We start from the raw sequence: 221,654 nt of genomic DNA, 5'->3' as shown, positions 1-221,654 counted from the left end.
CGGCCGTTGCCGGGTACGCCGCGTTCGCACGCCGGACGGGTGTCGCCCACGTCTCGCGGCTGGGCACCCGGCCGGTCGACCGTGCGCTGCCGGAGGATGTGGAGGTCGCCGGCGACGCGACGATCGGCCGGAGGGTTGCCTACAACCTGACCGTCGGCGGGTACACGACCCCGTTCTACGACTGGGCGCGATGGGAACACGAAATCGATCTCCTCGCGGCGAGCGGGGTGACCGCGGCGCACCTCACGCTCGGCCAGGAATTGGTCTACCTCAACACGTTCCGGCGGTGCGGCTACGAGGAGCAGGAGCTCCTGCGGTGGCTGGGGCCACCGTCACACCAGCCGTGGCTCTGGCTGAACAACATCCAGAACTTCGGCCAGGGCACCAGCAGGACTCTCGTCGACGACCGGGCGGCCTTGGCCCGCAAGGTGATCGAGCGGATGCGGGAACTCGGCATCGCCGCGATCCTGCCGGGGTTCAGCGGTACGGTTCCGCCCGGTTTCAGCGAGCACCGCGCCGACGCCCGCACCGTCCCGCAAGGCCGCTGGTTCAAGGACGTCGTCGGCCCGATCCGGCCCGACTGGCTCGACTCGACCACCGACGCCTATGCCGCGGTGGCGGAGATGTTCTACGCCGAGCAGCGGGCCGCGTTCGGCACGACGGGAATGTGGGCGGTGGACCTGATCCACGAGGGCGGCCACACCGGAGGCGCTGATCTCGGCTCGGCGGCCCGCGGCGTCCAGAAGGCGATGGCGGCCGCCGACCCCGACGCCATCTGGGTCATGCAGGCATGGGCCGGGAACCCTCGTCGTGAACTGCTCGAAGCCATCGACACCGATTGCGTCGTCGTCATCGACCTCACCGGTGAGGACCACGCTGAGGACGGGTTCGGCGGGGCCGAGTGGGTGCTGGGCATCCTGCCCAATTACGGCGGCCGGACGGCCCTTTACGGCGATCTCGCGGATGTGGCCGCCCTCCCGCGCCGGTGGCGTGGCGACGCCCGGCTGCCCGGGCTCGCGGGGCTCGGCGACATGGCCGAGGGCGTCGGGAACAACCCCGTCCTGTGGGACCTTTTCCACGACCTCACTTGGGCGGACGGCCCCCTCGACCTCGGCCAGTGGGTGCGAGACTGGACGGCCTCGCGATACGGCGCGGCCGACTTACAAGCGGACGAGGCGTGGCGGATCCTCCTGCGCACCGCCTACGGGCCGTGGCGGCATGGAGAGCGGGGTGGTCTGCCCGCCGAGACCGCGCAGGCCTTGGCCGGAATGCCGGTCGACGCCGCGGATGTGCGTGGCGTGCCCGAGTTCGCGGCGATGCTCGACCAGGTGGAGGACGCCATGTCCGAAGCCTCTTCGCCCTACGCCAGCACCGATTCGGTGATCGCGGCGGTGCCGAGTCTGGACGCGAACCAGGCCAGCTTGGTGGGCCCGCGAGCCGTCGCGTACCCGGAGGGTGCCCTGATCCCGGCGCTGCGGGCGTTGCTCGATGCCGCCGGGCGGCTGGACTCGCCGGGGATGTCCTACGACCTCGTCGATCTCGCCCGCCAGGTCGCGGACGACGTGGCGCGGACCGCCGTGCACAAGGTCGCGGCCGCCGCGCGAGCGCGTGATCTCGGGGCTTACGACGCCGCCGCCCAGCGGTTGCTCGACCTGATCGACGCGCAGGACGCCGTGCTCGGCACGAACGAGCATTTCCTGCTGGGCAAATGGGTCGCCGACGCGCGTGCGTGGGGGACGGGGGAGGACGAACGGGCCTATCTCGCCACGGAGGCCAAACGGATCCTGACCTCGTGGGGCTATGCGGACTCGACCGTGCTGGCCGAATACGCGACCCGTTCGTGGGCCGGTCTCGTGGGCGACTACTACCGCTCCCGATGGGCGCTCTGGCTGAGTGAAGTCCGCGCGACCCTCACCGGCGGGCCGACCCGGCCGATCGACTGGTACGCCGAGGCCGACCGCTGGAACGGGGCGGACACCACCTACCCCGACCGCCCGAACGGCGACCCCCGAACAGCCGCGGCCGCGGTCCTCGACCTCGCCGTCCGGATCGTCCAGGACTCGTGAAGGTGGTTCGCCGGGTCTTCACCCCCGGATGTGGGCTTGCCAGAACGAGGTGAGCGCGCGTGCGGCGCCGGCGGGGTCCTGGGTCATCCACCAGTGCCCAGCGCCTTCGAGGACGGCGACTTCGGCGCCGGCGCGGGCTGCCGATCGGCGGCGCATTTCGACCGAGCCGACGAAGTGGTCTTCGGTGCCGAGGACGGCCAGACCGGGTCGTGCCGCCGCGGCGGCGAGGTCGCGTCCCAGTTCGGCCATCACCGGTTGGGCCGCCGAGCGGTAGAAGGCGAGGATCGCCCGGCCCATCTCGGGGCCCTGGGCATCGGCCAGCTGCTCGGCGATGGCCCTGTCGATACCCCTGGTGACCATGCGCTCGGTGCGGTCCTCACGCGTGCCGCCCATCAGGTCGGCGACCGATTTCTCGCCGGCCCCGGGCGTCTGCCACCCCCGGGCGAGGTCGTGCCAGGTGTAGTCCGGGTCGAACACGCCCAGTGAGTCACTGACCCAGCTCGCCAGCAGGTCGGGCCGTGTCATCGCGACGGCGACGACGGTGCTCCCGCCGACGTCGTGCCCGACCAGGTCGACGGGCTCACCCAGCGCCTCGAGTTCGGCGACGAGCCAGTCGCGGTAGTCGTGGACGGTGCAGCCGAAGCCGTCGGGGATCGGTGAACCGAACCCGGGAGGGGACAGGCGCACGACATCGTCCCGGCCCAATTCGGCGCACAACAGGTCCCAGATCGCGGCTGCCTCGGGGTTGCCGTTGACGAACACGGCGGTCATCTCGTCTCCTGCCTCAGATGTGGATGCGACCCCTTCCAGCCTAGTTACTTGTTATCCAACACGCAAGTTTGTGCGAAGCGATATGCTCCCGGTATGGCATCGGACCAGGAGGTTCTCGCGTCCGGCCCCACCCGGCGCACGCAGGAAGAACGGCGTACCGCGACGAGAACCGCGTTGCTCGCCGCGGCCGCCGATGTCGTGGTCGAGGCTGGGGTACGAGCGGTGACACTGGCCCGGGTCGGCGAGCGGGCCGGTTACAGCCGGGGGATCGTGACCCACCACTTCGGGTCCAAGCAGGCTCTGCTCGAGGCCCTGGCCCGGTCGAGCCAGGCCGGTTTCGTGCCCGGTGTGGCCGGCCGCCCGCCGGGGCTGGACCGTCTGCTCCTGCTGGTCGAGGGCTACCTCCGGGAACTCGGCAAGCCCGGCGTCGCGGCCAGGGCGTTCCTGCTGCTGTGGGCCGACGCGGTGACGGCGACCGACCTGGCGGGCAGTTTCCGGGAGCGCGACGAGGGGTTCCGGGCGGAGCTGCGCGCCGATGTGGCCGCCGGCATCGCCGACGGCACCATCCGCGGGGACGCCGATCCGCGCGAGGTGGCGGTGGCGATCCTGGGGCAGCTGAGGGGAATCGGCCTGCAGCGCCTGCTGGAGCCGGACGTCGCCGACATCGTCCGGCTCGCGCGATCCGTGGCGCAGCAGTGGCGGTGCGCATTGGCGGCGCAGCCGGAGAACCCTGGGCCGGTTACGGGACGACCACCCGAACACCGGGCAGGGTGATGCGCACGTCGATCTCGGGGGCGAGGCGCGCGACGGCGTCGGCGTAGTGGCGCGGGTCCTGGTCGCCCCTGGTGATCATCTGGTCGCCGAGCCGGCCGCTGTGGAACGCGTAGTGGTGGGGGACGGCGAGCGCCGGCCGGAGCACGGCGGTCAATTCCGCGGCCTGCTCGGCGTCCATCACGACCTGGGCCAGGTTCGCCGGCCGGATGCAGAGGCCGTTGACGGGCAGGATCGTCAGATCGATCGACCCGAACCGCTCGGGAATCTGGTCGAGTTCGGGCACACGCAGCGAGTCGCCGCCGAAGAACACGGTGCGGCCGCCCGCCTGGATCACGAAGGTCACCTCGTGCACGCCGTGCTTGCCGGGGGTCGCGGTGACCGTGAGGTCGCCGACGCTGGTGGACTCCCACGCCTCGATGGTGTGCAGGTTGTGGAAACCCTTGTCCTTGGCGATGGTGGTGACGGTGCCCGGCCCGATGATGGGGGTGTCCGGGTTGAGACCGCCGGCGACCAGGGCGTCGAGATCGCAGTGGTCGTAGTGCTCGTGGGTGATCACGACGGCGTCGAGGTGGCCGAGCCCGGACACGGTGGCCGCGAGCTGCTCGCCCTGGTAGTAGTTGGCGTTCTGGGTGAACCACGGGTCGGTGAGGATCCGCAGGTCACCGATTTCGATCAGCTGACACGCGTGCGCGATCCGGGTGGCCGCGAGAGTGGTGCTCATTTCAGGTTCTTCCTTCCGGGAGTGATCAGTTGGTGCCGAGGTCGAGGAGGGCGCCCAGGAGTTCCTCGGGCGCCTCGACCTGCGGCAGGTGGCCGGCGCGGGGCAGCAGCGTGAACGCCGACATCGGGATCGCCGCCGCGTAGGCCTTGCCGTACTCGGGGCTCACAATGCCGTCGCTCTCGCCCCAGACGACGTGGACGGGCAGGTGGCCGATGGCGCCGAGCCGGCCCAGCAGGCTGGGGTCGGACATGGTCGGGCCGGCGTACGAGACCAGCGCCTGGATGTCCGGGCTCGGTCCGGTCCCGCCGGCCGTAGGAGGCTCGGGGGCCTTGCGCGGGTCGTGGAAGGACAGCTTCTGCAGGTCGGCGGGCGCGAGACCGGCGACGCTGGTCATGGGGTGCCCTTCCACCTCGATCCCGATCCCGTCGATGATCACGACGCCGCTGACCCGCGGGCTGCCCAGCAGCGCGATCTCGGCGGCCAGCCAGCCGCCGAACGAGTTGCCGATCACGGTGACGTCGCTGAGCCCGAGTTCGTCGAGCAAGCCGACATAGGCCGCGGCGAGATCGCGGGCGGAGTCGACGCCCGGCACCCGCGGGGTGCCGGCGAAGCCGGGGTGGGTCGGGGCCAGCACGCGAGCGTGTGTGCGCTGCGCGAGCAGTTCGGCGAAACCGGTCATCGTCGCCGGACCACCGCCGCCGTGCAGGAGGAGATAGGGCTGGGTGTGGTCGCGGTCCTCGACGGTGACCGTGCCATTGGCGAGTGGTGCGTTGACGACGCGGGTGGGCCGGAGGCTTCCGGCCGGGACGGTTGTGCTCATGGGGCGACTCCTTGTGCGGTGTGCGAGACTTGCTCGTATAAGTAACCTTATATAAACAAGCTTAGTTTGCCAAGTGTGAGGAGAGTCGCTGATGGTCGGATATCCTGCGTCGGTGTCGCCGTCGCTTCAGGAGGTCGGGCTCGCTGTGAAGCGGCTGCAGTGGCGGCACCACCGTGAGGCCAACCGCCGGCTGTCCGCGCAGGCCGGGCTTTCCCTGGTGCAGTGGGATGTACTGCGGCACCTGCACGAGCAGCCGGACGCCACGCTGCACACGTTGGCGGAACTGACGTTCCAGACCGATCAGTCCATGGGAACCCTGGCCAAGCGGATGATCGACCGGGGGTTGCTGCGCAGGGGCGATGGCCCCGGCCGGGCGACCCGGCACGCGCTGACCGACGAGGGTGAGCGGGCCTATCAGGCCGGATCGAACATCGTCGAGACCGTCATGGCCGAAACGCTCGGCACGCTGACCGAGGCCGAGCGGGCTGTGCTGCACGAACTCCTGGTCAGGGCCGCGTCCGGTGATCGAGGCCATCGAGCAGAAGGTCGACCATCCGCCGGCTGAACGTCATATCTTCGCCGGGGCCCGGGACGCAGAGGTGAGCCACGGCGCGGAGCAGGTCGTCGGCCGAGACGTCCGGGCGGATCTCGCCGGATTCCTTCGCGGTGTCCAGGAGTCCGGCGAGTGCCGGTTCCAGTCGCTGGAGCAGTCGGGTGCCCAAGCCCTCGAAGGTGGGGTCGCCCGAGTGGAGTGCCGCCGCCAGGCCGCGTTTGGTGGCGACGAACTCCGTGTACCGGTGTACCCATTTCGTCATCGCCAGTAGCGGGGGATGGGCCTCTGCGAGGACCGGCGCGGCCGCGATGCACTCGGTGACCTCGTGACTCAGCACCGCCAGCACGAGGTCCGAGCGCTTGGGAAAGTGGCGATACAGGGTCGCGACGCCCACTCCCGCTTCGTCGGCGATCACTTTGACGTGTGCGTCGACGCCGTCGCGGGCGAACACGGTCCGAGCGGCGGTCAGTAACGCGTCGATGTTGCGCTGGGCGTCGGCGCGTGGCGATCGGGCACTCATCAGGCTCGCTCCGAGTTGCTAGGTGGAATCAGGTTCCGTATAGTAAGTGGAATAGGACTCCACTTACTATAGTCAGAGGAAGACCTCCACTCCATGAACAAGTTCATCGATCTCGCGGCGCGCATCCCGGTCAGCCCGGAGACGCCGGCAGTCACGTACAACCCCGTAACGCTGCAGGATGCCGACCGCCCGCTGCCACTCGAGCTGCGCCTGACTCTCCCGGCCGGCGATGGGCGTGTGCCCGTCATCCTGCTCTCACACGGTGGGGGCGAGTCGCGGTACCTGGCCTCGAAGGACGGCTACAGCCCGCTCGCCGACTTCTACGCATCGCACGGGTTCGCGGTCATCCAGCCCACTCACCTGAGCTCGAAGATCGGCGGACTCGGCCTGGATTCCTCGGCGCCGGGGCACTCGATGTTCTGGCGCTCGCGCATCGACGACATGCGGCTCGTCCTCGATCGCCTGGGGGACATCGAAAAGCAGGCTCGCGTCGCCGGCCGGCTCGACGGCGACCGCATCGCGATCATGGGGCATTCCGCCGGGGCGCAGACGGCCGGCCTGCTGATGGGCGCCAGCCTGCCCGGCGAGCCGAGCCTGCTCGACCCGCGGATCAAGGCCGGTGTGCTGCTGGCACCCGTCGGCAACGGCGCCGGGCTGCTGCCCGCCGTGCTGGCGCGCTATCCCGAACTCGACCTCGATTTCTCGTCGCTCACAACGAGGACTCTGGTGGTCTGTGGAGACGAAGACAGCAGCCCGTACCTGACGTCCCGCGGGCCGGCCTGGCACGCCGATCCGTACACGAGCGGAGCTGGCGCCGACGCGCTCCTGACTCTCCTCGGCGGCAAGCATTTTCTCGGCGGGATCATGGGTTACGACCTCAAGGAGACCGACGACGAAGACCCGGAGCGACTCGCGATCACCCAGCGGATGACGTGGGCGTATCTGTCCTCCGCACTGGGCTGCGACGACAAGGCCTGGCCCGCCGCCAATGCCGCGCTGTCCGAGCACTGCGCGGCATTGGCGACGGTCACCCACAAATAGCCGTCAGGCGGTGCGGCCGCGCACCCCGGCCGCGAGCCGTGCGGTGAGCCGCTCGAGTGCGGTCGTGCCCTCGTCGAGGAGCTTTTCGACCAGGGCCGACCCGACGATCACGCCGTCGGCGAACCCGGCCACCTCGGCGGCTTGGCCGGCGTCCGCGACCCCCATGCCGGCGCAGACCGGCAGTTCGGTGACCGTGCGGAGCCGGCGCACCAGGACAGCGGCGGCCTCGTCCACCGATTCACGTGTCCCGGTCACACCCATCAGCGCGGAGGCGTACACGAACCCGGTGCCGGCTGCGGCGGTTTCCGCCAGCGACGCGTCTGTACTGCTAGGCGCGACCACGAACACGGTGGCCAGTTCGTGCTCGGTGGCGTGCCGCCGCCACGACGCGGACTCGGCCACCGGCAGATCCGGGAGCACACAGCCAGCGCCGCCGGCGGCGGCAAGTTCGCGCGCGAACCGCTCGATGCCGTAGCGGGCCACCGGATTCCAGTACGACATCACCAGTACCGGCTTGCCGGTGGCGGCGTGGACCTCCCGCACGGTGCGCAGGACGTCCGCGATCCGGACCCCGCCGCGCAACGCGATGTCGTCGGCCGTCTGGATGACGGGGCCGTCCAGCACCGGATCGCTGTGCGGCAGGCCGACCTCGACGATGTCCGCGCCCGCGTCGAGAGTCGTCCGGAGCGCGGCGATTCCGTCGTCGACAGTGGGGAATCCGGCCGGCAGGTACGCGATAAGCGCGGCCCGGCCGGCCCGCTTCGCACTGGCGAGCGTGTCGGTGAGCAATCGCAGCTGTCCGCTCATCGCGCGCCCTCCAGTCCGAAGTGGACGGCCGCGGTGTCCAGGTCCTTGTCACCGCGCCCGGAGAGGTTCACCAGGATGACGGCGTCCGGGCCCAGTTCGGCGCCGACCTCGAGGGCACCGGCCAGTGCATGCGCGCTCTCGATCGCCGGGACGATGCCTTCGGTCGAAGCGAGCAGCCGGAACGCGTGCATCGCCTCGTCGTCGGTCACCGGGCGGTATTCGGCGCGGCCGGATTCGTGCAGGTGCGCGTGTTCCGGCCCGACGCCGGGGTAGTCGAGCCCGGCCGAGATCGACCAGGCTTCGCTGATCTGGCCTTCGTCGTCCTGCAGGACGTAGGAGCGGGAGCCGTGCAGGACACCGGGTTCGCCCGCGACCAGCGACGCCGCGTGCTGTCCGCTGCGCACGCCGTGCCCGGCGGCTTCGCAGCCGATCAGGCGCACGCCGGGATCGTCGAGGAACGCGTGGAACAGGCCGATCGCATTGGATCCGCCGCCGACGCAGGCGATCGCCGCGTCGGGCAGCCGGCCGGTCCGCGCCAGGAGCTGCCGGCGGGCTTCGACGCCGATGACGCGCTGGAAGTCGCGGATCATGGCAGGAAAGGGGTGCGGCCCGGCGACTGTGCCGAACAGGTAATGCGTGTCCTCGACGTGCGCGACCCAGTCGCGGAACGTCTCGTTGATGGCGTCCTTGAGGGTGCGGGACCCGGAGGTCACCGGGACGACCTCGGCGCCCAGCAGCCGCATCCGCGCCACATTGACGGCCTGGCGACCGATGTCCGTCTGTCCCATGTAGACGGTGCAGGCGAGGCCGGTGAGCGCGCACGCGGTGGCGGTCGCGACGCCGTGTGAGCCCGCCCCGGTTTCGGCGATGACACGGGTCTTGCCCATGCGCTCGGCCAATAGCGCCTGGCCGAGCGCGTTGTTCACCTTGTGCGAGCCGGTGTGGTTCAGGTCTTCGCGCTTGAGGAAGACCCGCGCGCCCCCGGCGTGCGCGGCGAAGCGCGGCACCTCGGTGAGCGCGCTCGGCCGCCCGACGTAGTGGGCGAGCAGGTCCTCGAGCCGGGCGATGAAAGCGGGATCGGCCTTCGCCCGTTCGTACTCGGCGGCGACCTGGTCGATGGCGGCGACGAGCGCCTGCGGGACGAACTGACCGCCGAAGGCACCGAAGTACCCGTCGCCGTCTGGCAAAGTTCCCGGCGCGGCCGGGAAGAAAAAGTCGTGCTTCATGGCAGATGTGCTCCTGACCCGGGACGTCCCGGGTGGTTCGTGGCTGGTCGGGGGAATCACCGGAGCGCACGAACACGCGGGGTCACCGGGGAAGGTTCTCCCTCAGCGATCCCACGCGACGCGCGGCGCACGGTGCCATCGCATCCCGTCGACCTGGCCCGCCTCGGAGCCGATCGCGTACCGCACCCGGCGTCCGCGCACGCGCCGGGCGGGCGCCTGGCAGCCACGCGGCCGGCGGCCACGGGCGAAGCGGACGATGAGGGGCACGGTCGCAGCTTAACCGAAGACGCGATCAGTGAACGCCGGCGGCGTCCGGCCTCTCGTCGACGGCACGCCGGGTGAGCGTGGTCCGGCGGAACCGTCCCGGCGGCACGCCGTACTCGCGACGGAAGGCGGCCGAGAAGGCGAACTCGGTCGAATAGCCGACCTTGGGGGCGATCGTGGCCAGCGAGGCGTCGGTTTCCCGGAGCAGCCGGGCGGCGCGGCTGAGCCGCCAGCCGGTCAGGTAGCTCATCGGAGGCCGGCCGACCAAGGTCGTGAAGAGCCGGGAGAAAGCCGTGCGGGGCATCCCCGCGACCTCACTCAGCCGGCTCACCGTCCACTGCCGCTGTGGGTTCTCGTGGATCTCGCGCAGGGCGGAAGCGATGCCCGGGTGGGCGACCTCCGGCCACCCGGACGTGTCGTCCTGCTCGTGCCACAGGCGCAGTACCTGAACGAGGATCAGATCCAGCAGCGCCCGCAGTGTCGCGCCGGAGCCCGGCTGGGTCATCGAGACATCCGCGGCGAGCAAATCGACGAGCGACCGCATCGCCGGGTGGCGGTCGTAGTCCGGCGACACCGCGATGAGATCGGGCAGCGCGCGGAGGTACTGGGGTGTGCGGCCGTGTTCGAGCCGGTAGTTGCCGCACAGGAATTCGAACGACGCGGGCCCCGGACCCGGCGGGCGCGGGCCCATCTCCACGGGCGGCAGGTCCCGCAGCGTGCAGGGCTCCTGGCTCAGACCATGCTCGGCGCCGGACGAGGTGAGCACGATGTCGCCCGGGTGCAGGGGCGTCGGCTCGTCTTGCCCGATCAGCCAGCTGGTGCCGCGCATCATGATGTGGAACCCGCTGCCGTCGAACGCGGGGAACCGCACACCGCCCGGCTCGGTCTGCCTGATCAGCCGGGCATTGGCTTCGCCGACCCGCACGGTGCGGATCACCTCGCTGATCAGGTCCATACCGACGATGGTAGCGGCGCACCGGTGCGCACAGCCGCGTATGAACCGGTGCCGTGCGCGCATGGCACGGCGCTGGTGACCGGTGCTTGAATCGACGAGGTGATCGAATACGCGAGCGCGGAGACCACTGCGGTCCTGCGCACACACGCCGGGAAAGTGGAACAGAACGAGCGGCCGGCCGGCGAGGCCCTGGACGCGTTGCGCAAGGACGGCGTCTTCGCATTGCGGACACCGCGGGAGTACGGCGGGGCCTGGGCGGACGCGGAAACCATCGCGCGAGAGCTGACCGGTCTGGGCCGCGCGTGCCCGTCCACCGCCTGGATTGCCGGGACATGCGTCACGTCGAAGAACCTCGCCGCTGGCTCCTTCGCCGGCGCCGGGACGCCCGAATCGCCGGAGTTCTTCGCCGACCCGGACGCGCTCTTCTGCGGTTCGGGGGTGCCCGGTGCCCGTGGTGAGTGGGTGCCGGAAGGGGTGCGCGTCAACGGCCGCTGGCCCAACGTTTCGGGCTGTGAGGACGCGACCTGGGCCGGGCTCGCGGTGATGGTGGACGGTGCGTTCTCCTTCGCGCTGGTGCCGACGGCCGATCTCGTCGTCGAGCGGACCTGGTCCATGGCGGGCATGCGCGGCACCGGTAGCCACACGTTGGTCGCCGCCGACGTGCTGGTGCCGGCCGAGCGGATCGCGGCCGGGACGCCCTTCACCCCGAACGACATGATGCTGTTCGCGATGACGGTGCTGGGCCCGGTGGTGGGCGCCGCGCAGGGCGCACTCGACGCCGTGAACGCGATGTTCGCCTCGGACCGCAAGCCGTTCATGACCGAGTACACGAGCATGGGGGAGTCTCCCGGGGCCCGGCAGTGGCTGGCGGAGGCCACGTATCTGGTGAACCGCGCCGAAAACACGATGCTCACGGTCGCCCGCGAGGCGAACTCGGCCGCACTGTCCCCTGTGGACGTTCCCCGGCTGCGCGCGGCGCTCGCGGACGCCGGCCAGGACTGCCGGACCGCCGTCGAGCGGATGCTCGATCTGCACGGTGCTAGCGGTTTCAATACGTCCAATGTGCTTCAGCGGTTCTGGCGCGACGTCGCCGTCGGCAGCCGGCATCCGCACCTCAACCCGTACCTCGCCGTGGAGAATCTCGGTACGGCGCTGGCCGGTCAGTGACCGACGACGGAACCCAGCCAGGTGCGGAAGGCGATCACCGCTGTCGACTGTGGACGGTCCGCCCGCCACACGAAGTAATAGGTAAACCGCCCGCGATCGAGGCTGAAGTCGAATGGAGCGACGAGGGAACCGTCGGCCAGCTCCTTCTCGATGAGGGCCTTCTGGGCCATGGCGACGCCGTGTCCTTCGATCGCGGCCTGGTACGCCAGCAATGAGGTCTCGTACTTCATGCCGGTATAGGCGTTGCTGGTGCCCAATCCCGCAGCTTTGAGCCACAGTGCCCAGTCGTCGAGCCGTGCCAGCGAGTGCAGCAGCGTGGCTTCGCCGATCCGGGCCGGCTCGGTGAGCGTGGCCCGGAGCCGGGGAGCGACCACGGGCACCAGCTCATTGGGGACGAGTTGCTGGCTGGACAGCTGTGGCCAGTCGCCGTCACCGAGCTGGATGCCGGCGTCGATGTCTTCCCGGTCGAGATCGATGGGCGCCGGCGAGGTGGTCAGCCGGACGTCGATATCGGGGCGGGCACGGTGAAAACTCGCGAACCGGGGGATCAGCCAGCGCACCGCGAAGGTGGCGGGGGACCGGATCTTGAGCGTCGTACCGGGGACCCCGGCACGAACCGCTTCGGTGGCCTTCTCCAGGCTGGTGAACAGGGGCGTGATGTCGGCCAGATACCGCGAGCCCGCCGCGGTCAGCTCCAAGCCACCGTGCACCCGGTTGAACAGGGGCACACCCAGATAGTGCTCGAGAGCACGCACCTGGCGGCTGACCGCGGCGGGCGTCACCGAGAGTTCCGCCGCCGCCTTCGAGATGCTCAGCAGCCGCCCGGTCGTCGCGAACACCCTCGTGGGGTTCAGCGGCGGCAGCGGATCGCGGCGGGCTGTCACGGTCATCAGGGTAATACGGGCGATTCACTGGGCCGGGTGGTCGCGGTGCTCCGGACTCGCTCCGACCGGATTCCCCAGAACAGGGTGACGGCCAGGCACGGGATCAGGGAGGCGATCGAGTAACCGACCCCCGCCAGCTGGTTCCCGGTCAGCGAAACCAGCGACAGGCTGATCAACGGCAAGAAGCCGCCGAAGAGGATGTTCCCGAGCTGCTGGGCGAAACCGAACCCGGTCGTGCGGCTCTGGGGCGGGAACTGCTCGGTGATGAACGCCGGGAGCGGGGCCATCACCATGGCGGTCAGGATCGCCAGCACCGCGATGACCGCCGTGACCGCCGTCCACGACGAGGAGTGGGCAGCCGCGCGGATGGCGGCGAAAGCGGGGTAAGCGGCGAGCATCCACAGCACGATCCCGATCAGCATCACCCGGGAGCGGCCGATGCGGTCGGACAGGGCTCCGAAGAGCGGGTAGCACGGCGCCGCGATGAGGATGGCGATCGCGAGGGTCAGGTTGGTGTGGGTTTCGTCGACCTTGAGCACCGTCTGCAGGAAGTAGAGCATGTAGATGACCGAGGTGTAGAGCGTCACCGAGGTGCCGCCCTGCGCGCCGAACGTGGTCAGCAGGATGGCTTTCCACGACTTCCAGGTGCGCACCGTGTCCAGCAGTGGCGACTTCGACAGCTGCCCGGACTGCCGCAGTTCGGTGAAAACCGGGGTTTCGTGCATCCGCAGCCGGACCAGGGTCGCGACCAGCACGATCGGCGCGGACAGCAGGAACGGGATCCGCCAGCCCCAGCTGGCGAAGGCCGCTGCGTCGAGGCTGACTTTGAGCAGGGAAACGAGGACCAGCGCGATGAGCAGGCCGACAGTCGCGGTGCTCTGCAGCACGCTGGTGTAGCGGCCGCGCCGTCCGTCCGGCGCGTGCTCGGTTACGTAGACGACCGCGGAGCCGTACTCCCCGCCGAGCCCGACGCCCTGAACGATGCGCAGGAACAGCAGCGCGGCCGGAGCGAAGATCCCGGCTGTCGCATAGGTGGGCAGGCAGCCGATGGCGACGGTCGCGACCCCCATCACCCCGAGGGTCACCACGAAGGTCCGCTTCCGCCCGATGCGGTCGGCCATCGGGCTGAAGATCACCGTGCCCAGCGGGCGGGCCAGATAGGACACGCCGAAGGTGGCGGCGGCGAGCAGCGTCGCGACGACCGCGTCACTGTCCGGCAGGAACAGCTTGGTGAGCGTGCCGGTGAGGGCGACGTAGACGAAGAAGTCGTAGTACTCGAGCATCGTGCCGATACTCGACGCGCCCACGATTCTCAGCATTCGGTTGGTCATCACATCTCCTCATCGAGACGGCTAACGGTTCTCCAGGAACTGCTTGACGGTGGTGCGGTGCTCGTCGCCGGACAGGAGGATCGCCTGCATCGCGGCCGCCAGTTCCAGCGCGGCGGGCAGGGTGGCCTCCGCCGACTCCCGGACCAGCCGCTTGGCCATGCGCAGCGCGCGAGGCGGCTGCGCGGCGATCGTGCGCGCCAGCTCCGCGGCTTCGCGGTCCAGCTGGTCGTCGTCCACGACACGCGAAACGATGCGCAGCTCACTCGCGGTCTCGGCCGAGATGAACTCGCTGGTCAGGCTGAGTTCCATGGCCTTGGCGACGCCGACGATCCTGGTGAGGAACCACGCGCCGCCGATCCCGGACACGAGGCCGAGCCGCAGGAAACTCTCGGCGAACCGGGCGGATCGTGCCGCGACGCGCACGTCGCACATCAGGGCGAGGTCGAACCCGGCGCCGACGGCCGCGCCGTTGAGCGCGGCGACCGACGGGACTTCGAGGTCCCGCATCGCGCGGGTGATCCGGTGCAGGCCGAGACGCAGCCGGTCTTGGATGTCGGTGGTCGTCCCGGCCATCAGATCGGCGCCTCTGGCCATGTCCTTGACATTGCCGCCGGTGCAGAAATGCCGTCCCGAGGAACGCAGCAGCACGCAGTGCGCGTCCGGCCTGTTCTTGGCGTCCTCGAGCGCCCCGGCGAGCGCGTCGGTCATCGCGAGATCGAGGGCGTTCCCGGTGTCCGGGGCGTTGAGGGTGATCGTGAGCACCCCCTCCGCGAGACCGCTCGTCACGAGTGGGTTTTCGTCGTTCATGGTCTGTCCCTTCATTTCTCAGCTCGCGGCGGTGTCGGGCCGCCGGTGGCCGCCGCCGATCACGCCGTGGTCGAGCAGGCGCGCCACCTCGGCTTCGGACAGCCCGTACTCGGCGAGGACGGCTGCCGAGTGCTCCCCCGGGAGTGGCGCGGGCCGGTCCGGCTCCGCGCCGGGCTGGGACGGGCCGAGCACGAAACCCGGCATCCGCACCGTTCCCGCGGTCGTTTCGACGCCGCTCGCGCGGTATTCCTCGGATTCGACGACGTCCCGGTACCCGGCGACCGGCGCGCACAGAATGTCCCTGGCGGCCAGGATTTCCAGCCACGCTTTCGTCGTGCGCCGGGCGAACAGGCGGCTCAATTCCTCCCGTAGTGCCGGCCGGTTGGTGACGCGATCGCCATTGGTGGCGAACCGGGGATCCGCCGGCAGGTCCGGGGCGTCGAGAGCCTCGCACAGCGCGGGCCACCGCTTGGGGTCGTACGCGGCCACCATGATCCAGCCGTCGGCCGTGCGCAGCGCCTCGTTCGGCGCGGCATAGGGCGCGGCGCTGCCCAGCCGCTTCGGTTCGGTCGCGGAGGTGAGGAACGAAGCGAAACTGACCTGCTGCAACATGATCGTCGCGTTGTACAGGCTGACGTCGAGGTGCTGGCCGGGTTTCCCGTCCCGGACCTCACGAAGGGCCGCGAGGACCGCGACGGACGCGAGGTAGCCGGTCACCATGTCGGCCACCGGGATCTGCACCTTCGCCGGCCCGGAATCCGGGTGCCCCAGCGTGCTCATCAGCCCCGTCACGGCCTGCATCACCCCGTCGACGCCAGGTCGGTCGCGGGCCGGGCTTTCCTGGCCGAACGCGGAGATCGAGCAGTAGACGAGCGCTGGGTTGCCGGCGGTGAGCGAGGCGTGGTCGAGTCCGAGTGAGCGCATGACACCCGGCCGGAAACTCTCGACCAGGACGTCGGCCTGCGAAACCATTCGTCGCACGGCCTGTTGTCCCGCCGGGGTTTTCAGGTCGATGGCGAGGCTTCGCTTGTTCCGGTTGACGCTCAGGGAAATCACGCTCTGGTCCCCGAGCCACGGCGGTCCCACCTTGCGCCCGATCTCGCCGGCGAGTGGCTCGATCTTCACCACGTCCGCGCCGAGATCCGCCAGCGTCATCGTGCAGACGGGCCCGGCCACGACGTGCGTGAAGTCGAGCACACGAATCCCGCGCAGGCTTTCTCGGAACATTTCGCCACATTTCTTCGTCGGCCGAATCGGTGCGATCAGATTAAGGACGTGTTTCCGGCGAGGGCAATCAACACTTTTTGCGGTCACCTTTGACTAATTGTTCAAGGGTCGCGGGCGAGACCGTCGACACAGTGTCGATTTTTGTAGACGGGGTGTAGAGTCATGGCCATGACGAACCGAACGTTTCTGATCACCGGTGTCAGCGGTGGCCTCGGCCGCGCCTTCGCGCAGGGCGCGCTGGAAGCCGGTCACACCGTCATCGGCACCGTGCGCAAGACCGAAGACCTGGCGAAGTTCGAGGCGCTCGCGCCCGGCCGCGCCCACGCCCGGCAGCTGGACGTGACCGACGACGACGCGGTCTTCGCCGTGATCGGCGAGGCCGAACGCACCGTCGGCCCGATCGACGTGCTGATCGCGAACGCCGGCTACGGGCACGAGGGCGTGTTCGAGGAGTCCCCGATGGCCGAACTGCGCGCGCAGTTCGACGCCAACGTGTTCGGGGTGGCGGCCACCGTGCACGCGGTCCTGCCGGGGATGCGCGAGCGCCGCTCCGGGCACATCTTCGCCGTCAGCTCGATGGGTGGGCTGATGACCATCCCCGGGATGGCGTACTACTGCAGCAGCAAGTACGCGGTGGAGGGCATGCTCGAGAGCCTGTCCAAGGAGGTCGCGGGCTTCGGGGTGCGGGTGACCATCATCGAGCCCGGTTCGTTCCGGACGAACTGGGCGGGCGGCTCGATGGTCCGCAGCGAGCGGTCGATCGCGGACTACGACGAGCTGTTCGAGCCGATCCGCGCGGCCCGGAAGGCAGCCAGTGGCAACCAATTGGGCAATCCTGCCAAGGCCGCCGAGGCCGTGCTCAAGGTGGTCGAGTCGGAGAAGCCGCCGGTGCACCTCGTGCTCGGTACGGACGCATTGAGGCTCGTCGGGAACGGCCGGGCCGCGGTGACCGCGGACATCGAGGCGTGGGATGAGCTGTCCCGGTCCACGGACTTCCCGGACGGTCACCAGATCGCGGCGAACTGACCACGATGGCTGATCCGGTCAGGGCGGGCCGCCGGCGCTCCACCGCACCGTCCAAAGGAGACCTGCGCGAACTCAGGATTCTCGAAGTCCTCGGGGAGCTCTTGGCCGTCAAGAGTTTCGACGCGCTCACGACCAACGACATCGCCGAACGCGCCGGGCTCTCCCGTGCTTCGATGTACTTCTATTTCAGTTCCAAGCAGGAGGCACTTGTCGCCCTCTTCGCCAGGACGATCGAAGCGCTTCGCGAGAAATCTCGTGCGGCGGCCGACGATCCCGCGGCGCCGCGGGACGCGATCGCGACGGCCATGGCGCGCACCCGCGATCGCTGGCGTGAGCACGGGTTGATCATGCGCGTCACGATCGACCAGTCCTCGACCATCCCCGAGGTGGGGGCGTTGTGGACGGAGACGGCGGAGATCTTCATCGACGCCATCGCGGCGATCCTGGTGCGCGCCGGTGTGCCGGCCCACGACGGGCCCGACGGTGCGGCGGCCATCGCGCGCGCGTTGTGCTGGATGATCGAGCGGACGTTCTACCACGCGTCAGCGGTTTCCCCCGAGGCGCTCGATCAGGCGTGCGAAACCTGCCGCGTGGTGTGGCTCCTGGCCGCGGGGATCGAGCCCTGACCTCAGGAGAGGTCCTTGCCGAGGCACAGGATCTCGGGCAGCGCTTTGTGGAGGCCGAACTTCGGGATCTCGGCGTAGTGCGATGACGTGTAGAGCGCGATCGCCGCGGGCTGCTTGATGCCGGTCTCCAGCACCGCGCGCTTGCGCCCGGCCAGCGCCGCCGTCCGCTCCAGTTCGCGGAGGATCATCCGCGCGTACCCGCGGCCGCGCGCCAGTTCGGTGACATACATTCCTCCGGGTTCATCGGGGTGGCGTCTTCGACCGCGTAGAGGTCGACGTAAACCTGCTGCACATCGGCGATGAGCTTGGTGGCGTCCGGGTGCCCGTAGGGCACCGGGACGATCCTCAAGTCGTGACTGTGGCGCGGTTCCATCACTCCGGCAACTTCCTCGGCTGTATGTAACGATCACTCTACAGACTTCGGCCGTCGCCGGCTTGGCCCAGCGCGTGGCGCAGGCTCACCGGCCTGGCCGGCGGGAGCGGTTCGCCGGGCATTTCGGGCTCGGCGCGGAAGCTTTCCAGCAGGTAGGCGACCAGCCGGCGGGAGAGGTCGCGGGCTTGCGCCGGCGGTGCGTTCCGGAGGCCGCTGTTGGCGAAGAGGATCATGACGAGGTCACTGGGCGCGAAGTCCGGCCGCAATTGGCCGGCTTGCTGGGCACGGCGGACGAGCTTGGCGAAAGCGGTTTCGGCGTCGTCGCGTCGCCGCCGGTAGCCGGCCTCGACGCCGAACGACGCGAGAAAGGCTTCCGTGAAGCCGCGATCCTCGAGTTGCTCGGCGCAGGTGAACTCGATCAGGCGGCGGAATCCGTGCCACGGGTCCGGGTCGGCGACGGCCTCCCGGAACAGGGCTTCGCAGTGCGCGATCTGTTCGGCGAACACCTCGTTCACCAGGGCATCGCGGGTCGGGAAGCGCCGGAACAGGGTCGCCACACCGACCCCGGCGTGCCGGGCGATCGTGCTCATGGGGACATCGACGCCGCGGGCGCGATAGAGCTCACGGGCCGCCTCGATGATCCGGGCCCGGTTGCGTGCGGCGTCGGCGCGCAAGCCCGGCTCGCCGGCCGTGCGCGGGTGCGTCGATTCGGTCATTTCCCCAGTGAATCGCAAGTGGAAACGGATTTCCAGTTGGGTGGCCGAGTGATTCACTTCCGCTGCCGTTGATCTCACTTGGGCGGAAACGGATGACCTTTTCCACTTCGGCCGTTACCGTCGATGACGACGACGATTACCGACGAAGGAATCCCACTGTGACCGAAATTCAGGCCGGCATTCCGCTACCCATGCGCCGGGTCGGGTTCGACCCGGCGCCGGAGTTGCTCGCCCTGCGAGAGCACGACCGTATCGCGCGGATTCCGGCGCCGGGCGGGAATCCGGCGTGGCTGGTGACCCGGTACGAGGACGTCAAAGCCGTCCTGGCCGATTCGACCCGGTTCAGCAATGCCGCCGCCCTGCCCGGACTCGACGAGGCAGGTGCGGAACAGAAACAGGCCGTCGCCGGCAATCTGCTGCTCACCGATCCGCCGGATCACCACCGCCTGCGCCGGATGCTCAGCGGTCAGTTCACCATCCGGCGGATCCGGGAACTCGCCCCGCGCGTCGAGCGGATCGTCGAGGACCATCTCGATGCGATGGAACGGACCGGGCCGCCGTCGGATCTCGTCGCCGACTTCGCTCTTCCCGTGCCCTCGCTGGTGATCTGCGAACTCCTGGGCGTTCCGTGGGACGAGCGCGGCGAGTTCCAGGACCGCAGTGCCCGGCAGATGGACATGTCGCGACCCGAACAGGAACGGGCCGCCCTCCTCTACGAGCTGCACCAATACCTGACCGGACTCGTGGTCCGGGCCCGGACCAGTCCTGGCGACGACCTGCTCGGGATGCTCGTGCGCGAACACGGTGACGAGCTGACCGTCGCCGAGCTGGCCGGGATCGCGCTGCTGCTCCTCGTCGCCGGGCACGAGACCACCGCCAACATGATCGCGCTGGGCACCTTCGCGCTGCTACGCCATCCCGACCAGCTCGCGGTGGTCCGCGACGACCCCGCCGCGACGGAGCCGGCGGTCGAGGAACTCATGCGCTGGCTGTCGATCGTGCACACCGGTATCCAGCGCACCGCCACGACGGAGGTGGACCTCGCCGGGGTCACCATCCACGCTGGCGACGCCGTGCTCCTCGCTTTTCCCAGCGCCAACCGGGATCCGGAGTTCGTCGCGGATCCCGCCAGGCTCGACATCGGGCGCGGCGAGATCGGTCACCTCGGCTTCGGCCACGGGGTGCACCACTGTCTGGGCGCGCCGCTGGCCCGGCTGGAAATGCGTGTCGCCTTCCCCGCTCTGCTCCGGCGGTTTCCGTCGCTTTCGCTCGCCGTAAGGGACGAGGAGGTCCCGTTCCGCGTTTTCAATTCCGTCTACGGCGTCGCTGCGCTCCCCGTCACCTGGTAGCCCGGGTGCATTTCCGTGAAGGAGGTCGTTCGATGAAGATTCTGATGTTCGGTCGCGGCACGATCACGACACTCTATGGCTGGGCGCTCGCGGAGGCCGGGAACCAAGTGGATTTCTATGTCCGGCCCGGACGAGCTGCCGAGTATGGGTCCGAAGTGGACTTGGAGATCCGGGACGGGCGGACCGGTCGTGGCGTGCCCGTCCGGAAAAGCTGGCCGATCACCATGCGGGAAGAACTGGACGCCGGGCACGACTACGACCTGATCATCCTCAGCGTCAACCACTACCAATTGGAGGACGCCGTCGCGTTCCTGAGCACCCGCGTCGGCGACGCTTCCGTGCTCGTCTTCAACAACGTGTGGGCCGACCCCGCCGACGCGGTCGCAGCGCTGCCCAGTGCGCAGGTCATCTGGGGATTCCCGGGCGGGGGCGGAGGATTCACCGGGTCCACGCTTCGAGGTGGCGTCGTCAAGAACGTCTTTCTCGGATTCTACGGCGATTCGAATCGCGGCGAGCGATACCAGGCGGTTCGCGGTCTCTTCCGGGATGCCGGGTTCTCGGTGTCGGAAAGCAAGGATTTCCGCAGTTGGCTCTGGTTCCATTTCATCCTGGACGCCGGGCTCCTGACGCAAGCACTGGCTGTGGGCGGGCAGCCCGAACTCTTCGCGTCGCGAGCCGCGGTGAAGGACGCTGTTCTGCTCATGCGGGAAATGATCCCGCTGCTGAAGGCCAAGGGTGGAAAACCGGGACTGGGCGCCGCTGTCATCTCCCGCGTTCCGGCGGGGCTGCTGGCTTTCGTCCTGCAGAAGTTCCTCAGCGCGGACAACATGTACAGCTTCATCATGGAGGAGGTGGAACGCACGGGTCACATGACTCGTGCATCGGCGGGTCGCTACGCCAGGGACGTGCTCGCCGAAGCCCGAAGGCTGAGCGTCCCACTTCCCCGCCTCACGGCATTGGAGCCGGTGTTCGGGCAAGCCGATCCCGCGGGCCCTATCTCGTGAGCGGCTCCACTCCGAGGAGGGCCGCGGTCTTGGTATAGACCACGCGGGCGAGACTGTCGTTCAGGGCCAGGCGCGACGGGGTGTCCGGCTGGGACCGGCTGAAGAAGCCGCCGCTGGGGAGCGGGGCAGGCGAAGCGGTGGCGAGCAGGACGGGGGTTCGCACCCCTTCGTCCGGGGTGATGGTGAACGGGCGGAACAGGGGTGCGGTCAGCCGCATCAGGCCCCCCGCGTTGCTGTTGAACGCGGTGCCCTTGACCATGCCGGGATTGGCGTTGTAGACGCTCATACCGTCGGGCAGCCGGTGGGCGAGTTCTCGCGTGGCCAGGAGGCTGACGAGTTTGCTCGTCGAGTAGGCCTTGATCTGGTGGTAGAAACCGTCGCGCCACGATGTTCCCGCGACATCCGGGTCGGCGGTGTCGAGCTTGCCGCGCCTTTCCACGAACGACGACATGGTGATGATCCGGGCCTGGGGTGTGAGCGCTCCGGCGGCCAGGAGGCCGTGAGTGAGCAGGAACGGGGCGTGGTGATTGAGGGCGTAGGTGCGTTCCACGCCGTCGGTCGTTTGCTCGTAACGGGGGAAGGCCGCGCCCGCGTTGTTGATGAGGACGTCCACCAGGTGGTTGTCCGCGGCTAGTTCCGCGGCCAATGCCCGTACTTGTGACCACTGCTCCAGGTCGGCGGTGTACGTCCGCGGCGCAGCCGCCAGGCCGCGCAAGCTATCCGCGGCGGCCCGGGTGCGCGTCTCGTCACGGCCGACGAGGACGACGTTCAGACCGGCCTTGATCAGGTGGCGTGCCATCACCAGACCCAGACCGGACGCTCCGCCCGTGATGACCGCGGTCCTGCCGCTCACGACCGGTCCATCGCTTCGCGGAGAAGTGTGCGTAACCGCAGCCTGCTCTCGTGGTCGAGGCGGGCGAAGGGTGAGTGCTCGGTGGTGTGCTCGATGACGCGATCGCGCAGCGCGCATCCCTCAGGGGTGAGCTGGATGACCTTCGCGCGCCGGTCGACGGGATGGGGCACACGGCGAACCAGGCCGCGCTTCTCCAGCCGGTCGATCATCGACGTGGCGGTCGAGGCATCGCACTGCAGGAGTTCGGCCAGCCGGCCCGCGGTCATCTCCCGGCCGCGACTGAGCCGCCACAACGCGTCGGTCTGGGTGTCGGTCAGCCCCGCTTCGCGGGCCAGGTCCTTTAGCTCGGCATGCACCTGGGTGCGCAGCGCGAACAGGTAGTCGTGCAGCTCTTCGGTCAGTTGCCGGTCATCCACGAGCACCACAGTACATGGATAATCCAATAATTGGAAAATCCATGTAGTCCCCTATCGTGCCTTGCGGAACGCCTCCCGCAGCTCGCCGACGAGCACGTCGGGTTGTTCCCAGCCGGCGAAGTGCCCGCCGTACTCCATTTCGTTCCAGCCGGCGAGGTTGGTGTAGCGGCGTTCCGCCCAGCGCCGGACGACCGGCAACGGTTCCGCCGGGAACAGCGTGCAGAACGTCGGCACTGTCACCGGCTGCGCGTTCTGTGCCTCGGCGCCGCGCGGTATCCACCGGATGTGCTCCCAGTACCAGCGAGCGCTGGACGCGCCGGTACCGGTGAACCAGTACAACGCGATGTTGTCCAGCTGCTGCGCCAAGCTGACGCCACCACCTGCCTCGGGCCTGGAATCCGACCAGGCGGCCAGCCCCTCGCCCAGCCACGCGGCGAGTCCGGCGGGGGAGTCCAGCAGGGAGTAGCCCAGCGTCTGCGGCAGAAAACCCTGGACCAATGCGTGCGTGGGCCCGGTCATCAGGAACCTGTCGCGCTTGGCGACCAGGGCCTGCTCGGCCTCGTCGGCCGTCGCCGGGTCTTCGGGCAAGGGCCCGGCCAGCGGCATGGTCAGATGCAGGGCGGCGACCCGCTCCGGAGCGAGCCGAGCCAGTTCGGTGCTGACGAAGGCGCCCAGGTCGCCGCCGTGCACGCCGAACCGCTCGTACCCGAGCCGGCTCATCAGGTTCGCCCAGGCGCGCGCTGTGCGGCCCGCGTGCCAGCCGGTTTCCCGGGGCCGCTCGCTGAAACCGAACCCCGGCAGCGCCGGAATGACCACGTCGAAAGCGTCTTCGGCGGACCCGCCGTGCGCGACCGGGTCGGTCAATGGCGCGATGAGGTTCTCGAACTCCAGCACCGAGCCCGGCCAACCGTGGGTCATCACCAGCGGAAGAGCACCGGGCTCCGGCGAACGCACATGCCAGAACGCGATGTTCAGGCCGTCCAGATCGGTGCGGTAATGCGGTATCGCATTCCACCGCTGCTCGACCTGCCGCCAGTCGTGCCGCCGCCAGGCGTCCAGCAGGCCGCCCAGGCGTTCGACGCCGATGCCTTGCGTGCCATCGGGAACCGTCTCCGCTTCCGGCAGGCGGACCCGGTCGAGACGCTCCCGGAGGTCCTCCAATTGACGTTCGGGGACGTTCACCGGAAACGGTTCGATGTCACTCGTGATCATGGGGCCAGATTAAGGCGCCGGTCCGCCTATAGCGATCGACACAGACAAACACTGCACTCACGGGCACTCGTCACGACTCGATGATCGCCACCAGAGCCGCGGTGAACGGCGCTGGGTCGAGATCGCCGCGCACGGCGAGTTGCTGACTATAACCTTCGCAGACGGCCACGAATGCCTCGGCGATTCGTCCCGCTTCCGCCGGTTTGTGATCGGGCAGGAGTGCGGCGACCGCGTTGCGCAGGTCGTCGAGTTGCTGACGCAGGAGGGCGGCGAGCGGAGGGGAGACGGCGGCCTCGGCATAGATCTGCGCGACCAGCCGGGCGTGGTCCTCCTCGCGCGCCATGGTGCGGATGTGCTGGAGGAAGTCGTGCACGGACGCCGCCGTCAGCTCGGCGGGCAGCGCCTGGCTTCCCTGCTCACAAATGGCGGCGACGATCTGGTCCTTGCCCTTGAAGTACCGGTAGATCGCGCCGGTGGAAAGGCCTGAGGCTTCGACGAGATCGGACATCGACGTCCGCGCGAAACCGTGAGTGGCGAAGCGGGCGCGAGCCGCGTCGATGATCTGTTGGCGGCGCGCGTCGAGGTGGGCCTGGGTGACTCTCGGCATAAAGAACGACCATTCGTTTTTTGTGGTAGCGTCGCAACCATACCCCACAGCTCGTACCTCTAGGAGAATCTCGTGCGCTACCAGACCTTCGGACGACAGAGCGGATTGCGCGTGTCGGAGTACGTGCTGGGCACGTCCAACTTCGGATCGGCGCCGGCCGCCACGGGCCTGGAGGGCGCCAAGGCGATCTTCGAGGCGTTCGTCGCGGCCGGTGGCACCACGTTCGATGTCTCGAACATCTATCAGAACGGCGAGGCCGAGACCGTGCTGGGCGAGCTCCTCGGCCGCGAGCGCGACGAGTTCGTGGTGATCACCAAGTACACCGGGAGCAGGCAGGCCCAGATCCCGCCGGGGACCACCGGCAACAGCCGCAAGACCATGATCCGTTCGCTGGAGGAGAGCTTGCGGCGCTTGAAGACCGACTACGTGGACGTCTTCATGCCGCACTTTCCCGACGGCGTCACCCCGATCTCGGAGATCTTGGCCGGCTTCGAGGACCTGATCCGATCGGGCAAGATCCGTTACGGCGGACTGTCGAACTTCCCGGCCTGGCGGACCGCGGGCGCCGCTGTCAGGTCGGAGTTGAGCGGGCGCGCGTCGCTGGTCGGCATTCAGACCGAGTACAGCCTGGCCGAACGCTCGGCAGACCGGGAACTCGTCCCGATGGCCGAGGCCCACGGGCTGGGCGTTGTCTTGTATTCCCCGCTGGCAGGTGGTCTGCTCACCGGGAAGTACCGCAGTGGCGGGCAGGGGCGGCTCAGTGCCCAGGCCGCGGCGACGGGCACCCCCGGTGAGGGCACCGAGCAACGCACCGCTGCGCTCGACGCTGTCCTCGCCGTCGCCGAAAAGGCCGGCACAGGGCCGATCCAGGTCGCGCTGGCCTGGCTGCGTCATCGCGCCGCACAGGTCCAGACCTCGTTGATCCCCATTGTGGGACCCCGCACCCCGGCCCATTTGACGGGTTACCTCGACGCCCTGGAGGTCGAGCTCGATCCGGCGCATTACCAGCTCCTGGACGAGGTCAGCGCGATCCGGATGGGCGCGCCGCACGAGGACGTGGCGGGCGCATGGACGTACGGCGTCGACGGCGACCGCAGCCTCCTCGACGTCCCGCTGGTGCCGGCGCAATGACCCCGGCCCGCGTCGTCGCGATCAACCTCGAATGCACCGACCCTATTACCCTGGCCCGTTTCTGGGCCGGCCTGCTCGACGGCGAGACCGTGGTCGAGACACCGGGCTTCTGCGCGGTCAAGGCCGGCTCGATCCACCTCGGTGCGGTCCGGGTCGACGAGTACCGGCCACCGACGTGGCCATCGAACGAGCGCTCACAACAGGTTCACCTCGACCTCGCGGTCGAAGACCTTGACGCCACCGAGCGCGAAGCGATCCGGCTCGGCGCCACCAAGGAAACGCACCAGCCCGACTCGGCACGGTTTCGCGTGCTTCGTGACCCGGCCGGCCACCCGTTCTGCTTGCGGGCCTGACTACCACGGGCTGATGCACACGGCGTGCACCGCCGTATGGAGCGCCTGGCGGTGCAGGGCGTCCAGCTTGTCCAGGAGCACAGCCGATCCGGTGGCGAGGGCGAGGTGGATGGTGCACGAGACCGGTTCGCCGCGTACGTCCACTGTGGACTTGAGTTCCTGGAGCAGGGCCGTGGTCAACTGGTCGAGCCGGGTGCGGATCTGTCCGAGGTCCGGGCGCGTGGTGGGCGCTTCGTCCGGGTGAGCCGTCCAGCGGGCGAACAATCCCCGCTGTACCACCTTGCTCGCGGTGATCTGGTCCCGGAAGAACGCCGCCGCCGCGTCCGGGTCCAGCCCGAGCGCGGTGGCCTGGGTCCGCACCTGGTCGAGCACCTGTTGCTCGCGGGCGGGGTCGTCGATGGGCGAGTCGGTGCCGAACTTGGACGCGGCCACGTCGTCACTCACCCGAAGACGCTCGATGACGAGGTCGGTCAGCGCGCCGAGGCTGCCGATGGACTTGCTCGTGGCGACCGTGGCGTTCTCCGCCTTCGCGGGGGCACCCGCGGCCATGGCCTGGGGAACGCCCAGCGACATCGTGGCGGCCACGGTCAAGGCGGAGACGACGATGCCGCCGGCGATCTTGCTGCTCTTACTCAATTGCTTGCCTCGCTTTTCGATCGTGCTCACATGGTCGGGTGCAGGCCGCCATCGAGGGGGACCTGGATGCCGGTCAGGTACGAGGCCCGGGAGGACGCGAGAAACGCGATGACCTCGGCGGCTTCCTCGCCCCGGCCGGGGCGCCCGAGCGGGCCGCTGAACCGCTCCCGGAGATCGGCGCGCAGGGCTTCGAGCGTGATGCCCCTGCGGTCGGCCATTTCCTGCATCGCGACCGCGCTGGAATCGGTCTCGACGAAGCCCGGCATGACTGCCACGACGCGCACTCCCGACGGTGCGACCGCGTTCGCCAAACCCTTGCTGTAGACGTTGAGCGCGGCTTTCGCGGCGGCATAGGGAAGGCCGGTGTGCTGGGGGTACCGCGCCGCGCCGGAGGAAACGTGGATCACGGTGCCGTGCCCCTGTGTCACCATCGACGGGACCACGAGCCGGTCGAGCCGGACGGCGGCCATCAGGTTCAGGTCGAGGTTGGCCTCCCACAGCGCGTCGTCGGCGGCCAGTGGTCCTTCGGCCACGCTGATGTTGCTGCCCGCGTTGTTCACGAGCACATCGATGCCGCCGAGGAAGCTCAGCGCCTGCTCGGCCGCGTCGGAGGCGCCATCAGGTGCGGACACGTCCGCGACGATCAGGTGAACGCCGTCGGGTACGGCGGCGGCGTGCCGCGCGACCGCCGCCACGCGTGCCCCGCCGGCGAGTAGCCGGTGCACGGTCGCCGCCCCGATGCCGCGAGTGCCGCCCGTGACGAGCGCCCGGATATCGGTGAAATCAGTGGAGATCATCTTCGTCGCACCCCCAGTACGGATAGAACGTTCGGTCTAGAGGGTAGCAGAATCCGCGCAGCTTGCCACAAGTGTCGTCTCCGCCGGCGATTCCTTTTGACGACAGTCGACTGTGTTCCACGCGGGCCGCCGGAAGACTGGCCATCAGCGGCAACAGTCGAGGGAGGGCAACGCATGAGTGCGGACATGGTGGTCATCGGCGCCGGCGTGATCGGGTCGTCGATCGCGCTGGAACTCGCGCGGGCGGGGCACCGGGTGATCGTGCTCGAGCGGGCGCCGGGTGCCGGGCAGGGGTCGACGTCCGCTTCCAGTGCGATCGTCCGGTTCAACTTCTCGACCATCGCCGGGGTCGCGACCGCGTGGGAAGCGCACTTCGGCTGGCTCGACTGGGCCGGCCACCTCGGGCACGACGTCGGCGACCTCGCTTCGTTCCGGCAGAGTGGTCTGGTCCTGTTGGACGTTGATGTGGCTCCGCGCACGTCCTCGCTCCCGTTGTTCGACAAGATCGGCGTTCCTTACGAGGAATGGGACAGTGCGACGTTGGCGGAGCGAGTCCCGGGAATCGACGCCGGCCGCTACTGGCCACCGAAGCGGCTTGACGACGAGGAATTCTGGCAGGACGCGAAGGATTCGCTCGGCGCCGTGTACACCCCGGATGCGGGCTATGTCTCGGACCCGGGCCTCGCTGCCGTCAACCTGGCGGCCGCGGCGGCCGCGCACGGGGCGGAGTTCCGGTTCCGCAGCACCGTGACGGCGGTGGAAAAGGCCGGTGGGCGCGTCACGGCGGTGCGGTTGTCGGACGGCACCCGGATCCCGTGTGCCGTGGTCGTGAACGCGGCGGGCCCGTGGTCGGGCGCGCTGAACCGGCTGGCGGGGGTGGGTTCCGATTTCACCGTCGGGGTGCGCCCGATGCGGCAGGAGGTCGCGCACGTCCCGGTCCCGGCGGGGTACCACGGGCCGGCCGTGGCGGACATGGATCTCGGCACCTACTTCCGCGGTGAGGTCGGCGGGGACCTGCTCGTCGGCGGCACGGAACCGGAATGCGATCTGCTGCAGTGGACCGACGATCCCGACACCGTCGACGTCCACCCGACGGCGGCGGTGTTCGAGGCCCAGGTGACGCGGGCCGCGCGGCGGTTGCCGGATCTCGCGGTGCCGAACCGGGCGCGCGGCGTGGTCGGTGTCTACGACGTCGCCGACGACTGGACCCCGATCTACGACCGCACGGACCTCGGCGGCTTCTACGTCGCGATCGGCACGAGCGGTAACCAGTTCAAGAACGCGCCCGTCGTCGGGCAGTTGATGGCGGAGCTCATCGACCGGGTGGAGAACGGCGCAGACCACGACGCGTCCCCCGTGCGCTTCCGGGCACCGCGCACCGGACTGGAGATCGACCTCGGCGCGTTCTCCCGCCGGCGCAGCCGGAACTCCGCGAACTCCGGCACGGTGATGGGCTGATCCGCGAGTTCAGACGAGGCGCTGCATCCGGGCGACCTTGATCCCCAGGTGCAGCGCCAGGCGTTGTTCGCCGTCCGCGAGGTCGACGCCGGTGACCTGTTCGATCCGCCGCAGCCGTGGGTAGATGCTCGCCCGGTGCACGGAAAGCGCGTCCGCGACGGTCCGGACGTCGCCGGCGCGGTCGAGGAACAGTTCCGCCGTGGCGAACAGCGACGGGTCGGTTTCCAGCAGCCGGCTCACCATCGAGTCGAGCTGGCCCGGGAGCCGGTCGGGCGGGAGGCCGGCGAGCAGCCCGTAGACCCCGAGCTTCGCGAACTCCGCCACCGGCCGGAACAACGGCACGGCGTTCGCGACCCGCGCCGCCTGCAGCGCACCCCGGTAGGAGAACACCACATCCGCGAGTGTGGGGCTGGCCTGTCCCACGCCCACCACGACGTCGTGGCTCTTGCCGGTCTTGCCGAGCAGCCGCGACGCCGTGCCGTGCAGCATCCTCGGCAGGTCCGGGCAGTGGCGCAGGGCCGGTTCGGTGGTGACGAGCACCCCGTGGGCAGGGCGCACCATGCGGAGACATTCCCGGGCGGGCAACGAATGCGCGGCCCGGTCCAACGACGCCGAGAGCGCCAGCCGATCGTCCTCGTCGAGCTCCGGGCCGTCCGCGACCACCGCGAGGCACACGACATTCCCGCGAGCGGCGAACAGCCCGTGCTCGGCGAGCCGGGCCGCGGCGGAGATCCGCGTACCGGCCTCGTCGGAAATGAGGTCGCGCAACAGCTCACCACTGCGCGCGTGCTCCAGCTCCGACGAAATCCGTTCCCGGAACAGGATTTCGCCGGCCTGATCGGCGAACGCCGAGGCGACGGCCAGGTCGGCGTCGTCGATGGCGGAGTCACGCTCGATGAGCCACAGACAGCCGAAGTGCATTCCCTGACAGCGCACCGGAATCGCGACCCGCGGGTCGGCGCGCAGTACCGGGTTGGCGGGCAGCCGCACCGGTTGGGCGGCCTTCGACAGCTCGAAGCCGCGGAGCCAGGTGAGGCAGTCCGGCGGGACGTCCCGGGTGAGGACGACGGTCTTGCGCAACTCGTCGACGTCACCGCTCTGCGAGCTGTAGGTGAGCAGCCGGAAGGCGGCGTCGTCGATGGCGACGGGCCGCCGCAGCCGTTGGGCGAGTGCGTCGACGAGGTGCTGCAGTTCGTTGGTCATGGTCCCGCGCCCCTGGTCAAGGCGCCTCTGGTGAGGCGGGAGACCTAATATGCTACATCGTAGTGTGATAGCGGCAAAGGGTTCGCCGAGGTCAGCGGCGGGCGGCGAGGGCGGCGGTCTGCTGAGCGGCCAATGCGGCGAGGTAGTACCACGCCATGATCGCGCGCAGCAGTTCGTCGACATCCGAGGTGCGGTACCCGAGAGTGAGGGCGTCGAGCCGCTGGGTGCCGGGCGTCACCGCGGCGAGGTCGGCGCCCAGCGCGGACGCGAAGCCGACCTCCAGGTCCAGCACCTCGGGCACCGGTGGCGCGGAAAGGTGCGACGCCGCGGCGGTCGCCTCGGCCACGACGTCCTCGATCGCGGCGCACGCGGTCGCGGGCTGCAGCGAATCCGTCGCGGACCAGCCGATGGCCGTCTTCGTTTCGACCGTCCGCACACCGGGAAAGGCTTCCCTGGCCACGGCGCAGATCTGGTCGTCACCGGTCAGGACGCCGACGGGGACCGCCCGGTCGGCGGCGTACAGCGCGTTGACCTCGGCCTCGGACATCGGCTTCCCGTTGATCCGGAGCTGCGTGAAATTGGCCGAGAACGTGTGGGAGAGCACGCCCGGGGCGCCGGCCGCGGCGTGATACCCGAGGAAGATCGCGACGGCGGCGTCCCGGCTGAGGCCCTGGGCCATGCAGGCGGGGCGAGGTCCACCGGTGACGATCCGCGCGCGTGGGTCGAGTTCGGCCACCAGGAGGTTGTCCATCGTGCCGTGGCTGTCGCTCACAACGACCTCCGTCGCACCCCCCGCGAAAGCGCCGCGGATGGCCGCGTTCGCCTCGGCGGTCATCAGGGATTGGGCCCGGGGGTAGCCGGAGCCGCCGCGGAGGATCTGGTCGAAAGTGGCGATGCCCGCGACCCCTTCGAGATCGACGGAAATGTAGACCTGCAAGGAAAAAGTCACCTCCCGGCCGGCGGGAACCGGCCGAATGTCGTCACCCGGGCCTTTCCGGTGAACGTAGCCACGGGCCGCGCGCCGCGCGCCTGACAGCTGTCGTGTTGGACAGGCCGTCCTCTTGACAGCTGTCAGAGGTGTGACGGCCGGAGGTGACCGATGCTTCTCGGTCATGGCGGCGGAGTTGGCCGGAAAACACGCTACGCTGTAGCAATTTCCTTCCATCACCGTGCGTCACCACCGATAGGAGCAATCGTGAGTGCAGCGCAGCCCGCGACTCCGCGCCGCCGTGGACCGGCCCGCGGCTTCACCCGAGACGAGGTGGTCCGCGCCGCCCTGGACGAACTTCGGCAGAACGGCATCAACGCGGTGTCCTTCCGCAGTGTGTCACGCCGGCTGGGCGTCAACCCGATGGCGCTCTACACCTACGTCGCCGACAAGGAGGAGTTGCTCGCGGCCATGTACGACCACGTCTTCCGCGCGATCGGCGACGTGATCCCGGACGAGGCCGGCGACCCGAAACGGGTCCTCGTCGACTTCTTTACTGCCGGCTACCGGCTGATGGTCGAGTACGTGGACCTGTCCCGGCTCGTTCGGCCCTCGGCGGTCGGTTTGGACCTCGACCTCGTCGAGCGGGTCTACCGCCTGCTCGCCGATCTCGGGGTGGCCGAAGCGCGGATCGCGGACGTCCACCTGGCTCTGCTCGAACTGACCATCGGCAGCGCCGTCGCCGCGGACGCGCGCGTCCCGCCGGCCGGGCAGCTCCCGGACGACCCGGCGCATCCGCTGCTGTCGGCCGTGTTGCGCCGGGCCGGTGAGCTGAACGCGGAGGACCACTTCGTGCGCACGTTCGGACTGCTCCTGGACGCACTCGTGAATGGAGAGGGCAATGGCTGAGTACGGCAGATTCCCGTTCGGACTGTCGCAAGAGGACGAAGCGCGGGCCGCCCGGCTGCATCGTGACTCGATCATCGTCGACATGGTCTACCAGGGACCGTGTTCCCCGGACGTGTGGACCGAGCAGTTGCGTGCCGAACTCCCGGATTCGGCGGATTACGGTGCGGCGGCGACGTTCTTGATGGAGAAGGCGGTCCGCGGCGAGTTCGACGAGTACCGCACCCTGTTCGACGCCTCGGGCGCGACGACCATGCTCACGGGGGGCGTGCTCGAGACCGCGCAGGGTCTCCTCGACACCGCGGTCGAAACGGCGCGGATGATCAACGCGTTCGACTGGCTGCGCCCGGCCCGGCGTGCCGACGACATCCGCGCGGCTCACGCCGAGGGCACGCACGCGCTGGTCGGCCAGTGTCAGCTGAACATGCTGCGGCCCAGTGATCTCGACCTGCTCGACGCGGCCGCGGAGCTGGGCGTGGCGCACACCGTCGACTGCGCCTACAACACCGCGACCTTCATCGGCGCCGGGTGCACCGAAAAGAACGACCCGGGACTGAGCGCCTTCGGGAACACCTTCGTGGACCGGTGCAACCGGATCGGCGTCATCGTCGACACCGCGCACTCGGGTCCTAACACGACGATCGACGCCTGCGCCCGGTCGGCGGCACCGGTCGTGGCGACCCACACCTCGGCCGCGGCGCTGTACAAATGCGACCGGGCGAAGAGCGACGAGGAGTTGCAGGCGATCGCGGCCACCGGCGGGGTGATCGGGGTGGTCACCGTCCCGTTCTTCCTCGCCGACATCGCGACCGGTCCGGCGCCGACGATCGAGCTGACCCTCGACCACATCGACTACCTGGTGCGGCTCGTCGGGATCGAGCACGTCGGCATCGGCACCGACTGGCCGCTCGCGCTGCCGGCCGACGTGCTGGAGCGGACCCTGCTGCCGATGGCGATGTCCACCATGGGGTTCCGGCCGGAGCACCAGCTCGACGTTTCGTCCACATTGGACGGTTTCCGCGACTATCGCGATCTGGTCAACATCACCCGTGGGCTGGTCGCCCGCGGCTACACCGACCAGCAGGTCGAAATGATCCTCGGCGGCAACTTCCTGCGCGTTTTCGAGCAGGTTGTCGGCTGAACGACACGAAGGAGCCAGCAATGATCACCGCGCAAGAGTTGCAGGACCGGCTCGACCGGCTCGCGAAGGACCACAACGTCACCGGCGCCGCGGCCGCGGTGGCGGTCGGCGACGAGGTCGTGACCGCCCACACGGGCTGTGCCAACACCACGACCGCGATGCCCGTCCGCCACGACACCCTGTTCGCCGCGGGATCGGTGACGAAGGTCTTCACCGTTTCCCTGGTGATGTCGCTCGTCGACGACGGGCTCGTCGAACTGGACACGCCCGTGCAGCGGTACCTGCCGGAGTTCCGGCTGGCCGACGAAGAAACCTCGGCGCAGGTCACGGTGCGGATGTTGCTCAACCACACCGCGGGCATCCCCGGGCACTGCATGTTCAACCTGCCGCGGAGCCCGGAAGTCCTGGCGCGGCACCTCGAACTGATGCGGGACCTGCCGTTCGCCTCGCCGCCGGGCCGGTTCTGGTCCTATTCCAACGGTGGGATGGCCGTCGCCGGCCGGATCGCCGAAGCGGTCACCGGCCGGACGTGGGACGAGGCGCTCGCCGAACGGATCCTGCGCCCCCTCGGCGGAGGGGCCACCACCTACGGCGAGGAGATGGTCCTCGGCTCGACCGCCGTGGGGCATCTCGTGGACCCGTCCGGCGCGGTCACCCGCGTGCCCCGCCTGCTCCTCGACTCCGGCAACGGCCCGGCCGGCGCCACCCTCTTCTGCGATATCGACACGATGATCGCGTTCGGGCAGATGCACCTGCGCGAGGGCCGTGCCGCGGACGGGAAGCCGGTGCTCAGCCCGGAGTCGGCGGCGCTCATGCAGGCTCCGTCGCTCGCACCGCACTGGGGCCTGAGCTTCGACAACTGGGGTCTCGGCTGGTACATCCGTGGGACCGGAGCCGGGCGCACGCTGGGCCACACCGGTGCCAACGCCGGGGCGCACTCGATCCTGACGATCGCCCCGGAGCATGGTTGCGCGATCGCCGTGCTCACCAACAGCAACACCGGCGCGATGCTGAACCCCCTCCTGACCGAGGAGCTGTTCCAAGAGCTGTACGGCATCTCGGCGGCGCCCAGGCCGGAAGAGCCCGGCGAACCGCTGACCGTCGACCTCGACCGCTACACCGGCACCTACGAGGCGGAGGGCGGCTCGGTGACCGTCACGGTGCGGGACGAGCGGCTGAACGTCGAGCAGTACATGGACGAAAACCTGACCGAACACCTGGACCTGATGATGCCAGGCCTGCTGCCGCTGCCGCCGATGACGCTGGCGCCGGTCGCTTCCGACGGCCGGTTTCTCAGCGACGCCGGGATGCCCGTCAGCTTCGTCGACGATGCTTCCTACGTCTACGTCGGCCGGATCTTCCGGCGCGTCTCCGCGGCGGTGTGATGCGCACTCTCGACGAGCACGGCGTCGACGTCCGGTTCGACGAAGGCGTCACCACGGCCGACAGCTGCCGCCTGTCGGTGAACATGTTCCGGCCGTCCGGGAGCGAACCGGCCGCCACGGTGATCGTGTGGACGCCGCTGGGCAACGGGCGCGCCACCGCATTGGGTCCTTCGCCCGTTCCGTCGCTGGGCTCGCCGCGACACTGCCGTCGCCTCGCCGCCGCGGCGGGGGTAACTGTGGTGTCGGTGGACGTTCGCGGCCGCGGCGACTCGGACGGGGAGTTCGTGCCGTTCGTCCACGAGCGGGCCGACGCCGCCGCGGTTGTGGCGGCGCTCGCCGGGCATTCGTGGTGTGCCGGTCCGATCGTGGTGATGGGACAGGGCTACGGCGCCGCCTGTGCGCTCGCCGCGGCCCGCGACGCGACCGGGCTCGTGGCGGGGGCGTTCCTGATCAGCCCGCCCGGCGAGCCCGGGGACGTGTTCCCGGGACGCGACGGCGCGCGCCGCGCGGACCTGTTGGTGTGGCGCCACCTCATGGCCGGTCGGCACCCGCTGCCGACCCGTTTCGCGGACTGGGCCGAGCTGCTGCGTGGGCCGTGGAAGGAGCAGGAACACGGCCTCGGGCACGACGATCTCGGGTGGGCCGGGTTCGACGCCGCCGGGCTTGTGGGCACCGGCCCGCTGCTGGTACCGGTCACGATCCTGACCGGCTGGTGGGACCCGGCGTGCCGCCCCTCGTGGGAGCTGGCCCGCGCCTGCCCGGACGCCGAGCTGGTGGTCGGTCCGTGGACGGCCTACGCGGCACGGCACCCGGCGCAGCACGTCGGCGGCGTCGACTGGGGCCCTCGCAGTGTCCTCGACCCGCTCGAACTGCAGGTCGGCCTGCTCGACCGGGTGGGCGGATCCGCCCGGCACAACCAGGTTTTCATCACCGGGGACAACGCCTGGCACGAGCTGCCGCGCACTCCGCAGACCGTGGATTGGGTGCTGCGTCCCTCGGCGTCTCGGGACGCGCGGACGGTCGCGGGCGGCGGATATCTCGGCGACACCGCGGATACCGGCGTCGCGGAGTTCACCAGCGACTTGACCGACCCGGTGCCCGCCCAGCCGGGGATTGGGCCGGCCGTCAATGCCGATGCCCCCGCTCAGCTCGATCTCGTGTTCCTCGACGGCCGGTCCGATTTGGTGGTCTATACCTCTGCGCCGCTCGCCGAGTCGCGGCTGGTTGTGGGGGAGCTGACGCTGGAACTGGACGCGGAGAGCGACTCGCCCGCCGAGGCGTTGTGGGTGGCCTCGGTCGAAGACGTGCCCCCGGGTGGGGCGTCGAGCCTGCACCTGACGCTCGGAGTGGCCGCCGTCTCGCCCGGCGAGCGGACGGCCGTGCTCAGGCTCGGGCCGATCGGGCACCGTTTCCTGCCCGGGCACCAGGTGCGGCTGCGGCTCGCCGCCACGTGCGCGCCGCTGTTCCGCCCGGTCGACCAAGCTCCCGCGCGGGAGCAGCGCCGCGTCCACCACGCGGGCACCGTACTGCGGATACCGGAGGTCGTGTGATGAGCCCTGCCCGCCGGATCCTCTGGGCGAAGCGGATCCCCACCGGCGACGGTGATCTGGTCGCCGACGTCGTCTTCCCATCAGGGCGCGACGAGACGACCGGGCCGCTGCCCACCCTGGTCGTGCGCACACCGTACGGCCGCCAGAACTACTTGAACGACATCTGGCTGCGCCTGGTCGATCGCGGGTACGTGCTGGTCACCTGCGACGTGCGCGGTCGCGGTGACTCGGACGGCCGGTTCGCGCCATGGCAGCGGGACACCGGCGACGCCGTCGCGGTCATCGACTGGGCCGCGGCACAACCGTGGTCGGACGGACAGGTCGGCACGATCGGCGGCAGCTACGACGGTCTGACCCAGTGGTGGGCCGTCGCGGGCCGGCCGGCGCCGTTGCGGTGCATCGTGCCGATGGCCGTCGGGGTGCGCGGCCGGCCGGGTGGGCGGCCGTTCATGGACACCGGGATTCCCTGGCAGTACTGGATGTGGTGGTTCGCGTTCACCGCCGGGCGCACCCTGCAGGACGTCAGCGCGACGGCGTGGGGACGCCACTGGGCACACCGCCCGCTGCGCACCTTCCACGAAGCGGTCGGCTTTCCCAGCGCCGCCTGGCCCGACTACGTCGAGGGCCGCATCGACTGCCTCGGCGCGGGCTGGGCGCTCAGCGACGAGGAGCTCGCCGCCATCGACGTGCCGGCGCTGGTCACCGTCGGCTGGTGGGACGACCTGACCACGCTGGAGACCTGGCAGGTCCTGCAGGCCGGTCCGCACGCGGCGAACAAGCATCTGCTCGTCGGCTCGTGGGATCACGCCGGCAACATGGTGCCCCGCGTCCGGCTCGGCGGCGAGGACGTGTCCGCGGGAACCCTCGACCCGCTGGGGGTAGTCGGCGACTTCCTGGACCGCCATCTGAAGGGCGACACGACATCTCCCGAACTGCCGCGCGCACGGGTGTGGCACAGCGGCACGAACCACTGGGAGGATCTGGCCGCCTATCCCGTCAATGCCGGTGAACAGGTCCTGCACCTGACGCTGGACGAGTCCGGAACCGGTGCCCTGCGAACGGAAGCACCGGATAAGTCCACTGTGGACGAATGGCGGCACGACGCGGCCGATCCCGTCGCGACCTTGACCCCGCTCGACAACTTCGCCTTCAGTGACCCGCCGCACGACCAGCGCTACCTGGAGGCCCGGCCCGACGTCCGCACCTACACGTCCGCGCCACTGACGGAACCGGTGACGGTCAGCGGACGCGTGCGGTTCGACCTGTCGGTGTCGGCCGACGCGACCGACGCCGACGTGTTCGCCTGGGTCACCGACGTCCACCCCGACGGCCGCTCCATGGTCCCCGCCGGGATCGAGCTCGAAGGGCGGCGGCTCAGTGTCCGCAATGGACCGGCGCCCGAGCCGCTGACCGGCGGGGAAATCGTGCGCGTCGGCGTCGACGCGCAATGGCTGCACCACACTTTCGCGGCGGGGCACCGCATCCGCGTGCTCGTCAGTTCGGCGTTCACGCCGATCTGCGCACCGGCCACCGGCAGTGGCGAGCACTGGGCCGACCAGGAATACGGCCGCCCGTTCGCCATGCGGGTCCACCACGGACCCGGGTACCCGAACACCGTGCGCCTTCCGCGCCCGTGATTTCTCTGGGCTGTCCCGTCCGGCGCAGCCCGCCCTCTCCAGTCCGGAGGCACTCAATGTCGGCTCCAGTGGATATCGAAAAAACCAGCACTCGTCGCGTCGCGTCGACCGTCGTGCTGTGCCTGCTCGCCCTCACTTACTCGACTCTCGAAGGCATGGTGGCGCCCGCGCTGCCGATCCTGCAGCAGGCCGTCGGCGCGTCCCCGGCCGCCATCGCGTGGGTGTTCACCGGGCTGCTGCTGTCCGGCACCGTCGCCGCACCGCTGGTCGGCCGCCTCGCCGACGTGTACGGGCCGAAGCGGGTGCTGCTCGTGGTGGTGACCCTCGTCGCCCTCGGCACCTTGCTCGCCGGTCTGGCGAGTTCGATGGTGATCCTCGCGTTGGGCCAGGCGCTGCAAGGATTCGGGCTGGGCTTCGTGCCCCTGTCGATAGCGATCCTGAGCGGTCTGCGGCGCGGTTCGTCCGGCAAGGGCGGCGTCGGGCTGATCATCGGGATGTCCGGGGCCGGTACCGTCGCCGGCGGGCTGCTCGCCGGTCCGCTGCTCACTGTGCTCTCCTACCGGTTCATCTACTGGATCCCACTCGGGGTGCTGGTGCTCGCCGGGGTCCTGGTGATCTCGGTGCTGCCGGCCACCGCGGCGAGCACCCAGCGGCGGATCGACTGGGTGGGCGCAGTCCTGCTGTCCACAGGCCTGGTCGCACTGCTGCTGGGCATCACATTCGTCCCCACCGACGGCTGGAGTTCGGCACTGGTGCTGGCGCTCCTCGCCGGTGCGGTCGTACTGCTGTCGGGCTTCTTCGTCCTGGAGCGGCGGATCGCGCAGCCGCTGGTCGACCTGCGGGTCGGCGGCCGCTCGATGGTCATCACCTACATCATCGGGTTCGCGACGGGCTGGGCGGGCGCGGCGACATTCGTCCTGCTGCCCTTGATCGTCGCCGCGCCCGCGACGTCCGGGTACGGCCTGGGCCAGAGCCCGTTGACCACCGGCACCTTGCTGACCGTGTTCGGGCTCCTGGGCGCGGCCTCCGCACCGCTCGCCGCGCCACTGGAGAAGCTGCTCGGCGCGCGGCTGCTGCTGGTGCTGTCGTGCCTCCCGCTCGTCGCGGCACCGCTCGTCCTCCTCATTGGACACCCGGGCTTCCCCCAGTTGGTGATCGCCGCGGGGCTGATCGGCCTCGGGATCGGGCTCGGGTTCTCCCAGGCGATGAACGTCGTGGTGAGCGCCGTGCCGGTGGAGCGCATCGGCAGCGCGAGCAGCACGGTCTATGTGGTGCGGGGCGTCGGCAGCACGCTGGGCGCGCAGGTGACCGGCAGCCTGCTCACACTCGCGATCCTGCCCGCACTCGGGGTTCCGGCGTGGAGCGGTTTCGTCATCGCCCTGACCGTCGCGACCGGGGTCGCGGTCGTGGCGACTCTCAGCGCGGGAGCCCTGCCGCGGGTGAAGGCGAGCCTGCCGTTGCCGAACCCGGCGGCACTGGCCGAACAATGAGCCCTTCGTTCGAGGAGTCGAGATTGACCAAGCTTTCCGCGCCCCGGCAGGTGGTGGTCGTCGGAGCCGGCGTCGTCGGGCTCTCGTGCGCGTGGTTCCTGCAGGAGCACGGCGCCGACGTGACCGTGCTCGACCGCTCGGGCGTCGGCGCGGGCGCATCGTGGGGCAACGCCGGCTACATCACGCCGGCGATGTCGGCGCCCCTGCCGGAACCCGCGCTGCTGCGCGAAGGTGTCCGCAGCCTGCTGACCCCGGGGTCGCCGGTCACCGTCAGCGGCCGGGTTTCTGCGGCGACGCTGGCGTTTCTGGCCGGCTTTACCCGGAACTCGACCGGATCGCGCTGGCGGCGGGGGATGGCCGCGCTGGCGCCGCTGGGCCTGGCGAGCATCCCGGCGTTCGACGAGCTGGTCAGCGGCGGTGTCGCGGCGGAAGTCCACAAAGGAACATTCCGGATCGGGTTCGCCGCCGGTGAGGACCCGGCCGGTCTCGAACACGAGCTGACCACCGCCCGCGCGGCGGGGCAGCCCGTGCGGTACCGGTACACCACCGGGCACGAGCCGCCGTTTTCCAGCCGTATCAAGCAGATCCTGCATCTGGAAGGCCAGCGGTTCGTCGCACCGGGACAGTTGCTCGACGCGCTCGCCGAGTCCGTGACCAAGCGGGGCGGCGAGATCGTCGAGGGCGCGCAGGTGCGTTCGGTCGGGTTCGGTCCCGGTGGCTTGCAGGCCGACACCTGGACCGGCTCGCCGTACCGCGCCGATGCCGTCGTGCTGGCGACCGGCGCGTGGCTGCCGGAACTGGCCCGCCGGCTCGGTGTGCGGGTCCCGGTCCAGGCCGGGCGCGGCTACTCGTGCAGCGTCCCACTCGCCGAACCGATCAACGCGCCCGTTTACCTTCCCGGCGCCCGGGTTGCCCTGACGCCGTACGGGAATCGCGCTCGTGTCGCGGGGACGATGGAGATCGCCGACCGGGACGCGCCGTTCGACCGCGGCCGCCTCGATACTGTTCTGCGCTCCATCCACCCGCTCATCGACGGCGCCGATTGGGCCGATGTGCGGGACCCGTGGGTTGGTGCCCGGCCGCTGACCCCGGACGGCCTGCCCCTGATCGGCGCGACGAAGGTCGAAGGCGTCCACGTCGCGGGCGGGCACGGCATGTGGGGAGTGACCTTCGGCGCGGTCACCGGCAAACTCCTGGCCCGGCAAATCATGAGCGGGGTCGCGGTGCCGGAACTCGCTCCCTTCGACCCGCTGCGCACCGGCTGACGGCCGCGACGAAGGTGGTATCGACGAGTCCTGGTTGTCCCGCCGCGCGAGGATCATGCTGGGCGTGTGGAACGAAACGACCTTGCCGACTTCCTCCGGCGCCGGCGTGCGCGGCTCCAGCCCGCGGACGTCGGTGTTCCGGTCGGGGGACGGCGTAGGACGCCGGGGCTTCGGCGTTTCGAGGTCTCCCAGCTCGCGGGCATGTCACCGGACTACTACGCCAGGCTCGAGCAGGGACGCGGCCCGCGGCCGTCGGTCACGATGCTCACCGCGCTGGCCCGTGCGCTGCGGCTGACGATCGACGAACGCGACCATCTCTTCCGCCTCGCCGGTCATCACGCGCCGCCTCGCGTCGGTGGTGACGAGCACGTCAGCCGTGGTCTCCTCCGGCTGCTGGGCGGGCTGCCGGGGCTGCCCGCCCTGATCGCCTCCGACCTGAACATCGTGCTCGCCCAGAACCCGATGGCGGATGCGCTGCTGGGGGAGCAGACCCAGTTCCGCGGCCTCGCCCGCAGCTGCACCTACCGATGGTTCACCGGCTCGGAGCTGCGCGCGCGTTATCGCGCCGAGGATCACGAGCACGAAAGCCGTGCGCAGGTGGACGATCTGCGGGCGGCCCTCGCGGCCCGTCCGGCTGATCCCGTGGCGGGCAAGCTCGTCGGGGCGTTGCGCGCGCGGAGCGCGGAGTTCGCCGAGCTCTGGGCCCAGCACGACGTCGCGGTCCGTCGCAGCGACCGCAAGCGCATCCTGCATCCGGCGGTCGGGCTCATCGAGCTGGACTTCGACGTCCTGGCGACGGCCCGGGCCGACCAGCGCCTGATCGTGTACTCACCCGCGCCGGGCAGCGTCGCGGTCTCGCAGCTGGAGCTGCTGGCCGTGCTCGGCGAGGAACGTTTCCCCCCGGCTGGGACCGGCCCGCGCGGCGAAGCGCGGACGGATCGACCCCTCCCGAATTAGCCAGGCACCTTCGGCGCCGACGACCCCGTGCGGGCCGCCGGGCGCTCCGTCCTGCCCTGGCCCCGTCCCGCACGACCGAAGGGAAGACCATGTCCCCCCACCGAACCACCGGGCTGCGGCGGCGAGCCGCCACGCTCGGCCTCGCCGCTTTGCTCGCCGTGGCCCCAGCGGCCCCGGAGGCCTTCGCGGCCCCGGCCCGGCCCGGCCACGCTGCCAGCACCCGCCTGGGCGATGTGCGCGTCCTCGTCCATTTCGACCGGGCGGCCGGCCAGGTCGCCGAGAGTATGGCCCTGGAGCCCGGCGGCGGCGTGGTCATCGGCATGATCCCCGCCCGCCAGGTGGTGCGGGTCCTGCCGGACGGGGCTGTCCAGGTACTCGCCACCATGCCGCTACCGCCAGGCGGCGGTGGCACCACCCCGGCCGTCGGGATGCCCGTGGTCACCGGCGTCGCCCGGACGGACAGCGGCGCCGTTTACTTTCTCTACTCCTCCGGGCAGGGCGGGCTGACCGGGATCTGGCAGCTTCGCCCCTCCGGTCAGCCCCGGCTCGTGGTGCCGCTGCCTGCCGACGCCTTCCCGAACGCACTGGTCATCGACGGTGAGCGGGACCGCTTCATGGTCACCGACTCCACCGGCGGGCGCATCTGGCAGGCCCCGCTGCGCGGCGGCGAGGCCGCGGTGTGGTCGGCGGACCCGGCCCTGGCGCCCAGTGGCTTCTTCGGCGCCAACGGCATGAAAATCCACGACGGTGCGGTGTGGGCGAGCAACTCCGACCACGGCACCATCGTCCGCATCCCGATGACCGGGGACGGCGGCTCCGGCCGCGCCGAGGTCCGGGCAACCGGGCTGGAGGGCATCGACGACTTCGACTTCACCGGCCGGGACACCGAGATCCTCGCCGCGATCAACCAGGCCAGCAAGCTCGTGCGGGTGGCCCCGGACGGCACCCACGAGACCCTGCTGGACGCCGAGGACGGCCTGCAGGGGACCACGGGCGTCGCCGTTCGAGGGGATCGGGTCTATGTGACCAACGGCGCCAACCTGGCCGGGAACGACCCGACCCTGATGCTCGCGAAAATCCGGAGGCGCTGACCAACGCCGAAGAGGTGTGCGCCGCCGCGGAATGCGGTGGCGCACACCTCTGGGGGTACTAGCGGCCGGCGGCCGCGTCCTCGATGACAGAGGCGACCTTGTCGGCGTGCGAGATGTAGACGACGTGGCTGGATCCGGGGACCTCGGTGATCTTCGAGTGCGCGCGCTGGTACATCCAGCGCTCGAGGTCCGGGCTGGCGACCATGTCGGCTCCGGGGACGATGCCGTAGCTCGGCTTGGTCTTCCAGGCAGGCGTCGTCACCGTGTCCCCGAGAATGCTCTCGGAGATTTCGACCTGCGATTGGGCCATGAAATCGGCCTGCCGCGCGGGGAGGTCGGCCGCGAAATCGGCGTGGAACTTCTCCGGATTGAGCATGAGATACCCGTCACCGGCAGGCTGGATGTCATTGGTGGGGGTGGGGATCTTCTGGAGAAGTTCGCCGAGGGGCTCGCCGGCGTCGGGTGCGAGCGCCGCGACGTAGACCAGAGACTGCACCTTGGGGTCGTTGCCGGCCTGGGTGATGACCGCACCGCCGTAGCTGTGGCCGACGAGCACGGTGGGGCCGTCCTGCTGGGCGATGACGCGCCGCGTTGCCGCGACGTCGTCGGCCAGGCTGGTCTCGGGTTCCTGGACGACGCTGACGTGGTAGCCCTTCGCGGTCAGGCGGTCGAAAACGCCCTGCCAGCCGGAGCCATCGGCGAACGCGCCGTGCACCAGGACGACGTTGTGGACCTTGGGCGTCTTGTTGTCGACCTGAACGGGCGCCGCGGTGTCGTCGGCCTTGGTCGCGGCATTTACCGGTGTCGCCAGAACAGCGGTCGTCACGATTCCGGCCAGCCCGAGGGTGACCGCGGGGATGATCTTTTTCATTTTCTGGATTTCTTTCTACTCATTGAGTAGTGCTGGGAGTTACGGGGGACCAGTCTTCGTGTCGCCTCCGTGAGAACCATCGTGGTTGGCGTCCGCCGGTCCAGCCAACGGAAGATGCAGAATGTGCAACCAACGAAGAATGGCCATCGTCATGGCCTTCGGCGGAATATTCGCGCCCCTCGCGTGATCGCCGTACCAACGCCGGAGAGGTGTGCTGCGGCAGCACACCTCTCCGAGTTGGCGAACTGCGGTTTTCTAGCGGCCGGTGGCTGCGTCCTCGATGACCGAGGCGACCTTGTCCGGGTGCGAGACGTAGACCATGTGGCTGGCCCCGGGGATCTCGGTGACCTTCAGGTTCGCCCGCGCGTACATCCAGCGCTCGAGGGCCGTGCCTGCGATCAGGTCCTTGCCGGCGACGATGCCGTAGCTCGGCTTGGTCTTCCAGGCGGCCGTCGTCACCGGCGTCGCGAAAGCCTGTGCGTTGACCAGAACCTGTGATGCGCCCATGAAATCGGCCTCCCGCGCGGGGAGGTCGGCCGCGAAATCGGCGTGGAACTTCTGCGGGTCGATCATGAGCCACCCGTCAGCGGTGGGTTTGATGTCATGAGTGGGCGACGGGATATGCTCGAAGAGATTGTTCACGCTCTCGCCGACGTCGGGAACCGCCGCCGCGACATAGACCAGAGCCTTCACCTTGGGGTCGTCGCCGGCCTGGGTGATAACCTCGCCGCCGTAGCTGTGGGCGACGAGCACGACGGGCCCGTCCTGCTGGTCGATGATGCGACGTGTTGCCGCGATATCGTCTGCCAGGCTGGTTTCGGGTTCCTGGACGACGCTGACGTGGTAGCCCTTCGCGGTCAGGCGGTCGAAAACGCCCCGCCAGCCCGAGCCGTCGGCGAGCGCGCCGTGCACCAGAACAATATTGTGGACCTCGGGAATCTTGTTGTCGGCCTGGGCCGCCGACGTATTACCGTCCGCTTTTGTTTCGGCATTGACCGGCGACGAAAGAACAGCCGTCGCTACGATTCCGGCCAGCCCCAGGGTAACTGCTGGAATGATTTTCTTCATTATCCGGATGTCTTTCTATTGATGATTCAGTTCGGTAGGCGCAGCGCCTCCGCGGGAATCATCGTGCCCAGTCGCGGCGATCCTCGCCATCGAAGGTGCAGAATCTGCAACTAACGGAGAATGGCCTTGATCACGGCCGATAATGGGAATATCTCGGGTCGTCACTCGACGTGCTGGGTGTCGAGCGCGTCCTGGACTGTCACGTCGAGCGAGTCGAGCCGTACCGAGGAGCTCGGTCCGAGCACGGCGGCGAGGCGGGGGGCGAGTTCGGCGCAGGCGGCGAGCAGTGGCGGCGCGAGGCGGTGCAAAACAGGCTCGGGAAGCCGAGCGGCAGGGCCCGCGACGGTGACCGATGCCAGGGCGTGGCCGGAATCGGGGTCGAGCAGCGGTGCCGCGATGCCGTTGAGCGCCGGGTGGTTGGCGGACTGCGAAATGGCGTAGCGCCGGCGGCGGATCTCGACGAGCTGCTCGGGTAGATCGGTGCGCACCGTGGGGCTCACCTGTGCGAGGAGGACGTCGTCGACCTGCTGGGCGGGGAGGAACGCGAGGATGGCCGTGCCCGCGCACCCCGAAGTCAGCGGCGAGCGCTCGCCGAGGTGCGCGATCGGGCGGACGCCAATGCCAGGCGGCTCGGCGCTGAACACGATGACCCGGTGGGCTCCGCTGCGCAGATGCAGGCTCGCGATCTCGCTCGTGTCGGAGGCGAGCCGGATGAGCACCGGGCGCGCCCGGTGCAGGATCGCCGGCCGCAGCCCCACGAGCGAGCCCAGGGCGACCGCGCGACCGCCCATCCGGTAGCCACGGCGCCCGATGTGGTCGACGTAACCGTGTTCCTGGAGGTCCCGCAGCATGCGGTAGGCCTTGGTCCGGGGCAGGCCCGCGCGCTCGGCGATCGTGTTCAGGGCGGCCGGCTGCTGCAGCCCGGCGAGCGTCTCGAGGATCCAGAGCGCGCGGATGTGCCCGTCCTCGCTCATGACCAGGCCCTTCTCTGTTAGTTGCACATGCTGCATCTTGTGCCGTCGAGAGTAGCGGTTACCGGCGAAATCGGGCAGTAAAGTGAGGTAGAACGTTCGGTCTTGACTCTGGTCGGCCGAGGCCTCATGCTGGATCACGAGGGGTCTGGTTGTGAGTGGACCGCTGTCCCTCGGGTTCGCCGCGCCCCAGAGCGGTCATCTTCCCCGATAGAACGTTCTGTTTTGACAAATTTCAGCCGCCTGGGAATGCTCGGCTGAGATAGAACGTTCGGTCTCAGTGACGCGCACCAGCCCTACTGACTTCGAAAGGATCATCGTGACCACCGTTGACTCACCCGCCGCCGGAGGGATCGCCTCGGCGCTGCGCCGGCTGTATTTCGTGCGGTTCGGGTTCGCCATCGTCTGGGCGGCCTTGCTGTTTACGACCAAGGCGGACCTCGGCCCGCTCGGGATCACCTTGGTGATCATCTATCCGCTGTTCGATGTGGCGGCGGCCATTGTGGACTCCCGGTCGTCTCGTGCGACAGGGTCGGCTCGGGGTCTGTATGTGAACATCGGAATCAGCCTGCTGGCCGCGATCGGCCTGGCGATCACCAGCGCTTCCGGTGTGCCGGGTGTGCTGCGCGTGTGGGGTGCCTGGGCGATCGTCGCCGGGCTGGTGCAGCTGATCGTCGCGATCGGCCGCCGCAAGATGGGTGGCCAGTGGCCGATGATCCTCAGCGGCGGCCTCTCGGTGCTGGTCGGTGGGTCGTTCATCGCCGGTGCCTCCGCGGCGAACCCGACGCTGACCAATGTGGCCGGCTACGCCGTCCTCGGTGGCATCTTCTTCCTCGTTTCCGCAATCCGCCTCGGCCGTGCCGCGAAGGGAAACTGACCATGGACACCACGACTTACGACGTCATCGTCATCGGCGCCGGCCCGGTGGGGGAGAACCTCGCCGACCGGGTCATCCAGGGCGGGCTCACCGCCGCCATTGTGGAGCGGGAACTGGTCGGGGGCGAGTGCTCCTACTGGGCGTGCATGCCGACCAAGGCGTTGCTGCGCAGCGGCGCGGCGCTCCGCGCGGCCCGGCAGGTGCCGGGCGCACGCGAAGCGGTGACCGGCGAGCTGGATGTGGCGGCCGTGCTTCGCCGTCGCGATTCCTTTGCCTCGAACTGGCAGGACGACGGGCAGGTGTCCTGGCTCGAATCGGTGGGTATTCCGCTGTACCGCGGCCAGGGCCGGATCAGCTCCGCCCGGGTCGTCGAGGTGACCGGCACGGACGGCACCACCACGACCCTGACCGCACGGCACGCGGTGGTCGTCGCGACCGGTAGTGGCGCGCTGGTGCCGGACATCGAGGGCCTGCGCGCGGCCGCGCCGTGGACCAGCCGGGAAACGGTTTCGGCGAAGGAGATTCCCGGCCGCCTCGCCATCATCGGCGGTGGCGTGGTCGCCTCGGAAATGGCGACCGCGTTCAGCGAACTGGGGTCGTCGGTGACCATGCTCGCCCGCGACGGCGTGCTGCACCTCGCGGAGCCGTTCGTCGGTGAGCGAGTCACGGAGTCGTTGCAGGACAAGGGTGTTTCGGTGCGCATCGGCGCCGAGGCCGGATCCGTCAAGCGCAACGACGACGGCACCGTGTCCATCACGCTCACCACCGGCGAGCAGATCGAGGCCGACGAACTGCTGGTCGCGATCGGTCGCACGCCGAACACCCAGGACATCGGCCTGGACAACATCGGTCTCAAGCCGGGTGCCTGGCTCAAGGTCGACGACACCATGCGGATCGTCGGCGAGGACGGTGCGCTGTTCGATGACGGGTGGCTGTACGCCGCCGGGGATGTGAACCGCCGGGTGCTGCTGACCCACCAGGGCAAGTACCAGGCTCGCGCCGCCGGCGATGTGATCGTGGCGCGCGCCAAGGGCGAAACCGTCGAGGACGGCCCGTGGGGCCGGCACGCGGCGACCGCCGACGAGCGCGCGGTGCCTCAGGTGATCTTCACCGAGCCGGAGGTCTCGTCCGTCGGCCTGACCGCCGCCAATGCCGAGGCCGCCGGGCTCCGGATCCGCGTCATCGACTACGACCTGGCCGCGACCGCGGGTTCCAGCCTGCAGGCCGAGGGCTACCAGGGCCACGCCCGGATGATCGTCGACGAGGACCGGAAGGTGATCGTCGGCTTCACCCTCGTCGGCCCGGACGTCGCGGAACTGGTGCACGCGGCGACGATCGCGATCGTCGGGGAGGTGCCGCTGGACCGGCTCTGGCACGCGGTCCCGGCGTTCCCGACCGTCAGTGAGGTTTGGCTGCGGCTGCTCGAAGCCTACGGCCGCTGATTCGTCAAGCTGGTGTCTCGTTCCCGCGTGAACGAGACACCAGCACTTGCTCCTTTCCCTTCTCCCGAAAGGGTTTATCTGTCATGCGTATTCGCTTCCCCCGCCTCGTCGTCGCCGGCGTCACCGCGCTCCTGCTGCTCGGCGGCACCGTCTCGGCCACGGCATCGACCAGCAGCCACCCGGCCCCCGCCCCGAAGCCGACCATCGTGCTCGTGCACGGAGCATGGGCCGACTCGTCGAGCTGGGCCCCCGTCATCGACCGGCTGCGCCACGACGGTTACCCCGTGCGCGCCATCGCCGATCCGTTGCAGGGCCTGACCAGTGACACCGCCTACGTCACCAGCTATCTGTCCACTATCGACGGTCCCAAGGTGCTCGTCGGGCATTCGTACGGCGGCGCCGTCATCACCAACGCCGCCACCTCGGTCCCCGATGTGAAGTCGCTGGTCTACATCGCCGGGTTCATCCCGGCCAAGGGCGAGACCATCGGTGAGCTCGCCGCGAAGTCGACGCCGCCGCTGCCGCTGATCACCACCCCGGTCCCCGGTGGCGCGGAGGTCATCATCGACCCGGCGCAGTTCCGCCAGGCTTTCGCCGGTGACCTCGACCCGACCACCGCGGCCGACCTCGCCATCACCCAGCGGCCCGCCAACACCAACGCCGTCACCGACGTCAGCGCCACCGAGGGCTTCCGCACCATCCCCTCGTGGGACCTGATCACCCGCCAGGACCACGCCATCAACCCCGACCTGCAGCGCTTCATGGCCGCACGGGCGAACGCCCACACGACCGAGGTGGACGCGTCCCACGCGGTCATGCTGAGCCGCCCCGACGCCGTCACCAAGATCATCGAGCAAGCCGCCCGGTGACGCGATGACTGTCGAAGACACCACAATCACCAGCGCCAGCGCCACGCCGATGACTCACAAGCAGATCCTGCAGGCCCTGTCCGGTCTGTACATCGGCATCTTCGTGGCAATCCTGTCCTCGACAGTCGTGACGAACGCACTGCCGACGATCGTGGCGGACCTGCACGCCGGCCAGAGCGTCTACACGTGGGTGATCACGTCGACGCTGCTCGCCACGACGGTGTCCAGCCCGGTCTGGGGCAAGCTGGCCGACCTGGTCAGCAAGAAGCTGCTCATCCAGATCGCTTTGATCATCTTCACCGGAGGATCGGTGCTGTCCGGCCTTTCCTCCGGTGCGGGTCTGCTCATCGCGGCGCGGGTGGTCCAGGGGATCGGCGCGGGCGGTCTGCTCGCGCTGATCCAGGTGATCATCGCGACGATGATCCCGCCGCGGGAGCTGGGTCGTTACTCCGGCTACTTCGGCGCGGTGTTCGCGGTCGGGACGAGCGCCGGGCCGCTGGTCGGCGGGCTCATCGTCGACACCGATTGGCTGGGCTGGCGCTGGTGCTTCTTCGTCGGCGTACCGTTCGCGGTCGCCGCGCTGATCGTGCTGCAGAAAACGCTGAACCTGCCGGTCGCCAAGGGTTCCGTGCGGATCGACTGGGCCGGGGCCGGGCTGCTGACGGCCGCCGCGTCGCTCCTGCTGATCTGGGTCTCGCTCGCCGGCGACGCCTATCCCTGGCTCTCCTGGCAGACCGCGGCCCTGCTCGGCGGCACGCTGGTGCTCGCACTGGCGTTCATCGGCGTGGAACGGCGGGCCAAGGCCCCGGTGCTGCCACTGTGGTTGTTCCGGACCCGCACCGTGGTGCTGGCGATCACGGCGGGCCTGGCCATCGGCGTCGCACTGTATGCCGCGACGACCTATCTGAGCCAGTATTTCCAGCTGGCCGAAGGCAAGACGCCGACACTGGCCGGGATTCTCGGCCTGCCGCTGATCCTCAGCCTCGCTCTCGCGTCCGCCATCGCCGGGCGGATCATCACCGCCACCGGCCGGTGGAAGCCGCTGCTGGTCTCCGGCACCGTGCTGATCACCGCCGGGCTCGCACTGCTCGGTTTCACCCAGCGCGACACACCGTACTGGCAGCTCGCGCTCGCGATGGCGCTGCTCGGTCTGGGGCTCGGCGTCACCCTGCAGAACCTGGTGCTCGCCGTCCAGAACCAGGTGAGCCCGCGTGAGCTCGGCGCGGCCAGCGCCTCGGTGTCGTTCTTCCGCACCCTCGGCGGCACGATCGGTGTCTCGGCCCTCGGCGCGGTCCTGGCCGGCCGGGTCGGTCACCTCATCACCGACGGATTGACGATGCTGGGCATCCCGGTCGCCGGCGGCGGGTCGTCGCTGTCCCGGCCGGCTGACCTGCCCGCGCCGGTCCGGGCCGTGGTCGAGGACGCGTACGGGCAGGCGATCGGCGGCATCTTCCAGTACGCGGTGCCGCTGGCACTGGTCGCACTGGTGTGTGTGCTGTTCATCCGGGAAGTGCCGCTGCGCACCTCCAACGCCGTGGCAGCCGCCGGTCCCGTGGACGGGTCGCGATGACGCTCGCCGAGGAGACAATCGCTGACCTGGAAAGGGAATTCGCCGTCTTCGTCCGCCAGGACCGCGCCGCATTGGGACAGCTCGGCCGGGAGGTGCACCCGGACCTTCCGGCCGGCGCGTACCGCCTGCTGGTGCACCTGGCCGACCGCGGTCCGCGCCGGCCGACCGAGCTGGCCTGTCATGTCGGGGTGACCGCGCCGACCGTCTCACGGCGGCTGCGGCACCTGGAAGAACTGGGGCTCGTCGAACACCTCGAGGCCGAGGACGACGGCCGGGCGTACCTGGTGGCCTTGACCGACAAGGGTCGACTCCGGGTCGACGAAATCCAGGACGTCCGTGGCCGGCGGCTGGGCGAGCTCCTCGAGTCGTGGCCGGCTCACGACGTCCGCACCCTTGCCGAACTGCTGGCGAGGTTCAACGGCGGCGCCGCCAGACCTTCCCACCGGTGCCGCAGAGCTGAATAGGGATCATGAACACACATCAATTGCCGGATCTCGACTCGCGCCGGCAGGAAATCCCGCTGCCGTTCTGGTCGCGGAAGCACCTGCGCGGCGACGAGTTCCAGCGAAACACGCGACAGTGGGCGCACCGCTTCGGGTTGATCCGGGACCAGGGCACGCTCGAGAAGTTCGACGCACTCGGCTACGGCCGGCTGATGTCCTACGCGTCACCGGACGCGCAAACCGATGACCTGCAGCTGCTGGTCGACTGGAACACCCTTTTCTTCGTCTTCGACGATATCCAGGACGACGCGCTGCTGGCCGGCAAGCATGCCGAGTACGAATGGCTTCGGCAGCAGGTTCGTGAGGTGGTCGACCAACGTGAGCGCCGGCCGCACCGGCATCCGGTTCTCGCGGCGGTCTCGGATCTTTGCTCGCGTACCTTTCCCGGTCGTGGCGAGGAATGGGCGAAACGCTTCGCGCTCAATCTCGAAATCTGGCTCACCGGACACGCGAGGGAAAACGCTTTCCGGCTGGCCGCCGTGGCACCCGCGCCGGCCGAGTACGTCCGGCTCCGCCGGGACGCCTCGACAGTGCTGCCCAACTGCGACCTGATCGAGCTGACGGAAGGCGTCGAAATTCCCGACGCGCTCTATTTCCGGAGTGCTTACCAGGAAATCGTGGCCACGACCGCGGACATCATGTGCTGGACCAATGATGTCCACTCGCTTTCGGCCGAACTGGCGGCGGGTGATCCGATCAACCTCGCCGTCGTCCTCGCGGAGGAGCAGAGGCTGGAATTGGCGGATTCGGTGCGAAAAGTCGCCGAGATGATATCGGAACGGGTCGCCGAACGTGCCGCCGCGGAACGCCGTCTCGACGCCGACATGGCGAAGCTTGATCTGCCGGACGGTGTTAAGCGGGGCGTTCGCCGGTGCGTCAGGAACCAAGGGTCCTGGGCCGTGGGCATGGAGTTGTGGGACCGGACGGACACGATCAGGCACGTCGAGCCGAAATACGCCGACGACCACGGTCGCCCGGGATATGCCGAAAAATTGATCTGAATTGGGGGTTGGACATGGTTTCTCCTGAACTACCGGTGCTGGAGCCGGCGGTCGCGCCGGGAAAAGTCATCGGTCTGGGACATCTGCCGCGATTGATCCGTGATCCGTTCGGCTTCTTCGCCTCGCTCGCGGAAGTGGGCGAGGTCGTGAAACTCCTGATCGGCCCGAAGCCGATCTATTTCGTCACCTCGCCCGAACTGGTGCGTTCCGTGCTGGGCACCGGCGGCGAGGTGTTCCACCGCGGTCGCATCTTCGACAAGGCGTCCAAGATCTTCGGCAACGGTGTCATCGTGGCTGAGGGGGAAGGTCACCGCCGGCAACGTCGCCTGCTTCAGCCCGCCTTCGGCCGGCAACGCATCGCGTCCTACGTGCCCGCGATGCGCGCCGCGGTCGAGCGTGGCTCCGCACAGTGGCGGCACGGTGCGATGCTCGACATCCCCCGCGTGACCCACGAGATGGCCGTGGACTCGCTCGTCCACTCGCTGTTCAAAGCGGACCTGGCCGACGAAGCGTCCGAGCAGATCATGGCCGCGTTCCCCGGGGTCGTCTCGGGCATCATGGCGCACACCCTCTACCCCGCCGACTGGATGGAGCGACTGCCGATCGCGGTCAACCGGCGGTACCAGAAGTCCGCCGACGGGATCAGGAGTGTCGTCGACGAGGTCATCGCGCGCAGTGCCGCCTCGGATTCGGCTGATGCCAGCCTGCTGAACGTGCTCATCGCCGCGCATGAGCGGGAAGCCGGGTTCGACGGGAACCAGCTCCGGGACGAGATCGTCACCCTGCTGATCGCGGGCTCCGAGACGGTCGCCACCACCCTTGCCTGGGTCCTGCACGAGATCGCGCGCCATCCGGAGGTCGAACGGCAACTGGTGGAGGAACTCGCCACGGAACTGGGCGACACCCCGGTGCAGTACAGCGATCTCGGCCGGCTGCCCGTGCTGGACCGGGTGCTCAAAGAGGCGCTGCGGATGCACACGCCGAACTGGCTGTTGACACGGCGGATCGACGCGCCGGCGACGCTCGGCCGGTACCGCCTTCCCGCCGGCGCCGAGGTCGGGTTCAGCATCACCGCGCTCCACCGCGACCCGAGGATGTTCGAGTCCCCACAGGTGTTCCGCCCGGACCGGTGGCTCGACGAAAACCTCGCCAGCTATTCCGGCGGTTCCTTCATTCCCTTCGGGGTGGGTAAGCACAGGTGCCCTGGTGACACGTTCGCCTGGGCCGAATTGGGCGTCGGGGTCGCCACGATTCTGAAGGAATGGCACCTCGCGCACCGGCCCGGAGCCAAGGTGCGGGAGCTGCCCATGGTCACTGTGCAGCCGTCCGGGCTGCAGATGGTCGCGGAGCGCAGGTCCGCCGCGTAATTCCTGCGGAGTTCAGCCGGCGAAGAGGTCGTTCATCTTCTTCGTGTCGTAGAAGCCGGTGATCTCGGTGATGCGCCCGGCAACGACGCGGATGACCCAGCAGTACTGCATGCTGAAGTCGGTCCCGTTGGTGCCGCGGACATCGTGGCTGCGGAAGCGGACGGTGGCCCACTCGCCTTCGACGATCGTCTGCTCGATGCGGGCGCGGATTGGGGTGGCCAGCCGCTCGTGCAGCCGCGCGAGAACCTTTGCCTGGTACTCGGTTTTGCTCTCGTACCGCCCGGCAATAGGAGAAGTTCCGGTCGCGGTGAAGACGAGGTCGTCGGCGAGGGCGTCGACGAACGTCCCGGCGAAGCCGGACTCCGCGACATCGGCGAATACCCGCTCAACGGTGCGGCGGGTTTCGGCCGTTGTGGTCACTGCGATTCTCCCGCGTTGGTCCGGATGTGGGACCGGCCTGCGTCGCGGAGGAGGTCCAGAGCCGGCCCTGAGCCGTCTGCCGGCAGCAGAGTGCGGGAGGCGATGCGCCACCCGTCGTCGCCGCGTTCGAGCGTCCAGCGGTTGGCCAGCACCCGGTGGATCCGATAGCCCTGTGACACGCCGTGGTTGGCCAATTCCCGGGGCTCGCCCTGGGCGTCCGGGGTGATCAGCGCGAGGTAGGAGATGGCCACCGCGATGTCCCCGTCGATGTCGACGAGCGGCAGGTTGCCGAAGTGTGCGAGACCGCCCGCGATAGCGGTGTGGTGCTCGTCGCGGTCGACGAGCTGCGCCATCGCCTCGCGTCCGTGCGCGCCTTCGAGGTCCGCGCCGCGGTCGAAGACGACCTGGTCGGTGTAGATGGCCTCGATCAGTTCGCGCTCGCCGGTGTCGGCACTGAGCGGGTGCATGGCGAGGAGGTTGTAGATGGCCAGGCGGTCCTCGACCGTCTGGAGCCGCGCTTCGAGTGAGTGTGACACGGGCATCCTTTCTTTCCAACTGACAAGTTGGAGTTTGCCACCGTCACGACTCATCCGCAACTGCCGAGTTGGATTCTGCTTCAATGGGGGCCATGGCGTGGGACACCGAGCGGACGAAGCAGAGGCTGCTGGACGCCGCCGTGCACGAGTACAGCGAGCACGGACCGCTGGGGGCGCGGGTCGACCGGGTCGCCGAGCGCGCCGGGGTCAACAAGGAGCGGATCTACCAGTATTTCGGGAGCAAGCAGAAGCTGTTCGCCGCGGTGCTCGAACAGGAGATGGGCAAGCTCGCCGCCGCGGTGCCGCTGACCGCCGAACTGGCCGAGGATCTGGGTGAGTTCGCCGGCCAGGTCTACGACTACCACCGCGCCTACCCGCACTACTTGCGGCTGCTGTTGTGGGAAGGCCTCGAAACCGGTTTGCCGCCAGGGAAGCCGACGCCGGTCGCGGCGGCGGCCGAACGCGCGGCGCATTATGCGGACAATGTCGCCGCCGTGGCTCGCGCCCAGCAGGCCGGGATCCTGCGCGACGATGTGAGTCCCGGGTTCCTGCTCTACGTCGCGCGCGCCCTGGCGGCGTGGTGGCTGGCCGTCCCGTCGACGGCGGGCCTCATGCTCGCTGATGCGCCCGACGCCCCTGGCGAGCGCCGCCGGGTGCTGGCCGTCCTGGTCCGGGACGCCACGAAACCGCGGGAATAGGGTGTGCGCCGCGACCGGGTCCGGTAGAAGCGGCCGTCCACTACGAAGCCGTCCAGGCCGCGAGTCAGCACGTATTCCACGAGGTCCGACCGGTGGTCCTCCCGGCCCTTGATCTTGTTCAGCCGCTCCCGCATGCGGGGCACACTCGCCGACGCGAGGATCGACTGTGGGTCGCGCACCCCGATGTCATGATAGAGGGAATCGCTGAGTTTCGATTTCTCCAGCGTCTGAAGGATGTCGTCCTGGTCGAGAAGCAACTCGATGAGCGCCCGCATTGGAGAACCGGAAGCCGCGATTCTCGGTCGTCGTGGTCGGATCGGCGAGGGAGAAAAGATACTGATACATATCCTTCAAGGCAAGCGTATTGCCCTTTGGGGCAGGACGTTCTGATTGACCGTCGGAGTCATCATCGCTAGCCTCGCCTATATCGATCGCTCCATACGGAGGTCGGATGTCGCGACCCGGCAGGGGCTTCTGGAGAGAGGATTGGTTATGGACTCGGCTCGGCTCGCGCCGGAGATGGTCGAAGCGCTTGTGGCGAAGGCGCGTGCCGCGGTGCCGGTACTGGCCGCCCATGCGGCCGCGGCGGAAGAGCGGTGCCGCATTTCCCCGGAGAGCACCGAAAAGCTGCGTGAACTGGGTGCGTTCGCCTTGACCACGCCGCGCGAATTCGGCGGCCTGGGCGCGGACCTGGTCACCAAGGTTCGAGTGCTGTCCGAACTGGGTCGCGGCTGCCCGTCCTCGGCCTGGGTCGCGGCGGTCTCGGCGGAAACGAAAACGACGTTCTCGCGGCTGATGCCCGAGGAGGTCCTCGCAGAGTTCTACGCTGATCCCGATGTGCGGCTGTGCGGTGGGAGTACGCCCGGCCAGGCCGTCGAGGTGCCCGACGGGGTCAAGATCACCGGGCGCTGGGCCTACGCTTCGGGAGCCGAGGACGCTCAGTGGGCGGTGGCGATGGTCATGTTCGTGGCGGGCGATGGTTCTCCCCGGCTGGCGGGCGCGCTCCTGCCGACCTCCGATCTGGAAATCGAACGGACCTGGCAGACGGCCGGAATGCGGGGCACCGGAAGTCACACGCTGGTCGCTGACGGGGTGTTCGTGCCGACGGCGCGCGTGCTCGAAATGCCGGTCGACGCCAACGGCATGCCCGATCCCACCTTTGGGAAGCCGCTCGGTCTCATCGCGGCGTGCCCTCCGACGATGGCACCGCTGGCCGGCGCGGCGCGCGGTGCGCTCGACACGGTGGAAGCCCTTCTGCGCAAGCGCAAACCGCCGCTGGGTGCCTACCAGGACCTCACCGAGATGCCCGCGGCGCGGAACATGTTCGCCGAAGCGGAGCACCTGGTGAGCAATGGCCAGGACCGGCTGCTCGCGCTGGCGGAACGGATCCAGCAGCTGCTGGATGACGAGCGGACCTCCGACGTGCAACCGTCCGTGTTCCGGATGGAGATCGTGGCCATCATCGGGCAGTTCCGCCGTGCCGTCGACCTGCTGCTGGATTTGCACGGATCGAGTGGATTCGCCCTCAGCAGCCCGCTGCAACGGCTCTGGCGGGACCTCAATGTCGGTGCCCGGCACGCGCAGTTCACCACCTACCTGACGGTCGAGAACCGTGGTCTCGTGGCCACCGGCGCAGGAGCACCGATCCTGCCGGACTGAGCCCGTTACCGGTTCGTGCGGCGCACCTCACCCGCTCGGGGCGCCGGATTCTCGACGTCGTCCTTCCGGTGCCGGGTCGCGTGGAGGGACGCCAGCAGCTGGATGCGTTCGGCGTCCGCCGAGCCGGGTTCGGTGGTGTAGGCCAGCAGCACGGGCCCGGGGCCGCCGGGCAGGGGGTAGGTGTCCCACGTCAGGGTGATGTCGCCGACTTCGGGATGGTGGAACAGCTTGGTTCCGTGCACCGCCTCGCGGACGTCGTAGCGGGCCCACAGCCGCCGGAAGTCCGCGCTGCGGATGCTCAGTTCGCCGACGATCTCGGTAGCGCGCGGATGGGTCGGATCGGCGGCGACCGCGGTGCGCAGCATGCCCATGTACTGCAACGCGAACCCTTCCCAGTCCGCGCAGCGCAGCCGGGATTCGGGATTCAGGAACAATCCGACGAGCAGGTTGCGCTCGTCTTTGGGTCGGTCGGTGGGGTCACCGAGCAGTGCCTCGGCGAGCGGGTTCCAGGCGAGCACGTCGAGATGGCGGCCGAGCACCAGCGCCGGTGTCGCCATGGCCTGCAGCAGGTGCTGGGTGCTGGCCGGGACACGTTCCGGGCTGCGGCGCCGGGAGCCACCCGTCGATCGCCGCGCCGCGTGGGCGAGGGTGAACAGGTGCCGCCGTTCCTCCTCGTCGAGGACTAGCGCGGAGGCGAGGGCGTCGAGGATGTCGTCGGACGGCCGCACGTCGCGGCCCTGTTCCATCCGCTGGTAGTAGTCGGTGCTCAGCCCGGCCAGCAGCGCGAGCTCCTCGCGACGTAAGCCCGGCACCTTGCGCCGGCCCCCCGGCTGCAGCCCGACGTCCTCCGGACGCAGCCGGTTACGCCGGGCACGGAGGAATTCACCCAGTTCGCGAGCGTGGGGATGTTCGTCGGCCATACCGACCACTGTGCCATCTGGACGGTCGCGAAGGTAGGACTGTCATTCCCAGGGAAAACGGTGCGACGGAACCCGGCCCGAACCCGCATACCGTTGTGGCTGAACACATCCGTACACCGGCGGTCCCCTCCGGTACCCCGAAAATCGGAAGTCGGACAAGGAGTTGAAATGGGCCTTTCCCTGAGAGGATCGGCACGATGGGCGGTCGCGGCGGTAGCCGCGACGTTGCTCACCGCGGTGGCAACCGTTCCCGCGGCGGCCGCGACCACATCGGCGCAGCCGTCGTCACCCACCAGCAGTGTCGTCCTACCGGATGACGATCCCTTCTACGCGGTGCCACCGCATCTGGAAGGGAAACGCGACGGCACGGTGCTGCGGTCACGGCAGTTGCCGGCGTCCGCGCTGGCGACCCCGGCGCCCGCGCAGGTCTGGCAGGTGCTCTACAAGACGCGCGACAACGCCGGGCGGGCGACCGCGACCGCGGGCACTTTGCTGGTGCCGACGGCGCGGTGGCAGGGCCCCGGGCCGCGGCCACTGGTGTCCTACCAGGTGCCCGAGGACGCCTTGACGACCGCCTGTGCCCCGTCCTACCTGCTTCGCGCGGGTTCGACCGCGGCCGCGTCGACGATCGCGCAGGCGAACTTCGATCGGGGCCAGGTCGCGGCGGCGGTCCAGCGAGGCTGGACGGTCATGGTGCCGGACTGGGAAGGACCCCGGTCGGAGTTCTTCGGGGCCGACGCGGCCGCACATGGAGTCCTCGACGGTGTCCGTGCGGCGCGGTCCTTCGGGCCCGCGCACGTCGACCGGAAGGCCCCGGTCGGCCTGTGGGGCTACTCCGGCGGCGGCTTCGCCACCGCTTCGGCCGCGCAGGAGCAGTCCGCCTACGCGCCCGAACTGAAGATCAGCGGAATCGCCGAGGGCGGGGTGCCCGCGGACATCAACGCGGCCCTGCAGTCCATCAGCGGCCAGCCCTTCTCGGGCTGGATCCCGTTCGCGTTCGCCACGCTGGGCAACGCGTATCCGCGATTCGACATCGACCGGTACCTGAACGCGTCGGCCCGTTCCTATGCCGACGCGGATGCGCACGTGTGCGCCGGTGACGCGATCGCGGCCGGTCCGTTCAACACGAAGCTGGAAAGCTTCGAAGCGTGGCCGGGTTCGCTCACTTCGGGCACGTTCTCCCGGTTCGCTCGTCAGATCAGCCCGCTGGGCATCGGTGGCACCCCGACCGCGCCGGTGTACATGTACCACGGAACGGCCGACGAACTCCTGCCGGTCACGGCGGCGCGAGAACTGAAGGCGCAGTACCTCGCGCGGGGTGCGAACGTCGTGATGATCGAAGACCAGGGGCAAACACACGGCGGCGAGCAGGCATTCGGTGTCGCCGGAGCGGTCTCTTTCCTGGAGAAGCAGTTTTCCCAGCACCACTAGATGAACGCTGAAAATAAAGGAGCCCGGCCGGGATGTCCCGGCCGGGCTCCTTTGTTCGTGCGTCAGAGGAACTTGACGCCGGTCAGGTTTTCGGCGGCGCTCCACAATGCACGGCCGAAGGCGGGGTCGGCGGCTTGGGCGCTGGCGTGGACCTCGGTGACGTGCCCGCGCTGTTCCCCGCGGCCGGAGGGCCCGAAGAACTGCCCACCACGCACGCCTTCCGCGGTCGCGGCGTAGAGCTGGGGCAGCGTGCCCTGCTCGACCGGCTGGGCGTTCAACGCGTAGATGCGGGCGAAGAGCCGTTGGATGAAGCTGTTTTCCTGGACCGAGCGCGGAGTCAGGTTCGTCTTGGTCACCCCGGGATGGGCGACCACGCTGATGATCGGTGAGCCGGCGGCGCGCAGGCGGCGGTCGAGTTCGAGGCCGAACGCCGTGGTGGCGAGCTTCGACCGGCGGTAGGCGGTGCTGCCGTCGAAGTCGCGTTCGGACATCAGGTCGTCGAGGTCGACGGTCACGGTCTTGTGCACGATCGAGCTGAGGTTCACGATCCGGGGCGCCGCTGCCTTGCCCACCGTGTCGAGGAGCAGGCCGGTGAGGGCGAAGTGCCCCAGCATGTTGGTCCCCATGTGCAGTTCGAACCCGTCGGTCGTGGTGCTGCGCGGTCCGAGGATGACCAGGCCGGCGTTGTTGACCAGCAGGTTGATCGCCTCGTAGTCGGCCGTCAGCTTCTCCGCGAACGCCCGGACCGAGGCGAGCGAAGCCAGGTCCAGCCGGCGCACCTCGAGTTCGGCGCCGGGTGCGGACTGGCGGATCCCCGCGGCGGCCTTCTCGCCCGAGTCGGTGTTGCGCACCGCGAGCACGACCTTCGCGCCGTGCCGGGCGAGTTCGGTGGCGGTGACCAAGCCCAGCCCCGAGTTCGCGCCGGTGACGACGGCGACGCGGCCGGTCTGGCCGGGAATGTTCTTGGTGTTCCAAGTGGACATGGTGACGCTCCTGGATGTGTCGAATTCTGTTCGACACCAACGTAAGCACATTCTGGGAAATCACCGTGGCAATCGTGAACCTGGGTCGGGGAAACCCACCTTGACGAGTGAGCGATTACCGGAGAGAACCTGGATTCAGCCGGAGCAACCGGGCGGCGACGACCCGCACGCAGTCCGGCACGCCCGGGCTGCGCCGCAGATGTCCGGTCCGCGCCGCGTCGTTGATGACCGATACCGCCGCGTGCACCTCGACCTGTGCGACGGCGGGAGAGAGCCCCGGGTTCGCCTGGTGATGCAGGTGTATCCACTCGGAGAGGTAGTCGCGCTGCGCCCGGCGGGTGGCGTGGCGTACCTCCTCGGACAGGTGGCCGATCTCCATGATCAGGATCCCGATCAGATCGTGGTGGTCGAAGGCGAATCGCTGGTACGACGCGATCAACCGGAGCAGGGCCTCTTCGGCCGATCCCGCCGAGCGGTACACCGATTCCAGCTCGGTCATCAGTGTCGCGTTCCCGCGTTGGAAAGCGGTGTCGAGCATGTCCAGTTTGGTCGGGAAGTGGTTGTACACACTCGGACCGGCGATACCGACCGCGTTCCCGATGTCGTCAATGCCGACGTTGGCGTACCCGTGCGCGGCGAACATCGGCACTGCCTTGCTCAGCAACGCCTCCCGCCGTGATGCCGGCCGCAACACCGGTGCCGGCACGACGACCGGTGCCGCGATCGGGTGGGGGAGAGACAGCTCCAGCACCCGGTCGACCAGTTCGGCGAGTACGTGGTCGTAGCCGGGCCGGGGGAGGTCGGCGGTGTGGAACGAAGGGCTCGACAGCACCGAAAGCGCCGCCCAGCTGAGGAGGTCGGCGTGCCGGGGATCGAGATCGCCGCGACGCTGTCGCAGCAGGCTGGCGAGCAGGTGCGCGGTGCGGCGGACACCAGCGCGCAACTCCGTCAGATCCTCCGGGGGGAGATGGCGAGCCTCCCGCTGCCACAGCACCCCACTTCTGGCGTGGTCCAAGGACACACCCGCCATGCGAGCCGCTCCGCCGGCGGCCAGGTCCAGCTCCTCCAGAAGGTTTCCCAACGGCGCCAGGTTGTCGATGACGACGTCCCGGAGCAGGTCCTGCTTGCCGGCGTAGTGGCGGTACAGCGCGGACGGGCCGATGGCGACCGCTTCGGCGATGTCGCTCATGCCGACCTGGTCATAACCCCGCTCGGCGAACAGTTCGGCCGCGATCGCGCGGATCAGCGCTCGCCTGTTGCGGGGCCTGCTCCCCCGGGGCGGGGCTGGTCCGGGCACCACTACCTCCAAGGGGTCCGTTCGACCCGCCGAGCGTACTGCGCCGTTGGTTACCAATCCGACGGCAGCCACGGCGGACATGGGTGTCTACGAGCAGGCTGGTTGCGGACCGTTTCCGCCTACTTTCGGTCGGATTGGTAACCGTGCCATCAGATGCTCATCCCTCCGCCGCAGACAAGGGTTTGCGCGCTCACATAGTCCGACTCCGGCTGACAGAGCAGGTAGACCGCGCCCGCGGCGTCGGCCGGGGTACCGGCGCGGCCGAGCGGGATGGACCGCTCCATCATGGTCATCAGGTCGGGGCTGACCCCCACCTTGATCTCGCGGCCCTGCACGTCGATCTTGGCGTCCGCGTCCGCGGAGGCCTCGGTGAGCCTCGTCTTGATCAGTCCGAACGCGACAGTGTTGACCGTGACGTTGTAGCGGCCCCATTCCTTGGCCAGTGTCTTGGTCAATCCGGTGACCCCCGCTTTGGCGGCGGCGTAGTTCACCTGCCCGGCGTTGCCGCCGAGTCCCGCGATCGACGAGATGTTGACCACCTTGCGCGTGGGCACTTCCCGGCCGTCCGCCTTGGCCTGCTTGACGAAGCCGGCGATCACCGGCTGAGCCGCGCGGAGGATCCGGAACGGCGCCTTGAGGTGGACGTCCAGGATCGCGTCCCACTGTTCGTCGGTCATCTTCTGGATCACCGTGTCCCAGGTGTACCCGGCGTTGTTGATGACGATGTCCAGGCCGCCGAAGGTGTCCACGGCGGTCGCGACGAAGCGCTCGGCGAAGCCGTCTTCGGTCACACTACCGACGCAGGCGACCGCTCGTCCGCCGTCGGCTTCGATCGCGGCGACGGCCTCGGCGGCGGGCTGCTCGTCCAGGTCGTTCACGACCACCGCGGCTCCCTCGGCGGCCAGCTTGCACGCGATCTCCGCGCCGATCCCGCGGCCGGCTCCGGTGACGATCGCGACCTTGTCTGCCAGTTTTCCCATGTGTGCCAATGCCTTTCGAGCTCAGATCCGAGTGGTGTCGACGACCGCTTCGCCGGTGAGGGTGGTGGTGCCGTCGGCGAGTGCGACAGTGAGCGCGATGGTGGCGAGCCCGTCGTCGATCGCGACGACGCGGCCGGTGCAGACCGGCGCCCCGTGGACCGGGGTGACGGCGGCGAAACGCACCTTGCAGGACCGCACGGCTCGCTGCGGCACCCAGCCGGTGAGCAGCCGGGTGAGGTAGGCCATCGACAGCATGCCGTGCGCAAACACGTCGTCCAGCCCGGCCGAGCGGGCCACGTCGAGGTCGATGTGGATCGGGTTGTGGTCACCCGAAGCGCCTGCGAACAGCGCCAGTGTCGTGCGCGAGATCGCGGGGACCGTCAGCGGGGGCAGCTCCGCGCCGACTCGGATTTCCTGTCGCTGCAGCTGGTTCTGGGTCATGACGTGGCCTTCGCGTTCTGCACGACGAGCGTCGAAGTGGCCTCGGCCACCAGTTCGCCGCCCCTGACGAAGTCGGTCCTGCGGACGAGGAACTCGAGTGCGCCGCCTTTCTTGGCGAACACGTCGGCGATCCGCGGGCGCACTGTGACGGTCTCGCCGGCGTGCACCATGGTGTGGTACTCGAACGACTGCTCGCCGTGCAGTACCTGGCGCATGTCGACGTTCAGCTCGCGCAGGTACGCGAACGGGTCGGGTGAGGAGAGTTCGAGGCTGAAGAAGAAGGTGGGCGGCACCGGCAGGTCCGGGTGGCCGGCCTCGGCGGCGGCGGCCAGATCGGTGTAGACCGGGTCGGTCTCGCCGATGGCCTTCGCGAAGAACTGGAGCCGTCCACGCTCGACGGGAACCGTGATGACCGGCAGTTGGAGACGCTTGGCCTCGACGGCATCGATCGTCACGGGCGACGCACCTTTTCGTAGAGGGTGACCACGGCGGCGCCGCCGAGGCCGATGTTGTGTTGCAGCGCGATCCCGGCACCCTCGACCTGGCGGTCGCCGGCCTGGCCGCGCAGCTGCCAGACGAGTTCGGCGCATTGGGCGAGCCCGGTCGCGCCCAGCGGGTGGCCTTTGGACAGCAGGCCCCCCGACGGGTTGGTGACCACCTGGCCGCCGTAGGTGTTGGCGCCGTCGGCGATGAACTTCTCCGCGGTGCCTTCGCCGGTCAGTCCCAGCGCCTCGTAACTGAGCAATTCGTTGGTGGTGAAGCAATCGTGCAGCTCGACCACCGGGATGTCCTTCGGGTCAATGCCGGCGCTCTCGTAGACCTGCCGGGCCGCCTCGCGGGACATGTCGTAGCCGACCAGGCGCATCAGGTCGCCGTCGAACGACGAACTAGTGTCGGTGGTCATCGCCTGGGCGCTGATCACGACGTCGTCGGACAACCCGTTGCGCCGCGCGAAATCCTCGCTGACGAGCACGGCGGCCGCGGCACCGCAGGTCGGCGGGCAGCACTGCAGCCGGGTCAGCGGACCGAACACCTGAGGTGTGGCGAGCACTTCCTCGACGGTGACCGGCTCGGTGAAGACCGCGTACGGGTTGCCCGCAGCGTGCTTGCGTGCCTTGACCGAGATCCGGGCGAACACCGCCGGGTCCATGTCGTAGCGCTGGCAATACTCGGCACCCGCCCCGCCGAAGTAGCGGGGCGCCATCGGCGCACCGTCAGATCCGGGCAGAACGGCGTCGAGCACGTCGTCGAACCTCGCGAACGGGCTGGGCCGGTCGTCCCAATGTGCGGTGAGCGCCCCGCGTTGCATCTGCTCGAAACCCAGTGCCAGCACGCAGTCCGCCGCTCCGGACGCGATGGCCTGCCGGGCCAGATAGAGCGCGGACGAGCCGGTCGAGCAGTTGTTGTTCACGTTGATGACCGGCACGCCGGTCATCGCGACGCGGTACAGCACGTTCTGGCCGCTGGTCGAGTCGCCGTAGACATAGCCGGCGTAGGCCTGCTGCACCGCGGTGAGATCGATGCCGGCGTCCGCGAGCGCGGCCCGCGTCGCCCCTTCTCCCAGTACGTCGTAGCTCTCGCTCCTGCGTGGTGTCGCGAACGGGACCATCCCGACGCCCGCGACAACGACCCGGTCCGTCATCGAGACTCCAATCTGACTATCGATGATTCACTTAGTACACCGATCGGCTTGACAACTCCAGATGAGAAGCCGATTGTGGCATGTAGCACACTTGTAACAATTCACTAAGGACGTGCTCGATGTATCTGACCCAGGGCCTGCACCGCGCCGTGCAGCACCATCCCGGCCAGGCGATGACGATCTACGGCACGCGCGTGCGCACCCACGCCGAGGTGGCCGACCGCACGGCCCGGCTGGCGGCCGCGTTGCGCGGGCTCGGAGTCAATCCCGGCGACCGGGTGGCCATGCTGGCGCTGAACTCGGACCGCTATGCCGAGTACCTGCTCGCCGTGCCCTGGGCCGACGCCGTGCTGAACCCGGTGAACGTTCGATGGAGCGCAGCCGAGATCGCCTACTCCCTGGTGGACTCGGGCTCGACGGTGCTCTTCGTCGATGACCGGTTCGCCCCGGCGGTTCCCGCGCTGCGAGCGGCCCATCCCGGTCTTCGCACGGTGATCCACTGCGGGGACGGTGAACCGCCGGAAGGCATGTTGTCGTACGAGGAACTGATCTCGGCGCACGAACCTGTCGGCGATGCTCGTCGCGGTGGCCAGGACCTCGCCGGGGTGTTCTACACCGGCGGCACCACCGGATCACCGAAGGGCGTGATGCTGAGTCACGCGGCGCTGGCGACGTCCACCTACGGGCTGGCGGCGGGCGGCCGGACCTACGCCCCGGGGGACCGGTTCCTGCACGTCGCGCCCATGTTCCACCTCGCCGACTTCGCGGGGTTCTACGCGGTGCTGTTGCTGGGCGGAAGTCATGTGATGGTGCCCGGGTTCGAGCCGCGGGCGGTGCTGGAAGCCCTCGAACGCCACCGGGTCACCGCGACCCTGCTGGTGCCGACCATGATCCAGATGCTCGTGGACCATCCCGATGTGGCTGACTTCGACCTCACCAACCTTCGTTCGGTCATGTACGGCGCCTCGCCGATCTCGCAGGCGGTGCTCGACCGCGCCATGAAAGTCTTCGGAGGAGCGGACTTCACCCAGGGGTACGGCATGACCGAACTCGCCCCCGTGGCCACCCTCCTGTCACCCGAGGACCACCGCGACGGCAGCCGGCTGCGCTCGGCCGGACGTGCCGCGCCGCATGTGGAAGTCCGCGTCGTCGATATCGACGGGCTGGAAGTCCCCACCGGCACCACCGGCGAAATCACCGTTCGCGGCGGCAATGTGATGCAGGGCTACTGGAACAAGCCCGAAGAGACCGCGGCGGTGCTGCGGGACGGCTGGATGCACACCGGCGACGGTGGCTATCTCGACGAAGACGGCTATCTCTATGTCGTCGACCGGCTCAAGGACATGATCGTCTCCGGTGGCGAAAACGTCTATTCCACCGAGGTCGAGAACGCACTCGCCGCACATCCCGCGGTCGCCCAATGCGCGGTCATCGGCGTGCCGGACGAGCAGTGGGGTGAACGCGTGCACGCGGTCATCGTGCTCCAGGACGGTATGCGGGCGACCGCCGAGGAATTGCGCGCCCACACCAAGACCCTGATCGCGAACTACAAGGCGCCGCGCACCATCGAGTTCGCCGATTCCCTGCCGATCTCCGGTGCCGGCAAGATCCTCAAACGCGAGCTGCGCGAGAAACACTGGAACGCCACGGACCGGCGCGTGAACTAGACCGCCGGCTGGGTGGGTGTGGCACGCCTACGCAGCATGTGGCCATCTCGCTTAACGTTCCGCGTGTGGAAAGCGACAACACGGCCGGGTTCCGCTGATGCTGCTGCCGGCCGACGAAGCGGGGCGGGGGCCCGTGATCGTGCTGCTGCACGCACGGCCCACGGACCGGACAATGTGGACAGTGCACCTGCCGCTGTTCGCCGCCGCGGGTTTCCGCGTGATCGCACCGGATCTGCCGGGTTACGGCGCCGCGATCGCGCACGGCCGGGGTGAGCTGACGCCGTGGACGGATGTTCTGGAGACGCTCGACCACCTCGGCGCCGAGCGGTTCGTGCTCGCGGGCAACTCTCTCGGCGCTCTGGTCGCGTTGAATGTGGCTGTTCTCGCACCGGACCGGGTCGAGGGCCTGGTTCTGGTGGGCTATCGCCGCCACGACCAGGAGCCTTCGGCACGCCTGCGGAAGGCCTGGGACGACGAACAGACCGCGCTGGCGCGGGGCGACCTCGACGCGGCGGTGCGGGCCGGCGTCGAGGCCTGGACCTCGGCGGACGCCGCGCCCGAAGTGAAGGCGCACGCGGACCGCATGCTGCGCGAGCAGTTGACGTCCCGGCTCACGCACGGCGAAACACCCCTGGCCGCGGCACCGCTCGACGAAACCCCCGGCGCGCTCGGCACCCTGGCCGGCCCCGCGCTGGTCGGTGTCGGCGGGCACGACCTGCCCGACTTCTTCCGGGGCGGCGAGGAGCTGGCCGGGGAACTCGGCGCGGGCGAACTCGTGGTGATCCCCGGCGCGGGACATCTCGCGCCACTGGAGCAGCCGGCCGCGTTCGTCGGGCTCGTCCGGGATTTCGTGGCGTCCTCGCGCTAGACCTGGGTGAGGCCCCCGTCGACCGGCAGTTCGGCGCCCGTGATGTAGCTGGAGTCCGCCGAGGCGAGGAACAGCGCGGTGGTGGCGATGTCGGCTTCGGTTCCCGCGCGGCCGACGGGCACCTCCGCGAGGGCGTGGGAGATGAATTCCGGTGGCAGCGCCTCGAACGAGGGGGTGCGGATCGCGCCGGGACTGAGCACGTTGACCCGGATGTGCCGCTCCTTCAGGTCGGTGGTCCAGGTGCGGGCGAACGACCGCAGCGCGGCTTTACTCGCGGCGTAAACGGTGCTGGCGGGGTTGCCCAGTACCGCCGCGGCCGAGCCGTTGAGGATGATCGAGGCGCCGTCGGTCAGTAGCGGCAGCAGCTTCTGCACGGTGAAGAAGGTGCCCCGGACGTTGACGTCGAAGACGTCGTCGAAGGATTTCTCGGTCGCCGCGCCGAGTGGTTCGTTCAAGGTGTGGGCTCCCGCGCTGGCGAACAGTACGTCGACCCGGCCGCTGTGCGCGGTGACGGCGTCGACCAGGCGGTCGAGATCCTCGAGGTTGCTGACGTCGCCCTGCACGCCGGTGGCATCGTGGCCGATTTCGGCGACCGCCTCGTCCAGCTTTTCCTTGCGCCGTCCGGTGATGATGACGCGCGCGCCTTCCTCGGCGAACAGCTTCGCGGTGGTCAGGGCCATCCCGGCCGTGCCGCCGGTGATGACCGCTGTCTTGCCGTCGAGCTTCGGCATGGTGAGCTTCCGATCGTCGATAGTGAGGGGTGCCTCCGGTACGAGGCCGACATTAACATGAGCTACCCCTCGACTTATACTGAGGGCGATCTCGATTTCGAAAGGCTCCTGCCATGCCGGCCGTCGAACCCGCGCCGCCGTCCCGCCGGGACGCACGCCGCAATCGCGAGCTGCTCATCACGCACGCTCGGACCGCCTTCGTCGAACAGGGTTTGACTGCCTCGCTCGAAGGGATCGCGCGCAGCGCCAACCTCGCGATCGGGACCCTCTACCGGCACTTTCCACACCGCACGGACCTGCTGGTGGCCGTCTACGGGGCGACCCTGCGGGAGTTCCTCGGCGGCATCGAGTCCACATTGGACTCGGCCGGTCCGTGGGACGGGTTCCGCGCGTTTCTCGACGTGTTGTGCTCGGCCCAAGTGGGCGACCGCGGCTTCAGTGACTTCGTTTCGCGGCGCTTCCCCGGTGACGAGCGCACCGAGGCCCTGCACAACCGGCTCTGTCAGCTCGCGGAGCGCGCCCTTGCCCAGGCACAGAAGGCGGGCGTCGTGCGTCTGGATGTGACCAACGCCGACCTCGTCATGCTGCTCTGGGCGGGCGGCAAGATCGCCGAGGTCACCGGCAAGGTCGCGCCGGGGGCCTGGCGGCGAAACCTGCACGTGGCGCTCGACGGGTTCCGGGCCACCGGCGGGGATGCCCTTCCCGGCCCGCCGCTGGACGATGCCCAGCTCTACCAGGCGATGGCACGTTCGAACGACTAGAGAGTGCCGTCGGTGAGGGTGAAGCCGGTGACGAATTCGGGGTGGATGCGCAGGACCTGGTCCATGTGCTGGTCGACCCAGGGGCGCAGAAGGTGTTCGTACCGGGCGACGGCGTCGCGATTGGTGACCTTGCGGGCGATACCCGTGACGACGACGCTCCAGCCGGTGTGCTCGTCGGGGTGGATGTCGTTCGCTTCGTAGGCGACAACCGTGTTGATGCTGGAGTCGAGGGTGGCGCCGGTGTGGCTGCGCATGATCACATCGCCACCGTCGAGGATGTGGTTGACCGGGCGGATGGCGGGCAGCGCCTCGTCGGTGAACACGATCCGGCCGAGGCTGACGCTGCCGAGCAGCCGCAGGGCCTCGTCGCGGTCCAGGTCGGTCAGGTGCCGTGCGTTGATCATGCGGTGCGGGTCCCGTCTGCGGCGGTGGGGAGGCCCGGGGCAGAGGCACGTCACCGGGCAGTGGCGGCAGGTCGATGCCACCTCTTTCTGACTTGCTAAGATTAGCAACTGTTGAATGGCGTGCCCGGGAGGAGTAGCGGTGAGCAGGCCCCTGTACCAGCTGAAGGCGGAGTTCTTCAAGACGCTGGGCCATCCCGCCCGGATCCGGGTGCTGGAGCTGTTGTCGGAGCGCGAGCACGCGGTCGCCGAGATGCTGCCCGAGGTCGGTATCGAGCCGGCGAACCTGTCGCAGCAGCTGGCGGTACTGCGCCGCACCGGCCTGGTGACTACGCGCAAGGAAGGGTCGAGCGTGTTCTACTCGCTGACCAGCCCGCATGTGGCGGAGTTGCTGACAGTGGCGCGCAGGATCCTGACCGGGGTGCTGTCCGGGCAGGTGGAGCTGCTCGACGACCTGCGCACACCGGTGCCGGTCGCGCGAGGGCGCGGGGATTCCGCCTCGCGCGACACCTAGAGCACGCCGCACACCGCTGATTCCCGCTGTCGTGGACGATGTTGGAGCATGTAGTGCTGGGTTTGTGGCGCAAGATCCACCGTACGGGCAGGGTCGCCGAGCCCGCGCCGCCGCCCCCCGGCGGTGACCGCTCGCCGGCCGCGGCCGCGCTGGGCGGGTCGGTGCAGGTACGGCATGTGGACGCCGGGTCGTGCAACGGGTGCGAGGTGGAGATCGGGTCGGCGTTCGGGCCGGTGTACGACGCCGAACGGTACGGCGCCCGGCTCGTCGCCTCGCCCCGGCACGCGGACGCGCTGCTGGTGACCGGGCCGGTGACCCGGAACATGACCGAGCCGCTACGTCGCACCTACGACGCGGTACCCGGACCGAAACTCGTTGTCGCCGTTGGGGATTGTGCCCGCAATTGCGGAGCCTTCGCCGGGGCCTACGGGGTGACGGGCGCGGTGTCCGACGTGCTGCCGGTGGATGTGGAGATCACCGGCTGCCCGCCGCGGCCGGAGGCCATCGTCGAGGGGCTGCGGAAGCTGACCGGGCGATGAACCTCGCGGCCACAGGTCTCGGCGTGGCCGGGACGCTCGGTGTTGTGAGCGCGCTCGCGGGACTGGTCGTGCCGCGCGGGGCTCGCGCGGCGGTGGTGGGTACCGGGACGGCGCTGACCGGCGCGGCCGGGGTGCCGGCCGGGGTGGCGGCGCTGGCCGGTCAGTCGTTTTCCGTTACGTGGCCGGGATTGCTGCCGTTGTCCGGGGTCGCGTTCGGACTGGACACGCTGGGCGGGTTGTTCGTCGCGGTGACCGGCGGGGTGGCGATCGCGGCGGGGATCTACGGGATCGGCTACGCCCGGCACGGCCTGCAAGCCCGTGCCACGCAAGCGGTTTTCCCGCTGTTCGTGGTCGCGATGCTGCTGGTGCCGGCATCGGCGAGCGTCGGCACGTTCGCGGTGTGCTGGGAGTTGATGGCTGCCACGTCGCTGCTGCTGGTGCTGGCCGAGCATCGCCGGCGGCCGGAGGTGGCATCGGCGGGCCGCTGGTATGCGGTGATGACGCACCTCGGATTCGTGACCGTCCTAATAGGACTGGTGGTTTTCGCCGCGCACGCGGGCGGGGATTCCTTCGCCGCCTTGCGATCGGCCCACCTGTCCGGGGCGACAGCCGCCGCGGTGTTCGTGCTGACGCTGGCGGGGTTCGCCTCGAAGGCGGGGATCCTGCCGTTGCACGCGTGGTTGCCGCGGGCGCATCCCGAGGCGCCGAGCCATGTGTCGGCGTTGATGTCGGCGGCGATGGTCAACCTCGGGGTGTATGGGATCGTGCGGGTCGGGTTCGACCTGCTGCACGGCGGGCCGCGCTGGTGGTGGCTGCTCGTGCTGGCGCTCGGCGCCGCCTCGGCGGTGTACGGGATCCTGCAGGCGGCGATCAACAACGACCTCAAACGGCTGCTCGGCTATTCCACCACCGAAAACCTGGGCCTGGTGCTGGTCGGCGTGGGGGCGGCGGGGTTGTTCGCGGCCTCGGGGCAGCGGGTGCTGGCCGGGGTGGCGCTGGCTGCGGCGCTGCTGCACGTGGTGAATCACGCCGCGTTCAAGACATTGCTGTTCCTCGCGGCCGGGTCGGTGCTGCACGGCACCGGCACCCGCGACCTGGACCATCTGGGTGGGCTGCGCCGGTCGATGCCGGTGACGACAGGGCTGTTCGGACTGGGTGCGCTGGCGGCGTCCGCGTTGCCGCCCGGCACCGCGTTCGTCTCGGAATGGTTGCTGCTGCAGGCATTGATCCACGGGCTGCCCGCCGCCGGGGTGGCGACCGCGGTCGCGATGCCGCTCGCGGTCGCGGCGGTGGCGTTGACCGCGGGGCTGGCGGTGGCCACGTTCGTGAAGGCGTTCGGGGTCGGGTTCCTAGCCAAACCCCGCGGCACCGGCGCGGCGCAGGCGCACGAGAGCCCGCCGAGCATGCTGGCCGGGATGGGTCTGGCGGCGGTCGCCTGCGGGGTGCTGGCGGTGCTGCCCGCCACGGTTCTGCCGGGGGTCGCGGCGGCGTCGGGATTCGGCGACCCGACCACCGGTGAGGCGGTGACGCTGCGGCTCGCGGACGTCGCCGGGACGTTGTCACCGCTGGTGCTGGTCCTGGCGCTGGTGGCCGGCGCGGTCATCACCCTCGCGTTGGTGCGGGGGCTGCTGGCGCGGCGCGCCCGCCGGGAGGCGCGGTTGTGGGACTGCGGCGCCGGGCCGATGTCGGCGCGCATGGAGTACACCGCGACTTCGTTCGCCGAACCCGTGCAGCGGGTGTTCGACGACGTGGTGCGGCCGGAGACCGATGTGGACGTCGATCACCACGACGAGTCCCGCTATCTCGTCCAGGCCGTGGCCTACCGGCGGCGGGTGCCGGACCGGGTCGAGCGCCGCTTGTACGAACCGGTCCTCGCGGCCGCCCGGGCCTGGGGTTCGGCGGGCCGGTCGCTGGCGAACGGGAGTGTGCACCGCTACCTCGGGTACGGCTTCTACACCGTGTGCGGAGTGCTGATCCTGCTGGCGGTGACCCGGTGAGCGCCTTGGGCGTGGTGGGCGGCGTGGTGCAGCCGCTGCTGGTGGTGGCCGGCTCGCCGCTGCTGATCGGGGTGCTGCGGCAGGTCCGGGCGAAGCTGGAGGGCCGCGCCGGCCCCGGTGTGCTGCAACCCTGGCGCGATCTGCGGAAACTGTTGCTGCACAAGGAGTCCGTGACGCCGCGCGGGACGAGCGAGGTGTTCCGCTACGCGCCGCTGGTGCTGATGGCCACGACGCTCGTGGTGGCCGTGGTGGTCCCGTTCGTGACCACCGCTTCGGCGGTGGATCCGGTGGCGGACCTGTTCGCGGTCGTCGCCCTCCTCGCCCTGGGCGCGGTGGCGCTCGCGCTGGCCGGGCTGGACACGGGCACCGCGTTCGGCGGGATGGGCGCCAGCCGGGAGACGACGATCCTCGCGCTCGTCGAGCCCACCCTGCTGGTCGCGATCTTCGCCCTGTCGGTACGGGTCGGCTCGACGAATCTCGCCGCCATCATATCGTCCACATTGGATGATCCGGCGCGGGTGATCTCCCCGGTCAGCCTGCTGGCCGCGGTCGCCCTGATCGTGGTCATCATCGCCGAGACCGGGCGGTTGCCGGTGGACAACCCCGCCACGCACCTGGAGCTGACCATGGTGCACGAGGCGATGGTCCTCGAATACGCCGGCCCGGACCTGGCGCTGGTGGAACTCGCCTCGGCGATGCGGCTGTCGGTGTTCCTGGGACTGCTGGCGAACCTGTTCCTGCCGTGGGGCATCGCCACCACCGCCACCCCGCTCGCCCTGCTGATCGGGGTGGCCGCGCTGGTGGTCAAGGTCGGGTTGCTCGGCGCCGCGCTCGCCGCGGGCGAGGTGTTCCTCGCCAAGATGCGGCTGTTCCGGGTGCCGGAGCTGCTCGCCGGGTCGTTCCTGCTCGCCCTGCTGGCCGTGGCCGCCTCGTTCTTCCTCGCCTGAAAGGGGCCACCGTGAACGTTCAGCTGCTGGATCTGGCGTGCGGGGCGCTCCTGCTCACCGCGGTGCTCATCCTGTGGCGCCGCGAGCTGGCCGTCATCATCCGGGTGTTCGCCCTGCAGGGTGTCGCACTCGCCGCCCTCGTTGCCGTACTGGCCGCCGGCGAGGGCGCGCCCGAGCTGTGGGGCGTGGCCGCCGGGATTCTCGTGCTGCGCGCCGGTGTGCTGCCCTGGCTGCTGCGCCGCGCGCTCGCCCGTGGCGGGGCCGCCGCGCGGGAGACCCGCCCGCTGGTCAATGTCGCCGCCTCACTGCTGACCGCGGCCGTGCTGACGCTGCTGGCCTACGCGGTTTCCCCGCCGCTGGTCGCGCTTGCACCATCGCCGGCGACCCAGGCGATCCCGGTCGGGATGACGGTGGTGCTGATCGGGTTCTTCGTGCTGGTCACCCGCCGCCGGGCACTGTCCCAGCTGGTCGGATTCCTGTTGCTGGACAACGGGATCACCGCGGTCGGGTTCCTCACCACCACCAGTGTCGGCCTGCTCGTCGAGGCCGGCATCTCCCTCGACGTGCTGCTCGCGGTCCTGGTGCTGCAGATCCTCACCACCCGGATCCGGGAGACGTTCGGCGACACCGATCTCGACGAACTGCGGGAGCTGCACGACTGATGACTGTGTCTTTCCTGTCCCTGGCCGCGATCGTCGTTCCGCTGCTCGCCGCGCTCGGTTACGCCGCACTCGGCTGGCACAAGGCGACGGCCTGGCTGTCGCCGCTGGCGGCCGCCGTCGTCCTGGCCGCGGCCAGCGGCGTGGCCGTCCAAATTGGACAGTCCGGGCCGCGGACGGCCGTCGCGGGCGTGCTGCGGGTCGACGCGCTGTCGGCGTTCATGCTGATCGTGATCGGCGCGGTCGCCCTGCTCGCCACCGCCGCCACGCCCGCCTACCTGCGTGCCGAGATCGCCGCGGGCCGCGCGACCGAGCGCACCGCGACGCGGCACAGCGTGCTCGTACAGCTGTTCCTGGCCGCCATGGCCACCGCGGTGCTGGCGGCAAATCTCGGTGTCCTGTGGGTGGCGATCGAGGCGACCACCATAGTCACCGCCTTCCTGGTCGGGCAGCGCCGCACCAAGACCGCACTCGAGGCCGCCTGGAAATACGTCGTCATCTGCTCCACCGGGATCGCGCTGGCGCTGCTGGGCACCCTGCTGCTCAACTACGCCGCGCACGGCACCGGGCTCGGCCTGGCCGCACTGACGGCGGGCGCGCACGATCTCGACCCCGGGGTGGCGCGGATCGCGGTCACTCTGCTGATCCTCGGTTTCGGCACCAAGGCCGGGCTGGCGCCCCTGCACGCCTGGCTCCCCGACGCGCATTCGCAGGCCCCCGCACCGGTGTCGGCGCTGATGTCCGGGGTGCTGCTCTCGGTCGCGCTGTACGCGATCCTGCGGGTCAAGGTGATCTCCGATGCCGTTCTCGGTCCCGGGTTCGCCCGCGCCCTGCTCGCCGTCATGGCGCTGGCCTCCCTCGCCGTGGCGGCGTCGCTGCTGCTCGCGCAGCGGGACTACAAGCGGATGCTGGCCTATTCCAGCATCGAACACCTCGCCCTCGCCTCGCTCGGCGCCGCGATCGGCAGCCCCCTCGCCCTCGCCGCCGCGCTGTTGCACATCCTGGGCCACGGTCTCGTGAAAGCAGTGTTGTTCCTCGGGGCGGGCCGCATCCTGCAGATCACGGGAACCAGTCGCATCGACGGGGTGCGCGGGCTGGCCGCGCGCGACCCGCTGCTCGCCGGATGCGTGGGGCTGGGCGTGCTGGCCCTGATCGGGTTGCCCCCGTTCAGCCTGTTCGCCAGCGAGTTCGGCCTCGCCCGCGCCGGCTTCGCCGCCGGCCTCGGCTGGATCACCGCGCTCGCGTTGCTGCTGGTGCTCGTGATCGCGGCCGCGCTGGTCGGCCACACCAGCCGCATGCTGCTCGGCACTCCACCCGAAGAACCCCTGCCACACGGGGGGATCGTCACGACCACCCGCCTGTCCACCGCGCCTTCAGTCGCGCTGGCCGGCGGGTTGCTCGCCGCCGCCGTGCTCGGCGTCGCGGCGGGCCCGCTCGCGACCTTGTTGCACCAGGCCGCCGACCTTCTCACGGGAACACCATGACCGACGCCCGCACCCTCACCCCCACCGAGTTACCCGCGCAGGCCGAATCCTTGCTGGCCAAGGGATTCCGGGTGGCGCTCGTCGCCGGGCACGACGACGGCGACAAGCTGCGCGCGGTGTACCTGTTCACCGCCGCGAACCCGGACCGGCGCGTCGAACTCCACATCCCGCTCGACAAGAACAACCCGCGGGTACCCACCCTGGCCGGACTGTCGTTCCCCGCCGGCCGGTTCGAACGCGAGATGCGGGACCTGTTCGGCATCGTCCCCGAGAACCATCCGTTGCCGCGGAGGCTGGTCCGCCACTTCCACTGGCCGCAGGGCTGGTACCCGATGCTGAGCGACGCCGGGACACCGCCCGCCTTCGAGGACGTGGCCGGTCCGTATCCTTTTAGGACGGTCGAAGGGGACGGGGTGTACGAGATCCCGGTCGGGCCGGTGCACGCCGGGATGATCGAACCGGGGCACTTCCGGTTCTCCGTGGTGGGGGAGACCATCCTCAACCTCAAGGCCCGCCTCTGGTTCGTCCACAAAGGAATCGAGAAACTCTTCCAGGGCCGCCGCGCCGCCGCTGCCCTCGACCTGGCCGGACGCGTCAGCGGCGACACCACCGCCGGCCACACCCTCGCGTTCTGCCTCGCCGTCGAAGACGCCTACGGCATCGCCGTGCCGGACGACGCCCTGCGGATCCGGGCCATCCTGCTGGAACTGGAACGGCTCTACAACCACATCACCGACCTCGGTGCCCTGTGCAACGACGTCGGGCACGGCATCCTCAACACCCAAGCCCAGCGCGTCCGCGAACATCTGTTGCGCCACAACGATCACGTCACCGGGCACCGGCTGCTGCGCGGCGCCATCCACCCCGGTGGCGCCCACATTCTCAACCCGCCCGATCTCGACCTGCTGGCCGATCTCGACGCCGACATCATCGAGATCGTGGAGCTGGCCCTGTCGCACAGCGTCGTGCGCGACCGGTTCACCGGCACCGCCGTGCTCACCCGCCAGCAGGCGGCCGACCTGGGCACCCTCGGTTACGTCGCCCGCGCCAGCGGTCTCACCGGCGACGCCCGGATCGACCACCCGTTCTTCGACATGGGCGGCACCCCGGCCGAGCACACCCACACCGACGGCGATGTGCTGTCCCGTTTCATGGTGCGCGCCGAGGAGATCCGGCACGCCATCGCCCTGGTCACCCGGCTCGCCGCCGACGTCCGCGACCTGGACGCCACCGCCGCGCCGGGATTGAGCCCGGTCGCGCGGTCCGGGGTCGGGATCGTGGAGGGCTGGCGCGGCACCATCGTCCACCGCGTCGAACTCGCGCCCGACGGCACGCTGACCCGGGTCAAGATCGTCGACCCGAGCTTCTTCAACTGGCCCGCGCTCCCCGTCGCGCTGGCGGACACGATCGTTCCCGACTTCCCGCTGACCAACAAGAGCTTCAATCTCTCCTACGCCGGCAACGACCTGTGAAGAGTTGCAAGTTTTGTTAACTGCTGACATGGTAGATTGTCTATATTCGACGAGGCTGTGGCATCGGGGAGGGTTGAGGCTGGTGAATCAGTTCGCCGCGGAGCTTCGCCGCGGGATCATGGAGGCCCAGCAGGCGTCACTGCAGGCGCTGGAGGTGGGGCATCCCTATGAGGCGTACCTGCACCGGGCGCGGTTGGCCGACCTGGTGGAAGTCGCCGGCCGCCATGGCGTCGGCACCGACGCGCTGATCGCTCCGGAGATGCGCCGGGCGCTCGCGGAGGACGAGGCGGCCCTGCGGGACTGAGCACAATCGCCGCTCAGGACGCTAGAGATCCAGGACGAGGCGTCGTCCGCAGGCGCGGGAGACGCAGATCATCATGGTGTCGTTCGCGGCCTGCTCGTCTTCGGTGAGCACTGAGTCGCGGTGGTCGGGCACGCCTTCGAGCACGGCCGTCTCGCAGGTCCCACAGACACCTTCCTGGCAGGACGACAGCACGGGGACCCCGGCGTCCTCGGCCACCTCCAGGATCGATCTGTCGGCCGGCACGGTCACCGTTATCCCCGATCGGGCCAGCTCGACCTCGAATTCCGTGCCGGGGTCGTTGTTTTCCTTGGGGGAGAACCGCTCCACGTGCAGGCTGACCGACGGCCGGTCCGCGTGGCGCCGTTCGGCGTCGGTCAGCAGGGCTTCGGGGCCGCAGCAGTACACCGAAGTGCCCTCGGGCGCGGTGGCGAACAGGTCCCGTAGTTCGGGCAGGCCGCCTTCGTCGCGTGGGCAGATGCGCACGCGGTCCCCGTATTTCTGGCTCAGTTCCTGGTGGAAGGCCATCGACGAGCGGGTGCGGCCGCCGTACATCAGCTGCCATTCGGCGCCGGCTTCGTCGGCGGCGGCGATCATCGGGACGATCGGCGTGATGCCGATACCGCCCGCGATGAACAGGTAACGCTGCGCCGCCACCAGTGGGAAGTGGTTGCGCGGCCCGCGGATCCGCACCAGGTCGCCCGCGTGCAGGCCGGTGTGCACGAGTTCGGAACCGCCCCGGCTCGCGCGTTCGCGGAGTACGGCCACCTCCAGCACGGAGCGATCGCCGGGATCCCCGCACAACGAATACTGCCGCACCAGTCCGGGCTGGAGGACCAGATCGAGGTGTGCGCCGGGGAGCCACGGCGGCAACGGCTCGCCGCCGGGGTGGCGGAAGGTCAGCCGGACCACGTCGTCCGCGATCGCTTCCTTGCGCGCCACCAGAACTTCGAGGTCGAGTTCGGTCTGCGGAAGTGCGTTGACGGTCATGACTCTCCCAGTCGTCCAGGTCGTTCCAGGAGTAGTCAAAACTTTCTGGGAAACAGCCACATGGCCCGGACGTCAATTCCCTGTATCGGGATTCTCACGCCGATTCACTGGTGCGGTGAAATGCTCGATGATACGTGGGGGCAAATACCTTCCGCGCCTGTGCGAAGAATACCAGAAAAGTGCGTTGTTCGCGCTAGCCGAGGGTGAACCGGAAGGCGACCCGGCCGGGGTGGCCGTGCGACGAGAGACCGAGAACCTCGTAGTGCTCCAGGGGCCAGGCGCACACGACGACGTTGAGCCCGCGACCGAACTGGGCCATCAGTCGCTGCAGGAAATCGGCTGCCTGATCGGCGTCGAACGGACCCCGCTGAGCCTGGAAGAAAACCATTCCGCGCCGCGACATCGCGAGCAGGACGTTGACGTCGCCGAAATAGTCCCGGAAGCCGGTCATCAGGTTCTGTCCGGTCGCGACCGGGCCGCGTCCGGCGTCGGGCGGGCGGCGCGGCCTGGTCCAGGCGAGCCAGAGGGCTTCCGCGTCGTCGAGCCACTCGTCGCCGCGCGCCGGTGTGCGCTGGCGCGGTACGACAGCGGTGACGCGGCCACGCATCAGCTCCAGCAGCCGGGATTCCTCGATCAGTCCCCAGCGGGACAGGTACTGCGAGATGGTCGCGGCGCTGATCAGCACCCCGAACTCCCGGTTGATCAGCTCGGCGATCGCCTGCCGGTTCCACAGGCGGTGCGGCAGGCCGTGCCGGTCCGGGCTGCCGTCCACAATGGTCCGCACCGTCCACGCCTGCTGGGCGGGGGAGAGGGCGTACTGCTCGCCGGGGCGCCGGCCCCGCCGCTTCGGGCGGAACGCGTCGTCGCCGAGGCGCTGGTAGGACGACACCCACGCCCCGACGGTTTTCCTTGACACGCCGAGAAGGCGTGCGACCTCGGCGCGGGTGCCCCCGGCTTCGACGGCCGCGACGGCGCGCCGGCGGAGTTCTTCCAACGCTTCCGCCGAGATGCCCCGCGCGTCACGACCGGCCATGTCCAAGCCCTGAATGGTGGCGAACATCCTGTTCGCTCCGGATATCCTGAGGTAAACGAATTGTCACCGGCGACCGTTGGGCGCGGAAGGTTCGTTAATGTGTGATTAACGTCGTGGGTTGAGCACCCAGCGGCGCACGAGTTGTGCGCTGACGAGGGTGAGCACCACGAGCGCGGTCAGCACGACGGGGGAGAGCCCGTCGTCCTTCGCCGGCAAGGCCTCCGCCGAGCCCGCGGTCTGCGGCGCCGGCACCACTACCAGCGGCGGGTTCGCCGGCGAGCCCGGTGCGCCGATGGCCATCATCGGGTACAGGGCCGGTCCCGGTATCAGGTCCGCCAGTCGTGAGCCGAAGACCGCGCCGGCGCTCACGGACGGGGTGCCCGCACCCTCGTTGGACGTGAACCCCTTGCCGGTGGCCGGGGATTCGGTGGCCCCGGCGCCGGGCGTGACCGGGGCCGGGGCGGGTGGCTTCGCGGTGGCCGGTGGCGCGGGGTGTTCGACGCGGATCACGATGGCGCACAACGAGGCCAGTGTGCCGCGCACGGCGGAGGTCAGCGGCTGCAGCACTGGACCCAGCAGCGGGATTTCGCCGAGCCGCCCGATCACCGCCTGGGAGATCTGGCTTCCGGTGATCTCGGCTCCCCCTTCGGGCACGGTGCCGAGGGGGATCGGCGCCGTGCCCGCCCACGCCTTACGAAAGGCGGGGGTCAGCAGACCGAGCGGGTCCAGTCCCGCGAGCGCTCGCGTCACCGGCTCGCTCACCGAAGCCGGGTCCAGCAGGACCGATTGGCCCGGCGTGCCCTCGACCGTGCTCGAACAACTCGGTGCGGTCACGGGCTCGGCCGCGGCCGCCGGCGCACCGATCAGGCAGGTGAGCGTCACCGCGCCCGCGGCGAGAAAGTGTCGTCCCCGCATGCGATTCCTTCCCCGGTTCACTTCGGCCAGCATTCGAGCAGTGCCGTGTGGGCGGCCGGCCATTCGCGGACGAGCAGCCGGACGTCGCGGGCGAGTTGCACGCGTAAGCGCTTTCTGAATTCGATCAGCGTGGCCGCGGTGAACGGCCGTTCCCCGGCGAGGAAATGCAGCAGGCCGCGATCGCTGACGGCGACCAGGGCGTGGCCGCGATCGGCTTCGGCCGCCGAGCGCGGCCGGGTCCAGGTCACCAGGAGCGCTCCGGGCGGGCATTCGCACCACCGCGCGAACACGCCCTCTCGCCGGATCAGTTCCCAGCGGAGCAGGTAGTGGTCGATCGTGGAACTCGCGAGGGCGACGCCGAACTCGCGGTGGATCAGGGCCGCGACCGCTCTCCGGGTCCACAGCAGAGACGGAAATCCGAGCTCGTCGGGTGTCGCCCCGGTCAGCGCGGCGAGCAGCCGGGCCTGTTGCGGCCAGGACAGCACCAGGCGGTCGCCGGCCCGCCGGCCACGGGCCTGCGGCCGGAGCGCGGGTTCGCCACCGGACTTGTAGGCGCGCACCCAGTTACCGACGGCCTTCCTCGACACCCCGAACAGGCGCGCGACCTGTGTCTGGGGGAGACCTGAACCGACGGCGGCGACCGCCTGCCGCCGAAGCTGTTCCAGTTCGTCCACCGGCAGGCTCCGTGCGTCGGCCGGCCGCTGTTGAACGTCCATCTCTGCCACCCCTTTGCTCGGACCCGCGCTACAACCGCGTGGTCTCTCGTTTCTGGTCCACTTCGGACACCGGCGCTGGGCGCACCGGGCGCCGCCGGACCAATGCCACGGCCGCCGCGCCGAGTCCGGCGGCGAGCCCCGCACCCGCCAGCACCCGCGCCGGTGTGTCCGAAGTGGACTCTGCTGGTGGTGTGACGGCGGCCAGTGGCGCGACGGTGACGGTGGGCGCGGGATGCTCCGGCTCGGGCTGCCCGGGCCGCACCGGGTCGGCCCAGCGGACCGTCTGGCCGTCGGAATAGGTTTGCAGCGCAACGAAAGCGAGCGTGCCCGAGCCGGGTATCTTCCCGATCCGGACCGGGAACTCCTCGAACGTCCCGGACGGGATGGCACCGCCTTCCCACACGATCGACGACACCGTGCCGCCGTCCATCTCGTCGTTGTCGTGACCGGGTTCGGCGGGCTGGGCGGTCATCTGCTTCCGTACGTCGATCTTCCAGCCCGGCAGCGCGCGGGGGACCACGGACTCGAGCGGCTGGTCGGCGGGGAAGGTCACCTCGACGCGCACGGTCGTCGCGTCGTCGCGTTCGTTGGGCACCCGGAAGGAAAGCACTGCCGGATCCCCGGCCTGCGCGGTGTCCGGGGTGACCGAGACGTGGGCGACGGCGAACGGCAGGCCGGTGAACATCGCGGCGGCTCCCGTGCAGACCACCACCGCGAGGCGGCGGGACCACGAGAGGCCGCGACCGGCCGTACCCGGTGCGTGCGGTGCGCGCATGTCTGTCCTTTCTCGAGTTTCGCCGGACACATGTGGCGAAAACGGGATTTCGGACAATAAAGCGAGCACATGTAATCGGCACATGACGCGCCTGTTGACGGTTCATTACAAGGAGACGCCCGGAGATTTTCACGGCCGTGATCTTGGCGGATGCCGGCGCCGCACGCCGTGTCCGCGCCTGGCAAAGGTAGCACATGACCGCCGGCACCGGTGATCGACTCCGCCGGTGTTTGCACAGCTCATCGGTCTGATCGCGCCCGGCGTTCACTCGACCGAGTGAGTAACCTATTTGCGTCGACGAGCATTGGCCGGGCAACCGGCGACGTCTTGCGGGCGGCTGTAACCACAATTATCGAGCCCGCGCGCGCAACCTGGGAAAAGGCCCGGGAATCATATGTTTCGCCGAGATGAAGCGAAATATTCGACACCGCGATGGGTCTGTTCGGTGCGCTCTGGTCAGACTTCATCCGGCCATGCCATGATGGCGCGCCACGACCCGAAAATTCTCGCACGACAACCCCCGCGAACAGCTGAGAGAAAGCTTTGAAAAAGCGACCCGTTTCCGCTGGCAGGGCTTCGAAGGGACCGATGAGGATGGTGCTGGCGAAAGTCGTGACCGCCGCGGCGGCGCTGCTGGCGGCGGCATCGTGTGCCTGGTCCCTGGGTGTGGTGATAGCGGAAATGGGCGGCGATTCCGGCACGCAGGCGGCCGAAGTCCTGCCGCCGCCGCACGTCACCGCGCCGCCCGCCACGACCACCGGCCCCGCGCCGCCGATCCCCGCCGCACCGGCCGGCCCGACACCGGCGGGCCTTGTCCCGTCGCCGACGACAAGCCCGGGACGCGATGTCGGCGTTCCGGTCGGCCTGCCGGACCTGCCCACCACGACCAGCTCGACGACCCCCGCAAACCCTTCCACGCCAGGGGAACCGTCACCGACACCTCCACCGCCTCCGCCGACCCAAGTCCCCGCACCACCCGCTCCACCCGTGTCGCCGACGCCTCCGGTCCCACCGGACCCCGGCTCGCCCGACCCGGTCCCACCGCCCGCTCCGGCGCCTGTCTGTGCGCCGGACGGCTTGGTTTCCGCCGTGCTCTGCATCGTGTTCGGCCTTATCGGCGGAAACTGAGAAGTATTTAACGAAGACCGTCCGCGGACAATTGTCTTTACATATTTTCACCGCTGGAATCAATGCGAGGAAATGGGATTTCACCGGCCTGTAACAAGTATTGGTTCCGCACCGGTCGTGGTTCGTGATTCACTTTCCTCCGGCCGGTCGAACATTATCGGGATCTGGCCGGAACCCCACACAGGAAAGAAAGGAAACCCATGTCCTCTCCAGCTCCGCCGGGAATCCCGGTGAGGCGGCGTACCCGATTCCGGATGACGGTCGTGCTGGCCGCCGTCGCGGTCGGTACCTCGGCGATCGTCGCGGCACCGGCCACAGCCCAGCAGCCGATCGGCATCGGCCCGGTCCCGATCACCTTCCATCTCCGGGACGACAACGGAAAATGGTTCGACTCCGGGCTCAACCTGTTCGGTGACCAGTCGCTGGCCGTCGCGGAAATGCCACGGCTGGGCACGGTCGGCGGCCTGACGACCGGCGGCGAGCTGACCAGCCTGCTCAATTCCGATCTCGGTGGCTCGCTGAACAACCTGGTGAAGAACGTCGCCGGACAGGTGCCGTTGCTGGGCTCGCTCGGCACCCAGCTCTGGAAGGCGCTGAACCTCGACAACACGTTGTCGGCGGTGCAGTCGATCGGCGCGTCGAACCCGGCGGCCCTCCCCTCGGCCACCAAGGCCGCGGGGCTGCTCGGGCAGTTCACCCAGGAGCTGTCCGCGCTCCCGGCCGATCAGCCGGTCAACCTCAACTCCCTGCCGGTCGGCGTCGACCTGCAGGGTGCCCTCAACGACCTCGCCGCGTTCGCCACCAAGGGGCCGCCGGTGACGGTGAACTTCGTGGTGGACCCGAAGGAGTCCACCGGTATCCGTGACCCGATGGGCCTGATCGCCCCCGCGGGTGCGCAGAACTTCCCCTACGAGAACCCCGCCGGTGCCTTCTTCGGCGAACGGTCGATCCAGCTGACCGAGCCCGGCCTGTACGCGTTCACCGACATGATCACGCCGTACATGCTGGGCGCGGTGGTGGTCGACGATCCGCTCACCATCGGCCTGGACTTCGGCAAGAGCATCCAGGTCAATTCGCGGAACCTCGTCGTCCCGTCGAACTCCGATATCGTCAACCGGCTGGTGAACACGTTCTTCAACATCACCAACCCGAACAACTGGCAGCAGTTCAAGGCGGATTCGGAGAACTCGTTCGACGCGATCCAGCCGCCGGTGCCGATCCTGCAGTACGACGCTGCCGGCAACCCGGTGCTGATCCCGAATCTGGACGCCTACTTCGACAAGAAGTTCTCGTACCCGAAGACGTTGTCGAAGGGGAACCAGCCACCGGCGACGCCCGGTGTCGGGGAAGTGTGGGTCGACACCGAAGTGGAGGAATGGAACGGCAAGGACAAGGTCGGTTCCGCCACGAAGGTCAACGTCAGCAACTGGACGGTCGACCGGAAGATCGGCGCACCGTCGATCGACATGAACAACCCGCACAACATGTGGACCGACAAGGACTACAAGTACCTGTATCAGACCGAATGGTTCGCCGACAAGGTGGATGTGTTCGACCGGGAGACCGGCCAGTTCATCCGCAGCACCCAGGTCGGGCACAACCCGGCACACGTGATGACCCAGACCGGCACCGACAATCTCATCATCGGCATCAACGCCGGGAACGAGATCGTCGAGCTAGCACCGGGCGCCACGACCGTGCTCCGGAAGATCTCGGTCAGCCCGACCGGTGAGGTCCGGCATCCGCACGCGCACTGGACCAGTTCGGACGGCAAGACCGTGGTCACGCCGAATGTTCTGACCAACAACGCGTCGGTGATCGACATGCCGACGGGCACGGTCAAGACCGAGCCGACCGGGCAGTTCCCGATCGCGACCAGCATGACGCCGGACTCGTCGAAGTTCTACACCGGGGACTTCCTCGGTGAGTCGATCACCTGTGTCTCGCTGGCGGCCAATGCCTGCAACGAAAACGGGCAGAAGGTGCACAGCAAGTCGATCGACCTGTGGGCGAACTACAGTCCGCAGGACGGTCCGAAGGCCGGTGCTCCGTTCGGTGGCCTGACGATCCAGCTGCCGGTGAGCCCGGACGGCAAGGCACTGCTGGCGGCGAACGTGCTGTCCCAGACGGTGTCGGTCGTCGATCCGAAGACGGACAAGGTCGTCAAGGACCTGCCGTGTTCGGCGGGCTGCCACGGCATCAACTTCGGTGCCAAGAAGGGTGGTGGCTACTACGCCTACGTGTCCAACAAGTTCGCCAACGTCATGCAGATCATCGACGTCGATCCGAACAACGATGGCGACATCAGTGACGCGAAGGTGGCCGGCCAGCTGATGCTGGACCCGGTCGCGACGACCAAAATGGACGGTTCGATCGCCGCCAAGGCCGGTTACGGTGGCCAGGGCGTGTTGCCGATTCCGTTGGTCTACAACGGCTGGGCCCAGCAGAACCAGGGCGACTGGCGTAACCAGCTGACCTGTCAGCAGCTCAATCCCATCACCCCGTCGGCCTGCTAGCCGGCGGACCCGCAGAGCGTGGTCGGGGGACGGGTAGCCGCCCGTCCCCCGACCACGGCGTCGAGGAGTCCTGATGCCCCACCGCCAGAAACCCTTCCTCCGTGGGCTGTTCACACTGTCCGCCGTGGCGGCCTGCCTGCTGGCCGTGTCCGCGCCCGCCGCGGCGCAGGTGTCCATCGTGCCCGACCGGACCACCGGCGGTGGCACCCAGACCTTCGCCTTCCGCATGGCCAATGAGCGGACCGACACCACGAGCACCCGGCTCGAACTCGTCTTCCCCCAGGTGCCGCCGATCGCCTACGTCCAGGTCGATCCCGTGCCGGGTTGGACCGTCAGCATCCGCCCCCGGCCGCTGGACCCGCCGCTGCGGGCCGGTGACCGGACGGTCAATGAGGTCGCCGCGGCACTCGTCGTCGAAGGCGGTGCGGTCCAGCCCAGGGAATTCGAGCAGTTCCTCGTCACGATGGGACCTCTGCCGGCCGACGGGAAACTGGTCTTCGACGCGACGCAGACCTACGCCAATGGCGCCGTCGCGCACTGGACCGGGGAGTCGGCCGGGCCGGCGATTACGCTCGGTTCCGGTGCGGTACCCGGTGCCGCCCCGGGTCCGGCGCCGGTGTCCGCCTCCGGCGCGCCGGGCCAGCAGACCGTTTCCGTAGCCCCGAATGTGGCCGCTCCCCACGAAAGCAGCTCCAGCGGCGGATTGCCGTACGCCCTGTTGTGGGGCGCGCTCGGGGTGGCGGTGGCCGTGCTCGCCGGGGTCTGGTACCAGGCGCGCCGCCGTGCCGCACGCCCGGCGGAGTCCAGTGTGGACCTTTTCGACGAACCCGAGCGCACCGACGAAACCGAGGCGAGCAACCGATGACGACGGTCAAGGAACGTCCACAACGGACGATTACGCGCCGGGGCGGATTCTTGGGCCGGCTGGTCGCACTGCTGTTCCTGGTCGCGGTGTGCTGGGGCACCCTGCTCGCCACGACGCCCTCGGCGACGGGGAACCCGGTGCTCACCACGACCTCGCCGGGCAACGGTCAACTGGTCAAGTCGCCCGATCACGTGCTGCTCACCTTCGACCGGCCGGTGCCCGCCGGGCTGGCCACCGTGCGGGTCCTCGACCCCGGGACCGGCGAGCAGGTCGTCTTCGAACGACCGGTCCATCCCGGTGGTGACCGGAACACGATCTCCGTGCCGCTGCCGAAGGAGCGGCACGAAGGCACCTACGCGGTGTCCTGGACGCTGCCTTCCAGCGGGCTCCAGCCCATCAGCGGCTCGTTCACCTTCGACGTCTTCGACACGATCCCGCCCGACGGTGTGCCGGATATCGAGACCACGCACGACCTCACGGTCACGGTGTTCTATGTGGCGAGCCGTGTGGTGGCGATCGTGACGATGCTGCTGCTGATCGGCGCGGTGTTCTTCGTGGCGGCGATCGGGTCGTCCGCCGCGCGGTCGCGGCTGGTCACCAAGCTGGTCAAGTACAGCTGGTGCGGGCTGGTCGCCGCCACACTCGTCACCTTCGTGTCGTTCGGGCCCTACGCGTCGTGGGCGCCCTTGAGCGGCGCGTTCGATCCCAGGCTGCTGTCGGCCACGGCGGAGTCCGACGTCGGCGGTGCCCTGCTCACCCGGCTCTATGTCCTGGTGCCGATCGCCCTCGGCATCGCGCAACTCATGAGCAGCCAATCTGCCGAAACCACAAGGGAACGGTGGATGCGCGGCGGAACGGCGCTGGCGTGTGCGGCGGCGTTGACGGCCACCTGGACGTTCGCCGATCCCCGTCCGGAGGGCGCCCCGTCGCCACTCGCGCTGGCCGTGGACATCCTCGTGCTCACCACGGTCGCGGTCGCTCTCGGTGGCCTGGTTCTGCTCCGGGTGTCGGGCATAGGGGACCGGGATGTGGTGTCGCGGTTCGCGCGCCTGGCGGTCGGATGTGCCGCCGCGCTGGCGGTCGCCGGCGTCTACCAGGTATTGCGCGGACCGCGCGAGTTCGGCTGGCTACTCGCTGGGACGCTCACCTTGGCGGTGCTGCTCGTCGCCGTCGCCGCGATCTGCCATACCTGGGCACGCCGGGCGCCGGTGCGCGGAAAGACCGCCGTCCGGGAGGCGAGGCCGCGGCTGCGCCGGGTTCGTTCGCTGCTCCTGGTCGCGACCGGGGTCGCCGCAGCGGTGCTCGCCGGCACGGCGACATTGGTGACCGTCCTGCCTTCGCAGGCCGCGCACGCGCAGGGTGTGACGGCCCCGGTTCCCGCGGCGATCCGGGACCAGGTGGCGCCGACCAGGCTCGCGTTCGACACCGGGAAGCCCGGCGGTCAGGGCTCCCTGGACCTGGTCCTGATTCCCCGCACCGACGAACGAGGCCAGGTCCGGCTGCAGACGTACCTCACCGTGCTCGCCGACACCGGGACGCCGCGGGACGACGTGACAGTGACGGCCGTGCTCACCCTGCCGGACCACGCCACGCCGGCGGTCCCCGTCGCGTTCGGTCATCGCGCGAGTGGCTCAATGGCGGGCTCGGCGAACCTGCCCGAGCGTGGCCGGTGGCAGCTCGCGATCACCGTCCGGACCGCTGACGGGGGCACGCAGACGGTCACCCAGCCCATCGACGTGCGCTGACGCGCCCCGGCGAGGAGTTGCCGTGCACACAAGGGAAACCGAACCACGCGCGCAGGACCGGCATCGCCGGGCCCGGCGCCCGGCCCGCGCCTCGCGGCTGGGCACCACTCTTCAGCTGGTGTCCCGCCGCGTGCACTTCCTGGCCGGGATCATCATCGCGCCGTTCCTGGCCGTCCTGTGCCTGACGGGACTGGCGTATGTGTTCAGCCCGCAGATCCACGAGGATCTGTACCGGTCGGCCCTGTTCGTCAACCGGGTCGAAGGCGCGCCGCGTCCGCTGTCCGGCCAGGTCTCGGCAGCGCTCGCCGCACATCCGGAATCGACGCTGAAGTCGGTGATCATCGCGCCGAGCCCGGAGCGCACCACCCGGATCGTGCTCGCGGTCCCGGGACCGGCGGGCACCCCGGACCGGACGGTGTTCGTCGACCCGTACACCGGCTACCTCAACGGCGAGCTGAGCACGGTCGAAAACCGCTTGCCCGCCAACACCTGGTTGCGCCAGCTGCACAGCAACCTGCACTTGGGCAATCCGGGGCGGCTCTATGCCGAACTCGCCGCGAGCTGGCTCCCACTCGTCGCCGTCGGTGGTCTAGTCCTATGGCTCGCGAAGACACGCCGTAAACGCCGCTTGCGTGAGGTGCTCCTGCCCTCGGCAGGCGAGAAAACCGGCTGGCTGCGGGTGCGTGCGCGGCACGGGGCACTCGGTCTGTGGCTCACCGCCGGCCTGCTGGTCGTCAGTGCGAGTGGCCTGGCGATGTCCCAATTCGCCGGCGGACGCGGGGACGACGCGGTCGATCCGCTGCACCTGCGGGCTCCGGTGCTCGCCGCAGCGGCTGTCGCGGTGCCCGCCGGCGCCCAGCCGATCGGTATCGACCAGGCACTGGCGATCAGCCGGGCCGCGGGACTGGGCGGCGAGCTGACCGTGACCCCGCCGAAGAGCCCCGGCATGCCGTTCACCGTGACCGAGATCAGCGAAGGCCTGCCGATCCACCGCGGTGCCGTCGCGATCGATCCGTTCACGGGCGCGGTGACCGAACACATCGGCTGGCGTGACTACTCGGTCGCCGCCAAACTGAGCACCCTGGCGACGGAGTTCCACACCGGCTCACTGTTCGGGCTGGCGAACCAGATCGTGCTGGCGGTGCTGGCCGTCGCCACGCTCGTGCTGATCGCGCTGGGCTACCGGATGTGGTGGATCCACAACCCCTACCGCGGACGGTGGGCGTCGCTGCCACGCCCGGTGTCGCGGCAACTGTCGCCCCCGGCCCTGACCGTCATCTTGGTCGGTGTCGCCGCATTGGGCTGGGTGCTGCCCGTGTTCGGCGCCAGCCTGATCGTGTTCGTGCTGGTCGACGCCGGCCTCAGCAGAATCAAACGCCCCAAGGAATCCGCTGCGGCCAAGACACCCCCGAGACCGAGCCCCCGGCCGCGGCAAGCCGAGGGATGAGGTACGCCTGTGTCAGGAGCTCCACCGGTAGCGAGTCTGGGACGACTCACTACCGGTGGCGAAGGCGAATCCCTTGTCCGGCTGGACCCGGTAGAGCTGGACATTCCCGGTCCGGACGGCGTCGCCCAGGTGATGCCAGGTGCCGTCCTCGCGGGTCAACTCCCAGCCATAGGCCTGTTCGAACGCGGTCGCCACGGCGTCCCTGACGGCCTGGTCGGTGACCGGGCTCGCGGTACCTTCGATGACGTAGTCCATGCCCGTCATGGTGCCGGTTCCGGCCGTGAGCGCGCAGTGCCGGTTCGCACTGAGATTCTTGGCTTTCTGCTCGTTCTCGCCGGTGGTGAACCACATCGCGCCGAGCGCCCAGATCGCCAGCAGCGGTGTCACGTGGGGGCGGCCGTCCCGGCGCACCGTGCACAGCTGGAATTTCTGGATCCGGCGCAGTGCCCACTCCGTCTCCTCCCACGGCGTCGGGCGGGCGCCGGGTGACGAGAAGGGACCGAGGCTGGTCTCAGGGGGCATGACTTCTCCTTGTGCTCAACGGATTCCGGCGAGATGGTCGGCCAGGATCGCGGTGACCGACAGCACGGTGTCGAAGTTCGGGACCAGCCGGGTTTTCGTCAGCGCGAAGGCGATCCCACGCGCGGGGTCGGCGTAGGCGTAACTGCCGCCGCCGCCCGGCCAGCCGAAGGCCACGGAGTTCTCCTCGGCAGGGGCGCCGATCCTGCCGATCGGGAAGCCCAGCGCCATCCGCGCCGGCGTACCGAAAACCTGATCCACACCCTCGAAAGCGAGCGCGGACAGGTCGGCCAATCGCGCGGAATCCACGAGCTGGGCCTGGAGCAGGGCGTTGTACATCGCGGCGAGGCCGTGCGCGGTGGCGGTCCCCACCGACGGTATGTCGGCACGCAGGATCTCGCCGTTGTTGCCGAAATCGGCACTCGGCCGGTTTTCCCACGGCGCGAGGATCGCAGCACCGTCGTCCGGGCCGGCAGGCCATTGGGACGCCTGCTGCTCCAGGCGCGCCAACCCCGGCAGTGCCTCCTCCGGCGCGGCGAAGTAGAGCTGCCCCTCGATACCGAGCGGCGCGGTGATCCACTCGCGCAGCAGCTCACGCATGGGCCGCCCGGTGGCGCGGCGGGCCAGCTCGCCGACGAGAAAGCCAAAGGTGTAGGAGTGATAGCCCATGGCGGCACCCGGCCGCCAGCGCGGCTCGGCGGCGGCCAGTGACGCACACACCCTGGACCAGTCGGGAAGCTCGCCCGGAGTGATCTCGCGCGGCATGGCCGGGAGGCCGACCGTGTGGGTCAGTACGTGCCGCAGTGTCGCCGTGTCCTTGCCGCGCATACCGAACTCGGGCCAGAGGTCCGTGACCAGACTGTCGTAATCGAGGAAACCCCGCGCGACGAGCAGATGCGCGAGCGTGGCCGACACGTTCTTCATGGTGGAGAAACTGAAGATCGGTGTGCCGGAGGTGAGGGGTCGTCCGGTGGCCGGGTCGGCCATGCCGGCCACCGCGTCGACGATCAGCGCGCCGTCCTGATAGACCGCGACCTGCACACCGGTCTCCACGCCGGTGCCGACCAGCGTGTCGATCTGACGCTGAATCCGTTCCTGTAGCTCGCTCATCGCGTCCCAGCATGCCAAATCGGCCGCCGTGGCGCTCGCGGTCAGGCGCCGCTCCTGGTGCGGCCGCCGTCGACGTGCAGGATCTGCCCGGTGATGAATCCGGCCGCGTCGGAGACGAGGAACCCCAGCAGGTTCGCCACATCCTGCGGTGTGCAATAGCGTTTGATCGTCTGCTGGGACACGATCGAGGACATCATGTCATCAGGATCCGGGCCGTCCCCGGGAAGCCGTTCGACGAAGCCCTCGGTCTTCACGACGGTGGGCGCGATCGAGTTCACCGTGATTCCCTTGCCGCCGAGCTCGTTGGCCAGTGCCCTGGTGAGGGCGTGCACGGCGCCTTTGCTCGTGACGTAAGCCAGATCCTGCACCTGCGGGTTCAATGTGGACGACGAGCCTGTGGTGACAATGCGTCCCCACCCCGCCTCGGTCATCCCTGGTACGAACATCTGCGCGAAGCCGACGACAGGTTCCACGTTGACCGCCTGAACGCGGCGCCACACGTCCGTCGTCGTGGTGGGCAGCGTGGTCATCTTCAGGGTCGCGGCGTTGTTGACGAAGATGTCGCAGCGCCCGAACCTGTCGAGGACCCGCTGGGCGGTTTTCCTGACCTCGTCGGGAAGTCCGACGTCGCACACCATGCCCGCCTTGGTCCCGTCGCCGGGAAGGCTCGCGAGACCCTCGGCCGGATCAATGATGTCGATGACGATCAGGTTCGCGCCCTCGGCCGCCAGCCGCTGACAGAAGGCGCGTCCGATCCCTCGGGCACCACCGGTGACGACGGCGGTCTTTCCTTTGAGGCTCATGGTTTTCTCCCGTGTTCTCGGAAAACTACGGATCCGCGGATCACGTCGCCGGTACCACGGCCATCCCGTGGGCGGCGGAGATGCCTGTGAGCGTGGAGACGCGCTCACAGGTACGCAGGTCGATCACCGCCACTGTGCCGCTGTGAGAGTCGGAGACGAAGGCGAGCCGGCCGTCCGGCGAAGACGTCATGGTCAGCACCATGCCGCCGACGGGGGTCTCACCGACCGGTTCGAGCGTGCCGGCCGACCAGATCTTCAGCATTCCCTCGGTCGATTCACCAGTACCCATGGCAGTCCGGATTTCGGTGGCGAGCAAGAGCCCGCCGGCCGTCACATGCACCGCGCCGGACGGGAACTCCATCTCCAGCAGAGCCGTGATCTCGTGGCTGGCGCCGTCGATGACCCGCACGCCCGCCGGGCCGGCGGGGGCGCCCGGCAGCACGCAGGGGCCGGCCACGAACACCCGCCCGTCGAGCCCCGCAGCGATGCCCTCGCTGCCGGGCACCGGGATCCGCGCTGTGAGCTTCTCGGCGTCCAGATCGAGCACGGAGACGTACGGTGCCTCTTTGTTGGCCGTATAGGCGTAGGCGCCATCAGGGGTGAGGGCGAACCAATGCGCGGCGCGGACCTCGGCGTCGATGTGGGAGACGATGTCGCCGGTGTCGGGGTCGATCCCGATCAGCCCGCCGGGGCTGTCCACACCTGCCTCCACACAGCCCCAGATCCGATCGCGTGCGGTGTCGACCCACAGGTCGTGGATGCCGTGTGCGGTGCGCGGGCCGTCACTGAGGTCGATCAACCCGGCCAGCGAACGGGAGTCCACGTCGACGATGCTGATGTGATGGTCTGGACCATTGTTGTCGAAGTACCAGCCGCCGAGGTAGGTGTGCGACACGTAGAGGTGCCGGCGACGCGGGTCGTAGCGCACCTCATGGGGATCGCCTGGCACCGCGGAGAGGTCGACGACGGTGGGTTCGCCGCTGATGGACCCGTCGGCCTCCACCGTGTGGAGGGTGAGTTTGTGCTCGTTGATGGAGGCGACCGCCAGTAGAGCTGTTGGCGCGCTCATGATCGAACTCCCTTGCATTTCAAGTCACTGTGTACCGAAACGCTAGCAGTTACGATACAGCGTGTCCAGTTATGCCGGGGGTGCGGCTCAGGCTCAGTACCAGGCGGGCTTGTCGCCGTCGGTGCCGGGCTTGTTCACGCCGAGCGAGGCGCGGATGCCCTCCGCCGGGTTCTTTACGAGTTCTGTCACCAGCGCGGCGACACTCTTGCGGGAGACCTCCGTGCCTTTGAACGGCTCGCCCTTTTCGGTGGTCTCGTAGTCCACTTCGTCGTTGTCGGACAGCCACGCCGGACGGATGATCGTGTAGTCGAGGTCGGAGGCTTCGATGACCTGGGCGGCCGCGCTGTACGTCTGGAGGTAGCCGCCGTCGAGCATGTGGTGATTCCACTTGCCGTACTCGCCGGGTACCTCGTCATAGATGCCGAGGGTCGAGATCCAGATCAGCCTGCGCGTGCCCGCCGCGGTCAGGGCCGAGACAACCGCACGCGCCTGAGCTTCGATATCGGAGCCGCCGAGGTTCGCGTAGACGACGTCCTGCCCCTGGACGGTCTGCGTCAGCAGCTTCACGTCGAGCACGTCACCCTCGACCACCAGAACGCCATCGCTGGGCAGCTCGCGCACCCGCTTCGGGTTGCGCAGGTAAAGAGTGAGCTGATTCCGCTCGTCTTCGCGAAGCTGGGCGATCGCCAGCTTCGCGATCCTTCCTCCCGCCCCGAGCACGGCGATCTTCGGCACGATGTTGCCTCCTTGTGAGTGAGTCGGCGGGTCAGCGGTTCACGTCGACCACGAGGCGGCCGCGGATCCTGCCGTCGAGGAGGTCCGACGCGGCGGTGATGCTCTCGCTGAGCCCGATCTCCCGGCTCATTTCGGGAAGCTGGTCGAGGTCGAGTTCGCGGCTGAGTCGCTCCCAGGCGGTGACGCGCTTCGCCTGGGGCTGGGTGACGCTGTTGATGCCGAGCAGGCTCACTCCACGCAGGATGAAGGGCGCGACCGTGGCGGGCAGGTCCAGCCCCTGGGCCATGCCGCAGGCCGCGACGGCGCCTTCCGCGCGGGTGCTCGCGCAGACATTGGCGAGGGTGTGGCTGCCGACGGAGTCGATGGCTCCGGCCCAGCGTTCCTTGCCGAGGGGCCGGCCGGGCTCCGAGAGTTCGGCGCGGTCGATGATGGTGGTCGCGCCGAGGCTCTTCAGATAGTCCGCCTCGGCCGGCCTGCCGGTGGACGCGATGACGGAGTAGCCGTTGTGGGCGAGCAGTGAGATCGCGAACCCGCCCACGCCGCCGTTCGCGCCGGTGACGAGAATGTCGCCGTCGCCGGGCGTCAGGCCGTGCGCCTCGAGCGCCATCAGGGACAGCATCGCGGTGTACCCGGCGGTGCCGATCGTCATCGCCTGCTGCTCGGTGAGGTTCGCGGGGAGGAGGATCGGCCAGTCGGCTCGGACGCGGGCGCGCTGGGCGAGCCCGCCCCAATGCGACTCCCCGATGCCCCAGCCGTTCACGAGCACCCGGTCTCCGGGCGCATAGGCGGGGCTGTCGCTGTGCTCGACGACGCCGGCGAGGTCGATGCCGGGCACCATCGGCCAGCGGCGCACGATGGGGCCCTTGCCGGTGATGGCCAGGGCGTCCTTGTAATTGAGGGTGCTGTAGGCCACCCGCACGGTCACTTCGCCCTCAGGCAGTTCGGCCTCGTCGAGCTCGCGCAGTTCGGCGCGGTAGTCGGTATCGGTCTTGTCGACCAGGATCGCGGTGAACATCATGCTCCTTCGGTTCAGGTCCGGATGCCGGTGAGGAACCCGGTGATGAAGACGTCCAGTGGACCGACCGTGCGGGCGAGCCGGGCCCGCAGGACCGCACCCTCCCAGCCGATCCAGAAGAATGAGGCGAGCTCGTCGCAGTCGGTGTCCGCCGGAACGTCTCCGGCGTCCACTGCCAGCCGCAGGCACGCGGCGAGGCGTCGTTCCCAATCGCGGAGCACGCTTTCGAGCTCTTCCCGGTAGCCGTCGGGAAGGGCGAGGATCTCTTGGCCGAGGTTGCCGACCAGGCAGCCGCGTTCGAAGTCGTGCCTGACCATCCCGGCCTTGGCGTCCTCCACGAACCGGGCCAGGCGCCGCAGCGGCGGCTGATCCTCCTCCAGCAGCCAGCGGTCCAGCTTGCGCGCGAAGTACTCGGCGTAGCGCCGCAGCACCTCCAGTCCGAACGCGTCCTTGCTGTCGAAGTAGTGGTAGAAGGACCCCTTCGGTACGCCGACGCGCTTCAAGATCGTGTCGATGCCCGTCGCGCTGAGGCCTTGAGCCGTCAAGACCTCCATGCCACAACGCAGCAACTCCTCCCGCGTATCGCCGTGCTCGCGGGGAATCTTCGGCGGTCGGCCCCGACGTGCGCGGGGTGCTGGCGCACTCACGAAACCGAAATTAGACCGACCGTCTCTAAATGTCAATGCGCGTCTGGTTGCGCACCCGAGGGGCCCGCGCGCCGAACGAAATCGTCGGCCAGTGCGCGCAAATCGAGGGCCCGCGGCTCCCTTCCGCTGAGCACCCAGAAGAAGACCGGCCCCACGAGCAGGGCGGTCGCCTGGGACATCGGGATTTCCAGGGCGTCGCCGGGAAACGATCGGGCGATGACGGTGGCCGCGCTCTCGCCGAGCGGATCGCTGTTTCGCAGTAGCTCGCCGACCGCCTTGTCGTACTGCGCCTCGCCGAGCAGGGCACGGTAGGCGGCCCCGGCGGGCGAGACGGTGAGGAAAACGATCAACGCGTCGAGATAGGCGCCGAGATCCGCGGCGGCGTTGCCGTGCGCGGGAACGTCCAGTTCTTGACGGGCGTCGATGGCGCTGGCCTCGAGCAGGATCTCGGCCTTGGTCGACCACCAGCGGTAGATGGTCTGGCGGGAGACACCGGCGCGCTCGGCGATGCCCTTGAGTGTCATGGCGCCGTAGCCGACCTCGACGACGAGGTCGTCGACGGCGTGCAGGACGGCGGCACGCGCTTGCTCGCTGCGCGGACGTCCGACCTTGCCGTGCTCGCCCACCATCTCGGCTCCCTCTGCTGGACACAGTGTCGCATCAACGTAAATTACGAGACACAGTGTGAGCAAATTGTGCTCGGGCTATTTTCTGGACACGATGCACCGTTATCGGCTAGAGTTTCGGTGCACTGTGACTCGTAACAGAAGGGGGATCGCGCGATGCGCGTCTTCGTGACAGGTTCCACCGGCTGGATCGGATCGGCCACTGTGGACGAACTGCTCCGGTCCGGCCATGAGGTGACCGGTCTTGTCCGGTCCGACAAGTCCGCGGCGGCGTTGGCCGCGAAGGGTGCGGAGCCGCTGCGTGGCGACCTGGACGACCTCGGCTCCCTGCGCCGGGGCGCGGCCGCCGCCGATGGGGTCGTCCACCTCGCCAACAAGCACGACTGGGCGGACCCTGAGGGCACCGACCGTGCCGAGCGAGCCGCCGTCGAGGAGATCCTCGATACGCTGGCTGGTTCGACCAATCCTTTTGTGATCGCCAACGGGCTTTCCGGCTTCGGCCAGGGCCGCCCCGTCCTCGAGACCGACGCTTCACCGGCGGTCGGCCCCGGCTCCGATCGCGGCGGCTCCGAGAACCTCGCGCTCGAGTCCGTCGCGCGTGGTATCCGCTCGATCGCCGTTCGGTTCGCGCCCAGCGTGCACGGTCGCGGCGACTGGGGATTTGTGAACTTCCTGACCGCCGCGGCCCGCGACCGCGGAGTTTCGGGCTACATCGGGGATGGCAGCACCGAATGGTCAGCCGTGCACGTCACCGACACGGCGCGCCTCATCCGGCTCGGCCTGGAGTCCGCTCCGGCGGGCACCCGGATGCACGCGGTGGCCGAGCAGGCGATTTCGACCAGGACGATCGCCGAGGCCATCGGGAAGGCCCTCGGCCTGCCGGTCACCTCGGTCGCCCCCGAGGACGCCGATGAGCATTTCGGGTTCATCAGCGGCTTCTTCGGCCAGACCATGACCGCGTCCGGCGCGCTCACTCGCGAGCTCCTGTCCTGGGAACCGACCGGACCGGGGCTCATCGAGGACATCCTCGCCGGCGCCTACACCGCGGTCTGACCAAGGACCATGATCATGACGTCCACCCTCGAAGTGACCCGCCACGCGTACCCGCCCAAGGTGCGCACCCTCACCGTCGCCCGCACGGAAACCCTGTCGCCGACCATGCGCCGTTTCGTGCTCACCGGCGACGAACTCGAACCCGAGTTTCCCTTTCCGCGTCTCACGACCGCGACGCACGTAAAGGTGGTCGTGCCGCAGGAAACGACGGGCGTACTCGAAATGCCCACCCTCGGTCCGCTCGGCCTCGCCGCACCCGACGGCGTCGAGCTTGCCATCCGCGACTACACCGTCCGCCGCTTCGATTCCGATGCTCGCCTGCTGACGCTGGACTTCGTGCTGCATGAGCACGGCCCGGCAGGGCGGTGGGCGATCGGCGCGAGCGACGGAGATGAGCTGGGTGTGCTCGGCCCCCGTGGCTACACCATCTACCCCGCGGGCTTCGACCGTTATGTGCTCGGCGCCGACGAAACCGGCCTTCCCGCGCTCGAGCGGTGGCTTGAGGAAGCGCCCGCTGAAGCGCACATCGATGCTTTCGTCGTCGCCCCCGAGGGGGGACAGCGCGCCCTGCCCGAGCACCCGAATCTGACCGTGCAGTGGATCGACGGGTCCGGCGCCGGCGAACTCGCTCGCGCTCTCGTCGACGCGACTCCTGGCGGCGACGTCCGCACGTACCTGTGGGCGGCCGGTGAGTCCGGCATCGTCGGCCCCCTGCGTCAGCATCTCCGGACCAGCGAGTTCACACAGACTCACTTCGAGGTGTCCGGCTATTGGAGAGCGGGCCGGGCCGGGAGTGGCGACCACCACGAGGCCCGCTCATGACCACCACCCAATTCGCCCCGAGCGTCGCGACACGGCGGCGTGAAACTCTTGTCCTGATCGCAGTCTGCGTCTGCACGCTTCTCGTCGTCGGTTTCGTCGCCTCCATCAATCTGGCCATTCCGCTGCTCGCCGGCAGCGGCCTGCACCCGGACTCTTCCGAGCTGCTGTGGATCGTCGACGCGTACGTGATCGTTTTCGCGTGCCTCGTCATCCCGGGTGGGGCGATCGGCGACCGCTTCGGCCGCAAAGGCAGCCTTGTGACCGGACTGGTCGTCTTCGCCGCCGGAGCCACGGTCTCGGCTCTCTCGACGGCCGTACCCATGCTGCTGGCTGGGCGGATCGTCTCCGGCCTCGGTGCCGCCCTCGTGCTCCCGAATTGCGTCGGCGTTCTGGTCCACGCCACCAGCGAGGACCGACGCCGTCGGGCGCTCGCGATCTGGGGCGCGATTTCCGGCATGGGCGGCATCGTCGGCAACACGGCGGGGGCGGGACTGCTGAACACCGGAGCCTGGCAGACGCTGTTCTGGGGCGTCGCCCCGTTCGCACTGCTGTGCGCCGTCGCCATCGCCGTCATCGCGAAGCCGAGCCCGCGTGCGCATCGCAGCCTCGACCCGGCGGGCACCCTCCTCCTGGTGGCGGCGTCCGTCGCCCTGCTCGCTGGCATCATCGAAGGCCCTGCACGCGGCTGGGGAAGCGGCGTCGTACTCGGCTCGTTCGCTCTCGCCGTCGTCCTGGGCGCCGGCTGGGTGTTCGTCGAGCTGAGGGTCACGCATCCGCTGCTCGACCCGCGCCTGTTCCGCTCACCGTTACTGACGAGCGCGAGCCTCGGCATGCTCGTGACCTGGTTCGGCAGCTTCGGGCTCTTCTATCTCAATGCTTCGCTGCTGCAGTACGGGCGCGGGTTCACGGTGCTCGCCGCCGGCTTCGCGACCCTGCCCATTGCGATCCCCATCCTCGTCGGATCGCGGCTCATTCCCGCACTCACAGCACGGATCGGCATCCCCGTCACGCTTGCGGCCGGGTTCGTCTTCATCAGCGGCGGTCTGCTCGGCCTGTCCTGCGCGACTCGGCAACCGTTCATCGTCTACGCGCTCTGGCTCGTCGTCCTCGGTACCGGCTTCGCCCTCGCACTACCGACCCTGACGGCCGAGCTGACCTCCGGGCTGCCACCCGAACAAGCCGGCGTCGCGGGCGGCCTGCAATCCGCGACGCGTGAACTCGGTAGCGCACTGGGCATCGCCATCGTCGGGACGATCACCGTGGCCGTGTTCACCCGGCACCTGCCCGCGGTCCTGCAAACCCTCGACCCGGTGCCCCGCACGGTCGCCGAGGCCATCGCCCACCAGCCCAATGCGCACGGCCAGATCACGGACGCCTTCGTCACCGGCGCCGCCACAGCCCTTCAAACCGGCGCCGCACTCACCTTCGTCGCCGGCGCCATCGTCGTCGCCCTCGCCACCGGCGGGAGAACGCGATCGAGATCCGGCAGGTAAGTACGGTGGGGGCATGGCCCGGCCTCGTGAGTTCGACGAAGATCTTGTGCTTCGAGCTATCCGCGACGAGTTCTGGGACAAGGGCTACGCGGCGACGTCCATGGATGACCTGCTACGTGTGAGCGGGCTGGGCAAGGGCAGTCTCTACGGGGCGTTCGGAGACAAGCGAAGCCTGTTCTTGCGGGTGCTGCGCAACTACGACGACGCGAACCTGCTGATGCTGCGCGAGCGCCTGGTGTCCGCGGCGCGAGGGATCGACGTGGTGAGCGAGTTCCTGCTGAGCCCGACCGACGACCCGACCGGTGCGGTTGCGCGTCGAGGTTGTTTGCTGGCCAACAGCAACGCCGAGCTGGCCACCAACGCTCCGGATGTGGCCGCTGAGGCCCGCCGCAGCTACGACGCGATCGCCGCCATCCTCAGCGCGGCACTGGAGCGCGCCCAGCGCGAAGGCGACCTCGCCGCTGACGCCGACCCCGCCGAGACTGCCCGCGCGGTCCTCGTCACCCAACTCGGCCTCGTCGCGCTCGGGCGCACTGGCATGGACATCGACACGCTCACCACCGTGGCCCAGTCCGCCCTCGCGCGGCTGCTGCCCACCCCAGTGCATTAGCTCACTGCGCTGCACGCCTGCTGCGGGGCCACGCCGAGGAGCCGAGGGCGCCAAGGTTTTCATCACCGGTCGCCGCAAGGACGCGCTCGACGCCGCGGGGTTTCGCCGGGGCTCACGGGAATGACATGAATCGGCCCCTACCGCGTTTGCGCTGGTAGGGGCCGGTTTTGTGTGTTCAAACTGGGTGCCCTCGGCAGGATTCGAACCTGCGACACCTGCCTCCGGAGGGCAGTGCTCTATCCCCTGAGCTACGAGGGCGCATCATCGTGCGACTTGGTAGAGCCTAGCGCATGCCCCGGTCCGGGCCGCGAGTACCCCGTGTGCAAAGCGCACCCCAGGCGGTAGCCTCCAAAGGCAGGTTAGGCTAGCCTGTATTGCATACATGCGCATGTCGCTATATGTTGGCCGCAGAGAGGGGGCCCGAATGAGTCACGGTCACGGGCACGGCGTGTCGAGCGCCTCCGGCCGCTACGTGTCCCGCCTGGTGGCGGCGCTCGCGATCGGCGCCGCGTTCCTCGTGGTCGAGGTCATCGTCGGCGCACTGACCGGCTCCTTGGCCCTCATCTCCGACGCGGCGCACATGCTCACCGACGTCCTCGGGCTCGGCATGGCGCTCGCGGCGATCATGCTCGCCCGCCGCAGTGGACCCACATACCGGCGCACCTTCGGGTTCTACCGCGCAGAGGTGCTCGCCGCGCTCGGCAATGCCGTTCTCCTCTTCGGCGTCGCCGCGTACGTCCTGTTCGAGGCCATCGGACGTATCACCGATCCGCCCGCGGTACCAGGACTTCCCGTCCTGCTCACGGCCACAGCCGGGCTCGTCGCGAACATCGCAGCCTTCTCACTCCTGAGACAAGGCGCCAAGGAGAGCATCAACGTCCGCGGCGCGTATCTCGAAGTCCTCGCCGACCTGATCGGCTCCGTGGGCGTCCTGGTCAGCGGCGCCATCACGCTGACCACCGGCTGGCGCTACGCCGACCCGATCATCGGTGTCGCGATCGGACTGTTCGTCCTGCCGCGCACAGCCAAACTCGCGGGCCGCGCGCTGCGCATCCTCTTCCAGCACGCGCCCGCCGACGTCGACGTCGAGGGCATCGCGGCCGGTCTCACCGCGCTCGCCGGCGTCCGCGATGTGCACGACCTGCACGTGTGGACCCTGACGTCCGGCATGGAGGTCGCCTCCGCGCACCTCGCCGTCGAGCAGCACGCCGAACCCGCGCAAGTCCTTGTACAGGCCCAGAATCTGCTCGCGAACAACTACCGGATCAAGCACGCGACCCTGCAGGTCGAGCCCTGCGAGTCGGCCAAACGGTGCGAAGAACTGTCCTGGTGACCTACAGCGGCTGAGCGCCCCGCGCGGCGAGCATCTGCTTCATCAACGTCATCTCCGCGCTCTGCGAAGCCAGGATGCTCTGCGTCAGCGCGTCCACCGCGCCGAGCGACGAATGGTCGTGCGCGTACTGCGCCATCGCCGTGCCGCCCTGGTGGTGCCGCAGCATCAACTGCAGGAAGTACACGTCGAGATCCTTGCCGGACAACGAACGCAGCTTCGCCAGCTCCGCGTTCGTCGCCATCCCGGGCATCGGCGAGTCACTCGAGGTCGCCGACGGCATCGCCATCCCCGCCATGTCGTGCCCGGACGGCTGAGTCATCCATGTCATGTATGCGCCCGGCGACTGTTCGGGCTGGTTCCACAACATCAGCCAGCCCTTCATCCGGCCGACCTGCTCCAGCTGCGTGCTCTGGATGTCGAACGCCAGCTGCCGGATCTCCGGGTCGGTGCTGTGGTCCCGCGCCCAGTTCGCCATCGTCACCGCCTGCAGGTGGTGCACCGACATGTCCTGCGCGAACCCGACCTCCACCGAACCCGCGTCCGGGGTGGCCGGTTCGGACGAGTTCAGCGCCCGCTGGGTCAGGAACATCCCGATCACCGCGCCCACCAGCAGCACGACGACCACCGTCGCGCCGATGACCAGCGGCCGGGCGGCGGGGCGCGCGGGAGCCTGTTCCGCTTCGGTCATCAGGGAGTGCCGGTGGTCGACGGCATCGGGGCACCAGCGGTGTCCTGCTGGGTGCCCTGCGAACCCTGGTAGTCCATCGGTTTCGCGTCCGGCCCCGGCGGCGTCGGGTCGAACGGCGGCGGGTTGTCCGGGTCGAACGCGCCCGGCCCGAGCGCGTCACAGGAGGCGCCGACCTCGGGAGTGGTGTTCGGGTTGGTGCGCAGCGCGGTGATGAACTCGTCGATCCGCTGGTCGTCGGCGCTGTCCAGCTTCAGCTGGTGCCCCCAGGACTGCAGCGAGATCGGCTTGTCGAGGCCGGGGTAGGGCGACATCATCGTGTACGGCTTGCCCTGGACCTTCGACGACAGCTTGGTCAGCGCGTCACCCTTGATCTGGTCCGGGTTGTAGGTGATCCACACGGTGCCGTGCTCGAGCGCGTGCACCATGTTCTCGTTGCGGACCGCCTTCGGGTACACGATCCCGTTGCACGCGGCCCAGTAACCGTCGTGCGGCCCGCCGATCGGCGGCGTGTGGTCGTAGGCGACCCGCTCGGTCGGCAGCACGTGCACGCTGCCCTTGTAGGCCGCGGTCACGATGCCGGTGAGCTGTAGCGACGGGTCCTTGTTCGAATCGGTGGGCGCCCATTCGGCGAGCGCGCGCCGCGGAGCCGACTGGACGAGGTAGTAGGTGACGACCACGGCGGCGAGTGCCACGACCGCGACGACCGCGATCACCGTGCCCCACGGGAAGCCACGCCTTGTCACCACCGAGTTGCGCGCCGATCTCACGGCCTTCTTCGAGGAGGCCTTCTTCTTCGTGCCGCTGGCCATGGCTCCGCATCCGCTCGAGAATCGAATATCCCATGGAGGAGTCTAGGGACTGCATGTCAGAGCACGGTCAACGGCCACATACACTCGCGTGGTGACTCCCGCCGTGCTCGCCGAACTCGTTCGCTCGTCCGCCGTACAGGTGCTGACGGCGCGTGGCCTCGACCATGCCGTCCTGCCGGACTCGGTGACGATCGAACGACCCCGCAATCCCGAACACGGAGACTACGCCACCAACCTGGCCATGCAGGTAGCGAAGAAAGTAGGGATGCCGCCGCGCGAGTTCGCGCAGGCGCTCGCCGACGAGGTCACCAAGGACGACGGCGTCGACAGTGCCGAGGTCGCGGGTCCCGGCTTCCTCAACTTCCGGCTCGCCGCCGACGCGCAGGGCGAACAGGTGCGCCAGGTGCTGGCCGCGGGCGACGGCTACGGCAGCGGTGACGCGCTGACCGGGCGCAAGATCAACCTTGAGTTCGTCTCGGCCAACCCGACCGGCCCGGTGCACCTCGGGGGCACCCGGTGGGCCGCGGTGGGCGACGCGCTGGGCCGCATGCTGGCCGCCCAGGGCGCGGATGTGACCCGCGAGTACTACTTCAACGACGCCGGCGCGCAGATCGACAGGTTCGTCCGCTCCCTGATCGCCGCCGCGAAGGGCGAGCCCGCACCCGAGGACGGCTACGCGGGCGGCTACGTCTCCGACGTCGCCGCCGAAGTGCTGCGCCAGGAACCGAGCGCGCTTTCGCTGCCCGAAGCGGAGCGGAACGAGACGTTCCGACGGATCGGCATCGATCTGATGTTCGCGGAGATCAAGCAGAGCCTGCACGAGTTCGGCACCGACTTCGACGTCTACTTCCAGGAAGACTCACTGCACACCAGCGGTGCGGTCTCGCGCGCCGTCGAGGAGCTGAAGGAATCCGGGAAGCTCTACCTCGCTGACGGCGCCTGGTGGTTGCGCTCCACCGAGTTCGGCGACGACAAGGACCGCGTGGTCATCAAGAGCGACGGCGCCCCGGCGTACATCGCGGGCGACATCGCGTACCTGGAGAACAAGATCGGCCGCGGCTACGACCTGTGCATCTACATGCTCGGCGCCGACCACCACGGCTACATCGCCCGGCTCAAGGCCGCGGCGGCCGCGATGGGGCAGGACCCGGACGTGGTCGAGGTGCTCATCGGCCAGCTGGTGAACCTCGTCAGCGACGGCAAACCGGTCCGGATGAGCAAGCGCGCCGGCACCGTGATCACGATGGAGGACCTCGTCGAGGCCGTCGGTGTGGACGCGGCGCGCTACGAGCTGACGCGGTACTCGGTGGATTCGAGCATCGATGTAGACCTCGACCTGCTGCGCAAGCGCAGCGACGAAAACCCGGTCTACTACGTGCAGTACGCGCACGCGCGGCTGGCTTCGTTGCAGCGCAACGCCGCCGACCTCGGGCTGAAGGCGCACGCGGACGCGGATCTGGGCCTGCTCACGCTGGCGCAGGAAGGCGACCTGATCCGCACGATCGGCGAGTTCCCGACGATCATCTCGCGGGCCGCGGAACTGCGTGAACCGCACCGCGTGGCCCGGTATCTGGAGAACCTGGCCGGCGCGTTCCACAAGTTCTACGCCGTCGCCCCGGTGCTGCCCAAGGGCGACGAGGAAGCGTCGCCGCTCACCTTCGCGCGGCTCGCGCTGTGCGAGGCCGCGCGCCAGGTGTTCGCCAACGGCCTGCGGCTGCTCGGTGTCTCCGCCCCGGAACGGATGTAGCTCATGGCCCACCCCGCAGGTCCTCGTCACGCCGACGTGCACCCGCACGTCGACACCTCGGGCTTCCCGCCGGCCACGGCCGCGGACCTCGACCGGCTGTACCCGAAAGTCTGGCCCCGCAACACTTATCGCGCGCCGGACGGGGTCGTGCGGATCGCGGGCGTCGACGTCCGCGAGCTCGCCGCGACGTACGGCACCCCACTGTTCATTGTGGACGAAGCGGACTTCAAGTCGCGCTGTGCCGAGTACGCCGAGGCGTTCGACGACCCCGCGCTGGTGCATTACGCGGCGAAGGCGTTCCTGTGCACCGAAGTCGCGCGGTGGGTCGCCGCGCAGGGCCTGAGTATGGACGTCGCCAGCGGGGGAGAGCTCGCGGTCGCGCTGCGCGCGGGCTTCCCGGCGGAGCGGATCACCTTCCACGGCAACAACAAGTCGGTCGCCGAGCTGGAGGCCGCGGTGGGCGCCGGGGTCGGCACGGTCGTGCTGGACTCGTACTACGAGATCGCCCGCCTCGCGGATGTCGCCGCGCGCCTCGACGTCGTGCAGGACGTGCTCGTGCGGGTCACGGTCGGTGTCGAGGCGCACACGCACGAGTTCATCGCGACCGCGCACGAGGACCAGAAGTTCGGCTTCTCGCTCGCGGCCGGGGACGCGGCGGAGGCCGTGCGCCGCGTGCTCAACGCGTCCTCGCTCAAGCTCGTCGGCCTGCACAGCCATATCGGCTCGCAGATCTTCGACGCCGACGGGTTCGAGGTCGCCGCCCGCCGCGTGGTCGGGCTGCTCGGTGAACTGGCCAAGGAGCACGGCGAATCCCTGCTCGAACAACTGTCCATTGTAGACCTCGGTGGCGGTTTCGGGATCGCGTACACCGACAAGGACAACCCGCCGCCGCCCGCGCAGATGATCACGCAGATCCGTGAGATCGTGCGCAAGGAGTGCGAGTTCGCCGGCCTGCCGGTGCCCCGGATCGCGGGCGAACCGGGGCGGGCGATCGCCGGGCCGGGCACGGTCACGCTGTACGAGGTCGGCACCATCAAGGATGTTTCCCTGGGGGACAACGAAAGCCGCCGTTACGTCAGCATCGACGGTGGGATGAGCGACAACATCCGCACCGCGCTCTACGACGCGCTCTACGACTGCCGCCTGGTGTCCCGCTCTGCGGACGATGGCAACGGCGAGGTCGGTGCCGCGCTGTCCCGCGTGGTGGGAAAGCACTGTGAGTCCGGCGACATCGTCGTCCGCGACTGCTGGCTGCCCGACACACTAGGCCCCGGCGACCTGCTCGCGCTCGCCGCGACCGGCGCTTACTGCTATTCGATGGCGAGCAACTACAACCGGCAGCCCCGGCCCGCGGTCGTCGCGGTCCGCAACGGGGCGCACCGGTTGCTGCTGCGCCGGGAGACCGTGGAGGACATGCTGAACCTGGAGGTGTCGTGAGCTCCGCACTGTCCACAGCGGACGGCAAGACGGTCCGTGTCGCGCTGCTCGGCTGCGGCACCGTCGGCAGCGAGGTCGCCCGGTTGCTCACCGAGCAGGCCGACGAACTCGCCGCCCGCGCCGGGGCCCCGGTCGAACTGGCCGGGATCGCGGTGCGCCGGCCGGACAAGCACCCGGAGCTGCCGCAGCACCTGCTCACGAACGACGCCGCCGGGCTCGTCGAGTCCGATGTGGACGTGATCGTCGAGCTGATCGGCGGCATCGAACCCGTCCGCGGCTGGTTGCTCACCGCGCTGCGCAAGGGAAAGTCGGTCGTCACGGCGAACAAGGCGCTGCTCTCGGAGCACACCGCCGAGCTGTCCGAAGCCGCCGACTCCGCCGGCGCGGACCTCTACTTCGAGGCCGCCGTCGCGGGCGCGATCCCGTTGCTGCGCCCGCTGCGCGAGTCGCTGGCCGGTGACCGGATCACCAAGGTGATGGGCATCGTCAACGGCACCACCAACTTCATTCTGTCCGCAATGGACTCGACGGGCGCCGGGTACGCCGAAACCCTCGACGAGGCAAGCCGTCTCGGCTACGCGGAGGCGGACCCGACGGCCGATGTGGACGGTTACGACGCCGCGTCGAAGGCCGCGATCCTCGCGTCGCTGGCCTTCCACAGCCGTGTGACGGCCCTCGACGTGCACCGCGAGGGCATCTCGGGCGTCACCGCCCCGGACATCGCGGCCGCGAAAGCGTTGGGGCGCACGGTAAAGCTCCTCGCGATCTGCGAGCGGGTGACCGCCGACGACGGCACCGAGTCGGTCTCCGCGCGCGTGCATCCGGTGATGATCCCGCGGGGCCACCCGCTGGCCGGTGTCGGCGGGGCGTTCAACGCGGTGTTCGTCGAGGCGGACGCCGCGGGCGAGCTGATGTTCTACGGACAGGGCGCCGGTGGCGCGCCCACGGCGAGTGCCGTGCTCGGCGATCTCGTCGCGGTGGCAAGGAATCGGGTGCTCGGCGGGCGCGGCCCGCGCGAGTCCGCGCACGCCGCCCTGCCGGTGCGGCCGATGGGCCAGACCCCGACGCGCTACCACGTGAGCCTCGACGTCGCCGACAAACCGGGTGTACTGGCCCAGGTCGCGCAGGTGTTCGCGGACCACGGGGTGAGCATCGCCGCGGTGCGCCAGCGGGACCGGCTCGCGACGGCGAGCCTGGTCATCGTGACCCACCTCGCCCCGGACGCCGCCCTCGAAGCGACCGTCGCGGCGATCGGGAAGATGGACGTGGTTCGGGAAGTGGTCAGCGTGATGCGCGTGGAAGGCGAAGACGGATGAACGCAGGTCCGGGCTGGCCGGGGATCATCGAGGCCTATGCCGACCGGGTGCCGATTCCGGCCGGGGCCAAGGTGGTGACGCTCGGCGAGGGCAACACCCCGCTGATGCTCGCGCCGCACCTGTCCGAGCTGACCGGCGCCGAGGTCTTCCTCAAGGTCGAAGGCGCCAACCCCACCGGTTCGTTCAAGGACCGCGGGATGACCGTCGCGATCACGCACGCGCTGGCCAGTGGCCTGCGGGCGGTCATTTGTGCCTCTACGGGCAACACCTCCGCGTCGGCGGCCGCGTATGCCGCGCGCGCCGGGCTCACCTGCGCGGTGCTCGTCCCGCAGGGCAAGATCGCGATGGGCAAGCTCGCCCAGGCGGTCCTGCACGGCGCCCGGATCCTGCAGGTCGACGGCAACTTCGACGACTGCCTCGAGCTCGCCCGCAAGACCGCGATCGACCACCCGGTGACGCTCGTCAACTCGGTCAACCCGGTGCGCCTGATCGGCCAGCGAACCGCCGCCTACGAGGTGTGCGACGTGCTCGGCAAGGCGCCGGACGTGCACTGCCTGCCCGTGGGAAATGCGGGGAATATCACAGCTTATTGGGCGGGGTACACCGGTTACGCCGCCGACGGGATCGTCGGGAACACGCCGCGGATGTTCGGGTTCCAGGCCGCCGGTGCCGCGCCGCTCGTGCTCGGCGAGCCGGTGAAGGAACCGGACACGATCGCCACCGCCATCCGCATCGGCAGCCCGGCCTCGTGGCAGGGCGCGGTCAACGCGCGCAACGCCTCGGGCGGTTTGTTCGAGAAGGTCACCGACGAGCAAATCCTTGCCGCATATAGGCTTTTGGCCCGCCGGGAGGGCGTTTTCGTGGAGCCGTCCTCGGCCACGAGCGTGGCCGGGCTGCTGCTCACCGCCGGGGATGGGCGGCTGCCCAAGGGATCCACCGTGGTCTGCACGGTGACCGGGCACGGCCTCAAGGACCCGGCGACGGCACTGGAGGGCAACGTCGAGGTCGAGCCGCTGGCGGTCGACCCGCGTGCGGTGGCGGCGGCGCTGGACCTGTCATGACCTCGTTCACGGTGACCGTGCCGGCGTCGTCGGCGAACCTCGGCCCCGGTTTCGACGCGCTCGGGCTCGCGCTCGGGCTGTACGACGTGATCGAGGTGCAGGTCATCGAATCCGGGCTGAAGGTCGAGGTGCTCGACGCCGGCGCGGGCGGGATCGAAGACGTCCCAACAGACGAGACACACCTGGTGGTGCGGGCGATCCGGCGCACCTGTGAGCGGCTCGGCGTCCGGTTGCCGGGGCTGTATTTGCGGTGTCTCAACAAGATTCCGCACGCGCGGGGGCTCGGCTCGTCCGCGGCGGCGGTCGTGTCCGGCGTGGCCGCGGGCTACGCGCTGGCCGGGAAACCGTTGGACGCAAACGCTGTTCAAGTCGCCGCCGAGTTCGAAGGACACGCCGACAACGCGGCCGCGAGCCTGCTCGGCGGGCTCGTCATCGCGTGGTCCGAGGACGGCCGGTTCTTCGCCGAGCGGCTCACCATGGACCCGTCGATCCGCCCGGTGCTGGCGGTGCCGGCGGTCAAGTCCTCCACCGCCGCGACACGCGGCCTGCTACCGGCCGAGGTGCCGCACGCCGACGCCGCCTTCACCGCGGGCCGGGCTGCCCTTGCCATCCACGCGCTGACCTGTGATCCTTCGGTGCTGCTGGCCGCCACCGCGGACCGGCTGCACCAGCACTACCGCGCACCCGCCTATCCGGCGACCGCGCGGCTGGTGAGTGATCTGCGCGATGCCGGCGTGGCTGCCACCGTGTCCGGTGCCGGGCCCTCGGTGCTCGCGTTGACGACGGACGGAATAATTCCGGCAGGAGTGGACGTTAGTGGGTTTGTAGTCTCCGAACTGCCCGTGGATTCCAGTGGGGTCCAGGTCACAGGCCGATAGCGGGCATGCGCCGGTTTCGCGGCACGCCGGGGGTGGTTGTTGCACCTGAACCCGGTGCGGTCTACCCTCGGGGGCGTTCGATCACCGTGCGCATTCCGCACCCGGTGACGGTCCCGGGGGTATCGTTCCCGGATCGCATCTTCAGTTGAAGCCGATGATCCCGCACAGCTGTGCTGGGATGGACCTCAGGCGGGTTTCCGGTGGCCACGGTGACGAATTCAGCAGGCTCCTCTCGGAGCAGGCATCCCGTGTGGCCGCTTCGCCACCCCTGACCTGCAGGTCTCGAGCCGGCGAAGCCGCACGGGCAGTAGCGAACCGCAGCGCGATCAGACGCGGGCGGTAGTCCGCTGATCCACCTGGAGGCGTGGATCGGTCAGGAAGGACATGTGTGAGCAACACCGATCTTTTGAGCGGTGACCTGGACACCCAGGCCGCTCCGGCCGCGTCGGGATCAGCGGAACAGTCGAACGGCAGCGCGCCCAAGCGCAAGACCGGCGGCCTTTCCGGCATGGTGATCGCCGACCTGCGGGAACTCGCGGCAGAGCTGGGTGTCGGGGACACCAAGGGCATGCGGAAGGGCGACCTCATCGCCGCGATTCGGGAGCGCCAGGGCAAGACGCCGCGCAAGCGTGCCGCGGTCGACGAGACGCTTCCCTTCGACGGCGTGGCCGAGCGGCCGAGCGTCGCCGCGCCCGCGGAGAAGCGGGAGAAGCCCGTGGAGAAGAAGGCTGCCGAGCAGCCCGTGGCCGAGAAGGCCCCGCAGCCGGAGAAGAACAGCGAGGAAGCCTCTCAGCAGGGCGAAGATGGTGCCCGTCAGGGCGGCAGCCGCCGTCGTCGTGGCTCCAGCCGTCCGGCCGGTAGCCCGGAGGGCGGCCAGCGTGACAACGGGCCGCGGGACAACGCGCCGCGCGATGGCGGCCAGCGTGACAGTGGCCAGCGTGACAACGCGCCGCGTGACGGTGGGCAGCAGCGCACCGAGCAGCCGCAGCGCGAGCGTGACGGCGGCCAGGGCGGTGGCAACCGCCGCCAGCAGAACAACAACCAGCAGCAGAACAACCGCGGTCAGCAGAACCCGGCCAACGCGGACAACGGTGACGACGAGGAAGGCGGCCGTCGCGGTCGCCGGTTCCGCGACCGTCGCCGCCGTGGCGGTGGCCGCACCGAAGGCGGTACCCCGGACACCGAGATCCGCGAGGACGACGTCCTGCTGCCGGTCGCCGGCATCCTCGACGTGCTGGACAACTACGCGTTCGTCCGCACCTCGGGCTACCTGGCGGGGCCGAACGACGTGTACGTGTCGCTTTCGCTGGTGCGCAAGTACAACCTGCGCCGTGGCGACGCGATCACCGGTGTCGTCAAGCAGCCCCGCGAGGGCGAGCAGCAGCGGCAGAAGTTCAACCCGCTGGTGCGCGTGGACACCATCAACGGCCTCGAGCCGGACGCGGCCAAGAAGCGGCCCGAGTTCACCAAGCTGACCCCGCTCTACCCCAACGAGCGGCTGCGCCTGGAGACGGACTCGCACAAGCTGACCACCCGCGTCATCGACCTGGTGATGCCGGTCGGCAAGGGCCAGCGTGCGCTGATCGTGTCGCCGCCGAAGGCCGGCAAGACGACGATCATGCAGGACGTCGCGAACGCGATCACCACGAACAACCCCGAGTGCCACCTGATGGTCGTCCTCGTCGACGAGCGTCCGGAAGAGGTCACCGACATGCAGCGCTCGGTGAAGGGTGAGGTCATCGCCTCGACCTTCGACCGGCCGCCGTCGGACCACACCTCGGTCGCGGAGCTGTCCATCGAGCGGGCCAAGCGGCTCGTCGAGATGGGCATGGACGTGGTGGTCCTGCTCGACTCGATCACCCGTCTCGGCCGTGCGTACAACCTGGCGGCGCCGGCGTCCGGCCGGATCCTCTCCGGTGGTGTCGACTCGACCGCGCTGTTCCCGCCGAAGCGTTTCCTCGGCGCGGCGCGCAACATCGAGAACGGCGGCTCGCTGACGATCTTCGCCACGGCGATGGTCGAGACCGGGTCCACCGGTGACACGGTGATCTTCGAGGAGTTCAAGGGCACCGGCAACGCCGAGCTCAAGCTCGACCGCAAGATCGCCGAGCGGCGCGTGTTCCCGGCCGTGGACATCAACCCGTCCGGTACCCGTAAGGAAGAGCTGCTGCTCTCGCCGGACGAGCTGGCCGTGCACCACAAGCTGCACCGGGTGCTGCACGCGCTCGACTCGCAGCAGGCGATCGACCTGTTGCTGTCCCGCCTGCGCAAGACCAAGACCAACATCGAGTTCCTGATGCAGGTCTCGAAGACGGCGCTCGGCGCGGACGACGATTGATCGGCGGGCGCCCCGCCGCTGGAATACCCCGGCGGCGGGGCGCGTTGTCCGATCAGGCAAAATAGTTCCGCTGAAGTCCGGCTCCGGTTCACCTCGCGTGCGGGGACCCGGCGGCCATGATGAGAGGACCCCATGAAAAGCGGTATTCACCCCGAGTACGTCCCGACCACGGTGACGTGCGGCTGCGGCGCCACGTTCGAAACGCGGAGCACCAAGACGTCCGGCCAGATCACGGTCGAGATCTGCTCCAACTGCCACCCGTTCTACACCGGCAAGCAGAAGATTCTGGACACCGGTGGCCGGGTCGCGCGCTTCGAGGCGCGCTACGGCAAGCGTCAGAAGAAGACCGACGCCAAGTAGCTTGATCGACGGCGCCCGCCACCCGGACACCGGGGGCGGGCGCCGTTTTTGATGTCCAGCAGTTGTTCGCCGAAACAGAGGTCGTGAAGTGGATTCGTCTTCCCTGCGCGGGTTGCGTGACGAGTACGCGGAGCTGGAGAAGCAGCTCGCGGACCCGGCGGTGCACGCCGACCAGAACCGCGCGCGCAAGCTGGGCCGGCGTTACGCCGAGCTGAGCCCGGTGATCAAGGCGATCGGCGAGCTGGACACCGCCCGCGACGACCTGGCCGCCGCGCAGGAGCTGGCGCACGAGGACTCGGCGTTCGCGGCCGAAGCGCAGGAGATCGCCGCGCGCATCCCGGCGCTGGAGTCGCGGCTCACCGAGTTGCTGCTGCCGCGCGACCCGTACGACGGCTCGGATGTCGTGATGGAGATCAAGTCGGGGGAGGGCGGCGAGGAGTCCGCGCTGTTCGCGGGCGATCTGCTGCGCATGTACCTGCGTTACGCCGAGCGGCACGGCTGGAAGGCCGAGGTGCTCGACTCGGTCGATTCGGACCTCGGTGGCTACAAGGACGTCACACTTTCCTTGAAGAGCAAGGGAAGCGACGCCGACGGGGTGTGGTCGCGGCTGAAGTTCGAGGGCGGTGTGCACCGCGTCCAGCGGGTACCTGCGACCGAGTCGCAGGGCCGGATCCACACCTCCGCCGCGGGCGTGCTCATCTACCCCGAGCCCGAAGAGGTCGAGGTCGAGATCGACCCGAACGACCTGCGCATCGACGTCTTCCGCTCGTCGGGCCCGGGTGGGCAGAGCGTCAACACCACCGACTCGGCGGTTCGCGTGACGCACCTGCCGACCGGGATCGTGGTGTCGTGCCAGAACGAGAAGTCACAGATCCAGAACCGGGCGCGCGCGATCCAGGTGCTGCAGGCCCGCCTGCAGGCGCTGGCCGAGGAAGAGGCCGCCAGCAAGGCGGCCGACGCGCGGCGCTCGCAGGTCCGCACCGTGGACCGGTCCGAGCGGGTGCGCACCTACAACTTCCCGGAGAACCGGATTTCCGATCACCGGGTCAACTACAAGGCGTACAACCTGGACCAGGTGCTGGACGGAGAACTCGGCGCGGTGCTCGACGCACTGGCGACCGCGGACCGCGAGGAGCGGCTCGCCGCGGCCGGTTCCTGATCAACGATGTGATGCGCTGATGCCGAAGGGCGTTCTCTCGGATCGGTCGTTTCCGAGTTGGCTCGCCGCGGACTTGTCCCCGTGCGGCGAGAGGGAACTGACTTTCCGACTTTTGACGTACCACCGGATGCCAGCCCGATCACCCCCGACATGGTGCGCCAGGCTCTTGACGAGTAATCCCGTGAGCGCGCTGCTGGACGTCAACGTCCTCATCGCCTTGGCTTGGCCGAATCACCTTCACCACCGACCGGCTCGCCGGTGGTTCGACAATCGTGTCGTCGAACAAGAAAGTCATCCCTGACGCGAGCCTCCGTTCGATTTGCATCGGCTCGGCAGCCATCAACAGGTCATCGACGTTCATCTCGCCGCGCTGGCCGTGCGCAACGGAGGCACGCTCGCCACATTCGACCGAGGCCTCACCCGGGGCCTCGCACCCGATGTCCGCGAGGTCGTCGAACTCGTGCCCGTCAGCTGACCGGGATGCGCGAGTTCCACAGCCGCTTGTGGGAAAGTGAGCACCGTGAAGCGGCAACCCTTGCGTCTGGCGATCCTCGAGGCGACCAGGCTCCTGGAGCAGGCCGGCGTCGCGTCCCCGCGGACCGACGCCGAACTGCTCGCCGCGCATGTGCTCGGGGTGGAGCGCGGGCGGCTGCCGTTGATCCCGCTCGTCGATCCGCCCGTGATCGAGGCGATCGGGCAGCTCGTCGCCCAGCGGGCCAAACGGGTGCCGCTGCAACACCTGACCGGGTGGGCCGCGCTCGGCGACATCACCGTCAGCGTCGGCCTCGGCGTGTTCATCCCGCGGCCCGAGACCGAGCTGCTCCTGGAATGGGGCCTGCACCTGCTCGAGCACCGCGAGTACCCGGTGGTCGTCGACCTGTGCACCGGCTCGGGCGCGCTCGCGCTCGCGTTCGCGCACGCCCGGCCGGACGCGGTGGTCTATGCCGTCGACATCGATCCGAACGCGCTCGCCTGGGCACGCCACAACGCCGACGCCCGCGCCGCCGACGGTGATACGCCGATCCGGCTGTACTCGGGCGATGTCGGCGACAACACGATCTTCGCCGAACTGGACGGGCTCGTGGATCTCGTGGTGTGCAACCCGCCGTATGTCCCGCCGGGCGGCGAGCTGCCGCCCGAGGTGATCGACTACGACCCGGCGCAGGCCGTGTTCGCCGCCGAGGGCGGGCTCGCGGTGATCCGCCAGGCCGTCGCGACCGCGGCGCGGCTGCTCAGGCCCGGCGGCGGCATGGCGATCGAGCACGACGACTCCCACGGCGCGGCGGCGCCCGCGATCGTCACCTCGCGCAAGGTCCTCACCGATGTCCGGGACCACCGGGATCTGGCCGGCCGCCCGCGGTTCGTCACCGCCCGCCGCGCTTAGGACCCGCAACGAAAGCATCACAGGCCGCCGAATAGTCTCTGGGCCATGAGTGCGGTGTACGACTGCGGCCGGCCGGAATCACGGGCCGAGGGGTTGGCGGCGGCCGCGGGGGCGGTGCGTTCGAGCCGGCTCGTCGTGCTGCCGACCGACACGGTGTACGGCATCGGCGCGGACGCGTTCGACGCCGGCGCGGTGCGTTCGCTGCTGCAGGCCAAGCACCGCGGGCCGGACATGCCGGTCGGTGTGCTGGTCGGTTCGTGGTCCACAGTGGACGGCCTGGTGCTGGGAATGCCGCCGCAGGCAAGGGCTTTGATCGAGGCGTTCTGGCCCGGTGACCTCTCACTGGTGCTGCCGCACGCGCCGAGCCTGCAGTGGGACCTCGGCAGCACGCGCGGCACGGTGATGCTGCGGATGCCGCTGCACCCGGTCGCGCTGGAACTGCTGCGCGACGTCGGCCCGATGGCCGTGTCGAGCGCGAACGTGTCCGGGCAGCCGCCCGCGGCGAACGCCCAGGACGCCCAGGACCAGCTCGGCGAGTCCGTCGCGGTGTACCTCGACGGCGGTCCGAGCGGCGACCCCGTCCCCTCCAGCATCGTCGACCTGACCGGCAACGAACCCGTCCTGCTGCGTGCGGGTGCGGTGAGTGCCGACGCGGTGTCCGAGGTGCTCGGTTTCCCGGTGACCGTCCCGTCCTGATGACTCCCATCGCCACAGCCGGGCTCCCCATCAAGGAGTACATCCTCGTCGGGCTCATCTCGACGACCCTGACCTTCCTGCTCACCGGCCTCGTCCGCCGGTTCGCGATCCGGGTGGGCGCCATCGCCAACCCCCGCGCGCGCGACGTGCACGTCATCCCGATCCCGCGGATGGGTGGCCTCGCGATGTACCTCGGCGTGGCCGGCGGCATGGCGATGGCGCACCAGCTGCCCGTGCTGCGCCGCGCCTTCGAGTACTCGCTCGACCCGATCGGCGTGCTGATCGGCGGCGGCGTGATCGTGCTGATCGGCGCCGTCGACGACCGGTTCGAGATCGACGCCTGGACCAAGCTCGCCGGGCAGGTGCTGTGCGCGGGCATCCTGGTCATCTTCGGCGTGCAGTGGAACGTGTTCTGGGTGCCGTGGGGCGGCAACGGCGCCGCGCTGGGCCAGGTCATCACGCTCGATTCCAACCAGGGCAGCCTGCTGATGGTGGTGCTGGTGGTGTTGCTGGTGAACGCGATGAACTTCGTCGACGGCCTCGACGGGCTCGCCGCCGGCCTCGGTTTCATCGCCGCGACGGCGACCTGCGCGTTCTCGCTCGGCCTGCTCAACTCCGCGGGCGGCGACGTGGGCACGTACCCGCCGGCGCTGATCGCGGCCACGCTCGCCGGCGCGTGCCTGGGCTTCCTGCCGCACAACTTCCAGCCCGCGAAGATCTTCATGGGCGACTCCGGCTCGATGATGATCGGCCTGATGCTGGCCGGCGCCACCACCTCGGCGTCCGGCAAGATCAACTACACCCGGTTCGGCGGCTCGGACGCGCTCGCGCTGCTGTCCCCGCTGCTGGTCGTGGTCGCGGTGCTGTTCCTGCCGGTGCTGGACCTGCTGATGGCCATCATCCGGCGCACCCGGCGCGGCGAGAGCCCGTTCGCTGCGGACAAGATGCACCTGCACCACCGGCTGCTGGAAATCGGGCACTCCCAGCGCCGGGCCGTGCTGCTGATTTATCTGTGGGCCGGGCTACTCGGTTTCGGTGCCGTTTCGCTGACCCTGTTCGATACCGCCGTGGTGCTGTGGATCGTCGGCGCGGGACTGGTGCTCGCGATCATCGTTTCGGTCATCCCTAGACTGAGGTCGAGGAACCAGCAGGGAGTGTCATGACCGAGAAGACCGAAAACCCGCACGCCCAGTCCGTGCTCAAGCTCGCGGACGCGATGTACCGGGGTGCGCTCTGGCCGGCGGTGGCCACCGTCGTGATCGGTGCGGTGGTGTCGCTGATCCTGGTCGGGCTGCCCGGCCTGTTCGGCGCGATCGCCGGAGGCGCCGTCGCGTTCGCCTCCTCGCTGGTGACGCTGTGGATGATGCGCAGGACCGCCGCGATGGACCCGATGGCCGTGATGGCCGTGTCGCTCGGCGGCTACATCGTGAAGATCCTGGTGCTACTCGGCGTGATGATGGGACTGCGGCACGTATCGTTCCTGCATTCGAAAGCGCTGGCGTTCACGATGCTGGCGGTCATTCTCGTCTGGGCCGCCGCCGAGTTCGTGGCTTTCCGCCGGACCAGGATTCCGACCATCATTCCCGCGTCGGAGTCTTAAGGAGTACGCCCGTACGGCAGCCGTATACCGGCTGGTATCGTCCGGATCGTGGAGGCGGGTACCGGCCGCGCTCCCGATGGCGGAACCCCGACCAGCACTGTGGCGATCGTGATGGAGCCTCGGGCATCGGTCGTTCTGGACTCGTCTTCGGGAACGTAACGCTGAACTCCCCCGGTGGCTGATTGTTAACCCCCGGTTCACTGACGGGAGCCGCTTCCAACTACCCGAAACGTGTCGGGTACGTTAAGTCCAGATCGTGACGATTCCCCCGGCGGAGTGAACGCCGGCCGGGAGAACCGGAAGGAGCCCAGTTGGGCGCGCTGGTAGTAACCGAGGGCGGCAGTGCCTTGACGGCCTTCACGCCTCCCGGTGCCGGAGATTTCGACCTGCCGCCGATCTTCGGCGGCGTAACGAAGCCGATGATTCTCGTCGTGCTGTCGGTGATCATCATCGCGGCATACTTCCTGATCAGCTCTCGCAAGCTGAAGATCGTGCCGAGCAAGGGCCAGTTCGCCGCCGAGTACATCTACGACTTCGCGCGCAACGGCATCGCTCGTGAGCAGATCGGTTCGAAGGATTTCAAGCCGTACATCCCGCTCGTACTCAGCTTGTTCAGCTTCGTGCTGGTGAACAACGTGTTCGGGATCATCCCGATCCTGCAGTTCCCGACGCTGGCGCACATCGGCTACCCGATCGCCTTGTCGCTGCTCGTTGTTTACCCCGTCTACCACTTCGTGGGCTTCAAGCGGCACGGTTTCGTGGGCTATCTCAAGCACGCGACCGTCCCGCCGGGCGCCCCGCTGGCGATCTACTTCCTGCTGACTCCCATCGAGTTCCTGCAGAAGTTCGTGCTCAACCCGATCACCCTCGCCATCCGGGTGTTCGCCGCCATGTTCGCCGGTCACCTGATCATCCTGGTGTTCACCATCGGTGGTGAGTACCTGCTGACCCAGGCCGGTGGCGTCATCTCGAAGCCGGTTTCGGTCGTCTCGTTCCTCTTCGCGATCCTGATGATCTTCGTCGAGGCGCTGATCCAGGTCGTCCAGGCATATGTGTTCGCGGTGCTGTCCGCCAACTACATCGGCGCGGCACTCGCCGAAGACCACTGACAGGCAACGAAAACCGCAAGCCCCGATCCGCACACTGACCGCGGACCGACTGAAAGGGAAGTACCAAGTGAGCAACATCGTTCTTGCCCAGGCCACGGAAGCCGCTGTGAACCTCAACCCCGGTCTCGCCGCGATCGGCTACGGCCTGGGTGCGATCGGCCCCGGTATCGGTGTGGGTCTGATCTGGGCCGCGGTCATCAACGGCACCGCTCGTCAGCCGGAGGCGCAGGGCAAGCTGATGGGTATCGCGTGGACCACCTTCGTGCTTACCGAGGTGCTCGCGCTGATCGGCCTGGTCATCTACTTCATCGCCTCCAACGCCTGAGTTTCCCGCTCACGTTTAAGGAGTGTCGTTGTGGTGAAGACCCAGATCCTGCTCGCTGCGGAGCAAGCGCCGAACCCGGTGCTGCCGCACCCCAGCGAGATCATTCTCGGCCTCGTCGCCTTCCTGATCCTGCTGTTCCTGCTGTGGAAGTTCGCGGTGCCGCGGTTCGAGAAGCTCTACGAGGAGCGGACCGCCAAGATCGAGGGCGGCATCGAGAAGGCCGAAAAGGCGGAGGCTGAGGCGGAGGAGGCGCTGGCCCGGTACAAGGCCCAGCTCGCCGACGCCTACTCCGAGGCGGCGAAGATCCGCGACGACGCGCGGCTCGAGGCCGAGCGCATCAAGGAAGAGTTGCGGGCCGAGGCACAGGACGAGGCCGCGCGCATCATCGCGCAGGGCCACGCCGCGCTGCAGGCCCAGAAGGCACAGATCGTCGCCGAACTGCGGGCCGAACTGGGCCGGAACTCGGTCGAGCTGGCCAGCCGGATCGTCGGCGAGTCCCTCGAGGACGACGCGCGGCGCCGCGGCACGGTCGACCGTTTCCTCGCCGAGCTCGGCAGCGGCAACGGCGCGGGGAAGTAAGGGCCGATGACTAGCCCGACATCACTGCACGCCGCCAGCCGCGAAGCACTCGCCGAGGCCGGGCGCACTCTCGACGAGGTGCTCGGCCAGGCCGGTGTGCGACCGGAGGCCCTCGGTACGGAGCTGTTCTCCGTGGTCGACCTGCTGACCGCGGAGATCGGGCTGCGCCGGGCACTCGGCGACGGATCCTCCGACCCGGAGGCCCGCAAGCGCCTGGTCTCGTCGCTGCTGACCGGCAAGGTGTCCGCGCCCGCGCTGCGGGTGCTCGACGCCGCGGTCGGCCAGCGGTGGTCCAGCCCGCGGGAGCTGCTGGACGGTCTCGAGGACCTCGGTCGCACCGCGTTGTTGACCAGCGCGGAAAAGGCCGGGAACCTGGACACTGTCGAGGACGAGTTGTTCCGGATTGCTCGTATCGTGGTCGGTGAGCCCGAACTCGAACAGGCGCTTTCGGACGCGATGGCGCCCGTGGCGGCCAAGCGCAAGCTGGTGCGCGAACTCCTCGACGGCAAGGTCGGTGCGGTGAGCCTGGCACTGGTCGAGCAGGTGGTCGCCCGCCGGACCGGCCGCGGTGTCGGGTTCGGCCTGGACCAGCTGGTCAAGCTGGCCGCGGAACGGCGCCGGCGCTCCGTCGCCTACGTCGTCAGCGCGAGCGCCCTTTCCGCCCAGCAGCAAGATCAGCTGGCCGAGAAACTGCACGGGATCTACGGGCGGCCGATCGCCCTGCACGTCGAGGTGGACCCCCGGCTCGGCGGCGGGCTCGTCGTCCGCGTCGGTGACGAGGTCATCGACGGCAGCGCGGCCGGCCGGATCGCGACACTGCGCAGGCAGCTCGCGTGACACGGCGGGCAACACAGACTTTGGATACAGGTAAGAACGAAGCGAGAGCGGGAACGACATGGCGGAGCTGACGATCTCCTCGGACGAGATCCGTAGCGCGATCGAGAACTACGTCTCGAGTTACTCACCCGACGTGAGCCGGGAAGAGGTCGGCTTCGTCGTGGACACCGGCGACGGCGTCGCGCACGTGGAGGGCCTGCCCTCGACCATGGCGAACGAGCTGCTGGAGTTCCCCGGCGGCATCCTCGGCGTCGCGCAGAACCTGGAACCGCGCCGGATCGGCGTCGTGATCCTGGGTAACTACGAGAAGATCGAAGAGGGCCAGGAGGTCAAGCGGACCGGGCAGATCCTGTCGATCCCGGTCGGCGAGGACTTCCTCGGCCGGGTCATCGACCCCCTGGGCGCACCGATCGACGGCCTCGGCGACATCGCCTCGACCGAGCGGCGCGCGCTGGAGCTGCAGGCCGCTTCGGTGGTGCAGCGGCAGCCGGTGTCGGAGCCGCTGCAGACCGGGATCACCGCGATCGACGCGATGACGCCGATCGGCCGCGGCCAGCGCCAGCTGATCATCGGTGACCGCAAGACCGGCAAGACGGCGGTCTGCGTGGACACGATCATCAACCAGAAGGCGAACTGGGACAGCGGCGACCCGTCGAAGCAGGTCCGTTGCATCTACGTCGCGGTCGGCCAGAAGGGCTCGACCATCGCCGGTGTGCGCAAGTCCCTGGAGGACGCGGGCGCACTGCAGTACACGACGATCGTGGCCGCCCCGGCCTCGGACTCGGCCGGCTTCAAGTGGCTCGCCCCCTACACCGGCTCGGCACTCGGCCAGCACTGGATGTACCAGGGCAAGCACGTGCTGATCGTGTTCGACGACCTGTCCAAGCAGGCCGACGCCTACCGCGCGATCTCGCTGCTGCTGCGCCGCCCGCCGGGCCGCGAGGCGTACCCCGGCGACGTCTTCTACTTGCACTCGCGCCTGCTCGAGCGGTGCGCGAAGCTGTCCGACGAGCTGGGCGGCGGCTCGCTGACCGGGCTGCCGATCATCGAGACCAAGGCCAACGACATCTCGGCCTACATCCCGACGAACGTCATCTCGATCACCGACGGCCAGTGCTTCTTCCAGTCGGACCTGTTCAACTCGGGCCAGCGCCCGGCGGTCGACGTGACCACGTCGGTCTCCCGGGTCGGTGGTGACGCGCAGATCAAGGCCATGAAGACGGTCTCGGGCTCGCTGCGGATCGACCTTTCGCAGTACCAGGAGCTGCAGGCGTTCGCCGCCTTCGCCTCCGACCTGGACCCGACCTCACGTGCCCAGCTGGACCGCGGTGTCCGCCTGTACGAGGTGCTCAAGCAGCCCCAGTACTCGCCGGTGCCGGTCGAGCAGCAGGTCCTCACGGTGTTCCTCGGGACCAACGGGCACTTCGACGACGTGCCGGTCGACGACGTCGCGCGGTTCAACCACGAGCTGCTGGAGAACCTGCGCCACAAGCACGACGACATCCTCGCCGAGATCCGCGACAAGGGTAAGTGGTCGGAGGATCTGGCCGAGCGCGTCGTCGCGGGGACCAACGAGTTCAAGAAGGGCTTCACCACCTCGGAAGGCGGCCGGCTGGTCAACGAGGCCGAAGCCGAGGCCATGGACGCCGACCAGGTCGGGCAGGAGACCGTCAAGGTCAACAAGCCCGCCCCGAAGAACTGACCGGATAGCTGATGGCGCAACTTCGCGAGCTCCGGGCAAAGATCCGGGCGACGAAATCGATCGGCAAGATCACCAAGGCGATGGAGCTGATCGCCACCTCGCGCATCGGCCGCGCGCAGGCGCGGGTGGCGGCCTCCCGGCCCTACTCGACCGAGATCACCAAGGTGCTCTCGGCGCTGGCCGGCGCGGCGTCCAATTTGGACGATCCGTTCCTGGTGGAGCGGGTCAACCCGACGCGGGCCGCGGTGCTGGTGGTGACCAGTGACAAGGGTCTGTGCGGTGGTTACAACACCAACGTGCTGCGGGCCACCGAAGAGCTGCTTTCCTTGCTGCGCAAGGAGGGCAAGGAGCCGTCGGTGTATGTCATCGGTGGCAAGGGCCTGAACTACTACAAGTTCCGGGGCCGCGAGGTCGCGGGCAGCTGGACCGGTTTCTCCGACCAGCCGCACTACGAGAACGCGGCGGTCGCGGGCAACGCGCTCACCGAGTCGTTCCTGGCCGAGGCCGGCGTGGACGAGGTGCACATCGTGTACACCGAGTTCCGCTCCATGCTCAGCCAGGTGCCCACGGCCAAGCGCGTCGCCCCGCTGGAAATCGAGTACACCGCGGAGCAGGAGCAGCCGCCGGCGGCGGCGGACCTGCTGCCCTCGTACGAGTTCGAGCCCAGCGCGGACAAGCTGCTGTCGGCCCTGCTGCCGAAATACGTCAACACGCGGATCTTCTCGGCGTTGCTGGAGTCGGCGGCGTCGGAGCTGGCCGCCCGCCGGACGGCCATGAAGGCGGCGTCCGACAACGCCAACGATCTGGTGAACACCTACACCCGGCTGGCCAACCAGGCGCGGCAGGCTCAGATCACCCAGGAGATCAGCGAAATCGTCGGTGGGGCCGATGCGCTCGCCGCTGTAGGAAGTGATGAGTAGATGACCACCACTGAAATCCGGACCAAGGGACGGATCGTTTCCGTCGCCGGTCCCGTCGTCGACGTCGAGTTCCCGCGCGGCGCGGTGCCCGACCTGTACAACGCGCTCAAGGTCGACATCGACTTCGCCGAGCTGCGCAAGACCGTGACCCTCGAGGTCGCTCAGCACCTGGGCGACAACCTGGTGCGCACGATCTCCCTGGCCCCGCAGGACGGTCTCGTCCGCGGCGCCGAGGTGCGCGACACCGGCGGCCCGATCTCGGTCCCGGTGGGCGACGAGGTCAAGGGCCACGTCTACAACGCGCTCGGCGACTGCCTCGACAAGCCGGGCTACGGCACGGACCTCGAGCACTGGGGCATCCACCGCAAGCCCCCGGCGTTCGATCAGCTCGAGGGCAAGACCGAGGTGCTCGAGACCGGTCTGAAGGTCATCGACCTGCTCACCCCGTACGTGCAGGGTGGCAAGATCGGCCTGTTCGGTGGTGCCGGCGTGGGCAAGACGGTGCTGATCAAGGAGATGATCACCCGTGTCGCCCGGAACTTCGGTGGCACGTCGGTGTTCGCCGGGGTCGGCGAGCGTACCCGTGAAGGTACGGACCTGTTCCTGGAGATGAGCGAGGACGGCGTCATCAACGACACCGCGCTCGTGTTCGGCCAGATGGACGAGCCCCCGGGCACCCGGATGCGGGTGGCGCTGTCCGCGCTGACGATGGCGGAGTACTTCCGCGACGTCAAGAACCAGGACGTGCTGCTGTTCATCGACAACATCTTCCGGTTCACCCAGGCGGGTTCGGAGGTGTCGACCCTGCTGGGCCGGATGCCTTCGGCGGTGGGGTACCAGCCGACGCTGGCGGATGAGATGGGTGAGCTGCAGGAGCGGATCACCTCGACCAAGGGCCGGTCGATCACCTCGCTGCAGGCGATCTACGTGCCCGCGGACGACTACACCGACCCGGCCCCGGCGACCACGTTCGCCCACCTGGACGCCACCACCGAGCTTTCCCGGTCGGTGTTCCAGAAGGGCATCTTCCCCGCGGTGGACCCGCTGGCCTCCACCTCGACCATCCTCGACCCGGCGATCGTCGGCGAGGACCACTACCGGGTCGCGTCCGAGGTCATCCGGATCCTGCAGAAGTACAAGGAGCTGCAGGACATCATCGCGATCCTCGGCATGGACGAGCTGTCCGAAGAGGACAAGCTGACCGTGCAGCGGGCGCGCCGCATCGAGCGGTTCCTGTCGCAGAACATGCTCGTGGCCGAGCAGTTCACCGGCCAGCCGGGTTCGACGGTGCCGGTCGCGGAAACCGTCGAGGCCTTCGACAAGATCGCCAAGGGCGATTTCGACCACTACCCGGAGCAGGCGTTCCTGGGTATCGGTGGCCTGGACGACCTCGAGAAGAAGTACAACGAGCTGACCAAGAAGTGAGCTGACGGCGAACGGCGAGGCGAGCGTCCTTTGTGGACTCTCAGCCTCGCCGTTTTCGTCAGCCGCCCCGGGCGTATTACACTCTGCGTGAGCGGGCGCCCGGTGCCGTTATTGAGGAGAGCCACGTGGCTGAGATTTCCGTCGAGCTTGTCGCCGTCGAGCGCCGCCTCTGGTCGGGCCAGGCCACGTTCGTGGTCGCGCAGACCACCGAGGGTGAGATCGGCATCATGCCTGGTCACGAGCCTGTTCTCGGGCAGCTCGTCGAGGGTGGCATCGTGAAGATCGACACCACCGACGGCGAGACCGTACAGGCCGCCGTGCACGGCGGCTTCCTGTCGGTGACCAATGAGCGGGTGAGTGTGCTCGCCGAGTCCGCCGAGCTCGCCAGCGAGATCGACGTCGAGGCGGCGCGGGCCGCGCTCAGCGCCGAAGACGAGGCGGAACGGGCGAGAGCAGCCGCCCAGTTGCGAGCGGCCGGCCAGCCGGCCTGACGCGGGCGACGAGCGGGAGCCGGCCATGGAGATCGCCTTGGGTGTCCTGGTCGTCCTGCTCGGTCTCGCGATCCTGGCGACCTGGTACGGCCGGCGCTGGGTGCGGATGCGGCGTGCCGGTGGGGTGAGCGTCGCGCTGCGGTGGAATCCGGACAACGCCCGCGCCGGCTGGCATCTGGGTATCGGCCGGTACGAGGGCGAGATCTTCGCCTGGTACCGCGTATGGAGCCTGCGTAATGGGCCGGACCGGGTGTTCGACCGGGAGACCCTGATGATCGCGGACCGCCGCGATCCGGCGGGCACAGAGGCGTATGCCGTCCCTGCCGACGCGACCGTGCTGCGCTGCGAGTCCGAGGGACACCGGCCGATCGAGATCGCGATGGGACCGGGTGCGCTGACCGGCTTCCTGTCCTGGCTGGAGTCCGCGCCCCCCGGCCGCCGGCTGCCGCGAGCGAGTTGATTTCCGCAGGTCAGGCCGCTGGCGCATCATGATGCATAGCTCTGATGCTATGATGTTGGTATGCGGACCACGGTGAGCATCAACGACGACTTGCTGCATGATGCCAAGACTCTCGCCGTGCAGAGCGGCAAGTCGCTGGGTGCCATCCTCGAGGATGGCCTCCGGGTTCTGCTTGCGCGCCAGGCCAAATCGCGTGAGCAGGAGGAGGAGTTCCACCTGCCCACCGACAGTGGGGGCGGCCTGCAGTTCGGCGTCGATCTGGATGACAAGGAAGCCATGGCAGCGCTCTTCGGTGAGGACGCCCCGTTCTCCGATGATCATCGTTGACGTCAATGTCCTCGTGCACGCGTTCCGCCAGGACGTCGAACACCACGAGCGGCATCGCATCTGGTTGGAGAGCAAGCTCACCGGCGTCGAGCCGGTCGGGATCAGCGAACTGGTGCTGTCCGGTGTGCTCAGGATCGTGACGAACCACCGGGTCTTCCGGGCGCCCAGCACACCGGCGAAAGCACTCGAGTTCTGCGACGCGGTCCGTAGCGCCCCGGCCGCGGTGCCGGTGCGGCCAGGGCCGCGGCATTGGGACATCTTCACCGGCCTGTGCCGCACGGTCGAGGCCCGCGGAAACCTGGTTCCGGACGCCTATCACGCCGCGCTGGCGCTGGAACAGGACGCGACCTGGGTGAGCAACGACCGGGATTTCGCCAAGTTTCCCGGGCTGCGCTGGGTTCAGCCCTTCGCCTGAGTTTCGCCGCCGGGCTGCCAGAGGATGTCGCCGTCCGGGTTGGCCAGGCGCGCGAGGATGAACAGCAGGTCGGACAGGCGGTTCAGGTACTTCACCGCGAGCACGTTCGTGCGCTGTTCGTCCGCCTCGACGAGCGCCCACCCGCTCCGCTCGGCCCGGCGCGAAACCGTTCGTGCCTGGTGCAGGAAAGCAGCCCCAGGGGTGCCGCCGGGCAGGATGAACGACGTCAGCTTCGGCAACCGCTCGTTGAACAAGTCGCACCAGCCTTCGAGGCGGGTGATGTAGTCGTCGGTGATCCGCAGCGGAGGATAGGGCGGGTTCTCGACCACCGGGGCGCACAGGTCGGCGCCCACGTCGAACAGGTCGTTCTGGACTCGCCGCAGGACATCGGCGATCTCCTCGCTCAGCCCGCCCATCGCCAGCGCGAGCCCGATGACGGAGTTCGCCTCGTCGACGTCGGCGTACGCGCCCAGCCGGGGCGAGGTCTTCGGGACGCGTGAACCGTCGCCGAGCGCTGTGGTCCCGTTGTCGCCGACCTTGGTGTACACACGGTTGATCCGTACGGGCATGCCTTGAGCTTAGGACTGCTCGAACAATCGCATGGCGTCCGGCGCGTCGAAACACACCTCGGCGGGGAAGCGGGACTGCAGGTCCCGCACCAGGTTCCGGCCGCCGCGCCAGTCGCCGGGGCGGACGGTGATCATGCCGCCGTGCCGGCCGAACACGTGCAGGATCGGCAGCCGGCCGTCGGTGTGCTCGACCCCGACGCCCGCGAGATCGTCGAACCGCACGACCGCGACCGGCACCGAACTCGAGCCGTAGTACGAGGTCAGCCCCGCCGCGCCGACCACCAGCCGGAACCCGCGCGGCGCCGTCGAGCCGACCAGTGCCCGGCTCAGCTCCCGGCCGGCGACCGGCGCGAGCGGGCTGCCCGGCAGTTCCGGCAGATCCCCCGGCAGCTGGCCCTGCGGGCCGCACAGCACGAGCTTCCCGGCCAGTTCCCGGGCGGCCGCCGCGACCGCGCCGGCGCCGACCCCGGCCAGCACCTGCTTCTGGTGTGCCGCGGCCGAATCCCAGCCGGTCAGCTCGCTCATCGCGTCGTCGAACGCGCGGTACTCGATGAACTCGCGCTCGGTGAGCTGTTCCACGAGACCCGTGCGATCCGCGGCCAGCTCCTCGCCGGTCGGCCCGTTCGCGCCGAGTGTGGCCAGTTCGGTGCGGATCGCGTCGAGGACGCGGCGCACGTGCTTGTCCGGCACGTCGGTGCCGAACCCGAGCACGGCCCGGCGCCCGTCGATCAGCTGGTGGTCGAAACCGATGTCGTAGACCAGCCCTTCCAGATGCCGCAGGCGATCCGTCAGCCGGGACATCAGAATGCCTGCCGCACAAGCCATTTCGGCGGTCCAGTCGACGAGTGCGCAGGCCACGACGCCGTTGGGCACGGTGGTCTGCGCGGGTGTCGTCAGGTCGAACGGGGTGACCGGCGGCGGCTGTCGCCGCGGCCCGTCGGGCAGGGGGAGACGCAGCTCCGCGGGCGGTGGTCCGGACAGCACCAGCGCCGCGTTGCCGCGATGGAACCACCGGGCGCGCCAGGCCCGCACGTCGTCGGCGCTGGCGTGCACGGTCGCGACCTGGAGATTGCCCGCCAGGCCGAACGCCTGGTTGCCGAACCAGATCGAGGCCGGCAGCCATTCGGTCACCCCGGGTCCGTCGCTGGTGCGCTCCTCGGCGACGAGGATGTCGCGTTCGACTTCGAGCGGCCCGGTGTCGAGATTGCTCAGCGAAACGCAGATCCGGCGGAGGTGGTCGACGACGGTCTCAGTGCTGCTGGTGACATCGAAACTCGTGTGCAGCATCGCGGTCGACGCGTTGTTTTCGTACCGGCCGGTGCGCAGCGGCCGCATCGCCAGATGCTCGACGAGGTGTGTTATGCCCGTTTCGAGGAACGTCTCGTGGGCGATGCCGACTCCGAAGAGCAGGCTCGCGTTCAGCCGTCCGGGTTGGGTGTGCCAGAACACCGGGACGCCGTCCACCTCGGTCCGGTGAACCGCAGGTAGATCGGGTGCGGCCGGGCGAGCCACCATATCGGGTCTTCCTCCCCCAAGAGGGTTAAGCGCCGGACGTTCATCGCTCTGGGAGCGCGTAGTGTTTCACACTTTCGCCTGAATTGTGTTGCGGCGTGTCATCGTGTGCCCCACCGATCGGGTGGTGCGTCGGGCAGGCATGATGGCGGCCATGAGCGAGCACTTCGATGTGCATGGCGGGGCCCGGCTTGAGGGCGAAGTCGACGTTGTGGGCGCGAAGAACAGCGTCCTGAAGCTGATGGCGGCAGCGCTGCTCGCCGAGGGCACCACGACGATCACCAACTGCCCGACGATCCTCGACGTGCCGCTGATGGCGGATGTGCTGCGCAGTGTCGGCTGCGAGGTCGAGCTCGACGGCGACACGGCCACCATCACCACGCCTTCCGAGCTGTCGCACCGTGCCGACTCACCGGCGATGGGCAAGCTGCGGGCGTCGGTCTGCGTGCTGGGCCCGCTGGTCGGCCGGCTCAAGCGGGCGGTGGTGGCGCTGCCGGGCGGTGACGCGATTGGCTCGCGACCGCTGGACATGCACCAGAGCGGGCTGCGCTCGCTGGGCGCGACGAGCACGATCGAGCACGGCTGCGTGGTGGCGAAGGCCGATGAGCTGCGGGGCGCGCAGATCTGGCTGGACTTCCCGAGTGTCGGCGCGACCGAGAACATCCTGATGGCCGCGGTGCTGGCCGAAGGCACGACGGTGATCGACAACGCCGCGCGTGAGCCGGAGATCGCCGACATCTGCACGATGCTCATCGACATGGGCGCGAAGATCGAGGGCGCCGGGACCTCCACGCTGACGGTGCACGGGGTCGATTCGTTGCACCCGACGGAGCACCGGGTGATCGGTGACCGCATCGTCGGCGCCACCTGGGCCTTCGCCGCGGCGATGACCCGCGGCGACCTCACCGTGCGCGGCGTGAACCCGCATCACCTGGATCTGGTGCTGGACAAGCTGCGCCTGGCCGGTGCGGAGGTAACTCCCTTTGACGACAAGGGATTCCGGGTCGTCCAGGCGGAGCGGCCGAAGGCGGTCGACTTCGTGACGCTGCCCTATCCGGGGTTCGCCACCGACCTGCAGCCGTTCGCGGTCGCGTTGTCGGCGGTGTCCGAGGGGACGTCGATGATCACGGAGAACGTGTACGAGGCGCGGTTCCGGTTCATCGAGGAGATGGTGCGCCTGGGCGCCGACGCGCGCACCGACGGGCACCACGCGGTGGTGCGCGGGATCAACGCGCTCTCCAGCGCGCCGGTGTGGGCGTCCGACATCCGCGCCGGCGCGGGCCTCGTGCTGGCCGGCCTGTGCGGCGACGGCGTGACCGAGGTGTGGGACGTCTTCCACATCGACCGCGGCTACCCGCATTTCGTGGAGAACCTGAACCGGCTGGGCGCGAGGATCGAGCGCGTGACGGGGCAGCCGGACCGCGCCTGAGCCGTCAGAGCGCGTCGAGGCGGGCCTTGAGCAGGCAGAACTCATTGCCTTCGGGGTCGGTCAGCACATGCCACGGCTCCTGCCCCGTCTGGCCGATGTCGGCCGGGCGGGCACCGAGCGCCAGGAGGCGTTCGAGCTCGGCGTCCTGATCGCGGTCGGTGGCATTGACATCGATGTGCAACCGGGATTTCCCGGGCTCCGGCTCGTCCCGGCGACTGAGGATGATCGTCGGCTGCGGACCGCCGAACCCCGTACGTGGCCCGATCTCCAGCGTGCCGTCGTCCTCGCGGTCGAGCACGACGAAGTCCAGCACTTCGCACCAGAACCGCGCGAGCAGCTCGGGGTCGCGGCAACCGAGCACGAGTTCACTGATCCGACATGCCATCGCGAAACCTAGCCTTCCGTGGCCAACGCCACGCCGAAGCCGATGAGGGCGGTACCGGTCACCGCGTCCAGGGAACGGCGCACGCGGCGGCGCTGCAGCCAGACGCGCACCCGGTGCACCAGCGCCATCAGCACCAGGAGCCACACCGTACCCAGCACGACGACCGTGTACGCCAGTAGCAGCGCGTCCCCCGGGGTGCTGCGGCCGGGCTCGAGGAACTGCGGCAGCACGGACAAGTACAGCGCCAGCACCTTCGGGTTCGTGATGTTGGACAGGAATCCCTCGCGCCAGCGCCGGAACCCGGTGGCGCGCGAGGCGAACTCGTCGAGCTTGTGGTAGTTCCCGCGCCACGCGCCGCGCAGCGCCTGGAAACCCAGGTAGCACAGGTACAGCACGCCCGCCCAGCGCAGCGCGAAGAACACCGGTTGCGAGCGCACGATCAGCGTGCCCAGCCCGAGCGCCACCGCGGTGCCCTGCACGAGGTTGCCGACGCCGATCCCGAAGATCGCCAGCAGCCCACCGCGGGTGCCGCCCGCGAGCGCGTTCTTCAGCGTGACCATCGTGTCCGGGCCGGGTGCCAGCACGACCAGCACGACGAAGATCAGGTAGGTGCCATAGGAGCTCCACGTCACGCCCACCCACGCTAGCTCTCCGGGCACCCTCGGAGAAGTGATTTTCAGCGTGCTGCGCGGCGATGACCGCGAAGTACGCTGAGCCGGAAACCCATCGACGGAGGTACACCGTGCCCTACCCCACGGACCGTGAGCGCGACCGCCCCTGGGTGATGCGGACGTATGCGGGCCATTCCTCCGCGACGGCGTCCAACGAGCTGTACCGCCGCAACCTCGCCAAGGGCCAGACCGGACTCTCCGTCGCGTTCGACCTGCCCACGCAGACCGGTTACGACGCCGACCACCCGCTGGCCAAGGGTGAGGTCGGCAAGGTCGGGGTGCCGATCGCCCATATCGGTGACATGCGCAAGCTCTTCGACGGTATCCCGCTGGCCGAGGCGAACACGTCGATGACGATCAACGCTCCGGCGATGTGGCTCCTTGCGCTCTACGTGACCGTGGCCGAGGAGCAGTCCGGCCCCGATGCGCTGGCGAAACTCACCGGCACCACGCAGAACGACATCATCAAGGAGTACCTCTCCCGCGGCACGTACATCTTCCCGCCCGCGCCGAGTCTCCGGCTGATCACCGACGTGATCGCGTGGACGGTGCACCACGTGCCGAAGTGGAACCCGATCAACATCTGCAGCTACCACCTGCAGGAGGCCGGCGCGACGCCCACGCAGGAAGTCGCGTACGCGCTCTCGACGGCCATCGCGGTGCTCGACGCGATTCGCGATTCCGGTCAGATCGACGAGGTCGACATGGGCAAGGTCGTCGGCCGGATCTCGTTCTTCGTCAACGCCGGTGTGCGCTTCGTCGAAGAGCTGTGCAAAATGCGCGCGTTCGCAAGGCTCTGGGACGAACTGACCGCGCAACGCTACGGCGTGCGGGACCCGAAGGCGCGCCGCCTGCGCTACGGCGTCCAGGTCAACTCGCTGGGATTGACCGAGGCGCAGCCGGAAAACAACGTGCAGCGCATTGTGCTGGAAATGCTCGCGGTTTCGCTTTCGCGTGACGCGCGCGCCCGCGCGATTCAGCTGCCGGCCTGGAACGAGGCGCTCGGGCTGCCGCGGCCGTGGGATCAGCAATGGGCGCTGCGGATGCAGCAGGTCCTCGCGTTCGAGACGGATTTGCTGGAGTACGAGGACATCTTCGCCGGCTCGCATGTCATCGAGTCCAAAGTGGACGAGATCGTCGCCGGCGCGCGGGCGGAGATCGACCGGGTGCGGGAAATGGGCGGTGCGGTGGCCGCGGTGGAAAGCGGTTACATGAAGTCGCAACTGGTGTCCTCGTTCGCCGACTACCGGCGCGCGGTGGAGTCCGGCGAGCGGATCATGGTGGGGGTCAACAGGTTCGAGACCACCGAGCCGAGCCCGCTGCAGGCCGAGGGCGCCGACGCGATCGAGACGGTGGATCCGGCCGTGGAGAAACAGGCCGTGACCGCGCTCGAGGAATGGCGCCAGCAGCGCGACAACTCCGCTGTGGACGCCGCGCTCGCCGAACTCCGCGAGACCGCGAAGACCAGCGAGAACCTGTTCGAGGCAACGCTCGCGTGCGCGCGGGCCGGGGTGACGACGGGGGAGTGGGCGGGCGCGCTACGTGACGTCTTCGGCGAATACCGTGCGCCAACAGGGGTTTCCGCCGCGTCGACACCGGGCGAAGCAGCCGAATTGTCCCGTGTGCGCGATCGCGTGAAGGCCACTGGCGGGGAACTGGGCGAGCGGTTGCGCATTCTGGTCGGGAAACCTGGGCTCGACGGGCATTCCAACGGTGCCGAGCAGGTCGCCGTGCGCGCCCGCGATGCCGGGTTCGAGGTGATCTACCAGGGAATTCGCCTGACACCGGACCAGATCGTCGCGGCCGCCGTGCAGGAAGGCGTGCACGTAGTGGGGCTTTCGGTGTTGTCAGGTTCACATCTGGAAGTCGTGCCGGAAGTCGTGGACCGGCTGCGCGCGGCGGGCGCCGCGGACATCCCGGTGATCGTCGGCGGGATCATTCCGCCGGCCGACGCGAAGCTGCTGATAGAACGGGGTATCGCGCGCGTTTTCACGCCGAAGGACTATGAGCTGACCGGCATCATGGACGAGATCGTGACGGTCATTCGCGAGACGCGGGGAATGCTCCGAGAATGATCTCGTTCCGATAACGCTCTTTGACCCGATCGGTCCAGCCGCCTACGTTCGGTAGCAACTCGAAACCAGAACGGGGTGCTGCGATGGCGCAGGGTACGTGGACGAGGCGAGACTTTTTCCGGCGTTCGGCAGTGGTGGGAGTGGCCGCGATCGGCGGTCCGGTGCTGTTGTCCGCATGTCAGAGCACCGGCAGCGGGGACACGCTGACCGCGGCGAAGAACGCCAAGACGATCAAGATCGGGATCGCGAACGAGGCGCCGTACGGATACGCCGATTCCTCGGGGAACACGACGGGTGAGGCGCCCGAGGTCGCGCGGGCCGCCTTCAAGGCGATCGGTATCGACAACGTGCAGGCCAGCGTCGTCCCGTTCGACCAGCTCATTCCCGCGTTGAACGCCAAGCAGTTCGATGTCGTGGCCGCTGGTATGAACATCACGCCGACCCGGTGCAAGGCGGCGCTGTTCTCCGATCCGGACTACTCCGCGCTGACGGCTTTGCTGGTACCCAAGGGAAATCCGCAGGGCGTCCAGACGCTGCAGGACGTCGCGGCGAAGAAGGTGAAGCTCGCCGTGCTGTCCGCGGCGGTCGAGAAGGGGTACGCGACCGGCGCCGGGGTGTCCGACGGTGACATCGAAACCCTTGACACACAAGACAACATGCTGCGTGCCGTGACCACCGGCCGGGTGTACGCCGCAGCGCTGACCGACATCTCGCTGAAGTACCTGGCCAAGCAGAACCCCGACGCGGGGGTCGAGGTCACGCCGGGCTTCACGCCCACCGACAACGGTCAGCCGGTCGTCTCGGCGGGAGGGTTCGTATTCCGCCAGGACGACACGTCGCTGCGAGACGCGTTCAACCAGCAGCTGCAGACTCTGCATTCCAGCGGACAGTGGCTGCAGATCGCCGCGCCGTTCGGGTTCGACCAGAGCAACCTGCCCAAACCGGATCTGACGACCGCCAAGCTCTGCGCTGCCTGATTCCGTGTCCGGCGACTATTCGTACATTTTCTCGTCCATCCTCAGTGGACTGGACGCCACGATCGAGGCCACGCTCGGGGGCATCGCGCTGACGATCGTCCTGTCGTTCGTCGCGGGCCTCGCGATGCTCTCTTCGTCACGGTGGGTGCGGTTCGTCAGCCGGGTGTACGTCGAGGCGTTCCGCGGGACGTCGGAAGTGGTGCAGCTGTTCTGGCTGTTCTTCGTGCTTCCGGCGCTGGTCGGGTTCAAGCTGATTCCGCTGTTCGCAGGCATTATCGTGCTGGGGCTCAACCACGGCGCGTACGGCGCGGAAATCGTGCGTGGCGCTGTCCAGTCGGTGCCGAAGGCGCAGCGCGAAGGCGCGATAGCGCTGTCGCTTTCGCCGTTCCAGCGGATGTTCCGGGTGCTGCTGCCGCAGGCGGTGGTCGAGATGTACCCGCCGTTCAACAATCTGTTCATCCAGCTGCTGAAGAGCACCGCGCTGCTGTCGTTCATCTCGGCCGGTGAGATCACCGAAAAGGGTGAGCTGCTGCGACCGGTGTACGGCAGCAAGCTCGTCTTCATCTACGGCGTCGAGCTGGTGTGGTACCTGCTGCTCGCGGTCCTGATCACGGTGGTGATGCGGTTCCTGGAGCGAAGAGGTGCCAGGCGGCTCGGGCGCGAGCCGGCGGTCAGGAAACGGCGGCGGCGGGTCTCCCAGAAGGTGCCCGACACCACGGGAGCGGGGTTGTAGATGAACTGGGACTGGGAGAACGCCCGCGACTCGATTCCCTTGCTGCTGCAGGGTTTGCTGGTCACGGTGGAGCTGACGTTGCTGGGTTCGCTGGTGGCTTACGTGCTGGGGCTGGTGTTCGCGCTGCTGCGCCGGTCGCGGATTCCGGTGGTCAGCCAGGCGGTGTTCCTGCTCGTCGAATTCGTGCGCAGTACGCCGCTGCTGATCCAGGTGTTCGTCATCTTCTACCTGCTGCCCGAGGTGGGCATCCGGTTCAACGCGTTCACGACCGGTGTCATCGCGCTCGGACTCCATTACGCCACTTACACTTCCGAGGTCTACCGCGCCGGGATCGAAGCAGTCCCGAAAGGACAGTGGGAGGCCGCGACCGCGCTCAGCCTGCCGCGCGGCCGGACGTGGACGGGCATCATCCTGCCGCAGGCGGTGCCACGCGTGCTGCCCGCGCTGGGCAACTACATGATCTCGATGTTCAAGGAAACCCCGTTGCTGCTCGCGATCGGCGTGCTCGACGTGCTGAACCAGGCGAAGGAGCAGGCCGCCGTCACGTTCCGGGCGATCGAGCCCTACACCCTGGCCGGCCTGCTGTTCCTGCTGATCAGCCTCCCGTCGTCGATCCTGGTGAGAAGGTTGGAACGCCGTGTCGGACAGCTCTAGCATGATCAGGTTCGATGGCGTGGTGAAACGCTTCGGCGACCACGTCGTGTTGCGGGAGCTGGATTTCAGTGTCGCGCCCGGTGAGTTCGTCACGCTGATCGGTCCGAGCGGCTCGGGGAAGACGACGATCCTGCGCCTGCTGATGACGCTCGAACACGTCAACGAGGGCAGGATCCACGTCGGCGGCGAGTGCCTCACGCATATGCCCAAGGGCGGCAAACTGGTGCCCGCCAACGAAAAGTACCTGCGCCGGATGCGCAAGCGGATCGGCATGGTGTTCCAGCAGTTCAACCTCTTCCCCAACATGACCGTGCTGCAGAACATCACCGAGGCACCGATCCGTGCGCTCGGACTGTCCAAAGGGGAGGCCGAGGCGCGCGCCGTCGACCTGCTGGACATGGTCGGGCTCACGGACAAGACGACGGCCCGCCCGAGCCAGCTTTCCGGCGGCCAGCAGCAGCGGGTCGCGATCGCGCGGGCGCTCGCGATGCGGCCGGAGGTGCTGCTGCTCGACGAGGTGACCTCGGCGCTGGACCCCGAGCTGGTGGCGGGCGTGCTGAAGGTGCTCAAGGAGATCGCGTCCACAACGGACATCACGTTCCTGTGCGTGACCCACGAAATGCAGTTCGCCCGGGACGTGTCGGATCGGGTGATGATGTTCGACCAGGGCCAGGTCATCGAAGAGGCGTCGCCGGAAAAGCTCTTCACCCAACCGGACCATGAGCGCACGCGAGCGTTCCTGCACGCGGTGCTCGACCGCGCCTGACCAGTGGGCCGGGCACGCGGAGGGCGCCGCAGACCTGGCCGCGATCGAGCTCGGGCATGTCGAGCAACTCGTACATCGTGGCACGCAGCGCGGCCGCGGTGCCGGGCGTGGCGCCGATTTCCGGTGCGATCACCCGCCGCAGCTGTGCCGCGCGCTGCGCCGCGATCCGGCGTTGCGACAGCAAGGCTCGGTCGTGCTGCAGCCGGGGTGCGAACTGCCGGAGTACGTCTCCCGGGCCGCAGCGGAGCTGGTCGGCGCCGGTCGCCATCGTCACGGGTGCGCCCACCGCCGCGGCGTACGCGGTCGCGGAGCCGTGATCGCCCAGCACCCAGTCGGCGGCAATCAGAGTCGCCCGCCAGGCTTCTTGGACGAGCACCAGTCCGGCGTCGAGGTAGGGCGAGAGCCAGGCCCGGACCTGCCGCGGTCCGTACGCGGCCCAGACCCGGGGATGCAGCACCAGCGCCACACAGCCGCGATCGGGCGGTAATTCGGCGAGGAGCTCGCCGCACAGCTCCGGCATGGTCTCGAACACCGAGCCGCGCGACCAGGTCGAGCACATCGTGACGAGGAGGCCGTCGGCGCCGAGCGCTTCCCGGTAGGTCGCGCGGAACGGCAGGCTGGCGCGCATCCGATCCAGGCACAGGGCACGGCCGTCGGCCTCGGAGAGGATCAGGACCGGCCCGCTCAGTTGCGCGACGTGCCTGTCGTCCGCCGCGAGGACCAGCTCCCATTCGTGCCGGATCGCCTGCGACCACGGCACGACGAGCCCACCTTGCTCGGCCACGTACCGGTCCACCTCGGGCGCCGTGCCGGGCACCGTGAACACGACCCGCACCCGGAAGTCGGCCTCCACGAGAGGTAACAGATCGAACAGCCGGGCGCCCGCCGCCATGGCCGGAACCACGACGAGAACCCTGCGGAAAAGGTTCGTTTCCATGTGCCGAGCTTGTGCCGCCGTGCTGTCGCGGGCCGGTCGCCGGGTGGACAGAAATATGACAGTCGATCTTTTGAGGTGACAGCTGAATGTAAGATTTCCGATTCTCGCCCATTTCCGTGCGTCGGGTGGCATTCTGGGGAAGCCGGCAGAGGAGGTGTTGTCCGTGCGCACCACATTCGAGTTCGGGATTCTCGGCGGCACGATCGTGCATCCGCACGGGAATCCACTCGTGCAGCAACCCGTCCCGGGCAGGCAGCGCCAGGCGCTCGCCGCGTTGCTCGTCCAGCCCAACCGCCGCCTTTCCTTCGGCCACCTCGTCGACTGGATCTGGACTGACGACGAGCAGCCGCCCGCCAATCCGAAAAGCACCTTCCATACCTACGGACACCGAATACGGCGATTACTCGAGACCGCCGGCGTCACCGCGCGACTGAGCACGGTGAATGGCGGCTGGCGATTGGATGTCGACGAGCGTTTCATCGATTATTACCTCTTTCGTGACCTGCTTTCCCAAGCGCAGAACAGTCGTGCCGCGGGCGAGCACGAACAGGCGGCCGCCCTCGCCATGGACGCACTGGGGCTCTGGCGGGACCAGCCGCTGATGGACCTCGACAGCAGCCTCGCGCAGAGCTGGCGGCGGGTCGTGGTCGCCGAGGAATGGTTGCCCGCCAACGTGTTCCTGCTCGACGAGCTGATCACGCTCGGCCGCTTCGAGCCCGCGCTGGCGCGCCTCGGTGAGGTGAGCCGGCAGTACGGCTTCGACGTGCGGCTGGTCAAACGTCGCCTGCGGATCTTGCACTCGCTGTCGCGGCACCACGAGGCAACGGAGGGCTACCTCGCCGGCTACCAGAAGCTGCGCGCCCGCGGCCAGGACGCCGAAGCGGAGGAGCTGCGGCACTTCCACGACGGGTTGAAGTCTCGATTCGAGGCGGCGCGGCCGGCCGAGCCGGTCCGGCCGCGTGGCGCCGGACCGCGGTTGTTGCCGCCCGATGTCGTCGACTTCGCCGGCCGCGCCGACCTGGTGCGCTCGCTGGACGAGCACACCGGCGTCGAGGCGGGGCGACTACGCGGATCCGTGGTGATGCTCGCCGGTATCGGCGGGGTCGGCAAGACCGCACTCGCCGTTCGCTGGGCACGCCGCGCGTCGGCCCGGTTGTCGGTCGGTGTGCTGTTCGCCGACCTTCGCGGGTTCTCCCGGGCACGCCGGCTGGAGCCCGGTGACGTCGTCGACGATTTCCTTTCCGCGCTGGGATATCCGGTCGAGCACATCATCGGCCCCGCCGGTCGCGCCGAGAAACTTCGCGCGCTCCTGGAGGAGCAGCCGAGGCTGGTCGTGCTCGACAACGTGCGGAACTCGGCGCATGTGCGTTCGCTGCTGCCGTTGTTCGGCGAGTGCGCGGTGGTCATCACGGGCCGGCACCGGCTCACCGAACTCGCCGTCCAGCACGGTATTCCATCGCTGACCGTCGGCCCACTCGGTGCCACGCAAGGGATCTCGCTGCTCGCGGCGCGGATCGGCGAGCGCGCGGACGAGGCACCCGAAGCCTTGCGGGTGCTCGTGGAGCTGTGTCAGGGCTTGCCACTCGCGCTGACCCTGGTGGCGGAGCGGATCGCGAGCCGGCCGGGTGTTCCCGTGCCCGCACTGGTGGCGCAGCTGCGCGACAGCGGGACCCTGCTGGCCATCGGCAATGACGGCGACGGCGCCGATGGCAGCCTCAACGCGGTGTTCTCCCTTTCCTACCAAGCACTTTCGGTCGACGCGGGCCGGCTTTTCCGGCTGCTCGGCCTGCACCCGGGCGCGGAGTTCGGCGTCGAGGTCGCTGCGGCGCTGGGGGGCGACGGCGTGCCGCGGACGCGTCAGTGCCTCGACGAACTCGTCCGCGCGCACCTGGTCGAGCCGGCCGGCGACGTCGACCGGTACCGGATGCACGATCTGGTGCTGGCTTATGCCGCCGGCCTCGCCGAGGCGGAGGCCGCCGCCGCATCGAGGATGCTGAGCTTCTACCTGGGATCGGCGCTGAACGCGCATCGGGTGGCGTTCCCGCACATCGCGTCGCCACCGCCGCCGCCCGCGGTCGACGGAGTCGAGCCGGTGGCCTTCGCCGGTAACACCGAGGCGAATGCGTGGTACCTGCGGGAGCGGGCGAGTCTCCACAATGTTATCCATTCCGTGTATACCCGACGGGCCGAGTACGGCTGGGTGCTGCCCCATCTGGTGGCCCGGTTCATGGACCGGTTCGGGTTCTACTCCGAGCTCGTCGCCGCGTTCACCACGACCGCGGAAATCCTTGCCGAGCAACGGAATCCGGCGCTGGCGACGACGTTCAACGATCTCGGTTACTTTCAGCTCAAGCTCGGCGAGACGGACGCCGCGCAGCGGAATTTCGAACGGGCCTTGGAAATCCTGGCCGAGGTGGACGCGCCGACGGGCGTGCTGACCGTGCGGATCAACGTGGCCGCCACGCAGCGGAAGCGAGGCGACCGCGCCGAGGCCGCCCGGCTCTACCAGGCCTGTCTGGCGATGGCACGCGAGCAGCGAGATGCCGACCGGGAGGCGAAGGTCGAGCATTGTCTCGGCGAGTTGTGTGCCGAGGAGAGGCGATACGACATCGCGCAGGAGCATTTCGAGCGAGCGCTGGGGCTGCGCGAAGAGATTTCCGACGCCGCGGGTCTGGTTTCGACCCTGGCCGAGCTCTGTCACCTCGCACGAGTCCTCGGGCGCTACGGGCCGGCCGACGAGATTGCCGCGCGGGCGTCCGCGTTGCTGGAACTGGTCCACGACGTCTCGGCGGGAATCCGGCTGCACACCGTGCTGGCCGAGTTGAACCTGGACCGGCGGCGCTACCCTGACGCCGTCGAGTCCGCCAGGCAGGCGGTCGAGCTGGCCAAGCCGACCGGGAACGTCGAGGCCGCGGCACCGGCGCTCGATCTGCTCGGGCAGGGCCACGCGAAGTCGGGGGAGCCCGAGAAGGCGCGGGCCGCCTGGCTGCTGGCCGCGGACATCTTCCGGGGCCGTGGTCAGGTTTGGCGCGCCGACACCCTCACCCGGCGGGCCGCGTCGCTGCCGGAGGCGTCCATCCCCGCCGCGCGCGGCAATCCGGTCACCCGAACGGGTAGTTCACTGGGCAAAACCTAGGCACACGCTGAGTAGCACGGCTGTCACCGTTACGCCTGTTTGGACTGCTAGTACCCCCATAAGAGTTGCCATTGGTGCACGGATGGTGTGCTCGCCGCGTCCATCCGCACCGAGTCGCGGCACTTGCCGGTGGGCCGTTCCCCGGCTAGGTTCGCCGCGCTCGGTGTTGATCTAGCAGCGAGCTCCCCGATCCCCGACTTCCGTTGGAGCACACCGGTGTCAGCTCGTTCGCATCGCGCCGCCCTCGTATTCGCCTTCGTGGTCATGGCCGCCCCGCTGTGGTGGTTCTGCTGACCGCGCGCTGGACCTAGGCTCAGGACATGGCCGAGCACATCCTGGTAAAGCGAGATGGCGACACGATCACCATCACGATGAACCGCGCCGAGCGGCGGAATTCGTTGTCCGAGGCGCATCTCGCCGAGTTGCTGGCGGCGTTCCGTGAGGCGGGAGCGACCGACGCGACCGGCATCGTGCTCGCCGGGGCCGGGCCGGTTTTCTCCGCCGGCCACGATTTCGGCGACGTCGCCGCTCGCGATCTCGACGGTGTCCGCGCGCTGCTCCGGTTGTGCACCGAACTGATGCACACGATCGAGTCCGTGCCGCAGGTCGTCGTGGCGCGGGTGCACGGGCTCGCGACCGCGGCCGGCTGCCAACTCGTCGCCTCGTGCGACCTGGCCGTCGCGGCCGAGTCGGCCGGGTTCGCACTGCCCGGCGGCAAGGGCGGCTGGTTTTGCCACACGCCGGCGGTGCCCGTGGCTCGCTCGATCGGGCGCAAGCGGCTGATGGAACTCGCCCTCACCGGTGACGTCATCGACGCTGCGACCGCCCTCGACTGGGGTCTGGTCAACCGCGTCGTGCCCGACGAGCAGCTCGACGAGTCGGTCGCCGAGCTGCTCGGCCGGGCGACCCGGGGGAGCCGGGCCAGCAAAGCGCTCGGCAAGGCCACCCTGTACGCCCAGCTCGACCGCCCCGAGGCGGACGCCTACACGGTGGCCGTCGAAGTGATGGCCGCCGCCTCGCAGACACCCGACGCCCGCGAGGGCATGGCCGCGTTCCTGGAGAAGCGCAAGCTGAACTGGTGAGTCACTCCGGTCTGTTTACGCGCAGCCCCTCGAACCGCGTGAAGTCCACATCGAACGAGGTGACATCGGCACCATGCTCGGCGGCGATCGCCGCGAGGTGTGCGTCGTTCACGAGATTGCCAGCCGTACCGATGGGACGGAGCAGCCCCCGGAGCACGCCGAGGTGACGGGACGTCGGCTGGACGATCACCGCACGTGGCTGACCGAGCCAGGCCTCGACGGTCAGGACCGGCCGTCCTGCCGGCGTTCGATCCAGCCAGGTGTGTGGGGCCTCGTGGTTCGGAGCGTCGCGATTCACCGCGCACGGCAACACATCGAAAGGGCTCTCCGCCGCGTTTCGCCGGCGCGGACCGTAGTGCGGTGTTGATGGCTTCCTTGAACGACAGTTGACGCTCGGCCATCATCGCTGCGGAAATCACCGTTCCCTGAGCAACAACAGCGTGTAAGCCGCGATCGACTGGGCGTCGGTGATCTCTCCGGCCCGGATGAGGCGCTCGAACTCGGCGCGGGTGAACCAGGCCGTGCGCATGTCCTGTTCCTCGTGCTCGCGCTCGTGCGGGCCCTCGGTCAGGTCGGTGGCGAGGAAGACGCGGCCGCGCTGGCTCGACATTCCGGCGGCGACGTCGAGCAGGCCGAGATCCTCCATTTTCCCTGCGACGAGCCCGGTTTCCTCGCGCAGCTCGCGGGCGGCGAGTTCCAGCGGCTCGGCGTCGGCGCGGTCGGGGGCGGTGCCCTGCGGGAACTCCCAGCGGCGCAGGCCCAGCGGGTACCGGTACTGCTCGACGAGGTGCAGCCGGTCGCCGTCCAGCGGGATGACCAGGGCGTACTGGGGTTTGTCGATGACGCCGTAGATGCCCGCGGAGCCGTCGGGGCGCCGGATGCCGTCCTCGCGCACGACCATCCAATTGTTGCGATACACCTCGCGGGAGCTGACCTGGTGAATGGGATCCACCCGATCAGTGTGCCGAACGCGTCTTCTACCCTCCTCGGGTGCGCCTCGTGATCGCTCGTTGCCAGGTCGACTACGCCGGTCGGCTGACCGCCCACCTGCCGATGGCGACCCGTCTGCTGCTCATCAAGGCCGACGGGTCGGTGTCGATCCACTCGGACGACCGGGCCTACAAGCCGCTGAACTGGATGAGCCCGCCGTGCTGGCTCATCGAGGACGGCGACACCTGGACGGTGCAGAACAAGGCCGGCGAGAAGCTCGTGATCAGCATCGAAGAGCGGATCGACGAGGTCAAGCACGAGCTGGGGGCCGAGCCCGGGCTGCAGAAGGACGGCGTCGAGGCGCACCTGCAGGAGCTGCTGGCCGAGCACATCACGACGCTGGGCGACGGCTACTCGCTGGTGCGGCGCGAGTATCCGACCGCGATCGGCCCGGTGGACATCCTGTGCCGCGACGCCACGGGCACGACGGTCGCGGTCGAGATCAAGCGCCGCGGCGAGATCGACGGGGTCGAGCAGCTGACCCGGTACCTGGAACTGCTCAACCGGGACCCGCTGCTCGCGCCGGTGCAGGGCGTGTTCGCGGCGCAGCTGATCAAGCCGCAGGCGCGGACACTCGCCGAGGACCGCGGCATCCGGTGCCTGACGCTGGACTACGACGCCTTGCGTGGCACGGAAAGCGACGAGTTCCGGCTGTTCTGAGCCTCACGGCACCATCGGCCTCGTATGCGCCCGAACTGGCTGACAGCCCCTGGTAGCGACATCATGTGCACCGTCAATCGCGAGCCGTGACGGGGGTCGTATGCGTTCCATTCCGGAGAAGACGCTGGAGCATTGGACCAGCATCTATCTGTCCAACCGGTTCCCCAACGGTGCGTTGTGGTGGCCAGTCTCTGGCGAGGACGTCCTGGTCGAGTTGCCCCGGCTGGCCGCGTCCGGGCCAGGCAAGTCCCTGGCGCTGGAGCTGAAGACGACCGAGGCGCGCGGTACCGATCACGTGCTGGAGATCGACACGCGCCAACTGGCTCGCTACGTCAACCCGCCGGCCGGGCCGCCGCTGCCGGTCTACTACGTGTTCCCGACTCCACATTGGACCGGGCCCCTGACGTCCCATTCCGGTACTGCCCCGGCCGCTCCGAACGGGTCTGCGGCGGCGCCGCCGGAATGGTGGCGGCGGAGGATTGGCCGCGCCTGGTTCGGCGACTGGCTCTACGTGATGTCCGCACGATCCGTGGCCGCCGCGTTGCCGCACGGCTGGAACGCACCGCGTCGCAAGCGGGCGACGCTGTTCACCTTGAACAGCTCCCGAGTGGTCGGAGGCAAGCCGTCGTGGGCGAGCCTGCTCGGCCCGACCCTTTCCTCGTGGCCGATCGACTGGACCCGGTTCTGGAGGATCGTGACCCTTGGCGGCCCCTACGACGGTGTCCGGTGGCGCACCTTCGTCAGCGAGGGCAACCGGCCCGACCGGGTGCTCGTGCTCGACGGCGCCGAGGAGCGTGAGTGGTCGGTCGGCGCGCTTTTGAATCAACCCTGGCTGGAGTGGCGACCGGGACGCCCCGGTGACGCGGACACCAAGGTAGGGGACCGCGTGAGCATCGGCGGCAACGAGCGCCTGCTGTTGCATATCGCCGAATCCGCGCTCCGCTGACCGGACCGGGATCGCCCACGCGGAGCGTGGCGGTTGTCGGTGCAGCAGCCGGACCCGGACAACATCGCCGCAGATGATCTACGATTTGCGCCAGGTTCGACGGCTGTCGGGTATCTGAGCCTCAACTTTCGGCTGCGGCGTCCGGTGCGTGGACGCGCAGGCGTTCCCGGGCCGTGCGGCCGGCTCGTCTCAGCTCGATACCGCGCGCCGTACCGAGCCCGAACGTCGGCATGTTGCCGTAGACGGCTTCGTACTGTCCGGCCTTGACGAGGAACGTCTCGTGCCAGATGCCGGCGGCCTGCCCGTTGCGGCTCGCGCGCTGCCAGTACGTTTTCTCGACGTTGGCGTGGGATTCGCCGGTGTTGGCGGCGAATGCTTCGAGATGTTCGAAACTGCGCCAGTACTGGACGATGACGGGATAGCCCATCGTGAAGCCGAGCAGGCCGCTGTCGGGATCCGCGCTGAGCCGCTGCAGCATGTGCCGCATCCCGCGGCGGCCGCCCAGGTCCCGCCACCACGCGAGGGGATGGCGCGGGTTCGGCCGCGGTCCGATGAGGAACACGACGAAGTCACCGTCGATCTCGGCTGTCCATCTTCCTTTGTTGATCTCGGCCATGCCTGGCTCCCGCAGACGAAAGGACGCGATTCGACGTGAAGAAGTCGCCCGTCAGCGTGCCCGCGTTACCGGAAAAACGGTTATCCGAACAGTTTTCCGGCGAAGTCTTCGATGACGCGGGCGACCTTGGCCGGTGCACGATCGTTGGCGCCGTGGGCCTGACCAGGCAACACGACCACCCGCTCGACGCGCGGCAGCACCCGTGCCAGCGCCTCGGTCCGCTCACGTAGATGGTCGGGGCTGCGATCGCCGCGGAGCAGCACGGCCGGGATTTGGAGCTGCGCATAGGCGTCCAGCCGCACCCCCAGCGCGTCGATGGCGTCCGCGTCGTCGATCTGGCGCGCGACCCGCGGGCGCAACGTCCGGACGATCAGGACGGCGAGCCTCGCCAGTACGGCCAGCCACGCCGGCATCCGGACGATGTCGCGCAGGAAGATTTCGAGGGCCTTGCCAGGTTTTCCGGCGGCTACCGCGGCCCGGGCGCGCTCCAGCGCCTCGCCGCCGAGCGGTTCGCCGACGACCACCGGCGGCTCGTACAGAACCGCGCCGGCGAACCGTTCCGGCGCGGCCACCAGGGCTTCCAGCGCGAGCACCGCGCCGGAGGAGTGGCCGACGAGGAGCACAGGGCGGCCGATTTCCTTTGTGACCGCAAGGACATCCTCGACCTCGTCGGCCATCGTGACCGGGCGGCCGAAGTCCTGATCGGTCCGGTACTGGCGGCGGTGCACGCGCACGACGCGGAACCGCGCCGTGAGCCGGGCGGCGACGGCTTTCCAGTCGCCGGGGTCGTTCATGCCGCCGGGGAGGATGACGATCGGTTCGCCGCTGCCTTCGTCGAGATACCGGACCGTGTACGCCATGGCCTACCGCCGGTTCGCGATCTGGAAAACGTTGCCGAACGGGTCGCGGACCATCGCGCGCCGGTCGCCGTACGGGGTGTCGAGCGGTTCCTCCAGCGCGACGGCGCCGGCGTCGATCGCGCGCCTGAACGTCGCGTCGGCGTCCTCGACGTAGATGTAGAGGAAGGCGGGGAACAACTCGCGCACGCTCGCGTCGCTGATCATCACCGTCGAATCGCCGATCACGACCTCGGCCGGCCGGTCCGGATCGAACTCGCCGGACGCGCCGAAGACGTCACGGAGAAACACGACCGCGGCCGCGGGGTCGGCGACGAACATCCGCGGCGTGACCGTGTGCAGTTGCGGTGCTGAATCGCCGGTGGGCACGGGCCGAGTCTCCCACAAGCCCGGGGATTTCCAGGGTTCGCTGAGCCGCCACCGCCGCTCGAGTTGCCGCGGCGCCCTCCGCACGGTTGGCTTCTGACCAACTTCGGTCTCAACCCGGTCAAGACGCCCAGGGCGCGTTCACAGGTGGACTACCAGGTAGTAATGTGCGCTCGTCAGGTTGATCCTGGTGTTTCTTGTTGAATGGTGTTGACTCCTGGAGGTGCACCGGTGCATGTCCTAGCCGCAGCGAACCTGCGACTTGATGCGAGTGCGATCGACTACGTGTTGCTCGCGTTCTACTTCGTGCTGGTGCTCGGCATCGGCTACCTGGCCCGAAGGCAGGTTTCGACCAGCCTCGACTTCTTCCTGTCCGGGCGGTCGCTGCCGGCCTGGGTCACCGGGCTCGCCTTCATCTCCGCGAACCTCGGCGCGATCGAGGTCATGGGCATGTCGGCCAACGGCGCGCAGTACGGCCTGCCGACCGCGCACTACTTCTGGATCGGCGCCGTCCCGGCGATGCTGTTCCTCGGCGTCGTGATGATGCCGTTCTACTACGGCTCCAAGGTCCGCAGCGTCCCCGAGTTCATGCTCCGCCGCTTCGGGCCCGCCGCGCACTGGGTCAACAGCGCCAGCTTCGCGCTCGCGCAGATCCTCATCGCGGGCGCGAACCTGTACCTCCTGGCGAGCGTCGTCAACCTGTTGCTCGGCTGGCCGATCTGGGTCTCGATCATCATCGCGGCCGCGATCGTGCTCACTTACACCGCGCTGGGCGGCCTCTCCGCCGCCATCTACAACGAGGTGCTGCAGTTCTTCGTCATCCTCGCCGCGCTCATCCCGCTCACCATCGTCGGCCTGTACAAGGTCGGCGGCTGGAGCGGCCTGATGGACAAGGTGACCGGCAGCCCCGGCGGTGCGGAGCAGCTGCACTCCTGGCCCGGCAACCAGCTGACCGGGTTCTCCAGCAACTTCCTCTCGGTGCTCGGCCTCGTCTTCGGCCTCGGGTTCGTGCTGTCCTTCGGCTACTGGACGACGAACTTCGTCGAGGTCCAGCGCGCGATGGCGTCCAAGAGCATGTCCGCCGCGCGCCGCACCCCGATCATCGGCGCGTTCCCGAAGATGTTCATCCCGTTCATCGTGATCATCCCGGGCATGATCGCCGCGGTCACCGTGACCGAGCTGATGGGCCAGAACAAGCAGGCCCTGCTCGACGGGCAGAGCGCGCCCAGTGGCGCGACCTTCAACGACGCGCTGCTGTTGCTCATGCGCGACGTGCTGCCCAACGGCATCCTCGGCGTCGCCATCGCCGGTCTGCTGGCCTCGTTCATGGCCGGGATGGCCGCGAACCTGAGCTCCTTCAACACGGTGTGGACCTACGACATCTGGCAGACCTACATCAAGAAGAACAGGCCGGACGGGTACTACCTCAACCTCGGGCGGATCGTCACCGCGATCGCCACCATCCTCGCGATCGGCACGGCGTTCATCGCTTCGACCTACTCGAACCTGATGGACTATCTGCAGACCCTGTTCTCGTTCTTCAACGCGCCGCTGTTCGCCACGTTCATCCTCGGCATGTTCTGGAAGCGGATGACCAAGGCGGCGGGATGGTCGGGCCTGGTGTTCGGGACCGCGTCGGCGATCGTGGTGTTCGTGCTCAACGAGACCGGCACGATCAGCCTGCCGGGCCAGGGCGCCAGTTTCGTCGCGGCCATCGCGGCCTTCGTCGTCGACATCGTCGTCAGCGTCGTGGTCACCTACGCGACGCAGCCGAAGCCCGAGACCGAACTGGTCGGCCTCGTGTACTCGCTCACCCCGAAGTCCACGCGCGAGCACTCGACGACGGGCGACGACGCGGGCTGGTACCGCAACCCGGTCCTGCTGGCCGGTATCGCCCTGGCCATCACCATCGTGCTGAACATCGCCTTCTAGGAGGACGACCGTCATGGCAACGGAACCAACGCCGCGGACGCGCAAGGCAGGCGCGTTCGACATCCGGCTGATCATCGCCCTGCTGACGGGCGTGTACGGCATCGTCCTGACGATCATGGGCGCGGCGTTCACCAACGACGCCGACATCACGAAGGCCGCGGGTGTCAACATCAACCTGTGGGCCGGCATCGGCATGCTCATCTTCACCGCGCTGTTCGTGTTGTGGGCGCTCGTTCGCCCGATCCGGGTGCCGGAGGAAGAGCCCCCCGCCGAATAACACGGTTCGGCGTACTCGGCGAGGCCGGTGCGGTTACGGTGCAGGCGTGCGTTCTCCTGCCCGGTCCGCCCGGCCTCGTTTCGTGCTGGTCCTGGCCGCGCTGCTGATCGTGTCGACGGGCACGGCCTGCGGGCCGGATCTCGGCAGGCAGAACTTCCCGCGGACCACGGTGACCGCGTCCGCCGCGGCGGACGGTCCGATCACCGACGAAGCCGTCTCCTTCGCCACGCTGCGCACCATCGACCCGTGCGCGCTGCTCGGCTCGCAGGCGCTGGCCGATCTCGGCACGGTCCGGGCAGGCTCGCAGGACCCGTCCGCGCTCGGTGAGTGCTCCGTCGATCTCACGGACGCCGGGGGTAAGGACCTGTCGCTGCACCTGCAGTTCGACGACATCACGCTCACCAACGGCAGCACTCCCGGCGCGGTCGGCGGACTGCCGTTGCTCGTCAACGGTCCGGACGGCAACTCGTGCACCGCCACCGCCGTCACCTCCTACACGCCGGGCTACGGCATCTCGGTTCGCGTCGGCTACGACGGCGGAGATCCTTGCCGCGCCGCGCAAAGCGGGCTGCAGGTTGTCGTGCAACGCCTGCACGACAACCCCGCCAAGCTGCCCCAGCCGTCGGGGTCGCTCGTCGCCGTCGACTTCTGCGCGATCGTCGACGAGGGTCTCGTCACGAACGTGCTCGGCCGTGGCTCGAAGTCGTCGGTCTACGGGCTGCACGGGTGCACGTGGTCGGGTGGCCTCGCGACCGCGTATCTGGACTACGACATCCGGCTTGTGCCGGACGCCCGCGACGGGGCGGCGCCGGTGGATCTGGGCGGCGGCGTCACCGGCTACCAGAAGCTGGAGACCGGCGCCGGGCGACAGTGCACAATCGACTGGCTACACCGCGCGACGGGGGACGGTAAGGGCGAGGTGGTGTCGTTCAAGTACGACAACTTTCACGACGACGCGGGCAATGACGACGCCTGTGGCAAGGCCGCGACGGTCGTGAAGGGCCTGCTTCCCGCGCTGCCGGGCGCCTAGCGGGCGGGCAGGATCGAAGGTAGACAGAGTACCGGAGATCGAAGCCAACGGAGGCGGGCCAATGAAAAAGATCATCAATGATCCGGCCGATGTGGTCACCGAGTCGTTGCGGGGTTTCGTTGCCGCCCACGCCGACCTCGTGCGTGTCCAGTACGAACCGAATGTGGTGATCCGGGCCGACGCGCCCGTCGCCGGGAAGGTCGCGCTCATCTCGGGTGGCGGCTCCGGCCACGAGCCGATGCACGGCGGTTTCGTCGGTGAGGGCATGCTCGACGCGGCCGCGCCGGGCGCGGTGTTCACCTCGCCCACACCGGACGCGATCCAGGCCGCGGTCTCGGCCACCACCGGCGAGGCGGGTGCGCTGCTGATCGTGAAGAACTACACCGGCGACGTGCTGAACTTCGAAACCGCCGCCGAACTCGCCGCGGCCGAAGGGCTCGACGTGCGCAGCGTCGTGATCGACGACGACGTCGCGGTCGCCGACTCGACCTTCACCGCCGGTCGCCGGGGTGTCGGCGGGACGATCCTGCTGGAGAAGATCACCGGCGCGGCCGCCGCCCGCGGGGACTCGCTGGACGCCGTGGAAGCGTTGGCGCGCAAGGTGATCGGGCAGGTTCGCTCGATCGGGGTGGCACTCACCGCGCCGACCGTGCCGCACGTGGGGGAGCCCAGCTTCGACCTCGCGGACGACGAGATCGAGTTCGGTATCGGTATTCACGGCGAGCCCGGCCGTGAGCGCATCAAGCTCGAACCGGCCGACGCGCTGGTCGAGCGCATGATCAACGCGGTTGTCGAGGACCTACCCTACGGTGCGGGCGATCGGGTGGTGTTGTTCACGAACTCGATGGGCGGTACTCCGCTGGTCGAGCTGTATCTTGCGCACGGGATCGCCGAACGCCTGCTCGCCGAGCGGGGCATCACGGTCGAACGGCGGCTCGTCGGGCCGTACATCACCAGCCTGGAAATGCAGGGAATCAGCATCACACTGCTCAAAGTGGACGATGAGATGGTGGACTTGTGGGATGCTCCGGTGAAGACCGCCGGACTGCGCTGGAGGGCCTGAGATGAGTTGCACCGCGAGCGGGGTCGCGGATGCGTTGCGTGCCGCCGCTGCCGTGGTCGCCGAGCACCGCGTCGAGCTGATCGAACTCGATCGCGCGATCGGGGACGGCGACCATGGCGAGAACATGAACCGGGGATTCACCGCCATAGTGTCCGCTTTGGACACTGCGGTGCCGGAGACGCCGGGTGCCGTGCTGAAACTGGCCGCGACCACCCTGATCTCGAAGGTCGGCGGTGCCGCCGGTCCGTTGTATGGAACGGCTTTCCTGCGCGCTTCGACGGCTGTCGGGTCCGAATTGGACACTGCCGCGGTTGTCGCCGGGCTGCGGGCCGCGCTGGAAGGTGTGCAGGCGCGCGGCAAGGCCGTCGAGGGTGACAAGACGATGGTCGACGCGCTGATCCCCGCGGTGGCCGCCGCCGAACAAGCGGCCGGCACCGAAGGTGCGGACATCGCGGCTGTGCTGAGCGCGGCCGCGGATGCCGCTGCCAAGGGTGCTGAGTCCACTGTAGATTTGGTGGCGCGCAAGGGTCGGGCGTCGTACCTTGGTGAACGGAGCGCCGGTCATCTCGATCCCGGTGCCCGGTCCACGGCCCTGCTGCTCGGCTCGTTCGCGAGGGCGGCGCGGTGACCGTCGGACTGGTTCTGGTGTCCCACAGTGGAAAACTGGCCGAAGGACTCGCGGAGGTCGCCGAGCAGATGGCGCCCGATGTGCTGATCGTGCCCGCGGGTGGCCTGCCCGAGGGCACGATCGGCACGGACTACGACCGGGTCGTGGCGGCGGTCCAGCGTGCTGATCGCGGTGATGGCGTCGTGCTGTTGTATGACCTGGGCAGCGCGCAGATGACTGCCGAGCTGGCGGTCGAGTCGCTGCCCGATCCCGAAGCCGCTGTCGTCGCGGACGCCCCCTTCGTCGAAGGCACGGTCGCGGCCGCCGTCGCCGCCCAGGGCGGGGCGAGCCGTGCCGATGTCCTCGCCGCCGCGGCCGCCGCCGGTGCGCCGGACCTGGCAGCTCCCACAGCGACCAGGGGAGCGGACGTGGATCGCGTAGAATTGGTGCTGCACAACGAAGTTGGCCTACACGCACGCCCGGCCGCAGTGATGGCTCGTGCACTGGTAGGCGTCGAAGCGGATGTCAGCGTGGCACTCGGCGAGCAGGAGGCCGATGCCCACAGCGTCCTAGCCCTGATGTCGCTAGGCGCCCGCAAAGGCGACCGGATCGAGGTGCGCGCACGTGGCGCACAGGCCACACAAGCCCTCGACGTCGTCCGGAAGCTAGTCGAGGAAAACTTCGGCGAGGCCTAGGACACGGCCCCACCGCGCAGCACGCAAACTCACGCGCACCACGAGCAAATTCACCGACGCAGCGGGCAAACACGCCCGCGCAGTCCGCACCCGCCCCTCGGCAGACGAGCCTGGCTACGGAACGTAACCACCAACCCAGCCCATCCATATCCCCCGCAACCCCGATAGAAAGCCGCCCTAGCGGTTGGCGGGTCGTGTCAAGGGTGACCGCGCCAGCGGTCATCGCGAAGCGACGCCGAAGGCGCCCTTGATACGGCGTGCCAACCGTTAGACGATCGGCGATCGGGGTGGGCCATCACAGCCACCCGGCGCGAAGCGCCGGGACCCCTCGCGGAGCGAGGGGAAAGAAAAAGATGTCCTCGCCGGACGGGCAGGCTCCAGGATGACTCAAGCCCAAAGGGATCTCACCTTGAGTGGGTGGTTGAGTTGGGTGGTCATCCCGTCGCCTGCGGTTTCGAGTATCACTTTTCCTCAGGGCCGCAAGCTTTGTGTTCTCGGGCGCAAGCCGGGCAGGAAGGTTGCGGCCCTGACGAAAAGTGATCGTTCCTGTGTCAGGCGACGGGATGACCACCCAACTCGGCCCATGGCCTTACGGCCTTACGCCTCCCGGCGTCGCTAGTTCCCACATCCACAAGCACCGCCACAGCAACCTCCACCACCGCCGCCGCCACCACCCATGGGGGCGCCGACGGAGCCGGTCAGGGCCACTGTCGTGAGGAGCTTCACCGTGTCGGCATGGCCTTCGGGGCAGGTGGCGGGTGCGCTGGACTCGCTCATGGGCCGGTTGACCTCGAAGGTTTCGGTGCACTCGCGGCACCGGAAGGCGTAAGTCGGCATACGAACATTATCGGCCGGGAGTGCGGATGTGGGGTAGTCCCTGCCAAGCTGTGTTCGTGGATCTGCCAAGCCCGCAAAGCCAGCCCCATCTGGCCCAGGTGGTGCCGTCCGTCCTCGCCGCGCTCGACGTCCCCGGGTACGCCGACACCCTCCGGCTGCCCCCGATCACCAGCGCCTGCGTGTTGCTGATCGACGGCCTCGGCTGGGAGCTGCTCGAACAGTTTGCCGAGGACGCGCCGGTGCTCGCGGCGATGTCCCGTAGTCCGTTGCAGGTCGGCTATCCCGCGACCACTGTTGCCGGGCTTGCGGCGATCGGCACCGGGGTGACGTCCGGTGAGCATGGGATGACCGGGTACACCTTCGAGGTTCCTGGCGTCGGGGTGCTGAACGCATTGCGGTGGGCCGGGCATCCGGGCGGGCCGGATCTGCGTGAACAATTGCCGCCGGAGGACGCGCAGCCGCTGCCGACGACATTCGCCAGGGCGGCAGCCGCCGGAGTGGACTCGGCCGTGGTGTCCGACGCGCAGTTCGCCAAATCCGCGCTGACCGAAGCCGTGCAACGCGGCGGCCGGTACGTCGGGGTGTTCGCGCTCGGCGACCTCGCCGCGTCGATTGTCCAAATTCTTCAGAAACCCCGCAGCTTCTGCTACGGCTACCACAGCCAGCTCGACATGCTCGGCCACGTTTACGGCCCGGGATCACCGGCGTGGCGTCATCAGCTCAAGCACGTCGACCGGCTCGTCGAGTCTATTGTGGACAGTCTGCCGGCGGGCCGGATGCTCACCGTGGTCGCCGATCACGGCATGATCGCCCTCGACGAGTCGACCGTGGATCTCGACGCGACGCCGTGGCTGCTCGAAGGAGTGCGCGTGATCGCGGGCGAAGCACGGGCGCGGCATGTCTACGCGGACAACGGCGCGATGGACGACGTGCTCGCCGTGTGGCGGTCCGAACTCGGGGACCGGGCGTGGGTCGCCACCCGCGACGAGGCGATCGACGCGGGGTGGTTCGGACACCGGGTCAGCGACCGGGTGCGCCCGCGGATCGGCGATCTCGTCGTCGCCGCACGCGACCGGTTCGGCATGGTGCGCCGCACGGCCGAGCCGATCGAGTCGTCCCTGATCGGCCAGCACGGCTCGCTCACCACGGCGGAACAGTTGGTCCCGCTCGCGATCGCCTACGGCTCCTGACGCCGCAACCCGTCGAGCATCACTTCCACCAGCCGCGGGGCCGCGTCGGGTGAGTTCTGCGACGCGGAGCCGATGCCGTGCGCCATCAACAGCAGGTCCCGCGGCTTGATGTCATCGCGGATGGCGCCGACGTCCTGCGCCGCCACGACCATGTTCTCGGCCGCGTCGTAGAGCATGGTCTTGCACAGCGCGAACGTCTGCGAGTCGCGGTCCATCGCCGCCTTGAGCGTCGCCGCGAGCCCGTGGTTCTGCACGACGAACCCGACGTGTTCGCGCACCCACTCCGCCAGGGCGTCGCCGGGGGAGTGCGACTCCGCCAGTTCCGCCGCCCGCTCCGTCAGCTTCTCGACGTCCGCCCGGTAGACAGCTTCGATGAGCGCCTCGCGGTTGGGAAAATGCCGGTAGAGCGTGCCCGGGCCCACGCAGGCGCGGCGGGCGATGTCGTCGAGCGGCGCTTCGGGGCCGTGCTCGGTGAAGGCTTCCCGTGCGACGTTGACGATCCGTTCGTAGTTGCGGCGTGCGTCGGCACGCATGGGCCGTGGTGTCGCCGTTGATCCCACCGGCACTCCTTCTGGAAGCGGACGCAATCTCCGGATAGACTTGCGCAACCGGAGACTTCCTCCATATGATAGCTGCATAGAAGCGGAGAGTGTGTCCGCTTGCTTTCGCGCATCCAATGGAGCCTTTCTTGTCTGAGAGAACGCTGTCCACGAACGCTCCGGCGCTCACCGGGACGAGAGTCCGGCCGAACCGGCCCGGCATCGTCCTCGCCACCCTGCTCGCCTGCCAGCTGATGATCGTCCTGGATGCCACGGTGATGAACGTGGCGCTCCCGCGCATCCAGTCCGACCTGCACTTCAGCGCCACCTCGCTGTCCTGGGTGATCAACATCTACACCCTCGTCTTCGGCGGTCTGCTGCTGCTCGGCGGCCGCGTGGGTGACCTGTTCGGCCGCCGCCGCGTCTTCATCGGCGGCCTCGCCCTGTTCACCCTCGCCTCACTCGTCGGCGGCTTCGCCACCTCCGCGGAGTGGCTGCTGATCGCCCGCGTCGCGCAGGGCCTGGGCGCCGCGGCCGCGGGACCCAGCACGCTCGCCCTGCTCACCACCACGTTCACCGAGCCGAAGGCACGACTGCGCGCGCTCGCCCTGTTCTCCGGGATGTCCAGCGCGGGCTTCGCGGTCGGACTGATCCTCGGCGGCCTGCTCACCGAATGGCTGTCCTGGCGGTCGGTGCTGTTCATCAACGTGCCGTTCGGCATCGCCGCGGTCATCTTCGCCACCCGCTATCTCCAGGAGCCCGAACGGCACCCGGCCAAGCTCGACCTGCCCGGCGCCATCACCGCGACCGGTGGCATCGCGGCCATCGTGTATGGCTTCATCCGTGCCGCGAGCAACGGCTGGGGCGACAGCTACACGCTGATTTCGCTGTTCCTCGGGATCGGCCTGATCGGGGCGTTCCTCGCGATCGAGATCCGCGCCGAACAGCCGTTGCTGCCGCTGCGCCTGTTCGCCGAGCGCAACCGCGCGGCGGCGTACGTGAACTTCTGCCTCGGGCCGATGGCTGGCATGTCGATGTTCTTCTTCCTCAGCCAGTACCTGCAGGAAGTGCGCGGCTTCGGCGCGCTGGCGACCGGGTTCGCGTTCCTGCCGATGGCGCTGCTCGTGTTCGGCACGAGCCGGCTGATCCCGCGGCTGCTGCCGCGGTTCGGGCCGAAGCCGCTGACGCTGACCGGCACCGCTCTGATGGCCGCTGGTCTCGCGCTGCTCACCCAGCTGTCGGTCGACAGTAGTTACTTCCCGCTGCTGTTCGTGCCGCTGGTGCTGATGGGTTTGGGTATGGGGCTCGCGTTCTCGCCGCTGAACGTGATCATCATGTCGACCGTGCCGCCGCGCGACGCGGGTGCCGCCGGTGGCGTGCTGCAGACGATGCAGCAGGTCGGGGCGACGCTCGGGCTCGCGATCCTCGTCACGATCTTCGGCACCGCCACCCGGCACGCGACCGGCTCGCCGCACCAGGTGCTGGTGCACGGGATGACCACGGCGTCCATCGCCTCCGTCGTGATCGCGTCGCTGGCGTTCTTCGTCGCGCTCACCTTCCGGAAAGTCGCCCCCCGGTAACTTGGTCGGCGTGCCTCGCCGCAACCGACCCGACCGTGGCCGCCGCGTCGAACTCGGGGCGGCCACGGGCTGGGCGCGCGCGGAATCGGCGCCGGACGGCGAGTGGCTCGTCCGCACGGTGCCGGGTTCCCAGGCGACGAAGGTCTACCGCTGTCCGGGCTGCGATCACGAAATCCCCGCCGGCGTGGCGCATGTCGTCGCCTGGCCCGCGGACGAGACCGGTTCCGTCGCCGACCGGCGGCACTGGCATCGCCCGTGCTGGCAGGCCCGCGCCCGCCGCGGCCCGACACGCCGCCGCTGACTACGCCGTTGGTGGGCAATCACGTTTTCGGGTATTCCCCGGTCGGCCCTCGGGCCACTCTGGACGCCGTGAAGGTCGTTACCGGGAAAGGAAACCCATCATGTCGAAGATCACCGTCGGCCAGCAGAACTCCGAAGCCATCGAGATCTACTACGAGGACCACGGCAGCGGGCAGCCCGTCGTCCTGATCCACGGCTACCCCCTGAACGGGCATTCGTGGGAGAAGCAGGAACGCGTCCTGCTCGAGGCCGGTCACCGCGTCATCACCTACGACCGCAGAGGGTTCGGACAGTCCAGCCAGCCCACCATCGGCTACGACTACGACACGTTCGCCGCCGACCTCAACGCGCTGCTGGAGCGCCTGCAGCTGGAGGACGTCGTGCTGGTCGGGTTCTCGATGGGCACCGGGGAGGTGACCCGTTACCTCGGCACGTACGGCTCGGCCCGGGTGCGCAAGGCCGTGCTGATGGGCGCGATCCCGCCGTTCCTGCTCAAGACCGACGACAACCCCGAGGGCGTGGACCGGTCGGTGTTCGACGGGATCAAGGCCGCGGTGCTGAAGGACCGGCCGGCCTACTTCAAGGACTTCCTCGACAACTTCTACAACGTCGACACCTACCGGGGCACCCGCATCAGCGACCAGGCCTGGCAGAACAGCTTCAACGTCGCGGTCGGCGCGTCCGCCTACGCCGCCTACGCCTGCGTCGACACCTGGCTCACCGATTTCCGCGAGGACCTGCCGAAGATCGACGTGCCCGTCCTGCTGGTGCACGGCGACGCCGACCGGATCCTCCCGTACGAGGTCACCGCGGCGCGCCTGCCCGCGCTCATCAAGGACCTCGAGCTGGTGACGGTGAAGGGCGGCCCGCACAACATCGCCTGGACCCACTGGGAAGAGGTCAACACCGCCCTGCTCGACTTCCTCCGTCGCTGAACATTCTCTAGTCCCGGCGGAAGTGGCGGGTGAGCGCGCCTTCGTAGATGGTCTCGAGATAGGTCCGGAAACCCAGCCGCTTGGCCACGTTGAGCGACGGCTGGTTGGTCACGTTCACGCTGATCTGCACCGGATACTCCGGTACTTCCCGGTCGGCCCACGCGATCACCGCCGTCGCCATCTCCGTCGCGTAGCCCTTGCCCCAAGCCTCGGGCAGGAACCTGTAGTACAGGTTGACGATGTCCTCGCCGTTGAACCGCCGCAGCTGCAGCCCGCCGATGCCGAGCGTGTCGTCGCCGGCCAGGTCGTCGACCAGCACGTAGCAGAACCCGTCGACGCGCCAGTCTCGCAGCCACGAGTCGAACTTGGCGTTGCTCTGCTCGACGTCCGGCAGGTCCGGGTTGTACTTGTTCGTGCGCGGATCGCTCTGGATCCGGACCACCGTCTCGCGGTCGGCTTCGGTCAGCCGGCGCAACAGGAGCCGCTCGGTGCGGATGTCGGGGAACTCGACGGTCACCCCACGACGCTAGCGCGACGGTCCGACACAATAGGGCACTATGGCCGATCTGCCGCTCGTTCTGCTCCACGCGTTCCCGGTCGACGCCCGGCTGTGGAACCCGGTCCGCGAGCCCCTCGCCGCGCACGTCCGGCTGATCACGCCGGATCAGCGGGGCCTGGGTCGCAGCCCGCTGCCGGGGACCGATCGCGCGCCCAGCCTCGACGACGCCGCGCGCGATGTCGTCGCGCTGCTGGACAAACTCGAACTGGACCAGGTCGTGCTCGGCGGTTGCTCGATGGGCGGTTACCTGACGATGGCGGTGCTGCGGCTGGCGCCGGAACGCGTCGGCGGGCTGGTGCTGATGGACACCAGGGCGAGCGCGGACGCGCCCGAAATCGTGGCGAACCGCGAACGCGTCGCGACCCGCGCCGAGTCCGAGGACAGCCTCGGCTGGCTCTTCGAGGAGATGCTGCCGAACCTGCTGGCCGAGCGGACCCGCACCGGGCGGCCCGACGTCGTGGAGACCGTGCGCGACCTGATCGAGTCACAGCGGCCGTCCGGTGTCGCGTGGGCCGCGCGAGCGATGGCGGCCCGGCCGGATTCGATGGATGTGCTCGCAGCCGCCGATGTCCCGGCGCTCGTCGTGGTCGGCGACGAGGACCGGCTGACCCCGCCGGAAGACGCCCGGGCGATGGCGGACGTGCTGCCGAAGGCGGAGCTGGTGGTCCTCGCCGGCGCCGGTCACCTCACCGCGCTCGACGCCCCGGCCGCCCTCACCGAGGCGATTCTCGGCTGGCTGTAAGGAAGGCGTCCACGGCCGCCTCCGCCTCGCGACGCAGGCCGGGGAACCGCGCGGCCTTGACGAACCGCCAGCAGACGCCGAACACCTCGCGCAGCCGGAGGTACGCGTCGACCCCCTCGACGTCGCCGGGATAGGCCGCCCGCGCGGCCGGGACGAGGCAAGCGAGATCCCACGCGATCGGGCCGCGCCAGGTGTCCTCGAAGTCGAACCACCGCGGGCCGTGCTCGCTCAGCATCAGATTTCGCACATGGGCGTCGCCGTGCAACGGCTGGACGGGCAGCTCCGGCAGCCCCGCCACCACCCGCGCGGCCGCCTCGTGCATCCGCTCGTCGTCGACGAAATCCAGCGCTCGCCGCAGATCCCCGACCGGACCGGCCTCACCCAGATCGCCGGGAAACTCTCGCAGCGCCGCGTGCAGCGTGGCCAGCAGACCGCCGGCTTCCGCGGGTGCGAAGACATGCCCGGGGTCGTGACGTGTGAAATGCCACAGTGTCACCGGAAGATTGTTCGCGAAGTGCGGTCCGGGGTCTTCGTACGGCGGAATGACCGGTGCGTCCCGCTCCGCCAGGAACGCCGACAATGCGACGTCACGGGCCATCCACGCCTCGACGCCCGGGCGCAGCAGCCGCGTCGTCGCCGGCACGCGCGCGACCACTGAACCCAGTCTGACCAGCACGTTCGACCGTTCCGCGAGTACTTCCGGCGCCTCGGTCGCCAGCCCGAGCCGCCGGCCGACGGCGACCGCCGTGTCAAGAGCCGTCCGCACGAACGCGTCTACCATCGCGTGATCTTCCCAGCCGGTGCGCAGTGCTGTCGGACGCGAGGGATACGATCCGATCGGCTGCCGCGGCGGCCGCAGGCAGATACCGAGGTTCTTGGAGGCAGGAGTGACAGCCGTAGCCCCGCAGCCGATCGCTACGCGGCCGTATCCGGCGCGCGAGACGGTGAAGGGTTCGTTCCTGCTGCGGTTGTTCCGCACGACGGACCACAAGCAGATCGGCATCATGTACCTCGTCACGTCGTTCGCCTTCTTCATGGTGGGCGGCGCGATGGCGATGCTGATCCGCACGGAGCTGGCGCGGCCGGGACAGCAGTTCCTGTCGAACGAGCAGTACAACCAGCTGTTCACCATGCACGGCACGATCATGCTGCTGCTGTACGCGACCCCGATCCTGTTCGGGTTCGCGAACTTCATCATGCCGCTGCAGATCGGCTCGCCCGACGTGGCGTTCCCGCGGCTCAACGCGTTCTCGTACTGGCTGTACCTGTTCGGCGGCATCATCGTGGTGTCCGGCTTCCTCACCCCGGGTGGCGCCGCCGACTTCGGCTGGTTCGCCTACACCCCGCTGTCGGACGCGATCCACTCACCCGGCGTCGGCGCCGACATGTGGCTCGCCGGCCTGGTGGTGTCCGGTCTCGGCACGATCCTCGGCGCGGTCAACATGATCACCACGATCGTCTGCCTGCGCGCGCCCGGCATGACGATGTACCGGATGCCGATCTTCACCTGGAACATCCTGGTCACGTCGATCCTGATCCTGCTCGCGTTCCCGATCCTGACCGCGGCGCTGATGGGCCTGATCGCCGACCGGCACATCGGGGCGCACGTGTTCGATCCCGCCAACGGCGGGGTGATCCTGTGGCAGCACCTGTTCTGGTTCTTCGGCCATCCCGAGGTGTACATCGTCGCGCTGCCGTTCTTCGGCATCGTGTCGGAGATCTTCCCGGTCTTCTCCCGCAAGCCGGTGTTCGGCTACAAGGGCCTGATCTGGGCGACGCTGGGCATCGCGGCGCTGTCGGTCGCGGTGTGGGCGCACCACATGTACGCCACCGGCGCGGTGCTGCTGCCGTTCTTCTCCTTCATGACGTTCCTGATCGCGGTGCCGACCGGTGTCAAGTTCTTCAACTGGATCGGCACGATGTGGAAGGGGCACCTGACCTTCGAGACGCCGATGATCTTTTCGATCGGCTTCCTGGTCACGTTCCTCTTCGGCGGTCTGACCGGCATCCTGCTGGCCGCGCCGGCGATCGACTTCCACGTGTCGGACAGCTACTTCGTGGTGGCGCACTTCCACTACGTGCTCTACGGCACGATCGTGTTCGCGACGTTCGCCGGGATCTACTTCTGGTTCCCGAAGATCACCGGCCGGATGATGGACGAGAAGCTGGGCAAGCTCCACTTCTGGACCACGTTCATCGGCTTCCACACCACGTTCCTGGTGCAGCACTGGCTCGGCGCGGAGGGCATGCCCCGTCGGTACGCCGACTACCTGCCCACGGACGGGTTCACCACGCTGAACACGATCTCCACGATCGGCGCGTACATCCTCGGCGCGTCCACGCTGCCGTTCATCTACAACGTGTTCAAGAGCTACCGCTACGGTGAGCTGGTCACGGTCGACGACCCGTGGGGCTACGGCAACTCGCTCGAATGGGCCACCAGCTGCCCGCCGCCGCGGCACAACTTCACCGAGCTGCCCCGGATCCGCTCCGAGCGCCCGGCGTTCGAGCTGCACTACCCGCACATGGTGGAGCGGCTGCACACCGAAGGCGAGATCACCTTCACCGGCAAGCCGAAGCTGGAGAACGGGCACAAGGCGCCGTCCCAGGCGATCACCGAGGGAGTCATCCCCGGGTCCCACCGCAAGGACAACGCTTCGGAGCAGTGACTGAGAGAACCTGACGTCGTCGGCCCGGTGCGTGGGAGATCACGTGCCGGGCCACGCGTCTGTCCGGGATGCTTTTCCGTGGAGGTAACGAACACAGTGAACGAGCTGACCCCGGTCCTGATCACGACCACGGGCCCCGACAAGCCCGGCGTCACCTCCGTCCTGTTCGCGGCGCTGACCCGGCACGGTGTCGACCTGCTGGACGTCGAGCAGGTCGTGATCCGCGGGCAGCTGGTGCTCGGCGTGCTGGTCGGCGTGGAGAACGATCCCGAGGGCCTGCAGGAGGCCGTCGAGCAGGCGATGGCGACGGTGCGGATGACCGTGGACGTGCGCATCGGTTCGGCCATCGGCAAGGACCCGTTCGCGCCGGGCCGCCAGGGCTCGACGCATGTCGCCGTGATCCTCGGCCGCCCGCTGACCGCGCGGGCGTTCACCGACGTGGCGCGGCGGCTGGCCGCGCTCGGCGCGAACATCGACGCCATCCGCCGGATCGCCGACTATCCGGTCACCGGCCTCGAAGTGCGCCTGTCCGTGCCGAACGACACCGAACAGTCCGATGTGGAGCTTCGCTCGGTGCTGGCGGACGTCGCGTCCAGTGGTGGCCTGGACATCGCCATCGAGCGGGCGGGGCTGGCGCGGCGGGCGAAGCGGCTGATCGTGTTCGACGTGGACTCGACGCTGGTGCAGGGCGAGGTCATCGAGATGCTCGCCGCGCACGTCGGCGTCGAGCAGGAAGTCCGTGAGATCACCGAAGCCGCGATGCGCGGCGAGCTGAACTTCACCGCGTCGCTCGAACGCCGCGTCGCCCTGCTCGCGGGGCTGCCGGAGTCGGTGCTCGACGAGGTCGCGGACGCGATCACCCTCACCCCCGGCGCGCGGACCACGGTGCGCACGCTCAAGCGCCTCGGCTTCCGGTGCGGAGTCGTGTCCGGCGGGTTCACGCGCATCATCGACCGGATCGTCGACGATCTCGGCCTGGACTTCGCCGCCGCGAACGAGCTGGAGCTCGCCGACGGCGCGCTCACCGGCCGCGTGGTCGGCGACATCATCGACCGCGAAGGCAAAGCGACCGCGCTGCGGCGGTTCGCCGGGGACTACGGCATCCCGCTCGCGCAGTGCGTGGCCGTCGGCGACGGGGCGAACGACATCGACATGCTGCGCGCGGCGGGGATGGGCATCGCGTTCAATGCGAAGCCCGCGCTGCGCGAGGTCGCCGACACCGCGCTGTCGCACCCGTACCTGGACGCCGTGCTGTTCGTGCTCGGCGTGACCCGCGCCGAGGTCGAGGCCGCCGACGCGGCTGACGGGCTCGAGCTCGCCCGGCCATGAGCATCCTCGAACCGCTCGCTGCGCGCTACGCGTACTGGCTCGGCCTGCCCGCCGAGGAAACCGCGCTGCCGGAGGCGTCGCCGGAAGAAGTCCGTGCGATGCCGGTGATCTTGCGTATGGAGAAGGCCACCCCGCCCGGCCGCACCGCCCTGCTGGAGGCGGCGGCGAGCGCGGCGCTGGCCGTGTGCCTGGACGAGCGCGCGCAGCCGGGCGGCGAATGGCACGACGAGGTGCGGGACTGGGCGTCCAGCCACATCCGCAAGGTCGCGCGCCGCGCGCGGGGCACGCATTGGCAAGTGGCACAAGAGTTTCCGGGCGTCACGGTGACCGTCGCCGGTGCCGAGGTGCGTGCTCTCGTGCCCGGCCGCGTGGTCGATGTGCCGAAGGAGATCGCCCGGTTGCAGATCCAGGGCAGTGACCTGCCGCCCGACGAGCCGCCGCCGGATCCGGGCGAGCTGCCGTTGCTGCTGCTGAATCCGGAGGTCCCGATGACCGTCGGCAAGGCCGCGGCACAGGTCGGGCACGGCACGATGATCCTCGCTTCGCTGCTGGACGCACCGGAGCTGGCGGCCTGGGGCGAGCGCGGGTACGCGTGCGCCGTCCGGACGCCGAGCGTGGCGCGGTGGAAGCAGCTGCATCCCGGTGACGATCCGGAGGGGGCATGGCGTTCCCGGCAGGTGGTGGCGGTGCGGGACGCGGGGTTCACCGAGGTCGAGCCCGGCACCGTGACCGTCCTCGCGCAGTACCGGTAGCCGGGAACATCAGGTCCCGGTGCGCGGTTGGCGCCGGTGGAAGGGAGTAGCCATGGGTCTCGAGGTGCAACGGGTCGGGGAGCACGAGTTCGTCGGCCGCAACGAGCGGGGTGCCGAGGTTCGGCTGGGGCGCAAGGGCGCCGAGGGCGCGTTCTCGCCCGCGGAACTGCTGCAGGTCGCCGCGGCGGGCTGCTCGGCGGTGACCGCGGAGCACCTGATCACGCGGCGGATCGGCGACGACTCGAAGTTCCGGGTCGAGGTGTCCGCGGACCGGCGTGAGGGCGCTTCGGAGCTGGACGCGGTGCACGTGAAGTTCGACGTGGACGTGTCGAGCCTGGCCGAGGACGACCGGAAGGCGCTCGCGGAAGCCGTCGACCGGGCGATCGACAAGCTCTGCACCGTCAGCCGCACCTTGAAGAAGGGCATCCCGGTGACCGAAGAGTTCCCGACAGCCTGACCGAACGCAGAACTCGCCGTCCTGAACGTACGACTCGCGGGCGCACGCGCGAGTCCGACGTCGGGAACCGCGAGTCCGACGCTCGCGACGGTGAGTTCGACAGCCGGGCGGGCTAGTTGGACTCGGACTTCCAGACGACGTACGCCTTGTCGGCGTCGGTGGTCATCGCCTCGACGAACTTGTCGTTGTCGAAACCGGGCAGAGTCTGTAGGCGCTCGATGAGGGCATCCGCGGCCGGGTCACCGCTCGGCACCGCCGTGCCGTGGCCGTCGGCGCCGGCCAGCATCAGGAACACATCCTCGTTCCACGGGCCTTCGGGGATCACCCTGACCACCACGGCGGACAGCTCCGCCCAGGTGACCGACTCCTCGCTCCCGTCGGCGAGCTGGCGGCGCACCCCGATGTCGTCGACACTGACCGTGCGCGATTTCGCGCGAGGCGAGTCCTGAGACACGGCGCTCCTTTGTGCTGTCATTCACTTCACCGTAGCCCCGTGCCGATTCGTGCCTTATGCCGGGGCAGCGGCATCGAGCCTGCGCAGCGCCGCGCGGGCCACTTCCGGGTCGGTCGTCGGCCAGAACGGCGGCAGCGAAGCCTTCAGGAAGTTCGAGTACCGGGCCGTCGCCAGCCGCGAGTCCAGCACCGCCACGACGCCCTTGTCCGCGACCGACCTGTGCAGCCGGCCGGTGCCCTGCGCGAGCAGCAGCGCCGCGTGCGTGGCCGCCACGGTGAGGAAACCGTTGCCACCACGGGCTTCCACCGCGCGCTGCCGGGCCGAGGACACCGGATCGTCCGGGCGCGGGAACGGGATCCGGTCGACGATCACCAGCTGCAGCGAGGGCCCCGGCACGTCGACGCCCTGCCACAGCGACAGCGTGCCGAACAGGCAGGTCCGGGTGTCCTCGGCGAACTTGCTCACCAGCAGTGACGTCGAATCGTCGCCCTGGCACAGGATCGGGTGCTTGACGCGCTCGCGCAGCTGTTCGGTGGCCTGTTTCGCCGCGCGCATCGACGAGAACAGGCCGAGGGCGCGGCCGCCCGCGGCGTCGATCAGCTCCGCGATCTCGTCCAATGTGGACGGTTGGAGTCCGTCGCGGCCGGGCGCCGGCAGGTGCTTGGCCACGTACAGGATGCCGTTGCGACGGTGATCGAACGGCGAGCCGACGTCCAGGCCTGTCCACTTGACGACGTCGTCGTCCGCGGGCGGCGCCTTGTCCGTCGCCGTGCCGGGGGCCTTTTCCACCTTCGTCTGCGCCGGTGGCAGGCCCCACTGCCGCGCGAGCGTGTCGAACGCGCCGCCGAGGGTCAGCGTCGCGGACGTCAGGACGGTCGTGGCCGTGCCGAACACGCGCTCCCGCAACAGGCCCGCGACCGACAGCGGCGCGACGTGCAGCGACGGCGGGCGGTTGCTCATGCCGTAACGATCGGACGACAGCCACACCACGTCGCGCTGGTGCGCCGTGTCCTCGTCGAACGCTTCGAGCAGCCGGACCGCGGTGTCGTGCACCTCCTCCAGCTGCGACCGCGCGAGCTTGCGGGCCGTGGCGTCGGTGACGTCCTCCTTGCGCTCCGACCCGAGCGCGGTGATGCAGGCGTGCGCGCCGTCGCGGACCGCGGTGACGGCGCCGCCCACCGGCTTGGGCAGCGTGTCCATCCGGCCCGCCGGCAGGTCCTCGATGATCATCGCCAGGCCTTCGCTGGCCTCCTGCAGCCGGTCCGCGATATCGGCGTCGATCAGCTTTCCGCAGCGGCGCACCGCGATCGCGACGGCGGACGCGGTCAGCTCGCCGGTGGCCACCGACGTCACCCGGTCCACCAGCTCGTGCGCCTCGTCGACGATCACCAGGTCGTGCTCCGGCAGCACCTGGTAGCCCTGCAACGCGTCGATCGCCAGCAGCGCGTGGTTGGTGACCACGACATCGGCGCGCCCGGCCTGCGCGCGGGCCTGCTCGGCGAAGCAGTCGGTGCCGATCGGGCAGCGCGAGACCCCCAGGCATTCCTTGGCGGACACCGAAACCTGGCGCCACGCCTGCTCGGTGACGCCGGGCACCAGCTCGTCGCGGTCACCGGTCTCGGTGTCCGACGCCCATTCGCGCAGCCGCCCGACCTCCTTGCCCAGCCGTGACACCGCGAACGGGTCGAACAGGCCCGGATCCTCGGGCTCCTCCGGCGCGCCGGAGTCCAGGCGGTGCAGGCACAGGTAGTTGCGGCGGCCCTTGAGGATCGCGAACGTGGGCTCGCGGCCGAGCGGTTTCTTCAGCGCCTTCGCCAGCCGCGGCAGGTCGCGGTCGACCAGCTGGCGCTGCAGGGCGATCGTCGCCGTGGAGACGACGACCGTGGTGTCCTTGACGATCGCGTGCCGGATCGCGGGCACCAGGTACGCCAGCGACTTGCCGGTGCCGGTGCCGGCCTGCACGGCGAGATGCTCGCCGGTGCGCAGCGAGCGCCCGACGGCTTCGGCCATCTGCACCTGCCCGTGGCGTTCCGCGCCGCCGAGCGCCTCCACCGCATGCGTGAGGAGTTCGTTGACACCAGGGAGGTCGGCAGGGGACGGCACGGGAACAAACGGTACCCGGGCCCGCCGACAGAAATCCGGCAGCCGCGCCGGACGTGAAGGACCTGCGAGATCCACTCGTCCGAGTGGTCCGGACTGTGCCCGGCCGGCGACCCCGGCAGGGTGGCCGGAGGAAGATCACTTTTCGAAAGGAGCTGGCGATGGTGGGGGCAAAGGGGATCGTGGCGGCGTCGGCGTTGTTCCTGGCGGCGATTCCGGCGACGGCGCAGGCGCAGCCGAACGACGAGATCGGGACCGGTGCCGGGTCGGTGGGTGCCGTGCACGTCGTGATCGGCGCCCAGACGACGCACGCCGACCCGATCGCGCCCTGCTCGATCGGCGGGACGCAGCAGAACCGGACGGATCCGGTCACGTTCGACACCACGAAGTACGGCCTGTCCAGCACCAGCTGCACCCGCAATGCGGACGGCACGGTGTCGGTGCAGGTGAGCGGCGCGCGGTTCCAGACGACGGTGCTGCGGCAGTTCGGCGGCCCGATGATCAGCGCACGGACCTTCAAGTCCGGCTGCAACACGACGGAGAACGGCAGCAACGGGTCGATGGAGCTGGGCGCGGTCACCGGCATCACGGTGCCGGCGTCGATTCCGCCGAACTACGTGACCACGATCCCGGGCCGGGCCGCGGGTGACCCGCCGATGGCCGAGGTCGTGCTGAACGAGCTGATCGTGCCGACCCCGGCCGACGGCAGCCTGGTCACGAACGCGATGCACATCAAGCTGTTCCCGCAGGGCGGCCCGGCCTCGGGCGACATCCTGGTCGGCAGCGCGGCCTGCGACCCCTTCGGCGGCTAGCCCGCCGTGTTGGCCCGCCACGTCGGTGAGTTTGCCCGCTGCGTCGGTGAGTTTGCGCCGGGCGCGGCCAACTCACCGACGCAGGCGGCGAACACGCGCGCGGGACGCGAAGCTAGACGAACTTGCCGGCGAGCGCGGCCAGCTGGGAGGCGCGCTCGGCGAGTTCGTCGAGGCGGCCGCCGCAGACGGAATCGCCGATGAGCGGGGTCGCGGCCCCCACCGCGAAGGCACCTGCCCCCAGGTAGGCCTCGACCTCGCCCATGGCGATGCCGCCGGCCGGCACCAGCGGGATCTCCGGCAGCGGCGCGCGCACCGCCCGCAGGTAGCCGACCCCGCCCGACGGGCCGACCGGGAACACCTTCACCACCGCCGCACCACGGCGCCACGCGGCCTCGATCTCGGTCGGCGTCAGCGCCCCGCACACGACCGGCAGCCCGTACTGCTGCGCCCGGTCCAGCACCTCGGCCGAGAACGTCGCCGTGACCAGGAAGTCCACCCCGGTCGCGGCGCAACTGTCCACATCGGACACCGTGCGGACGCTGCCGGCGCCGACCAGCGCGTCCTGGCCCAGCTCCACCTGCATCTGCGTGATCGCGTCGAGTGCGCCCGGCGTGGTCAGCGCGGCCTCGATCACGCGGATCCCCGAGTCGTACAGCACCTGCGCGACGTCGGCGAAGTACTCGGTGTCCTCCGCGCGCAGGATCGCGATCACCTTGCTCGCCGCGAGCCGCTCGCGGAAGCGGATGTTGTGCTTCTTCAGCGTGGCGCGGATCATCCGCCCACCCGCGGGCTCCCCGTGAGTTCGACCCCGGCCTCGCGCAGGTCGGCGATCGCCTTGTCGACCGTCGCCTGGGTGGCGCCCGCGGTGAAGTCGAGCAGCACCCGCGTGGCGAAGCCCGCTCGCGCGGCGTCGAGCGCGGTCGCGCGGACGCAGAAGTCCATCGCGATCCCGACGACGTCCACTGTGGTCACGTCGCGGGCCCGCAGCCACTCGGCGAGCCCGTCGCCGGCGTCCGTGTGCCCCTCGAAACCCGAGTAGCCGTCGCTGTACTGGCCCTTGGAGAACACCGCCGCGATCGGGCCGACGTCCAGCGCGGGGTGGAACGACGCGCCCGCGGTGCCCGCTTCGCAGTGCCGCGGCCACGACCGCACGAAGTCGGGGTTGTCGCTGAAATGCGCGCCCGGGTCGATGTGATAGTCGCGGGTCGCGGCCACGTGGTCGTAGCCACCCGCGGCGAGGTACTCGGTGATCTTCGCGGCCGTGTCCGCGCCGCCGTTGATCCCGAGCGAACCGCCTTCACAGAAGTCGTTCTGCACGTCCACGACGATCAGCGCGTTGGTCATTTCTCCTCCTGGAGGAACACGGTGGGGATCGCGGGTTCGCCGCGGGACAGTTTCAAGCCTTCCCACGGCAGGCTGACGAGGCAATACCGGAGCCGTTCGCGTGCGTCGTCGAGCGACGGCAGGTCGTCGACGGGCCGTCCGCCGGTCATCAGCGGGATCTGCAGCGGCCGGTCGTAGGCGCCCAGTTCGATCGGGCAGTTCGTCGGGTAGACGATCTCCTCGATCGCGGTGCCGGTCGGTTTGTGCCGGCGCAGCGCGGTCTTCTGGCCGCCCCGCGACGCCTTGTTCTCGCTGCGCTTGGCGACCGGGCGGCCGTCGACCTCGACGAGCTTGTAGACCATGCTGGCCGTCGGCGCGCCGGACCCGGTGACCACCGAGGTGCCGACCCCGTACGCGTCGACCGGTTCCGCCCGCAGCGCGGCGATCGCGTGCTCGTCGAGATCGCCCGAGACGACGATGCGGGTGTCGCGGGCGCCGAGCGAGTCGAGCTGCTCGCGCGCCTTGCGGGCCAGCACTCCGACGTCGCCGGAGTCGATCCTGATCGCGCCCAGCTCGGGGCCCGCCACGCGGACCGCGTTCTCGATGCCTTTGGTGATGTCGTAAGTGTCCACCAGCAACGTGGTGTCCGTGCCCATTTTCTCGACCTGGGCCCGGAAGGCGTCCTCTTCGGAGTCGTGCAGCAGCATGAAAGCGTGCGCGACGGTGCCACGCGTCGGGATGCCGTAGCGACGGCCGGCTTCGAGGTTCGACGTGGTGGCGAACCCGGCCAGGTAGGCGGCGCGGGCCGCGGCGACCGCGGCGTACTCGTGCGTGCGGCGGCTGCCCATCTCGATGATCGGCCTGCCGTGCGCGGCGGCGGACATGCGCGCTGCGGCCGAGGCGATCGCGCTGTCGTGGTTGAGCACCGACAGCACCAGGGTTTCCAGCAGGACTGCTTCGTTGAAGCTGCCGCGGACGGTCAGGATGGGGGAGCCGGGGAAGTACAGCTCGCCCTCGGCGTACCCCTCGATGTCTCCGGTGAACTCGTAGTCGGCGAGCCAGGCCAGCGTCGCGTCGTCGACCACCGCGGTCGAGCCCAGCTGGGCGATTTCGGCGTCGGTGAACCGGAAATCGGCGATCGCGTCCAGGACCCGGCCGGTGCCCGCGACCACGCCGTACCGGCGCCCCTCGGGCAGCCGGCGGGCGAACACCTCGAACACGCACGGCCGGTCGCCCGTGTCGTCCGCGAGGGCACTGGCGAGCATGGTCAGCTCGTAGTGATCGGTGAGCAGTGCCGTGCTGCCCTGTGTCTCTGCGAGGGACATGGTGTCAGCCTATGAGGTAGGTGCGTGATCACCCGAACGGACCGACCGCCCGGCCACCCGGTGCTGGTTCCGTGACACCATGTTCGTATGACCACGCCTGTCGACGCCGAACAGACGCAGGTTGAGCCAACCGGTGCGGAAATGGGGGCCGTGGACAGACCGTGGCAGACCGTCGTCTGGAACGACCCGGTCAACCTGATGTCGTACGTGACGTATGTGTTCCAGAAGCTGTTCGGATACAGCCGGGACCACGCCACGAAGCTGATGCTGGACGTGCATCACAAGGGCCGGGCGATCGTGTCGTCCGGTTCGAAGGAAAAGGTCGAAGGCGACGTCACCCGACTCCACGCCGCGGGGCTGTGGGCAACGATGGAGCAGCCGTGAAGGCATGGAAACGGCGCGGCGGCCAGCTGCAGGGCGGCTTCGAACAGCAGGAGGCGGCCGTGCTGCGCGGGCTGGTGAGCCAGCTCGAGGACATGCTGCAGGCGCGCGCCGAGGAGACCCCGCAGGATCCGCTCGCGGAGCTGACCGGGATCAAGGCGGGTCCTTCGGAGTCGCCCAACGACCCGGTGCTTTCGCGGTTGCTGCCCGACTACCACAAGCTCGACCCGGACAACCCCAGTAAAGAGGACCTCGACTCGGCGGGCGTGCTGCGCTCGATCCACGAGCCGGAAGTGGTCGACGCGAAGGTCGGGGTGGCGCAGGTCGTCATGGAGACATTGCCGCGCGACGGCGGGAATGTCCGGCTGACCGTCGAGCAGGCCGATGCGTGGCTGTCGGCGCTGAACGACGTGCGGCTCGCGCTGGGTACCGCGCTCGACGTCACCGAGGACATGCCGGAGCAGCTGCCCGAGGACGACCCGCGCTCGCCACATCTGGGCGTCTACCACTGGCTCACCTACGTGCAGGAGAGCCTGGTCGAGGCGCTGACCGCGTGATCACCGACGTGCCGGGGGTGCTCGTCGGGCACTACGAGCGGCTCGGGGACGGCTGGGCGACCGGCACGACCGTGGTGCTCGTGCCCGAGGGCGCGACCGGGGCGGTCGACCAGCGCGGCGGCGCGCCCGGCACGCGCGAGACGGATGTGCTGGAGCCGGAAAACCTGGTCCAGCGGGCGAACGCGATCTGCCTGTCCGGCGGCAGTGCGTACGGCCTGGCCGCGGCGGACGGTGTGATGCGGTGGCTGGGGGAGCGTAACCACGGGGTGCGGGTCGGCGTGGCGGCGCACGAGGTGGTGCCGATCGTGCCCGCGGCGGTGATCTTCGACCTGCCGCGCAGTGACTGGGGCAACCGCCCGGACGCGTCTTTCGGTTACGCCGCTTGCGAAGCGGCTGTCGCCGGGCCCGTCGCGCAGGGTTGCGTCGGGGCAGGCGCGGGCGCGACGGTGGGGTCGCTCAAGGGCGGTGTCGGCAGTGCCAGCGAAGCGGTGAACGGCTACACGGTCGGCGCGCTCGCGGTCGTGAACGCGGCCGGTGAAGCGGTTTCGTACGACACTGGCCGCCCTTTCGCGGCGGATCACGGCGATTTCGGGGTGGTGTGGCCGGATCGGCCCGGCGAGAAGCCCACGCCGGACCGGACGATGCTGAACACGACAATCGGCGTGGTCGCCGTGGACGCGGCCCTGTCGAAGGCGGAATGCCGGCGGCTCGCGGTCGCCGCGCAGGACGGCCTGGCCCGTGCCGTCCGGCCCGCGCACACGATGTTCGACGGGGACACGGTCTTCGCGCTCGCGACCGGCGAGCGGGAGCTGCCGTCGGACGAGGGCGCCCGGGTGGTCACGCTGGACGCGCTGTGCTCGGCCGCGGCGCGCGTCTTCGCCCGGGCGATGGTGCACGGGCTGCTCACCGCCGTGGAGACCGCGGGCGTGCCCGCGTACCGGGATGTCTGGCCGGAGGTGTTCCCTGGTGGTGAGTCTCACTCTGTGGACACCTGACGTCCGGCCCGTAAGATGACGGACGTGCTTCGGATCCACCGTGACCTCGTCGATGAGATCGTCGCGCACGCGCGCCGGGACCATCCGGACGAGGCGTGCGGGGTGATCGCGGGCCCCGAGGGCTCGGACCGGCCGCTCCGGTTCATCCCGATGCTCAACGCGGCCCGCTCGCCCACGTTCTACGAGTTCGACTCGGCCGACCTGCTCAAGCTGTACCGCGAGATGGACGCGAACGACGAGGTACCGGTCGTGATCTACCACTCGCACACCGCCACCGAGGCCTACCCGTCGCGCACCGACGTGTCCTACGCCTCCGAACCGGGCGCGCACTACGTGCTGGTCTCCACCAGGGACCCCGAGGAGCACGAGTTTCGCTCGTACCGGATCGTGGAAGGCGTCATCACCGAGGAGCCCGTCGAGGTAGTCGAGGCGGAATAACTCGACCGTTCCCGACGTCTGCCCTACAGAACTCAAGCGGAGGTAACCGACCATGGCCGTGACCGTGTCCATCCCGACCATCCTGCGTACGCACACCGGCGGCGAGAAGTCCGTCGAAGCGGCCGGGAAGACGGTGCTCGAGGTGATCGACGACGTCGAGTCCCGGCACAGCGGTCTCAAGGCCCGCCTGGTCAAGGAGGAGAAGCTGCACCGGTTCGTGAACGTCTACGTCAACGACGAGGACGTGCGCTTCGCCGGTGGGCTCGACGCCGAGGTCAAGGACGGCGACACCGTGACGATCCTGCCCGCCGTCGCCGGCGGCGCACGCTGATCTGATGGCCCGCTTCGAATCGCTGCTCGACGCACTCGGCGGTACCCCGCTGGTGGGTCTGCCGAGGCTGTCCCCGACGCACGATGTGCGCCTCTGGGCGAAACTCGAGGACCGCAACCCGACCGGTTCGATCAAGGACCGTCCCGCACTGGCCATGATCGAGGCCGCCGAGCGCGAAGGCAGGCTCCGGCGCGGCTCGACCATCCTGGAGCCGACCTCGGGCAACACCGGGATCTCCCTGGCCATGGCCGCGAAACTCAAGGGCTACGGCCTGGTTTGCGTGATGCCGGAGAACACTTCGGCCGAACGCAAGCAGCTGCTGCAGGCGTACGGCGCGCGCATCGTGTTCTCGCCGGCCGCCGGTGGTTCCAACGAGGCGGTGCGGCGGGCGAAGGAACTGGCCGAGCAGAACCCGGAGTGGGTCATGCTCTACCAGTACGGCAACCCCGCCAACGCCGACGCGCACTACCGCACCACCGGCCCGGAGATCCTCAAGGACCTGCCGACGGTGACCCACTTCGTGGGCGGTCTCGGTACCACGGGCACCCTCGTCGGGGTCGGGCGTTACCTGCACGACCAGAAGCCGGACGTGCAGATCATCGCCGCCGAGCCGCGTTACGGTGAGCTGGTCTACGGCCTGCGGAACCTCGACGAAGGTTTCGTGCCGGAGCTGTACGACCCGAGTGTCCTCAATGGACGGTACTCGGTCGGTGCCTACGACGCCCTTCGCCGCACCCGGGAACTACTGGAGAACGAAGGCATCTTCGCCGGCATCTCCACCGGGGCGGTTCTGCACGCGGCACTCGCCGTCGCGGAGAAAGCAGCCGCAAAGGGCGAGACGGCGGACGTCGCGTTCATCGTGGCGGATGCTGGCTGGAAGTACCTGTCAACAGGCGCATACAGCGGCACCCTGGACGAAGCAGCCGCAAGGCTGGACGGGGAACTCTGGGCGTAAAGCCCAGGGGCCGAGTTGGGTGGTCATCCCGTCGCCTGAAACAGGAACGATCACTTTTCGTCAGGGCCGCAACCTTCCTGCCCGGCGCGCAGCCGAGAACACAAAGCTTGCGGCCCTGAGGAAAAGTGATATTCGAAAACCGCAGGCGACGGGATGACCACCCAACTCAACCACCCACCCAAGGTGAGATCCCTTGGGGTCAGTCATCCTGGAGCCTGCCCGTCCGGCGAGGACATCTTTTTCTCTTTCCCTCGTGCTCCGCGCGAGGGGCGTCGCGCTCCGCGCGATGTTGTCCGCCGGGCCCACCCCGATCGCCGATCGTCTAACGGTTGGCACGTCGTATCAAGGGCGCCTTCGGCGTCGCTATCGCGATGACCGCTGGCGCGGTCACCCTTGACACGACGTGCCAACCGCTAGGGCGGCTTTCTATCGGGGTTGGGGGAGGTGTGGGTGGGCTGCTTTCGTTGTTGCGTTTCGTTGCCAGGTGCGGGCGTGTTTGCTCGCTGTGTCGGTGAGTTTGCCCGCTGCGCGGCGACGTGTGGCAACGACGAGCGCGCAGCATCTGATTTCAGGGTTTTCACCCGAGGTCGCGGTCTTCCCAGGTCAGTACCGTGGAGGGCATGAGCACGCTGCCTGCGCCCGCGGACCCCGCCAAGCGGATTCTGCCGGTGAAGTACAAGTCCGCGGGCATCGTGGTGCTCGCGTTCACCGCCCTGTTGTACCTGATCGAGCTCGTCGACACCGGGTTGCATCACCGCCTCGACGGTGAGGGAGTCGTCCCGAGAACGCTGTCCGGGCTCGACGGCATAGTGTGGGCGCCCGTCTTGCACGGTAGCTGGACGCACCTGTTCAGCAACACGATCCCGATCCTGGTCTTCGGTTTCCTCGCGATGGCGTCCGGCCTCACCCGATGGATCGCCGTCACCGCACTGATCTGGGTGGTCAGCGGCCTCGGCGTATGGCTCACCGGTGACAGTGGCACGTCGACGATCGGCGCATCGGGCCTCGCGTTCGGGTGGCTCGCGTATCTGCTGGTCCGCGGGATCTTCAACAAGTCATTCGGACAACTGGTCATCGCCGCGGTCCTGTTGCTGATCTGGGGCGGGACGCTGTGGGGCCTCCTGCCCGGCAACCCGGGCATCTCCTGGCAGGCGCACGTGTTCGGCGCGCTCGGCGGGGTCATCGCGGCCTGGCTCGCGGCCAGGGCCGACCGGGCGAAGGCGAAGAAGGCCTCCGGTACCGTCGAGGTGTGATCAATGGTCGCTCTCCGATCGGCGTGTTCGATTCCGGCGTTGGTGGGTTGACCGTCGCCCGCGCGATCCTCGAACAGCTTCCGCACGAGCAGCTTCGCTACGTCGGCGACACCGCGCACAACCCGTACGGCCCGCTCCCCATCGCGCGGGCGCGGGAGCTGGCGCTGGCGGCGATGGACGAGATGGTCGACGGCGGGGTCAAGGCGCTGGTGATCGCCTGCAACACGGCGTCCGCCGCCTGCCTGCGCGACGCACGCGAACGGTACGACGTTCCGGTGATCGAGGTAGTGCTCCCCGCCGTCCGGCGCGCGGTCGCGGCGACCCACACCGGGCGCATCGGCGTGATCGGCACCGAAGGCACAGTCCGGTCCCGAGCGTACGACGACGCGTTCGCGGCGGCGCGCGACGTGACCATCAGCAGTATCGCCTGCCCGCGCTTCGTCGACTTCGTGGAGCGCGGCATCACGTCCGGGCGGCAGATCCTCGGTCTGGCCCAGGGGTATCTGGAACCGTTGCTACGCGCGGAAGTCGACACCCTCGTGCTCGGCTGCACCCATTATCCGCTGCTCACCGGCGTGCTCCAGATCGTCATGGGGCCCGACGTGACCCTCGTGTCCAGCGCGGAGGAAACCGCCAAGGACCTCGTCCGGGTGCTGACCGAACAGGACCTGCTCGCGGAGCGCGACGGCGAGCCCCGGCACGAGTTCATCGCGACCGGTTCGCCCGAGCCGTTCGCCCGGCTGGCACAGCGGTTCATGGGGTTCGCGCCCGGCGTCCTTTCGCCGGCAACGCGCTGACGTGGCATCGTGTCGGACGTGCGACTGACGATTCTCGGCTGCTCCGGCAGCGTTCCTGGGCCCGGCAAGGCCGCGTCCGGCTACCTCGTCGAGGCCGAGGGTTTCCTGCTGGGCCTCGACCTCGGCAACGGCACGCTTGCCGAACTGCAGCACCGGCACGACCCCTTCGACCTCGGAGCCCTCGTGCTCTCGCACCTGCACCCGGATCACTGCTCTGATTTCGGTGCGCTGACCGTGTGGCGCCGCTACCACCCGAACCCGCCGTTCGACGTGTCCGAGCACAAGCTGCCAGTGTACGCGCCGAAGAACGCGCCGGAGCGGCTGGCGAAAGCGTATGCGCCCAACGACGCCGAGCTCGCCGAGACGGATCTCTCGGACGTCTTCGCCTTCCATGTGCTGAACGGCCCGACCCGGATCGGCCCGTTCGAGGTGCAGGCGATCCTGGTGGACCATCCGACCGAAGCGTTCGGCGTGCGCATCAGCCACGGCGGCCGGACGCTCGCGTACACGGGGGACACCGGCCCGTGCGACAGCCTCGACGAGCTCGCCCGCGGCGCCGACGTGCTGCTTGCCGAGGCGACCTGGACCGACGCGCCCGAGCGGCCGGCCGGGGTGCACCTGTCCGGGAAGCAGGCCGGGACGCTCGCCCGCCGGGGTGACGTGGGCCGGGTGCTGCTGACGCACGTGGCGCCGTGGACCGACCGGGTCGCGATCCTCGACGAGGCCATGGCCGAGTTCCCCGGCGCGCGCCTGGTCGAGCAGGGTGCGACCTACGAAATCTGAGGGGCGGTCCACCGTGCGTTGCGGGTGAGGTTGGCCGCGCCCAGCCGGGCGGGGATCGCGGCCACCAACGCCGAGCGAAGCGCGACCACGACCGGGTTCTCCGCCTGGACCAACCGTGCCATCCGGTCCGACAACGCGGACAGCCGCTGTGTCCGGGGCCGCCGGGCGGCGTCATACCGTTGCAGCGCAAGGGTGACGTCGTCCGCGCCGGCGAGTTCCGCGCCGAGGACCACGGCGTCCTCCAAGGCCAGGCATGCTCCTTGCCCCAGGTTCGGCGTCATGGCATGCGCGGCATCGCCGAGCAGCGCGACCCGGTCGTTGGCGAACCGCGGAAGTGGCCGCGGTTGCTGGTAAACGTCGTGACGCAGCACCGAATCCGGTGCCGTCGCCCGGATCACCGCGCCGATCGGGTCGTGCCAGTGACCAAAGCGGGTCAGCACTTCCGCGTGGTTGTCGCCGGATGGGGCGCCCTCCGGGGCGTTGCTCGTGCCGAACCAGTACACGCGGCCGTCCGCGAGCTGGGTCAACCCGAAATCCGCGCCCCGGCCCCACGTTTCCGACAGCTCGGTCAGCGCGAAGGGCTCGTCGGTGACCCCGCGCCACGCGGTGAACCCGGTATAGCGCGGCGACGGTGCGGCGGGCCACTGCGCCTCGCGGGTCCGGCTGCGCAGGCCGTCCGCCCCGATCACGACGTCCGCCGTCAGCGCGTGCTCGCTGCCATCGACCAGGTAGCGGGCCGTCGCCGAACGGGCGTCCTGCACCACGTCCACGACCGTCGCGCCGGGCACCACGACTTCAGCCGGCAGCAGGTCCCGCAACTGCCTGTGCAGCTCGGCCCGGTGCACGAGCGACACCCCCGTCGCCGCGGACGAGCGGAACAACCATCGCCCGCCGGGCGCGCGCAGGCCCATGCCGTCCTGCACCGTTCCGTGGTCGAGGAGCTGACCGGCGCCCAGCTCCGCCAATGCCCGCGCCGCGTTCGGCCACAGCGAGATCCCGGCCCCGACCTCCCCGGGAACCGGTGCCCGCTCCAGCACTCGCACCCGCCAGCCGGCCTTGCGCAGGGCGATCGCGGCGGACAGTCCGCCGATCCCGGCACCGGCGATCACCGCGGTGTTCATCTCTGGCCCCCGTCTCGAGTCGCTACCCATGAAAGACGTTCACGAGCGGTACAAGGTAACCCCTGATCGAGGCGCTCAGGGTCGCGGAATAACCTCCACGCGTGGCACGAAAAGACGGTAGGAACGACGACGAGCTCCGCGAAGTGACGATCACGCGGGGGTTCCAGGACTGGCCGGCCGGGTCGGTGCTGATCGAGTTCGGCAAGACCCGGGTGCTGTGCGCCGCGAGCGTGACCGAAGGCGTGCCGCGGTGGCGGACCGGGTCGGGGCTGGGCTGGGTCACGGCGGAGTATGCGATGCTGCCCTCGGCCACCCACGACCGCAGCGACCGCGAGTCGGTCAAGGGCCGGATCGGCGGGCGTACGCACGAGATCAGCCGGCTGATCGGCCGCTCGCTGCGGGCGTGCATCGACCTGTCCGCGCTGGGCGAGAACACGATCCAGCTCGACTGCGATGTCATCCAGGCCGACGGCGGCACCCGCACGGCGGCGATCACCGGTGGTTATGTCGCGCTGCACGACGCCGTCACCTGGCTCGGTGCGGCCGGCCGGCTCGCCGACCCGAAGCCGCTCTCGGCGATGGTGTCCGCGATCAGCGTCGGCGTGGTCGACGGCCGGGTGCGGCTGGACCTGCCGTACGAGGAGGACTCGCGCGCCGAGGTGGACCTGAACGTGGTGGCGACCGACGCCGGCACGCTCATCGAGGTGCAGGGCACCGGAGAGGGTGCCACCTTCACGCGGTCCACTTTGGACAAGATGCTGGACCTCGCGCAGGCCGGCTGCGCCGAGTTGACCCGCAAGCAGACGGCGGCGCTCGACCTGCCCTACCCCGGCGAGTTGCCCGAGCCCCGCGCCGGCAAGAAATCGAAGAGCTCGAAGTGACGCGCGTACTACTGGCGACCCGCAACGCGAAAAAGCTGGAAGAGCTGCGCAGAATCCTTGACGCACAAGGGATTTCGAGCATCGAGGTGCTCGGGCTCAGTGACGTCGAGGAATTCGAGGAGGCGCCGGAGACGGGCGCGACCTTCGAAGCGAACGCCCTGGCGAAAGCCCGCGACGCGGCTGCCGCCACCGGATTGCCTTCTGTCGCCGACGATTCCGGTATCGCGGTGGACGCCCTGAACGGCATGCCCGGCGTCCTGTCCGCCCGATGGGCGGGCCGGCACGGTGATGACCGGGCGAACCTGGAACTGGTGCTGGCGCAGACCTCCGACACCCCGGACGAGCGCATGGGCGCGGCCTTCGTCTGCGCGGCCGCACTGGTCGTCCCAGGCGGCGAGGAATCCGTCGTCCGGGGCGAGTGGCGTGGTTCCCTCGCACGGAAACCCCGTGGCACCAACGGTTTCGGCTACGATCCGATCTTCGTCCCAGAGGGAGAGGTCCGTACTTCGGCGGAACTGGACCCCGCGGAAAAGGACGAGGTATCGCATCGAGGCCGCGCCTTGAGGGCATTGTTGCCGCACCTGCGGGAGCTTTAGGGAAAGCCGCACCGTGTGTGAGTTGGGTGGTCATCCCGTCGCCTGAAACCGGCACGATCACTTTTCGTCAGGGCCGCAACATCCGTACCCGGCTTGCGGCCGAGAACACAAAGCTTGCGGCTCTGGCGAAAAGTGATATTCGAAAACCGCAGGCGACGGGATGACCACCCAACTCGACCACCCACCCAAGGTGAGATCCCCTGGGCCCCCTCATCCCGGAGCCAGCCCGTCCGGCGAGGACATCTTTTGATCTTTTGCTTTTGATCTTTGGCTTTTGGCTCCCTGCAAGTGCCCTGCCGGACCCACGGAAACCGGGCGCGGAGCGCCCTCATCCCGGCGCAGGCCCTCCCCCGCCCCGATCTTTGAGTGTTCGCGGATGGGGGAGGGGGTGGGCGGTGGCGGCGCTTGGGTTTGTTGCCGGGTGCGGCCGGCGTGTTGGCCGCTTGCGCTGGCGTGTTGGCTGGCCGCGCTGGCGTGTTGGCCGCGTGCGACGCCAAGCCATCGACGCGGGGAGCAAACTCACCGACGTGGCGGGCAAACACGGCCTGTGGTCAGCTGGTGATCGAGAGGTCCTTGAGCAGTTTGGCTACGTGGCCGGTGGCGCGGACGTTGTACAGCGCCTTCTCGATCTTGCCCTCGGGGTCGACGACGAACGTGGACCGGATGACGCCCTGGATGACGCGGCCGTAGTTCTTCTTCTCGCCGAACGCGCTCCACTCGTTGAGCACGGTCTTTTCCGGATCCGAGAGTAGCGGGAACGTCAGGTTCTGCGCGGCGACGAACTTCGCCAGCTTTTCCGGCTTGTCCGGCGAGATGCCGAGCACCTGGTAACCGGCATCATTCAACTCTGCCAGGTTGTCCCGGAAGTCGCACGCCTGTTTGGTGCAGCCGGGCGTGCCGGCCGCGGGGTAGAAGTACACGACAACCCGTTGCCCACGGTAATCGGACAGCGAGACCTTGTTGCCTTCGCTGTCGGTCAGGGTGAAATCGGGAGCCGGGTCACCGGTGGCCAAACGCTGCATGCAAGCGAGAGTAGCCGGTCAGGCCGAACCACAGTAAACGGCGACGACGGAACTGGTCGCGGTGGGCCGCAGTGACATGCGCATCTCGGCCGGCTGCTCGGCGACCGCGAACGCGACCGTCACCCGCACATCACGCCCCGTAGGCAGGTCCTTGCCCGCGTCGACGATGCCGCTGTAGCCCTGCGTCGGATCGACGACCTGCTTCGCCGAGGAACCGCCGACCGTCGCGGAGACGGACAGGCCGGACAGGCGGTACGGCTGTGACCCGCCGTTGGCGATCGCGATCTCGAAGGCGACCGCGCGGTCACTGTGCGGATAGGCGTTCGTGCTGGGGCGGAAGGACTTCGGGGTGGACACGGTGATCGTGAGCCCGTCGTCGAACCGGTACTGCCCGCCGAAGTCGACGATCTGCTGCGCGGGCGCCGGCGCGGCCTGCAGCGCCGGGCTGCCGACGCTATTGCCCAGGTCATCCCGGGCGGCGGTGCCCGACGGTACGGGCGCGCCACACGCGGCCAGCCCGATGAGGGCAGCCGCGATCAGAGCGTGCCTCGGGGTGCGCACAGCGGCTCTTCCTTTGCTCGTCACAAGGTTCCGGCTGGGCCGTTCGGGGTAGGCACTTCTGCCGGGACTCGTCCACTCTGGCGGTCCTCGCGCGCGACGGCGAGTGACCGCGCGGGGTTGACGCGCACCTGGTGTAGGGCTGTGGCCGATCCGTGATCGGAGTGGCACCGGCCGTGAGCGCGGTCACTACCTCACGTCGCGAGCGCGAAAAACAGGATGATGCCGCCGACCGCGACCACCCAGACCGCGATCAGCCAGCCGAAGTCGCGCCACGGATCGATGGTGTGGTTGTCCTCGCCGGGCACGTAAACGCCGCGTTGCTCGAACCAGTCGGCAAAGCGCGCCGCCCAGCGGAACGGGTTGAGCTCCGGCATGACCACACCTCCGTTCCCCACGGTACGGCTTTCCCGTAAGGGCATTTCCGCTACCCCGATGTCACTCATCGTCGAAAATTCTCACGAACGGCTGTGACTGTGATCACTATGATGACAACGAACTGGTAACGCTGGTAAAGGATACCGCGGACAGTGACGAACGAAGGGCCTGTGAGCGTGCCGAGCAACAACATGAACCCCCGGCAGGGTGACGGAAGTGATCAGCTGACCGTCTACGAACTGCTGCGGCGTGAGGGCATGACGCAGGAGCTTCCGGCCGTGAAAACCCCGAAGACGCCGAAGCCCGCGAAGGTCCCCTCGATCGATGACACCCCGACCGACCGCATCCCGGTCGTCGAGCTACTGCGCCGAGAAGGACGCTGGGACCGCCGCAAGGCCGGCAAGGTGGGCGCGATCGCAGCCGGGGTCGCCGCGCTGGCCGGCATCGCCGTGACCGCGCTGACGACCGGCCAGCTGCACGACAGCGCGGCTTCTGCACCGGGCGGTGCGGGTGGCGGGTACGTCCCGCCGGAGCAGCCGAAGACGAGCCAGCTGGCCAGCCCCCCGAGCCTCGCGTCCAGCGACACCCCGACCCCGGGCAGCACCGCCCTCGGAGGGGTCGAGGCCAAGAAGACCACCCCGGCCGGCAGCGGCACGGTGCGTGGGCGGACGCAGGCCGCCGGCGGCAGCCAGGCGAGCGGCGGCAGCCAGACGGAGCAGCAGCCCCAGTCCACCGGCGCGCCCGTCGTGACCCAGCCGGCGCAGGACTCGTCGTCCACGAGTACGACGACGACCACGACGCCGAGGTCCGACGACCCGCCGTCCACGAGCACCAGCAGCCCGGCGCCTCAGCAGCCCGCGCACCAGACGAGCCCGACCACCGGCACCCAGCCGCCCGGCAACGACGGCGGCCTGCTCGGCGGGGTCGTCGACGGTGTCGGGGGCCTGGTCGGCGGCCTGCTGGGCGGCTGACCATAAACCGGATTGATGGTGGGTAGCCGAAGGAGTTATTTCTCTTAGGGGCACAACGGTTTTTAGGGTCGACGTGATACCGGTCACCGCTGACAGGAGCGTCGATGCCCCACCCGCTTACCCAGCTTCAGGTCCGGACCGTCCGTAAGCCGGCGCGGGCGCCGGTGCACGAGATCACCGCCGACGTGTGCATCGTCGGCGCCGGGGTCGCCGGGACGTCCGCGGCCATCGAGAGCGCGAAGCTCGGGCGTGACGTCGTGCTGGTCGACTCGCTGCCGGTGCTGGGCGGGCAGATGGTGAACTCGCTGATCGGCCTGTTCTGCGGGGTGTTCGGCAACGCGCCGGACTACCGGCAGCTCACCCACGGGATATTCGACGAGATCTTCGCCGACCTGGGGCCGACCGGGGACCTGCATTTCAACCGCGGCCACACGATGACCGTGCAGTACGACGAGGTCGTGCTCGGCCGCTGGATCGAGGAGCGGATCCGCAAGCTGGGCATCAGGGTCGTTCTCGGCGCCGTCATTCAACAGGTCGAGGTGTACGACGGCCGGGTCGAGTCGGTGTCGTTCGCTTCCCGCTACGGCAATCTGTCCGTGCGCGCGACCGGGTTCGTCGACTCGACCGGTGACGCCGCGCTCGCGTGGGAGGCCGGGCTGCCGTGCCGCATCCCCGAGCGCACGATCTACGGCTCGCAGCAGATCATCCTGGAGCACCTCGACGAAACCCATAAGCCGGAGGCGACGGAACTCGCCGCGCGCGTCGACGAGAAGGCCGCGGAATACGGCCTGATGCGGCATGACGGGCTCGCGTTCTTCTTCCCGGGCCGCAACACCGCGGTCATGAACATGACGCATATCGAGGCGCCGCTGGATCCCGTCGAGGCGTCCGACGCGCAACTGGAGGGCAAGGCGCAAGCCGACCGCGTCGTGCGTTTCCTGCGCACGGAGTACCCGAAAGCCTTTGGTGAGGCCAAAGTGCGCGCTTACGGCTTTCCGGGCCGCCGCCAGACGCGGTGGCTCGCGGCGTCGCACCAGCTGACCTTGGACGAGGTGCGCACCGGCCACCGCTTCGACGACTCGGTCGCCCGCACGGCCTGGCCGATCGAACTGCACGACCGGCCCGAGGGCTACGTCTGGGAGTTGTTCGAGGCCGAGCACGTGCACTACGTGCCGTTGCGCAGCATGCTCCCGCCGGACGTGCACAACCTCGTCGCGGCGGGCCGCTGTGTCGACGGCGACGCCGCGGCGCTGTCGAGCATCCGCGTGATGGGTCCGTGCGCCGCGATGGGTGCGGGGGCCGCGCACGCGCTCGACCTCGCGGGCAAGGAGAGCGTGCACGACGTCCGGCCGGGCGACCTGCACGACCGGCTCGCGGCGAACCTGGACTGAGCGCGTGCTCGGACTGTCCGATATGGACACGCGACGAATGTCTTCTTGCTCACGGTGACCGGAATCGTGATCCTGGCGGAAAGGGAGATGCCGGCATGAAACTGACGGACGACGAGAAGGCCATGCGCGACGGCGCTGAAGGCCCCGCCGTGGCCGCCGCGATGGATCTGCTCGTGCGCTACGGCGAAGCGCTGGACTGCGAACGGTTGTGCGACACCCGAAACGTGGCCGGCACGATGACCCAGCCGTCGCCCGCGAAGGCCAAGCTGGTGGCCGAATACGGCTGGGACAAGGCGTACGCGGTGATCAATCTCGATTCCGACGAGGAGTTCGAGGTTCCGGGGATGAAGGTCCCGACCTGCCAGCTGCAACACGGGTTCAGCGACGACTCGGTGGGCATCGCGCCGTACCCGAAGCAGTATGTCGAGCTGCAGTCCGACGCGGAATCCTTCTACGGCCGCAAAGGCGTCAACATCCTCGCCACCTGCACGCCGTATCAGGTGGGGAACCTGCCCGTGCGCGGCGAACACATCGCGTGGATGGAGTCCTCCGCCGTCGTCTACGCCAATTCGGTACTCGGCGCGCGCACGAACTGCGAGGGCGGCGCGTCCACCGGGGCCGCGAGCGTCACCGGCAAGATTCCCTGCTGGGGCAACCATCATGAGGAAAACCGCCGCGGCACGCACCTGATCGACGTGCGGGTGCCGGTCAAGAGCTTCCTGGACTGGGGCATGCTCGGCTACTTCGCGGGCGACCTCGTGCAGGAGGAGCGGCCGGTGATCGTCGGCGACTTCGGGCAGCCGGAACTGGTGGACCTCAAGCATTTCGGCGCCGCGGCGGCGTCCAGCGGTGGTGTCGAGATGTACCACATCCCCGGTGTCACCCCGGAAGCGCCGACGGTCGAAGCGGCGTTCGGTTCGGCGAAGCTTCCCGAGTCGGTCCACTATGGACAAGCCGAGCGTCGGCGGATGTACGAGCTGCTGAACTCCCAGGGCGACAACACCGCCGTCGACTTCGTGCTGCTCGGGTGCCCGCACGCGTCGATCGACCAGATCTGGCGCGCGGCAAGGGCTTTGGACGGGCGAAAGCTCAAGGCGCAGCTGTGGCTGATGGTGCCGCGGGCGCTCAAGGTCGTCGCGGATCGCAGTGGGTACACGGAGATCATCGAAAAGGCGGGCGGGCGCGTGCTGTCGGACTCGTGCCCGGCGATGTCCCGCTCGGCCCCGCCCGGGACGAAGGTGTTCGCGACCGACTCAGCGAAGCAAGCGCACTACCTGCCCGCGATCCTCGGCATCGAGGCCTGGTTCGGCACGCTCGAAGACTGCGTCAACGCCGCGGTCACCGGCCGCTGGACGGGGGAACTGTGATTCTCTTACACGGCAGGAAAGTGGTCCCGGGGATCGCCGAGGGCGAGGCGCTCGTGTCGCACGAGACCATCTCCGGCTGGGGCGGGATCGATCCCGCGAAGGGCGTGATCATCGAGCGGCGGCACGAGCTGTTCGGCGTGTGTTTCACCGGCAAGATCCTGGTTTTCCCCGGCGCCAAAGGATCTTCGGGCTGGTCCGGGTTCTTCCAGAGCACGCGCCTCGCGGGCACCGCGCCGCTCGCGATGCTGTTCACGAACATCACCACGAAGGTCGCGCTGGGCGCCGTCGTCACGCGCGTGCCGAGCATGACGGGGTTCGACCGTGACCCGGTGGAGGTGATCTCCTGCGGGGACTGGGTCCGCGTCGACGCCGGCGCGGGCATCGTCGAGATCAAACCGGCCGAGTAGCCGTTTTTCGCTACAAGTCTTGCCGCACAAAGGAGTGTGACCAGTGGCTTCGCCGACCGCACCGACCGTGGACGTCTATCCGATCATCGAACGACAACGCGCGGGCAGGTTCTGGATCAGCCTGTTCGCGGTGTCCTGGGCCATCACCTTCCTCGACGGCTTCGACCTGCAGATCCTGTCGTTCGCCGGCCGCTACATCAAGAGCGCCTACCACCTGACCGACACCCAGCTCGGCACGCTCGGCACCATCGGCCTGCTCGGCACCCTGATCGGCGGCCTCGGTCTCGGGTATCTCGGTGACCGGCTCGGCCGCCGCCCGTCGATCATGGTGGCGACCATCGGGTTCGGCATCTTCATGATCGTGTTCGTGTTCGCCCAGGACTACACCCAGCTCGCGGTGCTGCGGTTCGTCGCCGGGCTGTTCCTGGGCGGGATGCTGCCGCTGGCCTGGGCACTCAACACCGAGTTCGCGCCGGCCCGGTTCCGGTCCACCTCCGTGGTGATCATCATGATCGGCTACAGCCTCGGCAGTGCCGCCGGGGGACCGGTGTCCAACGTGCTGATCCCGCGCTATGGCTGGGAATCGGTGTTCGTGGCCGGTGGCGTGGCGTCACTGCTGGCGGTGATCCCGGTGGTGCTCGTGCTGCCGGAATCGGTGAAGTTCCTGGCACAGAAGGACATCAAGCAGGACCGCATCGCGAAGATCCTGCGCCGCATCGATCCGTCGCTGAAGTTCGCCGAGGGCACCCGGTTCGTCGCGGGGCTGGTGGACAAGAAGCGGTTCAACCCGGTGCAGCTGTTCTCCGACAAGCTCCGCGCCATCACCACGCTGCTCTGGATCGCCTACATCTGTTCCTCGGCGGTGGTGTTCTACCTCGCGTTCTGGGGTCCGATCCTCAACGAGCGCCTGGGTTTCTCGACCGCGGCGGCCGCCACGATCGCGGCCTGCGCGTCGGTCGCGGGTGCGGCCGGGCAGCTGCTGATCGGCCGGTTCATCGACAAGCGCGGCGCGGGCACCATCGCGTTCATGCCGCTGCTCGGGGTGCCGTGCCTGCTGCTGATCGGGCTCGCGCCGCTGGGACCGGCTCTCTACATCGTGGTGCTGCTGGTCGCGCACGTGTTCATCATCGGCGGGCACGGCGGCATGCACAGCATTTCGAGCATCTTCTACCGGCCCGCGATCCGCGCGAACGGCGGCGCGTGGGCGACCTCGGTCGCGAAGCTCGGCGCGATGCTCGGGCCGTGGCTGGCCGGCGTGATCATGGACGGCGGCATCGGCGCGCGCGGCACGTTCTTCGTGTTCGCGCTGTTCCCGCTGGTGATGTGCGGGTTGCTGTTCGCGCTCGGCCGGGTGCAGAAGCGGCTGCCACCGGACGCGGACGGCGCGCTCGCCCCGGTCAGCGCGGCAGCCGGCGCCACACGATCCGAGGAAGCAGTCGCATGACGAAGTAGACGGGGCGGAGCACGGCGGGGACCCACACCTCGCCGCGCCCGCGCCGCAACGCCGCGACGGTCGCGTCGGCGACCTGGTCGGGGGTGCTGGAGAACGGTGCCGGTGTCATGCCTTCGGTCATCCGGCCGATCACGAAGCCCGGCCGGACAAGGAGAAGCCGGACCGGGCCGCCGTGCAGGGTGTCGGCGAGGCCGCTCGCGAACCCGTCCAGCCCGGCCTTCGCCGAGCCGTACACGTAGTTGGCCTTGCGCACGCGGACACCGGCGACGGAGGAGAACACCACGATCCGGCCGTGCTCCTGCGCGCGCAGCACGTTCACGATCTCGGTGAGCACGTGCACATGCGCGAGATAGTCGGTGTGCACGACGGCCGCGGCGTGCGCGGCGTCGGTCTCGGCGCGCTGCTGGTTGCCGAGGATGCCGAACGCCACGACCACGACGTCGAGCGGCCCGTGCCGGGCGATCACGTCGTCCAGCACGGGCCGGTGCCGCGCGAGGTCGTCCGCGTCGAACTCGACGCGTGCGACGTTTTCGGCGCCCGCCTTGCGCAGCAAGGCTTCCTGCTCGTCGAGGTCGTCGCTGCGCCGGGCGGCGAGCACGATCGTGCGGCCGGGCTCCACGAGCCGTTGCGCGACCGCGAGGCCGATCTCACTACGTCCGCCCAGCACCAGAACCGTTCCGCTCACGCGGAGTAGTCTGCCATCACCGCGTCAGTGCGCGGGCGACGGCGTCGGGGCATGCAGGCGTTTGCGTGCCGGGAGGATCGCGATGATGAGGCCCACCACCGCGGTCCCGAGGTGCAGCCAGTTGTCGTTGTCGTTGAGGTTGAGCGGGTTGCCCCAGCCCGACAGGGGGTTCGACGTGATCAGCCCGGTGATCATCAGGCCCCAGACCCCGAGCAGCCCGAAACCGATGAACAGGATCCAGCCGTAGGTGCGGGCGAGGCCGGAGCTTAGCGCCATCACCAGGCCCAGCGCCCCGGCCACCACGTTCACCACGGCGTGCATCGGGTTGATCATGAAGCCGAACACCAGCACGTCATGCTGCCCGGCGAAATTGCCGAACCCCGTGCGGATGAGGCCGAAAATGCCGAACACCAGGTAAACCAGGCCCACCAGCCCCGCGAGGACCTGCACCGGTTGCAATCCCTGGACCCGGATGTCATTCGAAGTGGCCATGCTCCCGTCCCCTTTGTTCGTGGGGCCGGGGAGTACCCGGGCCGTGACCGCGCCAAACCTCAGCGTGCCAGCCGGCCCAGCAGCGCCGAGGCCACGGCGACCGCGACCGCCAGCGTGCCGACGAGCACCCCGAAGCACAGCCCGTACCGGGCGGGGGTGCCGATCAGCAGTCCGCGCAGGAGCTCGACCTCGTAGCTGAGCGGGTTGATGTGGTTGAGCACCCGCAGCCAGCCGGGCATGATGTCGACCGGATAGAGCGCGTTGGAGGCGAAGAACAGCGGCATCGTGATCGCCTGGCCGATGCCCATGAGCCGTTCGCGGGACAGCACGAGCCCGGCGATCACAATGGACAGACAGCAGAAGAACGCCGAACCGAGCACGAGCGCGATGGCCATCGCGATGAGCTTGAGCGGGTTCGCGGTCAGCCCCACGCCGAGTATCGCGGCCAGGATCAGCACCATCACCGCCTGCACGAGCGCGCGCAACCCGGCCGCGAAAGCCTTGCCCGCCACCAAAGCCGCGCGGGGCGTCGGCGTGACGAGGAGTTTCGCGAGCACGCCGGCGTCGCGTTCCCAGATGATCTGGATGCCGTAGAAGATCGCGATGAACAGTGCCGACTGGGCGAGAATGCCGGGTGCGAGGTAGTCCAGGTACGGGATGTTCCCGGTCGGGATCGCCCGGATCCGGGTGAACGTCTCGCCGAAGATCAGCAGCCACAGCGCGGGCTGGATCGCCCGGGTCACCAGCTCCGACCGGTCCCGGCGCAGCTTCTGCAGTTCTACCAGGCACATCGTGCCGACCCGGGACAGCAGCAGGCGGAGCTGCCCGAGCGGTCCGGGGTTAGCCCAGGCGACGGGCGGTGCGGCGAGCGGCGCGGACATCGCGGATCCCTCCTTCGTCGAGCTGGTCGCCGGTCACGGCGCGGAACACGTCGTCCAATGTGGACTCGGGGCCGAGCTCGGCTTCGAGTTCGGCTGGCGTGCCGAGCGCGCGGATCCGGCCGCGGTGCATCAGGGCGATGCGTTCGCAGTACTGCTCGGCCTCGTCCATGTAGTGGGTGGTGACCAGCACGGTCATGCCGGTCTCGGCGCGGATCTGCTCGATGCGCTGCCAGACGTTCGAGCGCGCGACCGGGTCGAGGCCGATCGTGGGCTCGTCGAGGATCAGCAGGTGCGGTGAGCTGACCAGCGCCTGCGCGAGTTCGAGGCGGCGGATCATGCCGCCCGAGTAGCCGGACGCCTGGCGGTCCGCGTCGTCGGTGAGCCCGACGGCGTCGAGCACCTCGGCGACACGCTCGTTGCGCTGCCGTCTCGGCACGTCGAAAAGCCGCGCGAAGAGGGCGACGTTCTCCCGGCCGGTGAGCGTGCCGTCTGCCGAAAGTTGTTGCGGGACATAGCCGATGAGCCGGCGCACGGCCATCCGGCGTTTGACGTCGAGGCCGAACACCTCGACGGTGCCCTGGGTGACCGGGAGCAGTGTGGTGATCATGCGGATGGTCGTGGTCTTGCCGGCGCCGTTCGGGCCGAGCAGGCCGAACACCTGCCCGGTGGGGATCTCCAGGTCGATCCCGTCGACCGCGACCTTGTCGCCGAAGGCGTGCCGGATACCGGTACAGCGGATGGCCGGTGGTTGCCGGCTGTCGAGGTCAGTCATGTCCGTCCTCCTCGATGGCGGTCAGCAGGCGGCCGAACGCGGGCAGCGCGCCGGCGATGGCGTCTCGGTCCACTTCGGACAGTTCGGCGAGCTTGCCCGCCACGTACTCGGTTCTCGTGCGCCGCCAGGTGGTGAGCCGCTCGTGTGCGGCGGGGGTCAGCTCGAGCCGGACCGCGCGCCGGTCCGCCGAGTCGATGTGGCGGTGCAGCATCCCGGTCTCGACGAGCTGGTTGACCAGTGTGCTGACGGAGTTGCCCGCCAGGTGGAGGTTTCGCGCCGCGGCGGCGACGCCGATGCCCGGCTCCTTCTCGACCGCGCGGAGCAGCTCGATCTGCGCCGCGCGCATCGGCGGCTCGAGCCCGGCCTGAGCGGCGACGCGTCGCCGGACCCGGCGGCGCAGTCCGGCGATCGCCGCCATCAGGCTCTCGGCGAGTGACGTGTGGTCCACGTCGTGAATATAGCTCTCAATAGGAGCTATTAGCAAGGCTCAGCTTCGTGTGGGAAGTACGCTCGGACGCATGTGCCGAAACATCACGGTCCTGCGCGGCCTCGAGCCGGCCGCGACGGCGGAGGAGATCGAGGCCGCCGCACGTCAGTACGCGCGCAAGGTGACCGGCGTGCAGACCCTCACCGACGCGACCCGCGATCCTTTCGAGGCCGCGGTCGCCGAGATCGCCGCCGTGACCACGCGGCTGCTCAGTGAGCTGCCCGCCCGCCGCAATCCGCCGGCCACGGTGCCACCGCTGCGGCGGCCCGAGGTCCGGGCACGCATGGCCCGCTGAGTCCCCGCCGCCCCGCGGCCGCGCCGCGGGGTCGGGTTCGCTGTCTTGAATGTCGGACTCGGCGTCGCGCGGGTCGGACTCGGTGTCGTGAATGTCTGACTCGCCGTCGCGGGTGTCGGACTCGGTGTCGCGGGGGTCGGACTCGCCGCCGCGCGGGGTCGGACTCGCGGAGCGGGGCGGGGGATTGCGCCGCGGGTGCGGGGCGTTCGCGGAATTCGCGCTGTTTTCGCGGGTCCGGCGCCGGTAGTGTGCGGCCATGGCTTGGTTCCGCTCCCTGACGGCGATCGGCGTCGGCGCCGTGCTGCTGTTCACCGGTGTCCCCGCGGCCGCGGCCGCCACCGCGACGGTCGACGTCGGCGGCCAGGTGAGCGCACCCGCCGACTACACGGCGGCCGATCTCGCCCAGCTGGGCGAAACCAGCTATCCCGTCACCAACTCCCCGCGCACGGTCACCGGCACCAGCCTCTACGCGGTCGTCACCAAGGCCGCGCCGATCCTGCCGCCGGGCAAGAACACGTCCCTGCGCGCGCTCGTCCGCGTCACCGGCGGCCACGGGCAGTCCACGACGTTCGCGCTCGGCGAGCTGGACCCGGCGTTCGGCAACCACCCCGCCGTGCTGTTCTCCTTGCCCGGCAACAAGATCGGGCTCATCGTGCCGGGTGACCGCGACCGGAGTCGCAGCCTGACCGACGTCACCGCGGTCCGGGTCAGCGTCTCCACGGCGAGCGCCGCGGACGTCGCACCGGGCGCCGTCCGGATTATCGGGCCGCATCGGACGGTCACCCTGCCCGGCTGGCTGCTGGCCCGCCTGCCCGCCCGGACCGTGCACGTCAGCTTCCTCGCGGGCACCGCCTCGGAGACCCACGACGAAACCGGCCCGGCACTGAGCACGGTCCTGCTCGTCGCGGGAATCCCGCCCCTGCCGGACACTTCCGTGGTCGCCGTCGGCGATGACGGCTACGGCGCGGCCGTCACGCTCGGCGAGGCCAAGGCCGGCGGCCGCCCGCTGCTGCTGTCCACTGTGGAGGATGGGGTGCCGCTGGATCGGCCCCGCCTGGTGCCCGACGGTGACGTTAAGGGCGGGCGCTACGTTTCCGGCGTGGTGACACTGCAGGCCGGCTGAGCTGCGGCGCGGCGGCCGGGCGATTACAGTCCGGGCCATGAGCCTGAGCATCCGCAACCAGTTCGACGGCACCGTCACCGCGGTCACCACCGGTGAGGTGATGGCGACCGTCCGGACGCGGCTGGCCGGCGGGCAGGAGATCACCGCCGCGATCACCCGCGAGGCGGTCGAGGACCTCGGCATCGCGGAAGGGGCCGCGGTGCGGGTGCTGATCAAGTCGACCGAGGTGTCCGTGGCCACCGGCCCGGTGCCGGGCATCAGCATCCGCAACCAGCTGCCCGGCCGGGTGGCCGCGGTCGCCACCGGCGGCGCCATGGCCACGGTGAAGATCGCGGTCGACGGCGGCGAACTGACCGCGGCGATCACCAAGGACGCGGCGACCGAGCTGGGGCTTTCCGAAGGCGCCTCGGTGGTCGCGCTCGTCAAGTCGACCGAGGTCTCGCTCAGCGCCGGCTGAGGTCTCTACGCTGCACCGCATGGAATGGGGGCTGGCCGAGTGGACGGTCCTCGCGCTGCTGCGCGAGGAGCCGCGGCACGGCTTCGCCATCGCCGCGCTGACCGGCCCGGATGGTGAGCTCGGCCGGGTCTGGCACATTCCCCGCCCGATGATCTACCGCGCGCTGGGCCGCCTGGAGTCCGAAGCGCTGATCGCACCGGCGTCCGTCAAGGCCGCTTCGGGTCCACAAAGGACAGTGTTCGCGCTGACGAAGACCGGCCGCCGGGAGGTCGACGCCTGGCTGCGGCGGCCGGTCGAGCACGTCCGCGACTTCCGTTCGGTCCTGCTGATGAAGCTCGCGCTGCTGGACCGGCTCGGGCTCGACCCGCGCGCCATGCTGCGGAGCCAGCATGACATCCTGCTGCCGATCGTCGCCGCGCTGGCCGCGGAACGCCGGCACGGCGAGGGTTTCGCCACGGTGCTCACGGCATGGCGGCACAGCAGCGCGCAAGCAGCGCTCGGCTTCGTGGCGGAGCTGCTCAGCTCGGCACGCTCAGGACGTGCGTCTCGGTGAATTCCAGCAGTCCTTCCATGCCGAGTTCCCGGCCAAGGCCGCTCTGGTTGAACCCGCCGAACGGGGCGCGCTCGTCGACCGCGGTCGCGCTGTGGTTGTTGAAGAACGTGACCCCGGTGCGCAGCTGCTTCGCGACCGCCATGGCGTGCTCGGTGTCGCCGGACCAGACCGACGAGCACAGTCCCGACCACGTGTCGTTCGCCTGCGCGACAGCCTCGGCTTCGTCGTCGTAGGGGAGTACCGGCAGCACGGGGCCGAACTGCTCCTCCGTGACGATCCTCGTGTCGCGCGGCGGATCGAGGACGAGCGCGGGCAGCAGGTAGTGCCCGTCGTGCCCGTCCGTGCCGGCGTACTCGCCGAACTCGGTCACCTCGGCGCCGGCATTCCTTGCCTCGTCACGGAGTTCGACGACGAAATCGCGCTGACGGCGGGTGTGCAGCGGCCCCATCGTCACGCCGGGGTCCAGGCCGCAGCCGACCCGCGTGCCCGCCAGCACCGTCCGCAGCCCGGACACGACCTCGTCGAACCGGCGGCGCGGCACGTAGAGCCGCTTGACCGCCATGCACACCTGGCCCGTGGTCATGAACGTCGCGGACGCGAGGCGGCCGAGCGCGGCCTCGTCGAGGACGGCGTCGCCGAGCACGATCGCGGGGTCGTTGCCGCCGAGTTCCAGCGTGACCCGGGTCAGGTTCGGCGTCGCCATCGCCATGATCCGGCGGCCGGCGCCGACGCTGCCGGTGAAGCACACATGTTTGACGCGCGGGTCCCCGACCACGACCGGACCGACCACCTCGTCGGCGCCGGTGACGACGTTCAGCACACCGGGCGGCAGCGCGAGCGCGACCTGCCGCAGCGTCCGCACCATCGAAAGCGGCGTGGTCGGCGGCGGCTTCACGACGACGGTGTTCCCCGCCATCAACGCATACGGCAGGCTCGCCGCCAGAATCGCGAGCGGCCAGTTGAACGGGACGATGATCGTGACCACGCCGGCAGGGACGTGCTCGATGGTGGTCGCGAACGGCGGGCCGTCGATCCGCCCGGGTTCGTCGAGCGCGGGCGCGAACGCGGCCGCCTGGTGGAACCGGCCGAGGAAGCCCTGCAGGTCGAGTTCCGCTTCGAAGCGGACTTTCCCGTTCTCCCGCGAGAGAATCTCGGCGATCTCGCCGGTGTCGGCATCCAGGCCGTCGAGCGCTTTCAGCGCGAGCTGGGCGCGCTCGGTGGCGGACAACGCGGCCCAGGCGGGCCATGCGGCCTGCGCGGCGCCGACCGCGTCTTCGGCGTCGGCGGCCGACGCGGCAGCGGCCTGTCCGACGATTTCCCCTTCGCGCGCGGGATCGTGAACCTCGAACGAACCGGCGCAGGTCCGCTCTTCGCCATTGATGAGCAGGGTCATCTCCATGACGTCACGATGAGCCCGATTTCGCTGTGGCACAACAGGACATCGATTCCGGGCGCGCATCGACAATTGTCGCTTGCTCGGCTTCGGTACCCTCTTTTAGGCTAGGCTAGTAACACTGTGACTAGTGTCCACGATCGGGAGGCCACGAATGAGCCTGGCGGACGACCTCAAGGCCCCGCTGCGTAACGCGGATCGGTTCTTCATCGGCGGCAAGTGGGTCGAGCCTTCGTCCGACTCGACGATCGAGGTGACCGATTCCACGACCGAGGAGCTGTTCTTCCGGGTCGCCGAGGCGCAGGCGCCCGACATGTCGCGGGCCGTGGGTGCCGCGCGCGAGGCCTTCGACGAAGGACCGTGGCCACGGCTGACGCATGCCCAGCGCGCCGAGTACCTCCGGGCGATCGCGGCGGGCCTGCGCGAGCGGACCGCGGACATCGGCCAGATCTGGCCACGGGAATCCGGTGTGCTGCATGCGATCGCGCGCGGCGGCGGGAAGAACGCGGCGCGCACGTTCGAGTTCTACGCGGGTCTCGCCGACACCTACCCGTTCGAGGAGCCGGCGCAGCCGACCGTCGGCGAGTTCGGGCTGCTCGTCCGCGAGCCGGTCGGGGTCGTCGGCGCGATCATCCCGTGGAACGCGCCGATGAGCCTGATCACCTACAAGATCGCGCCCGCGCTGCTGGCCGGCTGCACCGTCGTCCTGAAATGCTCGCCGGAGGCGCCGGGCGAGGGCTACCTGGTGGCCGAGATCGCCGAGGCGGTGGGGTTGCCGGCGGGTGTGCTCAACGTCGTCACCGCCGACCGCGAGGTGTCCGAGCTGCTGGTCCGCGACCCGCGCGTGGACAAGATCACCTTCACCGGCTCGACCGCGGCCGGGCGGCGGATCGCTTCGCTGTGCGGGGAACGGATCGCGCGCTGCACCCTCGAACTCGGCGGCAAGTCGGCCGCGGTGATCCTCGACGACGCGGACCTCGCAGCCGCGGCGGGCACGCTGTCGAGCGCGGAATGCTTCCTGTCCGGGCAGGTCTGCTCGTCGCTGACCCGGATCGTCGTGACGCGCAACCGGCACGACGAGCTCGTCGAGGCGCTCGCCGGCACGTTCTCCCAAGTGCGCGTCGGTGACCCGTTCGACGAGCGGACACAGATGGGCCCGCTCGCCGCGCGCCGGCAGCGGGACCGGGTCGAGGGCTACATCGCGAAGGGCATCGCGGACGGCGCGGTGCTGGCCACCGGCGGCGGCCGCCCGGCGGACCTCGACCGGGGCTGGTTCATCGAGCCCACCGTGTTCGGCAACGTGGACAACTCCTCGACCATCGCGCAGGAGGAGATCTTCGGGCCGGTGCTCACCGTGATCCCCGCCGACGACGAGGCCCACGCCGTGGCGCTCGCCAACGACACGGTCTACGGGCTCAACGCGTCGGTGTTCACCCCTGATCTCGACCGTGCCCGCGCTGTCGCGCGGCAGCTGCGTTCCGGCACCGTCGGCCACAACGCGATGCGCACCGACTTCGGCATCGCGTTCGGCGGGTTCAAGCAGTCGGGCATCGGCCGCGAGGGCGGTCTCGAAGGGCTGCTTCCGTTCCTGGAGACCAAAACCGTGATCCTGGACGGTCGTCCCGCCGACTACGCCTAGCCGAGATAATTCACGAGCCGTTCGGCGAGGTCCTTCGGGCGGCTCAACGCGACGAGGTGCCCGCCCGGCATCTCGTCCAGCTCCAGGCCGAGCCGTTCGCGCACGAGCGGCCGTTGGAAGTCCGGTGGGAAGAACCGGTCGTCGCTGCCCTGCAAGAACTTCGTGCGCACGTCCGGCCATTTCGCCAGCGGCCACGGCTTCGCGAACGGCGTGCCTGACTGGGGCACTTCACCCGCGGCCATCGCCTCCGCGGTGACCTCGGGCGGCACGTCGTGGAAGAAGAACTCCAGCAGGTCGAAGTTCTCGATCAGCTGGTCGTGGCCCGTGTTCGCCCACCATTCGCCCGGTGACTCGCCGGGGCGCGGGGTCATCGCGTTCACCAGGACCAGCAGGTCGGCCGGCACGCGTTCGCACACCATCGGTGCGGTGAATCCGCCCATCGACTGCGCCACCAGAACGAGGCCCGACCGGTCGCCGATCGCGTCGACCACGACGTCGGCGTACTCGGCCAGTCCGGCGGAATCGTCACCCGCAGGCAGGTCCACGGCAATCGCATCGTGACCACGGGCTTCGAGTTCGGGCACCACGCGGTGCCAGTACCACGCCTGCCCGCCCGCGCCGGGGATGAGGACGAACGTGCTCATTGCCCGCGCCGCGCGAACTCTTCGGCGCTGAGGCCACCCGGGAAGCGGGTCATGAAGTCGAAGGTGCCGACCCACGCCGGCCGGATGGCGATCCGGGCCATGCGGAGGCCGGGCTTGTCGATCTCCGCGAGACCGGCGGCGGCCTGTTCCGGCCCGAAGTACCGCTCCTGCATGGCGGCGTAGTCGGGTGCGACGCCGTCGAAATAGGTCACCTCCGCGCGGCCGCGCACGAGCAGCACCTGGGGCGGCGGGCCCGCGACGTCGATCGTGATCGCGACGTCCGGACGCGCCCGCAGCGCCGTCAGCTTGGCCGTGCCGGCGAAAGCCGCGAACACGACTTCCTCGCCGTTCCAGCGGAAAAGCATCGGGAACACCCGCGGCGTGCCGTCCGGCGCGACGTAGGCGAGGCGGGCCAGTTCGGTCGAGTTCAGCATGTTCCGGGCGATGTCGGATTCGAGCAGCCGGAGATCGCCCTGGGGAAGTGTGTCTGTCGTCATGCTCCTAATCTAGGAGTAGATACTCCTAAAAGGCAAGCTACAATGCGGAGCGTGCGTAGTTATGACGATCCGTGCGGGGTCGCCCGGGCCCTGGACCTGGTGGGTGAGCGGTGGACGCTGCTCGTCGTGCGCGAGCTGCTGTTCGGCGCGAAGCGGTTCACCGACCTGGTGCGCGGCCTGCCCGGCATCAGCCAGAACGTGCTGTCCCAGCGGCTTCGCGACCTCGACCAGGCCGGTCTGATCCGCACGCGCAAACTCGGCCCGCCCGCGAGCGCGCGCGCCTACGAGCTGACCGAGCGGGGCGCCGCGCTGGAGCCGGTGCTCATCGAGCTGGGCCGGTGGGGCAGCCGCACGTCGTTCAAGCCCGGACCGGAGCTGAGCATCGACGCGCTGATGCTCGCGCTGAAGACCACCTACGTGCCGGGGCCGGACTTCGACTGCGAACTGAATTTCGACGGCGATGTCTTCCACGTGGTGGCGGTCGACGGGCGGCTGGAGGTCGCGAGAGGCGCCGCCGAACGGCCGGACGTCGTCGCCGAGATGGCCGCGAAAATGTTGCGCGCCTTGGTTTTCGGTGGGCGCGAGAGCACCGCTGCCGAGCGTGACGGCGACCTGCGGCTGATCGGCAAGCGGGCGGTGTTCGAGCGGTTCGTGAAGTGCTTTCCGCGGCCGGAGCCGCTCTAGCCGTCGAGGAAGGTCCTGATCGCCGACCCCAGCCGTGGATCGAGCAGTGCGGTGAAATGCCCCCGGCCGCGTAGCAGCACCAGGCGCGCCCCCGGGATACCGGACGCGGTGGCGCGCAACAGGCCGGGCGGCACGATCCGGTCCCGGCTCCCGCCCACCACCAGTGCGGGCACGCGGATCTCACCGAGCCGCCCGGTCACGTCCCAGCCCCGGGCGGCCTCGACGAGCGCCGCCTCACCAGGGGCGCGTGGCGCGCGCCCGGCCAGGCCGAACGTGGTTGCGGCCAGCACGCGCACCGGACCGTGCGCGATCAGCCCGCTGCCGAGCCAGGCGCCGGAGCGTCCTTCGCGCTCCCGCCCCACCAGTCGCAGAAGCCCACGCAGACCGTCCTCGCCGATCCGGCTCGCGGCGGTGCAGAGTGCCAGGCGCCGCACGGTTCCCGGATGGTCCAGCACCAGCTGAAGGGCCGTGACTCCACCCGCCGAGGTGCCCATGACGTCCACCGGCTCCCCGAACCGTTCCCGCAGCGCGGTCGCATGCCAGCCCGCCAGATCGGCGATCGTCATCCCCGCGGGCGGGTGCGGCGGACGGTGGATCGTGTGAACCGTGCGGTGGAAACCGGTGGCGAGCATGGTGCTCGACCGGGCCACCGAACGCGGCACCCGCACGGACAGGTCCGCACCCTGCCCCAAGCCGGGCAGGACGACCAGCGGCGGCCCACTGCCGGTCGTCGTCACGGACAACCCGTCGTTCAGTCGTTCACCGCGCACACGTTCCCCAGGTCCAGTACGTAGCCGAGCATCCGGTGTTCGCCGATCACCGGCCCGCCCGGCGGGTGCCGCCCATCCTGCACCCAGCCGCGCGCGTGGTAAAAGGCCTGCGCCCGCGTGTTGAAGTCCCAGACCCACAAGCGCGCGACGGCGACCCCGGCCGCTTGCCACACCGAGACCGCCTCGTCGTGCAACGCCGTGCCGATGCCGCGGCGGAAGAAATCCGGCTGCACGTGGATCTGGTACAGCTCCGACGTGACAGCGGGGTCCGGTTCGGGGTAGTAACAGGGCCCGATCATCAGGAACCCGACCACCTCCTCGCCGAGTCGCGCGACCCGCACCACCCGGTCCCGCCGGCGGATGATGCCCGCGTACAACTCGGGATCGCGCGTGTTCTGCCGCGCCGTGACCTCCTCCGCCTGGAATCCGCGGTAGTAGCTGCTCCGGGCGGCGATGTGCACGGCGAGAATGTCGTCGGCGTCGGCTGCCCGCGCTGGTTCCACTCGCATCTCTGCCATTACGAAAAGACGCTTGTCCGTGACGGCGGTTGTGTCAAGCGAGCACGAACCGAACGCCTTCACACAATGCGATCGCGCATTCACGCATTCCGGCGTTCATGATCAATACCGGCGGCCACCTCAACCCGCTGATCGGCGAAAATCGGCCCCGGCCTAATCTCTCCGCGTGACGACGTCCCAGATCTCGACCTTGGCCGGCCGGGGGCTGTCGCACGCGATCAAGCTCAAGCACTGGGTCGGTCGGGGTAAACCCGTTACGGCCAAAGGGGTTCTGAAGCCCTCGCAGCTGCCGGCCGCCGCGGCCGCGCTCGGCGTGCAGGTGCCCGCGAAGGTCCGCACCGCCGCGGACGTGCCGCCGATCCACTGGCCGTGGGTCGCCGCGGAGGCCGCCGGGCTGATCGAGGTCGGCACCGCGAAGGCGGTCGCGTGCGAAGTGGACGGTGACCCGGCGCAGCTGTGGCTGACCGGGCTGGACGCGGTGCTCGCCGCCGAGTCGCACGACCGGGACCGCCGCGGCGCGTGCACCCTCTGCCGGGCGGTGCTCACCGCCGCGGCCGACGAGACCCCGCTGGAATCCGTAGCCGACATCGTCGCCGAGTACGAGGACGCCGGGACCGCCTACAAATCCTTCCGGCAGACCGGGGAGTTGCCGGTCGCCGACGCGGTCACCCTGCTGACCATTTTCGGCGCGCTGGACAAGGAAAAGCAGCTGACCGCGCTCGGCCGCTGGGCACACGAGAAGTTCGAGGCCCGCGCGCCCGAGTCCGTCACGCCGGACCTGCCCGCGGCCGAAATGCTCGCCCGGCTCGCGCCCTTGCCGGAGGACGAGGCCTGGCGGCTCGCGCTGCGCTGGTTCGATGACCGCCGCCCGGTCTACGGCGCGGCGCAACTGCTGTACGCGGCGGAATACGCGGCACCGGTCGAGCGGGTCGCGGCCGTCGACGTGGTCGCCGGGTTCGGCGGGGAAGCGCTTCCCGCGTGGCGGAACTGCTTGCGGTACAAGAACTTGCGCGCGCACGCGATGGCCGCGCTGAAGAGCTGGGGCGAAGGGCGTGGCGTCGACGGCGCGCAACGCCGCTGGCTGATCACCGAGTACGCGCTGGCCGCGCGGGCCCGGCGTGGTCTTGAGGACGCGTTTCACTACGTCCGCGACAGCGGTGGGCTGGCCGTGCTCGAAGACAGTGATCATCCCGGCGCCCGCGCGCTGCACGGCGCGCTGACCACGGCGAACTTCCGGGTGCGCGTGCAGCAGCTGAAGATCGCGCGCGGCGAGGACTGGTGGCGGGTGCTGGTGCCGGCCGGGACCACGCTCGGCACGCTGCACCACGTCATCCGGATCGTCACCGGTCACCGGGGCGACGAGCTGCACGCGTTCGAAGTGGACGGTGCCCGCTACTCGGATCCCTTCTACGGCTTGGCTGATCACCGGGACGAGCACGAGTTGCGACTGTCCAAAGTGTTCCCGCGGCCCGGTAACGGGCTCACCTACGCCTACGACCTCGCGCAGCCGTGGGAGTACCGGGTGACGTGCGAGAAGATCGTCGACCCCGACCCCGGCGTGCGCTACCCGGCCTGCGTGTCAGTGCAGGACACGGAGGTGGACCGGCAGCTCGCCCGGCTCAGGATGCCGCAGCCGTGGGCCTCGTGAGCCGGCCTAGCACGAACTCCCCAAGGCCGTTCACGTCGGTATCCACCGCGACCTGAACGGCGCCCTGGGCGGTCGCGCCCTCACCTTCGCCGCGCATGCCGGGCAGCCGGCGGTCGACGAGGGTGGCGCCGCGCCCAGGCCCGAACGTCGTGTCGACCTCGATCGGGTACGACTCGGTGCGCAGGATGCCGGGGCTGATCGCTTCGGCCACCGCGACCGCGTCGTGCAGCACGATCCCGTCCCAGCCGAGCGCGCGCCGGTAGGAGGCGAGGTAGTCCGGGGTGAGCGCTTCGAGCGCGGCGCCGATCGGGCCGGTCGAGGCGAGCTTTCCCAGCCACGCGGTGTCGACGGCGCACCGGTAGGTCAGGTCGAGGGGCACCATCACGCACGGCACGTCCTCTTCGACGAGCACCCGCCGGGCCGCCTCCGGGTCGCTCCAGATGTTGAACTCCGCCGCGGCCGTGCTGTTGCCGCGGTCGACCCCGCCGCCCATCAGCACGATCCGGTCGATCTTCGGCTTGACGTGCGGGTGCGCGGCGAGCAGCAGGGCGATGTTGGTCATCGGCCCGATCGGCGTGATCGTCACGGGCTCGTCCGCCGCTTCCAGCAAGGAAACCAGCAACCCGACCGCGCCGCCGGGCTCGAGTTCGCGCTCCGGCTCGGGCAGCGCGGCGGACCGGCCGGAGAGCCCGTCCATGCCGTGCACGTGTCCGGCGCGGGCGATCTGCGGATGCACCAGCGGGCGGTGCGCACCGGCCGCGACCGGGACGTCGGCGCGGCCGCACAACTGCAGCACGCGCAGGGCGTTGCGCGTGGTGTTCTCCAACGGGACGTTGCCGAAGACCGTTGTCACGCCGAGCAGGTCGACGTCCTCGCTCAGCGCGGCGAGCGAGATCGCGAACGCGTCGTCCACGCCCGGGTCCGTGTCGATGATGAGTTTCCTCGGCATACTGTCAACCTATGACATCCATGTGGGGATCGCCCGTGCTTTCCCGGCTGGGGGCTTGGCGGCGGGCGAAGCGGGACCCTCGGCAGGCGCGGTTCCTGACCGCCGAGTCGCTGCGCTGGGTGCTGCGCAACCGCGCCTACACGCCGTGGTACCTCGTGCGGTACTGGCGGTTGCTGAAGTTCCGGCTCGCCAACCCACACATCATCCTGCGGGGCATGGTGTTCCTCGGCAAGGACGTCGAGATCCACTGCCGTCCCGGATACGGGCGCCTGGAGATCGGCCGCTGGGTGCACATCGGTGACGGCAACGCGATCCGCTGCCACGAGGGTTCGCTGCGGATCGGGGACAAGGCCGTGTTCGGGCGGCAGAACGTGATCAACTGCTACCTCGACATCGAACTCGGCGCGGCCACGCTCGTCGCGGACTGGGTGTACATCTGCGATTTCGACCACGTGACCAGCGATATCCACCTGCCGATCAAGGACCAGGGCATCGTCAAGTCGCCCGTGCGGATCGGGCCGGACACGTGGATCGGCACGAAGGTCTCGGTGCTGCGCGGCACGCGCGTCGGCCGGGGCGTCGTGCTGGGGGCACACGCGGTGGTGCGCGGCGACATCCCGGACTACGCGATCGCGGTCGGCTCGCCGGCGCGCGTGGTGCGGGACCGTCGCGCGGACTACGAGGCCGACACCGCGCGGCGCGAAGCGATCAAGGACATGGCCCGCAAGGCGGACAACGCGCTGCGGCAGACCCTGGGCGAGGGCTAGCCGGTGACCGAGACAGTGGCCCGGATCTACCGGCGGTTCGGCGAGATCGAGACGGGCGGGCGGTCCCCGGTCTACACCGACATCTCGATGCGGGTGGCCGACGATCGGGAGGTGCTCGCGTTTCTCGCCGCGCTGCCACCGGTGAAGTGGCAGCCGAACATCCTGTACGGCGCCGTGCAGTACCTGTGCGGGCCGATCCGGGACTGGCCGTCGTTCCGCGCCTCGTTCGCCGACCGCACCGGCGAGATCCGTGACGTGATGCTGGCGCGGGCGACGCAGACCAACGAGCCGGCGCGGTGCGCGACCTTGTTGCCCGCGCTCGCTTCGCTGCCACAACCGTTGGCACTGCTGGAAGTCGGGGCCTCGGCGGGATTGTGCCTGCAGCCGGACCGGTACGGGTACGACTACGGCCGGGTGCGGATCCCCGGTGAGCTGATGCTGCCGTGCACAGCCAACGACGCCACGCCGTTGCCGTCCCGGGTGCCGGACGTGGTGTGGCGTGCCGGGCTCGACCTGAACCCGCTCGACGTGCGGGACCCGGATGACTGCGCGTGGCTGGAGGCGCTGATCTGGCCGGGGGAGGAGGAGCGGATCCCGCGGCTGCGTGGCGCGCTGGAGATCGCCCGCCGCGACCCGCCGCCGGTGCACCGCGGTGACCTGCGCGCCGATTTCCTTGCCCTGGCAGCGGAAGCGCCCCGCGACGCGACACTGGTGGTGTTCCACACGGCGGTCATGATGTACGTGCGCGAAGCCGCGGACCGGGAGGCGTTCGCCGCCGCGGTCGCGGAGTCGGGCGCGGTCTGGCTGTCGAACGAGTCGCCGCGCGTGACCCCCGGCATCTCCCGAGAGCACGACGCGGTGATCGCCCGCGACGGCTGCGTCCTCGCGCGCGACCACCGCCCGATCGCCCTCACCGACCCGCACGGCACCTGGCTCGACTGGCTCTGACCCCCGCGAGTCCGACGCCCGATACGCCGAGTTCGACGTTCAGTACAGCGAGTTCGACACTCATGGGGCACCCCGGAGGACCCGCGCCGCACGAGTGTCGGACTCGCCGTCCCTGGTGTTGGACTCGCCGTCTCCGGTGTCGGACTCGTCGTCGCGAGCGTCGGACTCGCGGGCGGTCAGGTCTTGGGGACGGCCGGGTAAGGGACGAAGGTGCTGGTGTTCTCGTCGACCGTGAGCTGCTTGCCGATGGTGGGGAACGCGCGTTGCGGGCAGGCCGGGCGGTCGCACACCTTGCAGCCCATCCCGATCGGCGTCGCGGCCGCGCGATCGTCCAGGTCCAGGCCCGTCGAGTACACCAGCCGCCGCGCGTGCCGCAGCTCGCAGCCGAGGCCGACGCTGAACATCTTGCCCGGGCTGCCGTACCCGCCGATGTTGCGCGCGATCGTCCGGGCGATCCAGAAGTAGCTCTTGCCGTCCGGCAGCGTCGCGATCTGCGTGATGATCTTGCCCGGCGCGGTGAACGCCTCGTAGATGTTCCACAGTGGACACGCGCCGCCGACCCGTGAGAAGTGGAAACCCGCCGCGGACTGGCGTTTCGACATGTTCCCCGCGCGATCGACCCGCACGAACGAGAACGGCACCCCGCGCATCTTGGGTCGCTGCAACGTGGACAGCCGGTGGCACACCGTCTCGAACCCGACGCCGAAATGGTCGCACAGGCGCTCGATGTCGTACCGGTACTTCTCCGCCATGGACACGAACGGGCCGTACGGCAGGATCAGCGCGCCCGCGAAGTAGTTCGCCAGCCCGACCCGCCCGAGCGAGCGCGCCGCCGGGCCCGAGAACGCCCACGAGTCCGCCAGCTCGGTGATCAGGTCGTCGTACTCGAGCAGCGCGATCTGCGACGCCATCCGGAACGCCCGCTGCCCGACCCGCAGGCTCGGCGCCATGCGCAACACCCGCGCACCGGGCTCGTACCGGTGCTGCTGGCCGGCCGCCTCGTCCAAGCCCTCGCTCGTGACCCGGACCCCGTAGTGCCCAGCGAGCCTGTCCAGCAGCGCCTGGTGCACGCTGCCGCGGCGCAGGTCGATTTCGCCGGCCAGCTGCTCGGCGCGCTCGTCCAGCTCGGCGACGTAGTTCTCGCGCTCGTAGAAGAAGTCCCGGACCTCCTCGTGCGGCAGCGGCGCCGCGGCGCTGCCGTGCAGGCCCATGCCGTTCTCGGTGACCAGCGCGGCCGTGGTCTCGACCGCGTTGCGGTAGCTGCGGTGCAGCTTCACCAGCGCCTGCGCGACGGTCGGCAGGTTCGTCGCCAGGTCGTTCAGCTCGCTGGTGGTGGCCTCGATGCCGACGGCCTCGTCGAGCATCGCTTCGCGCACGTCCGCGACCAGGCGCGCGGTGTCGTTGTTGGCGAAGAACTCGGTGTCCACGCCGAACGCCTCGGTGATGCGCAGCAGCACCGGCACGGTCAGCGGGCGGGAGTTGTGCTCGATCTGGTTGAGGTAGCTGGGGCTGATATCCAGCAGCCGGGCGGCGTCGGCCTGGCTCATCGACCGGCTTTCCCGGAGATGACGGAGCTTCGCCCCGGCGAAGGTTTTGTCCATTCCACGCCTCTCGATCGGAGATCTTCCCGGCCTGACCGATCACGGAACCGGTTCAGTCACGAAGGTTTTCAGCAGCTGCGAAGCGGGAGTTCGCAACCTTCACAACATGCTACGGAAAATTCGCAGAAATTGGCAAATTGGAGCTGTGGCGTTGTTTTCCCAGGCCATGTCATGGTCAATGCCAGGACGCGACTCATCGCAAAGTTTGCAAAGGTGGAGACATCTCATGGCACAGAACTTCGAGCAGGCGGCAGCCGAGCTGACCGCGCAGTGGGAGACCGACGCCCGCTGGAACGGCGTGAAGCGCTCTTACAGCGCGGCCGACGTGATCAAGCTGCGGGGCAGCGTGGTCGAAGAGCACACGCTCGCCCGCCGTGGCGCCGAAAAGCTCTGGGAACTGCTCCACTCCGAGGACTACGTGCACGCGCTCGGCGCGCTGACCGGTAACCAGGCCGTGCAGCAGGTGCGCGCGGGCCTCAAGGCGATCTACCTGTCCGGCTGGCAGGTCGCGGCCGACGCCAACCTGGCCGGCCAGACCTACCCGGACCAGAGCCTCTACCCGGCCAACTCGGTGCCCGCCGTGGTCCGCCGCATCAACAACGCGCTGGGCCGCGCCGACCAGATCAACTACGCCGAGGGCAACTCGGACACCGACTGGTACGCCCCGATCGTCGCCGACGCCGAGGCGGGCTTCGGTGGCCCGCTCAACGCGTTCGAGCTGATGAAGGGCATGATCGCGGCCGGCGCCGCGGGCGTGCACTGGGAGGACCAGCTCGCGTCCGAGAAGAAGTGCGGTCACCTCGGCGGCAAGGTGCTCATCCCGACCAAGCAGCACGAGCGCACGCTGAACGCGGCCCGGCTCGCGGCCGACGTGCTGAACGTGCCGTCGATCGTCGTCGCCCGCACCGACGCGCAGGCCGCGACCCTGCTGACCAGCGACGTCGACGAGCGCGACCGCAAGTACCTCACCGGCGGCCGCACCTCCGAGGGCTTCTACGAGGTTCGCAACGGCATCGAGCCGTGCATCGACCGCGGCATCGCCTACGCCGACTACGCCGACCTGCTGTGGATGGAGACCTCCGAGCCCGACCTCGAGGTGGCCCGCAAGTACGCCGAGGCGATCAAGGCCGAGCACCCGGACCAGATGCTGGCCTACAACTGCTCGCCGTCGTTCAACTGGAAGAAGCACCTGGACGACGACACGATCGCGCGGTTCCAGCGGGAGCTGGGCGCGATGGGCTACAAGTTCCAGTTCATCACGCTGGCCGGTTTCCACGCGCTGAACTACTCGATGTTCGACCTGGCGCACGGCTACGCCCGCGAAGGCATGACGGCCTACGTCGACCTGCAAGAGCGCGAGTTCGCTTCGGAGGAGCGGGGTTACACCGCCACGAAGCACCAGCGCGAGGTCGGCACCGGCTGGTTCGACCTGGTGTCGACCGCGCTGAACCCGGAGAGCTCGACCACCGCGCTCAAGGGTTCGACCGAAGAAGCCCAGTTCTGAGTTTTCCCGGGGCCGGTGCCTTCGTTTCGGGGGAGGCACCGGCCCCCAGCTCCTAGGAGGAGTCGTCATGGCTAGCAGGTTCGCGTCCCGCATCGAGGTCGCCGGTCCCGGCGGGGACCGGTTCGACGAGATCCTCACCCCGGCCGCGGTGGACTTCATCGCCAAGCTGGACAACGCTTTCGCCGGCCGGCGCCGGGAACTGCTCGACGCGCGGCGGCAGCGGCGGGAGAAGCTCGCGTCGGGTGAGCGGCCGCTCGGTTTCCTGCCGGAGACCCGGTGGCTGCGCAACGACTCCTCGTGGCAGGTGGCGCCCGCGGCGCCCGGCCTGGAGGACCGGCGGGTCGAGATCACCGGCCCCACCGACCGGAAGATGACGGTCAACGCGCTGAACTCCGGCGCGAAGGTGTGGCTCGCGGACTTCGAGGACGCGACGTCGCCGACCTGGGCCAACATCATCGGCGGGCAGCTGAACCTGCGCGACGCGATCCGGCGCGGGATCGACTTTTCGGTGGGGGACAAGCACTACGCGATCGCCGACAGCCCCGCCACGATCGTCGCGCGGCCGCGTGGCTGGCACCTGGTGGAGAAGCACATCCGCATCGACGGCCGTCCGGTGTCGGCGAGCCTGGTGGACTTCGGGCTGTACTTCTTCCACAACGCGCGTCAGCTGATCGCGCGGGGGACCGGGCCGTACTTCTACCTGCCGAAGCTGGAGAGCCACCTCGAGGCGCGGCTGTGGAACGATGTTTTCCTGATGGCGCAACGGGAACTCGGTATCCCGCGGGGCACCGTCCGGGCCACCGTGCTGATCGAGACGATCACCGCGGCGTTCGAGATGGACGAGATCCTGTACGAGCTGCGGGAGCACGCGTCGGGCCTCAACGCCGGGCGCTGGGACTACATCTTCTCGATGATCAAGAACTTCGCCGAGCACGGTGCGGACTTCGTGCTGCCGGACCGGGCGCAGGTGACGATGACGGTGCCGTTCATGCGGGCCTACACCGAGCTGCTGGTGAGCACCTGCCACAAGCGCGGCGCCTACGCGATCGGCGGGATGGCGGCGTTCATCCCGAGCAAGGACCCCGAGGCGAACGCCATTGCCTTCGACAAGGTGCGGCAGGACAAGGAACGCGAGGCCGGTGACGGTTTCGATGGTTCCTGGGTCGCGCACCCGGGTCTCGTGCCGGTGTGCGACGAGGTGTTCACCGAGGTGCTCGGCGGCTGGCCCAACCAGCTCGGACGCTTGCGTGATGACGTCTCGGTCTCCGAGGACGACTTGCTCAACGTGGCGAGCGCCGGCGGTGAAGTCACCGAGAAGGGTGTTCGCTCCAACATCAACGTGGCGCTGCGCTACATCGACTCGTGGCTGCGCGGGACCGGTGCGGCGGCGATCTTCAACCTGATGGAAGACGCCGCGACGGCCGAGATCGTTCGTTGCCAGGTGTGGCAATGGATCCGCAACGGCACGAAACTCGACGACGGTACCGCGGTGACGCCGGAGCTGGTTTCGTCGTGGCTGGACGAGGAGATGGCCTCGGTGCGGGCGGATGTCGGTGCTGGTCGCCTGGACGATGCCCGGAAGATCTTCGTCGAAACGGCGCTGGGCGAGCGGTTGCCCGGGTTCCTGACGACCGGTGCGTATGCCCGGTATCTGACGGATCTCTGACTGGTCGTTTTCCCTCCTCCTGACAGGGAAAACGGCTCGCGCTGATCTCTGGCCGGACAGCGCGGTCACAGGCCCGGTGGGGTCCCCAACCTCCACCGGGCCTGTTTCGCACTGGCGAGGAGAACGCTGGTTCTCTATGCTCGGGATCATGAGCCGCCCACCATTCCCGCCGTTCGACGAGACCACCGCCGCGCAGAAGGTCCAGGCCGCGGAAGACGCCTGGAACACGCGTGACCCCGAGAAGGTCGCACTGGCCTACACCGAAGACTCGGTGTGGCGTAACCGCGACCAGCATGTCGTCGGGCGTGCCGCGATCGTGAAGTTCTTGACGGGCAAATGGAACCGCGAACTGGACTACGCGCTGCGCAAGGAACTCTGGGGCTTCCACGGGAACCGGATCGCGGTACGTTTCCAGTACGAATGCCACGACGCGTCGGGGCAGTGGTACCGCAGCTACGGCAACGAACTGTGGGAATTCAGCGACGACGGCCTGATGCGCCGGCGCGAGGCGAGTATTAATGATGTGAGGATTGGGGAGGGCGAGCGGCGTATTTTTGGGCCGAGGTCGGTGGAGGAGCGGGGGAAGGCGCTGCCGGTCTTTTAGGGGGGCGGAACGCCCAGGGGGCGAGTTGGGTGGTCATCCCGTCGCCTGTCACAGGAACGATCACTTTTCGTCAGGGCCGCAACCTTCCTGCCCGGCTTGCGCCTGACTGACCAATGCTTGCGGCTCTGAGGAAAAGTGATATTCGAAAACCGCAGGCGACGGGATGACCACCCAACTCAACCACCCACTCAAGGTGAGATCCCTTGGGGTCAGTCATCCTGGAGCCTGCCCGTCCGGCGAGGACATCTTTTTCTCTTTTCCCCTCGCGCGAAGCGCGAGGGTTCCGGCGCTTCGCGCCGGGGTCTGGGGTAGCGGCCCACCCCGATCGCCTGATCGTCTAACGGTTGGCACGCCGCGTCAAGGGCGCCTTCGGCGTCGCTATCGCGATGACCGCTGGCGCGGTCACCCTTGACACGACGTGCCAACCGCTAGGGCGGCTTTCTATCGGGGTTGGGGGAGGTGTGGGTGGGCTGGGTTGGTGGTTGCGTGCCGTTGCCAGGTTCCGGCTGCCAGGTTCCGGCTCCGGCGTGTTTGCCCGCTGCGCGGGCGTGTTGGCTTGCCGCGCGCGTGAGTTTGCGGGCTGCGCGAGCGTGTTTGCTTGCTGCGTCGGCGTGTTTGCCGGTGGCGCTGGCGTGTTTGCCCGTGGCGTCGGTGAGTTTGCCGGTGGCGCGGGTGAGTTTGCCCGCTGCGCGAGCGAGTGGCCCGCTGCGAGGCTTCCTTACGGGGCGAAGGCGTTGCCCGTCGGGATTTTGGGGCGGCCGAGGTGTTCTTGTTCGGCGACGCGGGCTTTTCGGTACACGGCCACGGTGGCTTCGGCGATGCGGGCCCAGTCGAAGTCTTCGGCCAGGCGGGCGCGGGCGGTGCGGGCTCGGCGTTTGGCGGACTTCCGGTCCCGCAGGACGGAGTCGACCGCACGACGGATCGCGGCGCTGTCACCCGGTTCGAAAGCGAGGCCGGTGATGCCGTCGACAACCACCTCGCCCAGTCCACCCGCCGTCGACGCAACGAGCGGGGCTTCGGCGGCAGCGGCTTCCAATGCGACAATGCCGAACGGCTCATATCTGCTGGGCAATACAACGGCATCGGCCGCACATAATGCGGTCCGAAGCTCCCGGTCCGGAAGGTGCCCAGCAAAGTGTACGGCCCGCCGGACCCGCAGTTTCCGCGCCTGGGCGACCAATTCTTCCTGATGCCGACCCCGGCCGGCGACGACGAGACGCGTGCCGGGGTGGTCACGGCGAATTGAGGGTAGCGCGGCCAGCAGGTCTTGAACGCCTTTTTCCCATTCTAGCCGCCCAAAAAACAATAACAGCGGCTCCCCATCGGGCGCGAACTCCGACCGGGCACGGGCGATTTCGCTGGAGGGGACACGCCAGCCGCGCTCCTCGATGCCGTTGTGGATCACGGTGATCTCATCGGCCTGGACCTCGAACAAACCTGCGACCTCGGTACGCATCGCCTGGGAACAGGTGATCAGCTCATCCGCGCGGTTGGCCAGCCACCACTCCGCCGAGTGGACCTGCTGGTTCAGCGGGTACGACAACCACCCCGAATGCCGGCCGGCCTCGGTCGCGTGGATGGTCCCGACCAGTGGCTTGCCCGCGGCCTCGGCGAGCGCGATCGCCGGATGCGCCACGAGCCAGTCGTGTGCGTGCACAACATCCGGCTGCCAGGTGCGCAGCAGCTCAAGACCCCGCCGCACCATGGCGTGGCCCATCGCGAGCGTCCACGCGATCAGATCTTGCTCGAACGTGACGTGCATCGGGTCCTCGGCCACCCGGATCACCCGCACCCCGTCGACGATCCGGTCGGTCGTCGGGTGCGTCTGCGCGTCGGTACCCGCCACATGCCGGCACAGCACGACGACCTCATGCCCGTCGCGTGCCAGGTACCGCGCGAGCGCGTGCACATGACGTGCGAGACCGCCGACGACGACCGGCGGGTACTCCCAGGACAACATCAGCACGCGCATGGACCGAGGTTACTCACTAGTCAACTTAGGTCCGAAAGACACTCACATCAGGCGTGCGTCCAAATGCCCGAACACGCGGTCTTCCAGCGGTAACACGGTCTCACCGCGCACGAGCGCATCGAACCGGTCCGTGTGCACCCGCGCCCGGCGGCGGGCATAGTCGGCCGCCGAGTCCTTGGTGACCATGAACGCCCAGTCGCTCGACAGCGCCAGCATCGCCTCGTTGACCGCGAGATCCAGCCTGGCATCGGGGAACGGGCCCGGCCGCACGGCCAGCAGGCGACGCTGCAGCGCGGCGTTGTCCTCGACCATGTCCGCGACCTGCGCACCGTCCCACACCCGCCAGTCCTTGCCCGAGCCCCACGACGAAGCCGGCAGGTCGACCGGCGCACCCAGGTGACCGGCGTCCAGCGCGCCCCGCAGCGTGGTGACCCGCACCCCGGCTTCCGGCAGCGCGCGCAGGATTCCCTCGAGCCACGCCGGGCCCTCGTGCCACCAGTGCCCGAACAGTTCGGTGTCATAGGCGGCGACGACCAGCGCCTCCCGCCCGTGCCGCGCGCGCAGGCGGCGCAGCCGGGTCACCACCGTGTCCACGAAATCCTTGACGTGCACCCGCAAAGTGTCCGCGGCCAGCGCCGGATCGTAGGGCGCCTTGTCCTGCGGAGCGACATGATGGCCGGTGACCCGCGACGGCTTCACGCCGACTTCGTGCGCCCAGGTGTGGAAATCGCGGTAGTTCACGTGCCCGGGATAGCCGGCCTTCGGCGACCACACCCGGTACGTGACCTCCAGGTCCCGCCCGAAGCAGACGACGTCCGACGAGCCGACCGGGCGCGCGGCCGACGTGTCACCGCGCAGCGACGGGCCGTCCACCAGGAACCGCTCGACCCCGGCCGCCGCGTAGCCGTCCTCCATCCCGGGCGCGTAACCACACTCGGGCGCCCAGATGCCCTCCGGGCGGTGGCCGGTCCGCAGCGCGGTGTCGTCCAGACCGGAGCGCAGCGCGAACGAGCGGATCCGCTCGTCCAGCAGCGGCTGGAACGGGTGCGTCAGCGGCCCACCGATCAGCTCGACCGTCCAACTGTCCACAAGAGACCGCAGGACCGGCGAGAACCCGTGCCGCCACTGGGTTTCCAGCGTCTCGGTCGCCTTCAGCGCGGCTCGATGCTCGGCGGCGCCCAGATCCCGCAACAGCGGGTCGTCGCGCCACAACGTGCTCGCCTGCAGCGCGCGCAGCTGCCAGTGGCCGAGCCACTCGTGGAACGCGCGCAGGCTGTACGGGTCGTCCAGCTGCGCGGCGAGCACGGGCGTGACGCCGAGCGTGAGCACATCGCGCCGGCCCTCGCCGGCGAAGCGGCGCAACAGGTCGACGACCGGCAGGTACGAATGCGCCCAGGCCTGGTACAGCCATTCCTCGCCGACCGGCCAGGAGCCGTGGTGCGGCAGCCACGGCAGATGACTGTGCAGGACAAGGCAGAACGTGCCCTCGGCACTCACGGTCGCACCGCCACCGCGATCAGGTCGAGAGACTGCTCCAGGTCGTCCCCGGCGATCTCGAAGTCGCTCGCGCGGATCGCGGCGATGTCGGCGAGCAGCTCGGCGGGCCACTCGGCCTGCCCGGGCAGTTGCCCCAGCACGACGTCCAGCTGGGCGTCGATGATCGAGCCGCCGTAGCGTTCGTCGAGCGCCCGCACGCCCGGGCCGTGCCGCAAGCCGTGCAGGAGCTCGACTTCGAACCCGGCGCCGCGCAGCAGTTCGTCCATTTCGGACGGTTCCAGCTCGCGGGTGTGGTACGGGTTGAGCGGGGTGTCGCTGTCGGGGGTGAACGTCAGCCGGTTCGGCGTGGTCACGATGAGCCGCCCGCCGGGCCGCAGCACGCGACGGCATTCGGCGAGGAAACCGCCCTGGTCCCAGAGATGTTCGATGACCTGGAAGTTCGCCACGACGTCCACAGTGGACGATCCGAGCGGCAGGAAGGCGAGATTTCCCCGGACTGTCCCCAGCTGTGGATAACGCCGAGCGACATGCCGCACGGTCGGTTCGTCGTAGTCCAGCGCCAGTACCCGGGCCGCGCGCTCCGCGATGAGCGCGGCGCCGTAACCCTCCCCGCACCCGGCTTCCAGCACGATCGCGCCCGCGCAGTACGGCAGCAGCGCGAGATAGGCGGCCTCATGCCGGCGGAACCAGTAGTTCTCCTCCGGGATGCCCGGCACGGTGCGTTCCCCGGTGAGGTGCAGCGCCTCGGTGCGTGCGGATGAGGTCGTCACCCGCCCGACCCTAGCGGGTGAAGCTCACGGCCATTTCCGCAAGACGACCGACCACGACGAGTCGTCGACGTGGAAGTCCGGCACCGGGCTGCCCGCCCGCGCCATGGCCGCGCGGATGCGCCAGATCCCGCGCCCGAACCGGTTCACGTACCCCAGCGCCTTCATCGCCCTGGCCAGCCCGGGGTTCCGGTAGTCGCTGACCCGGTCGAAGTTGTCCGCCCGAACCTGGCCGTACGGGCCGCCCGGGTTGGTCACCTCGATCCGGTCGTCGAACCACGCGATGCGCACCGGCGCGTTCGACCGCTCGTAGTCGCGATGCATGAGCGCGTTCATGCACGTCTCGCGCAGTGCCTCCAGCGGGTAGTCCGGCAGCGTCTCTTCGCGGAAAAGGCCCTCGCCCTCGGTGAGCTTCGTGCGCAGGTTCGCGCTCAGCAGCGCGCTCAGCCGGGTCGCGGTGCCCACCAGGTTTCCGCGCAGCTCGTGCTGGTCACCGACCGGCGAGCCCAGGTCCAGCCCCTGATACCGGACGAACTGCACGTACGCGCCCGCCACGTGCGCGCTCGGATCCTTGCCGACCGCGAGCACACCGAGGTTCGTCGGCGCGCCGCCCGGCGTCGTCAGGCGCAGCCACGCCAGGTCCGCCTCGACGGGCCGCTGGTTGCCCTCCAGCGACTCGCTCGCGACGAACGACGGGAGGTACGTCGTACGGAAAAGCCGCAGGTCGAGGTCGTTTTCATCGGCGGTCTGCGCAGGCCGCGCGTCGAACGGCGCCGCGGCGAAGCGCCTGATCTCGGCGATCAGTCGTTGCTCGTCGCCGATCGGCTCACGCGTTGTAGTCGTCACCCCAGCGCTCCCTTGCCTCGGACGGCTGGGGGTGACCCTATCGGGTGACGGCTAGTGAACGTTACAGGTCCGGTCGAATGAGTGGACTACTGCGAACGGCGGCGCTTGGCCAGCTGCTGCCGCACCTTCTCCACGGCGTCTTGTGCCTGCTGGCGGCGCCGGGGATCGTTCGCGAACTCTTTCGCCTGCGCGATCGCGCGGCGGCCCTGCGGGGTGTTGGCGAGGCGGACGATCCTGGTGAACAGCGAGGCCACTGCATTCCTCCCGTATGTCGGTTTCGCTGCCCGTCCAACGAGCGGCGAAACCGCGGGGTTCCCGAGGTCAGACGGGGGAAATGGTGATGCTCATGGCGCCCGGGCCCACGTGCGAGCCGACGACGACGCTGGACTCGACGATCGACAGGTCGCGCATGTTGCGCACCCGCTGCCGCAGTTGCCCGACGACGGACAGCTCACGGTTCGTCGGCCGGAAGCACGAAACCGCCACCTCGCTCGGATGCGAGTTGGCCCGCTGCGCGGCGATCTCCACCAGCTTGTTCATCGCCCGCCTCGCGCCCGGCACCTTCGACAGTGGCGCGACCTCACCGCTTTTGACCGTCAGCAGCGGCTTGATCGACAGCGCGGTGCCGAGCATCGCCTGCGCCGCGCCGATCCGGCCGCCGCGGCGCAGGTACTCGAGGGTGTCCACGTAGATCAGCTCGGAGGTGCTGGCGAACCGTCGTTCGGCCGCCTCGATCACGCGGTTGACGTGGGCGCCCGCGGCGGCGGCCCGCGCGGCCGACAGCACGGCGAAGCCCAGGCTCATCCCGACGGTGCCGCTGTCGAGCGTGTACACGGGGATCCGGATCTGCTCGGCGGCCTGCCGGGCGGCCTGCACGGTCGCGGACATCCGCCCGGAGATGTGGATGCTGACGATCGCGCTCGCGCCCTCGCTCACGGCGTCCTGGTAGTTCCAGAAGAACGCGCCCGGATCGGGTGGCGCGGTCGCGACATGCCGGTTCGCCCGGAGCGACTCGACGAGCTCATCCCGGTCGAACCGGCCTTCGTCGTCGATCCGCTCGTCGACCTGCAGCTGGAGCTGGATGACCTTGATGCCCCACTGCTTGATCAGCTGGTCGGACAGCGATGCGGTCGAGTCGGTAACTACCGCCACGTGAGTTGCCACGGTGTGTGAGGTTAGCCCGAAAGGTCTACGCCGTGTAGCCCGAGCGCTCAGAGGTGCACTTGGAGTAGCACGATAGTATCCGGAACTATTGGGACGATCGTCCTGGTAGATTGTCATTCCAGGTGAATGCCGTCACCTCGGCGCGCCACGAAAGGGAAAGCTCCCTACTGTACTGGCAAGTAGCGCTCAACTCGGGAGGTCGAAGGGGACCCATGACGAAGATTGTTGTCCTGGTCAAGCAGGTACCGGACACCTATTCGGAGCGGAAGCTCGCCGATGCGGACCACACGCTTGACCGCGAATCAGCGGACGCGGTGCTCGACGAGATCAACGAGAAGGCCGTCGAAGAGGCCCTCAAGATCAAGGAGGCCGGCGAAGGCGAGGTCACGGTGATCTCGGTCGGACCCGACCGCGCCACCGACGCCATCCGCAAGGCGCTGTCCATGGGTGCCGACAAGGCCGTCCACGTCTCCGACGAGGCGCTGCACGGTTCCGACGTGATCGCCACCGCGAAGGTGCTCGCCGCCGCCATCGGCAAGGTCGAGGGCTACGACCTCGTCATCGCCGGCAACGAGGCCTCCGACGGCCGCGCCGGGGCGGTGCCCGCGATCCTGGCCGAGCTGCTGGGGCTGCCGCAGCTGACCCACGTGCGCCAGCTGACCGTCGAGGGCGGCAGCGTCAAGGCCGACCGCGAGACCGAGGACGGGCTGACCCACCTCGAGGCGAGCCTGCCGGCGCTGGTGAGCGTGAGCGAGAAGATCAACGAGCCGCGCTACCCGTCCTTCAAGGGCATCATGGCCGCCAAGAAGAAGCCGGTGGACAAGTTCACCATCGCCGATCTGGGCATCGACGCGGGCGAGGTCGGGCTGGGCAACGCGTGGTCGCAGGTGACCGAGGCGGCCCCGAAGCCGCCGCGCACCGCGGGCCAGCGTGTCGATGACGAGGGTGACGGCGGTTCGAAGATCGCCGAGTACCTCGTCGGCCAGAAGCTCATCTGAGAGGGACGGACAAATGGCTGAAGTTCTGGTTCTCGTCGACCATCTCAATGGCGAGCTGAAGAAACTGACGTTCGAGCTGCTGACCGCCGCGCGCGAGCTGGGCGAGCCGTCCGCCGTCGTGGTGGGCGCGCCCGGCACCGCCGGCAAGTTCAAGGAGCAGCTGGCGGGCTACGGCGCCGCGAAGGTCTACGTCGCGGAGTCCGAGGACGCCGACAAGTACCTGGTGACCCCGAAGGTGGACGTGCTGGCCCAGCTGGCCGGGCAGGTCTCGCCGGCGGCGATCGTGGCGGCGGCGACCGCCGAGGGCAAGGAGGTCACCGGCCGGCTCGCGGTGCGCCTCGGCGGCGCGCTGCTGTACGACGTCGTCGCGGTGAACTCCGACGGCTCCGTCGAGCAGTCGATCTTCGGTGGCGCGTACACGGTGCAGGCCAAGGCCGGGCACGGCGTGCCGGTCATCACCGTGCGCCCCGGTGCCGTCGAGGCGTCGGAGGCGCAGGGCGCGGCGGCCGAGGAGACCGTCGAGGTGCCGGCCGTCGACGCGGCGAAGGCCGCGAAGATCACCGGCGTCGAGCCGGTCGCCGGTGGCGACCGTCCCGAGCTGACCGAGGCGTCGATCGTGGTCTCCGGTGGCCGCGGCGTCGGTTCGGCCGAGAAGTTCGAGGTGGTGGAGAAGCTCGCCGACTCGCTCGGCGCGGCTGTCGGTGCCTCGCGTGCCGCGGTCGACTCGGGCTACTACCCGGCGCAGTTCCAGGTCGGCCAGACCGGTAAGACGGTGTCGCCGCAGCTGTACGTCGCGCTCGGCATCTCCGGCGCGATTCAGCACCGGGCCGGGATGCAGACCTCGAAGACGATCGTCGCGGTCAACAAGGACCCCGAGGCGCCGATCTTCGAGATCGCCGACTTCGGTGTGGTGGGCGATCTGTTCAACGTCGCGCCGCAGCTCACGGACGAGGTAGCCAAGCGCAAGGGCTGAGTTCTCACCCGATCGAAGGGCCCTTCCGGCTTGTCCGGGAGGGCCCTTCGTTTACCTGAGAGAAGCCTGAGAACCCGGTATTCACATAAAGTGCACGGAGTGGACATCCCCGGGGGGTCCTCGTCTTTTCCCACCCGCAGGTACACCTGGGGTATGACGCGGTCACAGCTACTCGTCAGCAGCGACGCGCAGTCCGATGGTGGTCCCCACTACTCGCTGCTCGTCGCCTCCGAGTCCGATGAAGTCGTTGCCGCGCAACGGCTTCGCCATGCCGTCTTCGCAGGTGAGATGGGTGCCGAGCTCCACTCGGAACAGCCCGGACTCGATGTGGACAGATTCGACGCGTTCTGCGACCACCTGGTCGTGCGGGAGGACAACAGCGGCGAGATCGTCGGCACCTACCGGATGCTGCCGCCGGATCGCGCGGCTGCGGCCGGCCAGCTGTATTCCGACACCGAATTCGACCTGACGAATCTCGCCGGGCTGCGGCCCTCGCTCGTCGAGACCGGCCGTTCGTGCGTGCACCCCGACCACCGGACCGGTGCCGTGGTGAGCCTGGTCTGGGCCGGCATCGGCCGGTACATGCTGCTCGCCGGGCACCGCTACCTCGCCGGCTGCGCGTCGGTCGCGCTCGCCGACGGCGGCAGCTTCGCCGCCGGGGTGTGGGACACCATCAAGGCCAAGCACTACGCGCCCGACGAGCAGCGGGTCACGCCGCTGAACCCTTGGGACAGCTCGGAAATCGCCCGGCCGTCGCGGGCCCTGCTGCCGCCGCTGATCAAGGGCTACACGCGGCTGGGCGCGAAGGTGTGCGGCCCGCCCGCGCACGACCCGGACTTCGGGGTCGCGGACTTCTTCACCCTGCTCGACCTGCACAACGTCGACGAGCGCTACCTCAAGTTCTTCCTCGGGACCGGGGAATGAGCCACGCCTGGATGCCGGCGTCGCCGTGCGGTGACGCCTGCTTGACTCCCGGCGCCCCGACGGTCCCGTTCCCGCAGCGCGTGCTGCGGATCGGCTCGGCGGTCGGCGTAGTGCTGTCCGCGGTGGTCGCCAGCCCGCTGCTGGCGTTCAGCGGCCTGCGGGAACCGTTGGCGCGCCTGATCTTCTCCTCGGTGCTGCGGGCGTTCGGCGTCCGGCTGGTGGTGCACGGCGGCAAGGACTTCCGGCGCTCCGAGCCCGGGCGCGGGGCGCTCGTCGTGAACAACCACATCTCGTGGCTGGACATCGTCGCGATCAACGCGATCCGGCCGATGCTCGCGCTGGCCAAGCAGGAGATCGCGGACTGGCCGGTGCTCGGTGGCCTGGTCGCGCGCGGTGGCAGCATCTTCCTCGACCGGGAGCGGCTTTCCACGTTGCCCGCCACGATGACGAAGCTGGCCGACGCCCTGCGCGGCGGTTCGCTGGTGAGCGTCACGCCGGAGGGGACGACCTGGTGCGGGCTCGCGTCCGGGCGGTTCACCTCCGCGACGTTCCAGGCGGCGATCGACGGTGGGGTGCCGGTGCGGCCGCTCGCCCTGCGCTACCGCCTCGCCGACGGGCGGGAGACGACGCAGCCGGCGTTCATCGGCCCGGAGTCGCTGATCGACTCGCTCCTGCGGGTCGCCCGGTTGCGCGGGCTGGTGCTGGAAGTGTTCGTGTGCGAGGAGATCGCGCCCGGCCGCGCCACCGACCGCCGGGAACTCGCCCAGCTGGCCGAGTCCGCCGTCCACTCCGCACTCGGCCACGCCCAGCTGCCACGGCAGCGCCGGGACTCCGCCGGCCCGGCCCCGGCCCACGCCGAACTCGCGGGCCTCTAGCCGCCCCGACCGCACAACTCGCCGTCCCCAGCGCACAACTCGGCGTCCTGACCGTCCGACTCGCGCGGGCCCCCGCGAGTCCGACACTCAGGACGGCGAGTCCGACGCTCACGACAGTGAGTTCGACGTTGGTGGCAAGGAAATGCGCTTGACCTCCACCGTGGTGGAGGTTGCAGGGTGAAGGTGTGATCGTCGCCGAGCGGGGACGCGGGGTGCTGTGGACGCCCGCGCATCGCACCATCACCGTTGCCAGTCTTTTGGTCGTGACCCTCATCGCGTTCGAGAGCATGGGTGTCGCCACCGCGATGCCGACGCTCGTCGCCGCACTCGACGGTCAGGCGCTGTATTCCTGGCCCTTCACCGCGTTCCTCATCGCGAGCGTGATCGCGACCGTCCTGTCCGGCAGGTGGTGCGACCGCCGCGGCCCGTCGCTGGCGCTCATCGCCGGGCCCGCGATCTTCCTCGCCGGCCTGGTCCTCTGCGGGAACGCGCAGAACATGGCGATGCTGCTGGGCGGCCGCGTGCTGCAGGGCCTCGGCGCGGGCACCGTGCTCGTCGCCGTGTCGCTGCTGATCGCACTGGTCTACACCGATCGCGAGCGCCCGGTGATGTACGCCGCGAACGCGGCCGCCTGGATCCTGCCGGCGGTGATCGGCCCGTCGATCGCGGGCCTGATCACCCAGCAGTTCGGCTGGCGCTGGGTTTTCCTCGGTCTCGTACCGCTCGCGCTGCTGGGGCTCGTCCTGCTGATCCCGATCTCCCGCCGCCTCGGCCCGCCGGAACCCGCGGAGCGGCAACGGGGCGCGAGCACCGCGGCCGCCTTCTCCGCCGCGCTCGGCGTCGCCGCGCTCACCTGGGCGGCGCAGCACCCGTCACCGCTCGCGATCGCTTACGGCGCAGGCGGTTTCGTCGCTCTCTGTTTCGCTTTGCGCAAGCTCCTGCCACCCGGAACGGTGACCGCGCGGCTCGGCCTGCCGACGGTGGTCGCGTCACGTGCCCTCCTGGGCGGCGCCTACACGGGCATGGAGGCGTACCTGCCGTTGACGATGGCGCAGGTGCACGGCTACTCGCCGGCGCTGGCCGGGCTGCCGCTGACGGTGGCCGCGCTCGGCTGGTCGGCCGCGTCCGCGGTGCAGGGGCGCAACCCGGACTGGTCCCGCGAAGCCTCGTTACGGATCGGGTTCGTGCTCGTCGCCGTTTCGCTCGTGCTGCTGGGGTTCGTTTCGCAGCCGTGGTTCCCGGGCTGGGTCGCGTTCGTGGCCGGCGTGATCGGCGGCGCCGGGATGGGCACCGGCTACCCGGCGATCACCGTGCTGCTGTTCCGGTTCTCGCCGGTCGCCGAACGCGGGTTCAACACGTCCGCGATGCAGCTGGGGGAGTGGGTCGGTTCGGCGCTCACGGTGGGTCTCGGCGGTGTGCTGCTCGGGTTGCTGGCCTCCGCGGCGCACCCGTCGAATGCCGTTGTGGCACTGGCCACAGTGCTGACCGGGATCGCACTGCTCGGCATTTTCATCACCCGGCGGTGGCCCACCCGCGAGTGAATTGGACAGACTACTCTGGGGAGGCGATGACCTATCTCGACCATGCGGCAACCACTCCGATGTTGCCCGAAGCCATTGCGGCGATGAGCGAAGCGCTGTCCACCGTGGGCAATGCTTCCTCGCTGCATTCCTCGGGCCGGCGGGCGCGGCGGATGGTCGAGGAGGCGCGTGAGGCGATCGCCGAGGCGATGGGCGCCCGGCCGTCCGAGGTGATCTTCACCGGCGGCGGCACGGAAAGCGACAATCTGGCCGTAAAGGGCATCTACTGGGCACGCCGGCACGCCGATCCGGCCCGTAAGCGGGTCATCGCGAGCGTCGTCGAGCATCACGCCGTGCTGGACGCCGTGCAGTGGCTGGAGGACGAGGCCGGCGCCGAGGTGACCTGGCTGGAGGTGGACGCGCACGGCCGGGTGCTGCCGGAGACGCTGCGCAAGGCCGTCGAGCAGGACCCGTCGGACGTCGCGCTGGTCACCGTCATGTGGGCGAACAACGAGGTCGGCACCATCAACCCGATGGCCGAGCTGGCCGGGATCTGCGCCGAGCACGAGATCCCACTGCACACCGACGCGGTGCAGGCGGTGGGCGGCGTGCCGATCGACTTCGCCGCGAGTGGCACCAGCGCGCTGACCCTGACCGGCCACAAGCTCGGCGGGCCGTACGGCGTCGCGGCGCTGCTGCTGGCGCGTGACACCGAATGCATGCCGCTGCTGCACGGCGGCGGGCAGGAACGCGACGTCCGGTCCGGCACCCTCGACGTGCCCGCGATCCACGCGTTTGCCACGGCCGTGCGGATCAGTGTCGGCGAGCAGCGCGCGCGGGCCGCGGAGATCGCGGGGCTGCGGGACGAGCTGATCGACGCGATCCGCCGCGAGGTGCCGGACGCGGTGCTCAACGGGCCGCCGCCCGGCGAGGACCGGCTGCCCGGCAACGCGCACTTCACGTTCTCCGGCTGCGCGGGCGACAGCCTGCTGATGTTGTTGGATGCCAAGGGAATCGAGTGCTCGACCGGGTCGGCGTGCACCGCCGGGGTCGCGCAGCCGAGCCACGTTCTGCTGGCCATGGGCGCGGATCCGACGGACGCGCGCTGTTCGCTGCGGTTCTCGCTCGGGCACACCACGACGCGCGAAGACGTGGCGGCCGTGGCGCGGGAGATCGGCGCGGTCGTCGCGCGGGCGCGCCAGGCCGGGCTGACCGGAATGCGGAAGGGGGCGTGATGCGGGTACTGGCCGCGATGAGCGGGGGAGTGGACTCGGCCGTCGCCGCCGCGCGTGCGGTGGACGCGGGACATGACGTGGTGGGCGTGCACCTGGCCCTGTCCGCGAAACCTGGCACGCTGCGCACCGGTTCGCGGGGCTGCTGCACGATCGAGGACTCGCACGACGCGCGCCGCGCCGCCGACATCCTCGGGATTCCCTTCTATGTCTGGGATTTCGCCGAGCGGTTCACCGAAGAGGTGATCGAGAGCTTCGTCGGCGAGTACGCCGCGGGCCGGACCCCGAACCCGTGCGTGACCTGCAACGAGAAGATCAAGTTCGAGGCGCTGCTGGACAAGGCGATCGCGCTGGGCTTCGACGCGGTCGCCACCGGGCACTACGCGCGTCTGTCGCATGTGGACGGTGTGCCGGAGCTGCGGCGCAGCGCCGACAACGGCAAGGACCAGTCGTACGTGCTCGCGTCGCTGACGCCCGAGCAGCTGCGGCATTCGATGTTCCCGCTGGGCGACTCGCACAAGACCGATGTGCGGGCCGAGGCGGAGCGCCGCCGGCTCGCCGTCGCGCACAAGCCCGACAGCCACGACATCTGCTTCATCCCGGACGGGGACACGAAGAAGTTCCTGGAGCGCCGCCTCGGCGAGCGCCCGGGCGACCTGGTCGACGCCGAGACCGGCGCCGTGCTCGGGCGGCACACGGGCGTGCACGGCTTCACCATCGGCCAGCGCAAGGGCCTCGGCGTCGAGCACCCCGCCGCGGACGGCAAGCCGCGGTACGTGCTGTCGCTGGAACCCGTGTCCGGCACGGTGACGGTCGGTTCGGCGGACCGGCTGGCGGTGCGCGAGATCGAGGCCGACCGCCCCATCTGGCCCGGTGAGCGTCCGCTCGACGGGCCGACCGAGTGCGTGATCCAGGTGCGGGCCCACGGCGGGACGGCCGAAGCGGTCGCGGAGGTCGTGCACGGCGAAGTGCGGATCCAGCTGCGGGAGCCGCTGCAGGGTGTCGCGCCCGGCCAGGTCGTCGTGCTCTACCGGCCCGACGCGCGGGGCGATCTGGTGCTGGGCAGCGCGAAGATCGCCCGCACCGCGGCCTGAGTCATCGCGGCCAGGGGTGCTCGGCCGGGACCGGCCACGCTGGATGGCGCTCGAGCCAGCGAGGACCGGCGGTCAGTACCGCCCAGGTGACCTTGCCGCCGTGCCTGTCCGGCAAGCAGCCCCACGCCTTCGCGAGGTCGGCGACGATCTGCAGGCCGTAGCCGTGTGGGCGGCCGCCGTGGCCTTGCCGCAGCACGGGATGCGCCGGGTTGCCGTCGCGCACGGCGATCGCGAGTGTGCCGCGGTGTAGTTCCAGGCGGAGCTCCAGATCGGTCCGGGCGTGCTCAATGGCGTTCTCGACCAGTTCTGAAGCGAGGCACAGCGCGTCCGCGGTCCACGCCTCGAGCTGCCACGCCTGGCAGGTTTCCCGGACGAAGTCGCGGGCCGACGCCGAGACCATCAGCACGGGCGGGTAGACCGCCAGCCGGCGGCGGCGTGGCGAACCGCCTTTCGCCGCGCCGATCGCCTGGGCGATACCGGCGTGCACGGGGACGAATCTGGCGATCGCGCTGTGGGCGAGCATGGTGCGGCGGTCGTTGTCGGTGGTGACCAGGAAGATCGGGACGTCGGGCCATTCATTGACCCGCATCCAGACCGAGGAGAAGACGCCGAGGAACGATTCGTGCCCGACGTCGAGGCGGCTCAGCACCGCGATGATGGCGCGGGGTTCTTCGAGCGCCAGCGTGAGCAGTGAGTCGCGGACGGCTCCGTAGGTGAGCGAGTCGAGGGTCCCGTCGAGGTACACGACCAGACATCCGTCGAGTTCCTCATGTGTGATCTCGACGCGGCCGGCTTCCTTCGTCATGAATGGCGCCCTCCCACGCGGGCTGGGACTAAATAGGAGGGTACCCGCATCGTGGCGTCGCTAAGCGAAACATTTCAGAGCAAGAGCTTGAATCCCAGGTGACTCTGTTCGAAGCCGAGGCGATGATAGAACCGGTGTGCGTCGACGCGGGAGACGTCCGTGGTCAGCTGTATGAGCGCGCAGCCGCGTTCGCGTGCTTCGTCCACAGCCCACCGCATGAGCTGGGCGCCCAGCCCGCCGCCGCGACGATCGGCACGAACCCGCACGCCCTCGACGAGCGCGCGGGTCGCGCCCTGGCGGGAAAGTCCGGGAATGAAAGTGAGTTGCAGTGTCCCGACGATCTCGCCGTCGTCCTCGGCGATCGCGAGAAACTGGTTCGGATCCGCGTCGATGGCTTCGAATGCCTGGTGGTAGGACTCGAGATCGTCGAGGGTTTCGCGGTGCCGGCCCAGGTGGTCGTCGGCCAGCATGGCCACGATCGGCTCGACATCTTTTCCGGTGGCACGTCTAATGTGGATCACGTACCCGAGTATGGCATCGGCGCCTGGAGGGGTTTGCCATGATTCGTTCCAGCACCGTCGCGGACGTCCTCCGGCGCAGCGCGGCGCGGGTTCCCGGGCGAACGGCGTTGCGTTTCGCGGACCGGCAATGGACTTATGCGGAGCTTGATGATGCTGTGAGCCGTGCTGCCATGTATTTGCTGGACTTGGGGCTGACCAAGGGTGATCGCGTCGCGGCTTACGGTAAGAACTCGGATGCTTATCTGATCGGTTTTCTGGCGTGTGCCCGGGCGGGGCTGGTGCATGTGCCGGTCAACTACAACCTGGTCGGGGACGAGTTACGGTATCTGCTGGACCAGTCGGGGAGTGCCGTCATGCTGGCGGATCCCGCGCTGGCGGACAGGATTCCGGGCGGGCGCGTGATTCCTTTGCGGGACCACGAAGATTCGTTGCTGGTGCACGCGATGTCCGGTGCGGTGCCGTCCGTCGAGGTGGAGATCGCCGACACGGATCGCTCGCGAACCATTCTGATTTCGCACCACTTCCCGCGCTGCGCAAGGCTTACTACGGTGCTTCGATCATGCCGGGCCCGGTGCTCGCCCGCTTGCGTTCCGCGATGCCGGACCTGGGTTTCTACAATTGTTTCGGACAATCGGAAATCGCCCCGCTCGCGACGATTCTCGGCCCGGCCGATCATGACCAGCGGCCGGACTCCGCCGGAAAGCCGGTCTTGTTCGTGGAGTTGCGAGTCGTGGACAGTGAGGATAATGATGTCCCACCGGGCGAGTTGGGTGAGGTGATCTACCGCTCGCCGCAATTGTGCCTAGGCTACTGGGACAAACCGGAAGAGACGGCGGACGCGTTCCGTGGCGGTTGGTTCCACTCCGGCGACCTCGTCCGTCAGGACGATGAGGGCTACATCTTCGTCGTGGACCGAATCAAAGACGTGATCAACACCGGCGGCGTCCTGGTAGCTTCGCGCGAGGTCGAGGACGCCCTGTACACCCACCCGGCAGTAGCCGAAGTGGCGGTGATCGGCGTCCCAGACGAGAAATGGATCGAAGCCATCACGGCAGTGGTCGTGTCCAAAAAGGACGTAACCGCCGAAGAGCTGATCGCCCACGCCCGAACCACCCTATCCCCCTTCAAAGTGCCGAAGGCAATCCGCTTCACCAACGAACTACCAAGAAACGCCTCAGGAAAAATCCTGAAACGAAACCTGCGCTAACAACGCAGCCCAGCCGCCACCACCGCCCACTCCCTCCCCCACCCCGATCCCAAGCCGCCCTTGCGGGAAGACGGGTTTGTCAAGGCACTCTTTTGATGTGCTCCGAAAATTTCGGACGCGGCTCAAACGGACTGTATCATGCTGCTTGGTGTTTGGTGAACCATTCGTCGAGCGCTTCGAGTGGTGGCCGGTATCCCAACGCTGAATGCAACCGGCGTGT

Annotated in this window: 232 protein-coding genes, 1 tRNA gene and 1 pseudogene (1 of these 234 running past the window's edge); 137 read left to right on the top strand and 97 right to left on the bottom strand. The window is 69.2% G+C overall.

What is annotated here, in order from left to right; genetic code table 11:
• Nucleotides 1-2,066 carry the 3' portion of an alpha-N-acetylglucosaminidase gene (locus LOZ83_RS29890; RefSeq protein ID WP_236795067.1) on the top strand. 163 nt of this gene lie to the left of the window's left edge, so the window shows 2,066 of its 2,229 coding nt (coding positions 164-2,229); its start codon lies off the left edge, out of view; the stop codon is at nt 2,064-2,066.
• A gap of 18 nt (nt 2,067-2,084) precedes the next feature.
• Here LOZ83_RS29890 and LOZ83_RS29885 read toward each other — a convergent pair whose 3' ends face one another.
• A complete protein-coding gene (locus LOZ83_RS29885) occupies nt 2,085-2,837 on the bottom strand; it encodes an alpha/beta fold hydrolase (RefSeq protein ID WP_236795066.1) in 753 nt (250 codons plus the stop codon).
• Nucleotides 2,838-2,930: 93 nt separating this feature from the next.
• Here LOZ83_RS29885 and LOZ83_RS29880 point away from each other — a divergent pair, with 93 nt between their 5' ends.
• Complete coding sequence (locus LOZ83_RS29880) at nt 2,931-3,611, top strand: TetR/AcrR family transcriptional regulator (RefSeq protein WP_236795065.1); 681 nt, start codon at nt 2,931-2,933, stop codon at nt 3,609-3,611.
• Here LOZ83_RS29880 and LOZ83_RS29875 read toward each other — a convergent pair.
• Nucleotides 3,577-4,332: an MBL fold metallo-hydrolase gene (locus tag LOZ83_RS29875; RefSeq protein ID WP_236795064.1), complete on the bottom strand. Its 756-nt coding sequence runs from the start codon at nt 4,330-4,332 to the stop codon at nt 3,577-3,579. The genes LOZ83_RS29880 and LOZ83_RS29875 overlap by 35 nt on opposite strands.
• Nucleotides 4,333-4,357: 25 nt before the next feature.
• Complete coding sequence (locus tag LOZ83_RS29870; RefSeq protein WP_236795063.1) at nt 4,358-5,152, bottom strand: alpha/beta fold hydrolase; 795 nt, start codon at nt 5,150-5,152, stop codon at nt 4,358-4,360.
• A gap of 91 nt (nt 5,153-5,243) precedes the next feature.
• On the opposite strand from LOZ83_RS29870, the gene LOZ83_RS29865 reads away from it, so the two are divergent.
• Nucleotides 5,244-5,717, top strand: coding sequence for a MarR family winged helix-turn-helix transcriptional regulator (locus tag LOZ83_RS29865; RefSeq protein WP_236795062.1), 474 nt, complete (start codon nt 5,244-5,246; stop codon nt 5,715-5,717).
• Here the strand turns inward: LOZ83_RS29865 and LOZ83_RS29860 are convergent.
• Nucleotides 5,659-6,225, bottom strand: coding sequence for a TetR/AcrR family transcriptional regulator (locus LOZ83_RS29860; protein ID WP_236795061.1), 567 nt, complete (start codon nt 6,223-6,225; stop codon nt 5,659-5,661). The two genes, LOZ83_RS29865 and LOZ83_RS29860, sit on opposite strands and share 59 nt — an antisense overlap.
• A 93-nt stretch (nt 6,226-6,318) precedes the next feature.
• Between LOZ83_RS29860 and LOZ83_RS29855 the strand changes: the two genes are divergently transcribed.
• The gene (locus LOZ83_RS29855) at nt 6,319-7,266 is read left to right on the top strand and encodes an alpha/beta fold hydrolase (RefSeq protein ID WP_236795060.1); all 948 of its coding nucleotides are present in this window, start codon (nt 6,319-6,321) and stop codon (nt 7,264-7,266) included.
• A gap of 3 nt (nt 7,267-7,269) precedes the next feature.
• Here the strand turns inward: LOZ83_RS29855 and trpA are convergent, their stop codons facing one another.
• The 4 genes from trpA to LOZ83_RS29835 form a co-directional block, all read right to left on the bottom strand.
• A complete protein-coding gene (gene trpA / locus LOZ83_RS29850) occupies nt 7,270-8,061 on the bottom strand; it encodes a tryptophan synthase subunit alpha (protein ID WP_374202737.1) in 792 nt (263 codons plus the stop codon).
• 8 nt (nt 8,062-8,069) lie between these two features.
• Complete coding sequence (trpB, locus tag LOZ83_RS29845; RefSeq protein ID WP_236795058.1) at nt 8,070-9,299, bottom strand: tryptophan synthase subunit beta; 1,230 nt, start codon at nt 9,297-9,299, stop codon at nt 8,070-8,072.
• A gap of 102 nt (nt 9,300-9,401) precedes the next feature.
• On the bottom strand, nt 9,402-9,566 hold the full coding sequence (trpM, locus tag LOZ83_RS29840; RefSeq protein WP_236795057.1) for a tryptophan biosynthesis modulator TrpM: 165 nt from the start codon (nt 9,564-9,566) through the stop codon (nt 9,402-9,404).
• A 25-nt stretch (nt 9,567-9,591) separates the two neighbouring features.
• Complete coding sequence (locus tag LOZ83_RS29835; RefSeq protein WP_236795056.1) at nt 9,592-10,518, bottom strand: AraC family transcriptional regulator; 927 nt, start codon at nt 10,516-10,518, stop codon at nt 9,592-9,594.
• A gap of 99 nt (nt 10,519-10,617) precedes the next feature.
• Between LOZ83_RS29835 and LOZ83_RS29830 the strand changes: the two genes are divergently transcribed.
• Nucleotides 10,618-11,685, top strand: coding sequence for an acyl-CoA dehydrogenase family protein (locus LOZ83_RS29830; RefSeq protein WP_236795055.1), 1,068 nt, complete (start codon nt 10,618-10,620; stop codon nt 11,683-11,685).
• Here LOZ83_RS29830 and LOZ83_RS29825 read toward each other — a convergent pair.
• The 4 genes from LOZ83_RS29825 to LOZ83_RS29810 are packed head-to-tail and all read right to left on the bottom strand — an operon-like array spanning nt 11,679 to nt 15,934.
• Nucleotides 11,679-12,569 (bottom strand): LysR substrate-binding domain-containing protein, encoded by an 891-nt coding sequence (locus LOZ83_RS29825; RefSeq protein WP_236795054.1) that lies wholly within the window; start codon nt 12,567-12,569, stop codon nt 11,679-11,681. The two genes, LOZ83_RS29830 and LOZ83_RS29825, sit on opposite strands and share 7 nt — an antisense overlap.
• A 5-nt stretch (nt 12,570-12,574) precedes the next feature.
• On the bottom strand, nt 12,575-13,900 hold the full coding sequence (locus LOZ83_RS29820; RefSeq protein ID WP_236795053.1) for an MFS transporter: 1,326 nt from the start codon (nt 13,898-13,900) through the stop codon (nt 12,575-12,577).
• 21 nt (nt 13,901-13,921) lie between these two features.
• On the bottom strand, nt 13,922-14,707 hold the full coding sequence (locus LOZ83_RS29815) for an enoyl-CoA hydratase-related protein (protein WP_236795052.1): 786 nt from the start codon (nt 14,705-14,707) through the stop codon (nt 13,922-13,924).
• A gap of 18 nt (nt 14,708-14,725) precedes the next feature.
• On the bottom strand, nt 14,726-15,934 hold the full coding sequence (locus LOZ83_RS29810) for a CaiB/BaiF CoA-transferase family protein (RefSeq protein WP_236795051.1): 1,209 nt from the start codon (nt 15,932-15,934) through the stop codon (nt 14,726-14,728).
• Nucleotides 15,935-16,102: 168 nt separating this feature from the next.
• Here LOZ83_RS29810 and LOZ83_RS29805 point away from each other — a divergent pair, with 168 nt between their 5' ends.
• Entirely contained in the window at nt 16,103-16,960 is an 858-nt protein-coding gene (locus tag LOZ83_RS29805) for an oxidoreductase (RefSeq protein WP_236795050.1), read from the top strand.
• A gap of 5 nt (nt 16,961-16,965) precedes the next feature.
• On the top strand, nt 16,966-17,586 hold the full coding sequence (locus tag LOZ83_RS29800) for a TetR/AcrR family transcriptional regulator (protein ID WP_236795049.1): 621 nt from the start codon (nt 16,966-16,968) through the stop codon (nt 17,584-17,586).
• Nucleotides 17,587-17,588: 2 nt separating this feature from the next.
• Here the strand turns inward: LOZ83_RS29800 and LOZ83_RS29795 are convergent, their stop codons facing one another.
• From LOZ83_RS29795 to LOZ83_RS29790, 3 genes are all read right to left on the bottom strand, one after another.
• A complete protein-coding gene (locus LOZ83_RS29795) occupies nt 17,589-17,816 on the bottom strand; it encodes a GNAT family N-acetyltransferase (protein WP_374202734.1) in 228 nt (75 codons plus the stop codon).
• Entirely contained in the window at nt 17,771-17,935 is a 165-nt protein-coding gene (locus tag LOZ83_RS40885) for a hypothetical protein (protein ID WP_374202733.1), read from the bottom strand. Before LOZ83_RS40885 ends, LOZ83_RS29795 begins: the two co-directional genes overlap by 46 nt.
• 62 nt (nt 17,936-17,997) lie before the next feature.
• The gene (locus tag LOZ83_RS29790; RefSeq protein WP_236795048.1) at nt 17,998-18,675 is read right to left on the bottom strand and encodes a TetR/AcrR family transcriptional regulator; all 678 of its coding nucleotides are present in this window, start codon (nt 18,673-18,675) and stop codon (nt 17,998-18,000) included.
• A 158-nt stretch (nt 18,676-18,833) separates the two neighbouring features.
• On the opposite strand from LOZ83_RS29790, the gene LOZ83_RS29785 reads away from it, so the two are divergent.
• Both LOZ83_RS29785 and LOZ83_RS29780 read left to right on the top strand, forming a co-directional pair.
• Nucleotides 18,834-20,024, top strand: a complete 1,191-nt coding sequence (locus LOZ83_RS29785) for a cytochrome P450 (protein WP_236795047.1) — start codon at nt 18,834-18,836, stop codon at nt 20,022-20,024.
• Nucleotides 20,025-20,056: 32 nt separating this feature from the next.
• Nucleotides 20,057-21,028 (top strand): ketopantoate reductase family protein, encoded by a 972-nt coding sequence (locus LOZ83_RS29780; protein ID WP_236795046.1) that lies wholly within the window; start codon nt 20,057-20,059, stop codon nt 21,026-21,028.
• Here the strand turns inward: LOZ83_RS29780 and LOZ83_RS29775 are convergent.
• From LOZ83_RS29775 to LOZ83_RS29760, 4 genes are all read right to left on the bottom strand, one after another.
• Nucleotides 21,018-21,881, bottom strand: coding sequence for an SDR family NAD(P)-dependent oxidoreductase (locus LOZ83_RS29775; protein ID WP_236795045.1), 864 nt, complete (start codon nt 21,879-21,881; stop codon nt 21,018-21,020). The two genes, LOZ83_RS29780 and LOZ83_RS29775, sit on opposite strands and share 11 nt — an antisense overlap.
• On the bottom strand, nt 21,878-22,297 hold the full coding sequence (locus tag LOZ83_RS29770) for a MarR family transcriptional regulator (protein WP_236795044.1): 420 nt from the start codon (nt 22,295-22,297) through the stop codon (nt 21,878-21,880). The genes LOZ83_RS29775 and LOZ83_RS29770 overlap by 4 nt, the downstream gene beginning before the upstream one ends.
• A 51-nt stretch (nt 22,298-22,348) precedes the next feature.
• Nucleotides 22,349-23,509: an epoxide hydrolase family protein gene (locus LOZ83_RS29765; RefSeq protein ID WP_236795043.1), complete on the bottom strand. Its 1,161-nt coding sequence runs from the start codon at nt 23,507-23,509 to the stop codon at nt 22,349-22,351.
• Between the two features lie 70 nt (nt 23,510-23,579).
• On the bottom strand, nt 23,580-24,116 hold the full coding sequence (locus LOZ83_RS29760; protein ID WP_236795042.1) for a TetR/AcrR family transcriptional regulator: 537 nt from the start codon (nt 24,114-24,116) through the stop codon (nt 23,580-23,582).
• A 72-nt stretch (nt 24,117-24,188) separates the two neighbouring features.
• On the opposite strand from LOZ83_RS29760, the gene LOZ83_RS29755 reads away from it, so the two are divergent.
• Both LOZ83_RS29755 and LOZ83_RS29750 read left to right on the top strand, forming a co-directional pair.
• Nucleotides 24,189-25,247: an aldo/keto reductase gene (locus LOZ83_RS29755; protein WP_236795041.1), complete on the top strand. Its 1,059-nt coding sequence runs from the start codon at nt 24,189-24,191 to the stop codon at nt 25,245-25,247.
• Nucleotides 25,244-25,600 carry a VOC family protein gene (locus LOZ83_RS29750; RefSeq protein ID WP_236795040.1) on the top strand — a complete coding sequence of 119 codons (357 nt, stop codon included), beginning with the start codon at nt 25,244-25,246 and terminating at the stop codon, nt 25,598-25,600. Before LOZ83_RS29755 ends, LOZ83_RS29750 begins: the two co-directional genes overlap by 4 nt.
• Here the strand turns inward: LOZ83_RS29750 and LOZ83_RS29745 are convergent, their stop codons facing one another.
• Both LOZ83_RS29745 and LOZ83_RS29740 read right to left on the bottom strand, forming a co-directional pair.
• Nucleotides 25,601-26,266 carry a chorismate mutase gene (locus LOZ83_RS29745; protein WP_236795039.1) on the bottom strand — a complete coding sequence of 222 codons (666 nt, stop codon included), beginning with the start codon at nt 26,264-26,266 and terminating at the stop codon, nt 25,601-25,603. It lies immediately after the preceding gene.
• Nucleotides 26,263-27,033 carry an oxidoreductase gene (locus LOZ83_RS29740; protein ID WP_236795038.1) on the bottom strand — a complete coding sequence of 257 codons (771 nt, stop codon included), beginning with the start codon at nt 27,031-27,033 and terminating at the stop codon, nt 26,263-26,265. Before LOZ83_RS29740 ends, LOZ83_RS29745 begins: the two co-directional genes overlap by 4 nt.
• A gap of 174 nt (nt 27,034-27,207) precedes the next feature.
• On the opposite strand from LOZ83_RS29740, the gene LOZ83_RS29735 reads away from it, so the two are divergent.
• A complete protein-coding gene (locus LOZ83_RS29735) occupies nt 27,208-28,491 on the top strand; it encodes an FAD-binding oxidoreductase (protein ID WP_236795037.1) in 1,284 nt (427 codons plus the stop codon).
• 9 nt (nt 28,492-28,500) lie between these two features.
• Here the strand turns inward: LOZ83_RS29735 and LOZ83_RS29730 are convergent, their stop codons facing one another.
• Nucleotides 28,501-29,694 (bottom strand): CdaR family transcriptional regulator, encoded by a 1,194-nt coding sequence (locus LOZ83_RS29730; protein WP_236795036.1) that lies wholly within the window; start codon nt 29,692-29,694, stop codon nt 28,501-28,503.
• A 91-nt stretch (nt 29,695-29,785) separates the two neighbouring features.
• Entirely contained in the window at nt 29,786-30,631 is an 846-nt protein-coding gene (locus LOZ83_RS29725; protein ID WP_236795035.1) for a M55 family metallopeptidase, read from the bottom strand.
• 258 nt (nt 30,632-30,889) lie between these two features.
• Between LOZ83_RS29725 and LOZ83_RS29720 the strand changes: the two genes are divergently transcribed.
• The 9 genes from LOZ83_RS29720 (at nt 30,890) to LOZ83_RS29680 (ending at nt 42,044) form a co-directional block, all read left to right on the top strand.
• Complete coding sequence (locus LOZ83_RS29720) at nt 30,890-31,531, top strand: TetR/AcrR family transcriptional regulator (protein WP_236795034.1); 642 nt, start codon at nt 30,890-30,892, stop codon at nt 31,529-31,531.
• The gene (locus tag LOZ83_RS29715) at nt 31,524-32,669 is read left to right on the top strand and encodes a dipeptidase (RefSeq protein ID WP_236795033.1); all 1,146 of its coding nucleotides are present in this window, start codon (nt 31,524-31,526) and stop codon (nt 32,667-32,669) included. The genes LOZ83_RS29720 and LOZ83_RS29715 overlap by 8 nt, the downstream gene beginning before the upstream one ends.
• A 20-nt stretch (nt 32,670-32,689) precedes the next feature.
• Nucleotides 32,690-34,054: a serine hydrolase gene (locus LOZ83_RS29710; protein WP_236795032.1), complete on the top strand. Its 1,365-nt coding sequence runs from the start codon at nt 32,690-32,692 to the stop codon at nt 34,052-34,054.
• Nucleotides 34,054-35,604 (top strand): alpha/beta fold hydrolase, encoded by a 1,551-nt coding sequence (locus LOZ83_RS29705; protein ID WP_236795031.1) that lies wholly within the window; start codon nt 34,054-34,056, stop codon nt 35,602-35,604. The genes LOZ83_RS29710 and LOZ83_RS29705 overlap by 1 nt, the downstream gene beginning before the upstream one ends.
• Nucleotides 35,604-37,241 carry a CocE/NonD family hydrolase gene (locus LOZ83_RS29700; RefSeq protein ID WP_236795030.1) on the top strand — a complete coding sequence of 546 codons (1,638 nt, stop codon included), beginning with the start codon at nt 35,604-35,606 and terminating at the stop codon, nt 37,239-37,241. Before LOZ83_RS29705 ends, LOZ83_RS29700 begins: the two co-directional genes overlap by 1 nt.
• A gap of 68 nt (nt 37,242-37,309) precedes the next feature.
• Nucleotides 37,310-38,731, top strand: a complete 1,422-nt coding sequence (locus tag LOZ83_RS29695; protein ID WP_236795029.1) for an MFS transporter — start codon at nt 37,310-37,312, stop codon at nt 38,729-38,731.
• A gap of 23 nt (nt 38,732-38,754) precedes the next feature.
• The gene (locus LOZ83_RS29690; protein WP_236795028.1) at nt 38,755-39,996 is read left to right on the top strand and encodes an FAD-binding oxidoreductase; all 1,242 of its coding nucleotides are present in this window, start codon (nt 38,755-38,757) and stop codon (nt 39,994-39,996) included.
• A 66-nt stretch (nt 39,997-40,062) separates the two neighbouring features.
• Nucleotides 40,063-40,953, top strand: coding sequence for a helix-turn-helix transcriptional regulator (locus tag LOZ83_RS29685; RefSeq protein ID WP_236795027.1), 891 nt, complete (start codon nt 40,063-40,065; stop codon nt 40,951-40,953).
• 89 nt (nt 40,954-41,042) lie between these two features.
• Nucleotides 41,043-42,044: a hypothetical protein gene (locus tag LOZ83_RS29680; RefSeq protein WP_236795026.1), complete on the top strand. Its 1,002-nt coding sequence runs from the start codon at nt 41,043-41,045 to the stop codon at nt 42,042-42,044.
• Nucleotides 42,045-42,102: 58 nt separating this feature from the next.
• Here the strand turns inward: LOZ83_RS29680 and LOZ83_RS29675 are convergent, their stop codons facing one another.
• From LOZ83_RS29675 to LOZ83_RS29665, 3 genes are all read right to left on the bottom strand, one after another.
• Nucleotides 42,103-42,915 carry an alpha/beta fold hydrolase gene (locus tag LOZ83_RS29675; protein WP_236795025.1) on the bottom strand — a complete coding sequence of 271 codons (813 nt, stop codon included), beginning with the start codon at nt 42,913-42,915 and terminating at the stop codon, nt 42,103-42,105.
• A gap of 255 nt (nt 42,916-43,170) precedes the next feature.
• Entirely contained in the window at nt 43,171-43,983 is an 813-nt protein-coding gene (locus LOZ83_RS29670) for an alpha/beta fold hydrolase (RefSeq protein ID WP_236795024.1), read from the bottom strand.
• 161 nt (nt 43,984-44,144) lie between these two features.
• A complete protein-coding gene (locus tag LOZ83_RS29665) occupies nt 44,145-44,984 on the bottom strand; it encodes an IclR family transcriptional regulator (RefSeq protein WP_236795023.1) in 840 nt (279 codons plus the stop codon).
• 289 nt (nt 44,985-45,273) lie between these two features.
• Between LOZ83_RS29665 and LOZ83_RS29660 the strand changes: the two genes are divergently transcribed.
• The 7 genes from LOZ83_RS29660 to LOZ83_RS29630 all read left to right on the top strand — a co-directional run bounded on the left by LOZ83_RS29660 (nt 45,274) and on the right by LOZ83_RS29630 (nt 52,583).
• The gene (locus tag LOZ83_RS29660) at nt 45,274-45,831 is read left to right on the top strand and encodes a hypothetical protein (protein WP_236795022.1); all 558 of its coding nucleotides are present in this window, start codon (nt 45,274-45,276) and stop codon (nt 45,829-45,831) included.
• Nucleotides 45,832-45,833: 2 nt separating this feature from the next.
• Complete coding sequence (locus LOZ83_RS29655; RefSeq protein ID WP_236795021.1) at nt 45,834-47,273, top strand: NAD(P)/FAD-dependent oxidoreductase; 1,440 nt, start codon at nt 45,834-45,836, stop codon at nt 47,271-47,273.
• Between the two features lie 83 nt (nt 47,274-47,356).
• Nucleotides 47,357-48,142, top strand: a complete 786-nt coding sequence (locus tag LOZ83_RS29650) for an alpha/beta fold hydrolase (protein ID WP_236795020.1) — start codon at nt 47,357-47,359, stop codon at nt 48,140-48,142.
• Nucleotides 48,143-48,146: 4 nt separating this feature from the next.
• Nucleotides 48,147-49,712 (top strand): MFS transporter, encoded by a 1,566-nt coding sequence (locus tag LOZ83_RS29645; RefSeq protein ID WP_236795019.1) that lies wholly within the window; start codon nt 48,147-48,149, stop codon nt 49,710-49,712.
• Nucleotides 49,709-50,176: a MarR family winged helix-turn-helix transcriptional regulator gene (locus LOZ83_RS29640; RefSeq protein ID WP_236795018.1), complete on the top strand. Its 468-nt coding sequence runs from the start codon at nt 49,709-49,711 to the stop codon at nt 50,174-50,176. The genes LOZ83_RS29645 and LOZ83_RS29640 overlap by 4 nt, the downstream gene beginning before the upstream one ends.
• Nucleotides 50,177-50,181: 5 nt before the next feature.
• Complete coding sequence (locus tag LOZ83_RS29635) at nt 50,182-51,216, top strand: hypothetical protein (protein WP_236795017.1); 1,035 nt, start codon at nt 50,182-50,184, stop codon at nt 51,214-51,216.
• A gap of 14 nt (nt 51,217-51,230) precedes the next feature.
• Nucleotides 51,231-52,583, top strand: a complete 1,353-nt coding sequence (locus tag LOZ83_RS29630) for a cytochrome P450 (protein ID WP_236795016.1) — start codon at nt 51,231-51,233, stop codon at nt 52,581-52,583.
• A 12-nt stretch (nt 52,584-52,595) separates the two neighbouring features.
• On the opposite strand, the gene LOZ83_RS29625 is transcribed toward LOZ83_RS29630, so the two are convergent.
• Together LOZ83_RS29625 and LOZ83_RS29620 are read right to left on the bottom strand one after the other, a co-directional pair.
• Entirely contained in the window at nt 52,596-53,003 is a 408-nt protein-coding gene (locus LOZ83_RS29625) for a nuclear transport factor 2 family protein (RefSeq protein WP_236795015.1), read from the bottom strand.
• The gene (locus LOZ83_RS29620) at nt 53,000-53,539 is read right to left on the bottom strand and encodes a nuclear transport factor 2 family protein (RefSeq protein ID WP_236795014.1); all 540 of its coding nucleotides are present in this window, start codon (nt 53,537-53,539) and stop codon (nt 53,000-53,002) included. The genes LOZ83_RS29625 and LOZ83_RS29620 overlap by 4 nt, the downstream gene beginning before the upstream one ends.
• Nucleotides 53,540-53,631: 92 nt before the next feature.
• Between LOZ83_RS29620 and LOZ83_RS29615 the strand changes: the two genes are divergently transcribed.
• Both LOZ83_RS29615 and LOZ83_RS29610 read left to right on the top strand, forming a co-directional pair.
• Nucleotides 53,632-54,237 carry a TetR family transcriptional regulator gene (locus LOZ83_RS29615; RefSeq protein ID WP_236795013.1) on the top strand — a complete coding sequence of 202 codons (606 nt, stop codon included), beginning with the start codon at nt 53,632-53,634 and terminating at the stop codon, nt 54,235-54,237.
• A gap of 492 nt (nt 54,238-54,729) precedes the next feature.
• The gene (locus LOZ83_RS29610; protein ID WP_236795012.1) at nt 54,730-55,896 is read left to right on the top strand and encodes an acyl-CoA dehydrogenase family protein; all 1,167 of its coding nucleotides are present in this window, start codon (nt 54,730-54,732) and stop codon (nt 55,894-55,896) included.
• A 5-nt stretch (nt 55,897-55,901) separates the two neighbouring features.
• Here the strand turns inward: LOZ83_RS29610 and LOZ83_RS29605 are convergent, their stop codons facing one another.
• Entirely contained in the window at nt 55,902-56,816 is a 915-nt protein-coding gene (locus LOZ83_RS29605; protein ID WP_236795011.1) for a helix-turn-helix transcriptional regulator, read from the bottom strand.
• Nucleotides 56,817-56,984: 168 nt separating this feature from the next.
• Between LOZ83_RS29605 and LOZ83_RS29600 the strand changes: the two genes are divergently transcribed.
• On the top strand, nt 56,985-58,247 hold the full coding sequence (locus tag LOZ83_RS29600; RefSeq protein ID WP_236795010.1) for a lipase family protein: 1,263 nt from the start codon (nt 56,985-56,987) through the stop codon (nt 58,245-58,247).
• Nucleotides 58,248-58,309: 62 nt separating this feature from the next.
• Here LOZ83_RS29600 and LOZ83_RS29595 read toward each other — a convergent pair whose 3' ends face one another.
• The 6 genes from LOZ83_RS29595 to LOZ83_RS29570 form a co-directional block, all read right to left on the bottom strand.
• A complete protein-coding gene (locus tag LOZ83_RS29595; protein ID WP_236795009.1) occupies nt 58,310-59,230 on the bottom strand; it encodes an oxidoreductase in 921 nt (306 codons plus the stop codon).
• A gap of 115 nt (nt 59,231-59,345) precedes the next feature.
• Complete coding sequence (locus LOZ83_RS29590; RefSeq protein WP_236795008.1) at nt 59,346-60,527, bottom strand: TetR/AcrR family transcriptional regulator; 1,182 nt, start codon at nt 60,525-60,527, stop codon at nt 59,346-59,348.
• Nucleotides 60,528-60,676: 149 nt separating this feature from the next.
• Entirely contained in the window at nt 60,677-61,507 is an 831-nt protein-coding gene (locus tag LOZ83_RS29585) for an SDR family NAD(P)-dependent oxidoreductase (RefSeq protein ID WP_236795007.1), read from the bottom strand.
• Nucleotides 61,508-61,528: 21 nt separating this feature from the next.
• A complete protein-coding gene (locus LOZ83_RS29580) occupies nt 61,529-61,948 on the bottom strand; it encodes a MaoC/PaaZ C-terminal domain-containing protein (RefSeq protein WP_236795006.1) in 420 nt (139 codons plus the stop codon).
• Nucleotides 61,945-62,403 carry a MaoC family dehydratase N-terminal domain-containing protein gene (locus LOZ83_RS29575; RefSeq protein ID WP_236795005.1) on the bottom strand — a complete coding sequence of 153 codons (459 nt, stop codon included), beginning with the start codon at nt 62,401-62,403 and terminating at the stop codon, nt 61,945-61,947. Before LOZ83_RS29575 ends, LOZ83_RS29580 begins: the two co-directional genes overlap by 4 nt.
• Entirely contained in the window at nt 62,400-63,590 is a 1,191-nt protein-coding gene (locus LOZ83_RS29570) for a lipid-transfer protein (RefSeq protein ID WP_236795004.1), read from the bottom strand. The genes LOZ83_RS29575 and LOZ83_RS29570 overlap by 4 nt, the downstream gene beginning before the upstream one ends.
• 119 nt (nt 63,591-63,709) lie before the next feature.
• On the opposite strand from LOZ83_RS29570, the gene LOZ83_RS29565 reads away from it, so the two are divergent.
• The gene (locus LOZ83_RS29565) at nt 63,710-65,257 is read left to right on the top strand and encodes a long-chain-fatty-acid--CoA ligase (RefSeq protein WP_236795003.1); all 1,548 of its coding nucleotides are present in this window, start codon (nt 63,710-63,712) and stop codon (nt 65,255-65,257) included.
• Nucleotides 65,258-65,354: 97 nt separating this feature from the next.
• Nucleotides 65,355-66,125 (top strand): alpha/beta fold hydrolase, encoded by a 771-nt coding sequence (locus LOZ83_RS29560; protein ID WP_236795002.1) that lies wholly within the window; start codon nt 65,355-65,357, stop codon nt 66,123-66,125.
• On the opposite strand, the gene LOZ83_RS29555 is transcribed toward LOZ83_RS29560, so the two are convergent.
• Nucleotides 66,122-66,856, bottom strand: a complete 735-nt coding sequence (locus LOZ83_RS29555) for an SDR family oxidoreductase (RefSeq protein ID WP_236795001.1) — start codon at nt 66,854-66,856, stop codon at nt 66,122-66,124. The genes LOZ83_RS29560 and LOZ83_RS29555 overlap by 4 nt on opposite strands.
• Before the next feature lie 113 nt (nt 66,857-66,969).
• Between LOZ83_RS29555 and LOZ83_RS29550 the strand changes: the two genes are divergently transcribed.
• Nucleotides 66,970-67,617 carry a TetR/AcrR family transcriptional regulator gene (locus LOZ83_RS29550; RefSeq protein ID WP_236795000.1) on the top strand — a complete coding sequence of 216 codons (648 nt, stop codon included), beginning with the start codon at nt 66,970-66,972 and terminating at the stop codon, nt 67,615-67,617.
• Here the strand turns inward: LOZ83_RS29550 and LOZ83_RS29545 are convergent.
• Entirely contained in the window at nt 67,614-68,021 is a 408-nt protein-coding gene (locus tag LOZ83_RS29545) for a pyridoxamine 5'-phosphate oxidase family protein (protein WP_236794999.1), read from the bottom strand. The two genes, LOZ83_RS29550 and LOZ83_RS29545, sit on opposite strands and share 4 nt — an antisense overlap.
• Nucleotides 68,022-68,160: 139 nt before the next feature.
• Here LOZ83_RS29545 and LOZ83_RS29540 point away from each other — a divergent pair, with 139 nt between their 5' ends.
• The 8 genes from LOZ83_RS29540 (at nt 68,161) to LOZ83_RS29505 (ending at nt 75,934) form a co-directional block, all read left to right on the top strand.
• Complete coding sequence (locus LOZ83_RS29540; protein ID WP_236794998.1) at nt 68,161-68,532, top strand: helix-turn-helix transcriptional regulator; 372 nt, start codon at nt 68,161-68,163, stop codon at nt 68,530-68,532.
• A 38-nt stretch (nt 68,533-68,570) separates the two neighbouring features.
• The gene (locus LOZ83_RS29535; protein WP_236794997.1) at nt 68,571-69,071 is read left to right on the top strand and encodes an NADH-quinone oxidoreductase subunit B family protein; all 501 of its coding nucleotides are present in this window, start codon (nt 68,571-68,573) and stop codon (nt 69,069-69,071) included.
• A complete protein-coding gene (locus LOZ83_RS29530; RefSeq protein WP_236794996.1) occupies nt 69,068-71,068 on the top strand; it encodes a proton-conducting transporter membrane subunit in 2,001 nt (666 codons plus the stop codon). Before LOZ83_RS29535 ends, LOZ83_RS29530 begins: the two co-directional genes overlap by 4 nt.
• Nucleotides 71,065-72,015: a respiratory chain complex I subunit 1 family protein gene (locus tag LOZ83_RS29525; RefSeq protein WP_236794995.1), complete on the top strand. Its 951-nt coding sequence runs from the start codon at nt 71,065-71,067 to the stop codon at nt 72,013-72,015. Before LOZ83_RS29530 ends, LOZ83_RS29525 begins: the two co-directional genes overlap by 4 nt.
• An 11-nt stretch (nt 72,016-72,026) precedes the next feature.
• A complete protein-coding gene (locus LOZ83_RS29520; protein WP_236794994.1) occupies nt 72,027-72,677 on the top strand; it encodes a hypothetical protein in 651 nt (216 codons plus the stop codon).
• Nucleotides 72,677-74,158 (top strand): proton-conducting transporter membrane subunit, encoded by a 1,482-nt coding sequence (locus LOZ83_RS29515; RefSeq protein WP_236794993.1) that lies wholly within the window; start codon nt 72,677-72,679, stop codon nt 74,156-74,158. Before LOZ83_RS29520 ends, LOZ83_RS29515 begins: the two co-directional genes overlap by 1 nt.
• Nucleotides 74,155-75,630 (top strand): NADH-quinone oxidoreductase subunit C, encoded by a 1,476-nt coding sequence (locus LOZ83_RS29510; RefSeq protein WP_236794992.1) that lies wholly within the window; start codon nt 74,155-74,157, stop codon nt 75,628-75,630. Before LOZ83_RS29515 ends, LOZ83_RS29510 begins: the two co-directional genes overlap by 4 nt.
• Before the next feature lie 82 nt (nt 75,631-75,712).
• Nucleotides 75,713-75,934, top strand: coding sequence for a hypothetical protein (locus LOZ83_RS29505; RefSeq protein WP_236794991.1), 222 nt, complete (start codon nt 75,713-75,715; stop codon nt 75,932-75,934).
• A 21-nt stretch (nt 75,935-75,955) separates the two neighbouring features.
• Here the strand turns inward: LOZ83_RS29505 and LOZ83_RS29500 are convergent, their stop codons facing one another.
• The 6 genes from LOZ83_RS29500 to LOZ83_RS29475 form a co-directional block, all read right to left on the bottom strand.
• Nucleotides 75,956-76,921 (bottom strand): PDR/VanB family oxidoreductase, encoded by a 966-nt coding sequence (locus LOZ83_RS29500; RefSeq protein ID WP_236794990.1) that lies wholly within the window; start codon nt 76,919-76,921, stop codon nt 75,956-75,958.
• 193 nt (nt 76,922-77,114) lie between these two features.
• The gene (locus LOZ83_RS29495) at nt 77,115-77,981 is read right to left on the bottom strand and encodes a helix-turn-helix domain-containing protein (RefSeq protein ID WP_236794989.1); all 867 of its coding nucleotides are present in this window, start codon (nt 77,979-77,981) and stop codon (nt 77,115-77,117) included.
• 78 nt (nt 77,982-78,059) lie between these two features.
• The gene (locus LOZ83_RS29490) at nt 78,060-78,869 is read right to left on the bottom strand and encodes a hypothetical protein (RefSeq protein ID WP_236794988.1); all 810 of its coding nucleotides are present in this window, start codon (nt 78,867-78,869) and stop codon (nt 78,060-78,062) included.
• 17 nt (nt 78,870-78,886) lie between these two features.
• Nucleotides 78,887-79,585 carry a helix-turn-helix domain-containing protein gene (locus LOZ83_RS29485; protein WP_236794987.1) on the bottom strand — a complete coding sequence of 233 codons (699 nt, stop codon included), beginning with the start codon at nt 79,583-79,585 and terminating at the stop codon, nt 78,887-78,889.
• A gap of 28 nt (nt 79,586-79,613) precedes the next feature.
• A complete protein-coding gene (locus LOZ83_RS29480; protein WP_236794986.1) occupies nt 79,614-80,360 on the bottom strand; it encodes a YcnI family protein in 747 nt (248 codons plus the stop codon).
• Nucleotides 80,361-80,599: 239 nt separating this feature from the next.
• Nucleotides 80,600-81,277, bottom strand: coding sequence for a hypothetical protein (locus tag LOZ83_RS29475; RefSeq protein ID WP_236795350.1), 678 nt, complete (start codon nt 81,275-81,277; stop codon nt 80,600-80,602).
• 465 nt (nt 81,278-81,742) lie between these two features.
• Here LOZ83_RS29475 and LOZ83_RS29470 point away from each other — a divergent pair, with 465 nt between their 5' ends.
• From LOZ83_RS29470 to LOZ83_RS29455, 4 genes are all read left to right on the top strand, one after another.
• Nucleotides 81,743-84,004 (top strand): copper oxidase, encoded by a 2,262-nt coding sequence (locus tag LOZ83_RS29470; RefSeq protein ID WP_236794985.1) that lies wholly within the window; start codon nt 81,743-81,745, stop codon nt 84,002-84,004.
• Nucleotides 84,005-84,077: 73 nt separating this feature from the next.
• Nucleotides 84,078-84,869 (top strand): DUF1775 domain-containing protein, encoded by a 792-nt coding sequence (locus tag LOZ83_RS29465; RefSeq protein ID WP_236794984.1) that lies wholly within the window; start codon nt 84,078-84,080, stop codon nt 84,867-84,869.
• Nucleotides 84,866-86,614 carry a copper resistance CopC family protein gene (locus LOZ83_RS29460; RefSeq protein ID WP_236794983.1) on the top strand — a complete coding sequence of 583 codons (1,749 nt, stop codon included), beginning with the start codon at nt 84,866-84,868 and terminating at the stop codon, nt 86,612-86,614. The genes LOZ83_RS29465 and LOZ83_RS29460 overlap by 4 nt, the downstream gene beginning before the upstream one ends.
• 22 nt (nt 86,615-86,636) lie before the next feature.
• Nucleotides 86,637-88,061, top strand: coding sequence for a PepSY domain-containing protein (locus tag LOZ83_RS29455; RefSeq protein ID WP_236794982.1), 1,425 nt, complete (start codon nt 86,637-86,639; stop codon nt 88,059-88,061).
• Between the two features lie 12 nt (nt 88,062-88,073).
• Here LOZ83_RS29455 and LOZ83_RS29450 read toward each other — a convergent pair whose 3' ends face one another.
• The 8 genes from LOZ83_RS29450 to LOZ83_RS29415 all read right to left on the bottom strand — a co-directional run bounded on the left by LOZ83_RS29450 (nt 88,074) and on the right by LOZ83_RS29415 (nt 94,585).
• Nucleotides 88,074-88,583, bottom strand: coding sequence for a pyridoxamine 5'-phosphate oxidase family protein (locus LOZ83_RS29450; protein WP_236794981.1), 510 nt, complete (start codon nt 88,581-88,583; stop codon nt 88,074-88,076).
• 15 nt (nt 88,584-88,598) lie between these two features.
• Nucleotides 88,599-89,690: a serine hydrolase domain-containing protein gene (locus LOZ83_RS29445; protein WP_236794980.1), complete on the bottom strand. Its 1,092-nt coding sequence runs from the start codon at nt 89,688-89,690 to the stop codon at nt 88,599-88,601.
• A 41-nt stretch (nt 89,691-89,731) separates the two neighbouring features.
• On the bottom strand, nt 89,732-90,493 hold the full coding sequence (locus LOZ83_RS29440; protein ID WP_236794979.1) for an SDR family NAD(P)-dependent oxidoreductase: 762 nt from the start codon (nt 90,491-90,493) through the stop codon (nt 89,732-89,734).
• A 40-nt stretch (nt 90,494-90,533) separates the two neighbouring features.
• On the bottom strand, nt 90,534-91,562 hold the full coding sequence (locus LOZ83_RS29435; RefSeq protein WP_236794978.1) for a YncE family protein: 1,029 nt from the start codon (nt 91,560-91,562) through the stop codon (nt 90,534-90,536).
• Between the two features lie 93 nt (nt 91,563-91,655).
• Nucleotides 91,656-92,297, bottom strand: a complete 642-nt coding sequence (locus LOZ83_RS29430; RefSeq protein ID WP_236794977.1) for an SDR family oxidoreductase — start codon at nt 92,295-92,297, stop codon at nt 91,656-91,658.
• A 31-nt stretch (nt 92,298-92,328) separates the two neighbouring features.
• The gene (locus tag LOZ83_RS29425) at nt 92,329-93,312 is read right to left on the bottom strand and encodes an MDR family oxidoreductase (protein WP_236794976.1); all 984 of its coding nucleotides are present in this window, start codon (nt 93,310-93,312) and stop codon (nt 92,329-92,331) included.
• Nucleotides 93,313-93,326: 14 nt separating this feature from the next.
• Nucleotides 93,327-93,866, bottom strand: coding sequence for a TetR/AcrR family transcriptional regulator (locus tag LOZ83_RS29420; protein WP_255825720.1), 540 nt, complete (start codon nt 93,864-93,866; stop codon nt 93,327-93,329).
• A gap of 125 nt (nt 93,867-93,991) precedes the next feature.
• A complete protein-coding gene (locus LOZ83_RS29415; RefSeq protein WP_236794974.1) occupies nt 93,992-94,585 on the bottom strand; it encodes a TetR/AcrR family transcriptional regulator in 594 nt (197 codons plus the stop codon).
• Nucleotides 94,586-94,741: 156 nt separating this feature from the next.
• On the opposite strand from LOZ83_RS29415, the gene LOZ83_RS29410 reads away from it, so the two are divergent.
• From LOZ83_RS29410 to LOZ83_RS29395, 4 genes are read left to right on the top strand one after another with little or no spacing between them, the layout of a single operon-like run.
• Nucleotides 94,742-95,638 (top strand): SDR family oxidoreductase, encoded by an 897-nt coding sequence (locus LOZ83_RS29410; protein WP_236794973.1) that lies wholly within the window; start codon nt 94,742-94,744, stop codon nt 95,636-95,638.
• A 15-nt stretch (nt 95,639-95,653) separates the two neighbouring features.
• Entirely contained in the window at nt 95,654-96,460 is an 807-nt protein-coding gene (locus LOZ83_RS29405) for a siderophore-interacting protein (RefSeq protein ID WP_236794972.1), read from the top strand.
• Nucleotides 96,457-97,953, top strand: coding sequence for an MFS transporter (locus LOZ83_RS29400; RefSeq protein WP_236794971.1), 1,497 nt, complete (start codon nt 96,457-96,459; stop codon nt 97,951-97,953). The genes LOZ83_RS29405 and LOZ83_RS29400 overlap by 4 nt, the downstream gene beginning before the upstream one ends.
• Nucleotides 97,954-97,966: 13 nt before the next feature.
• A complete protein-coding gene (locus LOZ83_RS29395; protein ID WP_236794970.1) occupies nt 97,967-98,563 on the top strand; it encodes a TetR/AcrR family transcriptional regulator in 597 nt (198 codons plus the stop codon).
• A 185-nt stretch (nt 98,564-98,748) separates the two neighbouring features.
• Here the strand turns inward: LOZ83_RS29395 and LOZ83_RS29390 are convergent.
• Nucleotides 98,749-98,821: transfer RNA gene (locus LOZ83_RS29390), tRNA-Arg, on the bottom strand.
• Between the two features lie 166 nt (nt 98,822-98,987).
• Between LOZ83_RS29390 and LOZ83_RS29385 the strand changes: the two genes are divergently transcribed.
• The gene (locus LOZ83_RS29385) at nt 98,988-99,896 is read left to right on the top strand and encodes a cation diffusion facilitator family transporter (protein ID WP_236794969.1); all 909 of its coding nucleotides are present in this window, start codon (nt 98,988-98,990) and stop codon (nt 99,894-99,896) included.
• Nucleotide 99,897: 1 nt separating this feature from the next.
• On the opposite strand, the gene LOZ83_RS29380 is transcribed toward LOZ83_RS29385, so the two are convergent.
• Nucleotides 99,898-100,584, bottom strand: coding sequence for a DUF305 domain-containing protein (locus LOZ83_RS29380; protein WP_236794968.1), 687 nt, complete (start codon nt 100,582-100,584; stop codon nt 99,898-99,900).
• Nucleotides 100,584-101,393, bottom strand: coding sequence for a DUF3105 domain-containing protein (locus tag LOZ83_RS29375; RefSeq protein WP_236794967.1), 810 nt, complete (start codon nt 101,391-101,393; stop codon nt 100,584-100,586). The genes LOZ83_RS29380 and LOZ83_RS29375 overlap by 1 nt, the downstream gene beginning before the upstream one ends.
• Before the next feature lie 91 nt (nt 101,394-101,484).
• Here LOZ83_RS29375 and argS point away from each other — a divergent pair, with 91 nt between their 5' ends.
• The 24 genes from argS to LOZ83_RS29255 all read left to right on the top strand — a co-directional run bounded on the left by argS (nt 101,485) and on the right by LOZ83_RS29255 (nt 123,959).
• On the top strand, nt 101,485-103,140 hold the full coding sequence (gene argS / locus LOZ83_RS29370) for an arginine--tRNA ligase (protein ID WP_236794966.1): 1,656 nt from the start codon (nt 101,485-101,487) through the stop codon (nt 103,138-103,140).
• A 3-nt stretch (nt 103,141-103,143) separates the two neighbouring features.
• Nucleotides 103,144-104,577 (top strand): diaminopimelate decarboxylase, encoded by a 1,434-nt coding sequence (gene lysA, locus LOZ83_RS29365; RefSeq protein ID WP_236794965.1) that lies wholly within the window; start codon nt 103,144-103,146, stop codon nt 104,575-104,577.
• 8 nt (nt 104,578-104,585) lie between these two features.
• Entirely contained in the window at nt 104,586-105,893 is a 1,308-nt protein-coding gene (locus tag LOZ83_RS29360; protein WP_236795336.1) for a homoserine dehydrogenase, read from the top strand.
• Nucleotides 105,890-106,954, top strand: coding sequence for a threonine synthase (thrC, locus tag LOZ83_RS29355; protein WP_236794964.1), 1,065 nt, complete (start codon nt 105,890-105,892; stop codon nt 106,952-106,954). The genes LOZ83_RS29360 and thrC overlap by 4 nt, the downstream gene beginning before the upstream one ends.
• Nucleotides 106,951-107,832: a homoserine kinase gene (gene thrB, locus LOZ83_RS29350; RefSeq protein ID WP_236794963.1), complete on the top strand. Its 882-nt coding sequence runs from the start codon at nt 106,951-106,953 to the stop codon at nt 107,830-107,832. The genes thrC and thrB overlap by 4 nt, the downstream gene beginning before the upstream one ends.
• A 388-nt stretch (nt 107,833-108,220) precedes the next feature.
• Nucleotides 108,221-110,170: a transcription termination factor Rho gene (gene rho, locus LOZ83_RS29345; RefSeq protein ID WP_236794962.1), complete on the top strand. Its 1,950-nt coding sequence runs from the start codon at nt 108,221-108,223 to the stop codon at nt 110,168-110,170.
• 132 nt (nt 110,171-110,302) lie between these two features.
• Entirely contained in the window at nt 110,303-110,530 is a 228-nt protein-coding gene (gene rpmE / locus LOZ83_RS29340; RefSeq protein ID WP_236794961.1) for a 50S ribosomal protein L31, read from the top strand.
• 88 nt (nt 110,531-110,618) lie between these two features.
• On the top strand, nt 110,619-111,689 hold the full coding sequence (gene prfA, locus LOZ83_RS29335; protein WP_236794960.1) for a peptide chain release factor 1: 1,071 nt from the start codon (nt 110,619-110,621) through the stop codon (nt 111,687-111,689).
• A 319-nt stretch (nt 111,690-112,008) separates the two neighbouring features.
• The gene (locus LOZ83_RS29330; protein ID WP_236794959.1) at nt 112,009-112,164 is read left to right on the top strand and encodes a hypothetical protein; all 156 of its coding nucleotides are present in this window, start codon (nt 112,009-112,011) and stop codon (nt 112,162-112,164) included.
• Nucleotides 112,165-112,209: 45 nt separating this feature from the next.
• Nucleotides 112,210-113,073: a peptide chain release factor N(5)-glutamine methyltransferase gene (gene prmC, locus LOZ83_RS29325; protein ID WP_236794958.1), complete on the top strand. Its 864-nt coding sequence runs from the start codon at nt 112,210-112,212 to the stop codon at nt 113,071-113,073.
• 45 nt (nt 113,074-113,118) lie between these two features.
• Entirely contained in the window at nt 113,119-113,769 is a 651-nt protein-coding gene (locus tag LOZ83_RS29320; RefSeq protein ID WP_236794957.1) for an L-threonylcarbamoyladenylate synthase, read from the top strand.
• Nucleotides 113,769-114,932 (top strand): glycosyltransferase family 4 protein, encoded by a 1,164-nt coding sequence (locus tag LOZ83_RS29315; protein ID WP_236794956.1) that lies wholly within the window; start codon nt 113,769-113,771, stop codon nt 114,930-114,932. Before LOZ83_RS29320 ends, LOZ83_RS29315 begins: the two co-directional genes overlap by 1 nt.
• Nucleotides 114,929-115,369, top strand: a complete 441-nt coding sequence (locus tag LOZ83_RS29310) for a hypothetical protein (protein ID WP_236794955.1) — start codon at nt 114,929-114,931, stop codon at nt 115,367-115,369. Before LOZ83_RS29315 ends, LOZ83_RS29310 begins: the two co-directional genes overlap by 4 nt.
• 311 nt (nt 115,370-115,680) lie before the next feature.
• Nucleotides 115,681-116,478 carry a F0F1 ATP synthase subunit A gene (gene atpB, locus LOZ83_RS29305; protein WP_236794954.1) on the top strand — a complete coding sequence of 266 codons (798 nt, stop codon included), beginning with the start codon at nt 115,681-115,683 and terminating at the stop codon, nt 116,476-116,478.
• A gap of 67 nt (nt 116,479-116,545) precedes the next feature.
• On the top strand, nt 116,546-116,803 hold the full coding sequence (locus LOZ83_RS29300; RefSeq protein ID WP_236794953.1) for an ATP F0F1 synthase subunit C: 258 nt from the start codon (nt 116,546-116,548) through the stop codon (nt 116,801-116,803).
• Nucleotides 116,804-116,833: 30 nt separating this feature from the next.
• A complete protein-coding gene (locus LOZ83_RS29295; RefSeq protein ID WP_236794952.1) occupies nt 116,834-117,382 on the top strand; it encodes a F0F1 ATP synthase subunit B in 549 nt (182 codons plus the stop codon).
• 6 nt (nt 117,383-117,388) lie between these two features.
• Nucleotides 117,389-118,219: a F0F1 ATP synthase subunit delta gene (locus LOZ83_RS29290; protein ID WP_236794951.1), complete on the top strand. Its 831-nt coding sequence runs from the start codon at nt 117,389-117,391 to the stop codon at nt 118,217-118,219.
• A gap of 58 nt (nt 118,220-118,277) precedes the next feature.
• Nucleotides 118,278-119,921 (top strand): F0F1 ATP synthase subunit alpha, encoded by a 1,644-nt coding sequence (gene atpA, locus LOZ83_RS29285; RefSeq protein ID WP_236794950.1) that lies wholly within the window; start codon nt 118,278-118,280, stop codon nt 119,919-119,921.
• Nucleotides 119,922-119,929: 8 nt separating this feature from the next.
• Nucleotides 119,930-120,841: a F0F1 ATP synthase subunit gamma gene (locus tag LOZ83_RS29280; protein ID WP_236795335.1), complete on the top strand. Its 912-nt coding sequence runs from the start codon at nt 119,930-119,932 to the stop codon at nt 120,839-120,841.
• Nucleotides 120,842-122,266 carry a F0F1 ATP synthase subunit beta gene (gene atpD / locus LOZ83_RS29275; protein WP_236794949.1) on the top strand — a complete coding sequence of 475 codons (1,425 nt, stop codon included), beginning with the start codon at nt 120,842-120,844 and terminating at the stop codon, nt 122,264-122,266. It begins immediately after the preceding gene.
• A gap of 125 nt (nt 122,267-122,391) precedes the next feature.
• On the top strand, nt 122,392-122,757 hold the full coding sequence (locus LOZ83_RS29270) for a F0F1 ATP synthase subunit epsilon (RefSeq protein WP_236794948.1): 366 nt from the start codon (nt 122,392-122,394) through the stop codon (nt 122,755-122,757).
• Between the two features lie 25 nt (nt 122,758-122,782).
• Nucleotides 122,783-123,217: a DUF2550 domain-containing protein gene (locus LOZ83_RS29265; RefSeq protein ID WP_236794947.1), complete on the top strand. Its 435-nt coding sequence runs from the start codon at nt 122,783-122,785 to the stop codon at nt 123,215-123,217.
• 60 nt (nt 123,218-123,277) lie between these two features.
• Nucleotides 123,278-123,544, top strand: coding sequence for a type II toxin-antitoxin system CcdA family antitoxin (locus LOZ83_RS29260; RefSeq protein WP_236794946.1), 267 nt, complete (start codon nt 123,278-123,280; stop codon nt 123,542-123,544).
• Nucleotides 123,531-123,959, top strand: coding sequence for a type II toxin-antitoxin system VapC family toxin (locus tag LOZ83_RS29255; RefSeq protein WP_236794945.1), 429 nt, complete (start codon nt 123,531-123,533; stop codon nt 123,957-123,959). Before LOZ83_RS29260 ends, LOZ83_RS29255 begins: the two co-directional genes overlap by 14 nt.
• Here LOZ83_RS29255 and LOZ83_RS29250 read toward each other — a convergent pair.
• Nucleotides 123,944-124,528 (bottom strand): cob(I)yrinic acid a,c-diamide adenosyltransferase, encoded by a 585-nt coding sequence (locus LOZ83_RS29250; protein ID WP_236794944.1) that lies wholly within the window; start codon nt 124,526-124,528, stop codon nt 123,944-123,946. The genes LOZ83_RS29255 and LOZ83_RS29250 overlap by 16 nt on opposite strands.
• Before the next feature lie 9 nt (nt 124,529-124,537).
• The gene (locus LOZ83_RS29245; RefSeq protein WP_236794943.1) at nt 124,538-126,043 is read right to left on the bottom strand and encodes a pitrilysin family protein; all 1,506 of its coding nucleotides are present in this window, start codon (nt 126,041-126,043) and stop codon (nt 124,538-124,540) included.
• A gap of 151 nt (nt 126,044-126,194) precedes the next feature.
• Between LOZ83_RS29245 and murA the strand changes: the two genes are divergently transcribed.
• Nucleotides 126,195-127,469, top strand: coding sequence for a UDP-N-acetylglucosamine 1-carboxyvinyltransferase (murA, locus tag LOZ83_RS29240; protein WP_236794942.1), 1,275 nt, complete (start codon nt 126,195-126,197; stop codon nt 127,467-127,469).
• Between the two features lie 4 nt (nt 127,470-127,473).
• Here murA and LOZ83_RS29235 read toward each other — a convergent pair whose 3' ends face one another.
• Together LOZ83_RS29235 and LOZ83_RS29230 are read right to left on the bottom strand one after the other, a co-directional pair.
• A complete protein-coding gene (locus LOZ83_RS29235; RefSeq protein WP_236794941.1) occupies nt 127,474-127,854 on the bottom strand; it encodes a VOC family protein in 381 nt (126 codons plus the stop codon).
• Between the two features lie 8 nt (nt 127,855-127,862).
• Complete coding sequence (locus LOZ83_RS29230; RefSeq protein WP_236794940.1) at nt 127,863-128,486, bottom strand: LysE family translocator; 624 nt, start codon at nt 128,484-128,486, stop codon at nt 127,863-127,865.
• A 110-nt stretch (nt 128,487-128,596) separates the two neighbouring features.
• On the opposite strand from LOZ83_RS29230, the gene LOZ83_RS29225 reads away from it, so the two are divergent.
• The 5 genes from LOZ83_RS29225 to ehuA all read left to right on the top strand — a co-directional run bounded on the left by LOZ83_RS29225 (nt 128,597) and on the right by ehuA (nt 133,730).
• Nucleotides 128,597-130,600: a protein meaA gene (locus tag LOZ83_RS29225; protein WP_308190327.1), complete on the top strand. Its 2,004-nt coding sequence runs from the start codon at nt 128,597-128,599 to the stop codon at nt 130,598-130,600.
• Nucleotides 130,601-130,683: 83 nt separating this feature from the next.
• Complete coding sequence (gene ehuB, locus LOZ83_RS29220) at nt 130,684-131,577, top strand: ectoine/hydroxyectoine ABC transporter substrate-binding protein EhuB (RefSeq protein ID WP_236794939.1); 894 nt, start codon at nt 130,684-130,686, stop codon at nt 131,575-131,577.
• Nucleotides 131,578-131,581: 4 nt separating this feature from the next.
• A complete protein-coding gene (gene ehuC / locus LOZ83_RS29215) occupies nt 131,582-132,310 on the top strand; it encodes an ectoine/hydroxyectoine ABC transporter permease subunit EhuC (RefSeq protein ID WP_236794938.1) in 729 nt (242 codons plus the stop codon).
• Nucleotides 132,311-132,964: an ectoine/hydroxyectoine ABC transporter permease subunit EhuD gene (ehuD, locus tag LOZ83_RS29210; RefSeq protein WP_236794937.1), complete on the top strand. Its 654-nt coding sequence runs from the start codon at nt 132,311-132,313 to the stop codon at nt 132,962-132,964.
• A gap of 1 nt (nt 132,965) precedes the next feature.
• Nucleotides 132,966-133,730, top strand: a complete 765-nt coding sequence (ehuA, locus tag LOZ83_RS29205; RefSeq protein ID WP_236794936.1) for an ectoine/hydroxyectoine ABC transporter ATP-binding protein EhuA — start codon at nt 132,966-132,968, stop codon at nt 133,728-133,730.
• On the opposite strand, the gene LOZ83_RS29200 is transcribed toward ehuA, so the two are convergent.
• On the bottom strand, nt 133,669-134,667 hold the full coding sequence (locus LOZ83_RS29200; protein WP_236794935.1) for a hypothetical protein: 999 nt from the start codon (nt 134,665-134,667) through the stop codon (nt 133,669-133,671). The two genes, ehuA and LOZ83_RS29200, sit on opposite strands and share 62 nt — an antisense overlap.
• Nucleotides 134,668-134,830: 163 nt before the next feature.
• Here LOZ83_RS29200 and LOZ83_RS29195 point away from each other — a divergent pair, with 163 nt between their 5' ends.
• Nucleotides 134,831-137,803 carry a tetratricopeptide repeat protein gene (locus tag LOZ83_RS29195; RefSeq protein ID WP_236794934.1) on the top strand — a complete coding sequence of 991 codons (2,973 nt, stop codon included), beginning with the start codon at nt 134,831-134,833 and terminating at the stop codon, nt 137,801-137,803.
• 320 nt (nt 137,804-138,123) lie between these two features.
• The gene (locus LOZ83_RS29190) at nt 138,124-138,885 is read left to right on the top strand and encodes an enoyl-CoA hydratase-related protein (protein ID WP_236794933.1); all 762 of its coding nucleotides are present in this window, start codon (nt 138,124-138,126) and stop codon (nt 138,883-138,885) included.
• Between the two features lies 1 nt (nt 138,886).
• Here the strand turns inward: LOZ83_RS29190 and LOZ83_RS29185 are convergent, their stop codons facing one another.
• On the bottom strand, nt 138,887-139,075 hold the full coding sequence (locus LOZ83_RS29185) for a hypothetical protein (protein WP_236794932.1): 189 nt from the start codon (nt 139,073-139,075) through the stop codon (nt 138,887-138,889).
• 225 nt (nt 139,076-139,300) lie between these two features.
• Entirely contained in the window at nt 139,301-139,837 is a 537-nt protein-coding gene (locus LOZ83_RS29180; protein ID WP_236794931.1) for an NUDIX hydrolase, read from the bottom strand.
• Nucleotides 139,838-139,875: 38 nt separating this feature from the next.
• Here LOZ83_RS29180 and nucS point away from each other — a divergent pair, with 38 nt between their 5' ends.
• The gene (nucS, locus tag LOZ83_RS29175) at nt 139,876-140,535 is read left to right on the top strand and encodes an endonuclease NucS (RefSeq protein WP_236794930.1); all 660 of its coding nucleotides are present in this window, start codon (nt 139,876-139,878) and stop codon (nt 140,533-140,535) included.
• Between the two features lie 100 nt (nt 140,536-140,635).
• On the top strand, nt 140,636-141,481 hold the full coding sequence (locus LOZ83_RS29170) for a hypothetical protein (protein ID WP_236794929.1): 846 nt from the start codon (nt 140,636-140,638) through the stop codon (nt 141,479-141,481).
• 121 nt (nt 141,482-141,602) lie between these two features.
• Here the strand turns inward: LOZ83_RS29170 and LOZ83_RS29165 are convergent, their stop codons facing one another.
• From LOZ83_RS29165 to LOZ83_RS29155, 3 genes are all read right to left on the bottom strand, one after another.
• On the bottom strand, nt 141,603-142,097 hold the full coding sequence (locus tag LOZ83_RS29165; RefSeq protein WP_236794928.1) for a monooxygenase family protein: 495 nt from the start codon (nt 142,095-142,097) through the stop codon (nt 141,603-141,605).
• An 80-nt stretch (nt 142,098-142,177) separates the two neighbouring features.
• Nucleotides 142,178-142,957 (bottom strand): alpha/beta fold hydrolase, encoded by a 780-nt coding sequence (locus LOZ83_RS29160; RefSeq protein WP_236794927.1) that lies wholly within the window; start codon nt 142,955-142,957, stop codon nt 142,178-142,180.
• Nucleotides 142,958-142,960: 3 nt separating this feature from the next.
• On the bottom strand, nt 142,961-143,323 hold the full coding sequence (locus tag LOZ83_RS29155; protein ID WP_236794926.1) for a VOC family protein: 363 nt from the start codon (nt 143,321-143,323) through the stop codon (nt 142,961-142,963).
• A 228-nt stretch (nt 143,324-143,551) separates the two neighbouring features.
• On the opposite strand from LOZ83_RS29155, the gene LOZ83_RS29150 reads away from it, so the two are divergent.
• The 6 genes from LOZ83_RS29150 (at nt 143,552) to dhaM (ending at nt 148,924) form a co-directional block, all read left to right on the top strand.
• The gene (locus LOZ83_RS29150; RefSeq protein WP_236794925.1) at nt 143,552-145,252 is read left to right on the top strand and encodes a sodium:solute symporter family protein; all 1,701 of its coding nucleotides are present in this window, start codon (nt 143,552-143,554) and stop codon (nt 145,250-145,252) included.
• Nucleotides 145,253-145,265: 13 nt separating this feature from the next.
• On the top strand, nt 145,266-145,529 hold the full coding sequence (locus LOZ83_RS29145) for a hypothetical protein (protein WP_236794924.1): 264 nt from the start codon (nt 145,266-145,268) through the stop codon (nt 145,527-145,529).
• A gap of 46 nt (nt 145,530-145,575) precedes the next feature.
• Nucleotides 145,576-146,559 carry a DUF3558 domain-containing protein gene (locus tag LOZ83_RS29140; RefSeq protein WP_236794923.1) on the top strand — a complete coding sequence of 328 codons (984 nt, stop codon included), beginning with the start codon at nt 145,576-145,578 and terminating at the stop codon, nt 146,557-146,559.
• 61 nt (nt 146,560-146,620) lie between these two features.
• Nucleotides 146,621-147,622 carry a dihydroxyacetone kinase subunit DhaK gene (dhaK, locus tag LOZ83_RS29135; RefSeq protein ID WP_236794922.1) on the top strand — a complete coding sequence of 334 codons (1,002 nt, stop codon included), beginning with the start codon at nt 146,621-146,623 and terminating at the stop codon, nt 147,620-147,622.
• Nucleotide 147,623: 1 nt separating this feature from the next.
• On the top strand, nt 147,624-148,250 hold the full coding sequence (gene dhaL, locus LOZ83_RS29130) for a dihydroxyacetone kinase subunit DhaL (protein WP_236794921.1): 627 nt from the start codon (nt 147,624-147,626) through the stop codon (nt 148,248-148,250).
• Entirely contained in the window at nt 148,247-148,924 is a 678-nt protein-coding gene (dhaM, locus tag LOZ83_RS29125) for a dihydroxyacetone kinase phosphoryl donor subunit DhaM (RefSeq protein WP_236794920.1), read from the top strand. The genes dhaL and dhaM overlap by 4 nt, the downstream gene beginning before the upstream one ends.
• 615 nt (nt 148,925-149,539) lie before the next feature.
• Here dhaM and LOZ83_RS29120 read toward each other — a convergent pair.
• Complete coding sequence (locus LOZ83_RS29120) at nt 149,540-149,761, bottom strand: zinc ribbon domain-containing protein (protein ID WP_236794919.1); 222 nt, start codon at nt 149,759-149,761, stop codon at nt 149,540-149,542.
• Nucleotides 149,762-149,817: 56 nt separating this feature from the next.
• Here LOZ83_RS29120 and LOZ83_RS29115 point away from each other — a divergent pair, with 56 nt between their 5' ends.
• A complete protein-coding gene (locus LOZ83_RS29115) occupies nt 149,818-150,951 on the top strand; it encodes an alkaline phosphatase family protein (protein ID WP_236794918.1) in 1,134 nt (377 codons plus the stop codon).
• On the opposite strand, the gene LOZ83_RS29110 is transcribed toward LOZ83_RS29115, so the two are convergent.
• Nucleotides 150,939-151,484 carry a TetR/AcrR family transcriptional regulator gene (locus LOZ83_RS29110; RefSeq protein ID WP_236794917.1) on the bottom strand — a complete coding sequence of 182 codons (546 nt, stop codon included), beginning with the start codon at nt 151,482-151,484 and terminating at the stop codon, nt 150,939-150,941. The two genes, LOZ83_RS29115 and LOZ83_RS29110, sit on opposite strands and share 13 nt — an antisense overlap.
• 155 nt (nt 151,485-151,639) lie before the next feature.
• Here LOZ83_RS29110 and LOZ83_RS29105 point away from each other — a divergent pair, with 155 nt between their 5' ends.
• From LOZ83_RS29105 to LOZ83_RS29095, 3 genes are all read left to right on the top strand, one after another.
• Nucleotides 151,640-153,070, top strand: a complete 1,431-nt coding sequence (locus LOZ83_RS29105; protein WP_236794916.1) for an MFS transporter — start codon at nt 151,640-151,642, stop codon at nt 153,068-153,070.
• Between the two features lie 10 nt (nt 153,071-153,080).
• Complete coding sequence (locus LOZ83_RS29100; RefSeq protein WP_236794915.1) at nt 153,081-153,371, top strand: hypothetical protein; 291 nt, start codon at nt 153,081-153,083, stop codon at nt 153,369-153,371.
• Nucleotides 153,372-153,471: 100 nt separating this feature from the next.
• Nucleotides 153,472-154,305 (top strand): alpha/beta fold hydrolase, encoded by an 834-nt coding sequence (locus tag LOZ83_RS29095; protein ID WP_236794914.1) that lies wholly within the window; start codon nt 153,472-153,474, stop codon nt 154,303-154,305.
• 7 nt (nt 154,306-154,312) lie between these two features.
• Here the strand turns inward: LOZ83_RS29095 and LOZ83_RS29090 are convergent, their stop codons facing one another.
• Nucleotides 154,313-154,822 (bottom strand): GNAT family N-acetyltransferase, encoded by a 510-nt coding sequence (locus LOZ83_RS29090; protein ID WP_236794913.1) that lies wholly within the window; start codon nt 154,820-154,822, stop codon nt 154,313-154,315.
• Nucleotides 154,823-154,862: 40 nt separating this feature from the next.
• Between LOZ83_RS29090 and LOZ83_RS29085 the strand changes: the two genes are divergently transcribed.
• Nucleotides 154,863-155,606, top strand: coding sequence for an alpha/beta fold hydrolase (locus LOZ83_RS29085; RefSeq protein WP_236794912.1), 744 nt, complete (start codon nt 154,863-154,865; stop codon nt 155,604-155,606).
• On the opposite strand, the gene LOZ83_RS29080 is transcribed toward LOZ83_RS29085, so the two are convergent.
• Nucleotides 155,578-156,387, bottom strand: coding sequence for a phosphotransferase (locus LOZ83_RS29080; RefSeq protein ID WP_236794911.1), 810 nt, complete (start codon nt 156,385-156,387; stop codon nt 155,578-155,580). The two genes, LOZ83_RS29085 and LOZ83_RS29080, sit on opposite strands and share 29 nt — an antisense overlap.
• Nucleotides 156,388-156,493: 106 nt before the next feature.
• Here LOZ83_RS29080 and ctaD point away from each other — a divergent pair, with 106 nt between their 5' ends.
• From ctaD to LOZ83_RS29060, 4 genes are all read left to right on the top strand, one after another.
• Nucleotides 156,494-158,275: a cytochrome c oxidase subunit I gene (gene ctaD / locus LOZ83_RS29075; RefSeq protein WP_236794910.1), complete on the top strand. Its 1,782-nt coding sequence runs from the start codon at nt 156,494-156,496 to the stop codon at nt 158,273-158,275.
• A gap of 105 nt (nt 158,276-158,380) precedes the next feature.
• Nucleotides 158,381-159,604, top strand: a complete 1,224-nt coding sequence (serB, locus tag LOZ83_RS29070) for a phosphoserine phosphatase SerB (RefSeq protein ID WP_236795333.1) — start codon at nt 158,381-158,383, stop codon at nt 159,602-159,604.
• Nucleotides 159,601-160,356, top strand: a complete 756-nt coding sequence (locus LOZ83_RS29065) for a peptidyl-tRNA hydrolase (protein ID WP_236794909.1) — start codon at nt 159,601-159,603, stop codon at nt 160,354-160,356. The genes serB and LOZ83_RS29065 overlap by 4 nt, the downstream gene beginning before the upstream one ends.
• Nucleotides 160,357-160,408: 52 nt before the next feature.
• Complete coding sequence (locus LOZ83_RS29060) at nt 160,409-160,813, top strand: OsmC family protein (RefSeq protein WP_236794908.1); 405 nt, start codon at nt 160,409-160,411, stop codon at nt 160,811-160,813.
• Nucleotides 160,814-160,925: 112 nt separating this feature from the next.
• Here the strand turns inward: LOZ83_RS29060 and LOZ83_RS29055 are convergent, their stop codons facing one another.
• Both LOZ83_RS29055 and LOZ83_RS29050 read right to left on the bottom strand, forming a co-directional pair.
• The gene (locus LOZ83_RS29055; RefSeq protein WP_236794907.1) at nt 160,926-161,267 is read right to left on the bottom strand and encodes a hypothetical protein; all 342 of its coding nucleotides are present in this window, start codon (nt 161,265-161,267) and stop codon (nt 160,926-160,928) included.
• A 54-nt stretch (nt 161,268-161,321) separates the two neighbouring features.
• Nucleotides 161,322-163,370 (bottom strand): ATP-dependent DNA helicase, encoded by a 2,049-nt coding sequence (locus LOZ83_RS29050; RefSeq protein WP_236794906.1) that lies wholly within the window; start codon nt 163,368-163,370, stop codon nt 161,322-161,324.
• Nucleotides 163,371-163,528: 158 nt separating this feature from the next.
• Between LOZ83_RS29050 and LOZ83_RS29045 the strand changes: the two genes are divergently transcribed.
• Complete coding sequence (locus LOZ83_RS29045) at nt 163,529-164,179, top strand: choice-of-anchor P family protein (protein WP_236794905.1); 651 nt, start codon at nt 163,529-163,531, stop codon at nt 164,177-164,179.
• 112 nt (nt 164,180-164,291) lie between these two features.
• Here the strand turns inward: LOZ83_RS29045 and LOZ83_RS29040 are convergent, their stop codons facing one another.
• Genes LOZ83_RS29040 through LOZ83_RS29030 form a run of 3 tightly spaced genes read right to left on the bottom strand, consistent with a single transcriptional unit; the run spans nt 164,292 to nt 166,827 of the window.
• Nucleotides 164,292-164,954: a bifunctional 4-hydroxy-2-oxoglutarate aldolase/2-dehydro-3-deoxy-phosphogluconate aldolase gene (locus LOZ83_RS29040; RefSeq protein ID WP_236794904.1), complete on the bottom strand. Its 663-nt coding sequence runs from the start codon at nt 164,952-164,954 to the stop codon at nt 164,292-164,294.
• Nucleotides 164,951-165,523 carry a nicotinamidase gene (locus LOZ83_RS29035; RefSeq protein WP_236794903.1) on the bottom strand — a complete coding sequence of 191 codons (573 nt, stop codon included), beginning with the start codon at nt 165,521-165,523 and terminating at the stop codon, nt 164,951-164,953. Before LOZ83_RS29035 ends, LOZ83_RS29040 begins: the two co-directional genes overlap by 4 nt.
• Nucleotides 165,520-166,827 carry a nicotinate phosphoribosyltransferase gene (locus LOZ83_RS29030; protein WP_236794902.1) on the bottom strand — a complete coding sequence of 436 codons (1,308 nt, stop codon included), beginning with the start codon at nt 166,825-166,827 and terminating at the stop codon, nt 165,520-165,522. Before LOZ83_RS29030 ends, LOZ83_RS29035 begins: the two co-directional genes overlap by 4 nt.
• Nucleotides 166,828-166,914: 87 nt before the next feature.
• On the opposite strand from LOZ83_RS29030, the gene clpS reads away from it, so the two are divergent.
• From clpS to LOZ83_RS28985, 9 genes are all read left to right on the top strand, one after another.
• On the top strand, nt 166,915-167,211 hold the full coding sequence (gene clpS, locus LOZ83_RS29025; protein WP_236794901.1) for an ATP-dependent Clp protease adapter ClpS: 297 nt from the start codon (nt 166,915-166,917) through the stop codon (nt 167,209-167,211).
• Nucleotides 167,208-167,765, top strand: coding sequence for a DUF2017 domain-containing protein (locus tag LOZ83_RS29020; protein WP_236794900.1), 558 nt, complete (start codon nt 167,208-167,210; stop codon nt 167,763-167,765). Before clpS ends, LOZ83_RS29020 begins: the two co-directional genes overlap by 4 nt.
• Nucleotides 167,762-168,760 carry a P1 family peptidase gene (locus LOZ83_RS29015; protein WP_236794899.1) on the top strand — a complete coding sequence of 333 codons (999 nt, stop codon included), beginning with the start codon at nt 167,762-167,764 and terminating at the stop codon, nt 168,758-168,760. Before LOZ83_RS29020 ends, LOZ83_RS29015 begins: the two co-directional genes overlap by 4 nt.
• Nucleotides 168,761-168,784: 24 nt before the next feature.
• Nucleotides 168,785-169,198, top strand: a complete 414-nt coding sequence (locus tag LOZ83_RS29010; protein ID WP_308190326.1) for a M67 family metallopeptidase — start codon at nt 168,785-168,787, stop codon at nt 169,196-169,198.
• Between the two features lie 52 nt (nt 169,199-169,250).
• Complete coding sequence (locus tag LOZ83_RS29005; RefSeq protein ID WP_236794897.1) at nt 169,251-169,529, top strand: MoaD/ThiS family protein; 279 nt, start codon at nt 169,251-169,253, stop codon at nt 169,527-169,529.
• Between the two features lie 4 nt (nt 169,530-169,533).
• On the top strand, nt 169,534-170,484 hold the full coding sequence (locus LOZ83_RS29000; protein WP_236794896.1) for a PLP-dependent cysteine synthase family protein: 951 nt from the start codon (nt 169,534-169,536) through the stop codon (nt 170,482-170,484).
• Nucleotides 170,485-171,104: 620 nt separating this feature from the next.
• Nucleotides 171,105-171,737 carry a rhomboid family intramembrane serine protease gene (locus LOZ83_RS28995; protein WP_236794895.1) on the top strand — a complete coding sequence of 211 codons (633 nt, stop codon included), beginning with the start codon at nt 171,105-171,107 and terminating at the stop codon, nt 171,735-171,737.
• Nucleotides 171,734-172,534 carry a glutamate racemase gene (murI, locus tag LOZ83_RS28990; RefSeq protein ID WP_236794894.1) on the top strand — a complete coding sequence of 267 codons (801 nt, stop codon included), beginning with the start codon at nt 171,734-171,736 and terminating at the stop codon, nt 172,532-172,534. Before LOZ83_RS28995 ends, murI begins: the two co-directional genes overlap by 4 nt.
• An 18-nt stretch (nt 172,535-172,552) precedes the next feature.
• On the top strand, nt 172,553-173,317 hold the full coding sequence (locus LOZ83_RS28985; protein WP_236794893.1) for an MBL fold metallo-hydrolase: 765 nt from the start codon (nt 172,553-172,555) through the stop codon (nt 173,315-173,317).
• On the opposite strand, the gene LOZ83_RS28980 is transcribed toward LOZ83_RS28985, so the two are convergent.
• Entirely contained in the window at nt 173,305-174,438 is a 1,134-nt protein-coding gene (locus tag LOZ83_RS28980; RefSeq protein WP_236794892.1) for an FAD-dependent monooxygenase, read from the bottom strand. The genes LOZ83_RS28985 and LOZ83_RS28980 overlap by 13 nt on opposite strands.
• Before the next feature lie 101 nt (nt 174,439-174,539).
• On the opposite strand from LOZ83_RS28980, the gene rph reads away from it, so the two are divergent.
• Nucleotides 174,540-175,319: a ribonuclease PH gene (rph, locus tag LOZ83_RS28975; protein ID WP_236794891.1), complete on the top strand. Its 780-nt coding sequence runs from the start codon at nt 174,540-174,542 to the stop codon at nt 175,317-175,319.
• Nucleotides 175,316-175,915: an RdgB/HAM1 family non-canonical purine NTP pyrophosphatase gene (rdgB, locus tag LOZ83_RS28970; RefSeq protein ID WP_236794890.1), complete on the top strand. Its 600-nt coding sequence runs from the start codon at nt 175,316-175,318 to the stop codon at nt 175,913-175,915. Before rph ends, rdgB begins: the two co-directional genes overlap by 4 nt.
• 551 nt (nt 175,916-176,466) lie before the next feature.
• Here rdgB and bcp read toward each other — a convergent pair.
• From bcp to LOZ83_RS28955, 3 genes are all read right to left on the bottom strand, one after another.
• Nucleotides 176,467-176,937 (bottom strand): thioredoxin-dependent thiol peroxidase, encoded by a 471-nt coding sequence (gene bcp / locus LOZ83_RS28965; RefSeq protein ID WP_236794889.1) that lies wholly within the window; start codon nt 176,935-176,937, stop codon nt 176,467-176,469.
• Nucleotides 176,938-176,955: 18 nt separating this feature from the next.
• Entirely contained in the window at nt 176,956-177,498 is a 543-nt protein-coding gene (locus tag LOZ83_RS28960; protein WP_236794888.1) for a hypothetical protein, read from the bottom strand.
• 191 nt (nt 177,499-177,689) lie between these two features.
• A complete protein-coding gene (locus LOZ83_RS28955; RefSeq protein ID WP_236794887.1) occupies nt 177,690-177,872 on the bottom strand; it encodes a hypothetical protein in 183 nt (60 codons plus the stop codon).
• A gap of 171 nt (nt 177,873-178,043) precedes the next feature.
• Here LOZ83_RS28955 and LOZ83_RS28950 point away from each other — a divergent pair, with 171 nt between their 5' ends.
• The 5 genes from LOZ83_RS28950 (at nt 178,044) to LOZ83_RS28930 (ending at nt 183,453) form a co-directional block, all read left to right on the top strand.
• Nucleotides 178,044-178,844 carry a hypothetical protein gene (locus LOZ83_RS28950; RefSeq protein WP_236794886.1) on the top strand — a complete coding sequence of 267 codons (801 nt, stop codon included), beginning with the start codon at nt 178,044-178,046 and terminating at the stop codon, nt 178,842-178,844.
• Between the two features lie 104 nt (nt 178,845-178,948).
• Nucleotides 178,949-180,235: an FAD-dependent oxidoreductase gene (locus LOZ83_RS28945; protein WP_236794885.1), complete on the top strand. Its 1,287-nt coding sequence runs from the start codon at nt 178,949-178,951 to the stop codon at nt 180,233-180,235.
• 95 nt (nt 180,236-180,330) lie between these two features.
• Nucleotides 180,331-181,602: an aconitase X catalytic domain-containing protein gene (locus tag LOZ83_RS28940; RefSeq protein WP_236794884.1), complete on the top strand. Its 1,272-nt coding sequence runs from the start codon at nt 180,331-180,333 to the stop codon at nt 181,600-181,602.
• A 20-nt stretch (nt 181,603-181,622) separates the two neighbouring features.
• Nucleotides 181,623-182,009 (top strand): aconitase X swivel domain-containing protein, encoded by a 387-nt coding sequence (locus tag LOZ83_RS28935; protein ID WP_236794883.1) that lies wholly within the window; start codon nt 181,623-181,625, stop codon nt 182,007-182,009.
• A 43-nt stretch (nt 182,010-182,052) separates the two neighbouring features.
• Nucleotides 182,053-183,453, top strand: coding sequence for an MFS transporter (locus LOZ83_RS28930; protein ID WP_236794882.1), 1,401 nt, complete (start codon nt 182,053-182,055; stop codon nt 183,451-183,453).
• On the opposite strand, the gene LOZ83_RS28925 is transcribed toward LOZ83_RS28930, so the two are convergent.
• The 5 genes from LOZ83_RS28925 to LOZ83_RS28905 are packed head-to-tail and all read right to left on the bottom strand — an operon-like array spanning nt 183,407 to nt 186,740.
• Nucleotides 183,407-184,147 (bottom strand): SDR family NAD(P)-dependent oxidoreductase, encoded by a 741-nt coding sequence (locus tag LOZ83_RS28925; RefSeq protein ID WP_236794881.1) that lies wholly within the window; start codon nt 184,145-184,147, stop codon nt 183,407-183,409. The two genes, LOZ83_RS28930 and LOZ83_RS28925, sit on opposite strands and share 47 nt — an antisense overlap.
• Before the next feature lie 24 nt (nt 184,148-184,171).
• Nucleotides 184,172-184,639: a DUF4383 domain-containing protein gene (locus LOZ83_RS28920; RefSeq protein WP_236794880.1), complete on the bottom strand. Its 468-nt coding sequence runs from the start codon at nt 184,637-184,639 to the stop codon at nt 184,172-184,174.
• A 59-nt stretch (nt 184,640-184,698) separates the two neighbouring features.
• On the bottom strand, nt 184,699-185,520 hold the full coding sequence (locus tag LOZ83_RS28915) for an ABC transporter permease (RefSeq protein ID WP_236794879.1): 822 nt from the start codon (nt 185,518-185,520) through the stop codon (nt 184,699-184,701).
• The gene (locus LOZ83_RS28910; RefSeq protein WP_236794878.1) at nt 185,480-186,292 is read right to left on the bottom strand and encodes an ABC transporter ATP-binding protein; all 813 of its coding nucleotides are present in this window, start codon (nt 186,290-186,292) and stop codon (nt 185,480-185,482) included. Before LOZ83_RS28910 ends, LOZ83_RS28915 begins: the two co-directional genes overlap by 41 nt.
• Nucleotides 186,285-186,740 (bottom strand): MarR family transcriptional regulator, encoded by a 456-nt coding sequence (locus LOZ83_RS28905; RefSeq protein ID WP_308190325.1) that lies wholly within the window; start codon nt 186,738-186,740, stop codon nt 186,285-186,287. Before LOZ83_RS28905 ends, LOZ83_RS28910 begins: the two co-directional genes overlap by 8 nt.
• Nucleotides 186,741-186,810: 70 nt before the next feature.
• Between LOZ83_RS28905 and LOZ83_RS28900 the strand changes: the two genes are divergently transcribed.
• The 4 genes from LOZ83_RS28900 to LOZ83_RS28885 all read left to right on the top strand — a co-directional run bounded on the left by LOZ83_RS28900 (nt 186,811) and on the right by LOZ83_RS28885 (nt 189,207).
• Complete coding sequence (locus LOZ83_RS28900; RefSeq protein ID WP_236794877.1) at nt 186,811-187,074, top strand: DUF2277 family protein; 264 nt, start codon at nt 186,811-186,813, stop codon at nt 187,072-187,074.
• Between the two features lie 256 nt (nt 187,075-187,330).
• Complete coding sequence (locus LOZ83_RS28895; protein ID WP_236794876.1) at nt 187,331-188,197, top strand: hypothetical protein; 867 nt, start codon at nt 187,331-187,333, stop codon at nt 188,195-188,197.
• A gap of 37 nt (nt 188,198-188,234) precedes the next feature.
• Nucleotides 188,235-188,654 (top strand): molybdopterin-binding protein, encoded by a 420-nt coding sequence (locus LOZ83_RS28890; RefSeq protein WP_236794875.1) that lies wholly within the window; start codon nt 188,235-188,237, stop codon nt 188,652-188,654.
• 19 nt (nt 188,655-188,673) lie between these two features.
• Nucleotides 188,674-189,207: a PadR family transcriptional regulator gene (locus LOZ83_RS28885; protein WP_236794874.1), complete on the top strand. Its 534-nt coding sequence runs from the start codon at nt 188,674-188,676 to the stop codon at nt 189,205-189,207.
• Here the strand turns inward: LOZ83_RS28885 and LOZ83_RS28880 are convergent.
• On the bottom strand, nt 189,173-190,606 hold the full coding sequence (locus LOZ83_RS28880; RefSeq protein ID WP_236794873.1) for an aldehyde dehydrogenase family protein: 1,434 nt from the start codon (nt 190,604-190,606) through the stop codon (nt 189,173-189,175). The two genes, LOZ83_RS28885 and LOZ83_RS28880, sit on opposite strands and share 35 nt — an antisense overlap.
• A 148-nt stretch (nt 190,607-190,754) precedes the next feature.
• On the opposite strand from LOZ83_RS28880, the gene LOZ83_RS28875 reads away from it, so the two are divergent.
• The gene (locus LOZ83_RS28875; RefSeq protein ID WP_236794872.1) at nt 190,755-192,239 is read left to right on the top strand and encodes an aldehyde dehydrogenase; all 1,485 of its coding nucleotides are present in this window, start codon (nt 190,755-190,757) and stop codon (nt 192,237-192,239) included.
• Here LOZ83_RS28875 and LOZ83_RS28870 read toward each other — a convergent pair.
• Nucleotides 192,236-192,883, bottom strand: a complete 648-nt coding sequence (locus LOZ83_RS28870) for an alpha/beta fold hydrolase (protein WP_236794871.1) — start codon at nt 192,881-192,883, stop codon at nt 192,236-192,238. The genes LOZ83_RS28875 and LOZ83_RS28870 overlap by 4 nt on opposite strands.
• Nucleotides 192,880-193,380, bottom strand: coding sequence for a pyridoxamine 5'-phosphate oxidase family protein (locus LOZ83_RS28865; RefSeq protein ID WP_236794870.1), 501 nt, complete (start codon nt 193,378-193,380; stop codon nt 192,880-192,882). The genes LOZ83_RS28870 and LOZ83_RS28865 overlap by 4 nt, the downstream gene beginning before the upstream one ends.
• Nucleotides 193,381-193,422: 42 nt before the next feature.
• Between LOZ83_RS28865 and LOZ83_RS28860 the strand changes: the two genes are divergently transcribed.
• A complete protein-coding gene (locus LOZ83_RS28860) occupies nt 193,423-194,064 on the top strand; it encodes a helix-turn-helix domain-containing protein (protein ID WP_236794869.1) in 642 nt (213 codons plus the stop codon).
• Here LOZ83_RS28860 and LOZ83_RS28855 read toward each other — a convergent pair.
• Both LOZ83_RS28855 and LOZ83_RS28850 read right to left on the bottom strand, forming a co-directional pair.
• Complete coding sequence (locus LOZ83_RS28855) at nt 194,061-194,834, bottom strand: alpha/beta fold hydrolase (RefSeq protein ID WP_236794868.1); 774 nt, start codon at nt 194,832-194,834, stop codon at nt 194,061-194,063. The genes LOZ83_RS28860 and LOZ83_RS28855 overlap by 4 nt on opposite strands.
• Nucleotides 194,816-195,343, bottom strand: coding sequence for a GNAT family N-acetyltransferase (locus tag LOZ83_RS28850; protein WP_236794867.1), 528 nt, complete (start codon nt 195,341-195,343; stop codon nt 194,816-194,818). The genes LOZ83_RS28855 and LOZ83_RS28850 overlap by 19 nt, the downstream gene beginning before the upstream one ends.
• A 175-nt stretch (nt 195,344-195,518) precedes the next feature.
• Between LOZ83_RS28850 and LOZ83_RS28845 the strand changes: the two genes are divergently transcribed.
• The gene (locus LOZ83_RS28845; RefSeq protein WP_236794866.1) at nt 195,519-197,000 is read left to right on the top strand and encodes a plasmid pRiA4b ORF-3 family protein; all 1,482 of its coding nucleotides are present in this window, start codon (nt 195,519-195,521) and stop codon (nt 196,998-197,000) included.
• Here LOZ83_RS28845 and LOZ83_RS28840 read toward each other — a convergent pair.
• Nucleotides 196,972-197,949, bottom strand: a complete 978-nt coding sequence (locus LOZ83_RS28840; RefSeq protein ID WP_236794865.1) for a nucleoside hydrolase — start codon at nt 197,947-197,949, stop codon at nt 196,972-196,974. The two genes, LOZ83_RS28845 and LOZ83_RS28840, sit on opposite strands and share 29 nt — an antisense overlap.
• Before the next feature lie 11 nt (nt 197,950-197,960).
• On the opposite strand from LOZ83_RS28840, the gene LOZ83_RS28835 reads away from it, so the two are divergent.
• Nucleotides 197,961-198,716, top strand: coding sequence for an acyltransferase (locus LOZ83_RS28835; RefSeq protein ID WP_236794864.1), 756 nt, complete (start codon nt 197,961-197,963; stop codon nt 198,714-198,716).
• 3 nt (nt 198,717-198,719) lie between these two features.
• Complete coding sequence (locus LOZ83_RS28830) at nt 198,720-199,664, top strand: DUF2332 domain-containing protein (RefSeq protein ID WP_236794863.1); 945 nt, start codon at nt 198,720-198,722, stop codon at nt 199,662-199,664.
• A 176-nt stretch (nt 199,665-199,840) separates the two neighbouring features.
• Here LOZ83_RS28830 and LOZ83_RS28825 read toward each other — a convergent pair whose 3' ends face one another.
• Nucleotides 199,841-201,265, bottom strand: a complete 1,425-nt coding sequence (locus tag LOZ83_RS28825; protein WP_236794862.1) for a short-chain fatty acyl-CoA regulator family protein — start codon at nt 201,263-201,265, stop codon at nt 199,841-199,843.
• A 226-nt stretch (nt 201,266-201,491) separates the two neighbouring features.
• On the opposite strand from LOZ83_RS28825, the gene aceA reads away from it, so the two are divergent.
• From aceA to LOZ83_RS28810, 3 genes are all read left to right on the top strand, one after another.
• A complete protein-coding gene (gene aceA / locus LOZ83_RS28820) occupies nt 201,492-202,769 on the top strand; it encodes an isocitrate lyase (protein ID WP_236794861.1) in 1,278 nt (425 codons plus the stop codon).
• 67 nt (nt 202,770-202,836) lie between these two features.
• Nucleotides 202,837-204,435, top strand: a complete 1,599-nt coding sequence (gene aceB / locus LOZ83_RS28815) for a malate synthase A (protein ID WP_236794860.1) — start codon at nt 202,837-202,839, stop codon at nt 204,433-204,435.
• A 145-nt stretch (nt 204,436-204,580) separates the two neighbouring features.
• Complete coding sequence (locus LOZ83_RS28810) at nt 204,581-205,039, top strand: nuclear transport factor 2 family protein (RefSeq protein ID WP_236795331.1); 459 nt, start codon at nt 204,581-204,583, stop codon at nt 205,037-205,039.
• Nucleotides 205,040-205,757: 718 nt separating this feature from the next.
• Here LOZ83_RS28810 and LOZ83_RS28805 read toward each other — a convergent pair.
• From LOZ83_RS28805 to LOZ83_RS28780, 6 genes are all read right to left on the bottom strand, one after another.
• Complete coding sequence (locus LOZ83_RS28805) at nt 205,758-207,011, bottom strand: glycosyltransferase family 4 protein (RefSeq protein WP_236794859.1); 1,254 nt, start codon at nt 207,009-207,011, stop codon at nt 205,758-205,760.
• Between the two features lie 42 nt (nt 207,012-207,053).
• Nucleotides 207,054-208,508, bottom strand: a complete 1,455-nt coding sequence (locus LOZ83_RS28800; protein WP_236794858.1) for a 1,4-alpha-glucan branching protein domain-containing protein — start codon at nt 208,506-208,508, stop codon at nt 207,054-207,056.
• Nucleotides 208,505-209,278: a bifunctional 2-polyprenyl-6-hydroxyphenol methylase/3-demethylubiquinol 3-O-methyltransferase UbiG gene (locus LOZ83_RS28795; RefSeq protein ID WP_236794857.1), complete on the bottom strand. Its 774-nt coding sequence runs from the start codon at nt 209,276-209,278 to the stop codon at nt 208,505-208,507. The genes LOZ83_RS28800 and LOZ83_RS28795 overlap by 4 nt, the downstream gene beginning before the upstream one ends.
• Before the next feature lie 24 nt (nt 209,279-209,302).
• The gene (locus tag LOZ83_RS28790) at nt 209,303-210,121 is read right to left on the bottom strand and encodes an ATP-binding protein (RefSeq protein WP_236794856.1); all 819 of its coding nucleotides are present in this window, start codon (nt 210,119-210,121) and stop codon (nt 209,303-209,305) included.
• An 86-nt stretch (nt 210,122-210,207) separates the two neighbouring features.
• On the bottom strand, nt 210,208-210,375 hold the full coding sequence (locus LOZ83_RS28785) for a hypothetical protein (protein WP_236794855.1): 168 nt from the start codon (nt 210,373-210,375) through the stop codon (nt 210,208-210,210).
• 67 nt (nt 210,376-210,442) lie between these two features.
• Entirely contained in the window at nt 210,443-211,285 is an 843-nt protein-coding gene (locus LOZ83_RS28780) for a DegV family protein (RefSeq protein WP_236794854.1), read from the bottom strand.
• Nucleotides 211,286-211,497: 212 nt separating this feature from the next.
• Between LOZ83_RS28780 and LOZ83_RS28775 the strand changes: the two genes are divergently transcribed.
• The 7 genes from LOZ83_RS28775 to mnmA all read left to right on the top strand — a co-directional run bounded on the left by LOZ83_RS28775 (nt 211,498) and on the right by mnmA (nt 218,901).
• Nucleotides 211,498-212,283, top strand: coding sequence for an electron transfer flavoprotein subunit beta/FixA family protein (locus tag LOZ83_RS28775; protein ID WP_236794853.1), 786 nt, complete (start codon nt 211,498-211,500; stop codon nt 212,281-212,283).
• 13 nt (nt 212,284-212,296) lie between these two features.
• The gene (locus LOZ83_RS28770; protein WP_236794852.1) at nt 212,297-213,256 is read left to right on the top strand and encodes an electron transfer flavoprotein subunit alpha/FixB family protein; all 960 of its coding nucleotides are present in this window, start codon (nt 212,297-212,299) and stop codon (nt 213,254-213,256) included.
• Between the two features lie 153 nt (nt 213,257-213,409).
• Nucleotides 213,410-214,180, top strand: coding sequence for a GNAT family N-acetyltransferase (locus LOZ83_RS28765; protein WP_236794851.1), 771 nt, complete (start codon nt 213,410-213,412; stop codon nt 214,178-214,180).
• Nucleotides 214,177-215,055 (top strand): 1-acyl-sn-glycerol-3-phosphate acyltransferase, encoded by an 879-nt coding sequence (locus LOZ83_RS28760; protein WP_236794850.1) that lies wholly within the window; start codon nt 214,177-214,179, stop codon nt 215,053-215,055. The genes LOZ83_RS28765 and LOZ83_RS28760 overlap by 4 nt, the downstream gene beginning before the upstream one ends.
• A gap of 185 nt (nt 215,056-215,240) precedes the next feature.
• Complete coding sequence (locus LOZ83_RS28755) at nt 215,241-216,596, top strand: MFS transporter (RefSeq protein WP_236794849.1); 1,356 nt, start codon at nt 215,241-215,243, stop codon at nt 216,594-216,596.
• 26 nt (nt 216,597-216,622) lie between these two features.
• Nucleotides 216,623-217,810, top strand: a complete 1,188-nt coding sequence (locus LOZ83_RS28750) for a cysteine desulfurase family protein (RefSeq protein WP_236794848.1) — start codon at nt 216,623-216,625, stop codon at nt 217,808-217,810.
• Nucleotides 217,810-218,901: a tRNA 2-thiouridine(34) synthase MnmA gene (gene mnmA / locus LOZ83_RS28745; protein WP_236794847.1), complete on the top strand. Its 1,092-nt coding sequence runs from the start codon at nt 217,810-217,812 to the stop codon at nt 218,899-218,901. The genes LOZ83_RS28750 and mnmA overlap by 1 nt, the downstream gene beginning before the upstream one ends.
• A 1-nt stretch (nt 218,902) precedes the next feature.
• Here mnmA and LOZ83_RS28740 read toward each other — a convergent pair whose 3' ends face one another.
• Nucleotides 218,903-219,706 carry an ATP-binding protein gene (locus LOZ83_RS28740; protein WP_236794846.1) on the bottom strand — a complete coding sequence of 268 codons (804 nt, stop codon included), beginning with the start codon at nt 219,704-219,706 and terminating at the stop codon, nt 218,903-218,905.
• A gap of 74 nt (nt 219,707-219,780) precedes the next feature.
• Nucleotides 219,781-220,227 carry an N-acetyltransferase family protein gene (locus LOZ83_RS28735; RefSeq protein WP_374202732.1) on the bottom strand — a complete coding sequence of 149 codons (447 nt, stop codon included), beginning with the start codon at nt 220,225-220,227 and terminating at the stop codon, nt 219,781-219,783.
• A gap of 38 nt (nt 220,228-220,265) precedes the next feature.
• Here LOZ83_RS28735 and LOZ83_RS28730 point away from each other — a divergent pair.
• A pseudogene (locus LOZ83_RS28730) lies at nt 220,266-221,434 on the top strand (AMP-binding protein).
• Nucleotides 221,435-221,654: the final 220 nt, after the last annotated feature.

It is taken from the genome of Amycolatopsis sp. GM8 (assembly GCF_021653975.1).
In the GTDB taxonomy this organism is placed as follows: Bacteria; Actinomycetota; Actinomycetes; order Mycobacteriales; family Pseudonocardiaceae; genus Amycolatopsis_E.
Note: the sequence above shows the minus strand (reverse complement) of the source record. Positions and strands in the feature narration are given on the sequence as shown.

Excerpts from the sequence above, each read along its gene's own strand:
- LOZ83_RS29200 (WP_236794935.1), bottom strand. The coding sequence starts at position 134,667 with ATGGAAACGAACCTTTTCCGCAGGGTTCTCGTCGTGGTTCCGGCCATG.
- LOZ83_RS29805 (WP_236795050.1), top strand. The coding sequence starts at position 16,103 with ATGACGAACCGAACGTTTCTGATCACCGGTGTCAGCGGTGGCCTCGGC.
- bcp (WP_236794889.1), bottom strand. The coding sequence starts at position 176,937 with ATGCAGCGTTTGGCCACCGGTGACCCGGCTCCCGATTTCACCCTGACC.
- LOZ83_RS29255 (WP_236794945.1), top strand. The coding sequence starts at position 123,531 with ATGATCATCGTTGACGTCAATGTCCTCGTGCACGCGTTCCGCCAGGAC.
- LOZ83_RS28980 (WP_236794892.1), bottom strand. The coding sequence starts at position 174,438 with ATGAACACCGCGGTGATCGCCGGTGCCGGGATCGGCGGACTGTCCGCC.
- LOZ83_RS29395 (WP_236794970.1), top strand. The coding sequence starts at position 97,967 with ATGGCCCGGCCTCGTGAGTTCGACGAAGATCTTGTGCTTCGAGCTATC.
- LOZ83_RS29800 (WP_236795049.1), top strand. The coding sequence starts at position 16,966 with ATGGCTGATCCGGTCAGGGCGGGCCGCCGGCGCTCCACCGCACCGTCC.
- lysA (WP_236794965.1), top strand. The coding sequence starts at position 103,144 with ATGGCCCACCCCGCAGGTCCTCGTCACGCCGACGTGCACCCGCACGTC.
- LOZ83_RS29820 (WP_236795053.1), bottom strand. The coding sequence starts at position 13,900 with ATGACCAACCGAATGCTGAGAATCGTGGGCGCGTCGAGTATCGGCACG.
- LOZ83_RS29250 (WP_236794944.1), bottom strand. The coding sequence starts at position 124,528 with ATGCCCGTACGGATCAACCGTGTGTACACCAAGGTCGGCGACAACGGG.
- LOZ83_RS29810 (WP_236795051.1), bottom strand. The coding sequence starts at position 15,934 with ATGTTCCGAGAAAGCCTGCGCGGGATTCGTGTGCTCGACTTCACGCAC.
- LOZ83_RS29425 (WP_236794976.1), bottom strand. The coding sequence starts at position 93,312 with ATGTTCACCGCGATCCTGGTCGACAAGACCGATACCGACTACCGCGCC.
- ehuB (WP_236794939.1), top strand. The coding sequence starts at position 130,684 with ATGGCGCAGGGTACGTGGACGAGGCGAGACTTTTTCCGGCGTTCGGCA.
- LOZ83_RS29035 (WP_236794903.1), bottom strand. The coding sequence starts at position 165,523 with ATGACCAACGCGCTGATCGTCGTGGACGTGCAGAACGACTTCTGTGAA.
- LOZ83_RS29005 (WP_236794897.1), top strand. The coding sequence starts at position 169,251 with ATGGCCGTGACCGTGTCCATCCCGACCATCCTGCGTACGCACACCGGC.
- LOZ83_RS29790 (WP_236795048.1), bottom strand. The coding sequence starts at position 18,675 with ATGACCGAATCGACGCACCCGCGCACGGCCGGCGAGCCGGGCTTGCGC.
- LOZ83_RS29815 (WP_236795052.1), bottom strand. The coding sequence starts at position 14,707 with ATGAACGACGAAAACCCACTCGTGACGAGCGGTCTCGCGGAGGGGGTG.
- thrB (WP_236794963.1), top strand. The coding sequence starts at position 106,951 with ATGACCTCGTTCACGGTGACCGTGCCGGCGTCGTCGGCGAACCTCGGC.
- mnmA (WP_236794847.1), top strand. The coding sequence starts at position 217,810 with ATGCGGGTACTGGCCGCGATGAGCGGGGGAGTGGACTCGGCCGTCGCC.
- LOZ83_RS29780 (WP_236795046.1), top strand. The coding sequence starts at position 20,057 with ATGAAGATTCTGATGTTCGGTCGCGGCACGATCACGACACTCTATGGC.
- LOZ83_RS29835 (WP_236795056.1), bottom strand. The coding sequence starts at position 10,518 with ATGGACCTGATCAGCGAGGTGATCCGCACCGTGCGGGTCGGCGAAGCC.
- LOZ83_RS29065 (WP_236794909.1), top strand. The coding sequence starts at position 159,601 with ATGAGCATCCTCGAACCGCTCGCTGCGCGCTACGCGTACTGGCTCGGC.
- LOZ83_RS29085 (WP_236794912.1), top strand. The coding sequence starts at position 154,863 with ATGGCCGATCTGCCGCTCGTTCTGCTCCACGCGTTCCCGGTCGACGCC.
- LOZ83_RS28895 (WP_236794876.1), top strand. The coding sequence starts at position 187,331 with ATGGCTTGGTTCCGCTCCCTGACGGCGATCGGCGTCGGCGCCGTGCTG.
- LOZ83_RS28880 (WP_236794873.1), bottom strand. The coding sequence starts at position 190,606 with ATGGAGATGACCCTGCTCATCAATGGCGAAGAGCGGACCTGCGCCGGT.
- LOZ83_RS28775 (WP_236794853.1), top strand. The coding sequence starts at position 211,498 with ATGACGAAGATTGTTGTCCTGGTCAAGCAGGTACCGGACACCTATTCG.
- murA (WP_236794942.1), top strand. The coding sequence starts at position 126,195 with ATGAGCGAGCACTTCGATGTGCATGGCGGGGCCCGGCTTGAGGGCGAA.
- LOZ83_RS29595 (WP_236795009.1), bottom strand. The coding sequence starts at position 59,230 with ATGTCCACTTGGAACACCAAGAACATTCCCGGCCAGACCGGCCGCGTC.
- LOZ83_RS29715 (WP_236795033.1), top strand. The coding sequence starts at position 31,524 with ATGGCTGAGTACGGCAGATTCCCGTTCGGACTGTCGCAAGAGGACGAA.
- LOZ83_RS29565 (WP_236795003.1), top strand. The coding sequence starts at position 63,710 with ATGTATCTGACCCAGGGCCTGCACCGCGCCGTGCAGCACCATCCCGGC.
- LOZ83_RS29500 (WP_236794990.1), bottom strand. The coding sequence starts at position 76,921 with ATGACCGTCAACGCACTTCCGCAGACCGAACTCGACCTCGAAGTTCTG.
- LOZ83_RS29165 (WP_236794928.1), bottom strand. The coding sequence starts at position 142,097 with ATGGCCGAGATCAACAAAGGAAGATGGACAGCCGAGATCGACGGTGAC.
- LOZ83_RS29530 (WP_236794996.1), top strand. The coding sequence starts at position 69,068 with ATGAACCTCGCGGCCACAGGTCTCGGCGTGGCCGGGACGCTCGGTGTT.
- LOZ83_RS29560 (WP_236795002.1), top strand. The coding sequence starts at position 65,355 with ATGCTGCTGCCGGCCGACGAAGCGGGGCGGGGGCCCGTGATCGTGCTG.
- LOZ83_RS28920 (WP_236794880.1), bottom strand. The coding sequence starts at position 184,639 with ATGGCCACTTCGAATGACATCCGGGTCCAGGGATTGCAACCGGTGCAG.
- LOZ83_RS29495 (WP_236794989.1), bottom strand. The coding sequence starts at position 77,981 with ATGTTCGCCACCATTCAGGGCTTGGACATGGCCGGTCGTGACGCGCGG.
- LOZ83_RS29445 (WP_236794980.1), bottom strand. The coding sequence starts at position 89,690 with ATGAGCGAGCTACAGGAACGGATTCAGCGTCAGATCGACACGCTGGTC.
- LOZ83_RS29080 (WP_236794911.1), bottom strand. The coding sequence starts at position 156,387 with ATGGTAGACGCGTTCGTGCGGACGGCTCTTGACACGGCGGTCGCCGTC.
- trpB (WP_236795058.1), bottom strand. The coding sequence starts at position 9,299 with ATGAAGCACGACTTTTTCTTCCCGGCCGCGCCGGGAACTTTGCCAGAC.
- LOZ83_RS29885 (WP_236795066.1), bottom strand. The coding sequence starts at position 2,837 with ATGACCGCCGTGTTCGTCAACGGCAACCCCGAGGCAGCCGCGATCTGG.
- LOZ83_RS28765 (WP_236794851.1), top strand. The coding sequence starts at position 213,410 with ATGACGCGGTCACAGCTACTCGTCAGCAGCGACGCGCAGTCCGATGGT.
- LOZ83_RS29170 (WP_236794929.1), top strand. The coding sequence starts at position 140,636 with ATGCGTTCCATTCCGGAGAAGACGCTGGAGCATTGGACCAGCATCTAT.
- LOZ83_RS28805 (WP_236794859.1), bottom strand. The coding sequence starts at position 207,011 with ATGCGCGTGCTGATGTTGTCCTGGGAGTACCCGCCGGTCGTCGTCGGC.
- LOZ83_RS28825 (WP_236794862.1), bottom strand. The coding sequence starts at position 201,265 with ATGGACAAAACCTTCGCCGGGGCGAAGCTCCGTCATCTCCGGGAAAGC.
- thrC (WP_236794964.1), top strand. The coding sequence starts at position 105,890 with ATGAACGCAGGTCCGGGCTGGCCGGGGATCATCGAGGCCTATGCCGAC.
- LOZ83_RS29855 (WP_236795060.1), top strand. The coding sequence starts at position 6,319 with ATGAACAAGTTCATCGATCTCGCGGCGCGCATCCCGGTCAGCCCGGAG.
- LOZ83_RS28750 (WP_236794848.1), top strand. The coding sequence starts at position 216,623 with ATGACCTATCTCGACCATGCGGCAACCACTCCGATGTTGCCCGAAGCC.
- LOZ83_RS28940 (WP_236794884.1), top strand. The coding sequence starts at position 180,331 with ATGAAACTGACGGACGACGAGAAGGCCATGCGCGACGGCGCTGAAGGC.
- LOZ83_RS28850 (WP_236794867.1), bottom strand. The coding sequence starts at position 195,343 with ATGCGAGTGGAACCAGCGCGGGCAGCCGACGCCGACGACATTCTCGCC.
- LOZ83_RS29865 (WP_236795062.1), top strand. The coding sequence starts at position 5,244 with ATGGTCGGATATCCTGCGTCGGTGTCGCCGTCGCTTCAGGAGGTCGGG.
- LOZ83_RS29405 (WP_236794972.1), top strand. The coding sequence starts at position 95,654 with ATGACGTCCACCCTCGAAGTGACCCGCCACGCGTACCCGCCCAAGGTG.
- LOZ83_RS29740 (WP_236795038.1), bottom strand. The coding sequence starts at position 27,033 with ATGATCTCCACTGATTTCACCGATATCCGGGCGCTCGTCACGGGCGGC.
- LOZ83_RS29875 (WP_236795064.1), bottom strand. The coding sequence starts at position 4,332 with ATGAGCACCACTCTCGCGGCCACCCGGATCGCGCACGCGTGTCAGCTG.
- LOZ83_RS29545 (WP_236794999.1), bottom strand. The coding sequence starts at position 68,021 with ATGATCAACGCACGGCACCTGACCGACCTGGACCGCGACGAGGCCCTG.
- LOZ83_RS29000 (WP_236794896.1), top strand. The coding sequence starts at position 169,534 with ATGGCCCGCTTCGAATCGCTGCTCGACGCACTCGGCGGTACCCCGCTG.
- LOZ83_RS29235 (WP_236794941.1), bottom strand. The coding sequence starts at position 127,854 with ATGGCATGTCGGATCAGTGAACTCGTGCTCGGTTGCCGCGACCCCGAG.
- LOZ83_RS29045 (WP_236794905.1), top strand. The coding sequence starts at position 163,529 with ATGGTGGGGGCAAAGGGGATCGTGGCGGCGTCGGCGTTGTTCCTGGCG.
- LOZ83_RS28915 (WP_236794879.1), bottom strand. The coding sequence starts at position 185,520 with ATGTCCGCGCCGCTCGCCGCACCGCCCGTCGCCTGGGCTAACCCCGGA.
- LOZ83_RS29245 (WP_236794943.1), bottom strand. The coding sequence starts at position 126,043 with ATGGTGGCTCGCCCGGCCGCACCCGATCTACCTGCGGTTCACCGGACC.
- LOZ83_RS29600 (WP_236795010.1), top strand. The coding sequence starts at position 56,985 with ATGGGCCTTTCCCTGAGAGGATCGGCACGATGGGCGGTCGCGGCGGTA.
- LOZ83_RS29460 (WP_236794983.1), top strand. The coding sequence starts at position 84,866 with ATGACGACGGTCAAGGAACGTCCACAACGGACGATTACGCGCCGGGGC.
- LOZ83_RS29710 (WP_236795032.1), top strand. The coding sequence starts at position 32,690 with ATGATCACCGCGCAAGAGTTGCAGGACCGGCTCGACCGGCTCGCGAAG.
- LOZ83_RS29605 (WP_236795011.1), bottom strand. The coding sequence starts at position 56,816 with ATGGCCGACGAACATCCCCACGCTCGCGAACTGGGTGAATTCCTCCGT.
- LOZ83_RS28760 (WP_236794850.1), top strand. The coding sequence starts at position 214,177 with ATGAGCCACGCCTGGATGCCGGCGTCGCCGTGCGGTGACGCCTGCTTG.
- LOZ83_RS28900 (WP_236794877.1), top strand. The coding sequence starts at position 186,811 with ATGTGCCGAAACATCACGGTCCTGCGCGGCCTCGAGCCGGCCGCGACG.
- LOZ83_RS29290 (WP_236794951.1), top strand. The coding sequence starts at position 117,389 with ATGACTAGCCCGACATCACTGCACGCCGCCAGCCGCGAAGCACTCGCC.
- LOZ83_RS29630 (WP_236795016.1), top strand. The coding sequence starts at position 51,231 with ATGGTTTCTCCTGAACTACCGGTGCTGGAGCCGGCGGTCGCGCCGGGA.
- ehuA (WP_236794936.1), top strand. The coding sequence starts at position 132,966 with ATGATCAGGTTCGATGGCGTGGTGAAACGCTTCGGCGACCACGTCGTG.
- dhaL (WP_236794921.1), top strand. The coding sequence starts at position 147,624 with ATGAGTTGCACCGCGAGCGGGGTCGCGGATGCGTTGCGTGCCGCCGCT.
- LOZ83_RS28860 (WP_236794869.1), top strand. The coding sequence starts at position 193,423 with ATGCGGAGCGTGCGTAGTTATGACGATCCGTGCGGGGTCGCCCGGGCC.
- LOZ83_RS28865 (WP_236794870.1), bottom strand. The coding sequence starts at position 193,380 with ATGACGACAGACACACTTCCCCAGGGCGATCTCCGGCTGCTCGAATCC.
- LOZ83_RS29550 (WP_236795000.1), top strand. The coding sequence starts at position 66,970 with ATGCCGGCCGTCGAACCCGCGCCGCCGTCCCGCCGGGACGCACGCCGC.
- LOZ83_RS28870 (WP_236794871.1), bottom strand. The coding sequence starts at position 192,883 with ATGAGCACGTTCGTCCTCATCCCCGGCGCGGGCGGGCAGGCGTGGTAC.
- LOZ83_RS28955 (WP_236794887.1), bottom strand. The coding sequence starts at position 177,872 with ATGCCGGAGCTCAACCCGTTCCGCTGGGCGGCGCGCTTTGCCGACTGG.
- LOZ83_RS29730 (WP_236795036.1), bottom strand. The coding sequence starts at position 29,694 with ATGACCAACGAACTGCAGCACCTCGTCGACGCACTCGCCCAACGGCTG.
- LOZ83_RS29435 (WP_236794978.1), bottom strand. The coding sequence starts at position 91,562 with ATGAGCGCGCCAACAGCTCTACTGGCGGTCGCCTCCATCAACGAGCAC.
- LOZ83_RS28835 (WP_236794864.1), top strand. The coding sequence starts at position 197,961 with ATGACATCCATGTGGGGATCGCCCGTGCTTTCCCGGCTGGGGGCTTGG.
- LOZ83_RS29735 (WP_236795037.1), top strand. The coding sequence starts at position 27,208 with ATGAGTGCGGACATGGTGGTCATCGGCGCCGGCGTGATCGGGTCGTCG.
- LOZ83_RS29650 (WP_236795020.1), top strand. The coding sequence starts at position 47,357 with ATGCGTATTCGCTTCCCCCGCCTCGTCGTCGCCGGCGTCACCGCGCTC.
- LOZ83_RS29585 (WP_236795007.1), bottom strand. The coding sequence starts at position 61,507 with ATGGGAAAACTGGCAGACAAGGTCGCGATCGTCACCGGAGCCGGCCGC.
- LOZ83_RS29635 (WP_236795017.1), top strand. The coding sequence starts at position 50,182 with ATGAACACACATCAATTGCCGGATCTCGACTCGCGCCGGCAGGAAATC.
- LOZ83_RS29645 (WP_236795019.1), top strand. The coding sequence starts at position 48,147 with ATGACTGTCGAAGACACCACAATCACCAGCGCCAGCGCCACGCCGATG.
- LOZ83_RS29700 (WP_236795030.1), top strand. The coding sequence starts at position 35,604 with ATGAGCCCTGCCCGCCGGATCCTCTGGGCGAAGCGGATCCCCACCGGC.
- LOZ83_RS29400 (WP_236794971.1), top strand. The coding sequence starts at position 96,457 with ATGACCACCACCCAATTCGCCCCGAGCGTCGCGACACGGCGGCGTGAA.
- LOZ83_RS29470 (WP_236794985.1), top strand. The coding sequence starts at position 81,743 with ATGACGGTCGTGCTGGCCGCCGTCGCGGTCGGTACCTCGGCGATCGTC.
- LOZ83_RS28995 (WP_236794895.1), top strand. The coding sequence starts at position 171,105 with ATGAGCACGCTGCCTGCGCCCGCGGACCCCGCCAAGCGGATTCTGCCG.
- LOZ83_RS29880 (WP_236795065.1), top strand. The coding sequence starts at position 2,931 with ATGGCATCGGACCAGGAGGTTCTCGCGTCCGGCCCCACCCGGCGCACG.
- atpA (WP_236794950.1), top strand. The coding sequence starts at position 118,278 with ATGGCGGAGCTGACGATCTCCTCGGACGAGATCCGTAGCGCGATCGAG.
- LOZ83_RS29120 (WP_236794919.1), bottom strand. The coding sequence starts at position 149,761 with ATGCCGACTTACGCCTTCCGGTGCCGCGAGTGCACCGAAACCTTCGAG.
- LOZ83_RS29490 (WP_236794988.1), bottom strand. The coding sequence starts at position 78,869 with ATGCGGGGACGACACTTTCTCGCCGCGGGCGCGGTGACGCTCACCTGC.
- aceB (WP_236794860.1), top strand. The coding sequence starts at position 202,837 with ATGGCTAGCAGGTTCGCGTCCCGCATCGAGGTCGCCGGTCCCGGCGGG.
- LOZ83_RS29760 (WP_236795042.1), bottom strand. The coding sequence starts at position 24,116 with ATGCCGAGAGTCACCCAGGCCCACCTCGACGCGCGCCGCCAACAGATC.
- LOZ83_RS29680 (WP_236795026.1), top strand. The coding sequence starts at position 41,043 with ATGTCCCCCCACCGAACCACCGGGCTGCGGCGGCGAGCCGCCACGCTC.
- LOZ83_RS29265 (WP_236794947.1), top strand. The coding sequence starts at position 122,783 with ATGGAGATCGCCTTGGGTGTCCTGGTCGTCCTGCTCGGTCTCGCGATC.
- LOZ83_RS29030 (WP_236794902.1), bottom strand. The coding sequence starts at position 166,827 with ATGTCCCTCGCAGAGACACAGGGCAGCACGGCACTGCTCACCGATCAC.
- LOZ83_RS28740 (WP_236794846.1), bottom strand. The coding sequence starts at position 219,706 with ATGACGAAGGAAGCCGGCCGCGTCGAGATCACACATGAGGAACTCGAC.
- LOZ83_RS29310 (WP_236794955.1), top strand. The coding sequence starts at position 114,929 with ATGACCGAGAAGACCGAAAACCCGCACGCCCAGTCCGTGCTCAAGCTC.
- LOZ83_RS28890 (WP_236794875.1), top strand. The coding sequence starts at position 188,235 with ATGAGCCTGAGCATCCGCAACCAGTTCGACGGCACCGTCACCGCGGTC.
- LOZ83_RS29870 (WP_236795063.1), bottom strand. The coding sequence starts at position 5,152 with ATGAGCACAACCGTCCCGGCCGGAAGCCTCCGGCCCACCCGCGTCGTC.
- LOZ83_RS28910 (WP_236794878.1), bottom strand. The coding sequence starts at position 186,292 with ATGACTGACCTCGACAGCCGGCAACCACCGGCCATCCGCTGTACCGGT.
- LOZ83_RS29060 (WP_236794908.1), top strand. The coding sequence starts at position 160,409 with ATGGGTCTCGAGGTGCAACGGGTCGGGGAGCACGAGTTCGTCGGCCGC.
- aceA (WP_236794861.1), top strand. The coding sequence starts at position 201,492 with ATGGCACAGAACTTCGAGCAGGCGGCAGCCGAGCTGACCGCGCAGTGG.
- LOZ83_RS29610 (WP_236795012.1), top strand. The coding sequence starts at position 54,730 with ATGGACTCGGCTCGGCTCGCGCCGGAGATGGTCGAAGCGCTTGTGGCG.
- LOZ83_RS29795 (WP_374202734.1), bottom strand. The coding sequence starts at position 17,816 with ATGTATGTCACCGAACTGGCGCGCGGCCGCGGGTACGCGCGGATGATC.
- LOZ83_RS29765 (WP_236795043.1), bottom strand. The coding sequence starts at position 23,509 with ATGATCACGAGTGACATCGAACCGTTTCCGGTGAACGTCCCCGAACGT.
- LOZ83_RS29860 (WP_236795061.1), bottom strand. The coding sequence starts at position 6,225 with ATGAGTGCCCGATCGCCACGCGCCGACGCCCAGCGCAACATCGACGCG.
- LOZ83_RS29675 (WP_236795025.1), bottom strand. The coding sequence starts at position 42,915 with ATGAAAAAGATCATCCCCGCGGTCACCCTCGGGCTGGCCGGAATCGTG.
- LOZ83_RS29320 (WP_236794957.1), top strand. The coding sequence starts at position 113,119 with ATGAGTGCGGTGTACGACTGCGGCCGGCCGGAATCACGGGCCGAGGGG.
- LOZ83_RS29375 (WP_236794967.1), bottom strand. The coding sequence starts at position 101,393 with ATGGCCAGCGGCACGAAGAAGAAGGCCTCCTCGAAGAAGGCCGTGAGA.
- LOZ83_RS29315 (WP_236794956.1), top strand. The coding sequence starts at position 113,769 with ATGACTCCCATCGCCACAGCCGGGCTCCCCATCAAGGAGTACATCCTC.
- LOZ83_RS29380 (WP_236794968.1), bottom strand. The coding sequence starts at position 100,584 with ATGACCGAAGCGGAACAGGCTCCCGCGCGCCCCGCCGCCCGGCCGCTG.
- LOZ83_RS29640 (WP_236795018.1), top strand. The coding sequence starts at position 49,709 with ATGACGCTCGCCGAGGAGACAATCGCTGACCTGGAAAGGGAATTCGCC.
- LOZ83_RS29670 (WP_236795024.1), bottom strand. The coding sequence starts at position 43,983 with ATGAAGAAAATCATTCCAGCAGTTACCCTGGGGCTGGCCGGAATCGTA.
- LOZ83_RS29110 (WP_236794917.1), bottom strand. The coding sequence starts at position 151,484 with ATGCGTGCCGACGCACGCCGCAACTACGAACGGATCGTCAACGTCGCA.
- dhaK (WP_236794922.1), top strand. The coding sequence starts at position 146,621 with ATGAAAAAGATCATCAATGATCCGGCCGATGTGGTCACCGAGTCGTTG.
- LOZ83_RS29095 (WP_236794914.1), top strand. The coding sequence starts at position 153,472 with ATGTCGAAGATCACCGTCGGCCAGCAGAACTCCGAAGCCATCGAGATC.
- LOZ83_RS28875 (WP_236794872.1), top strand. The coding sequence starts at position 190,755 with ATGAGCCTGGCGGACGACCTCAAGGCCCCGCTGCGTAACGCGGATCGG.
- LOZ83_RS29450 (WP_236794981.1), bottom strand. The coding sequence starts at position 88,583 with ATGCCCCCTGAGACCAGCCTCGGTCCCTTCTCGTCACCCGGCGCCCGC.
- rpmE (WP_236794961.1), top strand. The coding sequence starts at position 110,303 with ATGAAAAGCGGTATTCACCCCGAGTACGTCCCGACCACGGTGACGTGC.
- LOZ83_RS29750 (WP_236795040.1), top strand. The coding sequence starts at position 25,244 with ATGACCCCGGCCCGCGTCGTCGCGATCAACCTCGAATGCACCGACCCT.
- LOZ83_RS29570 (WP_236795004.1), bottom strand. The coding sequence starts at position 63,590 with ATGACGGACCGGGTCGTTGTCGCGGGCGTCGGGATGGTCCCGTTCGCG.
- LOZ83_RS29510 (WP_236794992.1), top strand. The coding sequence starts at position 74,155 with ATGACCGACGCCCGCACCCTCACCCCCACCGAGTTACCCGCGCAGGCC.
- LOZ83_RS29420 (WP_255825720.1), bottom strand. The coding sequence starts at position 93,866 with ATGGAGGTCTTGACGGCTCAAGGCCTCAGCGCGACGGGCATCGACACG.
- LOZ83_RS29040 (WP_236794904.1), bottom strand. The coding sequence starts at position 164,954 with ATGATCCGCGCCACGCTGAAGAAGCACAACATCCGCTTCCGCGAGCGG.
- LOZ83_RS29705 (WP_236795031.1), top strand. The coding sequence starts at position 34,054 with ATGCGCACTCTCGACGAGCACGGCGTCGACGTCCGGTTCGACGAAGGC.
- LOZ83_RS29555 (WP_236795001.1), bottom strand. The coding sequence starts at position 66,856 with ATGCCGAAGCTCGACGGCAAGACAGCGGTCATCACCGGCGGCACGGCC.
- LOZ83_RS29410 (WP_236794973.1), top strand. The coding sequence starts at position 94,742 with ATGCGCGTCTTCGTGACAGGTTCCACCGGCTGGATCGGATCGGCCACT.
- LOZ83_RS29580 (WP_236795006.1), bottom strand. The coding sequence starts at position 61,948 with ATGACCCAGAACCAGCTGCAGCGACAGGAAATCCGAGTCGGCGCGGAG.
- LOZ83_RS29465 (WP_236794984.1), top strand. The coding sequence starts at position 84,078 with ATGCCCCACCGCCAGAAACCCTTCCTCCGTGGGCTGTTCACACTGTCC.
- LOZ83_RS29480 (WP_236794986.1), bottom strand. The coding sequence starts at position 80,360 with ATGCGCGCACCGCACGCACCGGGTACGGCCGGTCGCGGCCTCTCGTGG.
- LOZ83_RS28840 (WP_236794865.1), bottom strand. The coding sequence starts at position 197,949 with ATGCCGAGGAAACTCATCATCGACACGGACCCGGGCGTGGACGACGCG.
- ehuD (WP_236794937.1), top strand. The coding sequence starts at position 132,311 with ATGAACTGGGACTGGGAGAACGCCCGCGACTCGATTCCCTTGCTGCTG.
- LOZ83_RS29615 (WP_236795013.1), top strand. The coding sequence starts at position 53,632 with ATGGCGTGGGACACCGAGCGGACGAAGCAGAGGCTGCTGGACGCCGCC.
- LOZ83_RS29655 (WP_236795021.1), top strand. The coding sequence starts at position 45,834 with ATGGACACCACGACTTACGACGTCATCGTCATCGGCGCCGGCCCGGTG.
- atpD (WP_236794949.1), top strand. The coding sequence starts at position 120,842 with ATGACCACCACTGAAATCCGGACCAAGGGACGGATCGTTTCCGTCGCC.
- clpS (WP_236794901.1), top strand. The coding sequence starts at position 166,915 with ATGACCACGCCTGTCGACGCCGAACAGACGCAGGTTGAGCCAACCGGT.
- LOZ83_RS28770 (WP_236794852.1), top strand. The coding sequence starts at position 212,297 with ATGGCTGAAGTTCTGGTTCTCGTCGACCATCTCAATGGCGAGCTGAAG.
- LOZ83_RS29385 (WP_236794969.1), top strand. The coding sequence starts at position 98,988 with ATGAGTCACGGTCACGGGCACGGCGTGTCGAGCGCCTCCGGCCGCTAC.
- LOZ83_RS29145 (WP_236794924.1), top strand. The coding sequence starts at position 145,266 with ATGGCAACGGAACCAACGCCGCGGACGCGCAAGGCAGGCGCGTTCGAC.
- LOZ83_RS28885 (WP_236794874.1), top strand. The coding sequence starts at position 188,674 with ATGGAATGGGGGCTGGCCGAGTGGACGGTCCTCGCGCTGCTGCGCGAG.
- LOZ83_RS29260 (WP_236794946.1), top strand. The coding sequence starts at position 123,278 with ATGCGGACCACGGTGAGCATCAACGACGACTTGCTGCATGATGCCAAG.
- LOZ83_RS29190 (WP_236794933.1), top strand. The coding sequence starts at position 138,124 with ATGGCCGAGCACATCCTGGTAAAGCGAGATGGCGACACGATCACCATC.
- LOZ83_RS29515 (WP_236794993.1), top strand. The coding sequence starts at position 72,677 with ATGACTGTGTCTTTCCTGTCCCTGGCCGCGATCGTCGTTCCGCTGCTC.
- LOZ83_RS29440 (WP_236794979.1), bottom strand. The coding sequence starts at position 90,493 with ATGAGCCTCAAAGGAAAGACCGCCGTCGTCACCGGTGGTGCCCGAGGG.
- LOZ83_RS28945 (WP_236794885.1), top strand. The coding sequence starts at position 178,949 with ATGCCCCACCCGCTTACCCAGCTTCAGGTCCGGACCGTCCGTAAGCCG.
- LOZ83_RS29160 (WP_236794927.1), bottom strand. The coding sequence starts at position 142,957 with ATGGCGTACACGGTCCGGTATCTCGACGAAGGCAGCGGCGAACCGATC.
- LOZ83_RS29535 (WP_236794997.1), top strand. The coding sequence starts at position 68,571 with ATGTTGGAGCATGTAGTGCTGGGTTTGTGGCGCAAGATCCACCGTACG.
- LOZ83_RS29485 (WP_236794987.1), bottom strand. The coding sequence starts at position 79,585 with ATGGACGTTCAACAGCGGCCGGCCGACGCACGGAGCCTGCCGGTGGAC.